This window comes from Curtobacterium sp. MCPF17_018 (assembly GCF_003234135.1).
GTDB classification, from domain to species: domain Bacteria; phylum Actinomycetota; class Actinomycetes; order Actinomycetales; family Microbacteriaceae; genus Curtobacterium; species Curtobacterium flaccumfaciens.
Genome location: NZ_QKSJ01000001.1, coordinates 168,589 through 393,323, shown reverse-complemented (window position 1 = coordinate 393,323; position 224,735 = coordinate 168,589). Strand labels below are relative to the sequence as shown.

At 71.0% G+C, this 224,735-nt stretch carries 212 protein-coding genes, 1 tRNA gene and 1 pseudogene (2 of these 214 only partly in view); 83 read left to right on the top strand and 131 right to left on the bottom strand.

The features are described from left to right. On the top strand, positions 1–1,194 hold the final stretch of the coding sequence (locus tag DEJ27_RS01855) for a LamG-like jellyroll fold domain-containing protein (protein ID WP_220032913.1). 1,392 nt of this gene lie to the left of the window's left edge; the window shows 1,194 of its 2,586 coding nt (coding positions 1,393–2,586); its start codon lies off the left edge, out of view; it ends in the stop codon at positions 1,192–1,194. Positions 1,195–1,253: 59 nt separating this feature from the next. Here DEJ27_RS01855 and DEJ27_RS01850 read toward each other — a convergent pair whose 3' ends face one another. Further along, positions 1,254–1,811, bottom strand: coding sequence for a low molecular weight phosphatase family protein (locus DEJ27_RS01850; protein ID WP_258370284.1), 558 nt, complete (start codon positions 1,809–1,811; stop codon positions 1,254–1,256). Between the two features lie 2 nt (positions 1,812–1,813). Continuing rightward, entirely contained in the window at positions 1,814–3,148 is a 1,335-nt protein-coding gene (locus tag DEJ27_RS01845) for an adenylosuccinate synthase (protein WP_110858789.1), read from the bottom strand. A gap of 208 nt (positions 3,149–3,356) precedes the next feature. Between DEJ27_RS01845 and DEJ27_RS01840 the strand changes: the two genes are divergently transcribed. Then, positions 3,357–3,530 carry an antitoxin gene (locus DEJ27_RS01840; RefSeq protein WP_110858788.1) on the top strand — a complete coding sequence of 58 codons (174 nt, stop codon included), beginning with the start codon at positions 3,357–3,359 and terminating at the stop codon, positions 3,528–3,530. A 104-nt stretch (positions 3,531–3,634) separates the two neighbouring features. Here DEJ27_RS01840 and DEJ27_RS17640 read toward each other — a convergent pair whose 3' ends face one another. Further along, positions 3,635–3,799, bottom strand: a complete 165-nt coding sequence (locus DEJ27_RS17640; RefSeq protein ID WP_155896763.1) for a hypothetical protein — start codon at positions 3,797–3,799, stop codon at positions 3,635–3,637. 143 nt (positions 3,800–3,942) lie between these two features. Further along, complete coding sequence (locus DEJ27_RS01835) at positions 3,943–7,584, bottom strand: S8 family serine peptidase (protein WP_111090197.1); 3,642 nt, start codon at positions 7,582–7,584, stop codon at positions 3,943–3,945. A 159-nt stretch (positions 7,585–7,743) separates the two neighbouring features. Here DEJ27_RS01835 and DEJ27_RS01830 point away from each other — a divergent pair, with 159 nt between their 5' ends. The 3 genes from DEJ27_RS01830 to DEJ27_RS01820 are packed head-to-tail and all read left to right on the top strand — an operon-like array spanning position 7,744 to position 11,398. Further along, positions 7,744–8,418: a TetR/AcrR family transcriptional regulator gene (locus tag DEJ27_RS01830; RefSeq protein WP_111090196.1), complete on the top strand. Its 675-nt coding sequence runs from the start codon at positions 7,744–7,746 to the stop codon at positions 8,416–8,418. Beyond that, positions 8,415–9,167, top strand: coding sequence for a hypothetical protein (locus DEJ27_RS01825; RefSeq protein WP_111090195.1), 753 nt, complete (start codon positions 8,415–8,417; stop codon positions 9,165–9,167). The genes DEJ27_RS01830 and DEJ27_RS01825 overlap by 4 nt, the downstream gene beginning before the upstream one ends. Next, positions 9,164–11,398, top strand: coding sequence for a YhgE/Pip domain-containing protein (locus DEJ27_RS01820; RefSeq protein ID WP_111090194.1), 2,235 nt, complete (start codon positions 9,164–9,166; stop codon positions 11,396–11,398). The genes DEJ27_RS01825 and DEJ27_RS01820 overlap by 4 nt, the downstream gene beginning before the upstream one ends. Before the next feature lie 104 nt (positions 11,399–11,502). Here the strand turns inward: DEJ27_RS01820 and DEJ27_RS01815 are convergent, their stop codons facing one another. Next, entirely contained in the window at positions 11,503–12,306 is an 804-nt protein-coding gene (locus DEJ27_RS01815; RefSeq protein WP_111090193.1) for an NAD(P)-dependent oxidoreductase, read from the bottom strand. Between the two features lie 231 nt (positions 12,307–12,537). Here DEJ27_RS01815 and DEJ27_RS01810 point away from each other — a divergent pair, with 231 nt between their 5' ends. After that, a complete protein-coding gene (locus tag DEJ27_RS01810; RefSeq protein WP_111090192.1) occupies positions 12,538–13,527 on the top strand; it encodes a LacI family DNA-binding transcriptional regulator in 990 nt (329 codons plus the stop codon). A gap of 103 nt (positions 13,528–13,630) precedes the next feature. On the opposite strand, the gene DEJ27_RS01805 is transcribed toward DEJ27_RS01810, so the two are convergent. The 3 genes from DEJ27_RS01805 to DEJ27_RS01795 all read right to left on the bottom strand — a co-directional run bounded on the left by DEJ27_RS01805 (position 13,631) and on the right by DEJ27_RS01795 (position 18,740). Then, positions 13,631–14,275, bottom strand: a complete 645-nt coding sequence (locus tag DEJ27_RS01805; RefSeq protein WP_111090191.1) for a TrmH family RNA methyltransferase — start codon at positions 14,273–14,275, stop codon at positions 13,631–13,633. 120 nt (positions 14,276–14,395) lie between these two features. Next, positions 14,396–15,094 (bottom strand): TetR/AcrR family transcriptional regulator, encoded by a 699-nt coding sequence (locus DEJ27_RS01800; RefSeq protein ID WP_110858780.1) that lies wholly within the window; start codon positions 15,092–15,094, stop codon positions 14,396–14,398. 181 nt (positions 15,095–15,275) lie between these two features. Next, positions 15,276–18,740 (bottom strand): SdrD B-like domain-containing protein, encoded by a 3,465-nt coding sequence (locus DEJ27_RS01795; RefSeq protein ID WP_146244630.1) that lies wholly within the window; start codon positions 18,738–18,740, stop codon positions 15,276–15,278. Positions 18,741–18,920: 180 nt separating this feature from the next. Here DEJ27_RS01795 and DEJ27_RS01790 point away from each other — a divergent pair, with 180 nt between their 5' ends. After that, positions 18,921–19,718, top strand: a complete 798-nt coding sequence (locus DEJ27_RS01790) for an HAD-IIA family hydrolase (protein ID WP_027464991.1) — start codon at positions 18,921–18,923, stop codon at positions 19,716–19,718. Here DEJ27_RS01790 and DEJ27_RS01785 read toward each other — a convergent pair. Continuing rightward, positions 19,715–20,608, bottom strand: a complete 894-nt coding sequence (locus tag DEJ27_RS01785; RefSeq protein WP_181430058.1) for a CPBP family intramembrane glutamic endopeptidase — start codon at positions 20,606–20,608, stop codon at positions 19,715–19,717. The genes DEJ27_RS01790 and DEJ27_RS01785 overlap by 4 nt on opposite strands. Before the next feature lie 37 nt (positions 20,609–20,645). On the opposite strand from DEJ27_RS01785, the gene DEJ27_RS01780 reads away from it, so the two are divergent. Further along, positions 20,646–21,335 (top strand): metal-dependent transcriptional regulator, encoded by a 690-nt coding sequence (locus DEJ27_RS01780; RefSeq protein ID WP_111090188.1) that lies wholly within the window; start codon positions 20,646–20,648, stop codon positions 21,333–21,335. Between the two features lie 430 nt (positions 21,336–21,765). Here the strand turns inward: DEJ27_RS01780 and DEJ27_RS01775 are convergent, their stop codons facing one another. The 3 genes from DEJ27_RS01775 to pyrE form a co-directional block, all read right to left on the bottom strand. Continuing rightward, positions 21,766–22,410 (bottom strand): HEAT repeat domain-containing protein, encoded by a 645-nt coding sequence (locus DEJ27_RS01775; RefSeq protein WP_111090187.1) that lies wholly within the window; start codon positions 22,408–22,410, stop codon positions 21,766–21,768. 110 nt (positions 22,411–22,520) lie between these two features. Continuing rightward, complete coding sequence (locus DEJ27_RS01765) at positions 22,521–24,851, bottom strand: septum formation family protein (protein ID WP_111090186.1); 2,331 nt, start codon at positions 24,849–24,851, stop codon at positions 22,521–22,523. After that, on the bottom strand, positions 24,848–25,399 hold the full coding sequence (gene pyrE, locus DEJ27_RS01760) for an orotate phosphoribosyltransferase (protein WP_027464850.1): 552 nt from the start codon (positions 25,397–25,399) through the stop codon (positions 24,848–24,850). Before pyrE ends, DEJ27_RS01765 begins: the two co-directional genes overlap by 4 nt. Positions 25,400–25,495: 96 nt before the next feature. On the opposite strand from pyrE, the gene DEJ27_RS01755 reads away from it, so the two are divergent. The 4 genes from DEJ27_RS01755 (at position 25,496) to DEJ27_RS01740 (ending at position 31,206) form a co-directional block, all read left to right on the top strand. Beyond that, the gene (locus DEJ27_RS01755) at positions 25,496–27,163 is read left to right on the top strand and encodes a hypothetical protein (RefSeq protein WP_146244629.1); all 1,668 of its coding nucleotides are present in this window, start codon (positions 25,496–25,498) and stop codon (positions 27,161–27,163) included. 74 nt (positions 27,164–27,237) lie between these two features. After that, on the top strand, positions 27,238–28,575 hold the full coding sequence (locus tag DEJ27_RS01750; RefSeq protein ID WP_110858773.1) for a peptidoglycan DD-metalloendopeptidase family protein: 1,338 nt from the start codon (positions 27,238–27,240) through the stop codon (positions 28,573–28,575). A gap of 139 nt (positions 28,576–28,714) precedes the next feature. Beyond that, the gene (locus DEJ27_RS01745; protein WP_111090184.1) at positions 28,715–30,529 is read left to right on the top strand and encodes an alpha/beta hydrolase; all 1,815 of its coding nucleotides are present in this window, start codon (positions 28,715–28,717) and stop codon (positions 30,527–30,529) included. Between the two features lie 89 nt (positions 30,530–30,618). Beyond that, a complete protein-coding gene (locus tag DEJ27_RS01740) occupies positions 30,619–31,206 on the top strand; it encodes a hypothetical protein (protein ID WP_146244628.1) in 588 nt (195 codons plus the stop codon). A 40-nt stretch (positions 31,207–31,246) separates the two neighbouring features. Here the strand turns inward: DEJ27_RS01740 and DEJ27_RS01735 are convergent, their stop codons facing one another. From DEJ27_RS01735 to DEJ27_RS01710, 6 genes are read right to left on the bottom strand one after another with little or no spacing between them, the layout of a single operon-like run. Continuing rightward, positions 31,247–32,041, bottom strand: a complete 795-nt coding sequence (locus DEJ27_RS01735) for an aminoglycoside 3'-phosphotransferase (RefSeq protein WP_220035364.1) — start codon at positions 32,039–32,041, stop codon at positions 31,247–31,249. Between the two features lie 8 nt (positions 32,042–32,049). After that, positions 32,050–32,652 (bottom strand): hypothetical protein, encoded by a 603-nt coding sequence (locus DEJ27_RS01730; protein WP_111090182.1) that lies wholly within the window; start codon positions 32,650–32,652, stop codon positions 32,050–32,052. Continuing rightward, on the bottom strand, positions 32,649–33,290 hold the full coding sequence (locus tag DEJ27_RS01725) for a hypothetical protein (RefSeq protein ID WP_110858769.1): 642 nt from the start codon (positions 33,288–33,290) through the stop codon (positions 32,649–32,651). The genes DEJ27_RS01730 and DEJ27_RS01725 overlap by 4 nt, the downstream gene beginning before the upstream one ends. Next, positions 33,287–33,658 carry a hypothetical protein gene (locus DEJ27_RS01720; RefSeq protein WP_110858768.1) on the bottom strand — a complete coding sequence of 124 codons (372 nt, stop codon included), beginning with the start codon at positions 33,656–33,658 and terminating at the stop codon, positions 33,287–33,289. Before DEJ27_RS01720 ends, DEJ27_RS01725 begins: the two co-directional genes overlap by 4 nt. Continuing rightward, on the bottom strand, positions 33,655–33,846 hold the full coding sequence (locus tag DEJ27_RS01715; RefSeq protein ID WP_110858767.1) for a DUF2273 domain-containing protein: 192 nt from the start codon (positions 33,844–33,846) through the stop codon (positions 33,655–33,657). The genes DEJ27_RS01720 and DEJ27_RS01715 overlap by 4 nt, the downstream gene beginning before the upstream one ends. Next, positions 33,843–34,337 carry an Asp23/Gls24 family envelope stress response protein gene (locus tag DEJ27_RS01710; protein WP_110858766.1) on the bottom strand — a complete coding sequence of 165 codons (495 nt, stop codon included), beginning with the start codon at positions 34,335–34,337 and terminating at the stop codon, positions 33,843–33,845. Before DEJ27_RS01710 ends, DEJ27_RS01715 begins: the two co-directional genes overlap by 4 nt. A gap of 45 nt (positions 34,338–34,382) precedes the next feature. Between DEJ27_RS01710 and DEJ27_RS17635 the strand changes: the two genes are divergently transcribed. From DEJ27_RS17635 to DEJ27_RS01700, 3 genes are all read left to right on the top strand, one after another. Further along, positions 34,383–34,520 carry a hypothetical protein gene (locus DEJ27_RS17635; protein WP_181430057.1) on the top strand — a complete coding sequence of 46 codons (138 nt, stop codon included), beginning with the start codon at positions 34,383–34,385 and terminating at the stop codon, positions 34,518–34,520. A gap of 11 nt (positions 34,521–34,531) precedes the next feature. Further along, complete coding sequence (locus tag DEJ27_RS01705) at positions 34,532–35,368, top strand: exodeoxyribonuclease III (RefSeq protein WP_111090181.1); 837 nt, start codon at positions 34,532–34,534, stop codon at positions 35,366–35,368. Positions 35,369–35,501: 133 nt separating this feature from the next. Then, positions 35,502–35,750, top strand: a complete 249-nt coding sequence (locus DEJ27_RS01700; protein WP_110858764.1) for a nuclease — start codon at positions 35,502–35,504, stop codon at positions 35,748–35,750. Between the two features lie 24 nt (positions 35,751–35,774). Here DEJ27_RS01700 and DEJ27_RS01695 read toward each other — a convergent pair whose 3' ends face one another. Further along, positions 35,775–36,122, bottom strand: a complete 348-nt coding sequence (locus tag DEJ27_RS01695) for an aldehyde dehydrogenase (protein WP_258370281.1) — start codon at positions 36,120–36,122, stop codon at positions 35,775–35,777. Between DEJ27_RS01695 and DEJ27_RS17630 the strand changes: the two genes are divergently transcribed. After that, complete coding sequence (locus DEJ27_RS17630) at positions 36,121–36,270, top strand: hypothetical protein (RefSeq protein ID WP_181430065.1); 150 nt, start codon at positions 36,121–36,123, stop codon at positions 36,268–36,270. The two genes, DEJ27_RS01695 and DEJ27_RS17630, sit on opposite strands and share 2 nt — an antisense overlap. A gap of 277 nt (positions 36,271–36,547) precedes the next feature. Here the strand turns inward: DEJ27_RS17630 and DEJ27_RS01690 are convergent, their stop codons facing one another. Further along, positions 36,548–37,471, bottom strand: a complete 924-nt coding sequence (locus DEJ27_RS01690; protein ID WP_111090179.1) for an AEC family transporter — start codon at positions 37,469–37,471, stop codon at positions 36,548–36,550. A gap of 84 nt (positions 37,472–37,555) precedes the next feature. Between DEJ27_RS01690 and DEJ27_RS01685 the strand changes: the two genes are divergently transcribed. From DEJ27_RS01685 to DEJ27_RS01675, 3 genes are all read left to right on the top strand, one after another. Beyond that, the gene (locus tag DEJ27_RS01685; RefSeq protein ID WP_110858762.1) at positions 37,556–38,152 is read left to right on the top strand and encodes a nitroreductase family protein; all 597 of its coding nucleotides are present in this window, start codon (positions 37,556–37,558) and stop codon (positions 38,150–38,152) included. Between the two features lie 82 nt (positions 38,153–38,234). Continuing rightward, positions 38,235–38,669, top strand: a complete 435-nt coding sequence (locus DEJ27_RS01680) for an acyl-CoA thioesterase (RefSeq protein ID WP_017886352.1) — start codon at positions 38,235–38,237, stop codon at positions 38,667–38,669. Between the two features lie 82 nt (positions 38,670–38,751). Next, complete coding sequence (locus DEJ27_RS01675; protein WP_071404337.1) at positions 38,752–39,510, top strand: HAD-IIB family hydrolase; 759 nt, start codon at positions 38,752–38,754, stop codon at positions 39,508–39,510. 36 nt (positions 39,511–39,546) lie between these two features. On the opposite strand, the gene DEJ27_RS01670 is transcribed toward DEJ27_RS01675, so the two are convergent. Together DEJ27_RS01670 and DEJ27_RS01665 are read right to left on the bottom strand one after the other, a co-directional pair. Then, on the bottom strand, positions 39,547–40,167 hold the full coding sequence (locus DEJ27_RS01670; protein ID WP_111090178.1) for a phosphoribosylanthranilate isomerase: 621 nt from the start codon (positions 40,165–40,167) through the stop codon (positions 39,547–39,549). Positions 40,168–40,297: 130 nt separating this feature from the next. Next, a complete protein-coding gene (locus DEJ27_RS01665; RefSeq protein ID WP_111090177.1) occupies positions 40,298–41,350 on the bottom strand; it encodes a serine/threonine-protein kinase in 1,053 nt (350 codons plus the stop codon). 198 nt (positions 41,351–41,548) lie between these two features. Here DEJ27_RS01665 and DEJ27_RS01660 point away from each other — a divergent pair, with 198 nt between their 5' ends. Next, positions 41,549–41,752, top strand: coding sequence for a DUF2945 domain-containing protein (locus DEJ27_RS01660; protein ID WP_110858760.1), 204 nt, complete (start codon positions 41,549–41,551; stop codon positions 41,750–41,752). A gap of 3 nt (positions 41,753–41,755) precedes the next feature. Here the strand turns inward: DEJ27_RS01660 and DEJ27_RS01655 are convergent, their stop codons facing one another. Continuing rightward, complete coding sequence (locus DEJ27_RS01655; RefSeq protein WP_258369770.1) at positions 41,756–42,526, bottom strand: DedA family protein; 771 nt, start codon at positions 42,524–42,526, stop codon at positions 41,756–41,758. A gap of 51 nt (positions 42,527–42,577) precedes the next feature. Further along, positions 42,578–43,825 (bottom strand): ROK family transcriptional regulator, encoded by a 1,248-nt coding sequence (locus tag DEJ27_RS01650; RefSeq protein WP_146244627.1) that lies wholly within the window; start codon positions 43,823–43,825, stop codon positions 42,578–42,580. Between the two features lie 62 nt (positions 43,826–43,887). On the opposite strand from DEJ27_RS01650, the gene DEJ27_RS01645 reads away from it, so the two are divergent. Beyond that, positions 43,888–45,585, top strand: a complete 1,698-nt coding sequence (locus DEJ27_RS01645) for a beta-N-acetylhexosaminidase (protein WP_111090175.1) — start codon at positions 43,888–43,890, stop codon at positions 45,583–45,585. A 189-nt stretch (positions 45,586–45,774) separates the two neighbouring features. Here DEJ27_RS01645 and DEJ27_RS01640 read toward each other — a convergent pair whose 3' ends face one another. From DEJ27_RS01640 to DEJ27_RS01555, 18 genes are all read right to left on the bottom strand, one after another. Beyond that, positions 45,775–47,901 (bottom strand): fructose-specific PTS transporter subunit EIIC, encoded by a 2,127-nt coding sequence (locus DEJ27_RS01640; RefSeq protein ID WP_111090174.1) that lies wholly within the window; start codon positions 47,899–47,901, stop codon positions 45,775–45,777. A 79-nt stretch (positions 47,902–47,980) separates the two neighbouring features. After that, positions 47,981–48,976 (bottom strand): 1-phosphofructokinase family hexose kinase, encoded by a 996-nt coding sequence (locus DEJ27_RS01635; RefSeq protein ID WP_111090173.1) that lies wholly within the window; start codon positions 48,974–48,976, stop codon positions 47,981–47,983. Then, positions 48,973–49,761 carry a DeoR/GlpR family DNA-binding transcription regulator gene (locus tag DEJ27_RS01630; RefSeq protein WP_071404329.1) on the bottom strand — a complete coding sequence of 263 codons (789 nt, stop codon included), beginning with the start codon at positions 49,759–49,761 and terminating at the stop codon, positions 48,973–48,975. Before DEJ27_RS01630 ends, DEJ27_RS01635 begins: the two co-directional genes overlap by 4 nt. Positions 49,762–50,028: 267 nt before the next feature. Next, positions 50,029–50,916 carry a carbohydrate ABC transporter permease gene (locus DEJ27_RS01625; protein ID WP_258370280.1) on the bottom strand — a complete coding sequence of 296 codons (888 nt, stop codon included), beginning with the start codon at positions 50,914–50,916 and terminating at the stop codon, positions 50,029–50,031. After that, a complete protein-coding gene (locus DEJ27_RS01620) occupies positions 50,913–51,986 on the bottom strand; it encodes a carbohydrate ABC transporter permease (protein ID WP_110858755.1) in 1,074 nt (357 codons plus the stop codon). Before DEJ27_RS01620 ends, DEJ27_RS01625 begins: the two co-directional genes overlap by 4 nt. Before the next feature lie 3 nt (positions 51,987–51,989). Then, positions 51,990–53,315: a sugar ABC transporter substrate-binding protein gene (locus DEJ27_RS01615; RefSeq protein ID WP_220035363.1), complete on the bottom strand. Its 1,326-nt coding sequence runs from the start codon at positions 53,313–53,315 to the stop codon at positions 51,990–51,992. Between the two features lie 287 nt (positions 53,316–53,602). Further along, positions 53,603–54,790: an ABC transporter permease gene (locus tag DEJ27_RS01610; RefSeq protein WP_181419949.1), complete on the bottom strand. Its 1,188-nt coding sequence runs from the start codon at positions 54,788–54,790 to the stop codon at positions 53,603–53,605. Next, complete coding sequence (locus DEJ27_RS01605; protein WP_111090171.1) at positions 54,787–55,518, bottom strand: ABC transporter ATP-binding protein; 732 nt, start codon at positions 55,516–55,518, stop codon at positions 54,787–54,789. Before DEJ27_RS01605 ends, DEJ27_RS01610 begins: the two co-directional genes overlap by 4 nt. Next, complete coding sequence (locus DEJ27_RS01600) at positions 55,515–56,657, bottom strand: peptidoglycan-binding protein (protein WP_111090170.1); 1,143 nt, start codon at positions 56,655–56,657, stop codon at positions 55,515–55,517. The genes DEJ27_RS01605 and DEJ27_RS01600 overlap by 4 nt, the downstream gene beginning before the upstream one ends. Beyond that, complete coding sequence (locus DEJ27_RS01595) at positions 56,654–57,172, bottom strand: hypothetical protein (RefSeq protein ID WP_110858752.1); 519 nt, start codon at positions 57,170–57,172, stop codon at positions 56,654–56,656. The genes DEJ27_RS01600 and DEJ27_RS01595 overlap by 4 nt, the downstream gene beginning before the upstream one ends. Next, positions 57,169–58,377 (bottom strand): HAMP domain-containing sensor histidine kinase, encoded by a 1,209-nt coding sequence (locus tag DEJ27_RS01590; protein ID WP_111090169.1) that lies wholly within the window; start codon positions 58,375–58,377, stop codon positions 57,169–57,171. Before DEJ27_RS01590 ends, DEJ27_RS01595 begins: the two co-directional genes overlap by 4 nt. Further along, on the bottom strand, positions 58,374–59,027 hold the full coding sequence (locus DEJ27_RS01585) for a response regulator transcription factor (RefSeq protein WP_111090168.1): 654 nt from the start codon (positions 59,025–59,027) through the stop codon (positions 58,374–58,376). The genes DEJ27_RS01590 and DEJ27_RS01585 overlap by 4 nt, the downstream gene beginning before the upstream one ends. A 45-nt stretch (positions 59,028–59,072) precedes the next feature. Next, positions 59,073–59,627 (bottom strand): DUF2231 domain-containing protein, encoded by a 555-nt coding sequence (locus DEJ27_RS01580; protein ID WP_051596580.1) that lies wholly within the window; start codon positions 59,625–59,627, stop codon positions 59,073–59,075. Positions 59,628–59,701: 74 nt separating this feature from the next. Then, the gene (locus DEJ27_RS01575; RefSeq protein WP_110858750.1) at positions 59,702–61,870 is read right to left on the bottom strand and encodes an ATP-dependent Clp protease ATP-binding subunit; all 2,169 of its coding nucleotides are present in this window, start codon (positions 61,868–61,870) and stop codon (positions 59,702–59,704) included. Between the two features lie 53 nt (positions 61,871–61,923). Next, on the bottom strand, positions 61,924–63,342 hold the full coding sequence (locus tag DEJ27_RS01570) for an MFS transporter (RefSeq protein ID WP_111090167.1): 1,419 nt from the start codon (positions 63,340–63,342) through the stop codon (positions 61,924–61,926). Between the two features lie 104 nt (positions 63,343–63,446). Further along, on the bottom strand, positions 63,447–63,731 hold the full coding sequence (gene tatA, locus DEJ27_RS01565; RefSeq protein ID WP_110858933.1) for a twin-arginine translocase TatA/TatE family subunit: 285 nt from the start codon (positions 63,729–63,731) through the stop codon (positions 63,447–63,449). Positions 63,732–63,884: 153 nt separating this feature from the next. Then, on the bottom strand, positions 63,885–65,447 hold the full coding sequence (locus DEJ27_RS01560; protein ID WP_111090166.1) for a sugar transferase: 1,563 nt from the start codon (positions 65,445–65,447) through the stop codon (positions 63,885–63,887). A 111-nt stretch (positions 65,448–65,558) separates the two neighbouring features. Beyond that, the gene (locus DEJ27_RS01555) at positions 65,559–68,231 is read right to left on the bottom strand and encodes a glycoside hydrolase family 2 protein (RefSeq protein WP_181430055.1); all 2,673 of its coding nucleotides are present in this window, start codon (positions 68,229–68,231) and stop codon (positions 65,559–65,561) included. Positions 68,232–68,469: 238 nt separating this feature from the next. On the opposite strand from DEJ27_RS01555, the gene DEJ27_RS01550 reads away from it, so the two are divergent. Both DEJ27_RS01550 and DEJ27_RS01545 read left to right on the top strand, forming a co-directional pair. Next, complete coding sequence (locus tag DEJ27_RS01550) at positions 68,470–68,889, top strand: hypothetical protein (RefSeq protein ID WP_027464885.1); 420 nt, start codon at positions 68,470–68,472, stop codon at positions 68,887–68,889. Positions 68,890–68,962: 73 nt separating this feature from the next. Further along, entirely contained in the window at positions 68,963–69,793 is an 831-nt protein-coding gene (locus DEJ27_RS01545) for an aldo/keto reductase (protein ID WP_111090164.1), read from the top strand. Positions 69,794–69,848: 55 nt separating this feature from the next. Here DEJ27_RS01545 and DEJ27_RS01540 read toward each other — a convergent pair whose 3' ends face one another. The 5 genes from DEJ27_RS01540 to dnaK all read right to left on the bottom strand — a co-directional run bounded on the left by DEJ27_RS01540 (position 69,849) and on the right by dnaK (position 75,263). Then, positions 69,849–70,994 (bottom strand): class I SAM-dependent methyltransferase, encoded by a 1,146-nt coding sequence (locus tag DEJ27_RS01540; RefSeq protein WP_110858745.1) that lies wholly within the window; start codon positions 70,992–70,994, stop codon positions 69,849–69,851. Between the two features lie 159 nt (positions 70,995–71,153). Further along, entirely contained in the window at positions 71,154–71,564 is a 411-nt protein-coding gene (locus tag DEJ27_RS01535; RefSeq protein ID WP_027464889.1) for a heat shock protein transcriptional repressor HspR, read from the bottom strand. A 125-nt stretch (positions 71,565–71,689) separates the two neighbouring features. Continuing rightward, the gene (locus DEJ27_RS01530; RefSeq protein ID WP_017886377.1) at positions 71,690–72,694 is read right to left on the bottom strand and encodes a DnaJ C-terminal domain-containing protein; all 1,005 of its coding nucleotides are present in this window, start codon (positions 72,692–72,694) and stop codon (positions 71,690–71,692) included. A 41-nt stretch (positions 72,695–72,735) separates the two neighbouring features. Then, positions 72,736–73,395: a nucleotide exchange factor GrpE gene (locus DEJ27_RS01525; RefSeq protein WP_110858743.1), complete on the bottom strand. Its 660-nt coding sequence runs from the start codon at positions 73,393–73,395 to the stop codon at positions 72,736–72,738. Positions 73,396–73,397: 2 nt separating this feature from the next. Then, positions 73,398–75,263: a molecular chaperone DnaK gene (dnaK, locus tag DEJ27_RS01520; RefSeq protein WP_110858742.1), complete on the bottom strand. Its 1,866-nt coding sequence runs from the start codon at positions 75,261–75,263 to the stop codon at positions 73,398–73,400. Positions 75,264–76,175: 912 nt separating this feature from the next. On the opposite strand from dnaK, the gene DEJ27_RS01515 reads away from it, so the two are divergent. From DEJ27_RS01515 to DEJ27_RS01505, 3 genes are all read left to right on the top strand, one after another. Next, complete coding sequence (locus DEJ27_RS01515) at positions 76,176–78,086, top strand: Ig-like domain-containing protein (RefSeq protein ID WP_146244626.1); 1,911 nt, start codon at positions 76,176–76,178, stop codon at positions 78,084–78,086. Next, on the top strand, positions 78,083–79,144 hold the full coding sequence (locus tag DEJ27_RS01510; protein WP_111090162.1) for an Ig-like domain-containing protein: 1,062 nt from the start codon (positions 78,083–78,085) through the stop codon (positions 79,142–79,144). The genes DEJ27_RS01515 and DEJ27_RS01510 overlap by 4 nt, the downstream gene beginning before the upstream one ends. Before the next feature lie 102 nt (positions 79,145–79,246). Further along, on the top strand, positions 79,247–79,672 hold the full coding sequence (locus tag DEJ27_RS01505; protein WP_110858740.1) for a DUF3060 domain-containing protein: 426 nt from the start codon (positions 79,247–79,249) through the stop codon (positions 79,670–79,672). A 214-nt stretch (positions 79,673–79,886) separates the two neighbouring features. Here DEJ27_RS01505 and DEJ27_RS01500 read toward each other — a convergent pair whose 3' ends face one another. From DEJ27_RS01500 to DEJ27_RS01480, 5 genes are read right to left on the bottom strand one after another with little or no spacing between them, the layout of a single operon-like run. Further along, positions 79,887–80,978, bottom strand: a complete 1,092-nt coding sequence (locus DEJ27_RS01500; protein ID WP_110858739.1) for an NAD(P)-dependent oxidoreductase — start codon at positions 80,976–80,978, stop codon at positions 79,887–79,889. Further along, complete coding sequence (locus DEJ27_RS01495; RefSeq protein ID WP_111090161.1) at positions 80,975–81,841, bottom strand: glycosyltransferase family 2 protein; 867 nt, start codon at positions 81,839–81,841, stop codon at positions 80,975–80,977. The genes DEJ27_RS01500 and DEJ27_RS01495 overlap by 4 nt, the downstream gene beginning before the upstream one ends. Then, a complete protein-coding gene (locus DEJ27_RS01490; RefSeq protein WP_111090160.1) occupies positions 81,838–83,100 on the bottom strand; it encodes an O-antigen ligase family protein in 1,263 nt (420 codons plus the stop codon). Before DEJ27_RS01490 ends, DEJ27_RS01495 begins: the two co-directional genes overlap by 4 nt. Next, positions 83,097–84,185, bottom strand: a complete 1,089-nt coding sequence (locus tag DEJ27_RS01485; RefSeq protein ID WP_110858736.1) for a glycosyltransferase family 4 protein — start codon at positions 84,183–84,185, stop codon at positions 83,097–83,099. The genes DEJ27_RS01490 and DEJ27_RS01485 overlap by 4 nt, the downstream gene beginning before the upstream one ends. Continuing rightward, positions 84,182–84,934 carry a WecB/TagA/CpsF family glycosyltransferase gene (locus DEJ27_RS01480; protein ID WP_111090159.1) on the bottom strand — a complete coding sequence of 251 codons (753 nt, stop codon included), beginning with the start codon at positions 84,932–84,934 and terminating at the stop codon, positions 84,182–84,184. Before DEJ27_RS01480 ends, DEJ27_RS01485 begins: the two co-directional genes overlap by 4 nt. An 83-nt stretch (positions 84,935–85,017) precedes the next feature. On the opposite strand from DEJ27_RS01480, the gene DEJ27_RS01475 reads away from it, so the two are divergent. Then, positions 85,018–86,280, top strand: a complete 1,263-nt coding sequence (locus DEJ27_RS01475) for a hypothetical protein (protein ID WP_111090158.1) — start codon at positions 85,018–85,020, stop codon at positions 86,278–86,280. A 42-nt stretch (positions 86,281–86,322) separates the two neighbouring features. Here the strand turns inward: DEJ27_RS01475 and galE are convergent, their stop codons facing one another. The 3 genes from galE to DEJ27_RS01460 all read right to left on the bottom strand — a co-directional run bounded on the left by galE (position 86,323) and on the right by DEJ27_RS01460 (position 89,883). Next, positions 86,323–87,282 (bottom strand): UDP-glucose 4-epimerase GalE, encoded by a 960-nt coding sequence (gene galE / locus DEJ27_RS01470; protein ID WP_110858733.1) that lies wholly within the window; start codon positions 87,280–87,282, stop codon positions 86,323–86,325. A 76-nt stretch (positions 87,283–87,358) separates the two neighbouring features. After that, positions 87,359–88,777 carry a polysaccharide biosynthesis tyrosine autokinase gene (locus tag DEJ27_RS01465; protein WP_110858732.1) on the bottom strand — a complete coding sequence of 473 codons (1,419 nt, stop codon included), beginning with the start codon at positions 88,775–88,777 and terminating at the stop codon, positions 87,359–87,361. After that, a complete protein-coding gene (locus DEJ27_RS01460; RefSeq protein ID WP_110858731.1) occupies positions 88,777–89,883 on the bottom strand; it encodes a polysaccharide pyruvyl transferase family protein in 1,107 nt (368 codons plus the stop codon). Before DEJ27_RS01460 ends, DEJ27_RS01465 begins: the two co-directional genes overlap by 1 nt. An 83-nt stretch (positions 89,884–89,966) precedes the next feature. Here DEJ27_RS01460 and DEJ27_RS01455 point away from each other — a divergent pair, with 83 nt between their 5' ends. Next, on the top strand, positions 89,967–91,151 hold the full coding sequence (locus DEJ27_RS01455) for an acyltransferase (protein ID WP_111090157.1): 1,185 nt from the start codon (positions 89,967–89,969) through the stop codon (positions 91,149–91,151). 97 nt (positions 91,152–91,248) lie between these two features. Continuing rightward, a complete protein-coding gene (locus DEJ27_RS01450; protein WP_110858729.1) occupies positions 91,249–92,436 on the top strand; it encodes an ankyrin repeat domain-containing protein in 1,188 nt (395 codons plus the stop codon). A gap of 107 nt (positions 92,437–92,543) precedes the next feature. Here DEJ27_RS01450 and DEJ27_RS01445 read toward each other — a convergent pair whose 3' ends face one another. From DEJ27_RS01445 to DEJ27_RS01415, 7 genes are all read right to left on the bottom strand, one after another. Then, the gene (locus DEJ27_RS01445) at positions 92,544–93,740 is read right to left on the bottom strand and encodes a glycoside hydrolase family 1 protein (protein ID WP_110858932.1); all 1,197 of its coding nucleotides are present in this window, start codon (positions 93,738–93,740) and stop codon (positions 92,544–92,546) included. Positions 93,741–93,748: 8 nt separating this feature from the next. Then, entirely contained in the window at positions 93,749–94,621 is an 873-nt protein-coding gene (locus tag DEJ27_RS01440) for an alpha/beta fold hydrolase (RefSeq protein ID WP_110858728.1), read from the bottom strand. Further along, positions 94,618–96,405 carry an ABC transporter ATP-binding protein gene (locus tag DEJ27_RS01435; RefSeq protein ID WP_110858727.1) on the bottom strand — a complete coding sequence of 596 codons (1,788 nt, stop codon included), beginning with the start codon at positions 96,403–96,405 and terminating at the stop codon, positions 94,618–94,620. Before DEJ27_RS01435 ends, DEJ27_RS01440 begins: the two co-directional genes overlap by 4 nt. Beyond that, positions 96,402–97,343, bottom strand: coding sequence for an ABC transporter permease (locus DEJ27_RS01430; RefSeq protein ID WP_110858726.1), 942 nt, complete (start codon positions 97,341–97,343; stop codon positions 96,402–96,404). Before DEJ27_RS01430 ends, DEJ27_RS01435 begins: the two co-directional genes overlap by 4 nt. A gap of 58 nt (positions 97,344–97,401) precedes the next feature. After that, positions 97,402–98,382, bottom strand: a complete 981-nt coding sequence (locus tag DEJ27_RS01425; protein WP_110858725.1) for an ABC transporter permease — start codon at positions 98,380–98,382, stop codon at positions 97,402–97,404. After that, positions 98,379–100,139 carry an ABC transporter substrate-binding protein gene (locus DEJ27_RS01420; RefSeq protein WP_258370279.1) on the bottom strand — a complete coding sequence of 587 codons (1,761 nt, stop codon included), beginning with the start codon at positions 100,137–100,139 and terminating at the stop codon, positions 98,379–98,381. The genes DEJ27_RS01425 and DEJ27_RS01420 overlap by 4 nt, the downstream gene beginning before the upstream one ends. A 115-nt stretch (positions 100,140–100,254) precedes the next feature. Continuing rightward, entirely contained in the window at positions 100,255–101,355 is a 1,101-nt protein-coding gene (locus DEJ27_RS01415; RefSeq protein WP_110858723.1) for a LacI family DNA-binding transcriptional regulator, read from the bottom strand. A gap of 228 nt (positions 101,356–101,583) precedes the next feature. Between DEJ27_RS01415 and DEJ27_RS17625 the strand changes: the two genes are divergently transcribed. Continuing rightward, positions 101,584–101,733, top strand: coding sequence for a hypothetical protein (locus tag DEJ27_RS17625; protein ID WP_155896754.1), 150 nt, complete (start codon positions 101,584–101,586; stop codon positions 101,731–101,733). A gap of 102 nt (positions 101,734–101,835) precedes the next feature. Here DEJ27_RS17625 and DEJ27_RS01410 read toward each other — a convergent pair whose 3' ends face one another. After that, on the bottom strand, positions 101,836–102,537 hold the full coding sequence (locus tag DEJ27_RS01410) for a GntR family transcriptional regulator (RefSeq protein WP_231564062.1): 702 nt from the start codon (positions 102,535–102,537) through the stop codon (positions 101,836–101,838). 98 nt (positions 102,538–102,635) lie between these two features. Between DEJ27_RS01410 and DEJ27_RS01405 the strand changes: the two genes are divergently transcribed. Beyond that, positions 102,636–103,847 (top strand): MFS transporter, encoded by a 1,212-nt coding sequence (locus tag DEJ27_RS01405; RefSeq protein WP_110858722.1) that lies wholly within the window; start codon positions 102,636–102,638, stop codon positions 103,845–103,847. Between the two features lie 56 nt (positions 103,848–103,903). Here DEJ27_RS01405 and DEJ27_RS01400 read toward each other — a convergent pair whose 3' ends face one another. From DEJ27_RS01400 to DEJ27_RS01390, 3 genes are all read right to left on the bottom strand, one after another. Further along, a complete protein-coding gene (locus tag DEJ27_RS01400; protein WP_110858721.1) occupies positions 103,904–104,746 on the bottom strand; it encodes a formate/nitrite transporter family protein in 843 nt (280 codons plus the stop codon). Between the two features lie 111 nt (positions 104,747–104,857). After that, the gene (locus tag DEJ27_RS01395) at positions 104,858–106,024 is read right to left on the bottom strand and encodes a Vms1/Ankzf1 family peptidyl-tRNA hydrolase (protein ID WP_110858720.1); all 1,167 of its coding nucleotides are present in this window, start codon (positions 106,022–106,024) and stop codon (positions 104,858–104,860) included. Continuing rightward, the gene (locus tag DEJ27_RS01390; protein ID WP_110858719.1) at positions 106,005–106,346 is read right to left on the bottom strand and encodes a hypothetical protein; all 342 of its coding nucleotides are present in this window, start codon (positions 106,344–106,346) and stop codon (positions 106,005–106,007) included. The genes DEJ27_RS01395 and DEJ27_RS01390 overlap by 20 nt, the downstream gene beginning before the upstream one ends. A gap of 208 nt (positions 106,347–106,554) precedes the next feature. Here DEJ27_RS01390 and DEJ27_RS01385 point away from each other — a divergent pair, with 208 nt between their 5' ends. From DEJ27_RS01385 to DEJ27_RS01370, 4 genes are read left to right on the top strand one after another with little or no spacing between them, the layout of a single operon-like run. Beyond that, positions 106,555–107,913 carry an extracellular solute-binding protein gene (locus DEJ27_RS01385; RefSeq protein WP_110858718.1) on the top strand — a complete coding sequence of 453 codons (1,359 nt, stop codon included), beginning with the start codon at positions 106,555–106,557 and terminating at the stop codon, positions 107,911–107,913. Further along, positions 107,910–109,025, top strand: coding sequence for a carbohydrate ABC transporter permease (locus DEJ27_RS01380; protein WP_110858717.1), 1,116 nt, complete (start codon positions 107,910–107,912; stop codon positions 109,023–109,025). The genes DEJ27_RS01385 and DEJ27_RS01380 overlap by 4 nt, the downstream gene beginning before the upstream one ends. Further along, positions 109,022–109,957, top strand: coding sequence for a carbohydrate ABC transporter permease (locus tag DEJ27_RS01375; protein ID WP_110858716.1), 936 nt, complete (start codon positions 109,022–109,024; stop codon positions 109,955–109,957). Before DEJ27_RS01380 ends, DEJ27_RS01375 begins: the two co-directional genes overlap by 4 nt. Next, positions 109,954–112,998, top strand: coding sequence for a glycoside hydrolase family 2 TIM barrel-domain containing protein (locus DEJ27_RS01370; RefSeq protein ID WP_111090156.1), 3,045 nt, complete (start codon positions 109,954–109,956; stop codon positions 112,996–112,998). Before DEJ27_RS01375 ends, DEJ27_RS01370 begins: the two co-directional genes overlap by 4 nt. Positions 112,999–113,087: 89 nt before the next feature. Here the strand turns inward: DEJ27_RS01370 and DEJ27_RS01365 are convergent, their stop codons facing one another. Beyond that, the gene (locus tag DEJ27_RS01365; RefSeq protein ID WP_110858714.1) at positions 113,088–113,513 is read right to left on the bottom strand and encodes a DUF3151 domain-containing protein; all 426 of its coding nucleotides are present in this window, start codon (positions 113,511–113,513) and stop codon (positions 113,088–113,090) included. Between the two features lie 274 nt (positions 113,514–113,787). On the opposite strand from DEJ27_RS01365, the gene DEJ27_RS01360 reads away from it, so the two are divergent. Beyond that, the gene (locus DEJ27_RS01360) at positions 113,788–115,419 is read left to right on the top strand and encodes an ABC-F family ATP-binding cassette domain-containing protein (protein WP_110858713.1); all 1,632 of its coding nucleotides are present in this window, start codon (positions 113,788–113,790) and stop codon (positions 115,417–115,419) included. A 7-nt stretch (positions 115,420–115,426) separates the two neighbouring features. On the opposite strand, the gene DEJ27_RS01355 is transcribed toward DEJ27_RS01360, so the two are convergent. The 4 genes from DEJ27_RS01355 to DEJ27_RS01340 all read right to left on the bottom strand — a co-directional run bounded on the left by DEJ27_RS01355 (position 115,427) and on the right by DEJ27_RS01340 (position 118,254). Then, on the bottom strand, positions 115,427–116,122 hold the full coding sequence (locus DEJ27_RS01355; protein WP_110858712.1) for an SDR family oxidoreductase: 696 nt from the start codon (positions 116,120–116,122) through the stop codon (positions 115,427–115,429). Positions 116,123–116,132: 10 nt separating this feature from the next. Continuing rightward, positions 116,133–116,621 (bottom strand): DedA family protein, encoded by a 489-nt coding sequence (locus DEJ27_RS01350; protein ID WP_110858711.1) that lies wholly within the window; start codon positions 116,619–116,621, stop codon positions 116,133–116,135. Between the two features lie 81 nt (positions 116,622–116,702). Further along, positions 116,703–117,734, bottom strand: a complete 1,032-nt coding sequence (locus DEJ27_RS01345; RefSeq protein WP_110858710.1) for a YihY/virulence factor BrkB family protein — start codon at positions 117,732–117,734, stop codon at positions 116,703–116,705. A 4-nt stretch (positions 117,735–117,738) separates the two neighbouring features. Beyond that, positions 117,739–118,254, bottom strand: coding sequence for a hypothetical protein (locus tag DEJ27_RS01340; RefSeq protein WP_110858709.1), 516 nt, complete (start codon positions 118,252–118,254; stop codon positions 117,739–117,741). Between the two features lie 63 nt (positions 118,255–118,317). Here DEJ27_RS01340 and DEJ27_RS01335 point away from each other — a divergent pair, with 63 nt between their 5' ends. Further along, positions 118,318–119,058, top strand: a complete 741-nt coding sequence (locus tag DEJ27_RS01335) for an MBL fold metallo-hydrolase (RefSeq protein WP_110858708.1) — start codon at positions 118,318–118,320, stop codon at positions 119,056–119,058. 191 nt (positions 119,059–119,249) lie between these two features. Here DEJ27_RS01335 and DEJ27_RS01330 read toward each other — a convergent pair whose 3' ends face one another. The 7 genes from DEJ27_RS01330 to DEJ27_RS01300 form a co-directional block, all read right to left on the bottom strand. Further along, on the bottom strand, positions 119,250–120,293 hold the full coding sequence (locus DEJ27_RS01330; RefSeq protein ID WP_110858707.1) for a Gfo/Idh/MocA family protein: 1,044 nt from the start codon (positions 120,291–120,293) through the stop codon (positions 119,250–119,252). 73 nt (positions 120,294–120,366) lie between these two features. Then, a complete protein-coding gene (locus DEJ27_RS01325; RefSeq protein WP_111090248.1) occupies positions 120,367–121,260 on the bottom strand; it encodes a prenyltransferase in 894 nt (297 codons plus the stop codon). A gap of 29 nt (positions 121,261–121,289) precedes the next feature. Next, on the bottom strand, positions 121,290–121,760 hold the full coding sequence (locus DEJ27_RS01320) for a lycopene cyclase domain-containing protein (RefSeq protein WP_181419946.1): 471 nt from the start codon (positions 121,758–121,760) through the stop codon (positions 121,290–121,292). Next, positions 121,757–122,089, bottom strand: a complete 333-nt coding sequence (locus tag DEJ27_RS01315; RefSeq protein WP_027464925.1) for a lycopene cyclase domain-containing protein — start codon at positions 122,087–122,089, stop codon at positions 121,757–121,759. The genes DEJ27_RS01320 and DEJ27_RS01315 overlap by 4 nt, the downstream gene beginning before the upstream one ends. Beyond that, positions 122,089–123,729, bottom strand: a complete 1,641-nt coding sequence (gene crtI, locus DEJ27_RS01310; RefSeq protein WP_110858705.1) for a phytoene desaturase family protein — start codon at positions 123,727–123,729, stop codon at positions 122,089–122,091. Before crtI ends, DEJ27_RS01315 begins: the two co-directional genes overlap by 1 nt. Further along, a complete protein-coding gene (locus DEJ27_RS01305; protein ID WP_110858704.1) occupies positions 123,726–124,664 on the bottom strand; it encodes a squalene/phytoene synthase family protein in 939 nt (312 codons plus the stop codon). The genes crtI and DEJ27_RS01305 overlap by 4 nt, the downstream gene beginning before the upstream one ends. Beyond that, complete coding sequence (locus DEJ27_RS01300; protein ID WP_181419945.1) at positions 124,661–125,719, bottom strand: polyprenyl synthetase family protein; 1,059 nt, start codon at positions 125,717–125,719, stop codon at positions 124,661–124,663. The genes DEJ27_RS01305 and DEJ27_RS01300 overlap by 4 nt, the downstream gene beginning before the upstream one ends. 21 nt (positions 125,720–125,740) lie before the next feature. Between DEJ27_RS01300 and idi the strand changes: the two genes are divergently transcribed. The 6 genes and pseudogenes from idi to DEJ27_RS01270 all read left to right on the top strand — a co-directional run bounded on the left by idi (position 125,741) and on the right by DEJ27_RS01270 (position 133,500). Then, positions 125,741–126,283, top strand: a complete 543-nt coding sequence (gene idi / locus DEJ27_RS01295; RefSeq protein WP_071246200.1) for an isopentenyl-diphosphate Delta-isomerase — start codon at positions 125,741–125,743, stop codon at positions 126,281–126,283. Positions 126,284–126,529: 246 nt separating this feature from the next. Further along, positions 126,530–127,579: pseudogene (locus tag DEJ27_RS01290) on the top strand (magnesium and cobalt transport protein CorA). 117 nt (positions 127,580–127,696) lie between these two features. Further along, positions 127,697–128,716: a LacI family DNA-binding transcriptional regulator gene (locus DEJ27_RS01285; RefSeq protein ID WP_017886425.1), complete on the top strand. Its 1,020-nt coding sequence runs from the start codon at positions 127,697–127,699 to the stop codon at positions 128,714–128,716. A gap of 805 nt (positions 128,717–129,521) precedes the next feature. Then, entirely contained in the window at positions 129,522–131,045 is a 1,524-nt protein-coding gene (gene mmsA, locus DEJ27_RS01280; RefSeq protein WP_181419966.1) for a multiple monosaccharide ABC transporter ATP-binding protein, read from the top strand. Continuing rightward, positions 131,042–132,334: a multiple monosaccharide ABC transporter permease gene (gene mmsB, locus DEJ27_RS01275; RefSeq protein WP_110858703.1), complete on the top strand. Its 1,293-nt coding sequence runs from the start codon at positions 131,042–131,044 to the stop codon at positions 132,332–132,334. The genes mmsA and mmsB overlap by 4 nt, the downstream gene beginning before the upstream one ends. A gap of 62 nt (positions 132,335–132,396) precedes the next feature. Further along, complete coding sequence (locus DEJ27_RS01270; RefSeq protein ID WP_027464932.1) at positions 132,397–133,500, top strand: sugar-binding protein; 1,104 nt, start codon at positions 132,397–132,399, stop codon at positions 133,498–133,500. Positions 133,501–133,677: 177 nt separating this feature from the next. Here DEJ27_RS01270 and DEJ27_RS01265 read toward each other — a convergent pair whose 3' ends face one another. From DEJ27_RS01265 to dcd, 3 genes are read right to left on the bottom strand one after another with little or no spacing between them, the layout of a single operon-like run. Continuing rightward, positions 133,678–134,025 (bottom strand): DUF86 domain-containing protein, encoded by a 348-nt coding sequence (locus DEJ27_RS01265; protein WP_111090155.1) that lies wholly within the window; start codon positions 134,023–134,025, stop codon positions 133,678–133,680. Then, a complete protein-coding gene (locus DEJ27_RS01260; RefSeq protein ID WP_181430053.1) occupies positions 134,022–134,537 on the bottom strand; it encodes a helix-turn-helix domain-containing protein in 516 nt (171 codons plus the stop codon). Before DEJ27_RS01260 ends, DEJ27_RS01265 begins: the two co-directional genes overlap by 4 nt. Positions 134,538–134,590: 53 nt before the next feature. Beyond that, a complete protein-coding gene (gene dcd / locus DEJ27_RS01255; RefSeq protein ID WP_027464935.1) occupies positions 134,591–135,178 on the bottom strand; it encodes a dCTP deaminase in 588 nt (195 codons plus the stop codon). Positions 135,179–135,261: 83 nt separating this feature from the next. Between dcd and DEJ27_RS01250 the strand changes: the two genes are divergently transcribed. Beyond that, positions 135,262–136,353 (top strand): GNAT family N-acetyltransferase, encoded by a 1,092-nt coding sequence (locus DEJ27_RS01250; protein ID WP_181430052.1) that lies wholly within the window; start codon positions 135,262–135,264, stop codon positions 136,351–136,353. 52 nt (positions 136,354–136,405) lie between these two features. Then, complete coding sequence (locus DEJ27_RS01245) at positions 136,406–138,451, top strand: cytochrome c oxidase assembly protein (RefSeq protein WP_110858699.1); 2,046 nt, start codon at positions 136,406–136,408, stop codon at positions 138,449–138,451. Between the two features lie 45 nt (positions 138,452–138,496). On the opposite strand, the gene DEJ27_RS01240 is transcribed toward DEJ27_RS01245, so the two are convergent. Both DEJ27_RS01240 and DEJ27_RS01235 read right to left on the bottom strand, forming a co-directional pair. Next, on the bottom strand, positions 138,497–138,808 hold the full coding sequence (locus tag DEJ27_RS01240; RefSeq protein WP_146243392.1) for a hypothetical protein: 312 nt from the start codon (positions 138,806–138,808) through the stop codon (positions 138,497–138,499). A gap of 25 nt (positions 138,809–138,833) precedes the next feature. After that, positions 138,834–139,943, bottom strand: coding sequence for a DUF6177 family protein (locus tag DEJ27_RS01235; protein WP_111090152.1), 1,110 nt, complete (start codon positions 139,941–139,943; stop codon positions 138,834–138,836). A gap of 195 nt (positions 139,944–140,138) precedes the next feature. Here DEJ27_RS01235 and DEJ27_RS01230 point away from each other — a divergent pair. The 4 genes from DEJ27_RS01230 to DEJ27_RS01215 all read left to right on the top strand — a co-directional run bounded on the left by DEJ27_RS01230 (position 140,139) and on the right by DEJ27_RS01215 (position 144,550). Then, positions 140,139–140,209: transfer RNA gene (locus DEJ27_RS01230), tRNA-Gly, on the top strand. A gap of 571 nt (positions 140,210–140,780) precedes the next feature. After that, positions 140,781–141,467 carry a TetR/AcrR family transcriptional regulator gene (locus DEJ27_RS01225; RefSeq protein ID WP_110858697.1) on the top strand — a complete coding sequence of 229 codons (687 nt, stop codon included), beginning with the start codon at positions 140,781–140,783 and terminating at the stop codon, positions 141,465–141,467. Between the two features lie 177 nt (positions 141,468–141,644). Then, on the top strand, positions 141,645–143,462 hold the full coding sequence (locus DEJ27_RS01220; RefSeq protein ID WP_111090247.1) for an NAD(P)/FAD-dependent oxidoreductase: 1,818 nt from the start codon (positions 141,645–141,647) through the stop codon (positions 143,460–143,462). 80 nt (positions 143,463–143,542) lie between these two features. Next, the gene (locus tag DEJ27_RS01215; RefSeq protein WP_258369764.1) at positions 143,543–144,550 is read left to right on the top strand and encodes an SMP-30/gluconolactonase/LRE family protein; all 1,008 of its coding nucleotides are present in this window, start codon (positions 143,543–143,545) and stop codon (positions 144,548–144,550) included. Between the two features lie 17 nt (positions 144,551–144,567). Here DEJ27_RS01215 and DEJ27_RS01210 read toward each other — a convergent pair whose 3' ends face one another. The 4 genes from DEJ27_RS01210 to DEJ27_RS01195 all read right to left on the bottom strand — a co-directional run bounded on the left by DEJ27_RS01210 (position 144,568) and on the right by DEJ27_RS01195 (position 149,803). Then, entirely contained in the window at positions 144,568–146,343 is a 1,776-nt protein-coding gene (locus DEJ27_RS01210) for a glycerophosphodiester phosphodiesterase family protein (RefSeq protein ID WP_181430050.1), read from the bottom strand. Between the two features lie 68 nt (positions 146,344–146,411). Beyond that, positions 146,412–147,425: an SDR family NAD(P)-dependent oxidoreductase gene (locus DEJ27_RS01205; protein ID WP_110858694.1), complete on the bottom strand. Its 1,014-nt coding sequence runs from the start codon at positions 147,423–147,425 to the stop codon at positions 146,412–146,414. Positions 147,426–147,497: 72 nt separating this feature from the next. After that, positions 147,498–148,643 carry a hypothetical protein gene (locus DEJ27_RS01200; RefSeq protein ID WP_110858693.1) on the bottom strand — a complete coding sequence of 382 codons (1,146 nt, stop codon included), beginning with the start codon at positions 148,641–148,643 and terminating at the stop codon, positions 147,498–147,500. Beyond that, the gene (locus DEJ27_RS01195; protein WP_110858692.1) at positions 148,640–149,803 is read right to left on the bottom strand and encodes an ABC transporter permease; all 1,164 of its coding nucleotides are present in this window, start codon (positions 149,801–149,803) and stop codon (positions 148,640–148,642) included. The genes DEJ27_RS01200 and DEJ27_RS01195 overlap by 4 nt, the downstream gene beginning before the upstream one ends. Before the next feature lie 40 nt (positions 149,804–149,843). Between DEJ27_RS01195 and DEJ27_RS01190 the strand changes: the two genes are divergently transcribed. Continuing rightward, the gene (locus DEJ27_RS01190; RefSeq protein WP_220035362.1) at positions 149,844–150,485 is read left to right on the top strand and encodes a TetR family transcriptional regulator; all 642 of its coding nucleotides are present in this window, start codon (positions 149,844–149,846) and stop codon (positions 150,483–150,485) included. A gap of 58 nt (positions 150,486–150,543) precedes the next feature. Here DEJ27_RS01190 and DEJ27_RS17990 read toward each other — a convergent pair whose 3' ends face one another. Both DEJ27_RS17990 and DEJ27_RS01185 read right to left on the bottom strand, forming a co-directional pair. Next, positions 150,544–150,666, bottom strand: a complete 123-nt coding sequence (locus DEJ27_RS17990) for a hypothetical protein (protein ID WP_258369763.1) — start codon at positions 150,664–150,666, stop codon at positions 150,544–150,546. Positions 150,667–150,675: 9 nt separating this feature from the next. Further along, positions 150,676–150,867 carry a hypothetical protein gene (locus tag DEJ27_RS01185; protein ID WP_110858690.1) on the bottom strand — a complete coding sequence of 64 codons (192 nt, stop codon included), beginning with the start codon at positions 150,865–150,867 and terminating at the stop codon, positions 150,676–150,678. Between the two features lie 200 nt (positions 150,868–151,067). Here DEJ27_RS01185 and DEJ27_RS01180 point away from each other — a divergent pair, with 200 nt between their 5' ends. The 8 genes from DEJ27_RS01180 (at position 151,068) to DEJ27_RS01150 (ending at position 159,730) form a co-directional block, all read left to right on the top strand. After that, positions 151,068–152,156 carry a sensor histidine kinase gene (locus tag DEJ27_RS01180; RefSeq protein ID WP_181419941.1) on the top strand — a complete coding sequence of 363 codons (1,089 nt, stop codon included), beginning with the start codon at positions 151,068–151,070 and terminating at the stop codon, positions 152,154–152,156. Then, on the top strand, positions 152,156–152,815 hold the full coding sequence (locus DEJ27_RS01175; RefSeq protein ID WP_110858688.1) for a response regulator transcription factor: 660 nt from the start codon (positions 152,156–152,158) through the stop codon (positions 152,813–152,815). The genes DEJ27_RS01180 and DEJ27_RS01175 overlap by 1 nt, the downstream gene beginning before the upstream one ends. A 132-nt stretch (positions 152,816–152,947) precedes the next feature. Continuing rightward, on the top strand, positions 152,948–155,158 hold the full coding sequence (locus tag DEJ27_RS01170; RefSeq protein ID WP_110858687.1) for an MMPL family transporter: 2,211 nt from the start codon (positions 152,948–152,950) through the stop codon (positions 155,156–155,158). Positions 155,159–155,305: 147 nt separating this feature from the next. After that, the gene (locus DEJ27_RS17985; protein WP_181419940.1) at positions 155,306–155,611 is read left to right on the top strand and encodes a GntR family transcriptional regulator; all 306 of its coding nucleotides are present in this window, start codon (positions 155,306–155,308) and stop codon (positions 155,609–155,611) included. Then, positions 155,577–155,954 carry a hypothetical protein gene (locus tag DEJ27_RS17980; protein ID WP_181430064.1) on the top strand — a complete coding sequence of 126 codons (378 nt, stop codon included), beginning with the start codon at positions 155,577–155,579 and terminating at the stop codon, positions 155,952–155,954. The genes DEJ27_RS17985 and DEJ27_RS17980 overlap by 35 nt, the downstream gene beginning before the upstream one ends. Before the next feature lie 240 nt (positions 155,955–156,194). Next, complete coding sequence (locus DEJ27_RS01160) at positions 156,195–157,331, top strand: FAD-dependent oxidoreductase (RefSeq protein ID WP_110858686.1); 1,137 nt, start codon at positions 156,195–156,197, stop codon at positions 157,329–157,331. A 123-nt stretch (positions 157,332–157,454) separates the two neighbouring features. Beyond that, positions 157,455–158,543: a glycerate kinase gene (locus DEJ27_RS01155; RefSeq protein ID WP_110858685.1), complete on the top strand. Its 1,089-nt coding sequence runs from the start codon at positions 157,455–157,457 to the stop codon at positions 158,541–158,543. Between the two features lie 143 nt (positions 158,544–158,686). After that, entirely contained in the window at positions 158,687–159,730 is a 1,044-nt protein-coding gene (locus tag DEJ27_RS01150) for an NAD(P)-dependent alcohol dehydrogenase (RefSeq protein WP_110858684.1), read from the top strand. Between the two features lie 72 nt (positions 159,731–159,802). Here the strand turns inward: DEJ27_RS01150 and DEJ27_RS01145 are convergent, their stop codons facing one another. The 4 genes from DEJ27_RS01145 to DEJ27_RS01130 form a co-directional block, all read right to left on the bottom strand. Next, entirely contained in the window at positions 159,803–161,239 is a 1,437-nt protein-coding gene (locus DEJ27_RS01145; RefSeq protein ID WP_111090151.1) for a hypothetical protein, read from the bottom strand. Next, positions 161,229–162,098, bottom strand: a complete 870-nt coding sequence (locus tag DEJ27_RS01140; protein ID WP_111090150.1) for a TIGR03943 family putative permease subunit — start codon at positions 162,096–162,098, stop codon at positions 161,229–161,231. Before DEJ27_RS01140 ends, DEJ27_RS01145 begins: the two co-directional genes overlap by 11 nt. Next, on the bottom strand, positions 162,085–163,098 hold the full coding sequence (locus DEJ27_RS01135) for a permease (protein WP_110858681.1): 1,014 nt from the start codon (positions 163,096–163,098) through the stop codon (positions 162,085–162,087). The genes DEJ27_RS01140 and DEJ27_RS01135 overlap by 14 nt, the downstream gene beginning before the upstream one ends. A gap of 76 nt (positions 163,099–163,174) precedes the next feature. Then, the gene (locus tag DEJ27_RS01130; protein ID WP_258370272.1) at positions 163,175–163,753 is read right to left on the bottom strand and encodes a TetR/AcrR family transcriptional regulator; all 579 of its coding nucleotides are present in this window, start codon (positions 163,751–163,753) and stop codon (positions 163,175–163,177) included. Positions 163,754–163,859: 106 nt separating this feature from the next. Between DEJ27_RS01130 and DEJ27_RS01125 the strand changes: the two genes are divergently transcribed. Then, the gene (locus tag DEJ27_RS01125) at positions 163,860–164,174 is read left to right on the top strand and encodes a multidrug efflux SMR transporter (protein WP_027464946.1); all 315 of its coding nucleotides are present in this window, start codon (positions 163,860–163,862) and stop codon (positions 164,172–164,174) included. A gap of 1 nt (position 164,175) precedes the next feature. Further along, positions 164,176–164,529, top strand: coding sequence for a multidrug efflux SMR transporter (locus DEJ27_RS01120; RefSeq protein WP_111090148.1), 354 nt, complete (start codon positions 164,176–164,178; stop codon positions 164,527–164,529). Between the two features lie 150 nt (positions 164,530–164,679). On the opposite strand, the gene DEJ27_RS01115 is transcribed toward DEJ27_RS01120, so the two are convergent. Together DEJ27_RS01115 and DEJ27_RS01110 are read right to left on the bottom strand one after the other, a co-directional pair. Then, complete coding sequence (locus tag DEJ27_RS01115; protein WP_027464948.1) at positions 164,680–165,819, bottom strand: CE1758 family FMN-dependent luciferase-like monooxygenase; 1,140 nt, start codon at positions 165,817–165,819, stop codon at positions 164,680–164,682. Positions 165,820–165,951: 132 nt separating this feature from the next. Then, on the bottom strand, positions 165,952–166,851 hold the full coding sequence (locus DEJ27_RS01110; RefSeq protein WP_181430049.1) for a phosphatase PAP2 family protein: 900 nt from the start codon (positions 166,849–166,851) through the stop codon (positions 165,952–165,954). 241 nt (positions 166,852–167,092) lie between these two features. Here DEJ27_RS01110 and DEJ27_RS17610 point away from each other — a divergent pair, with 241 nt between their 5' ends. Further along, entirely contained in the window at positions 167,093–167,539 is a 447-nt protein-coding gene (locus tag DEJ27_RS17610; protein ID WP_181419938.1) for a DUF4383 domain-containing protein, read from the top strand. A gap of 277 nt (positions 167,540–167,816) precedes the next feature. Here the strand turns inward: DEJ27_RS17610 and DEJ27_RS01100 are convergent, their stop codons facing one another. From DEJ27_RS01100 to DEJ27_RS01040, 13 genes are all read right to left on the bottom strand, one after another. Continuing rightward, positions 167,817–169,139 carry an ATP-dependent RecD-like DNA helicase gene (locus tag DEJ27_RS01100; RefSeq protein WP_071246239.1) on the bottom strand — a complete coding sequence of 441 codons (1,323 nt, stop codon included), beginning with the start codon at positions 169,137–169,139 and terminating at the stop codon, positions 167,817–167,819. Beyond that, on the bottom strand, positions 169,136–171,160 hold the full coding sequence (locus tag DEJ27_RS01095; RefSeq protein WP_111090146.1) for a cytochrome c oxidase assembly protein: 2,025 nt from the start codon (positions 171,158–171,160) through the stop codon (positions 169,136–169,138). The genes DEJ27_RS01100 and DEJ27_RS01095 overlap by 4 nt, the downstream gene beginning before the upstream one ends. 193 nt (positions 171,161–171,353) lie before the next feature. Next, a complete protein-coding gene (locus DEJ27_RS01090) occupies positions 171,354–171,641 on the bottom strand; it encodes an HU family DNA-binding protein (RefSeq protein ID WP_017886454.1) in 288 nt (95 codons plus the stop codon). Positions 171,642–171,931: 290 nt separating this feature from the next. After that, a complete protein-coding gene (gene rpsN, locus DEJ27_RS01085; RefSeq protein WP_017886455.1) occupies positions 171,932–172,237 on the bottom strand; it encodes a 30S ribosomal protein S14 in 306 nt (101 codons plus the stop codon). Between the two features lie 2 nt (positions 172,238–172,239). Further along, complete coding sequence (rpmG, locus tag DEJ27_RS01080) at positions 172,240–172,410, bottom strand: 50S ribosomal protein L33 (protein WP_017886456.1); 171 nt, start codon at positions 172,408–172,410, stop codon at positions 172,240–172,242. Continuing rightward, positions 172,410–172,646, bottom strand: coding sequence for a 50S ribosomal protein L28 (gene rpmB, locus DEJ27_RS01075; protein WP_027464952.1), 237 nt, complete (start codon positions 172,644–172,646; stop codon positions 172,410–172,412). The genes rpmG and rpmB overlap by 1 nt, the downstream gene beginning before the upstream one ends. 301 nt (positions 172,647–172,947) lie before the next feature. Continuing rightward, positions 172,948–174,432, bottom strand: coding sequence for a lipase maturation factor family protein (locus DEJ27_RS01070; RefSeq protein WP_110858675.1), 1,485 nt, complete (start codon positions 174,430–174,432; stop codon positions 172,948–172,950). A gap of 68 nt (positions 174,433–174,500) precedes the next feature. Continuing rightward, a complete protein-coding gene (locus tag DEJ27_RS01065) occupies positions 174,501–175,196 on the bottom strand; it encodes an alpha/beta fold hydrolase (RefSeq protein ID WP_110858674.1) in 696 nt (231 codons plus the stop codon). A gap of 10 nt (positions 175,197–175,206) precedes the next feature. Continuing rightward, a complete protein-coding gene (locus tag DEJ27_RS01060; RefSeq protein ID WP_027464954.1) occupies positions 175,207–175,632 on the bottom strand; it encodes a Fur family transcriptional regulator in 426 nt (141 codons plus the stop codon). Further along, on the bottom strand, positions 175,629–176,567 hold the full coding sequence (locus tag DEJ27_RS01055) for a metal ABC transporter permease (RefSeq protein ID WP_110858673.1): 939 nt from the start codon (positions 176,565–176,567) through the stop codon (positions 175,629–175,631). Before DEJ27_RS01055 ends, DEJ27_RS01060 begins: the two co-directional genes overlap by 4 nt. Further along, positions 176,567–177,412 carry a metal ABC transporter ATP-binding protein gene (locus DEJ27_RS01050; RefSeq protein WP_110858928.1) on the bottom strand — a complete coding sequence of 282 codons (846 nt, stop codon included), beginning with the start codon at positions 177,410–177,412 and terminating at the stop codon, positions 176,567–176,569. The genes DEJ27_RS01055 and DEJ27_RS01050 overlap by 1 nt, the downstream gene beginning before the upstream one ends. A 47-nt stretch (positions 177,413–177,459) precedes the next feature. Beyond that, positions 177,460–178,371, bottom strand: a complete 912-nt coding sequence (locus DEJ27_RS01045) for a metal ABC transporter solute-binding protein, Zn/Mn family (RefSeq protein WP_110858672.1) — start codon at positions 178,369–178,371, stop codon at positions 177,460–177,462. A 128-nt stretch (positions 178,372–178,499) separates the two neighbouring features. Next, entirely contained in the window at positions 178,500–179,768 is a 1,269-nt protein-coding gene (locus tag DEJ27_RS01040) for a PTS transporter subunit EIIC (protein ID WP_110858671.1), read from the bottom strand. 178 nt (positions 179,769–179,946) lie between these two features. Here DEJ27_RS01040 and DEJ27_RS01035 point away from each other — a divergent pair, with 178 nt between their 5' ends. Both DEJ27_RS01035 and DEJ27_RS01030 read left to right on the top strand, forming a co-directional pair. Next, positions 179,947–180,183, top strand: coding sequence for a PTS transporter subunit EIIB (locus DEJ27_RS01035; RefSeq protein WP_111090145.1), 237 nt, complete (start codon positions 179,947–179,949; stop codon positions 180,181–180,183). After that, positions 180,180–180,632, top strand: coding sequence for a glucose PTS transporter subunit IIA (locus DEJ27_RS01030; protein WP_110858670.1), 453 nt, complete (start codon positions 180,180–180,182; stop codon positions 180,630–180,632). The genes DEJ27_RS01035 and DEJ27_RS01030 overlap by 4 nt, the downstream gene beginning before the upstream one ends. Positions 180,633–180,709: 77 nt before the next feature. Here DEJ27_RS01030 and DEJ27_RS01025 read toward each other — a convergent pair whose 3' ends face one another. After that, positions 180,710–181,444: a GntR family transcriptional regulator gene (locus DEJ27_RS01025; protein WP_017886466.1), complete on the bottom strand. Its 735-nt coding sequence runs from the start codon at positions 181,442–181,444 to the stop codon at positions 180,710–180,712. A gap of 225 nt (positions 181,445–181,669) precedes the next feature. Here DEJ27_RS01025 and DEJ27_RS01020 point away from each other — a divergent pair, with 225 nt between their 5' ends. Together DEJ27_RS01020 and DEJ27_RS01015 are read left to right on the top strand one after the other, a co-directional pair. After that, positions 181,670–183,697, top strand: a complete 2,028-nt coding sequence (locus DEJ27_RS01020) for a hypothetical protein (RefSeq protein ID WP_110858669.1) — start codon at positions 181,670–181,672, stop codon at positions 183,695–183,697. Beyond that, on the top strand, positions 183,694–184,332 hold the full coding sequence (locus DEJ27_RS01015; RefSeq protein ID WP_110858668.1) for an ABC transporter ATP-binding protein: 639 nt from the start codon (positions 183,694–183,696) through the stop codon (positions 184,330–184,332). The genes DEJ27_RS01020 and DEJ27_RS01015 overlap by 4 nt, the downstream gene beginning before the upstream one ends. A gap of 4 nt (positions 184,333–184,336) precedes the next feature. Here the strand turns inward: DEJ27_RS01015 and DEJ27_RS01010 are convergent, their stop codons facing one another. From DEJ27_RS01010 to DEJ27_RS00990, 5 genes are all read right to left on the bottom strand, one after another. Continuing rightward, entirely contained in the window at positions 184,337–184,918 is a 582-nt protein-coding gene (locus tag DEJ27_RS01010; protein ID WP_181419937.1) for a GNAT family N-acetyltransferase, read from the bottom strand. A gap of 139 nt (positions 184,919–185,057) precedes the next feature. Then, positions 185,058–186,662, bottom strand: coding sequence for a dihydrolipoamide acetyltransferase family protein (locus DEJ27_RS01005; RefSeq protein ID WP_110858666.1), 1,605 nt, complete (start codon positions 186,660–186,662; stop codon positions 185,058–185,060). 57 nt (positions 186,663–186,719) lie between these two features. Continuing rightward, positions 186,720–187,679 carry an alpha-ketoacid dehydrogenase subunit beta gene (locus tag DEJ27_RS01000; RefSeq protein WP_110858927.1) on the bottom strand — a complete coding sequence of 320 codons (960 nt, stop codon included), beginning with the start codon at positions 187,677–187,679 and terminating at the stop codon, positions 186,720–186,722. A gap of 86 nt (positions 187,680–187,765) precedes the next feature. Further along, positions 187,766–188,902, bottom strand: a complete 1,137-nt coding sequence (locus DEJ27_RS00995; RefSeq protein ID WP_071404900.1) for a thiamine pyrophosphate-dependent dehydrogenase E1 component subunit alpha — start codon at positions 188,900–188,902, stop codon at positions 187,766–187,768. Between the two features lie 23 nt (positions 188,903–188,925). After that, on the bottom strand, positions 188,926–190,005 hold the full coding sequence (locus tag DEJ27_RS00990; protein ID WP_110858665.1) for a histidinol-phosphate transaminase: 1,080 nt from the start codon (positions 190,003–190,005) through the stop codon (positions 188,926–188,928). 61 nt (positions 190,006–190,066) lie between these two features. Between DEJ27_RS00990 and DEJ27_RS00985 the strand changes: the two genes are divergently transcribed. Genes DEJ27_RS00985 through purB form a run of 3 tightly spaced genes read left to right on the top strand, consistent with a single transcriptional unit; the run spans position 190,067 to position 192,407 of the window. Continuing rightward, positions 190,067–190,465, top strand: a complete 399-nt coding sequence (locus DEJ27_RS00985) for a phage holin family protein (protein WP_110858664.1) — start codon at positions 190,067–190,069, stop codon at positions 190,463–190,465. 47 nt (positions 190,466–190,512) lie between these two features. Continuing rightward, positions 190,513–191,025 carry a low molecular weight protein-tyrosine-phosphatase gene (locus DEJ27_RS00980; protein ID WP_017886476.1) on the top strand — a complete coding sequence of 171 codons (513 nt, stop codon included), beginning with the start codon at positions 190,513–190,515 and terminating at the stop codon, positions 191,023–191,025. Continuing rightward, positions 191,022–192,407 (top strand): adenylosuccinate lyase, encoded by a 1,386-nt coding sequence (gene purB / locus DEJ27_RS00975; RefSeq protein WP_110858663.1) that lies wholly within the window; start codon positions 191,022–191,024, stop codon positions 192,405–192,407. Before DEJ27_RS00980 ends, purB begins: the two co-directional genes overlap by 4 nt. Positions 192,408–192,491: 84 nt before the next feature. Here purB and DEJ27_RS00970 read toward each other — a convergent pair whose 3' ends face one another. Continuing rightward, positions 192,492–193,406, bottom strand: a complete 915-nt coding sequence (locus DEJ27_RS00970; protein WP_110858662.1) for a LysR family transcriptional regulator — start codon at positions 193,404–193,406, stop codon at positions 192,492–192,494. 72 nt (positions 193,407–193,478) lie between these two features. Between DEJ27_RS00970 and DEJ27_RS00965 the strand changes: the two genes are divergently transcribed. Then, positions 193,479–194,441: an EamA family transporter gene (locus tag DEJ27_RS00965; protein ID WP_110858661.1), complete on the top strand. Its 963-nt coding sequence runs from the start codon at positions 193,479–193,481 to the stop codon at positions 194,439–194,441. Here DEJ27_RS00965 and DEJ27_RS00960 read toward each other — a convergent pair. Together DEJ27_RS00960 and DEJ27_RS00955 are read right to left on the bottom strand one after the other, a co-directional pair. Then, the gene (locus DEJ27_RS00960) at positions 194,410–195,384 is read right to left on the bottom strand and encodes an epimerase (RefSeq protein ID WP_110858660.1); all 975 of its coding nucleotides are present in this window, start codon (positions 195,382–195,384) and stop codon (positions 194,410–194,412) included. The genes DEJ27_RS00965 and DEJ27_RS00960 overlap by 32 nt on opposite strands. Next, positions 195,384–196,061 carry a DUF4166 domain-containing protein gene (locus tag DEJ27_RS00955; protein ID WP_110858659.1) on the bottom strand — a complete coding sequence of 226 codons (678 nt, stop codon included), beginning with the start codon at positions 196,059–196,061 and terminating at the stop codon, positions 195,384–195,386. The genes DEJ27_RS00960 and DEJ27_RS00955 overlap by 1 nt, the downstream gene beginning before the upstream one ends. A 48-nt stretch (positions 196,062–196,109) precedes the next feature. Between DEJ27_RS00955 and DEJ27_RS00950 the strand changes: the two genes are divergently transcribed. Then, positions 196,110–197,024 (top strand): cation diffusion facilitator family transporter, encoded by a 915-nt coding sequence (locus DEJ27_RS00950; protein WP_110858658.1) that lies wholly within the window; start codon positions 196,110–196,112, stop codon positions 197,022–197,024. A gap of 91 nt (positions 197,025–197,115) precedes the next feature. Here DEJ27_RS00950 and DEJ27_RS00945 read toward each other — a convergent pair whose 3' ends face one another. Continuing rightward, the gene (locus DEJ27_RS00945; RefSeq protein WP_111123554.1) at positions 197,116–197,718 is read right to left on the bottom strand and encodes a hypothetical protein; all 603 of its coding nucleotides are present in this window, start codon (positions 197,716–197,718) and stop codon (positions 197,116–197,118) included. A gap of 130 nt (positions 197,719–197,848) precedes the next feature. Continuing rightward, positions 197,849–199,144, bottom strand: coding sequence for an MFS transporter (locus tag DEJ27_RS00940; RefSeq protein WP_111090144.1), 1,296 nt, complete (start codon positions 199,142–199,144; stop codon positions 197,849–197,851). A gap of 48 nt (positions 199,145–199,192) precedes the next feature. Here DEJ27_RS00940 and DEJ27_RS00935 point away from each other — a divergent pair, with 48 nt between their 5' ends. Beyond that, positions 199,193–200,104 carry a LysR family transcriptional regulator gene (locus DEJ27_RS00935; RefSeq protein ID WP_181430048.1) on the top strand — a complete coding sequence of 304 codons (912 nt, stop codon included), beginning with the start codon at positions 199,193–199,195 and terminating at the stop codon, positions 200,102–200,104. 133 nt (positions 200,105–200,237) lie between these two features. Here DEJ27_RS00935 and DEJ27_RS00930 read toward each other — a convergent pair whose 3' ends face one another. The 6 genes from DEJ27_RS00930 to DEJ27_RS00905 form a co-directional block, all read right to left on the bottom strand. Continuing rightward, positions 200,238–200,990, bottom strand: coding sequence for a hypothetical protein (locus DEJ27_RS00930; RefSeq protein ID WP_146238462.1), 753 nt, complete (start codon positions 200,988–200,990; stop codon positions 200,238–200,240). Beyond that, complete coding sequence (locus DEJ27_RS00925; RefSeq protein ID WP_081827229.1) at positions 200,980–201,519, bottom strand: RNA polymerase sigma factor; 540 nt, start codon at positions 201,517–201,519, stop codon at positions 200,980–200,982. The genes DEJ27_RS00930 and DEJ27_RS00925 overlap by 11 nt, the downstream gene beginning before the upstream one ends. 122 nt (positions 201,520–201,641) lie before the next feature. Then, positions 201,642–201,905, bottom strand: coding sequence for a hypothetical protein (locus DEJ27_RS00920; RefSeq protein WP_027464979.1), 264 nt, complete (start codon positions 201,903–201,905; stop codon positions 201,642–201,644). After that, positions 201,902–202,561 (bottom strand): DUF308 domain-containing protein, encoded by a 660-nt coding sequence (locus tag DEJ27_RS00915; protein ID WP_258369760.1) that lies wholly within the window; start codon positions 202,559–202,561, stop codon positions 201,902–201,904. The genes DEJ27_RS00920 and DEJ27_RS00915 overlap by 4 nt, the downstream gene beginning before the upstream one ends. Positions 202,562–202,704: 143 nt before the next feature. Next, complete coding sequence (locus tag DEJ27_RS00910; RefSeq protein ID WP_146238461.1) at positions 202,705–204,678, bottom strand: DUF11 domain-containing protein; 1,974 nt, start codon at positions 204,676–204,678, stop codon at positions 202,705–202,707. Between the two features lie 101 nt (positions 204,679–204,779). Further along, a complete protein-coding gene (locus DEJ27_RS00905; RefSeq protein WP_110858651.1) occupies positions 204,780–206,426 on the bottom strand; it encodes a glycoside hydrolase family 13 protein in 1,647 nt (548 codons plus the stop codon). A gap of 104 nt (positions 206,427–206,530) precedes the next feature. Between DEJ27_RS00905 and DEJ27_RS00900 the strand changes: the two genes are divergently transcribed. The 5 genes from DEJ27_RS00900 (at position 206,531) to DEJ27_RS00880 (ending at position 210,418) form a co-directional block, all read left to right on the top strand. Continuing rightward, positions 206,531–207,097: an NADPH-dependent FMN reductase gene (locus tag DEJ27_RS00900; RefSeq protein ID WP_027464982.1), complete on the top strand. Its 567-nt coding sequence runs from the start codon at positions 206,531–206,533 to the stop codon at positions 207,095–207,097. A 154-nt stretch (positions 207,098–207,251) separates the two neighbouring features. Further along, complete coding sequence (locus DEJ27_RS00895) at positions 207,252–207,764, top strand: MarR family winged helix-turn-helix transcriptional regulator (RefSeq protein WP_027464983.1); 513 nt, start codon at positions 207,252–207,254, stop codon at positions 207,762–207,764. A 113-nt stretch (positions 207,765–207,877) separates the two neighbouring features. After that, entirely contained in the window at positions 207,878–208,384 is a 507-nt protein-coding gene (locus tag DEJ27_RS00890; RefSeq protein ID WP_017886495.1) for a Dps family protein, read from the top strand. 8 nt (positions 208,385–208,392) lie between these two features. Next, on the top strand, positions 208,393–209,193 hold the full coding sequence (locus DEJ27_RS00885; RefSeq protein ID WP_110858650.1) for an SDR family NAD(P)-dependent oxidoreductase: 801 nt from the start codon (positions 208,393–208,395) through the stop codon (positions 209,191–209,193). 31 nt (positions 209,194–209,224) lie between these two features. Next, positions 209,225–210,418 (top strand): NAD(P)/FAD-dependent oxidoreductase, encoded by a 1,194-nt coding sequence (locus tag DEJ27_RS00880; RefSeq protein ID WP_110858649.1) that lies wholly within the window; start codon positions 209,225–209,227, stop codon positions 210,416–210,418. 156 nt (positions 210,419–210,574) lie between these two features. On the opposite strand, the gene DEJ27_RS00875 is transcribed toward DEJ27_RS00880, so the two are convergent. The 4 genes from DEJ27_RS00875 to DEJ27_RS00860 all read right to left on the bottom strand — a co-directional run bounded on the left by DEJ27_RS00875 (position 210,575) and on the right by DEJ27_RS00860 (position 214,905). After that, complete coding sequence (locus DEJ27_RS00875; protein WP_110858648.1) at positions 210,575–211,645, bottom strand: alpha/beta fold hydrolase; 1,071 nt, start codon at positions 211,643–211,645, stop codon at positions 210,575–210,577. A gap of 70 nt (positions 211,646–211,715) precedes the next feature. Next, a complete protein-coding gene (locus tag DEJ27_RS00870; RefSeq protein WP_111090143.1) occupies positions 211,716–212,591 on the bottom strand; it encodes an SMP-30/gluconolactonase/LRE family protein in 876 nt (291 codons plus the stop codon). Between the two features lie 186 nt (positions 212,592–212,777). Further along, complete coding sequence (locus DEJ27_RS00865; RefSeq protein ID WP_111090142.1) at positions 212,778–213,611, bottom strand: DUF1206 domain-containing protein; 834 nt, start codon at positions 213,609–213,611, stop codon at positions 212,778–212,780. 127 nt (positions 213,612–213,738) lie between these two features. Beyond that, a complete protein-coding gene (locus tag DEJ27_RS00860; protein WP_111090141.1) occupies positions 213,739–214,905 on the bottom strand; it encodes an RtcB family protein in 1,167 nt (388 codons plus the stop codon). A 493-nt stretch (positions 214,906–215,398) separates the two neighbouring features. Here DEJ27_RS00860 and DEJ27_RS00855 point away from each other — a divergent pair, with 493 nt between their 5' ends. Continuing rightward, entirely contained in the window at positions 215,399–217,219 is a 1,821-nt protein-coding gene (locus DEJ27_RS00855) for a glycoside hydrolase family 15 protein (protein WP_111090140.1), read from the top strand. A 46-nt stretch (positions 217,220–217,265) separates the two neighbouring features. Continuing rightward, entirely contained in the window at positions 217,266–217,868 is a 603-nt protein-coding gene (locus tag DEJ27_RS00850; RefSeq protein WP_110858643.1) for a DUF1992 domain-containing protein, read from the top strand. Between the two features lie 488 nt (positions 217,869–218,356). Here DEJ27_RS00850 and DEJ27_RS00845 read toward each other — a convergent pair whose 3' ends face one another. Beyond that, the gene (locus DEJ27_RS00845; RefSeq protein WP_110858642.1) at positions 218,357–219,040 is read right to left on the bottom strand and encodes a hypothetical protein; all 684 of its coding nucleotides are present in this window, start codon (positions 219,038–219,040) and stop codon (positions 218,357–218,359) included. A gap of 212 nt (positions 219,041–219,252) precedes the next feature. Here DEJ27_RS00845 and DEJ27_RS00840 point away from each other — a divergent pair, with 212 nt between their 5' ends. From DEJ27_RS00840 to DEJ27_RS17605, 5 genes are all read left to right on the top strand, one after another. Continuing rightward, positions 219,253–221,709, top strand: coding sequence for a phosphoketolase (locus tag DEJ27_RS00840; RefSeq protein WP_110858641.1), 2,457 nt, complete (start codon positions 219,253–219,255; stop codon positions 221,707–221,709). Between the two features lie 93 nt (positions 221,710–221,802). Then, a complete protein-coding gene (locus DEJ27_RS00835) occupies positions 221,803–222,132 on the top strand; it encodes a hypothetical protein (protein ID WP_111090139.1) in 330 nt (109 codons plus the stop codon). 228 nt (positions 222,133–222,360) lie between these two features. Further along, positions 222,361–223,044 carry a fumarylacetoacetate hydrolase family protein gene (locus DEJ27_RS00830; protein ID WP_110858638.1) on the top strand — a complete coding sequence of 228 codons (684 nt, stop codon included), beginning with the start codon at positions 222,361–222,363 and terminating at the stop codon, positions 223,042–223,044. Between the two features lie 153 nt (positions 223,045–223,197). Then, positions 223,198–224,172 carry a sugar phosphate isomerase/epimerase gene (locus DEJ27_RS00825; protein WP_181430046.1) on the top strand — a complete coding sequence of 325 codons (975 nt, stop codon included), beginning with the start codon at positions 223,198–223,200 and terminating at the stop codon, positions 224,170–224,172. Between the two features lie 9 nt (positions 224,173–224,181). Then, entirely contained in the window at positions 224,182–224,358 is a 177-nt protein-coding gene (locus DEJ27_RS17605; protein WP_181419934.1) for a hypothetical protein, read from the top strand. A gap of 292 nt (positions 224,359–224,650) precedes the next feature. Here the strand turns inward: DEJ27_RS17605 and DEJ27_RS17600 are convergent, their stop codons facing one another. Further along, positions 224,651–224,735: the 3' portion of a hypothetical protein gene (locus DEJ27_RS17600; RefSeq protein ID WP_155896954.1), read on the bottom strand. It continues 71 nt past the right edge of the window; only the last 85 of its 156 coding nucleotides appear in the window; its start codon lies off the right edge, out of view; it ends in the stop codon at positions 224,651–224,653.

Below are 224,735 nucleotides of genomic sequence, written 5' to 3'. Positions count from 1 at the left end.
CTCTCCTCCGACGGCGCCGGGCTCTGCTTCGCGAACGCCGACAAGGCCGCGAAGCGCTTCAGCGCACTGACCTCGCCCGGCGACACGACGGTCGACCGTGCGACGTTCCCGGACGGCTACACGATCGAGACGTTCCTCGAGGTCGACCCGTCCTGGACCGACGGCGCGAACGCGTGGTCGAAGGCGATCGTCCGGAGTGGCAACCGCTCCCAGATCGGCGTCCCGCAGACCCGCTGGGACTGGACCGCGTCCCCGGCCGCGCTCGGCATCTCGAACCTCAAGGAGTTCCAGTGGACCGAGATCACCGCGGACGCCGCGAAGGGTGACCGCACCGCGTGGTCCGGCGAGATCATCCCCGGCCGCTGGCTGCACGTCGCCCTCGTGAACGACGCCGACGCCCACACCACCACGATGTACATCGACGGCGCCCCGGTTCTCCGCAACGCCACCGACACCGGTGGGCAGACCGTGCAGGACGGCATGCCGTGGCTGTTCGGCAGCGACTGGGTCGACGACGCCGCCACGAACGGCTGGAACGGCTGCATCGGTGAGACCCGCGTGGTCGACCACCCGATCGGAGCCGAATCCTGGCTGACCGCCCGCGCCGACCTCGACGCGCTCACCGTCGACGAGCCCGGCACCCAGGCCGTACCGACCGCGATCACCGGTGACGGGCACCCCGGTGCCACCGTCACGCTCTCCGGAGCGGTGACCGGCACCACCGAGGTCCGGTCCGACGGTGGTTGGACGGTCGAGCTGGCCGGCGACGACTCCCGTCGCGCCGCCGCCGTGCGCGCGGTCGAGACCAGCTCGGCCGAGGCGGTCCAGTCGATCGGCACCCGGAGCGGGACGGCGGTCGCGTTCGCGGTCGCGGTGCCAGCCGAGGCCGAACCGGAGGATCCGGACGCACCCGCACCGGGCACCCCCGGCGACGAGACGCCCGGCGCGGGCGACAGCGGCACGGGCGACGGCGCTGCGGACGCTCCCGCCGTCCCGGTCGGCGACGTCCCCGGAGCCGGTGACCGCCCGGTCGCCGACGGCGAACTCGCCTTCACCGGCGCACACGGGCTCGGGCTCCTCGGGGTCACGGCGCTGCTGCTGCTCGTGACCGGCGCAGCGGTGCTGCTGCGGCGCCGCCTGGGCGGTCTGCCCCGCGTGACCGGCCCCGCAACGGACGCCGGCACCGGTCGGTAGCACGACAACGACGCCAGGCCCGGTGCCAGCTGGCACCTGGCCTGGCGTCCGTCAGGGGGTCAGACCACCGCGCGCAACGCGTCCGCGATGCCGGTCAGGGCCACGTCGAGCTCGTCGGCGACGCGCTGGTGGGTCGCCGTCGAGCGACGGTAGGGGTCGTCGACGTCGTCGTCGGCCGGGTCGGCGGGCGGCGGGACGGTGCCGCGCAGGCGGGCGACGCGCTCCACGAGCTGCTGCGGGCTCGTCACGTCGGCCAGGTCACCGGGCTCGAGGCCGGCGAGCACCCGCGCGAACTGCTTGATCGTGAACGTCCGCTTGGACGCCCGGGGCGCCAGGGAGACGGCGGCTGCGCGGTGCGATCGCTCGGCGGTCAGCACCAGGTCGGCACGCTCGACGATGTCGGCCGTCAGGTACCTCGACCGGTGGGCCGTCGGCTCGCCGCCGAGCCGGACGGACTGCTCGGCCGAGGCGGCGTCCATCGGGGCCCCGTCGTCGGCGATGGTGCCGGCCGACTCGACCACGAACGCCGGGGCGTCCGGACCGAGCCGAGCCGTCAGGACCTGCGCGCCGAGCGGGGACCGGCAGATGTTGCCGCTGCAGACGAACAGGATCCGCATCGTCACGCTGCGTCGGTGCGTTCGCCGGCGCGCTCGTCGGCACGTTCGTCGGCACCGAGCAGGTCGTGCCGCACGACGATGGCGTCACGGCCGGGACCGACACCGATCGCGGAGATCCGTGCGCCGGACATCGCCTCGATCGCCAGGACGTAGTCCTGCGCGTTCTTCGGCAGGTCGTCGAAGGTGCGGGCTCCGGTGATGTCCTCGGTCCAGCCGGGGAACTCCTGGTACACCGGCTTCGCGTGGTGGAAGTCGGACTGGTTGACCGGGACCTCGTCGACGCGGACGCCGTCGACCTCGTACGCGACGCACACCGGGATCGTCTCGAGCCCGGTCAGGACGTCGAGCTTGGTGAGCACGAAGTCGGTCACACCGTTGATGCGTGCCGTGTAGCGGGCGATCGGGGCGTCGTACCAGCCACAGCGGCGCGGGCGGCCGGTGGTGGTGCCGAACTCGAAGCCGTTGGCCCGCAGGAACTCGCCCGACTCGTCGAACAGCTCGGTCGGGAACGGACCGGCACCGACGCGGGTCGTGTACGCCTTGACGATGCCGATGATCCGCTCGAGCTTGCCCGGGCCGATGCCCGAACCGGTCGCAGCGCCGCCGGCGGTCGCGGACGACGAGGTGACGAACGGGTAGGTGCCGTGGTCGACGTCGAGCATCGTGGCCTGGCCGGCTTCGAACAGGACGGTCTCGCCACGCTCCAGGGCACGGTGGATCTCGAGGGCGGTGTCGGCGACCATCGGGCGCAAACGCTCGGCGAACGAGAGCAGCGACTCGACGACTTCTTCCGGGTCGATCGCGCGACGGTTGAAGACCTTGACCAGCAGGTGGTTCTTCTGGTCGAGCGCGGCCTCGACCTTCTGGCGCAGGATGTTCTCGTCGAAGATGTCCTGGATCCGGATGCCGACGCGGTTGATCTTGTCGGCGTAGGTCGGGCCGATGCCGCGACCGGTGGTGCCGATCTGGCGCTTGCCCAGGAACCGCTCGGTCACCTTGTCGACGGTGCGGTGGTAGTGCGTGATGACGTGGGCGTTGGCCGACACGAGCAGCTTCGAGACGTCGACGCCGCGGGCGCGCAGGGCGTCGAGCTCCTGGAACAACACCTCGAGGTCGACGACGACGCCGTTCCCGATGATGGGGGTCACGCCGGGCGTCAGGATGCCGGAGGGCAGCAGGTGCAGGGCGTACTTCTCGCCGCCGACGACGACGGTGTGGCCGGCGTTGTTGCCGCCGTTGAACTTCACGACGTAGTCGATGCGGGAGCCGAGGAGGTCGGTGGCCTTCCCCTTGCCCTCGTCGCCCCACTGGGCGCCGATGATGACTGCTGCGGGCATCTGGTTCTCCTCACGTTGGCGGAGGACCGCACACGGCCGTCCGGGCCGGTGGTCCACCCGAGTCTATCGGCTGGTCACCTGCGCGTCACCCGCTGTGACGCCCTGTGGACGGCGCGCCGCTTGTCCACATCCAGCGCACCTGGGTGTCCGTCCGGATCGGTCGGAGCACGGTCGGACCCGTCCAGATCCACCAGGGAAGGAGCACGACATGAGCGGCATCGGAGACAAGGCGAAGGACTTCGCCGACAGCGACAAGGGCGAGAAGGCCACGGACACCGGCCTCGACAAGGCGGGTGACGCGGCCGACAAGGCGACCGGCGGCGGGCACGGCGACCAGATCGGCAAGGCCGAGGACGCGGCCGACGGCAAGATCGGCAAGTGACGTCCGAGACGTCACCGGCAGACAGACGGGAGGCGCGGTGCCAGCTGGCACCGCGCCTCCCGTCTGTGTGTCGGTGCGTCCCGGATCGCCCGGCCGACCCCGGATCAGCTCCGGAAGAAGTCCTGGTACGACGGGTCACCGACGGGCTGGGAGTGCCCGGGCTCGGCCAGGCGCTGCTCGATCATGGCCTGGATGACGTCCGGCGGAGTGAGTCCACGACGGCGCCACTCGACCGGGTTGGACCGGAGCTGGTTCAGCGTGTTCTGCATGGGAGCAACACTGGCACCACGTAACTAGTTTGTCTAACTACCTGTCCCGTACACGCACCGACGAGTCGAGACCCCTGCACGAATAGGAGGTGCCGAGCCCGATCCGGGCCCGGCACCTCCTGGTCACCGTGTCGAACGGCGGATCAGCGCGCCACCTTCACGGTCGGCTTCGACGTCGCCGTGCCGTCCTGGTAGCCCGTCGCCTTCGCGACGACCGTCACCGACATCCGGTGACCCGCGTCCGCGGAGCCGAGCGTGTACGACGAACCCGTGGCGTTCGTCACGGCCTTGCCGTCGCGCAGCCACCGGTACGAGTAGGTGACGCCCGTGCCGTTCCACTTGCCGTGGCCCGCCTTGAGCTTCGACCCGACCTTCGGCGTGCCGGCGATCGACACCCCGCTGCCCTTCTGGAGCTGCAGGGTCGGGGCCACCCAGGTCGCGGCGACACTCTGCGCCTGGCTGCCGACCGCGTTGCCGAGGTGGAGCAGCAGGACCCGGGCACTCGCGACACCGGGCGACCGCGTGACCTGGAGCGAGCCCCGGTCGGCGAAGACGACACCCGTCGACGAGCCCTGCGCGAAGGCCAGGGGCGGCTTCGCCGGGTTGAACGCCACCGTGGTGGTCTCGTCCACGATCGACGAGCCGCTCGTGGCCGCAGCCGGCGCGTAGGCCGACTCGGTCAGGACCGAGTACGTGAACGTCGACGTGGCACCGATCAGCGCGGCATCCACCGTCAGCACCTTCACCGTGCTGTCGAAGGTGTTGACGTCCTGCCCGGGCGCACCGCCGTTGAGGGGCTGCGCGTCCACGGTCTTGCCGGTCGCGAGGTCGACCGTCGTGGCGAGGGTCGCGTCGATGGTGGCCGACTTCGCGTCGTAGACCAGGTAGTCCGGCTCACCGTCGCGGTCCGTGTCGATCAGCACCTCGACGTTGGTCACGGCGCCCGGGTTGGCGTCGGGTCCCGCAGTCTGGATGCCGAACGCCAGCGTGCCGGACGCCTTGTCGAAGCTCGCCCCGTAGGCCCGGACGTCCGCGGCACGGAGCGACTGCGACGCCGAACCCTCCGCGAACGTCTCCTGGGGGTCCGTCCCGCCGAGCACGAACGGCGCGACCGCCGCGTGGTACCCCGTCGTCGCCGTCCCCTGGTCGACCACCCGGCCGCGCAGCGGCAGGTCGGCGGTCTTCTGGGAGCCGGTGTACGTGATGCCCGCGCCGCGGACGGCACTCACGGGCTTCGGCGCGACGTACGTGCCGACCCGCAGCGGATCGGTCGTGGTGTCGGTCGGGGTGAAGGTGACGAGTCCGGTGGCCGCCGCGACGAACTCGCGCTGGTACCCCTTCTGGACCGACTCCTGGGAGGGGTCGATGACCCGGCGGAGGGCCGTCGGGTCGGCGATCGTGAACGTCAGGTCCACGACGGCACCCCGGCCCGGCTGGACCGTGACGCGCTTGGTGCTGAGCGAGAACGCCACACCCGGCTGGGACACCCGCGGCTGGTAGGCCACGTCGTAGGTGTGCGCGGTCGAGCTGGTGTTCTCGACGAGCAGGGACCGGGTCTCGGTGGTCTTCGCGGCGACCTCGACGACACCGAACGAGGCGGTGACGAGCTGGCCGTTCTCGACGCTGCGGACCGTGGTGTCCGCCGTGACGGCCTGCAGCGCGTCGACGCGGCCGGTGCCCTGACGGAGCAGGGTCGCGGTGCCGTCACCGTCCTCGACGTCGTGCGTCGCCGTGTTCATCAGCGCCGCCTTCACCTGCGGGGCGGACCAGGTCGGGTGCGACTGGAACGTCAGCGCCGCGATGCCCGCGACGTCCGGCGTGGCCATCGAGGTGCCGCTCATCGACATGCGGCCGTCACCGGTGCCGTTGGCCGCCGAGATCACGTTGACCCCGGGGCCGGCGATGTCCGGCTTGACGATGTCGGCGAACGACCCGTGCACGCCACGGCTGGTGAACGACGCGAGCGTGTTCACGGCGTCCGCCTCGAAGGCGACCTCGAAGCCCTTGAGCTCGTCCGCGAAGCGGACGTGCAGGGTCCCCGCCTTGGCGGTGGCCTGGAGGCTCGCCACGCTCTTCGCGGTCAGCTCGGCACCCGGGATGGTCGCGTTGCCACCGATGCCGGATTCGAACGTGTCGAGCGTGCCCGCCAGCAGGACGCCGACGCCGCCGGCGGCCTCGACGTTGTCGAAGCGGACAGCGGAACCGCACTCGAGCGCGGCGTCGGTCCACTTCAGCCAGACGACCTTGCCCGCGATCTCCGCGGCGTCCGCGGGGCTGAACGCTGCGCAGCCGTCGATGTTCGCGGTCGGGACGACAACGTCGCCCTCGACGGGCAGGGTGCCCGTGAAGTTGGACGAGTACTGCGAACGGTAGGTCTTCGCGACGTCGGCCGGCGCGGTGACCTGGACGCCGTCGTAGAGCGACTGGCCCGTGGCGCTCGCGGCGACGGTGAGCGCACCCTCGGCGTTGCCCGGCGAACCACCGATGTCGGTGAAGTCGTCGGCGTTGCCCGAGGCGATCACGGGGAGCACGCCGCGAGCGGTCAGTGCGTCGATCTTGGCGTTGTCGGGGTCGTCCGGCGCGCCGTAGTCGGAGCCGAGCGACAGGTTCAGGACGTTAATGTCCTTGCCCTCGGTGAGCGCCTGGCCCACCCAGTCGAGCGCGGCACCGGTGACGTCGGTCGAGCCGCCGTTGTCACCGAAGACCTTCAGGGCGTACAGGCCGGCCTCGGGCGCGGTGCCCGGACCGATCCACATGTCCTGCACCTGCTGCGTGGTGAGCTTGGTGTAGTCACCGTCGAACCGCTGCTTGTCGGCGGTCAGGCCGTAGCCGGCGATCGAGCCGGACACGTGCGTGCCGTGGTCGCCGCCCTTGCCGTCGATCGGGTTGTCGTCGGGAGCCGGCACCGGGTCGTAGGCGTCCGGGTCCGTCGGGTCGGCGTTGTAGGTCGCACCGGCGAAGTCGTACCCGCCGAGGAACTTCGACGCGTCGTACAGGCTCGGGTCCGGGGCGCCGCCGCTCGCGTTCGCCAGGGCCTGCTGGTACGCCTCGGTGGTGCCGGGGCCGCCGAAGTCGGCCTGCGTGTAGTCGAGACCGGTGTCGAGGACGGCGACGTTGACGTCCTTGCCGGTGTGGCCGGTCTGCTGCCAGGCGTCGAGCGAACGCGTGTAGACGTCGCTCGCGGCGTTCTTCGGCGCGACGCCGTCGGCACCGGGCTGGACCAGGCCGGGGTCGACGCCCGAGGGAGCGGCGTCGGCGTCCTCGCTGACCGTCGGCTCGACGATCTTCTTCGGCGTGAGCGGGATGATGCTCTCGACGTCGGACCGCTCCGCGATCTGCCGGAACGCGTCGACGTCGGCGACGACCGCGACTCCGGGGACGGTGTACTCGGTCGAGTAGAGCTCGGTCGCCTCGGCGTCGGCTCGCTCGACGGCCGACCGCACCGCGGCGACGGTCGACTGGATCGCCTCGACGCGGTTCTTGGCTGCGGAGGACTGGGTCCGCGACTTCGTCAGGTCCCCGCCCTTCGCCTTGGCGTCCACTTCGAGGGCACCCTGGCCGGTCGTGCGCACGAACGCGGCGACGGTCTTCGTCGGCTTGGCGTCACGGAGCGGGGCGGAGAGCTTGAGGTCGGCCACCGAGATCCCGGCCGGAGCTGCGGAGGCCGCACCCCCGACTGCGAGACCGCCACACGCGAGGGCCGCGACGGCGATGCCGGCGGTCAGGACGCGGGTGAAGCGACGGGGTGTTGGGTTCGGGTCGGGAATCGGTGTTGCACGGTTCAAAGAGGGCACTCCAGGCTCAGTCCGTGGTTCGCATGAGATTCCTGTGAAGCTATGCGTTCGTTCTCAGGCAGGACAGTCCGCTCTTTGGGGGACCCCCCTCGTCCGGGGGACGGAACCTGTTAAGTTGCACACCTGTGTGCACGTTATTACGATGGGTCCGTGACCACCACCGAGCAGCCCTCCCGCGCGCCCCGCCGCGACGCCACGGAGAACCGGGCAGCCCTCCTCGACGCGGCGAAGACCTGCTTGCAGCAGGACCCGGATGCCTCGATCGAGACGATCGCCGCGTCGGCCGGCCTGTCGCGCCGTGCGGTGTACGGACACTTCCCCTCGCGCGACGACCTGGTGCGCGAGGTCGTGACCGCCGGCGCCGCCCGGATCGCCGCCGCCATGCCCACCACCTCGGACCTGCAGGAGCTCCCGCCGGCCGCACGCCTCGCCGCCATCGCCGTGACGCTCTGGACCGAGGTGTCGCACGTCCGCTCGATGGCCCGGGTCGCCGTGCGCAGCCCCTTCGCCGAACCCGTCGCCGAGGTGTTCACCCCGCTGCGCTCACAGGTGCGCCAGGCGTGCGCGCTCGGGATCGCCGACGGCGCCATGCGGAACGACGTCGACCCCGAGACCCTCGGCCGTCTGGTCGAGGGCGCGTGCATCGCCGTCCTCGACGAGGCCACCCGTTCCGGCACGAGCGACGAGGACGGCCGGCGCATGGTGGTGGTGTCGGCGCTGGGCACGGCCGGCATCGACTGGCGCACCGCGCTGCTCTCCGAACCCGCCGCTCCTGCTCCTGCTCCTGCTCCCGCTCCCGCTCTCGTCCGGAAGGACCACGCATGACGCTCGAACTCGACCACGTCGGCATCGGCGAGGAGCCCGGCGCGCCCCTGCCCGTCGTCTCCGCCGTCGCCGCCCCCGGACGCCCGGGGGTCCTCGCCGTCGAGACCGAGCAGGCACCCGTGCTCGCGTCACTCGTCGCCGGTGGCCGCATGCAGCCCGACACCGGGCGGCTGCTGCTCGACGGCCACGAGGACCCGGCAGCCGTCCGGCGCTCGTTCGCCCTCGTCGACACCCCCGGGGTCGCCGAGCCCTTCCCCGTCATGACCCTCAAGCAGATCGTGCGCGAGGAGCTCGCGTTCGCCGGGCAGCGGCCGAACCGCGAGCACGTCGACACCGTGCTCGACGAGCTCGGACTGCGGGACTACGTCGACACCGCCGTGCAGCGGGTGCCGACCGCCGTGCGTGTCCGGCTGCTCGTCGAACTCGCCCTGCTCCGCGACGGGGTGACCGGCATCGTGATCACCTCGCCCGAGCGGCACGGCGGCGCCGTCGAGGACTGGTTCCAGGTGGTCCGCGACGTGACCCGGCGGGGCGTGACCGTGGTCCTCGTGACCTCGAAGGCCGCCGCCGCGACCGTCGAGCACCTGCTCGACACGATCGACACGCACGACGACGTCGCGACGCTCGTGACGCCCCAGACCGAGGACCCCGAGGACGTGGCCCGAACCGACGGAACCGAGCCGGGCCTCCCGGCCGCTCCTTCCGTCACCCAAGCATCCGCAACCGTCCCGACGGAGGCACAGAAGTGACCACCACCTCGCTCGTCCGCGCAGAACTCGCGCGGCTCACCGCGACCCCGCTCGCACGCCTGGCGTTCATCGCGCTGATGATCGTGCCGCTGCTGTACGGCGGCGCCTACCTGTGGGCGAACCGCGACCCCTACGCGAAGCTCGACCAGATCCCCGCCGCGATCGTGAACCTCGACGCCGGCGCCACGCTGGACGGCGAGCACGTCGACTACGGCAAGGACGTCACGAAGGAGGCCATCGACGGCGCCGACTTCAAGTGGACGAAGACCAGCGCCGCCGATGCCCGCTCCGGCGTCCGGAACGGCACCTACGACTTCGTCGTCACCATCCCGCACGACTTCTCCGAGCACCTGGTGTCCGCGCAGTCCGACGACCCGACGCAGGCGAAGCTCGTCATGACGACGGCCGACACGAACTCGTACCTGGCCTCCACCATCGCCGAGCAGGCGGGCAAGACCATGCGTACCGCCGTCGCCGAGCGCGTCGGCAAGCAGGCGGCGAAGACCCTGCTCGTTGGGCTCGCCGACGTGCGGGACAGCCTCGGCGACGCCGTCGACGGGGCCGATGAACTCGCTTCCGGAACCGCCAAGGCGGACTCGGGTGCGCACGAGCTCGCCGACGGCACCGGCAAGCTGTCCTCCGGTGCGGCGGAGCTCGCCTCCGGCACGGCCGACCTGCCGTCGCAGACCCAGCAGCTGAACAGCGGGGCGCAGCAGGTGGCGTCGGGGGCGTCGACCCTGGCGTCCGGGCTGGCCAGCGCGCAGCAGCAGACGGCGGCGCTGCCGTCGCAGACGCAGCAGTTGAACGCGGGGGCGCAGCAGCTGCAGACCGGGCTGCACCAGCTCCGTGACCAGACGGCCTCGCTGCCGTCGGACTCGCAGAAGCTCGCCAGTGGAGCCTCGCAGGTCGCCACCGGGAACGCCACGCTGGCCAACGAGGCAACGCCGTTCATCGAGGGTGTCCAGCAGCTCTCGGCGCAGTCGCCGCAACTCGTCGCGTCGCTGAAGCCGGTCGTGCAGGCGTCCACGGTGCTCACCCCGGAGCAGAAGACCACGCTGCTCGCCGGACTCGACGACCTGCAGGCCGGCAGCGCCGACCTCGGCACCGGTGCCGGCGAACTGTCGGGCAACCTGCAGAAGCTCAAGACCGGCAGCGCGCAGGTGTCCGCCGGGGCATCGCAGCTCGCCGAGCAGGCTCCGGCGCTGACGAGTGGCATCCAACAGCTCTCCGACGGCTCCGACACGCTCGCCGCCGGCACCGGCAAGCTCGCGGCGAAGGCTCCGGAGCTGTCGTCCGGCATCGCCACCGCGGCGACGGGCGCATCCACGCTCTCGTCCGGAGCGTCGAAGGTGGCCGACGGGACGTCGACGCTGGCCGCTGCGGCTCCGACCCTGTCGTCCGGTGCGTCGCAGCTCGCGTCCGGGGCGAAGACCGCGGACCAGGGCGCTTCGTCGCTCGCATCGGGGCTCGACGAGCTCAAGACCGGCTCGTCGAAGCTCGCGTCGTCGCTCGACGAGGGCCGCACGAAGATCCCGGCGTCGAACGCCTCGGAGCGTGAGTCGCAGGCCTCGGTCATCTCCGACCCGGTCAAGGTCGGGGACGACAACGTCGCCGCCGCGTCGAACTACGGCGCCGGCCTCGCGCCGTTCTTCATCTCGCTCGCGGCCTGGATCGGCATGTACGCGCTGTTCCTCATCCTGAAGCCGATCTCGAAGCGTGCGATCACGGCGGTCCGGAAGCCCCTCGCGGTGGTGTTCGGCGGCTGGCTGACCCCGGCGCTCCTCGGCCTGGTGCAGATGGTGGCGCTGTTCTTCATCGTGCGCTTCGCCCTCGACCTGAACGTGGTGCACGTCGGCGGCACGATCGGCATCATGGTGCTGGCCTCGGCGACCTTCGCGGCGATCATCATGGCGCTCAACGTGCTGCTCGGGTCCGTGGGGCAGTTCCTCGGCCTGGTGCTGATGCTCGTGCAGCTCGTCACCGCCGGTGGCACGTTCCCGTGGCAGACGCTGCCGGGACCGTTGGCGGCGCTGCACTTCGCGCTGCCGATGACGTACTCGGTCGACGCGATCCGGCAGACGATGTACGGCGGGAACCTCGGCGCCGCGTGGTCCGACGCGGGCGTGCTGCTCTGCTGGCTGCTCGGGGCGCTCCTGGTGTCCTTCGTGGTCACGGCGCGGCAGACCCGTTCCCGCACGCTGCGCGACCTGCGCCCGAGCCTGATCGGGTAGCGGAGCGCGCGGGGGCGCCGGGGCGCCGGGGCGCCGGGCGCGGGCGCGGCACGCTTCGTGAGCGGAAGAGGTCGGGTGACATCAGGTCACCCGACCTCTTCTGCTCACGAAGTGCGTTCGCCGAGCGGCTGGTGCACCATCCCGCCGCCGAGGGTGCTCAGGTCGTCCGTCGGCAGGGCTGCACGGGCGTCGGCGTCGAGCACGGCGGACGCGTCGTCGAGGGGGTGGAAACCGATGCGCTCCCCGGCGGACAGGTCAGCCGGCGACCCAGTGTTCCGCGACAGGGCCCAGACCGCGTGGTGCCCAGGGTCGCGGAGCGCCACCGTCGCGAGCACCAGGCGTGTCAGGTCGTCGGGCGAGGTCCACATGAGCAGCCCCCGGGTCGTCGGCGGCAGCGCCCCGAACGCACCGATCCGCGCGGACACGATCGACATCTCGTACCGGTCGGCGAACAGGCTGCCGAGCAGTTCCATCGCCGCCTTCGTCACGCCGTAGTACGTGTCCGGACGGGGCAGTCGGTCGCCGGGCACACTCCCCGGCTGGTCGAGGGGTTCGGGCACCAGCCCCACTGCGTGGATCGAGCTCGCCTGCACCACCCGGAGCACCCCGGCGGCGGCCGCCCGTTCGAGCACGTTCTTCGTGCCGGTCAGGTTCGCCGCGATCAGGTCCTCCCAGGCGGCCTCGGTCGGGATGCCCGCCAGGTGCACCACGGTGTCGACCCCGGCGAGCGCATCGTCCACCGCCGCCGGGTCGTTCACCGAACCGGGCACGAACCGTTCCCCGGCGACGATCGGATCGTGGGGCCGCTGTTCGTCGAGCAGCACGAGGTCGTGTCCCGCGGACCGCAGTCGAGGACGCAGGGCGCTCCCGATCCGACCCGCGGCTCCGGTGATGAGCAGCGTCGCCATACAGCGGACGCTACCCCCGGCGCGCGAGCAGCGACCCCAGCTGCCCGCGCGGCGAACGCGACTTCTGTGCACAACGCGCACCGGGCCTCCCGTGTGGAGGAGCAGCCACGCGTCGATCGTGAGCAGAAGAGGTCGAGTCGCCGCTCCGCACCCGACCAGTTCTGCTCACGAAGCGAACCGGCGCGCGCCCGCTACGATCGACGCACGAGCCAACGGAGGTCGAAGCGCATCATGGGAGACGGCAAGCCCGCGACCATCTACGACGTCGCTGCACGCGCCGGTGTCTCGAAGTCCCTCGTCTCCCTCGTGCTGCAGCGCTCCCCCCGGGTCAGCGACCAGCGCCGGGCCGCCGTGCTGAAGGCCATCCAGGAGCTCGACTACCGCCCCTCCACCGCGGCCGTCTCGCTCGCCGGCACGCGCAGCCGCACGATCGGCGTGGTGCTCGACGACTTCCGCAACCAGTGGTTCGTGGACCTGCTCACCGGCCTGCGCGAGAGCCTGCAGGACCAGGGACACCGGCTCGTGGTCGCCGACCGGTTCCTCAACACGGGGCTCGATGCCTCTCCGGTCGAGGGGTTCCTCTCGATGCGCGTCGAGGGCATCGTGATCGCCGGCGAGCCCACCACCGACCTCGCGATCCCCGCCTCGATGCCGCTCGTGATCGCCGGCGGCCGCGTCGCGATCCCCCGTGCCGACACCGTGGCGAACGACGACCACGCCGGTGGCGGCATCGCGGCGCGGCACCTGCTCGACCTCGGCCACACCCGCCTCGGATTCGTCGGTGCGAGCTCGGCGGCCTCAGCCGAGCGCCAGGCCGGGTTCGCGCAGGCCGCGGCGGCACACGCGTCCGTCGTCACGACGGTGCTGCCGGGCGAACCCACCGAAGAGGCCGGTTCCCGCGCCCTCGGCATGCTCCTCGACGAGCACCCGGACGTCACCGCCGTCTTCGCGGCGAACGACGTGATGGCCCTCGGTGCCCTGTCCAAGCTCGCCGAACGCGGGTTGCGCGTCCCCGAGGACGTCTCCGTCATCGGTTACGACGACACCCCGGTGGCCGCGATGCGGTACGTCGGCCTGACGAGCATCGACGACCGCAGTGTCGAGATCGGCCGCGGCGCCGGCGAGCGCCTGCTGGCCCGCATCGCCGATCCGCGGATCGCCGCCACGGAACTCCTCGTCGAACCCCGCCTGGTCGCGCGCCGCACCACCGCCGCGCGCTGACGCGGCACCCCGGACCCCGGCCTGGAGGCCCGACCCGCCTCCGCCCCGCCCGCCCGGTGCGCGGGAACGGCCGGGTCCACGGCCCCCACCCGGCCGTTCCGGCTCAGGGAGCGTCCGGCAACCGGGCGTGCTGGACGACCCAGCTGTGCATCACGATCGCCGCGGCGGCCGAGGCGTTGATGCTCCGCGTCGACCCGAACTGCGTGATCTCCAGGTGTGCGTCGGCACCGGCGACCGCCTGCTCGGTCAGCCCGGGGCCCTCCTGCCCGAACAGGAACACGCAGCGCTCCGGGATCGTCGCGGTCTCGATGCGCTCGGCGCCGGGAGTGTTGTCGATGGCGACGACGGGACGCTGCTCCTCGGCCATCGCGGCGAGGAACGCCTCGACGTCGGGGTGGTAGCGGACGTGCTGGTACCGGTCGGTGACCATCGCCCCGCGCTTGTTCCACCGGCGTCGCCCGATGATGTGCACGGTGCCGGCCAGGAACGCGTTGGCGCTCCGTACGATCGAGCCGATGTTCAGGTCGTGCTGCCAGTTCTCGATCGCCACGTCGAACGCGTGCCGGCGGGTGTCGAGCTCGGCGACGATCGCGTCCATCGACCAGTAGCGGTAGCGGTCGAGCACGTTCCGGGAGTCCCCCGCGGTCAGCAGCTCCGGGTCGAGCCTCGGGTCGTCGGGCCAGGGTTCCGGGTGCGGTCCCACCCCGTTGGTCGTCAGCTCGTGCGACGGTTCGGGCGCAGTGGTCACCCGACCAGCGTACGGCCGGGCGCGGCGAACCAGGTTCCGGTCACAGCACCGCGGACCTGCGCGGTTCCGTGTCCGGAACCAGGTTCCGGTCACAGCACCGCCGGTTCAGGCGCCGGGGGCTCAGGCGGTACGGGTCCCGCGGTCGATGCGCGTCTCGATGCCGGCGATCAGGATGTCGAGGCCGAGTGCGAACCGGTCGTCGTAGGAGTGCTCGCCGAGGATCTCGCCCACCAGCCGGTGCCGCTCGGGGCGTCCGGCCTCGGAGTCCCCGCGTCCGACCTGCACCCCGGCGTGCCCGACCACGAAGTCGTAGACGATGAAGAAGGTGTACATCGCCTCGGCCGGCGGGAGTCCGGCGTCCTGCAGGGCACCGACGACCTTCGCCACGACGGCGTCGGACTCGGTCGAGGCGAGCGGGGCGCGCTGGCTGTGCGACTCGAGCACGAGCGGGTGGGTGCGCATCAGGTCGCGGAACGTCGTGGCGAAGGTGCGGACGACGGCGTGCCACTCGTCCGGCCAGACGAAGGTGGCGGTGAACTCGTCGACGGTGCGGCGGACGAGTTCGGCGTGCAGGTCGTCCAGGCCGCCGATGGTCCGGTGCACGGTCATCGGGGCGACCCCGAGCCGCACGCCGAGGGCCCGGAAGGACAGGCGGTCCAGGCCGTCCTCGTTCGCGATGGTCGTGGCGGCGTCGACCACCTGCTCGCGGGACAGCACGTTCGGGCGGCCTCGGCGTCGGCGCGGGGTCACCTCGAGCTCCGTCTCCGACACCGGGGTGGGTCGGGGCGCGGCGGACGGGGTTCCGGGTTCGACGAGCACGAGGGGGCCTCCTTGATTCGGTACGTGTCCCGAAAAGCGTAGGGCAAAAGCCGAGCGCAGTTCGGTGTCTCGACCATCTCGGGTCTGCCAGCAGCGCGCAAGAGCCGCTCCGGGCCTCCCGGCCCTTTCTGAGCGGACCGTCAGTGGGGCCGCGACGACCGCCTCGCCGCGGCCCCACGGCTCAGCGCTGGCTCGATCCGCGGGTGCGACGCCTGCGCGCGACGAGGAGGCCGCCCAGGGCCAGGAGCAGCACCGCCGTCACCACCACCGGTCCGAGTCCGTCAGCTCCGGTGAACGCCAGTCCGCCGTCTGCCGGATCGCGGGATCCTTCGCCCGTACCCGCCGACGCCTCCGCGTCGTCGTGGGTGCCGGGTGTTCCCGAAGACCCGGTGCTCCCGGCGTTCCCGGGATGTCCGGGCGTGCCGGGCGCTTCCGGACCACCGGGCGTCACCGGCGGTCCGGTCGGTGTCTCCGCTGCGGGCAGGAGCCCCGCGTCGACGGTGCGGTCCTGTTCGATGTGCTCGAGCTGGCCCTCGTCGGAACGGATCGCGGCGAGTTCGACGGCGCCGGCCGCGCCGGAGGCGTCGGCGTCGGAGTCGATCGCGCGGTCGTCGCCGACGAGCTCCTTCGTGAACTCCCGACCGACCGGAGCCGTCCAGTGCACGGTGTAGCTGCCGGGGCGCAGGTCGTCGAAGGTGTACTCGCCGTCGCCGTTCGTGGTGGTGGTCCGGCGCACGGCGTCGCCGCGGTCGTCCGAGCCGGTGAGGCGGACCGAGACGTGCGCGATGCCGGCTTCGTCGTCGTCCTGCAGACCGTCGCCGTTCTCGTCGGACCACACGAAGTCCCCGATCGAACCGGAGACGACGGTGACCGTCGCCGGGTTGGACTGGACCGGGAGAGCGAGGTTCGAGGCGCGGAGGCCGAACCGGTTCGTGTACGTGTCACCGTCGCGCTGGCCCGCCGTCGCGACCACGACCCGGTGCGTGACGGTCTCGCCCACTGCCACGGGGGCGGTCCGCAGGATGCGCGCAGCCGTGACGTCCGCGAGCCCGGCCGGGCATCCCTCGGCGCCGAACGCCGACGCCGAGCACCAGGTGGTGGCGCCACCGCCCTGGTTCGACGGGTCAGCGGCGTCGAGCACGACGTCGCGCGGGTCGCGGTTCGTGTAGCGGACGCGCTCACCGGCGGCGGCGGCGACCGCGATGGGCTCGGCGAGTCCGACCGTGCCGTGGAAGGTGGAGTTGCGGGTGTCGCCCCGGTACGGAAGGACGTCGATGACGTCCAGGCCGTCGATCGGGGTTGTGTCGATGTTCGTGTACCCGAGGTCCCACTCCAGCTGGTCCCCCGAGACGACGACCGGTTCGACGGCGGTCTTCTCGATGCCGACCCCGCCGGTGGCGACGACCTGGACGGCGCGCTGGGCGTTGCGGAAGGCCTGCGGCGACCTGTCCGTCGGCGAGGCGATGTCCGTCACGTTGGTGATCGCGCCCGCCGGGGCGAGCTTCGAGACCGCGGCGGTGTACGTGATCGGATCGATCGCCTCGTTCGGACGGACCACTGTCGTCCAGGTGAGACGCTGGACGTCGTTGCCGTCGTCGTCCTTCGTGGTGTCGATCTCCGGCACCTCGGATGCACTGCCAGCGACGTAGGTCACGTGGTTCGGCAGCACGTCGCGCACCGTCACGGAGGCTTCCTTCCCCGTGGTGTTGCCGTTCGTGAGTGACGGGTACAGGGCGTAGTCGATGGTGTCGCCCGCGACGGTGAAGGTGGTCGCGTCGGGGGTGTCGTCCGCGTCGTGGCCGGGGTCGACGATCTTCTTCTGGATCCGGGCGAGGTTCTCGGTGAGGATGACGCTGTCGGACAGGGGACCGGCACCGAGGTCCGCGTCGGACCAGATGTCGTGCGCCCAGCGTTCTGAGCGGTCGCCGAACCACGCGTGACCGAAGTCGTGGGCCCGTGTGCCGTCGGCGGCGTCCTGGGTGGTGAGGTAGCTGTAGAGCGTGCCGTCACTGCCACCGGGGACGTCACCGGTCGCGCGGACCGCTCCGACGGCATCGATGCCACCGGGGACGTCTTCCGGCCGGTCGTACCAGGGGCCGTCCTCGTCGTCACAGGTCGCCTTCTGCCCCGCGGACGGTGAGGTCATGTCGTACGCGGCGTACTGCACCTTCGCGCTGCGCATGCCGCTGGTCCACGCCGCGACCCTGCCGTCGCCGACGCGGGTGACGTGCTGCGTGTCGCGGTCGAAGGTGTCGCAGAGGACGGCGCCGTCGAACGACGTCAGCCCCTTGTTGGAGGCGCTGACGTCGCTCCGGAGCAGCGTGCCCGGGGTGGCCCACGGGTCGCCGTCGCGAGCAGAGCCCCGCTCGACGGCGCGACCGTCGCCGATGACCCGGAAGAGCCGCTTCTGCGCGGAGCCGTCTGCGTACTCGAGGACGTTGCGCTCGGCGGAGTTGTCACCCGTGGGTTCCGTGCCGCCGGGGAAGTTCGGCGCTCCGCTGACGGACGTGGTCTGCAGCGGCGTGAACGTGTTGACCGACTCCACCGAGGTCCCGGTCGGAGGGTTGGGCATCCAGAGGCTGATGTAGCCGCTCACGAAGTAGGGCTTGGCGCCGCCGGCGATCGGCCCGTTCGTGAGGCTCCTCGAGGGGACGTGGTCGGGGTCGGTGACCGTCCCGGTGATCGTGACGTCCACGCCCTGACCGGGGGCCGCCTGTTCGCACGAGAACTCCCCGGAGTCCGTGACCGCTTGCTCGCCGCCGCCGCTGCCGCCGGGCAGGCCTCCCATCCGCCAGTCGCCCATGTCGTTGGGGCCGCAGACGGGGTTGCCACCGTTCCACAGGACCGCATCGGAGGGCACGGCACCGAGGATCTGGGAGAGGTCGTCCGTGAACGTCATCGGGCCGGTGCTCTTCTCGAACCCGAGGAGGCCCTGTCCGGGCACGAGCGGCTGCCAGTCCACGGCGATCGGGTAGATCAGCTGCAGCCCCTTCGTCGTTCCGTCCGGACCGGTGACGTCGGTCCGGAGCGACGACGCGTGGACGTTCTTGCTCAGGTTGTAGCGCGCGGCTGCGGAGACCGTGACGGCCTCGGCGACCGCGGTGGCGGTTCCGTTCTCGGCCTCGTCCGCCGTCGCGGTCACCGGGACGGCGATCGTGTCGCCGTTCTCCAGGTCGGCGGAGACGTCGAGGACGATCGGCACGGAGACCGTCCGGCCTTCTCGGAGCGTGCCGATGTTGCAGGTCAGCACGGCGCCCGAGACCGCCGAGCCGGGGCCGACGCAGATGGTCGGGACCCCTGCCCACGACGTGCCGGCGGGGGCGGTCACGCTGAAGCGTTCGTTCGTGCTGGTGCCGTCGTTCGAGTTGAGGGAGACGCGGTACGTGATCGCGTCCATCGTGCGGACGATGCCGTTCTCCTCGCTTGCGTCACCACCAGCGCCGTCCGTCGGGGTGAAGGGGCCGTTGCCGTCCTTCGTGACGTCGATCGCGACGTCGACCGTGCTCTGCGTCGCGGCGGATGCGGTGCCACCGGGTCCTTCCGGCTCGCTCGCCACCGCCGGGGCGGTCGGCAGGGCAAGGCCGAGGACGACGCCAGCGGTGGCCAGCGTCGACACGGCGACGCGCGCTCTACTTCGGGATCGCATGGGTCTCCTTGTTCTCGCGAGGCTGATGTCCCGCAGATCGTCGGAGCGAGGACCGCCCCGACGAGCAGCGTACGCACGCATCGCATTCCACATCGATCATTCATGTTCTGCATATCGCGGATCGTGTTCGCCGAGCACGGAGACGGCGGGCTCGACCCCCTGCGCAGTAGGGTGAGGGCCATGGCGACCCGAGACGACGTCGAGTGCTGGCTGACCGACATGGACGGCGTGCTCGTCCACGAGAACCAGGCACTCCCGGGCGCCCCGGAGCTCATCCAGCAGTGGCTCGACGACGGCACCGAGTTCCTCGTGCTGACGAACAACTCGATCTTCACGCCGCGCGACCTCAGCGCCCGGCTCCGGGGCTCGGGCCTGCACGTGCCCGAGGAGCGGATCTGGACGAGTGCGCTCGCGACGGCCGACTTCTGCAAGTCGCAGATGCCCGGCGGCTCGGCGTTCGTCATCGGCGAGGCCGGCATGACGACCGCCCTGCACGAGGCCGGGTTCATCATGACCGAGACCGCTCCCGACTACGTCGTCGTCGGTGAGACCCGCAACTACTCGTTCGAGGCGATCACCAAGGCCGTCCGGCTCATCCGCGCCGGCGCCCGGTTCATCGTGACGAACCCCGACGCCACCGGCCCGAGCGCCGAGGGGGTCCTGCCGGCGACCGGCGCCATCGCGGCGATGATCGAGAAGGCCACCGGCAAGCAGCCCTACGTCGTGGGCAAGCCGAACCCGATGATGTTCCGCTCCGCGATGAACCGGATCGGGGCGCACTCCGAGAACACCGGCATGATCGGCGACCGCATGGACACCGACGTGCAGGCCGGCATCGAGGCGGGGCTGCACACCGTGCTCGTGATGACGGGCATCAGCGACCAGGCGGAGATCGACCGGTACCCGTTCCGCCCGAGCGAGGTCATCTCCGGCGTGCACGAGCTCGTGCGCACCGAGCCGTTCGAAGTCGAGCTCTAGCCGGTCGCAGCCGGTCCGTGGGACGCCCCACGGGCCTCCAGGGCGAAGGCCGCCATCGGCGGCACCGTCCGCCACCGCTTCGCGAGCCGACGGGGCCGGTCGTCGTACCAGGCGATGATCCCGCCGGCCACGATGCCGAACGCGAGCACGCCGAACGAGAACAGCCCGATCAGACCGAGCAGGGTCAGCTTCCCGAAGTCGCCCGTGTCCGCGGTCGCCGAGAACCCGATCGACCCGAAGTCCCAGAAGGCGTGCAGCAGCACCGGAGCGAGCAGCGACCCGGTCAGCCGACGCGCGACGTACAGCGTCGACCCGAACGACGCGGCGAACACGACCTGGACCAGCGTCGGCCCGATGCCGGCGCCGGCGAGCGCGTTGAGCAGGTGCAGCAGTCCGAACAGCGCGCACGACAGGGCCCACACCCCCGTCTCCGGCAGGCGCCGCCGCAGCCCCACGAGCAGGGTGCCGCGGGACATCAGCTCCTCGAAGACCCCGACGAACAGCACCCCGACGGCGAGCAGCAGGAAGTAGTGCGCGGGCAGTGCCGTCCAGTCGATCAGGGGCAACCGGACGACGCACACCACCAGCACGAGGATCGGCGCGAGCATCGTCCACCGCAGCCGTGTCCGGACCGGGTCGATCGTGGCGATCCGCCACCAGCCGAGCGCCGTGACGAACAGGGCGAGTGCCGCGACGGCGATGCCCTCGGGGATCACGAGGGCGTGCACGACGCTGTCGACCGTCTGCCCGAGGGTCGCGTAGTCGTCGCTCGGCCGTGACCGCCAGGCGCTGATCGCCGCGAAGACCACGATCGGCGCGAGCCCGAGCAGCAGCGACGGCGGCACCGGCCAGCGACGGCGGGGGGCTCGGACGGGCGCGGCGGTGGTCATCTGCTGGTTGTACCAGGCGGGACGTACGATTGGCGGTATGCGCCTGCCCTCCCTGTCCACCATGGCAGAGGACTACGTCAAGCTCATCTGGAAGGCCAGCGAGCGCGGCGGACCCGGCTTGGCGACGCGGGACATCGCGGCGTCCCTGAAGGTGTCGGCGTCGACGGTGTCGGGCAACCTCAAGAAGCTCGACCGCGACGGCCTGATCGAGCACACCCCGTACTACGGCGTCGTGCTCACCCCGCTCGGGCAGCAGGTCGCGGTGGCGATGGTCCGGCGGCACCGGCTGATCGAGACGTTCCTGGTGGAGCGGCTCGGCTACTCGTGGGACGAGGTCCACACCGAGGCCGAGGCCCTGGAGCACGCCGTGTCGGAGCAGTTCCTCGACCGGGTCGACGCCGACCTCGGCCACCCGACGCACGACCCCCACGGCGACCCGATCCCCGGCGCGGACGGCATCGTGCCGGACTCCCCCGGCACCCTCCTCGGCGCGATCGAGCCGGGAGCCTGCGGCACCGTCGACCGTGTCTCGGACGACGACCCCTCGCTGCTGCGGTACTTCGACGAGCTCGGGGTGGGGCTGGGCACGCACCTTCGGGTCGAGCGGGTGCGGGACTACGCCGGCGTCATCGCGGTGTCGCGGCGGTCGACCGACGGCTCGGAGTCCCTCGTCGACCTGCCTGCCGCGGCGGCGTCGTCCATCTGGCTCGCGCCCGACGGCGACTGACCGCGCTGCGCGCGTGGCGGCGGACGGCACGCACGCGTTGGCCGGCCGGTCGAGACACCCCGCTCACATCCGCCGAGCGGTCAAGAACTGTCGTCTGGGAGCCTCGCAGGCGACGGTTCGTGACCACTCGGCGCCCAGCGCACGGGGGGTCGTGACCGCACCGCGGGCCGCGAACGCGCGTGGCGTCGGACGGGAGGCCCGGCGCACCGCCGCCACGCGCCTCCCGTCCGGCGCCCTCACCGGTCACGACACCCCGCTCACCTCTGCCGACCGGTCACGCTCCGTCGCCCGGAAGCCCCGCAGCCGACGGTTCGCGCCCACTCGGCACCCGGCGCACGGGGTTCGTAACCGCGCGACGCGGCCGCCCCACGACCGCGACGGTGACGCTTCGCGACCACCCGGCGCTCCCGGCCAGGCGCGCCCGCCGGCCCTAGCCCTTGACGGAGCGCGTCCGGCCGAGGGCGACCTCGCGCCGGGCCCGTTCGAGGGCGAGTGCGGATGCGGCGTCCGGGTCGTGCAGCAGTCGTTCGGTCTCGCGCACGTGCTCCCGGACGACGTCGGTCCCCCGGTCGGCGGCCGTGACGAGGAGGGGTCCGACGGCGTCCTCGCCGAGTCCCACCAGGGCACGCGACAGGCTGAGCCGACGCTCGCGGTCGCCGATGCCGAGCTGCACCGCGAGGATCCGCGCGAGCGACGCCCGCTCGTCGTCCGGCACCAGTGCGACGGCCGTCCGCCAGGCCGCGCGGAGCACCTCGTCGTCGTGGTCCTCGAGCAGTGGGCGCACCGCGGGCCACGCGTGCGGGTCACCGATCTTCGACAGGGTGTGGAGCGCCTGGCTGCGGGCCTGCGGCTCGGGGCGCTCGAGCTCGGGCAGCACGCGGGCCACGACATCCTCGGCGGGGTGCCGGGTGAGTGCCCACGTCAGCATGTCGCGGACGAAGAAGTCCGGCTCGACGGCGCACTGCGCGACGAGCACCTCGAGGTCCGCGGGGTCCGGGGTGGTCCCCGCGGCCATCACGGCCTGCAGCCGGGCGGAGGATCGCGGGTCGGCGAGCGCATCGGTGAGCGTGGTCATCCCTCCATCGAACACCTGACGCCGCGCGCGCCCTTGCCATGCGCGTGCATGTTCCGACACACCACCCGTCGATCACGGGGTGGATCGTCGCAAGAAGGGTGCGGGCGCGCCTACGCCCCCGGCGCCAGCGACCCGGTCAGCGGCTGCCCCGACGACCGCGTCACGAAGCACGAGATGAACCGGTCACCCTGGTCCCACGTCGCCTGGTCCGGCGCGTAGGAACCCTGCACCTGCACGTCGCCCACGGCGGCGGCGGCCGAGGCGTTCAGCGCCGCGTCGGACTGGCACTGGTCGGCGGCCCGGGTCGCAAGGGCCTCGGTACCCGGGTAGGTGTCACCCTCGACCGCGAGTCGTGCGGTCAGCTGCCCGATGTGCGGCGTCGCGCAGTCCACCACCGTGAAGGTCTGCGACCACGCGTTCGTGAACGGCGACAGGCACTCCCCGCCGGCCAGGTCGGTCCACGGGTGCTCGCCGGGCAACGCCGGCGTCGTGGCGAACTGCAGGGTTGCGGCCGGTGCTGCGGGGTCACTCGGCTGCGAGGCAGACGCCGACGGCGCAGCGCTCGGTGTCGCCGGCGCCGACGAGGCAGCCACCGGCGACTTCGTCGGCACGGCCTGGTCGGCGATGTTGTTGCCGAGGATCCACTTCGACAGCAGGAACACCAGCACGATGAGCACGAGGATCAGCGCGATCGACCCGTAGATCAGCAGCTGCTTGCCGCGCTTGCCCTCGTTCCGCAGCCGCGCGAAACCCTCGTTGATGAAGTTGTCGCGTTCGCCGGACCGCCGGTCCGGACCGCCGGCAGGCCGTCCGGCAGCAGCGGACGCGGGGGCAGCAGCTGGAGCGGCAGCAGCCGCGGGCACGGCCGCCGCCGCCGCCGCCGGCATCATCCGCGTCCCGGTGTCCTCGGGGTCGTAGCCGGTGCCGCCGAGCTGCCCGACCGCCTCGGTGCCGAACAGGTCCTTGATGGCGCTCGTGTCGCTGGTCTCGCGGCCGTCCCACTCGGACTGGTCCAGGTCGTCCGGCGCCGCGGCGGGCAGGGACTCCGGCTGCGGACCGGTGTCGTTCCCACGCAACCCCAGAACGGCGTCGAGGTCCTGCCCCACCGACGGCGGCAGGTGCGCCGGGTACTCCTGTGCTCCGGTGGGTTCGACGAGCGGCGGTACGGCGGTCGGCGGCACGGTCGCGTCGGGCTCGGACCACCAGGGCGTCCCGGCAGCCGGCATCGCGGTGGTCGGGGCATCGGCCTGGAGGCCCTCGGTCGCGTCCGGCACGTCGTCCCCGGCGGGCTGACGGGGTGCGTCCACGGCCTCGGTCGCCTCCGACGGAGCACCAGCGGCAGCACCAGCGGCCGCGGCAGTACCAGCGGCAGCGGCAGCGGCAGCCGCATCGGGGACGGCAGCCGGAGCAGCCGTGTCCGACAGGGGCGCGGCCGGGACCGCCAGGGGCACCGCCGGCGGCACGGGGACCGCCGGTGGCACCGGGTAGGTCCGCGGCGCCTGCGGCAGCCCGGAGGCCGGGGTGTCGACCTCGCCGGCGACGACCTCGTCCTCGTCGTCCAGCTCGTCGGCGAGCGACCAGGACCCGGCGGAGAGCGCGGTGGTGTCGAACGAGTCAGTGGTCAGCGTCGCCGGGACCTCGCCGGGCTCGTCGTCACCGATCGCCCAGTCGAACGGCCGGTCGTGCGCGCCGGTCTGCGTGGGGACCGGCCCGGTGCTGGTGATGCGCAGCAGGTCGGTGAAGGTCGGCGGTTCCTCGGTCGGGGGCAGCACGTTCTCGACGCCGAGGGGCTGCGGTGCAGCGGGAGCCACGGGCTCCGGGTGGTTCCCGGTCGCGCGGCCGAGCCAGTCGACGTCGGCGCGACCCTCGCCGAACGGGTCGACGCGGCGACGCTCGTCCTCGATGGCCTTCGACGCGGCGGCACGTTCGTCCCGGTGCGTCTGTGCCGTCGGCAGCACGATCGACGACGGGTGCGGCGCGGTGGAGTCCGGCGGGGTGTCGGCGGCGGCGGGGATCCGGTCGTGCAGTGTGGAGCGTTCGTGCTCGACGACGGCGTCGGGGTTCTCGGAGGGTGCGAGCAGCTCGGGCGGCATCGAGATGGCCTGGGTCGCGCCGTCGTCGAGCGCCGGAGCAGCAGGCTCAGGCGCGGCAGGAGCAGCAGGAGCAGGAGTCTCAGCAGCCTCCGCCTCGCCATCGGCCACGAACGGCTCCGGCAGCGGCGCGCCCGTCTCGCGGGCGGTGCGCTCGGCCTCGCGGCGCTCCCGTCGCGACGGCCAGTCCTCCTCGCCGCGCGGAGCACCGAAGATGTCCGCAGCGCTGCGGAGACCGTGGAACGGAGCGTCCGAGCCGGACGCGCGCCGAGCCTCCAGGCCGTCGTCCCCGTCTGCCGGGCCGACGGTGCCGTCGGGTTCGCGCGCGTCGTCCGGACGCTCCTCGGTCACGCGGTCAGCCCCAGATCAGCCAACCCGATGGCCGCGAAGTACGGGTAGCCGGCCGCCTCGATCGTCTCCTTGGCACCGGTGTCCCGGTCGACGACGACCGCGACGGCGGCGACGATCGCGCCCTCGCGCTCGAGCGCCTCGGCCGCCTTGAGCGGCGAGCCGCCGGTGGTGGAGGTGTCCTCGAGCACGACGACGCGCTTGCCCTTGAGGTCCGGTCCCTCGACCTGCTTACCGCGGCCGTGGTCCTTCGGCTCCTTGCGGACGACGAAGGCGTCGTAGGTCAGCCCCTGGGCGGCGGCCTGGTGCAGGACGGCGCTGGCGATGGGGTCGGCGCCCATGGTGAGGCCCCCGACGGCGGAGACGTCCGGCACCTGCTGCACGAGCTCGGTCATGACCTGGCCGATCAGCGGCGCGACGCGGTGGTCCAGGCTGACCTTCCGCAGGTCGATGTAGTACGTCGCCTTCTTCCCGCTGGTCAGGGTGAAGTCGCCGTGGAACACCGCTTCGGAGGAGATGTACTGGATCAACTGTTCGCGCGCGTCGGTCACAGCCCACAAGGGTAGTCGGTCGGGCCCGCAACGCGCTCCCCCAGCCTGTGGGCCGCGGGGTGCCGGCACCGAGGCGGCCTCGGTACGCTCCGGGGCATGTCCCGAGCACCGCGTCGCCCCGCCGTGGAGCCGGCTCCGTCCGGCGGCCGCCGGCCCGGCGAGGTGGCCGTCACGATCGGACGGGAGGCCCTGGGCGGCCTGGTCGCGCTGGCCCTGGCCGTCATCGCCCTGCGCCACGTCATCGCGACGGAGCGGGTCGCGTTGCTCTGGTACGACGGCGACTCGGTGTTGCTGCCGCTCGTCCAGCGCTCCCTGCAGGCCGGCCAGCCGTTCGAGTGGGCCATGTCGCCCGCGCTGTTCTTCTTCCCCGAGCTGCCCGTGTACCTGTCCTGCTCGCTGGTGACCGCCACACCGCAGCAGGCCCTGGCACTGAACGGGGTGCTCGTGCTCCTCGCCGTCTACGCCCTGGTGCGGGCGGCAGCGAACGAGCTGATGCCGTCCGCCGGGCGCCCCGCCCGGATCGCGGTGTCGGCCGGGGCGCTCGGTCTGGTCACGCTGCTCGTGCTCACCGAGTCGTCGGCGACGGCCACCTCGCTCGAGCTGGCATCCCTGCTGCTCACGACGACCTACTACTACGGCGCCGTGCTGGCGATGCTCGGCACCGCGGTGCTCGTGCTGCGGGCGGTGCGCCTCGGCCGGGCGTCGGTGCCCCTGCTCGTGGTGCTCGGACTCGTCGCGGCGTGCACGACCGCGTCGAACCCGCTGTACGTACCCTGGTCCGCCGCTCCCGTCGTCGTCACCCTCGGGCTCCTGGTGCTGGCGCGCCGGGTGCCGTGGCGTCCGGCCGCGCTGCTCGCCGGTGCCGTCACGGTCGGATCGGTCGTCGGGTACCTGGTGCGGATCCCGCTGCGGCCGTTCGTCTCCCTCGACCCGGCGACGTACGTGCAGCCGTCCCGGGCCGGGGAGACCCTGCGGTTCTTCGCGGCGCTGACCGACGACCGGGCGGGCACGGCTCCGGGCGACCTCGGGCTCCTGCTGCTGTTCGCCGGGGTGCTCGTCACCGTCGGGGGCACGGTCTGGGCCTGGCGGGTCCGCACCGCACGCACCGTGCTGGTCGCGACACTGCTGCCCCTGGTGACCGTCGTCGCTGTGTCCGTCGGGGTCGTCGTCGCCGGGTCCGAGACCCCGCGCTACCTGCAGCCGATCGTGACCGCACCGCTGCTCGCGCTCGTCGCCGTGGCCGAGCTCACCCGCACCGCGGTCCGCCGCACCCGCGTGCACCGCCCGCACCGCGGGGTCCGGGCGGGGGTGGCGGTCGCGATGGCCGCCGTGCTCGCGACCGGGATCGCCGTGGCCCCCGGGACCGCCCACGCCGTGGCGACCGCGCGGTACCCGGCGGCGGCGTGCCTGGACCGCTGGGCCGACGGCCGCCAGGTCACCGGCGTCGGGCAGTTCTGGACGGTCCGGCCCCTCGCCACCTACGCGTCGACGAACGTCGGGCTGCTGCAGGTCCGGGACACCTTCGAGACCTACCCCTGGCTCGTCGACCTCGGGGCCTACCGCGACGCCGACCCGAGCTTCGTGGTGGTCGGGTCGCACGACCTCTGGACCACCGCGGTCGAGGACTCCCTCGGGCCGCCGGCGACGATCACCCACTGCACCGGGTTCGACGTCTACGACTACGCCGGCACCGCCGGGCAGGCGATCCTGCGGCGCGACGTCGTCGGGAGCGCCGCCGTCATCCGACGCGACCGCGGCTTCTGATCCACTGCTGAAGTTGTCCACAGCGGCGCGTTGCCGTCCGATGCTCGCTGTACGGATGTATAGGCTCGTCCTCGATGTCTCGCCCCACCAGCCCCCGCGCCCACCGTGTCCCCGTGCGCCTGCGCCTCGCCGTCACCGGCCTGGCGCTCGCGGGCCTCGTCGGCACGGTCATCGCCGATGCTCCGGCTGCCCAGGCGGTGACCTACCCCACGTGGGACGAAGTGGAGTCCGCCCGTGGCAAGGAATCCGCGAAGCAGGGGCAGATCACCGAGATCAAGGGCATCATCAGCGACCTGAACGCCAAGGTCGCGGCGGCCGAGGCCAAGGCCAAGAAGCTCGGGCAGGTCTTCTTCGACGCCCAGGCCGACGCACAGGAAGCCGCTGAGAAGGAACAGCAGCTCCGCGCCGACGCCGAGGAACACGCGAAGGTCGCCGAGCAGAGCGCCGCGCAGGCCGGTCAGTTCGCCGCGCAGATGTCCCGCTCCGGCGGTGCGGACGTCACCACCTCCGTCCTCACGCAGGGCGCCGATGCCCGCGATCTCCTCTACGACCTCGGTGCCCTGAGCAAGCTCTCCGAGCAGGCCGAACGAGTGCAGGCCGCCGCGAGCATCGACGCGGGTGTCGCCCGCTCGCTCGAAGCCCAGGCCGACCGTGCCGCAGAAGAGCTCAAGGGTCTGGCAGCCAAGGCCGAGGCACGCATGCAGGAAGCCCAGGCGGCGTCCGACACCGTGCAGGCCGCCTACGACGAGCAGCAGTCCAACAAGGCCCGACTCGACGCCCAGCTGGCGACCCTGACCTCCGGCCGCGTCCGGACGGAGGCCGAGTTCGCGCAGGGCGAGAAGGTGCGGAAGGCCGCCGAGGCCAAGGCCGCGCGCGAAGCCCTGGCCCGGGCAGCGGCTGCCGCTCGTGCCGACTCCGCGAACTCCGGCGGCGGCGCTCCCGCCGGCGGGTCGACCGGCAGCAGTGGTTCGGGCGGCGGCGGCGCCGTCGGGTCCGGTTCCGGTACCGGCTGGGTCCGGCCCGCGAGCGGGTACGTCATCAGCCCGTACGGCTACCGCGTGCACCCGATCCACGGCACCGTCATCAAGCACGACGGCGTCGACCTGGCCAGCGGCTGCTCCACCCCGATCGTCGCCGCCTCCGCCGGCACCGTCGACTACGTCGGCTGGTACGGCGGGTACGGCAACTACGTCCGGATCAGCCACGGCAACGGCGTGCAGACCGCCTACGGGCACATCGTCAACGGTGGCTTCCGGGTCGCCCAGGGCCAGCGAGTCGCGGCGGGGCAGCTCATCGCACTCGTCGGGTCGACCGGCCAGTCCACCGGGTGCCACAGCCACATCGAGGTGCACCTCAACGGCGCCACCACCGACCCGGTGCCCTTCATGGGTGCACGCGGGGTCGCCTTCTAGCCAGCTCGTTCACTAGACCGCCGTCCACTCCCAGTGGGCGGCGGTTTGGTGTTCCCCACAGTCGTACGCCCGTCATTTCATACTGCACCGCTGAAATGCTACGTTGCTCCCATCGGCCAGTTCGGATGGTGGGGGGACGATGGGGATCGAGTTCGACGACGCAGCGGCGTCGCGGTTGGTCGACTGCGCGGCCGAGGCGGCACTCTCACTGCGTGCCAGCGCCGGGCCGCGGCGGAACAACGCCGAGGCCGCACTGCACGACTTCGACGGTGCGTACGCGCGGCTGTTCGAGACAGCTCGGGTGACGGAGTCGACCGACCGCATCCGGCTCGTGACGGCGCTCGAAGCGATGGCCGACCAGCTGCGGATCGCCCAGCGGCAGGCGGACGAGGAACGGCAGCGCCTGGCCGACCTCGCTGCGTGGCGGCAGCGCGAAGCTGATCGTGACCTGGTGCGCGCCGGTGGCGGGCTCCCGTCGCAACCCGTGCTCGACTGGAGCAGCTCGGTGTTCGACCCTGAACCATCGGGCACGCCGCAGCGACCTTCTCCGGTGTCCGCGGTGTTCAGCGCGTGCTCGCGGCAGCGCACCGGTGGCCGGTCCGGAGGACGGAGCGGGGCAGATCCCGCTCGGCTGCGGAAGTTCGCTGCCGTGGCCCGGGTGCAGGACTCCTCGACGGAGCAAGACCTCGTGCGGGTTCGCAACGCGTGGACCGTGTTCCGCAATCGTTGCAGCTGGGTCCCGGTCGACGGGGCGTCGTTGCCAGGTGGCTTCGCCGACTACCTTGCCGAGAACGCCGACGACGCGTCGTGGATCGATCGGATCGCGGGCGCGTTCAGCGCCGCGGGCGGCGGTTCCCTCGCGAACGCTGCGCTCGACGTCGCCGGTACCTCCAAACTGCTACCCGGGCTGCAGCGGCTGCTCGATCCGTCCCTGACCACGGCTGAGGTCGCAGCGGCCTGGGCCGCGCTCGGCTTCACCGACGCCGACATCCGGGCGTTGCCCCTGACCACGCAGCTGCAGTTCGCAGGACTTGACGGCGTCCCGGCAGCGCAGCGCGACATCGCGTCCAGGGCCGTCCTCTCGGCCGCGGTACGAGACCCAGAGCGGCTGTACCGGCTGATGGGGCTGCCGTACACCTACGGTGCGGTCAGTCTCGACGAGTTCCGGAAGCAGGTCTTCGGCCTCCGCGACGGGCTCAAGCGTGCCGATCGCTTGGCGGCAGATGTCCGAGCCCCTTCGAGCGCCGTCGCACAGCTCGTCGGGTTCGGCGTCTCGAGCGGGTCTCTCGTCGCCGCCGTCGCGCTCGGCGATCTGGACACGGCGTCCAACGTGACGGTCAACGTGCCCGGCGCGATGACCCCCCTCGACAGCATGGATGAGAAGGTCCGCGCCGCCAACGGTCTTCTGGGCACCGCGTGGAAGCATCGACGAGCAGAGTCGTTCGCGGTCGTGTCGTGGATCGGCTACCGCGCCCCGGGTGTCATCGAGGTCCCGGGTCAGGACCGCGCGCACGCGGGTGGGGCGAACCTCGCCTCGTTCCTCGACGGCATCCACGACAGCCGGGGCAGCGCGCCGCAGTCCCTGACCGTCCTCGGGCACTCCTACGGGTCCACCACGGCGGCCGAAGCGCTCGCGCAGACTCGGTACCGGGTCGACGCGCTCGTCACGTACGGCTCCGTCGGGTTCACCGACACCACGACTCCCGAGCACCTCAACGTGGACCATGTGTACGCGACCGAGGGTTCCGCTGACCACACAGCGATCCTCGGCCGGATCGGACGCACCGATCCACGCGACCTTCCGGACGTCGACACGTTCGGCGCTGACGAGTCCCCTGGCGGCAGCGCGGTCACCGGGCACGACATGTTCCCGGACAGCGGCGTCGGCTACCTGTCCCGAGCTGCCACCGCACAACAGACCATCGCGAAGATCATCGCGACGGGGAAGCCATGATGAAGACCATGCGACCGATGCTCCGTGCCATCACGACCGCTGCCCTGACGCTCGGGCTGCTGTCGGGGTGCGCGGGAGGAGGAACCCAGATGCCCACCGATGCAGCAGGCGTCACCCAGCACGACGTCGCCGAAATGTCCCTGCACCAAGAGTTCGACGCCTACCGCGACCACTACGAGCACATGCAGCGGCTCCTGAAAGCCGCGCAACTCCAGGTCCACGACGGCGAATGGGAGTGGGGTGGCGGCGACCGTGTTCCATTGATCGGCGGTGACGGCGTCGCAGCTCTGCCCGGGTCCGACACGAAGAACAGCTACGACATGAGCACCACCCGGCTCTGGTCCCCGCCCGGCACCCTTGACCAGGAACGCGACCTGCAGCCGATGATCGACTGGTTCACCGACCAGGGCTGGACCATCGAACGCCGCACCATCACCGGCGACCAGGAGGTCTGGGCCACCACCGGCGACGGCTGGCAGATCCAGTACGCCGCGCAGGAGAACGGCGACAACCCCATCACCGTCTACAGCGAACTCTTCTGGACCAACGACGCCAGCGCCCTCTCGGAAGCAGTCGGAGGACGGAACGATGCGGCCTACCCCGATCATTCGCTCCCGGGCGTCTTCCCGCCGTTCCCCGCATGGGACGACCCCATCGTCAGCCCACCCAAGATCTGACCCGACCCGACCCGAACCGGCAGAGGGAGACCGAGCCCCATCAGCTCGGAACACTCCCGACGTCGTCCACGTCGATGTTCCACAGCGCCCGGTACCAGGCGGTGCGCTCCAGGTCGTCCGGCAGCCCGTACGCCCGGTGGAACAGCGGCTCCCACCCGGGTCCGTAGTTCCAGCCGAGGGCCATCGTCGCCACCGCGATGTCGGCCCAGCGGTCCGCGACGCCCATCGCGTCCAGGTCGACGTGCCCGCTCCACCGCCGGTCCGCACCGATCAACGTGTTCGGCGTGCACGGGTCACCGTGACAGACGACGATGCGGTCGGCCGGCGGCTCCGGACCGAGCGCGCTCGGTCCGCGGCCGGCGACGGCGACGGCTGCACGCGCGCGATCGAGCCGGTCCGCGGTCGCCCACGTGAACGGGCAGTCGTCGACGGGCAACGTGTCGTGCAGCGCGCGCAGGCCCTCGCCCACCGCGACCACAGCGGTCCGGGGTTCGTCGTGCCAGCGCGGGTCGACAGCGCTCCACCCGGGCACGGCACGGGTGTGCAGCCAGACGCCGCCGTCGTCGGTGCCGCGGCCGAGCACCTCCGGCACCCGGGCGTACCGGGATGCCCAGGTCAGCCGTTCCGCCTCACCGCTGATCCACGTCGCGTACGCGTGCGGCAGCACCTTCACGAACTCCTCGGCGTGCGCGTCCGGTCCGACACGGAACGTCGTCCCACCGATCTGGTTGCGCCAGACGAGCGCGACCTCACGCCCTCGCGCGACGTCGGTGACGACGCGCGGCACCGGGACCGTCTCGCCCGGCCGGGGCAGTCCACCGATCGAGCGCACCACGGCGACGCTCAGTGCACGCGGTCCGGGCGGGAGGACCCCGACCCACCACGGGCGATCTCGAGCAGCACGGGCAGGCGTTCGCCGAGCAGGGCGTCCAGGTCGGCGACGACGGCCTCGACCCGTTCGGTGATCTCGCGCGGCGCGGCACCCCGGCGCGGACGGACCCGCACCCGGATCGCCCGACCGCCACGGACCCGGTAGACGTCGACGGCGAGCGAACCGACCTGCGGCATCTCGCCGATGGCCGAGGACAGCGCGTGCTGCACGGCAGTGGACTCGATGCGCACCGCCCCGGCGACGCCGTCCGCCGAACCGTCGCTGTCCACGACGGTGCCCTCGCGGCCACCGCCGAGGGTCGTCAGCACGACGAGGGCGAGCACGCCGAGCACGACGCCACCGCCGAGCACGCAGGTCCAGGCGAACACCGAGTCGTCACGCGACGCCCCGGTGCCGAGTCCGGCGAGGGCATCGCCGACCGCGCGCCACCCCGAGGCGACGAGGGGCAGCCCCTGTGCGGTCTGCACCAGGATCGCCGCCACCCCGGCGACGAGCAGGACGAGCCCGAGCACGACGAGCGCCGTCCGGCCGAGCCCACGGTTCGTGGCGTTCATCCGTCCACCCGCCCCGTCGGCTGCACCCGGACCCGCGCGGCCAGCGGCGGCTGCGCGTCGATCGCGGCGAACTCCCGCTCGACGGCCTCGGTCGCGGCGACCGCGGGGACGTCCACCCCGGCTGCGGGCCGGAGCACGACGTCGACCGTGCGGCGGCCGACGGTACCCACGGCTGCGTCGGCGCCGAGACGGGTCGCGGAACGGGCGGCGCGGGCCGCAGCGGAGGCCAGGACCTCGTCGTCGACGACGACCGCGAGCCGATCGGACGCCATCACGTGCCGCGGACGGCGCTGGGGCAGGATCCCCTGCAGCAACAGCACGAGCCCGATCAGGGCCACGATGGCGCCGATGCCGATCACGATGGTGGTCTCGAGACCGTCCGGGGCCGCGAGCGCGGCGTCGGCCACGGCACGCGGGTCGACACCCAGGACGTTCTGGTCGAGCAGGACGAGCGCACCGGCGAAGACGGCGGCGGCGGCGAGCACCAGGGCGATGAGCATCGCGACGACGACGGCGGCGGAGCGGGAGACGTGGGTCTCGCGGCGCAGCAAGCGGCGGTAGGTGGCGTGGTGGTCGTCGTGCGAGGGGCCGGCGGGGACGACCGGATCGGTGCGCCCGACGGCGGGGGCGGCAGTCACCGGACCCTCCGTGGGGTGTCCACGACCGACGAGGCGAAGGTCACGGTCACGCGGGCGACCTGTCGGCCGGTGATGGTCCGGAAACGTTCGGCGATCGTGCCGCGAGCCCGGTGCGCCGTGGCGACGACCGGTTCGTCGGGGAGTGCGTGCGAGCCCAGCACCGGCAGGGCGAGCGGGGCGGTGATCTCGACCGCCAGTGCGCCGCGACCGTCGTCGGCGACCCGGGCACGGACCTCCCGGAAGGCCACGCGCAGTGCTTCGGCGGCGACCGCCTGGGCGGTGTGCACCAGCGCCGACGTGCCGATGCGGTCGGAGCCGCGGAGCCGGACGCCGCTGTCGCCGGTCGTGGCGACGGCGGCGTCGCTCACGACGAGCTCCGGCGTCCGCGCAGCACGTCGAGCAGGCGGCGGAAGTCGACGTCACCCGTGACGATGCGGGCGACCAGAGCGCCGAGCGCCATGCAGACGGCGACGACGACGAACGCCCAGAACCCGAGCGTCACGGCGACGATCGCGAGCAGGGCGCCGGTGCCCATCCCGACGACGGTGGCGTTCACCGGACTCGACCGTCCCGGGTGTCGAGCTCGTCCGCGACGCCGTTGAGCGCCGGGATGTTCACGTCGTTGATGGCGATGTTGACCTCGGTGACCTCGAGGCCGACGAGTTCGGTGACGGCGTTCGTGACGGCGGCGCGCACCGCGGAGGCGACCTCCATCATCGGCGTCGGGTAGTCGACGACGATGGTCAGGTCGACGGCGACCTGGGTCTCGCCGACCTCGACGCGGACACCCTGACCGAGCGCACTCGAGCCGATGGCGTCGCGGATGGCGCCGAACGCCCGCGAGGCGTTGCCGCCGAGCGCGAAGACACCGGGGACGTCGCGGGCAGCGATGCCCGCGACCTTCGCGACGACCGTGTCGTCGATGATGGTCCTGCCCTTGGCGGTGACCTGCGTCGTGGTGGTGCCGGCGGGCTGGGTGCTCCCGGCCCCGGTGCCGAGCGTGGCCCCGGTCGTGGTCCCGTCGACGCGATTCGTCGTCGATGCCATTGCTGCCTCCGTGCGATCGATTGCTGGTCTCCAGCGAACACCATCGTGCCGTACGCCGCACAGGCGGCGCACCTGCCGGACCCCGCACAGGCGGCGCACCTGCCGGACCCCGCACAGTCGGCGCACGTGCCGCCCGGTCGCGCCGCTGGTCTCGCCGACCTCGTCGTCAGTCGGCACCGGTAGGTTCTTGTTCCATGCGCGTCGCGACCTGGAACGTGAACTCCGTCCGCACCCGAGTGGGTCGGATCGTCGACTGGCTGGTGCGTGAGGACATCGACGTCCTCGGCATGCAGGAGATCAAGTGCAAGCCGGAGCAGTTCCCGGTCGAGCAGTTCGAGGCCGCGGGGTACCACGTCGAGGCGCACGGCCTGAACCAGTGGAACGGCGTCGCGTTCGCCAGCCGGCTGCCGATGGAGGACGTCACCCGCGACTTCCCCGGCCAGCCCGGGTTCCTGAAGGGCCACGAGGGGCCGGACCTGCCGGTCGAGGCCCGCGCGATCGGCGTCACGGTCGACGGCGTGCGGCTCTGGAGCCTCTACGTGCCGAACGGCCGCGAGCTCGGCGACCCGCACTACACGTACAAGCTCGACTGGCTCGCCCAGCTGGCCGACCGCACCTCTGAGTGGATCGAGGCCTTGCCGGAGACCCCGCTCGCGCTGATGGGCGACTGGAACGTCGCACCGCTCGACCAGGACGTCTGGGACATGCGGGTCTTCGAGGGGTCGACCCACGTCAGCGAGCCCGAGCGGGCAGCGTTCCGCGAGTTCGAGGCGCGGGGCCTGCAGGACGTCGTTCGCCCGATCGTGCCCGACGGCTACACCTACTGGGACTACAAGCAGCTGCGGTTCCCGCGCAACGAGGGCATGCGCATCGACTTCGTGCTCGGCTCGCAGGCCTTCGCCGACGTCGTCACGGACGCCTCGATCCACCGGAACGAGCGCAAGGGCGACGCCCCGAGCGACCACGTGCCCGTGGTGGTCGACCTCGACCTGGACACGTCGCTCGACGACGACCGCCCGATGATCTTCTGATCGGAGTCGGGTCACCGGCCCGGAGCGACGACGCACGACCGGTTCTGTTACGCCCGGCGTCCGCCGTGATTGAGCCGTCCGTCACGCCGACGTAGGTTTCCTGCACCGAACCCCTCCGAGAGCAGGTGAAGCCATGTCCCGCACGACGATCCTTCCCATCCAGCGCCTCATGGCGACCGCGGCCCCCGGTGCGTGGCGCGACGGCATCGTCGTCGAGACCCGCGCAGCCGACGCCGTGGTGCTGTTCCTCGACGGGAGCATCACGCAGCTGCGGGTGGCGGACGCCGACGGCGTCCTGTCGGTCGGCGAGCCGGTCGCCCACCACCCGGTCGCGGAGATCCTCAGCGTCGGCGGTCGGCAGACCACCGCACGCGTCGCGTAGGCGGAGCGGTTCAGGCGGAGCGGCTCAGGCCGCCATCGAGTCGAGCATCGCCTGGCACTTCGACACCATCTCGTCGCAGGCCATGGCGCAGTACCGGCACGACTCGTCCATGTCCTGGTGCTGGCGGCACTCGGCGGCACACGCGGTGCCCATCGCGACGACGGCCATGAGCATCGCCTGCATCGCGGCGGTGTCCATCCCCATCGGACGCATCATCATCCGCATGCCGGTGTCGGCCAGCATCGCGGTGTTCGAGCACATCGCGGCGCAGGTGGCCATCTCGCCGCCCATGCGCATGTCGGCCGCGGAGCACATCGTCGCCGCCATCGACGCGGCGTTCATCGCCATCATCGTGTCCTGCATCACGTCCATGTCCATCTCCAAGGGCATGTCCGTCATCGACATGTTCTTCATCATCGCCATCGTGTCCATCGCCGGTCTCCTCGTCGTGGTCATCGGTCACGGAGCGGTCCGCCCCGCGTGCCCGCCAGGGTACGCGCGTGCCGTCCGTGCTTCGTGAGCAGAACGGGTCGGGTCAACGGACGCGACCCGACCGCATCTGCTCACCATCCGCGGTGGTCGCCACCACAGCCGGACGGGAGGCCCGGTGCGGCCCCGCCACGGGCCTCCCGTCCGTCCGGGCGTACGTCCAGGGCGCGGAAGACGCCGGCGTCTTCGCTGGACGCCGGCAAGTGCGCGAGACGCCGCCGAATCCGGCGGCGTCTCGGCGACATCAAGGCGTCTCGACAACACGACGGCGTCGTCCGGAAGCCCACACGCCGGCGTCTCGACGACCGCTACGGGTGCAGCAGGGCGGCGATCGCGACGAGCACGGGCACCGAGCCGAGCGTCGAGATGAGCACGACGTCGCGCGCCACCGGGACCGCTGCCCCGTACCGCTGCGCGTAGTTGAAGACGTTCTGCGCCGCCGGCAGGGCGCCGAGGGTGGTGAGCACGAAGACCTCCTGGTCGCCGAGCCCGAACACGAAGCGTGCGAACACGAAGGCCACGGCCGGCATCACCACGAGCTTGATCGACGATGCGACGATGACGTCGGTGCGGATCGCCGGGTCCCGCAGGGGGGTCGCACCGTGCAGGCTCATCCCGAAGGACAGCAGCACGACGGGGACCGCGGCCGCGCCGACGAGCGAGAACGGCTCGAGCACCGGGTCGGGCAGCGTGATCCCCGTCGCCGAGCACACGAGCCCGACGAGCGAGGCGATGATGATCGGGTTCCGGAACGGGCCCGCGATCCGTCGTCCCCATCCGCCGCCACCCGCGGTCGCCGCGTCGAGGATCGTCAGCGCGATCGGGGCCATCACGACGAGCTGCAGCAGGATCACGGGCACGACCGCGGTCGCCTGGCCGAGCACGTACACGGCCACCGGAAGCCCGATGTTGTTCGCGTTGACGTAGCTGGAAGCCAAGGCGCCGACGGTGGTCGTGGTGACGGGGCGGCGCAGCACGAGGCGGAACACGGCGGCGGCACCGAGTGCGACCACGGCGGCACTCAGCAGCGAGACCCAGAGCATCGACGACAGCAGCGACGCGATGTCGGCGGTCGCGATGGTGTGGAACAGCAGGCACGGCATCAGCACGAAGAACGCGAGCCGACTCATCACGAACTGCGCGTGCGGGCCCAGCAGGCCGAATGGTCCGACGACGTACCCACCGGCGATGATCGCGCCGATGATCGCGAAGCCGGTCAACACGCCACCCATCCCGTCCATCCTGGCACCTGCCGGCGGTGATGTGACGTCACTCAGGTCGGAAATGCGTACGCATCGAATACCGTTGAGCGCATCATGACCTCGACGAACGCCGACACCCTCACCCGGTCCACCGACTCCAGTCAGCCGCTCGTGCCGCTGCTCGAGGAGCGCTGGAGCCCCCGCTCCTACGACGAGACCGCGACGATCTCGGACGACCAGCTCGACGCCGTCCTCGAGGCCGCTCGGTGGGCACCGTCGGCCATGAACTTCCAGCCCCGCCGCTTCATCGCCGGCCGCCGCGGCACCGAGACGTTCCGGAAGATCAACGAGAACCTGCTCGGCTTCAACGCGGCCTGGGCGTTCCGTGCCAGCGCCCTCGTCGTCGGCGTGCTCGAGACGGTGACCGCCGACGGCGAGGAGCGCCCCTTCGCGCAGTACGACCTCGGCCAGTCGCTCGCCGCCCTGACCGTGCAGGCGCACGCCGCGGGGCTGCACGTGCACCAGATGGCGGGCATCGACGCCGCCGGGCTCCGTGCCGCGTTCGACCTGCCCGAGCGGTTCCTGCCGTACACGGTCACGGCCGTCGGCACCGTCGCGCACCCGTCGCAGCTCGACGACAAGGCCGCGGAGCGCGAGGTCGCCCCGCGCACCCGCATCCCCCTCGACGAGGTCGTCCTCGTCAAGGAGTGAGCACCGGCGGCCCCGCCGCCCGTGATCACCACGACGGCCGCGTCCCTGCGGGGGCGCGGCCGTCGGCGTACCATGACGTGACATGGATCAGCACCAGGACGACGCCCCGCCGGAGATGAACTTCTACACCCGGAAGTGGGTGCGACCGGAGGACCTCAACGCCAACGGCACCCTGTTCGGCGGCAGCCTGCTCCGCTGGATCGACGAGGAAGCCGCGGTCTACGCGATCATCCAGCTCGGCAACGGCAAGGTCGTCACGAAGTACATGTCGGAGATCAACTTCCTGTCCTCGGCGAAGGAGGGCGACATCGTCGAGATCGGCCTCGTCGCCACCCGGTTCGGCCGGACGTCGCTGACCATGCGGGCCGAGGCGCGCAACCTCTTCACACACCGCAGCATCCTGACGATCGACGAGGTCGTCTTCGTGAACCTCGACGAGGACGGCAACCCCGCCCCGCACGGCTACACGGACATCACCTACGCCCGCGACCGGGTCCCCGCCACGCACCGCGCGTGACCCCGCAGACATCGCGCAGCACCCGGGCACCCGGGTGCTCGCACCCTGCGGGTGGTCGGCGGGCTCTGGCAGGATCGGGGACATGACCACGCCCCGCCTCGTCGCCTTCGACCTGGACGACACGCTCGCCCCGTCGAAGTCCTCCCTCGACCCCCGCATGCTCGAGACCTTCGCGTCCCTGCTCGAGGTCGTGCCGGTCGCGGTCATCTCCGGCGGCAACTTCACCCAGTTCGAGCAGCAGCTGGTCACCCCGCTCCGGCAGCGCGACGGCCTGACGCTCGACGCCCTGCACCTCCTGCCGACCTGCGGCACCCGGTACTACCGCTGGGAGGACCAGGACTGGGCGCTGCAGTACGCCGAGGACCTCACCGACGAGCAGAAGGACCGCGCCCTCGCCGCGGTCGAGGCCCGTGCGAAGGAAGCCGGGTACTGGGAGTCCGAGACGTGGGGCGCCATCCTCGAGGACCGCGGGTCGCAGATCACGTTCTCCGCCCTCGGCCAGTCCGCCCCGGTGGACGTCAAGAAGCAGTGGGACCCGACCGGCGAGAAGAAGGACCACCTGCGACGCCTGGTGCAGCAGGACCTACCCGACCTCGAGGTCCGCTCGGGCGGGTCCACGAGCATCGACATCACCCGCAAGGGCATCGACAAGGCCTACGGCATGCAGCGTCTCGCCGAGATCACCGGCATCGCGCTCGACGACATGCTCTTCGTCGGCGACCGGCTCGACCCCGAGGGCAACGACTACCCGGTGAAGGCGCTCGGGGTCCCCTGCCACGCGGTGCAGGGCTGGGAGGACACCGACGCGTTCCTGACGGAGCTCATCCCCACCCTGCGCTGACCGCCGACGGCCCCGGCGCCGTCCGCAGCCCCGCGCTCAGCCCAGGCTTCGGACGGCCTCGACGAACGCACGGATCTTCGCGGGGTCCTTGACGCCGCGCTCGGACTCGACGCCGCTCGACACGTCGACGCCGTCGGGATCGAGCGCCTCGACCGCGGCGACCACGTTGGCCGGGGTCAGCCCGCCCGCGAGGATCCAGGCCTCGTCCACGCCGTCGATCGTGGCTGGGTCGACGAGCCGACCGCTGCCGGGCACGGCGGCGTCGAGCAGCAGCAGGTCGTGGTCGAACGCGGCGCGCTGTTCGGGCGTCTCGCGCTGGTAGTCCTCGGCCGCGATGGCCCGGATGGTGAAGAAGCCGGCGTCGCGCGCGCGGGCGAAGTCGGAGGCCGACTCGCCACCGTGGAGCTGCAGCGTGGTGAGCCCGACCTCGGAGGCGATGCCGACGATCTCGTCGATCTTCTGGTCGCGGAAGACCCCGACGGCGTCGATGCCGTCCGGCACCCGCTCGACCAGCTCCTTCGCCAGGTCGGCGGTGACGGTCCGGGGGCTGCCCGCCGCGAAGACGAACCCGACGGCGTCGGCACCCGCGTCGATGGCGGCGTCCACGGTGTCGGGCGTCGACAGGCCACAGATCTTGATCCAGCGCTGGTCGGTCATGCTGTCCATCCTGCCAGGGTGGCGCTTCCCGGAGAACACCGGTGTTCGCAGGTCACGTCCCCGGATGCCGGTGTTCGACGCGGGAGCACCGGTGTTCCGCCGTGCCCGGCGTCCGGAACCCGCACGAGGATCAGTGCAGAGCGCCCGCGACGTAGGCGGCCACGCAGGCCGCGGTCATGCCGAAGGCCGCGAAGGACCCGACCAGGACGTTCCGCCGGCGCCAGCGACGCACCGCCGAGAACGTGCCGCGCTTGGCGTGCCGGTGGGCGGCGCGGTGCATGCGGTGATCGCGCTGGTGCTTCACGCGCTCCGGGCCGAGCGGCACCGGGCCGGTGATCTGGGCGGACCCGCCGCGCAGCGCGTTGGCGATGGCGACCGCCGTGGGCCGGCGCTCCGGGTCGCGGGCGGTCATCCGGCTGAGCAGCTCGCGCCACTCGTCGGCGACGTCGTCCGGGATCTCGGGGTCGCGGCGGAGCCGGGCGAGAGCGGCCTCGATCAGGGTGCCCGAGTACTCCTGCTTGCCGGTCAGCGCCTCGAGCAGGACGAGCCCGAGCGAGTACACGTCGGTGGCGAAGCTGATCGGTTCGCCGGCGACCTGCTCGGGGCTGAGGTAGGCGGCGGTGCCGATGACCGTGCCGTCGTTCGTCAGGCGGGAGCCGTCGACGAAGTGGGCGACACCGAAGTCGGTGAGCTTGACCGTGCGGGCGAACCCGGACGAGCCCTCGTCGCTGATCAGGATGTTGGCGGGCTTGACGTCGCGGTGCACGATGCCGCGCGAGTGCACGTAGGCCAGGGCGTCGGCGAGCTGCGCACCGAGGTCGGCCACCTCGTAGTTGTGCAGGGCGCCCTCGGACAGGCGGCGGAGCAGCGTCGTGTCGGCGATGAGCTCCATCACGATGAACCGGTGCGGGCCGTCCTCGAACTCGTGGGTGCCGGCGTCGTACAGCGGGATGAGCCCCGGGTGGGAGAGCATGCTGAGCAGCCGGATCTCGCGCTCCTGGCGCACACGGTCGGCGGTGGTCATCTTGTCCGGGGTCGCGAAGAGCTTCACGGCCACGGCCCGGTACGTGTGCTCGTCACGGGCTTCGTAGACGGATCCCATGCCGCCGGTGCCGATGAGCTTCACGAGCCGGTACCGCGCAGAGAGGACGGTGTCCGCCCGCGCGCTGTCCAGCAGGGTCATGGTGTCCGTCGTCCCGTCCGGAGCCCGTGGTTCCGCGGCCGCTGCCGGCGTGTGGGCTCATGGGAAACGGTACGCGTCCGACTCTCGATCCGCATGGCCGTTACGACATCGTGATCGCCCTACTCCCCCGGTTTTCCGGCGATCGACGGGGTACAGTCCGACCTCCACCAGGACGAGGAATCGCGCAAGGAGGACAGCATGGCATTGTCGAAGGGTGACGAGGTGCACTGGAACACCTCGCAGGGCAGGACGACCGGCACGCTCGTGCGGAAGCGGACGAGCGACTTCGAGTTCGACGGGCAGCACTTCAAGCCGACCGATGACGACCCGTACTGGATCGTCGAGTCGGAGAAGAGCGGCAAGCAGGCCGCCCACAAGGAGTCGGCGCTGACGAAGGCCTGAGGCTCAGTCGCGGGCGGGCTCGGCGCGACGGCGACCCCGGGCACCGCCCACGGCAGGGTTGCCGGCGTCGTCGTCGTGGTCATCACGTCCGCCCGCACGCCGCTCGGCGCGCACACGGCGGACCCGGCGCACGACGAAGCTCACCACGACCACGGCGATCGCGACGTAGAGCACGCGGTCGATCCACTCGGTGTAGGCCTCGACCTGGTCGTACTGCGACCCGAACGCGGCACCGAGCAGCACGAGCGCGCTGTTCCAGATGCCGCTCGCGATGATCGTGAACACCGAGAACGTGCCGAGGTGCATGCGGTCGGCGCCGGCCGGCAGCGAGATGAGGCTGCGGACGATCGGGACGAACCGGCCGAAGAAGACCGCGCTCTTGCCGTGCCGGTGGAACCAGCCGGCCGCCTTGCGGAAGTCGTCCTCGTCGACGAGGGGCAGCTTGCCGAACCACCGCGTGGTGCGTTCGAACCCGATCACCGCGCCGAGCCAGTACAGCACCAGTGCCCCGAGGTACGAGCCGATCGTCGCCAGCACCAGGACCAGCACGAGGTTCATCTGGCCGGCGCCCGCGAGGAACCCGGCCAGCGGCAGGATGACCTCGGACGGGATGGGCGGGAACACCGTCTCGACGAAGAGCATCAGCCCGACGCCCCACTCCCCCAGGGCGTCGATCAGCTGGAGCACCAGGCCGGAGAGCCCGCCGAGGTCGGACGGAGCGGTGGAGTCGCCACTGGCGACGGTCATGGCACGGGCGGTCACGGCAGTCGTCATGCCCCCAGCATCCCTGAACGCCCTGTCAGGACCCGGCGCGCTCCCTGGGTGTCAGCCGAGTCCCATGTGGGCTGAGCGGACGTGCGAGAGCGATCGGGCGAGTGCACCCCGCGCGACGGCGTCACGACCGACGGTCGACGGGCTGAACGCCACGGGGTGCCGGAGCTGCGGCGTGACGATCTCGTCGAGCGCGGCGCAGAACACCTCCGCAGCCGGCAGGACCTCGCCACCGACGACGACGACCTCGGGGTCGATCGTCGTCACCAGCTGCACGACGCCGGGCGCCACGTCAGCCGCGAACGCGCGGACGGTCTCGACGGCCGACACCGAGCCCTGGGCGGCCGCGGCGAAGACGGACTCGAGGTCCGTGTCGGACGGGATCCGGGCCTCCAGGCGGGCGGGTGCGGCGGGCCAGCCGGTCGACGCGATGCCGCCCATCTCACCGGCGGCACCGCGCGCACCGCGCGCCAACGAGCCGTCGACCACCAGGGCGGCACCGATCTGCCGGCCCATCACCAGGTACAGGCCGTCTCGGACGCCGTGGAACCGCCCCCACCGGGCCTCGGCCGTGGCGGCCAGCTTGGCGTCGTTGTCGAAGAAGGTGGCGACCCCGGGGAAGAGGTCCTGGATCCGGCCGGGCACCCGCCGCTCGACCCACTCCGGCACCGCGACCGTGTAGTCGATCGCGCCGTCACGGTCGACGACCGCCGGGACGCCGAACGTGGCACCGAGCACCGGCGCACTGCCGACGGCGCCACCGACCGCGGCGCCACCGACCACGCCGACGGACGACGTCAGCCGACGGACCACGTCCTGCACGCTCGACCAGGCCTGTTCGGCGTCGGCGAGGTCGGCGTAGCGCTCCTCGACGCGGGCGAGCGTGACGCCGCGCAGGTCCGCACGCACCCCGACGATGCCGTGCAGGCCGAGGTCCACGCCGAGCACGGAGCCGGCCGACGCGTCCGCCGCGAAGCGCTTGGCCCGACGACCTGCCTTGTTCGGGGTCGCGATCGCCTCGGCCTCGGTCACCCAGCCCTGGTCGACCAGGTCGGCGAGCGCGGCCTCGACCGTGGGGCGGGAGAGTCCGACCGTGCGGCCGAGCTCGGTGACCGTGCGGGAGACGTCGTCGCGCAGGAGCTCGTCGAGGATCGCCCGCGAGTTCATCTGCCGCAGGACGCCGGGGGTCGTCCCCACGACACCGGGGGTCGCCACCACGACGCCGGGGGTCGTCCCCGCGACACCGGGGGTCGCCACCACGACGCCGGGGGTCGAGCCCGCGACGCCCGGGGTCGTTGACACGGTCTGCTCCACGGTCATAGCCTCCACATTACGAAAGATCATTGAGGAATGGTGGCTCCGACATGCTCGTCCCACGACCGCGCCGCACCGCTCCCGGTGTCGGGGCCTTCGAGATCACCCCGTCGACCCGGATCGCCGCCGACCCGGCGAGCGAGTCCGTCCGACTGTACCTGCAGCAGACCCTGCGGGGATCGACCGGGCTGCCGGTGCGGGACGCCCTCGACGACACGGCACCGGGGGCCGGCACGATCGCGCTGCGCGTCGCCGACGACCCGTCCCTGCCCGCGGGCCCGACGACGCCGGAGGGCGACCGGGCGGAGTCGTTCCGCCTCACGGTGACGCCGGACGGCATCGACGTCGTCGGCGGCTCGCCCGCCGGGGTCTTCTACGGCGTGCAGGCCCTGCTGCAGCTGCTGCCCCCGGACGTGTACCGCCGCGGCCGGGTCGCGACCGGCCCGTGGTCCGTCGCCGCCGTGGTCGTCGAGGACGCCCCCGCCTTCGCCTGGCGCGGCGTGATGCTCGACGTCGCCCGGCACTTCCGCACGAAGCACGAGGTCATGCGGGTCGTCGACCAGCTCGCCGCGCACCGGATCAACCGCCTGCACTTCCACCTCACCGAGGACCAGGGGTGGCGCATCGAGATCCGGAAGTACCCGCGCCTGACCGAGGTCGGCTCCTGGCGTCGGGAGTCCCAGGTCGGCGCGCACGTCCCCGGTCCGGACGGCACACTCGTCGTCGCCGGGTTCGACGGCCGCCCGCACGGCGGGTACTACACGCAGGACGACATCCGCGAGATCGTGGCCTACGCGGCCGACCGGTTCGTCACCGTCGTCCCGGAGATCGAGACCCCCGGGCACGTCCGTGCGGCGCTGGCGGCCTACCCGTCGCTCGGCGTCACGGGCGACCCGGTCGAGGTCTGGACGGAGTGGGGCATCGCCGACGACGTCCTGAACGCCGAGGACGCCACGATCGACTTCTTCAAGGACGTCCTCGACGAGGTCATCGCGCTCTTCCCCTCCGGCTACATCGGCATCGGCGGCGACGAGTGCCCGAAGGTGCAGTGGGAGACCGACCCGCGCACCCAGGAGCGCATCCGCGAGCTCGGGCTGCAGGACGAGGAACAGCTGCAGGCCTGGATCATCGGGCAGCTCGCCGCACACGTCGAGTCGCACGGCCGGCGGGCGTTCGGGTGGGACGAGATCCTCGAGGGCGGCACGCTCGACCCCTCGGCGACCGTGGTCTCCTGGCGCGGCCTGACCGGCGCACGGACCGCCGCCCGCCGCGGGCACGACGTCATCTCGTCGCCGGACGACCAGGTGTACCTCGACTACCGCCAGAGCGACCTGCCGACCGAGCCGATCCCGGTCTCGATCGTGCTCACCGTCGACGACGTCTTCGCCTTCGACCCGGTGCCGTCCGGGCTGACCGACGCCGAGCGCGCCCACGTCATCGGCGGCCAGGGCAACATGTGGACGGAGCACGTCGACACCGCCCGTCGGCTCGACTACCAGCTCTTCCCCCGCGTCGCCGCCCTCGCCGAGGCACTGTGGTCGGCTGACGTCACCGGGCCGCGCGACCTCGCCGAGTTCCGCGGACGCCTGGCCGAGCACACCGCCCGACTCGAGGCCATGGGCATCGAGTACCGGCACGAGGCCGGGCCGTTCCCGTGGGAGCAGCGACCGGGCGTGCCGGGTCGACCGCACTCGCGCGAGGAACGCGCGGCGTACATCGACGCGGTCACGGCGAACATCGCCGAGTAGCGCGCGTCGAGCGGTCGCGACACCCCGCTCAGTTCCGCCGAGCGGTCGGGTTCCGACGTGTGGGCGCCACGCCAGCGACGTGACGTGACCGCTGGACGCGCGGCCGGCGGTTCGTCGCGACCACGCAACGGACTGGAGGCCCGGTGCCAGCTGGCACCGGGCCTCCCGTCCGTCGTGTGCTGCGGTCGACTACGCGGCGACCGGTGCGCGCTGGCCCACCGTCTCGCCGGCCACGGCAGCCTCGCTGCCCGCAGCGGCCTCGTCGACGGGGCGACGACGGACCCACTTCTTCAGGGCGACGAGCACCAGCGCGGACACCACGGTCCCCGCCAGGATCGCGACGACGAACATCAGGACGTCACCGATCGCGAAGAAGACGAAGATCCCGCCGTGCGGCGCTCGCGAGGTCACGCCGGCAGCCATCGAGATCGCACCCGTGATCGCGGCACCGACCATCGACGCCGGGATGACGCGCAGCGGGTCGGCGGCGGCGAACGGGATCGCACCCTCGGAGATGAAGGACGCACCGAGGAGCCACGCGGCCTTGCCGTTCTCGCGTTCCGGCTTCGTGAAGCCCTTGCGGTAGAGCACGGTCGAGGCGAGCGCGAGTGCGAGCGGCGGCACCATGCCGGCCGCCATGACGGCGGCCATGATCTCGAACGGCACCACGTTCGTGGCGGTCCCGGCACCGAGCCCGGCGACGGCGAACGCGTACGCCACCTTGTTCACCGGGCCACCGAGGTCGAACGCCATCATCAGGCCGAGGATGATCCCGAGCAGCACCGCGGAGGCGCCGGACAGCGAGTTGAGGAACCCGGTGAGCTGGACCATCAGCCAGGCGATCGGACCGCCGAGCACGAGCAGCATGAGGCCCGAGGCGATGATCGACGCGAACAGCGGGATGATCACGACCGGCATCAGGCCGCGCAGCCAGCGCCAGGTCGGGATGCGCCCGATCCAGTACGCGGCGGCACCGGCGATGAGGCCACCGACCAGACCACCGAGGAACCCGGCGTTCATGAACACGGCGATGGACCCGGCCACGAAGCCCGGTGCGATGCCCGGACGGTCGGCGATGGCGTAGGCGATGTACCCGGCGAGTGCTGCGACCAGGAACCCGAGCGACACGGAGCCGATCTGGAACGCGGCCGCGCCGAGGTAGTAGCCGAGGCCCTCCGGCGGCAGGTTCAGCAGGGTGTAGTTGGTGAGCGTGAAGACGGCGTTGTTCTGGCCCGAGTCACCGTGGGTCAGCGCGATGCCGTACCCGGACAGCAGGAAGCCGAGCGCGATGAGGAGCCCGCCGCCGGCGACGAACGGGATCATGTAGCTGACGCCCGTGAGCAGCCAGCGCTTGAGCGCCTGCCCGAAGTGCTCGTTCGACTTGTTCGTCCCGCCCTCGACGGCGGCACCGCCCTGCACGCGTGCGGCGTGCGGGTCCTCCGAGGCGCGGATGGCCTCGGCGATCATCTCGTCGGGCTCGTCGACACCGCGCTTGACGGGTCCGGACACCAGCGGCTTGCCGGCGAACCGACCGCGGTCGCGGACGTCGACGTCGACCGCGAACACCACGGCGTCGGCCCGGGCGATGAGCGTCGGGTCGAGGGGTTCGACCTGCGAGGACCCCTGCGTCTCGATGTGCATCTCGGCACCGGCACGCTGGGCCGCGGCGACGAGGGCGTCGGCCGCCATGTAGGTGTGCGCGATGCCGGTCGGGCAGGCGGTGACGCCGACGAAGACCTTGCGGTCGGCGGCGGGGGCGCCGGCGGTCGCCCCGGCTGCGGCGGTCGCGGTGTCGGCGGTCGTCGCACCGGAGGCCCGTCCTGCGTTCCCGACGCCGGCCTCGGCCACTTCGCCGCCCACCTCGTCGTCGACCAACTGGACGATCTCGTCGGCCGTGGTCGCGGCGCGCAGCGCGGCCGTGAAGTCGTCACGGATGAGCGCCCGGGCCAGGGTCGAGAGGACCGTCAGGTGGTCCTTGTCGGCCCCCTCGGGCACGGCGATCATGAACACGATGTCGGCGTCGCCGTCCGGAGCGCCGAACGGCACCTTCCGAGCCAGGCGCGAGAACGCCAGCGTCGGCTCGGACACCGACGCCGACCGGGCGTGCGGGATGGCGATGCCACCGGGGACGCCCGTTCCGACGCTCGCCTCGCGCTTGACGGCGTCGTCGGCGAGCGTGGCACCGTCGGCGGCGCGGCCGGTCGCGGCGACGCGGTCGGCGAGCACCCGGATGACGTCGGTCGAGGTGGCGCCGAGGTCCTCGTCGAGGCCGACGAGCTGTGCGCTGATGAGGCGCGGACTCGAGTCTGCGGACATGTGCTTGCTCCTTCGCAATGGCGCTGATCGCGCGGTGGTGCAGGTGTTCGTGGGGTGGTCGGGCGGGATGGGGAGGGGATCAGGCGGGTTCGGGGGCCGGGTGCGTGTCGAGCACCCGGACGGAGACCGCCGTCGGGTCGGTGTGGTCGAGTGCCGGCACGTCGCTGCCGGGCAGGGCCGCGGCCGCGGCACCGGTGGCGACGGCCTGTGCGAGACGCTGCTCGGGCGACGCGCCGGCGACCTCGGCGAGCAGGTAGCCGGCGAGCGAGGAGTCCCCCGCGCCGACCGTCGACCGGGCGACGATCTTCGGTGCGGCGGCGGCGAACGCGCCCTCGTCGGAGACGAGCACGGCGCCGGCGCTGCCCAGGGTGAGCAGGACCGTGCCGACGTTCCTCCGCCGCAGCCGCTGGGCCCCGACCACCGCGGCGTCGAGGTCGCGCTCGTACTCCTCGGGGTCGCCGCCGACGACCTCGGCGAGTTCCTCGGCGTTCGGCTTCACCAGGTCGATCCGTTCGCCCGACTGCAGCAGCGCGGTGAACGGCACCCCGGACGAGTCGACGGCGATCCGGACGTCCGCACCGTGGCGGGCACGGACGGCCCGGACGAGCACGGCGAGCGCGTCGTCGGGCAGACCGGGCGGCAGCGACCCGGCGACCACGACCCAGCGGGCGGCGGGGCCGGTGGCGGTCGCAGCGGCGGTGTCGGCGACCAGGGCGGCGAGGTCGTCGAGGCGACCGGCGAGCGAGGGGCCGGGTTCGTTGAGCTTCGTCGTGGTGCCGGTCGGCTCCGTCACGGTGACGTTCGACCGGAGCGGCGCCCCGATCGGCAGCGCGGCCGTCGGGATCCCGCGTGTGGCCAGGCCGAGCAGGACCGGGTCGAGCTCGTCGCCGGGCAGGACGGCGACGGTGTCCCCTCCGCTCGCGACGACGACGCGGGAGACGTTGACGCCCTTGCCGCCGGGTTCCGCGGTGGACCGGGTGGCACGCTGGACGGCGCCGCGCTGCAGTTCGCCGGCGAGCTCGATCGTGCGGTCGAGGGACGGGTTCGGGGTGACCGTGACGATGCGGACGTTCATGCGACGACCACCTCGACGTCGGCGTCGGCGAGCGCACCGGCGAGGTCGGCCGGGGGCTGTTCGTCGGTGACGAGCGTGTCGATCTCGTCCAAGCGCGCGAACCGCATCAGGGCCTCCACGCCGTGCTTGGCGGCGTCGGCGAGCACCACGGCCCGTCGGGCGGCGAGCACGTAGGCGCCCTTCACGGCGGCCTCGTACTCGTCCGGGGTGCTCAGACCGAAGCCGGCGGACAGGCCGTTCGTGCCGATGAACGCCACGTCGGGCCGGAGGGCGCCGATCTGCTCGACGGTGGCCGTGCCGACCGCGGCGCTCGTGACGCCACGTACGCGGCCGCCGAGCAGGTGCAGTTCGAGGTGCTCGCTGTGCTGCAGGGTGGCGGCGATCGGCACCGAGTTCGTGATGACGGTGATGGTCGAACCGGCGACCTCGGGCTCCCAGCGGGCGAGTTCGGAGGCGACGGCGGCGCAGGTGGTGCCGGCGTCGAGGGCGATCGAGCCGGTGAAGGTCGGCGGCACCAGTCGCATCGCGGCGCGGGCGATCGCGGACTTCGCGGTGCCGTGCTGCCCCTCGCGCTCGGCGACGCTGAGTTCGACGACGCTCGAGCGGCCGACGGGGACCGCTCCCCCGTGGACCCGGCGCAGGACCCCGGCGGACTCGAGGGCGTCGAGGTCACGGCGCACGGTCTCGGTGGTGACGTCGAAGTGCTCGGCAAGACCGGCGACCGACACGCGACCGGCGGACTGCAGCTCGGCGGCGATGGCGGTGTGCCGCTCGGTTGCGTACATGCCCGAACTCCTTCGTTCCGTTGGGTTTCGAGCACTGTACGTCTGAAACCCACAAGAACGCAACCGTTCCGTCGTGCAACCAACACGTCCGCAGGTGTCAGCCGTGCGCTACAGCGGTCACAACACGTCGCAAGCCGGAGGTCGAGGGGGCACGAAACGTCGGCGGCGACCGCGCCAGCCGACGCTCTGTGACCGCTCGCAGGCAACCATGCGGGGTGTTGCGACCACGCGACACCTCGCAGGCAACCATGCGGGCTGTTGCGACGGCTACCCCTTCACGGCGCCCGCCGTCATCCCGCTGACCAGGCGGCGCTGCACGATGAGGAAGAACACCACGACGGGGATCGAGAACAGCACGCTCGCCGCCATCAGCCCTCCGAAGTCCGTGCCCTTGTTCGTCGAGAACCCGGCGAGCCAGACCGGCAGCGTGTACATCCCCTGGTCCTTGAGCATCACGTACGCGATCAGGTAGTCGTTCCACGCCGCGATGAACGCGAACACGCTCGTGGCGATGACCCCGGGCATGACGAGCGGGAACAGCACGCTCCACAGGATCCGGAAGGTGCCGGCACCGTCCACCTTCGCCGCCTCCTCGATCTCGACGGGGACGGCCACGAAGAAGCCACGCATCACCCAGATCGAGAACGGCAGCACGCTCGCCACGTACGCCAGGATCAGCCCGACGTAGCTGTTCAGCAGCCCGAGGGTCTGGAACGACAGGAACAGCGGGATGAGCAGTGCGCCCGACGGGATCATCTGCACGAACAGGATCGCGACCAGGATCGCCCGCCGCCCCCGGAACCGGAACCGCGACAGTGCAGCCGACGCCAGGAACCCGACGACGATCGACAGCAGCACGGCCGCCACCACGACGATCGTGGAGTTCCGCAGGTAGACCAGGAAGCCCTCCTGCGTGAGCGCACGCGTGAAGTTGTCGAGCGTCGGGTGCAGCGGCGCCCAGATCGGGGTCATCGTGGTGACCTCGTCGGCGGGCTTGAAGGCGGTGTTCACCATCCAGTAGATCGGGAACACCCAGACCAGGCAGAACAGCACGGCGATGGTGTTCGCGACGACGCGCGGCTTGCGCACCCGCACCCGCACGGGGCCCGGCGCGGACGCGCCGACCGCACGGGGCGCCGTTCTCGAGACGGTCACAGATCCTCCTCGCCGCTGCGGACGAGCCGGCGGATGTAGTAGCTGGTGAGCACCCCGAGGATCAGGGTCGAGATCACGGCGATCGCCGCGCCCTGCCCGTAGGCGTTGGACACGAACGACTGCACGAAGGTCCAGATGCCGAGGGTCAGCGTGGCCTCCTCCGGTCCGCCGCGGGTGAGCAGCCAGATCTGGTTGAAGACGTTGAAGTCCCAGATCACCGACAGGATCGACACGAGCAGCAGCGTCGGCGCGAGTGCCGGCAGCGTGATCGCGCGGTACATGGTCCACACCGAGGCCCCGTCGAGCGCACCGGCCTCGTAGTACTCCGGCGCGATCTGGGACTGCGCGGCGTACAGCGTCAGCGCCACGAACGGCACGGCCTGCCAGATGACGAGCGTCAGCACGATCGTGTACGCCTGCCCCGGGTGCGACGCCCAGTTGTCCTGGGTGTGGTCGCCGAACACCCGCAGCTGCGTGATGAGCCAGTTGAGCACGCCGTAGAACGGCTGGAAGAGCCACTGCCAGACCAGGCTCGAGGCCACGTTCGGCATCGCCCAGGCCAGCACGAGCACGACGCTGACGATGGTGCGCATCGCGACCCCGAGGCGGGTGAGCAGCTGCGCCACCCCCATGCCGATGACGATCGTGCCCAGGACCATCGCGCCCGTCACGAGCACGGTGCGCAGGATGACCGGCCAGAACGACGCGTCGGTCAGGACGTCCGTGTAGTTCGTCAGCCCGGTGAACCCGGCCTGCCCGGTGAAGATCGCCCGCAGCCCGTAGTCCTGGAACGAGATGACGACGAGCCGGACGAGCGGGTAGACCACGAGGGCCAGGAGCAGCAGCGCCGCCGGGGCCAGCAGGACGAGCGGCGCCCGCGACCCGACCGGCGACCGACGACCCGCGCCGCGCCCACCCCGACGGGACCCCCGCGACGGCCCCTGAACCGGTCCGCCGGCCCGCCGGCCGTCGGCCCCCCGGCCGCCGGCTCGCCGGCCCCCCGCACCCCGCCCGCCGGTGACCGGCGCGGACTGCTCCGCGTCGGTCACCGGCTCCGCAGTGGACGTCATCGCCTACGGCTGCGCGTTCAGCGCGGTCGTGAGGTGCTTCGAGAAGCCCTCGGCGGCCTGCTCCGGCGACTTCCGGCCGGTGGCGACGTCGGCGAACATCGACTGGAACGAGGCGTCGCCCTCGATGGTGGCCCAGCCCGGGGTGGCCGGGGTCGGTCGGCTCGTGCCGGCCGCCTCGAAGTACGGCTTGTGCAGCTCGTCGACGTCGCCGGCGACCGCGTCGAGCAGCTCGGTGGAGTTCGGCTCCCAGCCGTCGACCCCGAACACCTGGTCCTGCTGGAACTCCTTCGAGGTCAGGATCTTCAGGTAGTACAGCGCGAGCTCCTGGTTCTGCGCCTTCGCCGGGATCCCCAGGTCGGAGCCGCCGAGGAACACCGGCTGCGTCTTCCCCGCTGTGGACGACGGCATCGGGAACGTGCCGATGCGGTCCGCGAGCTCCGGCTTCGCCGTGGTGATCGAGCCGATCTCCCAGGCGGACCCGAGGAACGCCGAGGTGTTCCCCTGCGCGAAGACGTCGCTCTGCGAGGGCTTGTCGGTGTTGATGTCCTGGGTGGACTTCGCCGAGTACGCGTTTTGGAAGTCCTTCCAGGCGGTCAGCCCCTCGACCGCGTCCGCGGAGTCGAGCGTGCCGGTCCACTTGCCGCCCTTGTCCGTCGCGATCTCGCCGCCGGCGTCCCAGACCCACTGCAGCCCGCCGTACCAGTACTGCCCGGGCATGTAGAAGGCGGAGAAGTCGCTGGCCGGGTTGGCGGCCTTGACCTTGTCGAGGTCGGCGGTGAGCTCGTCGTAGGTGGTGGGCACGTCGGTCACGCCGGCGTCCTTCCAGACCTGCTTGTCGTAGACCACGGCCCGGTTGCCGGCGAACAGCGGCGCCCCGTAGAGCTTGCCGTCGACGGTGGCGGGGCCCTCGAGCCCGGTGAGCCAGGTCTGGCCGTCCTTGAGCTCGTCGCGGTACGGCGTCAGGTCGGTCAACCCGCCGGCGGCCGCGTAGACCGGCACCTGCGTGTTGCCGAGGTCGACGACGTCGGGGGCGTCGCTCTGCGCGAGCGCCGTGGTGAGCTTGGTGGTGATCCCGTCCCACTGCTGGGTCTGGACCTTCACCTTCGCCCCGGTGTCGGCGGTGAACTGCTTGCCGGCGGCGTCGAGCACCTTGTCGCTCAGGTCGCCGTTCATCATCCAGACGGTGATGGTCTTGCCCTTGCCATCGGGCGTGCCGATGGACTTCGTGCCGCCGTCGGAAGCGGCGTTGCTCCCGGCGGAGCACCCGGTGAGGGCGAGCGCGCCTGCGAGGGCGAGCGCACCGAGTGCGGCGAAACGCGTTCGTGTCACGATGACTCCCTTGGTCCGACCTTTATGAAAGGACGTTGCGTATTCGCAATAGAAGACCCTGCACGGCCCCTTGTCAACCGTTGGATCGGTCCCTGTGACCTCTTTCGATCCGCGTGTTTCCGGGGCATCACGGATGTCGAACAGATCGACGCAGATGCTTGACCGGGTGGTCATGACCAGGCATGATTTGCGTCTCGCGTCCGGGGTGTGGAAGCGACTGCCTGGAGGCCCGGTGCCGGTCCACCGGACCGGCACCGGGCCTCCTGTGCGCGCGTCCACGGCACGCGTCAGACGGCCGCCAGGGCGGACGTCGGCGGGATCCGCGCTGCGCGTGCCGCCGGGTAGAGCCCGGAGACCCCGCCGATGACGACCGTGGCACCGAGCCCGGCGACGACGGCCCACACCGGCAGTGCGACCGGCCACCCCTGCGTGACGGCGAAGACGACCGTCACCGCGACGCCGAGCACGACACCGGCCAGCCCGCCGAGGAACGACAGCAGCAACGACTCGACCAGGAACTGGTCGCGGATGCTGCGACGACGGGCCCCCAGCGCACGACGGACGCCCACCTCGGCCCGCCGTTCCAGGACGGTGATCACCATCGTGTTCGCCACCCCGATGCCACCGACGAGCAGCGCCACCCCGCCGATGCCGACCAGCAGCCCGGTGAAGGAGTCGTCCGTGGCGTCCTTCGCGGCCAACGCGTCCGACGGCCGTGTCACGCCGACGTCCTGCGGTGCCCCGGGTCGGACCGCACCGGCGAGCAGGTCCCTCGACCGCTCGACGTGCGCCGGGTCGACGCGCGTGTAGACCGCGGTCGGGGCCCCGTCGAAGCCCAGCTGCCCGGCGGACCCGCGGGGCACGAACACCCGCGAGTCGAGGTCCTCGGCGAGCGCGACGGGTTCGAGCACCCCGACCACCTGCACCCACCGACCGCCGATCCACACCCGGCTGTCCGGATGCAGGTCGTCGAAGCCGAGGACCGCGGCCGCCCGTGCCCCCAGCACCACCTGCGGCGGCGCCCCGGCTGCGTCGTCGATCCACCGCCCGGCTGCGAGCTGCCCGCCGAGGACCCGCGGCACGTCGCCCCACGCGGCGAGCACCCCGAGGCCCTTCGTCTCGGGCGCCGGGACGTGGTCGTTCCGGTACACACCGGTGTCCGGCACGGTGCCGACGGCCGCGGCCGACTCGACGTCGTCCTGCCGCAGCACCGACTCGAGTGCGGTGGACGGCAACGGGACCGGTTCGCCGAGGCCCTGCGCCTGGGTGAGGGTGAGCACGTTCGTGCCGAGCGTGTCGAGCACCTGGTCGACCTCCGCCTTGCTCGACGACGAGATCCCGACGACCGCGAGCATCGCCGCGATGCCGATCGCGATGCCCAGCGCCGACAGCACGACGCGACCCGGACGGGTCCGCAACCCGAAGACGCCGAGGCGGAGCAGGTCGACCGCGCCCACGGACCGACGCCGGCTCATCGGGCGACCTCGTCGACGACCGGCGTGACCTCGTGCTCGATCCGGCCGTCGCGCATCCGGACCTGCCGGGGCAGCGACGCCGCCAGGTCGAGGTCGTGCGTGATGACCACGACCGTCGTGCCCGCCGCGTTGAGCTCGCGCAGGAGCTCGACCACCGCGGCACCGGACGCAGTGTCGAGTGCACCCGTCGGTTCGTCGGCGAGCAGGATCGTCGGGTCGCCCACGACGGCCCGCGCGATGGCGACGCGCTGGCGCTCACCGCCGGAGAGCTGGTGCGGTCGGTGGTCCACCCGGTGCGCCAGGCCCACTCGGCCCAGGGCCTCGACCGCCAGTCGGTGCCGCTCGCGCCGGGGCACGCCCTGGTAGAGCAGGCCGTCGGCGACGTTCTCGGTGGCGGTCGCGCCGGCCTGCAGGTGGAAGTGCTGGAAGACGAACCCGATGTGGTCGGCACGGAGCCCGGACAGGGCGTCGTCGGACATCGTCGCCACGTCGTTGCCGGCGATCGTCACCGTGCCGGACGTGGGACGGTCGAGGGTCCCGACGACGTTGAGCATCGTCGACTTGCCCGACCCCGACGGGCCGACGACCGCGACGAGTTCGCCCGCGGTGACCTCGAGCGACACCCCGCGGAGGGCGCCGACGTCGCCGTACGTCTTCGTGACGTCCCGGAGCGACAGGACGGAGTCGGGTCGCAGCACGGCGGCGGGTGGCAGCACGGCGGCGCTCATCCGGGCACCACCACGCGGTCGCCGGCGGTCAGGGCCCCGGCGACCGCGATCCGTCCGTCCGCGCTGAAGCCGGGCTCGACCCGGACCCGCTCCGTCGTGCCGTCCCGCTGCACGACGTCGACGGCGTACCGGCCACCGGCGCGCGCGACGAGTGCGGCGACCGGCACCGACAGGACGTCGTGCTCGGTGGTGCCCTTCGCGTCGACCTGCGCGGACGCTGCCGCGGGCAGTGTGCGCTTCCCCGGGTCGAACGACACCGAGACGTCGACGGCCGTGCCGCCGTCCTCGCTCGTCGTCGGCTGCACGTCGACGACCGAACCGGGCATGGCCGCCCCGGCGCCGTTGACCCGGACCTGGACGTCGGTGCCGACCGCGAGCCGCTCGGCGTCGCGCTGGGGCACGGTCGCCGCGACCACGCGCCGGGTACTCGTGACCTGCAGGACGTCACCCGCCGCACCAGCACCAGCACCAGCACCAGCACCAGCACCAGCACCAGCACCAGCCGTACCCGCCCCCGCACCCGCTCCGCAGGCGAGCCGCTCCCCGAGCCGACCGTCGACCGAGGCGACCCGGACCGCGCCGTCCACGAAGGCGACGTCGTCCATGGTCAGCACCGCGGTCACCTCGTGTCCGCGGTCCTGCTGCCACTGCCGGACGGCTCGCTCGGTCCGTGGACCGAACCGGTCGTCCACGGACACGTCGTACCCGAGCGCGGCCAGGTTCTCGTTGAGCTGCCGCACGTCGGCGCCCTGCAGCCCCCGCTCCAGGTCACGCCACAGCGGTACGGTGCCGTACATCGACCGGACGTCCCGCTCGTCGACGGCGTACAGGGCCCCGTCGCGTTCGATGACGTCGCCGGCGCGGGGCAGCCAGGTGATCGTGCCGGCGGCGGCCCCGGGGACCCCCGTCGCCGCGCCGTACCCGAGCGTCCCGGCGAACACCTTCGAGTCGGTCAGGTCGCCGCGCGTGACCGTGGCGGTGGCTCCGGTCGACGCGGTCCCGCCGCGCGAGCCACTGCTGGCCGAGGCTCCTGGACCACTCGGCACCGTTGCGAGGGCCCACGTCCCGACCCCCGCGGCCACCGCCGCGACGAGGCACACCGACACGATCGTCCGGCGTCGGGTGCGCCGGTGGTTCACGATCCGGCTCCGCCCCGGACGGCCTCGAAGGCCGCGTCCGTGCACGTGCCGGCAGCCTCGTCGAACGCCTCTCGGTCGTCGGGCTGGAACCGGTTCTGCGCCTCCTGGTCGTCCGGGAAGTCCGGGAACCCCTGCTCCCGCAGGCACTCCGCCGTCTTCCTCGCGATCTCCTCGCTGCCCGGCATCGGCTGCGCGGCTTGCGCGTCGCCGGCCGCTGCGGAGTCGTCGAGGCAGCCCTTGAGGTCCTCCTGGTACTGCTCGGGATCGGCGCCGTCGGGTGCACTGAGCTGCATCGACCCGCCACCCGTGCCGGGGTCGGGCATGTCGTAGCCGCGGTCGCGCATGCACTCGGCCAGGGCGACGCCGGGCGCCGCACCCCCGGCCGCCGTCGTCGTGTCGTCGTCCGGTGCCGTGTCCGAGCAGCCCACCAGCAGCAGCGGCAGCAGGACGACGGCAGCGGCCGCGCTCATCAGGGACCGGGTGCGACGAGTGGTCGTCATCGTGGTGTGGTTCATGTCCCCAGCACACCGGAACGGCTGTTTCGCCCCGCGTGCACGTCGGGTTGCACCGACGAAACACGGACCCGGACGAGCAGCCCGCCGGCCGGCCGTGCGGCGATCGACATTCGCCACCCGTGGGCGCGCACGATCGCGGCCACGATCGACAGCCCGAGACCGCTGTGCTGCCCGCGTGCATCGTCCGTCCCGCCGCGGCGGAACGGTTCGACGAGCAGTCCCGCCTCGTCCGCCGGGACCACCGGCCCGCCGTTCTCGACGACGAACCCGTCCGGCTCCGTGGTCACCAGGACGGCACCGCCGGGTTCGTTGTACTCGACGGCGTTGCCGACCAGGTTGCCGAGCAGCTGCCGCAGCAGCGTCGGCTCCCCCGGGACGACCAAGCCAGGAGGCCCCGTGCGGCGCTTGTGGATCAGCGTCACCCCCGCCTCGGCCGCGCCTCGGTCCGCCCCCGCGACGACCTCGGCGGTCACCTCGTCGAGGTCGACCGCGCGCGTCGCACCCGCCAGGCCGCGATCGGCCTCGGCGAGCACGAGCAACGACTCGACCAACCGCTCGGTCCGGCGGTTCTGCTCGAGCAGCTCCGCCCGGACCGCTCGGACGTCTGCGGGGTCGGCGTCGTCGTGCAGCCCGATCTGCACCGCCGCGCGCTGCACCGCGAGGGGCGTCCGGAGTTCGTGGGACGCCTGGGCGACGAACCGACGCTGGCCCTCGAACGCGGTCTCGAGCCGCTCCAGCAGGTCGTCGACGGTGCGCGAGAGCCGCCGGAGCTCGTCGTCCGGACCGTCCAGTGCGATGCGCTCGTGCAGGTTCGACGCCGAGATGCGGTTCGTGGTCGCGGTGATCCGGTCGATGGGCCGGAGGACCCGGCGGCTGACGAGCCAGCCGATGCCCCCGGCCGCGACCCCGGCGCCCGCGATCCCGATCGCGGACCACTGCCACTGCTGCACGGCCACGAGCCGGATCACCGCCACCGCACCGTCGTCGTCGGCGCCGTCCACCTCGATCGGGGCCGGAGCGGTCGTGGCGCCCTGTGATCCGGACGGCGGGCGCTGCACGGCCGCGGTGTCGAGGCCGGCACCGACACCGGCCAGCGACATCGTGTTCGTGAAGAGGACGACCCCGGTCGCCAGCGCCATGGCCGCGAGCGCGAACGTCAGGGCCGTCCGGGTCCGGATGCTCCACAGCCCGGGCCGTCGCCTCACAACGCGTAGCCCTGGCCGGGCACCGTCCGGATCGGGTCCGGGTCCCCGAGCTTCCGGCGGAGTTTCGACATCGTGACCCGTACCGCGGCGGTGAAGGGGTCGGTGTTCACGTCCCAGACCTTCTCGAGCAGGTGTTCAGCGGAGACGATCCGGCCGTGCGCGCGGAGCAGCGTCTCGAGCACCCCGAGTTCCTTCGAGGTCAGGTCGAGCGGGCGACCGTCACGTGTCGCCATCCGCCGGTTCGTGTCGACGACGAACCCTGCACGCTCGAGCACCGGGGCGACGGGTGCGACGCTCCGCCGACCGAGCGCGCGCACCCGGGCGACGAGTTCCGGGTACTCGAACGGCTTGGTCAGGTAGTCGTCGGCACCGAGCTCGAGCCCGTGCACACGGGCGCTCAACGTCGTCGCGGCGGTGAGCAGGAGGATCCGCGTGAGTGCACCGCGGGCGGCCAGACGCCGTGCGACCTCGTCGCCGTGCAGCCCGGGGACGTCACGGTCGAGCACGACGACGTCGTAGTCGTGCACCGCCAGCAGCTCGTCGGCGTCGTCGCCGCGGTAGGCGACGTCCACCGCCATGTCCTGCCGGGTCAGGCCCGTCGCGACCAGGTCGGCGAGGGCCCGTTCGTCGTCCACCACGAGTACGCGCATGGATACATCACACGTGATGTACCTCTGCCGGACCTGGGAAGTGGATCAGGCGTCGAACGGCACCTCGCCGTGCTCACTGACGCCGGCACGCTGTCGGTAGGACAGGTGTCCGCCGAGGTACCCGCCGACGCTGACGACGGCGAGACCCGCGAAGCCGAGCAGCTTGCCGGCGCCGTGGTTGCCGCGCTTCCGCTGCAGCCACGACAGGCCGTACAGCGACAGACCGGTCCAGTTCACGGCCTGGTGCACCCATCCGGTGCGGAGCTGCTCGCGGTTCAGCTCGGACCAGTCGACGTAGCCGGCGACCGAGGCGCTGCTCGCCGAGACGACCCCGACGCCGACCAGGGTCTTGGCGGCCTTCGCGTTGCCCTTCCCGCCGAGCAGGTCGAGCACCGCTGCGGAGATCCAGGCGCCCAGGGGCACCTGCACCATGAGCGGGTGGATCGGGTGGCCGAACGGCACGCCGTGCAGCAGCTGGCGCAGGGCCTTCGGCTTGGCGAGGGCGTTCACGACGGCACGGTCGATGTCGACGGCCTTGTCGAGCACGCTCGCGTGCTCGACGGCGTCGGTGAGGCGACGGATCGCGCGGATCTCAGGCATGCCGTGGACGGTAGACGAACGGCCCGTCACCGGTCCCAGGAACCGGTGACGGGCCTCCCATCCATCTTGGTGGGCTACTCCTCGACGATCTCGGCCAGCTCGAAGGGCTCGACCGTCAGACCGTCCCCGTCCGCCGCGACGTCCACCCGCACCGTGTCGCCGTCGCGGACGTCACCCGACAGGATGGCGCGTGCCAACCGGTCGTCGATCTGCCGCTGCATCAGGCGACGCAGGGGCCGCGCGCCGTACAGCGGGTCGTACCCACGCTCCGCCAGCCAGCCGCGTGCCTCGGGGGTGACGGCGAGCTCGAGCCGGCGGTCGGTCAGACGGCGGGCCAGCCGGTCGACGTAGAGCGACACGATCTGTCCGAGGTCGTCGGCCGTCAGGGCCTGGAACACCACGATGTCGTCGAGACGGTTGATGAACTCCGGCCGGAACGCCTGCTGCACGAGCTCACGGACGGCCTCTTCCCGCTGCGCGTCGCTCAGGGACAGGTCGGTCATGAACTGCGACCCCAGGTTCGACGTCAGCACGAGGATCGTGTTCCGGAAGTCGACCGTGCGCCCCTGGCCGTCGGTCAGTCGCCCGTCGTCGAGCACCTGGAGCAGCACGTCGAACACCTCGGGGTGCGCCTTCTCGATCTCGTCGAGCAGGATCACCGAGTACGGACGGCGGCGGACCGCCTCGGTCAGCTGCCCACCGGCCTCGTACCCGACGTACCCGGGCGGGGCACCGATCAGGCGGGCCACGGAGTGCTTCTCGCCGTATTCGCTCATGTCGATGCGGACGAGGGCCTTCTCGTCGTCGAACAGGAACTCGGCGAGCGCCTTGGCCAGCTCGGTCTTGCCGACGCCCGTCGGCCCGAGGAACAGGAACGAACCGGTCGGGCGGTCCGGGTCGGAGATGCCGGCGCGGGTGCGACGGACGGCCTCGGACACGGTGGTCACGGCGGTGCGCTGCCCGATGATCCGGCGGCCGAGCTCGCTCTCGAGGTGCAGGAGCTTCTCGGTCTCACCCTGCAGCAGCCGACCGAGCGGGATGCCCGTCCACTGCGCGATGACCGCCGCGATGTCCTCGTCGGTGACGCTGTCGTTCACCATCCGGTCGGCGCTCTCGGCCTGTTCGGCGGCGGCGAGCTCGGCCTCGATGCGGGGCTTCTCGCCGTACTCCAGCCGGGAGACGAGTTCGTAGTCGGCCTCGCGCTGGGCTCGCTGCGACCGCATGTTCAGGTCGTCGAGCTGCTGCTTGAGCTCACCGATGCGGTTCAGGCTCGCGCGCTCGGCCTGCCAGCGCTGCTCGAGCTCGGCCAGCCGTTCCTCGCGCGTGTGCAGCTCGTTGCGCAGGGTTTCGAGGCGGGCCTTGGAGGCGTCGTCCTTCTCCTGCTTGAGCGCGAACTCCTCGACACGCAGACGGTCGACGTTCCGCTTCAGCTCGTCGATCTCGACCGGGCTGGAGTCGATCTCCATGCGGAGTCGGCTCGCGGCCTCGTCGATCAGGTCGATGGCCTTGTCGGGCAACTGGCGGCCGGAGATGTACCGGTTCGACAGGCTCGCGGCGGCGACCAGTGCGGAGTCGTTGATCGTCACCTTGTGGTGCGCCTCGTAGCGCTCCTTGAGCCCGCGGAGGATCGCCACGGCGTCCTCGACGCTGGGCTCACCCACGTAGACCTGCTGGAAGCGCCGCTCCAGCGCGGCGTCCTTCTCGATGTACTCGCGGTACTCGTCGAGGGTCGTCGCGCCGATGAGCCGGAGCTCACCGCGGGCGAGCATCGGCTTGAGCATGTTCGAGGCCGCCACCGACCCCTCGCCGCCACCGGCACCCATCAGGGTGTGCAGCTCGTCGATGAACGTGATGACCTGCCCGTCGGAGTCGTTGATCTCCTTGAGCACGGCCTTGAGTCGCTCCTCGAACTCGCCGCGGTACTTGGCGCCGGCGATCAGGGCGGAGATGTCGAGCGAGATGAGCCGCTTGTCCTTGAGGGAGTCGGCGACGTCGCCGGCGACGATGCGCTGCGCGAGCCCCTCGACGACGGCGGTCTTGCCGACGCCGGGCTCGCCGATGAGCACCGGGTTGTTCTTGGTGCGTCGCGTCAGCACCTGGGAGACGCGCCGGATCTCGGCGTCGCGTCCGATCACGGGGTCGAGCTTGCCGCTGCGGGCGATCGCCGTGAGGTCGATGCCGTACTGCTCGAGGGCGGTCTTCTGCCGTTCTTGCGAGTCAGGAGCGCCCTGGAGGTTCGCCATGCGTTCCGTCCTTTCGTTGCGGTGGTCCTGGAGTTGAGTCTATTCCACTCAACTTACTTGCGCTCGGACGTATTCCGGATCCCCACCGCGCAGACGACGGCACCGGCCAGCAGCAGGAGCGCCATCACCACCATGGCCCGGTGCAGCCCGTCGACGCTCACCTCGCCGCCGAGCACCACGCCGGCCAGTGCCACCGTGACGAGTCCGGCGATCCGCGCGACCGCGTTGTTCACGGCCGAACCGGACCCTGCCTCGGACTGCGGCACCGACCCGAGCACCGCGCTCGTCAGGGGTGTGACCATCAGGGCGATGCCCACGCCGATCAGCACCAGCCCGGGGAACACCGACCACCAGTAGCCGGTCGGGTCGTCGCCGGCGAGCAGCAGCAGGAGCGCCCCGACCGCCCCCACTGCCGGCCCGGCAGCCATGAACCACCGCGGGCCGAACCGACCCGCCGCGGACCCCACGGCGGTGGACAGCGCGAGCAGCATGATCGTCGGCGGCAGCGTCGCGAGGCCGGCGAGCCAGGCCGGGAACCGCCAGACCTCCTGCAGGAACAGCGTGACGACGAAGAACACCATGCCGAGCGCGCCGTAGATGGACAGTGTCGCGAGGTTGCCGACCGTGAAGTTCCGCGCCCGGAACAGCTCGAGCGGCACGAGCGGCGACCCCGTCGTCCGGGTCACCCGCAGTTCCCACGGCACGAAGGCCACGAGTGCGGCGGCACCGAGCACGAGGGCACCCACCACCACGGGTGCACCCCACCCCAACCGCTCCTGCTCGATGAGTCCGAGCACGACCCCGCCGACCCCGACCACCGCGAGCACGGCCCCGACGACGTCGATGCGTGGGCGCACCGCAGGGTGCACGTCGCCGGTGATGCGCAGGACCAGCGGGATCGTGACGGCGATCGGCACCGCGGTGAGCACGAAGACCCACCGCCACCCGATGCCGTCGACCACCAACCCGCCGACCACGGGACCGAGGATCGTGGCCGCGCTCGACCACGCCGTCCACGTGCCGATCGCCTTCGCCTGCGCCGCCCCGCGGAACGCCGCGACGATGAGGGCGAGTGCACTCGGCATGACGAGTGCCCCGCCGACGCCCTGCAGCGCCCGCGCGACGATGAGCACCTCGCCGGTCGGGGCGATGGCGCACGCCACGGACGCGATCCCGAAGACCACGAGCCCCCACGTGATGATCCGGACCCGGCCGAACAGGTCGGACAGGCTGCCGGCGACCAGGATGAGCGAGCCGAGGGTGACCAGGTAGGCGTCGACGACCCACTGCTGCACGACGAGTCCGCCGCCGAGCTCCTGCCGGATCGCGGGGAGCGCGACGTTCACGACGCTCGAGTCGAGCCCGACGACGAACGACGCCAGGATCGCCACCACCAGCACGATCCGCCGGTCGTCCCGGAGCGGCGCGACTCCGTGCGGCACGGGGGCCGGGACGGGAACGGGAGCGGTCATGTGCTCATCCTGCGGCACGGGGTACCCCGCGGTCGATCCCGCACGACGAAGCCCCCGCGACCGATGTGGTCGCGGGGGCTGCCGACAGGACGGGGCTGGGTGTCCTAACGCCGGGAGTCGGTGTTCGGCTGCGCGCTCGGCCCCGGGTTCAGGACCGGACCGGCGGTCGGCTCGGCGGGAGCGTTCTGGACGGTGCTGTTGTGCACCGTGCCGTCCGGCGCCGTGCCGTTGGCCTGGGCCTTCTTCTCGTCGTCGGACATCTCCTTCTTGAAGATGTTGATCGACTGGCCGAGGCCCTTGGCGAGCGCCGGGAGCTTGGTCGCGCCGAACAGCAGGATGACGATCCCGAGGATGATCAGCAGGTGAATGCCGCCGAGGTTTCCGAGCATCATGACTCCTTGTTGTGGAACTGGTCGCCGTCCGGTGATCGTCGTCGACCCACGCGGCGGAAGTCCGTGTGCGTCCATCGTAACTCCCCCACCCCTGGATGCCCAGGCCGGGCACCGGAACGGACACCGTTCGTACAGGGAAGCGCAGCGCTCTCAGTACGCGCCGCGGGACCGCAGCACCGACGGGACGGTGCGGGCGAGGATCACGAGGTCGTGCAGGAACGACCAGTTCTCGACGTAGTGCAGGTCGAGCCGGACCCCTTCGGCCCAGTCGAGGTCCGATCGGCCGCTGACCTGCCACAGGCCGGTGATCCCCGGGGTCACGAGGAGTCGGCGGTCCGCGAAGTCCTCGTACAGCGCGACCTCGCGTGGCAGGGCAGGCCGTGGGCCGACCAGGCTCATCGAACCGGTGAACACGTTCCACAGCTGCGGCAGTTCGTCGAGTGAGGTCCGTCGCAGGAACGCACCGACCCGGGTCACCCGCGGGTCGTCCTTCATCTTGAACAGCGGACCGGCGCCCTCGTTCTCGGACTGCAGGGCAGCCATGCGCGCCTCGGCGTCGACGCACATGGTCCGGAACTTCAGGATCGGGAACTCCGCGCCACCGCGACCGACGCGGACCTGCCGGAAGAAGACCGGCCCGCCGTCGTCGGCGCGGATCGCCAGCGCGACCACGGCGAGGACGGGGGAGAGCAGCGTCAGGCCGAGCGCGGCGCCGACGACGTCGAGTGCCCGCTTGCCCGCGCGTCGGCGGTAGTCGGGCGTCTCGACGTGCATGAGCGGCAACCCGTCCACGGGGCGCTCGTGCACCCGCCCGGCGGCGATGTCGGCCAGGGGAGAGGACACCACGAGCTCGACGCCGTGCTCCTCGAGCTGCCACCCGAGTCGCCGCAGGCGCGCGTGCCCACCGCGCACCGCACCCGCGACGACGACGGCCGACACACCCTCGGCCCGGGCGTGCGCGAGCACGTCCTCGATGCCGCCGACGACAGGAGCCGTGGCCACCCCCAGGTCGACCTCGGCCCCGACCGGAGCACAGTCCGTCACGACGGCACGCACTCGGTAGCCGGCGCTCGGTGCGGCGGCGATCCGCGCGCCCACGTACCGGACGTCCTCGGCGTCGCCGACGATCAGGACGTCCTGCAGGTGCTCACCCCTGGCACGGCTCCGGGCGAGCACCGTCCGGACCCCCTTGCGGCCGAGCGCCAGGAACACGAGCCCCAACGGGAACGCGATCGCGACGTACCCGCGAGCCAGGTCGAGCTGCGCTGCGTACGCCACGACCGCGACACCGGCGACCGCGACGAGGCTCGCGGTGACCAGGCGGCGGTACTCGTCGCCGCCGATGCCGGCGATCCGGGGGTCACGGGTGCGGAACACCGAGAGCAGGAGCATCCACACCACGACGATGGCGGGGGCCACGACGAACTCGAACCAGCCGGACCGCGGCCGGACGGACGCGAGCTCCCAGGGGAACCGCGCGACGTGGGCGATGACGAACGCGGCGAGCAGCAGCACGAGGTCGAGCAGCGCCACCGCGGGGACGAACCCTCGGCGCGCCCCCGCCGGAGCGACCGTCCGGTGCGACGCGGTGGCCCCGGCAGCCCCGGCAGGGGAAGACACAGGGACGCTCCGGTGCAGCACGGTCGAGTGCAGCACGGTCGGGTCCAGCACGGTCGGCACCGCCCCGGTGGGTGGGCGCATGGCGAGCGACATGTGAGACCTCCTGTCGACCGGTCGACGAGGAGGTCGATCGGACGCCGGAGTCGCTCAGGTCACGACAACGAGCGGCGCGAGAAAGAATATATCAGCGTGCCGTACTGCATATCAACGAGCGAGCGCGCGGTCCAGACTCCAGAGGACCGGCTCCGTTCGCAGCGCCGGCACGTCCGCTTCGGTCACACCGCCGAGCCGGAACACCACCCGTTCCCCGGGCAGCAGCGTCATGAACCCACGATCGACCGTGCCGCCGTCCGCGACCCGGTCCGGCTGCACCAGCAGGTCGCGCACGAGCGAGTCGGCCTCGACCGTCAGGTCCAGACCACCGTCGACCACCGCGAACGAGGTCCGGTAGCGGGCGGGCTCCCAGCGGATTGCAGCGTCGGGGCCGGGGGTCCAGACGGCGCGGCGCCAGTCCATGTCCGCGACGATGAGCTCGTTCGCCGGGTCGTCAACGACACCGACCGACTCGGGCAGCGACACCACCGCGACGCCGGCACCGGACAACCGGACCGGCAGTGACACCTCGGCCAGGATCGTGCCGGCCGTGGTGATCCGGCGCACCCGCACCACGCTGTCGTGACCGGTGCGGGTCGACCGGACGGCCACCTCGACCGGTGAGGACCCGAACGCGCCGGGCGAGACACCCAGCGAGAGCGTGTCCGCGAGCTCGCCCAGGTCGGCCGTCTCACCGACCGCAGCCGACCCACCCGGGTGATCCGGGCCTCCAGTCCGCTCCGCACCCGCACCCGCACCCGCACCCGGCGTCACCGACACCGACGACACCGGACGGATCGTCAGCAGCACGTCGTCGTACAGGCGGCGCAGCTCGTGCGCCAGCGGCTTCAGCCGCCCCGCCGAGTCGATCGCCGACCACGACGACACCGGCCACAGGTCGTTCAGCTGCCACACCACGACGCCGGTGTTGCGCGGCCAGTGCGTGCGCCAGTGCTCGATGCCGGTCGCGATCGCCCGCGCCTGCTGCAGCTGCGTCAGGTAGTGCCACGCGTCGAACGCGGCCGGGTCGACCGCGCCGAAGCGCGGCTCCAGCCCGCGGGCCAGCTTGGCCATCCCGTCGGCCGCCTTCTGGTGGTGGACCACACCGGGCGAGTCCACCCGGAGCGGCGAGTCCGTGACCGCCTCGCGCAGCGTGCGCCAGGCGGGCGGCGCCTGCCAGCCGAACTCGGACACGAACCGCGGCACCGACTCGCGGTAGGCGGTGTCGGGCAGCCGGTTCCAGACGTCCCACGAATGGTGCGTCTCGTGGTCGACCTCGTTCGCGGGCAGCGACTCGGAGCCGGACCACGGCGACGCGACCGTGTAGAAGCGCGACGGGTCGACGGCGTCGACGATGGTCGGCAGCAGGTCGAGGTAGTAGTCGAGTCCCCAGCCCCGATCGCCCAGCTCCGCACCCCAGCCGTCGGCGTCGTGCAGCCAGATGTTCTCGTTGTTGCCGTTCCAGACCACCAGCGAGGGGTGACGGGCGAGCCGGGCGACGTTGTCCCGCGCCTCGGCGATGACCTCGCTGCGGATCGGCTCGACCTCGGGGTAGGCCGAGCACGCGAACGGGAAGTCCTGCCAGACCAGCAGACCGAGTTCGTCGCAGACCTCGTAGAAGTCGCGCGATTCGTACACTCCGCCGCCCCAGACGCGCACGAGGTTCGTCCCGAGCGAGGCCGCGGTACCCAACCGGGACTCGAGTCGGGCACGGTCGACGCGCGAGACGATGACGTCGTCGGGGATCCAGTTGACGCCCCGGACGTCGATGAGCGTGCCGTTGACGTGCACGGCGAAGGGGCGGCCGATGCCGTCGACCTGGGTCTCGATGCGGGTCGACCGGAACCCGGTGCGGAACGTGTCGCGGTCGAGCACCTCGCCGTCGACGGTCTGCAGCTCGACCACGACGTCGTACTGCGGCTGCGCACCGTAGCCGTGCGGCCACCAGCGCCGCGCCTCGGGGACGCGCACGGTGACGACCGTCTCGTCGTCCTTCGGGGTCAGCTGCGCGCGGGATCGCTGGCGTGTGGTGCCGCCGTCCTCGGTCTCGCCGCTGACGGTGACGACGAGCACGAGGTCGTCGTCCTCGCCGTCCTGGTCCAGGTCGTTCATGCCCGAGCGCTCGACGGTGATGTGCGCATCGAGCACGCCCTCGCCGGCCTCGACGTCGACGAGCGGGCGGACCTCGCGCAGGCGAGCGGTCGACCAACGCTCGATCGCGACCGGCCGCCAGGGGCCGCTCGTGACCGCCGTCAGGCCCCAGTCCCAGCCGAAGTTCGACGCCATCTTGCGGATGTACGGGAACGGCTCGTCGTACGGACCGGGCATGCTGCCCGCCTTCGCGGCGACCCGGCCGGCCTCGCGGTAGGGCGACTCGAACAGGATCTCGAGGTCCTTCGTGGTACCGCCGGACCCCGTCTGCACCCGGGCGTCGAACCGGTAGCGACGGTGCATGTTGCGGGTCGTGCCCACGACGACGCCGTCCAGGCTGAGCTCCGCGACCGTGTCCAGGCCGTCGCAGACCAGGTCGACGCGCTCGTGGCCCCGCGGGTCGACGTCGACCGTGCGGCGGTAGGCCCAGTCGGCACGTCCGACCCACTTGGCGGGCTGCTCGTTCAGGTGGAACGTCGGGTCCGGCAGCAGGCCCTCCCGCTCCAGGTCGGTGTGCACCTGGCCCGGCACCGTCGCCGGGATGGCACGGCCCGCGACACCGTCCGGCGCGCCGGTTCCCCCGGCCAGGGTCACTGTCCAGTCGTCGCGGAGTTCCTCGCGTTCGAGGGTCATGCGGGTCCTTCTCTTCGGCGGCAGGGTGTCCGTCAGCCTCGGTCGGGGACGCCGACCGGCGGTCCGACCCATGGCCGGTTCCCACGGCCTGGAGGCTCGGCACCGGTTGCCCGGGCGTCGTCACGTCGCGCGCACGAACGGGTTGCGCTCGCGCGAGGGGTGCTCGGCGATGCTAGTACGGGATGCTTTCGGCAACCTAGGTGGTGACAGGGGCGGGTCGCGCGGGCAAGGTGGGAACGTGATCACCGTCGAACTCGCCAGGTCCCTCCGTGACGCCGGCCTCCGCTGGCACCCCGAGACCGGGGACCGGTTCGTGATCGACAAGCCCGGCATCGACGACGACGTCTACACGGTGTCCGAGATGACCGTCGAGCGGCACGACTCCCCCACCGGCACGATCCTCGGCTTCAACGGCACCACCGAGTGGGCGCTCGACTCGGTCACCGCCACCGAGTCGCTCTGGCTGCCCCGCGAGGACCAGCTCCGCGAACTCCTCGGGCCCTCGTTCATCGGACTGACCCGGGTGCAGGTCGGCGGTCGCGTGGTCTTCACCGTGACGGCGACGATCGGCGGGGCCGACCGCAGCTTCGCGTCCGAGGTGCCGGCCATCGCCTACGGGCAGGCCCTGCAGGCGTACATCACGGCTGCGCTCGCGTGAACGGCGCGCCCGGTGTCGCCGTTCCTGGGCGTTGCCGGGATGGGCGCTGAGGGGCGTTTGGTTGCATGGCACCATGACCGTTCCGAACATCACCCTGAACGACGGCAAGACCATCCCGCAGCTCGGCTTCGGTGTCTTCCAGATCGACCCCTCCGAGACGAAGGCCGCCACACTGGCCGCGCTCGAGGTCGGCTACCGCCACATCGACACCGCCGAGATGTACGGCAACGAGAAGGAGGTCGGCGAGGCGATCGCCGAGTCCGGCATCGACCGTTCCGAGGTCTTCGTCACCTCGAAGCTCAACAACGGGTTCCACGATCCGGCCGCGGCGCTGGAGAACGGCAAGAAGTCGGCCGACCTGCTCGGCGGCTACACCGACCTGTTCCTCATCCACTGGCCGCTGCCCACCGTCTCGGACTTCGTCCCGACGTGGAAGGCCCTCGAGGAGCTGTACCACGCCGGCACCGCCCGCTCGATCGGCGTCTCGAACTTCCAGGCGCACCACCTGCACCGCCTGCGCGCCGAGACCGACGTCCCGCCGTCGGTCAACCAGATCGAGGTGCACCCGTACCTCGTGCAGGACGACCTCCGCGCCGTGAACCGCGAGCTCGGCATCGCGACCGAGGCGTGGTCCCCCATCGCACAGGGCCTCGTCCTCGACGACGAGACCATCACCCGCGTCGCCGCGTCGGTCGGCAAGTCCCCGGCCCAGGTGGTCCTCCGCTGGCACATCCAGCGCGGCGACATCGTGTTCCCGAAGTCCGTCACGCGTGCCCGCGTCGAGGAGAACTTCGCGATCTTCGACTTCGAGCTCTCGGACGAGGACATGACGGACATCACCGCCCTCGACAAGGGTCACCGCACGGGCCCCGACCCCGACACGTTCGACTACGTGCCGGCCTGATCGGTCCCAGCACCGTCGCGAGAGCCGTCCGGGTCAGCCCGGGCGGCTCTCGCCGTCAGCGGTTGGTCGCGACCGAGGCCGTCACCGTGAACTTCGGGGTCCGGACGACCTCACGGGTCGGCCCGACCAGGCGCGAGAGCACCGGCCGGTAGCGCAGGTGCGTGTTCCAGACGCACCACAGTTCACCGCCGGCCTGGAGGATCGTGGCCGCGTTCCGGAACATCGCCTCGGCCGTGTCCGTGGTCACCGTGGTGTCCGCGTGGAAGGGCGGGTTGCAGAGCACGAGCTGCGCAGACCCCTCGGCGAGCTCGTCGCCCGCGTCGGTCCGCAGCACCGTCACCCGGTCGGCCACGCCGTTGGCCTCCGCCGTCGCGCGCGTCGACTCGACCGCGATCCGGGACACGTCGGTGGCGATCACCCGGACCGCGGGACGTCGGCGAGCCACCGCAGCGGCGATCACGCCGTTGCCGCACCCCAGGTCGACGACGGTACGAGCGGTCGGGACCGCCTGGTCCATCGCGTCCAGCAGCACCCGCGTGCCCTGGTCGAGCGACGCCCCGGCGAACACGCCGCCGTGCGCGACCAGGGTCATGCCGAGGTCGTCGACGTGCACCGACCGGGGCCAGGGGTTCGTCGTGGCGGCGCGGTCGGCCTGCGCTCGCAGGGGGTCCTGCGCGATGAGCAACCGGGACTTGCCGCGCCCCCTGGAAGCCGTGACCTCGCCGAACGAGCGCCGGAGCACGTCGTTCTGCGTCACGTGCATGTACTTCACGTTGCCGCCGCAGAGCAGCACCACGTCGGGTGCCGCGAACCGGGCGACCGCGCGGGCGATCTCGTCGAGCCGATCGTGCGACTTCGACAGCCGCAGCACCACGAGCCGCACGTCGCGGAAGGCGTCCTCGAGCGAGTCGGGGTGGTGGAAGCCGCGCAGTCCGAACGTGCCAGCGTTGGCCTCGAGCGCCCGCTCCCCCACCAGAGAGTCCTGCACGACGCGGATGTCGCTCGCCCCGTACTGCGTGATGAGGCCGAGCGTCAGCACCCCGTACCGGTCGTCGACGACCGCGACCTCGCCGGGCTGCCGGAGTGCGTCGCCGTGCACGTGCGGTGCTTCGTCGAGCAGGAAGCGGTCGGTGCCGTCGATCGCGATGAGGTCGGGCGCGTCGTCGTCGCGTCGGCGGAAGAGGTCGGCGAAGTCTGGCACCGCGTCAGCGTACCCGGCGGCTGACGTGTCGCGGTGAGGATCGCACCCGACAACGCCACGACCGAAGCCCCCGTCCGCTTCACCATCAACTGAGCCCCGGCTCGCAGAACGCCCCCGGTGACCAGATGGTCACCGGGGGCGCTCGCCGCTCTCCGACACTCAGCGCGGCCCGCGGTAGAGCACGATCTGCGTGTTCCGCTGCGGTCGCGACCCCGCCTTGAGCGAGATCGCCGCACCACTCGCGGTGGCGGCGAAGACCCGTGCACCGGGCCGGTTGATGAGCTGGTCGGCCAGCGCCGACTCGAGCTCCCGCACCCGGTCACGCAGCGCCTTGTTCTCGTTCTCCAGGTCGAGCACCCGCCGGATGCCCTCCAGCGACACCCCCTCGGAGCCGAGGCGCGCGATCTCGCGAAGCTGCACCACGTCGCGCATCGAGTAGCGCCGCGACCCGCCCCGGGTGCGTCCCGGCACGACCAGGCCGAGCCGGTCGTACTGCCGGAGCGTCTGCGGGTGCATCTCGGCGAGCTCCGCAGCGACCGCGATCGCGAAGACGGGCGAGTTCTCGTCCATGTCGGTCATGGCGCGTTCCTTTCCGTCGTCCGCGTGGTGTGGAAACCAGCCTGGAGGCTCGGGGCGGCTTCCTGACGGAGCCGCGCCGAGCCTCCAGGCCTGGTCTACTGCTGTGGCTGCACGCGCTAGTCGCGCGCCTTGGCGAGGAGGTCCTCGCGGGGGTTCTCGTCGGGCAGCGCAGCCGCGAGTGCCTCGACGGCCTCGCGCTGCTTGTCCGACAGGTGCGACGGCACCGCGACCTGGACGGTCGCGAGCAGGTCGCCCGTGCCGTTCTTCGTCGTGACGCCACGGCCCTTGACGCGCAGGACGCGACCCGACGGCGTGCCGGGGGCGACCTTGAGCTTCACGGGCGAACCGCCGAGCGTCGGGACCTCGATCGTCGCGCCGAGCGCTGCCTCGGTGAACGTCACGGGGACGTCCACGCGCAGGTTGAGCCCGTCGCGCTCGAACACCGGGTGCTTCCGCACCGACACGGCGACCACGAGGTCACCGGCCTCACCACCGTCGGGCGATGGCTCGCCGCGGCCGCGCAGACGGATCTTCTGACCGTCGGCGACACCCGCGGGGATGCGGACGTTCACCGGTCGACCGTTGCCCTGCGACAGCTTGACAGTGTCACCGGCGATCGCCGTGGTGAAGTCGAGGGTCGTCGACGCCGTGACGTCGCGGCCCTTCGTCGGCCCACCGAAGCCGCGGTAGCCGCCGGAGGTCTGACCGAAGCCACCACCCCCGCCGAACATCCCGCCGAGGATGTCCTCGAAACCGCCGGCACCGCCCGGGCCGCCCTGGCCGAAGCGGACGCGCTGTCCGCCACCGCCCTGCTGCCCGAACATCCCGCCGAAGACGTCCTCGAACCCGCCCTGGCCTCCGCCGCCCGCCGTGAAGCGGGCGCCGGATCCCATCGCGCGGACCTGGTCGTACTCCTGGCGCTGCTCCTTGTCGGAGAGCACCGAGTACGCCTCGCTGATCTCCTTGAAGCGGTTCTCGGCGGCGGCGTCACCCGGGTTGGAGTCCGGGTGGAACTGCCGCGCGAGCTTCCGGTACGTCTTCTTCAGCTCGGCGTCGGAGGCGTCCTTGGACACGCCGAGGACCTTGTAGAAGTCCTTGTCGAACCAATCCTGACTGGCCATGGATCACCTGCCTTCTTCTGTCGTCACCGTGGGGACCCGGCTCAGGCCGGGACGGCCACCGCGACCTTGGCCGCGCGGAGGACCCGCTCACCGAGCTTGTAGCCCGGCTCGACGACGTCCGCGACGGTCTGTCCGGTGGCACCCGGGGTGGGGAGCTGGACGATCGCCTCGTGGATGTTCGGGTCGAACGCCTCGCCCTTCTCGCCGATCTGCACGAGCTTGAACTTCTCGAAGCCCGCGCGGATCTTCTGGCCGATGACCTGCATCGGGCCCTCGGCGAGGTCACCGTGGGCCTCGGCCCGGGTGAGGTCGTCGAGCGCCGGCAGCAGTGCCCGCACCACTTCGGCGATGGCGACCTCGCGGTTGGCCTCACGGTCACGCTCGACGCGCTTCCGGAAGTTCACCAGCTCGGCCTGCGCACGGAGCATGTCCGCACGCATCTCGGCGACGAGGTCGCGGTCCTCGGTGCTCAGCTTGTCCTCGGCGATGCCGCGGGCTGCGTCGGCGAGCAGTGCTTCGTCCTCCGGGGAGAGGTCGTTCGCTGCGTCGGCCGCCGGGCCCCCGGCGGCGGGGCCGTCCGTCGGTACTTCGACGTCGGGCCCCTCCGCCTCGATGAGGTCCTCGGGCTCGGCAGCGTTCGTGGCGTCGCCCTCGACCTGGGGCTCGTCCTCGTGGGGCGCGTTGTCCTTGGGATCCGTCATCGTTACTTCTTGTCCTTGTCGTCCTCGTCGTCCACGACCTCGGCGTCGACGATGTCCTCGTCGTCGGCCGGCTGCTCACCCGCGGGCTGCTCCCCACCGGCGGTGCCGGCTGCTGCGTCCTGCTGGCTGTAGATGGCCTGGCCGAGCTTGCCCTGCGACTCGTTGAGCTTGTCGAAGGCGGTCTTCACGGCGTCGTCGTCCTCGCCCGCGAGAGCGGACTTGAGCGCGTCGACGTCGGCCTGCACCTCGGACTTGACGTCCGCGGGGAGCTTCTCGTCGTTCTCCTTGATGAGCTTCTCGATCGAGTAGACGAGCTGCTCGGCCTGGTTGCGACGCTCGTTGGCCTCGCGACGAGCCTTGTCCTCGGCGGCGTGCTCCTCGGCCTCGCGGACCATGCGCTCGATGTCCTCCTTCGGCAGCGACGAGCCGCCGGAGATGACCATCGACTGCTCCTTGCCGGTGCCCTTGTCCTTGGCGGACACGTGCACGATGCCGTTGGCGTCGATGTCGAACGTGACCTCGACCTGCGGTACGCCACGGGGAGCCGGCGCGATGCCGGTGAGCTCGAAGGTGCCGAGCGGCTTGTTGTCGCGGGTGAACTCGCGCTCGCCCTGGAAGACCTGGATCGCGACCGACGGCTGGTTGTCGTCAGCGGTCGTGAAGGTCTCGCTCCGCTTGGTCGGGATCGCGGTGTTGCGGTCGATGAGCTTCGTCATCAGGCCGCCCTTGGTCTCGATGCCGAGCGACAGCGGCGTGACGTCGATGAGCAGGACGTCCTTGCGCTCGCCCTTCAGCACGCCGGCCTGCAGTGCGGCGCCGACGGCGACGACCTCGTCCGGGTTCACGCCCTGGTTCGGGGACTTGCCACCGGTCAGCGACTTGACGACCTCGGCCACGGCGGGCATGCGGGTCGAGCCACCGACGAGGACCACGTGGGCGATGTCGTTGACCGAGACACCGGCTTCCTTGATGACGTCGTTGAACGGCTTCTTGGTGCGGTCGAGCAGGTCGGAGGTCATCTGCTCGAACTGCGCGCGCGAGATGGTCTCGTCCAGGTTCAGCGGGCCCTCGGCGGTGAGCGTCAGGTACGGGAGCTGAATGTTCGCCGACATCTGCGACGACAGTTCCTTCTTGGCCTGCTCAGCCGCTTCCTTCAGGCGCTGCTTGGCGATCTTGTCCGTGGACAGGTCGACGCCGTGCTCGTCCTTGAACTTCTTGACCAGGTAGTCGACGATGCGCTGGTCCCAGTCGTCGCCACCGAGGCGGTTGTCACCGGAGGTCGCGCGGACCTGGATCGTCGAGAAGTCGTCGTCCTTGCCCACCTCGAGCAGGGAGACGTCGAACGTGCCGCCACCGAGGTCGAAGACCAGGATGAGCTCGTCTTCCTTGCCCTTGTCGAGGCCGTAGGCCAGAGCGGCCGCAGTCGGCTCGTTGATGATGCGGAGGACGTTGAGGCCGGCGATCTCACCGGCGTCCTTCGTGGCCTGGCGCTCGGCGTCGTTGAAGTACGCCGGCACGGTGATGACCGCGTCGGTGACGTCCTCACCGAGGTACTGCTCGGCGTCGCGCTTGAGCTTGCCGAGGGTGCGAGCCGAGATCTCCTGCGGCGTGTACTTCTTGCCGTCGATCTCGGTGGTCCAGTCGGTGCCGACGTGACGCTTGACCGACGCGATGGTGCGGTCGACGTTCGTCACGGCCTGGCGCTTGGCGGTCTCGCCGACCAGCACCTCGCCGTCCTTCGTGAACGCCACGATCGACGGCGTGGTGCGCATGCCCTCGGCGTTGGCGATGACGGTGGGCTCACCGCCCTCGAGCACGCTGACGACCGAGTTGGTGGTTCCGAGGTCGATGCCTACTGCACGTCCCATGTGTGGGTACTCCTTCTGTCAGTGCTGGTGGTGCGAAGTCTGTTGCGAACTTGCGTCCGCATGGCTCAACTCTACACCGGTCAGGAGGCGCGTCAACGTCGGGCAGACAAAGTTGCGGTGATCACACTCAACTCACAGCGCAAGCGAGGGGTCAACGACTGGCATATCAAGTGATATTCTGTATCTACATGCTGCATTCGCTTCGGCGAACTGTGGCGTGTCCCTTCCCGCACGGCCGCATCCTGCGGCCCGTCTCGAAAGATGCACATGTCTCACAAGAAGAGGGCTTCGACAGCTCTCAAGTCCATGGGCGCGGCCGGGCTGGCCGCAGCCACCATCGTCTCTGGTTTGTCGTTCGGCGCCCCTGCCGCTTCCGCCACTGCCGCTCCCGAACCGTCCAGTGCAGAAACACAGGCGAGTGATCGACTCATCGGCAAGTTCGTTCAGCTGAATCGGACGGGGTCGACAGACCCCAGGGCATTCGTGGGCGTCGCGGCTCCGACCTTGAACGCTGCTCCTGGCAGGGTGTGGAGCCAATCGAAGGCAACCGCACAGTCATCCGCGGGTACATATACCTTCCCTGCAGCTGGAAATCGTGGCCCGATCCGAGGTACTGGATCTGCCGCGGACTTGTGCTTGCAGCCGTCAAGTTTGTCGGTCGGCAGCGTCGTTCTCGGACGTGCCTGCACTGGAGCTGCGAACCAGGACTGGGAGTGGACCAACGTCTACAATCAGTTCGTTTCTGGCCCGGGACTCCGTCCGGTCGGGTCCACTTACACGATCGGGGCCTCCGACCCGGGTGATAGCGGCTTTATGTCGATCACCCACCTCACAGCAGAGCACTACGCCGACGCCGTCCTGCGTGGCGACCTCGCGGATGCAACCGCAGCGCTGTCTGCAACAGTCACGTCCGTGGACTACTCCGCCAAGTCGGCGGTCCTCTCCGGCACGGCGACACCGGGTGCGACGGTGACGATCGGCAGCCAGAGCGTCACGGTCGCGAGCGACGGGACCTGGTCGATGACCGTCTCGGGGCTCGCGAACGGGACGAACACGCTGACCGCGATCCAGAAGATCAACAACGTCGAGCACGACCGCAAGGACGTCACGGTCAACCTGGTCGAGGGCGGCACGCTCGTCGGCGTCGACCAGGGCCCGATCGAGCTCGCCCGCGGTACGACCACGGACGTGCCGATGGTGGTGCAGAACAACGAGGCACGTGAAAACGTCGACGGCACGGTCACGCTCACCGCGCCGGAGGGCGCTACGTTCGATGCGCAGTCCACGGTCCAGGGCGCGTACCGCGCCGTCGGGGCCGAGGAATGGTCCGCTTCGACGACGATCCCGCTGACCGATGGTCGTCTCTCGGACGCCGGGAAGACGATCACGTTCGATGCCGACTGGGCAGGAACCCGTCCCGCGGGTCAGCAGTACCGCTTCATGATGAAGGTCAACGTCCCCGAAGCCACGCGTGGTGGAACCGACAAGATGGGCTTCGTCTTCAACGGCACCAGCTCGGTCGGCACGTTCCGCGCGGCCGCAGCGACCTCGACCCACATCGAGGTCACGGAGCAGCCGTTGACGGCGAAGGTGGACTCGGTGAACCAGGCCGGCAAGTCCGCGGTCATCTCCGGCACCGCAACGCCCGGCGCGTTCGTCTACATCCCCGGCACCGGCGTCCCGGTCCGGGTCGCCGCCGACGGGTCCTGGACCATGACCGTCACGGGCCTGAAGGACGGCGACAACTCCCTCCGCGTCGTGCAGATGATCGACAACAAGGACATCGACGACAAGATCCTCGAGGTCACGATCAACGCGTCCGCGATCGTCGGGCAGGACGGCCCCGCCGTCACGCTCGAGCGCGACGCCACCACGAAGGTCCAGGCGCAGTTCCAGACCCAGGGCGATGTGTCCCGACCGGATGCGAAGGTCACCTTCACCGCTCCCGAGGGCACCGTCTTCGCCGAGGGCCAGGACACCATCCAGGGCAGCTACCAGAAGCCCGGCGAGGGCTGGACGAACCGTTCCCTGACCCTCACCAACGGTGACCTGTCCATGGACGGCAAGACCTACACCTACACGTTCAAGCCGACCACGTCCACGTGGACGCTGCCGGACGCGTCCCTGCTGCGCTGGGGCATCGACATCGAGACCCCGGCTGACGCGCCCGAGGCGACCTCGGCGATGACGACCAAGCTCGTCGGGACCGCTGTCGAAGGCTCCTTCGACACCACCTCCACCACGAAGACCACGATCGGTGAGGCCGCGAACCCGGTCGCTCCGATTGTCGTGGAGACTCCGGCGAACGGGTCGAACGTGACCGACAAGCGTCCGGTGTTCTCCGGCACGGGTGACGAAGGCGCCACGATCGAGATCAAGGGCGCGACCGGCAGGGTCGTCGCGACCACCACCGTCAAGGACGGCAAGTGGAGCGTCCCGGCCGGTTTCGACCTCGTCGACGGCAGCTACATGCTCACCGCGGTCCAGACACCGCTCAAGGGTGAGAGCACGAGCGCACCGATCAACTTCGTCGTCAAGGCGATGGTCCCGGTCACGTTGACCGCTCCCGCGATCGACTCGGACGTCTCAACGCCGAACCCGGTGTTCGAAGGCCGCGGCACCGTCGGAGCAACCGTCGTCGTGCGGGGCACCTACGGCACCGTCCTCGCCTCGACCACGGTCAAGGCGGACGGCACCTGGTCGGTCCCCTCGGCGGTTGCGCTCGCGATCGGCAGCTACGCCGGAACGGCATCCCAGACCGTCACCGGCACGACCACCACGGCGACTTCAAGTTCACCGTCGGCCAGAACATCGCCCCGGTGACGCTGGAAACCCCGGCGGTCGGCGCTGAGGTCACGGACACCAACCCCGTGTTCACCGGTACGGGCCAGGCCGGCGCGACCATCGAGGTCAAGGGCACCTACGGCACGACCCTCGCCACCACGACGGTCAAGGCCGACGGCACCTGGTCGGTCCCCTCGGCGGTTGCGCTCGCCAACGGCGAGTACGCCGGCAAGGCATGGCAGACCGTCAACGGCAAGACCACCTCGGCGGACTTCCGGTTCACCGTCGTGCAGAACATCGCCCCGGTGGCGCTGGAAACCCCGGCGATCGGCGCTGAGGTCACGGACACCAACCCCGTGTTCACCGGTACGGGCCAGGCCGGCGCGACCATCGAGGTCAAGGGCACCTACGGCACGACCCTCGCCACCACGACGGTCAAGGCCGACGGCACCTGGTCGGTCCCCTCGGCGGTTGCGCTCGCCAACGGCGAGTACGCCGGCAAGGCATGGCAGACCGTCAACGGCAAGACCACCTCGGCGGACTTCCGGTTCACGATCGTCGCACCGATGATCCCCGTCTCGCTGACCGCTCCCGGCCAGGACGCGGTGGTCACCACCCCGAACCCGGTCTTCAGCGGCACCGGGACCCCGAACGCCGACATCACCGTCACCGGTGCTTCCGGGACGCAGCTCGCATCGGGCAAGGTGCGCAGCGATGGCCGCTTCGACGTCACCTCGACGATCGCTCTCGGAGCCGGTTCCTACTCCGGGACCGTTCGACAGGTCGCTGACGGCAAGGTGACCACCGCCCCGTTCCAGTTCCGCATCGAGTTCACTGCGGTGACGCTGGAGAGCCCGGCGATCGGCGCGAGTCTGACCAACGGCACGCCGGTGTTCTCCGGCAAGGGCACGCCCAAGGCTCCCCTGGTCATCAAGGGCTCCGGCGGCACCACCCTGGCCGAGGGATCGGTCAAGGACGACGGCACCTGGACGCTGACGTCGACCGTGACGCTGGCACCCGGCAGCTACTCGGGCACCGTGCTGCAGTCCCTGCCTGGGGCGGACACGACCGCGCGGTTCTCCTTCACGGTGAGCTGAGCACTCCGAATCCGGAGCGCTCGTCGAGGCCCAGGCTCGCTCACCGCGACCTGGGCCTCGACCCTTCCATCCACACAACGCCTTCGACGTCAGGATCCCCTCATGCAGTTCATCAAGCCGATCACCATCGCCACCGCAGCACTCGCCCTCGCCACCCTCGCGGGCTGCTCGGCGGCAGAGACGAACACCGCGAAGCCCAGCTCCACCCCGTCAGCCACGTCGCCCGCCGGGCCCGCGGTCAAGAAGGACGTCGCATGCAAGGACGGGACTGCGAAGGTCACCGACGACAGCGCCGAGCTCACCGTGAAGGGCGACTGCACGAACCTCGAGATCTCCGCTTCCAATTCACTCGTCACCGTGACGGGAGCCGTTGAGCACGTGTCGATCGCGGGTGCCATCAACTCGGTCCACGCGAAGTCGGTCGGGTCGGTGACCATCGGCGCCGGCTCGAACGGCAACGTGGTCAAGGCCGGGAACACGCCCACGGTCGACGACAAGGGCGCGCAGAACGAGATCACTGCGGAGTAGCGCGCACGCGAGCGTGCAACGCCCCCGCACAACGACGATGCCCCGGCTGCTCATCCCGAGCAGCCGGGGCATCGTCGTTCGCTCAGGATCGCCGTCGAACTGATCCATCGCACGGAGTGGCATCGGCGTCGCCTCCCCCCTGCCGACCTCCCAGGGGCAGCAGGAAGCCCCGGCCACTCCACACGGAGCAGCCGGGGCTTCCTGCGCAGAAACCTCAGCTGGCCAGGAGTGCCTCGGCTGCGGTTCCGAGTTGGCCGTCGATCCAGTCCTGCAGGCGCACGACGCCGGCGTCCAGGTTCCACTGCGGCTCCCAGTCGATCGCGGCCACCGTCGGAGCGACGTCACACGCCGCGAACCGGACGTCGCCGTCACGGAACGCCCCGGTGACGTGCGGAGCGGGCGCTCCGTGGTGCTGAGCGATCGTCCGAGCGAGGTCGTTGATCGTCGACGGGACGCCGGACCCGATGTCGAACGTCGTGGTCCCGACCGAGCGAGTCATCCCGAGCGCCGCCACGAAGGCGTCGGCGATGTCGTCGATGAACACGAAGTCACGGGTGATCTCGCCGTCCTCGTAGATCGGGATGCTCTGCCCGGCACGGGCGAGCTGGGAGAACAGCGAGACGATGCCGGTGTAGCTGTTCGTCAGGGACTGCCCGGGCCCGAAGACGTTCTGCAGGCGCAGGACGGTCAACGCCGTGTCCCGCGCGCCGACCCAGGCCGCGAGGATCTGCTCCTGCGACAGCTTGGTCGAGCCGTAGACGCTGGTCGGATGCGGGACGTTGTCATCGGCGCGGGCGGGGAGCGGTGACAGTCCGTCGAAGTTCCACGCCCCACGCTCGAGCTGCGCGTGGCTGCGCTGGCCCGGGTACTGGACGTCACCGGCCTCGGACATCCAGCGCCCCTCCCCGTACACCGCGCGACTGCTGCTGAGGAGGATCCGCTCGGGGACGACGCCGTGACGGCCGAACCCGTCGAGCATGCGGGTGGTTCCGACGACGTTCACCTCAGCGTGTCGCGACGCCTCGTCGAGCGACTGCGCTGTTCCGGTCTCTGCCGCGAGGTGGATCACGATCTCGGGGCGGACGTCCGAGAGCACATCGTCCCAGACCTCGCTCCTCGTGATGTCACCCACCACGAGTTCTGCGGAAGCATGGAGTCCGACCGGTCGCACCCGCTCGGGATGGACCTGCGGATGCAGCGAGTCGACGACGACCCAGCGGGCGAATCTGCTCGCAAGCCGCTCAGAGAGTGCGCAGCCGATGAAGCCGGCGCCCCCGGTGACGAGGACAGTGTTGGTGGTGTTCATCTGTTTCCGCTTTCTTCTTCGGTGGAACGGTGGAGACGCCGACGTTCACGGACGGCATCGCGTGCTGACACGGCGACGTACCGGAGCACCTCGACGGCGCGACGTGGTGGGGCGCTGGCAGCACGGAGGTAGGGCGCGATGGGAGTCGCACCGGCTCGAGAACGGCCGGCCGCGAGGACACGGGCGGTGATCGCACGACGGTGCCGCTCGTTCTCCCACCAGTAGCGCCACGACCGGACGGCGCCAGGGGACGCGTAGAGCACGACGGACGTGGGGTCGGGGACGACGGCTCCGGGGCGCCATCCGCGTGCGAACAGGTCGTAGTCCTCGCACCAGCGGATCTCTGGGTCGTACCCGCCGGTGTCGAGGTACCACTCGCGACGGAACGCACTCGCCGGGTGCGCGACCGGCATCTGACCGCGTTCGAACATCGCGTCGACGGCGACGGAGTCGTGCGGGAACCGATCGGCGAGGATCGTCCGCGTGCCGCGCTGCTCGACGAGCCTGCCGAAGGTCGCGACCGCGGCAGGGTTCTCCCGAAGCTGACGGACGTGCGCCGCGAGCCTTCCGGGGAGCGCGACGTCGTCTGCGTCTGCGATCGCGATCACCGCTGCGGTCGTCGCTCGGATGGCGCGCTCGCGTCCGATCGATCGACCGACGTTGTGCGGGGATCGGAGCACGCGGAGCCTCGGATCGACGAGTGATCTCAGCGCGAGATCGGTCCCGTCCGTCGATCCGTCGTCGAACACGACGACCTCCAAGGCGACCTCGGTCTGGTCGAGGAGCGAGCGCACGGCGGGGACGATCGTGTCGACGGCGTTGTACGCGCTCATCACGGCTGCGATGTCTGGTCGACCACTCATCGCAGCACCCCGGTGAGTTCGTCCGCTCTGTCCCGACGCGCTCGTGTGCGTTTTCCTGTCGTCTTCGATCCTGCCGAGAGATCGACGGGGAGGCCGAGTGACAGCCCGATGAGCACCGCGGCGGGAAGCAGGACGAACGGGTAGACGAGGACGTTGTCCGTGGCGGCGGCAGCGAGTGTCGCCGTTAGAGCGAACAGCGCGGCCCAGTGGATCGGCTGGTCCGTCCGTGCGATCCGCTTGACGACACGGATGAGCACGAGCAGACAGCCCAGGACGAACGGGACCAGTCCGACGAGCCCCTCGTCGTGCAGGACGCGGAGGTACTCGTTGTGCGGCTGTGTGATCCCACCGAACCGTTCCGTCACGAAGACGACCGCCGACCCCGGGCCATGGCCGAGGAAGGGCGCGTGCATCGCGTTCTGGCTGACTGCTTCCCAGAGCGCCGAACGGCCGGAGGTGTTGATCGCGAGGCCACCGACCTCGACCGCGTTGTCACCGACGAGGAAGCGATCGCGCAACGGTGCGAACGTCGACAGGAGCGCCCAGGTGGCGAGCGCGACGCCGGTCACCGCGCCGCAGGCGAGCAGGATCCGGTGTCCTCGGCGGAGCCGGACGACGAGTCCCACCAACATGAGGATGCTGATCGCGGACGCCGTCCGGGACAGGCTGAGCACGATGGCCCCGACGATCACGAACGGAGCGGCACGGGCGAGGAGGTCTGCCGGTGGCAGCACCACCGCAGCGGACAGCAGCACGAGAGCAGTGAGGGCGAATGCACGGGTCATGTAGACGTCCGCACCCGACACACTGCCGACGGCGAACAGGACGGCGACCAGGACACCGACACCGGCGAACACCCGGAGCGTCGCGCCGGCGATCTCCACCGTCGCCGACCGCGCAGAGAACGCGATGCCGAAGGTGAACATGGTGAGGATCGCTGCGTTCTGGAGCCCGTCGGGGTTGGGAGCGAAGACGAGACGGACGACGACGAAGCCGTAGAACAGGAGCAACGGCAAGGGGACGGTTGCGAGTCCCGCTCCCACGACGAGCGGGGCCAGCGCGATGAGCACCGCCATGACACCGAGCGAGATGAACGCGGAGAGGCTCACCGGCCCCAGACCGACACGGCCACTCGTGTCGATCACGATCGCCATCGTCACCGCCACCCAGGTGAGCCAGGGCAGGGCCGGGGCTCGCCAGCGGTGTCCTCGGAACGATCGACGGCTCGGAAGGAACGTCGTGGCGGGATGGACGCTCATCGGGCGCTCTCGTCGAGGACGTGTCGCCAGGCGTCCGTGTAGGCGAGCTCGGACAGACGCGCCGAGAAGGTCCGCGAGGCGCCAGCGGACAGTCGTCCGCGGAGTGCAGGGTCTCTGATCAGGGACTCGAGGGCATCGGCGAACGCATCCTCGTCGCCGACGTCGACGAGGAAGCCGTTGACACCGTGCTCGATGAGGTCTGGAACACCGCCGGTGCGGTACGCGACCACAGGCGTGCCGCTCGCGAACGCCTCGACGATCGTCAACGGCTGCGCCTCTTCGAGCGACGACGTGAAGGCAAGACACGTCGACACCGCCAACGCTTGCCACTTCTCGGGCGCGCCGAGCGCGCCCACGACCGCGACACGTGCCGCCACGTCGGCATCGACCAGTTCGCGTTCGACCGCTGCGACGACGTCTGCATCGGCGGGCGAACCCGCCAGTGTGAAACGCCAGCGCTCGGTCCCGGTGCGACGAAGGAGGAGTCCGGCGATCCGCACGAAGTCCTCGGCACCCTTGCCAGGGATGAGGTTCGACAGGAAGAGGACGCTGCACGGATCGGCGTCGGTGGTCACAGACGGCACCGGGCCCGGCGTGTTGGCGAGACAAAGTGCAGCGCGGCCAGGCAGGTCTGCGAGCAGGGACGGACCGAGTGTGACGATCCGGTCGCTCGAGCCGAGGAGACGATCGACACACCACGCCCACAACCGGCCTCGACGACGGAGGTCCTCGAAGCCGACCGAATGCACGTAGAGCACCAGAGAACTCCGGAAGAGCCGCAGGAGCTCGGACACGGCCCAGTCGACGAGGAACGATCCGCCCCGGGTGGTGACGAACACCACGACCGCCTCGGGCCGGAAACGGACGCTGGTCCAGACGACACGGGTGAGCAGTCCGACCACCGCGACCACCTTGCGCAGCGAAGGCACACCGACCTCGGCGACCGTCGCACTGAACCGACGGTCGACGAGTCGTGACGGTCGCCCCAGCCGCTCGAGCACGTCGAGGAAACGGAGGGTCATCACGGTCTGGCCGTGCACGGGCGGAGGAACCTGGCTGACGACCGCCACGCGTCTGCCGGTCATCGGCGTCGCCGCAGGGCCGCGCGGAGGAACACGAAGTTCCCGATGAGGTAACGCTTCCAGAGACGGCGCGGTTCGCTCGCGAGCCGGAAGACCCACTCCAGCCCGACACGGGTCATCCACTCCGGAGCCACTGGCTTCGTCCCCGCGATGAAGTCGAACGCCACCCCGACCCCGATCGCGACTTTCCCGAGGTGTTCGGCGATCCGTCGCGTCTCGACGTCCTGCAGCGGTGTTCCGAGGCCGACCCAGATGATGTCCGGATCAGCGGCGACGATTTCGGCGTCCTGAGCGGCGAGCTCGTCGTCGGTCAGTGGCCGGAAGTACGAGCGGTGCATCCCGACGATCGAGACGCCCGGGTACCGCCGCTCGAGTTCGGCGCGGAGGGACGCCAGCACCTCGTCCGTGTTGCCGAGCAAGAAGTGCCGGAGTCCCCGGCTCCGCCCCCGGTCCATCATGTCCGGGAACAGCGACGGGCCCCTGACCTGCGACAGCGCGCGGCCCGGGAGCACTCTCGACACCCACGTGAGGGGCTTGCCGTCTGGGTAGACGGCAGCCCCGGAGGCGATGAGCCGATGGTAGTCCTCGTCCTGCGCGGTGAGGGAGATCACGTACGAGTTCGCCAGGTGAACGTCACCGGCACCACCGCTCTGCGCGACCGCCGCGATCTGTTCGATCGCTTCATCACGGGTCGCGACGATGATCGGCACGCCCGCGATCTCCGTTCGCTCGAACTCGGCAAATGTCAGCATCTCGGTCCTTCACTCATCAGGTCGGTCACTCACGGGTCGGTGATATACTAACACGTGACATCCATAATGAGAGGAGCGCGAACATGCAGCGACTCGGCCGACTCGCGCTCCCCTTCGCCGCTCAGGCGATGCTGAGCCTGGGCCAGATGGGCATCACGATCGTCGGCACCGTCCGCCTGACTCCCGACGGATGGGGCCGTTTCGCCGTTCTGCTCTCCGTGTTCTTCGTGGCGGCCGGCTTCGTGCGCGGGTTCGGAGCACTACCCGTCGTCATCTACCTGTCAGGCGACCCGGAACGGTCTCGAGCGGCACGCCGTGCTGCGGTGCTGCTCACCCTCGCCGCAGCTGTTCCCGCGTCGATCACGATCGCGGTCGTCGGCCTCGGTCTCGCGACCGCCGCATCCGGACTCGCGCTCGCAGTGGCACTCGTCACGTACGCCCTGTACGACACGACACGATCGGTCGAGATGTCGGCAGTCCGCTACGGTCGCGTCGTCTCCACCGACGCCGTGGTCATGGTGGTCCTGGCCGGATTCTGTGCGATCGGGCTGTTGCCCGGCGTCGACGCGTCGGTGGCGCTGCCGGTGGCGATGACGATCGCGTACGGAGCGGGTGCCGCAGGACTCGCACTGCGAGGACGCCCGACCCGGTCGTGGAGCGTTCGGGTGTTCCTCGATGAGTACCGGCGGGACATCCCGTTCCTCGCGCTCGACGGTGTCCTGATCGGCACCACGATGAGCGCGGTGGTGATCGCGCTCGGCGCATCGACGTCACTCGCCGTGGCCGGCGCGTTCCGGAGCTGCACCACCCTCATCGCGGGGCCGTTCCAGATGCTGCAGACAGGACTCTCCCCGACCGTCATCCGCTCGATGCGAGGCCGCGCGGTCGAGGAACGATCGGCCGATCACCGGAATCCCACTCAGGCTGCGCCGTCGTCCTTCCGCGCACGGATGCGGTCGCTCGCCTTCCCCGCAACGATCGCTGCGAGCGCGATCGTGGCCGCTGTGCTCTGGGGCACGACGGCGGCTGCGGTCGTGCCGTTCGTCCTGAGCGCCGTCCACGTGACCGCGCTCTCCGACGCAGTCCCGTTCAGCGTCGTCGCTTGTCTCCTGGTGTCAGCACTGTGGACCAGCACCGTGTTCTCGACGTTTCAGCGCTACCGCCGGTCGAACGCCGAGCTCACGACTGTGCGGGTCATCACGCTCGCGTGTTCGCTCGGCATCCTCATCGCCGTGCCGTCGGACATCGCGGTACCCGTGCGGCTGATCGCCGCGACCACGCCGTGGGTCGTCGTCCCTGCTCTCCATGCCGCGCTCCGCTGGGCGCCCGTGTCGCGGCGACTCTGAAGGGCCCCGAGCCGAGAACGCGACGGTCGCACCCATCGTGCGTCAGGAGTGGACTGCTCCGAGGGCGGAACGGACGATCGCGTCGAGACCGTGACGAGCCCGCCAGCCGAGTTGATCGGCCGCGACGGACGGGTCCGCGACGACCGCGGCGGGATCGCCAGCACGGGCTTCGGCGATCCGCAGGGTGCTCGGCCGCCCGAGGGCGCTGCTCACCTCGGCGACGACCTCTCGGACGGACGCCCCCTTGCCCGTGCCGATGTTGACCGGCCCGGCGAAGTCGCTGGCGTCGCGGAGCGTGTCGACCGCGGCGAGGTGCGCCCGTGCGAGGTCTGCGACGTGGATGTAGTCGCGGATGCAGGTGCCGTCGGGGGTGTCGTGGTCGTCGCCGTAGACGACCGGTGGCTCACCGCGACGGATCCGATCCACCACGATCGGGATGAGGTTCTTGGCAGCCGTGTCCGCGAGGTCGTCCCAGCCGGCACCGGCGACGTTGAAGTAGCGCAGCGAGATCGCCCGCAGACCCCAGGCGTCGTGCGCTGCGTCGAGCATCCACTCACCGATCAGCTTCGTCTGCCCGTACGGATTGATCGGCGAACACGGGGTCCGCTCGGTGACGACGAGGTCCTGCACAGCGCCGTACACGGCAGCCGAGGACGAGAAGACGATCCGAGTGACCCCGACAGACCGCATCGCCTCGAGCAGGTGCCCGAGCCCTCCGACGTTGACGCTGTAGTAGCGCTCCGGCTCGGCGACCGATTCCGCGACGTCCTTGAGGGCCGCGAGGTGGATGACCGAGGACACGTCGTGTTCGTGCATGACGTCGATGAGTGCTGACGTGGCATCGGCGGCCGCGAGGTCGAGTTGGATGACGACGGCTTCGACCCGCGACCTGAGGCCGCTCGAGAAGTCGTCGACCACGACGACCGACTCGCCTCGCTCCTCGAGGAGGCGCACCACGTGCGAGCCGATGTACCCGGCGCCGCCGGTGACGAGGATTGACAAGTTCAGCTCCGAGAGGGTTCGGGGTCGGTGAGGGCGGCGGCGACCGGGCGCGCGACGGTCGAGCCGACACCGTGGGTCATGTGGTCAGACCGCGCCGGCTGCGCCGCTCCTCGGGCGCCGGCTCGATGGCCGGGGTGTCGCCGTCGTAGTAGGCGTACTTGCCGTAGGACCCGCCACCGGCACCGCGTATCGGCAGCATCTGGCCGACCACTCCGAACGTGGCCGCCTTGACCGCATCGAGCGCCCGGAGTGCCGCGACGACATCCGCCTTGCGGACCTTGCCGGCGGCGGCCACGAAGAGGATGCCGGCGACCGCGCTGAGCACGGCGGCATCGGCGACCAGCAGGACCGGAGGCGCATCGATCACGACGTAGTCGAAGTTGCGCTCCAGGTGTTCCACGGTTGCACGCATCGCAGCGGAGCCGAGCATCTCGCTCGGGTTCGGGGGGATGCGTCCGGACGGGAGCACCGAGAGCGCTTGCTCACCCCACGGCTGCAGGACGTCGGCGATCTCCGCACGTCCGATGAGCAGGTCCGTCAGCCCGGCGTTCCCCTCGATGCCGAGGTAGTCCGCCACACGGGGGCGCCGGAGGTCCGCATCGACGAGTACGACACTCGCTCCGGTCTCAGCAAGGGCGATGGCCAGGTTCGCCGCGACGTAGCTCTTGCCCTCGCCCGGCCCGGAACTGGTCACCACGAACGAGCGGCCAGCGTCGCCGAGACCGACGAACTGCAGACTCGTCCGGAGTCGACGGAAGGCTTCCGACCGCGGACTCCGTGGGTCGGCGTGGACGATGAGGGGACGCTTCTGGGCGTCCGGATCGACGAAGATCCCACCCAGGTAGGGGCGACGCGCGACTGCCTCGATCTGCTCCGCGGTCCTGACCCTCGTGTCGAGGTTCGTCCGGAGCACCGCGATCCCGACCCCGGTCACGAGACCCACCGCGAGGCCGATCGCGAGCATCAGCGGGACCCGTGGAGCACTCGGCGCGCTCGGCACGGATGCCGGCGCGATCGTCTTCACGGCGATGAGGGACGGTCCGACGCTCGGTTTCTCGAGGTCCTCGGACACGACGCGTGCGAACGACTCCCCGACGGCGTTCGCGATGTCTGCCGCACGCTTCGCGCTGGTGTCCGTCACGGAGACCTCGAGGAGCACGGTGTTGGCAGGGGACGAAGCGCTGACGAGCGGCGCGAGCTCGGCTGCCGTCATCTGCGGCTCCAGCTCGCGTCCGGCGCGATCGAGGACGATCGGACTGTTCACGACGTCGACGTACGTGGAGATCGCTTGTCGCGCGAAGCTCGTCCCCTGGTTCAGATCCGTACTGGCGGCGCCCTCCTGCGCACGGACGGAGACGTAGAGACGAGTCGACGCGGTGTAGGCGGGTGTCGACGCAGCTGCGAGCGCACCACCGCTGAGGATGCCGAGCAGCGCCGTCGCCGTGATGAGGAGCCAGCTCTTGCGCAGGATCCGGACGTACTCCTGAGCCTCCATCAGGCAACACCTCCATGGGCACCAGCGGGTTCGACCGTCTCGAACGGGAGCGGCTCGCGGAGCTGGTCGATCGTGGTGACGCCCTCGCGCCAGTCGGCGATCCGTCGCACCCCGACCACGAGGCGCTGGCGGAGCACGTTCACCTGCGCCTGGGTCGCCGAGCGCTCCAGGGGGTCGAGTGCCCGGGTCGCAGCATCGAGGATCTGCTGCTCCGTCGAGCCCGGAACGACCGCGGGCCGTTCACCCGTGACGCTGAGCCAGAAGTCGTCACACTTCGAGGCGTAGGCGAGCGGCACCGTGGGGACGCCCAGGCCGACCGCGGCGACAGCGCCGTGCAGTCGCTCCGTGAGCATGAGACTGCACCGGCTGATCTGCGAGGTGGTTGCGCGGACGTCGCCGTCGAACCGGTGGATCCGCGACGGGCGGTGCAGTTCGGACTGCAGGGCTCGACAAGCGGCGAGGTCGTTCGGGGACAGCGCGAACAACACGATCTCGGTGTCCGCTCCGGACATCCCGCGCACCGCCGCTGCGACCGACCGCGGGTCGAACCGCGACACCGGATCAGCGCCGACGCTCACACCGACCGGGCCGTCGGCGTCGTGGACGCGTTCGATGCCCGCCACGACCGGGTACAGCAGAGCAGGGTCCCCGACGACAGCAGGACGACCCAAGGCCCGCTCGCACTCCACGGCCGTGAGCGGACCGCGGACACCGAGCAGGATCGATCGGAGCTCCGACCAGCGCCGCCAGTCGTGCCCCTGCAGGCCCAGGGCGAACGTGTCGGTCGACTCAGCCGCCCCCGCTCCGAGCGCGACCACTGTGTCTGCGCGGTACACCCGAGCAGCATCTGCCACGTGCCGCGCCCAGTTCTGGAAGCCGAGCACCGTCCCGCCACCGACGAGGAGCATCCGCTCGGTACGACGTCCGGTGCGGTACGAGTGGATCGCGCTCCGGACGTCGGCGAGCCGCTCCCGTCGAGTCACCGGCGAAACGGCGTCGATCCCGAGGGCGAGACGCCAGGTCTCGAGGAGGAGTTCGTCGCCGTAGTTGCCGTGCCCCGTCCAGCCGAGGTAGACGACCTCGCGCGCTGCGGTTCGAGTGGTCATGTCGTTAGTATATCACGTGCTATATCCATCGCACGCGCCCGATATCATCGCGTATGTTTGTATGTCGTATGTAGAATGGCTGCATGCGATCCCGACAGCAGCCCTTCCGTCTCATCCAGGCGCTGCGGTACGTCGCAGCCACCCTCGTGGTGATCGTCCACGCGTGCTACTACTCGGCGGAGCGCTTCGACGAGCACACCCCGCAGCTCGACCGGATCGGCGGACTGGGCGTCTGGCTGTTCTTCGCGATCAGCGGTTTCGTGATGGTGCTCGTCGGCGACGACCTCGGTCCGGCGCCGGCGTCCTGGCACCGGTTCGCCCGGGCGCGGCTCGCGCGGGTCGTGCCGCTCTACTGGCTCATGACCACCATCAAGGTCGCCGCGGTGGTCTTGGCCGGCTCGTTGGTGGTCAACTCGGCCCTCAGCCCGGCCACGGCCCTCGCGTCGTACCTGTTCATCCCCGGTCACGACGAAGCCGGTGCCATCCATCCGCTCTGGGGCGTCGGGTGGACGTTGGTCTTCGAGATGGCGTTCTACGCGCTGATGACGCTCGCCCTGGCCATCCGCGTCGACCCGCTGGCACTCTGCGCACCGGTCCTCACGATCGCGGCCACCGCGTCACTCCTGCGCCCGGCCACCGGGTCAGCATGGTGGTTCTACGCCGATGACGTGACGCTCTACTTCCTCGCCGGGATGGTCATCGCCCGCGGGTGGCGAGCACGACGACCGGTCCTGACCGTCCTGTCGCTCGGTGGCATCGCGGTCTGCATGGGCACCCTGGCCTCGTTGCGTGCCGAACGGCTGGAGGTCTCGGCGGCCGTCGTCCCGCTCGTGATCTCCGCTGTCGTGTTCTCGGCGGTCTGGCTGGAGGACCGCATCGGCCGGTTCGTGCCCCGCTGGGTGATGGCCGGCGGTGCTGCCTCGTACGCGCTGTACCTCGTTCACCCACTCCTGGCGCCGGTGGTGCCCGCAGCACTCGCAGCCGTCGGCGCGCACTGGGTGCCGTGGTTCGTGGTCGTCACGGTCACCGTCGGTGCCATGCTCGCTGTGGCGCCGCTCGTCCACCGCTTCGTCGACCGTCCGCTCACTCGCGGAGCCAGCCGCCTGTTGCTCCCCGGGGCTCGATCCAGCCGTGGCCGCAGGTCCTCGAGCCCAGCAGTCGCGCGATCAGGACCTCGCGACGCAGTCCGTACGGGAAGTCGGGGTACGGTCCGCGGCGGCATGGCTCCAACATCTCACATTCCGAACGGCGCCGCTCCTGGAGGCTGACACCTGTGGAGAACTGCGGAGCTGGATGAGAGCACGCGACGAGGCCCTCCTCCGTCCCGCAGCCGGGAGACAGACCGCTGCCCGGTAGTGTCGTCCCGTGCGATGGAGTCGAGTGAACTGGCCCTCCGTTGGCTACGTCTCCCTCGAGGACTTCGACGGCCAGCGCGAACACGTGACCCGGCTGCTCGAGGACGCCCCGCCCACGATCGCCGCGCTCCTGACGGTCAAGTGGACCGATTCACGGATCGAACGCTGGGTCGTGGAGTCCGCCGACGCCGTCGTCGACCCGGACGCCGACGAGGACGACGTGACGACCCCCGTCGACCTGCCGGGCCACGGTGTGCCCGACCCGGTCGTCGTGCACGCCGACATCGTGGTCCGCAACGACGAGGTGCTCGACACCCCGAGCGGCCTGTGGCGCCGCTGGAACCACGCTCGGGTGTCGCTCCGGCTGCGGGACGCCGTCATCGACCCGCCGGGTGTCGATGCCGCAGCACTGCTCGCCGGTGACGCGCACGTCGCCCGGGGCGAGCTCGAGTACCTGAACGAGCACGACGCCTGGGAACTCCGCCTGCTGGTCTCCCCCGTCGGTGAGGTCGCGATCCGGTTCCGGGGTGTCCGGGTGGCGATCCGGAGCGTCGCCGAGCCCGTGTACTCCGGCCTCGAGTCGCGCCCGGCACGCGGCTGGCACGGCCCGGTGCCGGACGGCTGGGTCGAGTGGGCGACCGAGGTGGTGCGGGCCGCGGCGTACGGCGACCTCGGTGGGCTGCACCTGGCCGACGACGCGAGCGACGTCGACGACGTCGACCCCCGCTGGGGATTCGCGCCGCTGCACGCCGCCGCGTGGTTCGACCACCCCGAGATGCTCGAGGAACTCCTGCGCCGCGGGGCGACCGTGCAGCTGGAGGACACCGAGGGTCGGACGCCGCTGACGCTGGCGATCGACCGCGACGCGCGACGGGCGGTCGACGTGCTGGTCGCAGCGGGCGCCGACCTGGAGGCCCGTGACGGCGACGGCAACACACCGATCGTCCGCGCTGCGTGGGGCGGCCACGCCTCGATCGTGCGTGCCCTCGCCACCGCGGGTGCGGACACCAGGGCACGCGGGTCACGGGGCGCGACGCTGCTGATCGCGGCCGTCGACTCCGGCGACCTCGACACGGTCCGGGTCGTGCTGTCGCTCGACGTCGACCGGAACGCCGCCGACGACGAGGGCTCGACCGCTGCGGACCGCGCGGATCTGCTCCGCGAGACGGCCGTCGCCGACCTGCTCGCCGCCGCCTGAGCACTGTCCGCACCACGGCCCGTGGGCCGAACCGGGCCGGACGTGACGAAGCGCGGCGGACGGGAGCAGGGCCTCCCGTCCGCCGCGCGCCTGCGCGGTCGACCGTCCTAGACGGTGACCGACTCGAGGGCGTTCGCCTGCGCGACCCGCCCGTACCAGCGGGCGGAGTCCTTCGGCGTGCGCTCGAAGGTCTCGCGGTCCCACGCGACCAGCCCGAAGGTCGGGCGGAAGCCGGAGGCCCACTCGTAGTTGTCGAGCAGCGACCAGTGCTGGTAGCCGAGGACCTCGATGCCGTCCTCGATGCAGCGGTGGATGCCCTCGAGCGCGCCCTGCGTGTACGCCTGCCGGCGGGAGTCGTCGGCGGTGGCGATGCCGTTCTCCGTGATCATCAGCGGGACACCACCGGAGAGCTCCCACGCGCTGCGGAGCCCGTCGGCCGAGGCCTCGGGGTAGAACTCCCAACCCGTCAGGGTCGTCTCGACGTCGTCAGCGACGGGCAGGGGCCCGTCCGGACCGATGAACGTGCGGGTGTAGGCCTGCACCCCCAGGAAGTCGTCGCCAGCGGCGTTCTCGAGGTACCAGTCGTCGCGCGGGTACCCGTACTCGCGGAGCATCGCGTCCGCGCCCGGCTCACCGTTGGACTTGAACGCCTGGGTCGCGACGGTCCAGCCTGACCGGAGGCCCGACACCTGTGACAGGACCTCGCGCGACCGCCGGTGGCTGGCCAGCAGGGCGTCGGCGACACCCAGGTCCGGGTTCGGCAGACCGTAGGCCACCAGATTCGCGGCGTCCTCGCCGCCGGCGAGCATCGCCGCGATGTTCGGCTCGTTGATCGTGCAGACGTAGCGGACGCCGTCCTGCACGATCGGCAGCGCCGCCTCGGTGTAGCGGGCGAACAGGTCCGCGGCGTCGGGTGCGCGCCAGAAGCCGTCGCGCTCGAACCAGCGCGGCACCGTGAAGTGCATGAGGGTGACGATCGGCTCGATGCCGAACTCGTGGCAGGCGTCGACCATGCGGCGGTAGTGGTCGACCTCGGCACGGCTGACGAACCCGCGCTCGGGCTCGATGCGGGCCCACTCGACGCTGAACCGGTACGAGTTCAGGCCGAGGTCGGCGGCGATGCGGATGTCCTCGCGGTACCGGTGGTAGCTGTCCGCCGCGTCGCCCGAGGGTTCGACGATGGTGGTGTCCGGCTCGTGCTCGTGCACCCACCAGTTGCTGTTGACGTTGTTGCCCTCGATCTGGTGGGCGGCGGTGGCGGCACCCCAGAGGAAGCCGTCGGGGAACTGCAGCGTGGAGATGATGGTGCCTTTCAGTGTTGTGACAAGAAGGTGTCGAACACGGCGACCGTGCCGAGGGGGTTCTCGACCTGGGGGCCGTGGTAGCTGGCCGGGATCACCTCGTACGCTGCCCCGGTGTCCTCGGCCATCTGCCGCTGCCACGGGATCGGCCAGGCGTTGTCCCACTCGCCGTGGGCGACGAGGACCGGCAGGCCGGTGGCGCGCAGGGCGTCGGAGGCGTCAGTGTGGTCCTCGAGGATGTGCCCGCCGGCGACGACGCTGAGCGGGCTGGTCGCGTCGAAGCGGTCGCGCACCATCCGGACGTCGTCGGGCAGCTCGTCGTCGGGCCGGTACGCCCAGAGCGGGTTCGTCGAGTCGAACAGCTGCCGGAGGTTCCCGCCGGTGTCGTGCAGGATCGTCAGCTCGGCGACCTTGCGGTACGGCCAGCCGTGCGGCCCGGAGCAGAACTGCACGACGTCGCGGAACGCCGTCGGGTCCTGGAGCGCGGCGGCCCGGACGATCACGCCGCCGAGCGAGTGCCCGATCAGGTGCACGGGGGCGCCGTCGTCGAGCAGGCGCGCGACCCGCACGACGTCGGCGGCTTCTTCGTCGAGGGAGTAGTCGCGGGGTTCGGTCGGTGCGGCCGAGTCGGCCTGACCGCGTCGGCTGATCGCGACCGCGGTCCACCCGGCGTCGCGGAGGACGGGCAGGAAGGTCCGCCAGTCCTCCTTCGAGCCGGTGTAGCCGGGGACGATGAGCACGACGCCCTTCGACACCCCCTCGGGCACGATCCGGTAGGCCGTGAGCCGCCCGACCGGGACGTCGATCCCGACGACGTCGACGCCGTCCGGGGTGGGCAGGTGTCCGAAGGCCGGGACGGTGGGGAACTCGTGCAGGTTCGTCATGCGCGCAGTGTCCTCCGCGGGTTCGGCACCGCGTCCAGCAGGGCGACCGTGTAGTCGTCCTGCGGGTGCTGCAGCACCTCGGCCGTGTGACCCCGCTCGACCACGGCGCCCTCGTGGAGCACCATGATGTCGTCCGTGATGAGCCGCGCGCTCAGCAGGTCGTGCGTGATGTAGAGGAGCGAGACGCCCCACTGCTCGCGGAGGTCCTCGAGCAGTGCGAGCACGCCGGCGCGAAGCGTCACGTCGAGCATCGACACCGGCTCGTCGGCGATGATCACCTGCGGGTCGCTCGCGAGCGCCCGGGCGATGACCACGCGCTGCCGCTGCCCGCCGGAGAGCTGGTGCGGGAGCTTCTGCGCGAACTGCTCGACGGGGGTGAGCCCCACCGTGTCGAGCAGCTCGAGCACCCGGCGCCGGGCATCGCGGCCGGTCAGCCCGGTGTAGTTCGCGATCGGCCGGGACAGCGTGTACTCGACCGTGTGCAGCGGGTTGAGCGCCGAGTACGGGTCCTGGAACACCATCTGGACCTCGGAGCGCAGGTCCCGCAGGCCGCGCTTGCCGAGGCGGGCGACGTCGAGGTCCCCGAACCGGACCGTGCCGGTGGTCGGCTTCTCGACGCCGGTGAGCAGCTTCGCGATGGTCGACTTGCCCGAACCGGACTGGCCGACCAGGGCGAGCGACTGCCCGGGCTCCAGGGTGAACGACACGTCGCGCACGGCCTGCACCGGCTGCTCACCGCGGCGGGGAGCCGGGTAGGTCTTCACGATGTGGTCGACGACGATCGGGTTGCGGGCGGCACTGCGCTCACGGGAGCCGACGGTGCTGAACGACGAGGTCGTCTCCTGCCGCTTCTCGCCGGCCTCGGCGCGGAGCGAGCGGTCCGGGAAGCCCGGGAGCGACACCACCTCGGCGCGGGGGTCGGCGTAGTGCGACAGGAGCATCTGCGTGTACTCGTCCTGCGGGTCGCGGAGGATCTCGCGTGCGCCGCCGTCCTCGACGATCCGGCCCTCGTGCATGACGAGGACGCGCTCGGTGGCCTCGAGGACGATGCCGAGGTCGTGGCTGATCAGGATCGCCGTGAAGCCCTCGGTGCGCTGCAGCTCGATGATGGTGTCCATCACGGCGTGCTGCACGAGGACGTCGAGCGCCGTCGTCGGCTCGTCGAACACCATGAGCTGCGGCTCGAGCGAGAGCGCCAGGGCGATGGAGACGCGCTGCCGCATGCCGCCGGAGAGCTCCCCGGGGAACCGGGCGAGCATCGAGGTCGGCAGCTTCACCTTCTCGATGAGCTCCTTCATCCGGGCGTCCCAACGGTCGCGCGACACGTGGCCGTGCGCCTTGAAGACGTCGATGAAGTGGTTCCGGATGGTGCGCACCGGGTTGAGCGCGTTCATGCCGGACTGCAGCACCATGGCGAAGCCGCCCTGCCGCTGCTGGCGCAGGGCTTCGTCGTCGAGGTCGCGGATGTCCTTCCCCGCGAAGACGATGCTGCCGCCGTTCGTCCGTGCCGGCGGCTTCTGCAGCCGGGTCAGCGCGTACCCGAGCGTCGACTTGCCGGAACCGGACTCGCCGACCAGGCCGACGAACTCGCCCTTCTTCAGCTGGAACGACACGTGGTCGACGGCCTGGACGGCGCTCTGGCCGGCCGACTCGTAGACGACCGACAGGTCGCGGACGTCGAGCAGGACGTCCTGGACGCCACCGCTGTCGGACTGGAGGCCCGTGGCGGCGCCGGTGGGCGCCTCCAGGCCGTCTGCCGGGTGCGTTTCTGGCAAGCCGCTCATGCGCGCTTCTCCTTACGGGGCCGTGCGCCGTCGCGCAGCCGCGGGTTGGACACGGCGTCGACGCCGAAGTTGATCAGGGTGAGGCTCATCGCGAGCAGCGCGATGCAGAGACCCGGCGCGAAGAGCAGGATCCACTGCCCGGTGAGGAGCGCGTTCGAGTTCTGCGCCCAGTACAGGATCGTGCCCCAGCTGACGATCGACGAGTCGCCGAGTCCGAGGAACTCGAGGCCCGCCTCGGCGAGGATGGCGCTGGTGGCGGCCCCGAAGAAGCTGCCGACGATGAGGCTCGTCATGTTCGGCAGGATCTCGCGGAACACGATGCGGGTCGCGCCCTCACCGGAGAACTGGGCGGCGGTGACGAAGTCCCGGCCGCGCAGCGACTGCGTCTGCGAGCGGAGCACGCGAGCGCCCCACGCCCAACCGGTTACGACGATGACCGCGATGATCACCGCGATGCCGCCGTTCTGCAGGTAGGCGGCGATGACGATCATCAGGGGCAGACCCGGGATGACGAGGAACAGGTTCACGATGAACCCGATGACCTCGGCGATCCAGCCGCGGACGTAGCCCCAGCTGAGGCCGATCGCGACGGCGACGAGCGTGGACAGGATGCCCGCGACCGCGCCGACCATGACCGAGATGCGGGCGCCGTAGATGATCTGGGACAGGACGTCCTCGCCGGCGGCGGTGGTGCCCATCCAGTGGTCCGGCGTCGCGTCGGCGGACCGGGCGAAGCCGTTCTGGCTGGCACCGTAGGGGGCCAGGAGCGGGGCGAAGACCGCGACGAACACGAAGACGCCGAGGATGATGATGCCGATCCGGGCCTTCTTGTTCGACCAGACGACGCCGAACTGGCGGGCGGCGGCGCGCCACTTGGACGGTGCTGCTTGTTCTTCCGTGTCCTGCGTTCGCACGGCGATGGTTGCGTTGTTGGTCATCGACGTGCCCCCGTGTGCTTGATGTGGGCGCAGCACGCCGCCTTCGTGATGTTGTTGGTCATCGACGCGTCCTCGGGTCCAGGACGCCGTACATGACGTCCACGATGAAGTTGGCGATGAGCACCGACACGGTGATCATCAGGAAGAGGGCCTGCATGAGCGGGTAGTCCTGCCCGATCACGGCGTTGAACAGCAGGTAGCCGATGCCCGGGTAGCCGAAGACCTGCTCGACCAGGACGGAACCGCCGACCACGCCACCGAGCGCCAGACCGAAGCCGGTCAGGTTCGGCAGGATCGCGTTGCGGGCCGCATAGCGGATGGCCACGGTGCGTCCGCGCAGGCCGTTGGCCTCGGCGAAGGTCACGTAGTCGTCACCGAGGGTGTTGATCATCGCGTTGCGCATGCCGATGATCCAACCGCCGAGGCTCGTCACCAGGATCGTGACCGCCGGCAGCACCGCGTGCTGCAGTGCGTCGCCGAAGAAGGCACCGTTGAGCCCGGGCGTCGTCGTCGCCGAGTAGGCGCCCGTGGTCGGGAACCAGTGCAGCACGTAGCCGAGGAAGAACAGCAGCAGCAGGGCGGTCCAGAAGTACGGGAACGTCGACATGAAACTCCCCGACAGGGTGGGCAGCGAGTCGAGCCAGGTGCCGCGCTTCCACGCCGCCGCGACACCGATCAGGGTGCCGAGGACGAACGCCAGGATCGTGACGACCCCGACCAGGATCAGCGTGTACGGCAGGGCCTTCGACACGAGGTCGCCGACGGGCTGGGGGTAGAACGTGTAGCTCGTGCCGAAGTCGAGGGTGACGACCTGGTGCAGGTAGCTGACGTACTGGTCCCAGAGGTTGCCGGTCGGCACCCCGAGCTGGGCCTCGATGGCCTTCTTGGTGGCGTCGGTGACCGGGCCGTTCTGGCTGAGCTTCGCGAGTGCGGCGTCGGCCGGGCTGCCGGGCATCAGACGCGGGAGCACGAAGTTCAGCGTGACCGCGGCCCAGAGGGTCAGGACGAAGAGGACGAGTTTCTGGAGGATGTACTTCACTTCTGGTCCTCCTGCTGCTCGGCGTTCTGCTCCTGCAGGATCTGCTTGCCGGCGGCGCTGTCGCGGAGCCGGAGCTTGGTGAAGATGAGCAGCGGTGCCGAGTCGTAGTTCTGCGGTGCCATGTAGGGGTCCTTCGCGCTCGGCCAGCCGACGAACTTGCCGGTGTTGAACAGGCCCCAGAGCCCGCCGTAGTACATGCCGATGACGGGGAGCTCGTCGTAGACGGTCTGCTGCAGCTGGTCGAGGATCTCCTGCTGCTTCGCGGTGTCCGTCGTCGCCTTGTACTCGTCGAGGAGCTTCTGGGTGTCGGCGTTCTTGTACCGCTCGTAGTTGTTGACGGTCGACTTGCCGACCGGCTGGTAGAACTCGCTGCTGAGCAGGGAGTTGAACGCCTGGTAGACGTCACCGTTGCCCATGCCGCCCATCGCCATGTCGAACGTGCCGTTGTTGATGTTCTGCTGGTACCCGGCGGGCTGCGGCGCCTGGATCGTCACCTTGATGCCGATGGCCGTCAGTTCGCGGCGGACCTCCTGCGCGGCGCGGAGCCAGTCGGAGTAGCCGTTCGCGGTCATGATCGTGATCGCGAGCTGCTTGCCGTCCTTGACGACCTTGCCGCCCTGCACGGTGTAACCGGACTTCTCGAGGCTGGCGAGTGCCGCCTTCGTGTCCTGGGTGATCATGCCCTGGTCGGGGATGTCCGGGTTGAGGTACCGCTCCTGGTTCGGCAGGATCAGGCCGGTCTGGCCCGCCGCCGACAGGTTGCCCTCGGACGCGGTCTCGGCGATGGCGTCGCGGTCCAGCGCGAGCGAGATGCCCCGGCGGACGTTGACGTCGTCGTACGGCGCCTTCGTCAGGTTCGGGATGAGGCCGATCACACCGCCGGCCGGGAACCACCACTCGTTCGTCTTCGACGCGGCGCCCCAGGTGCCCTTCACGTCGGAGATGAACGAGTACGCCCAGTCGTAGCCGCGGGTGACGGTGTCGAGCTGCGTGTTCGTCGCCGGCAGGATGAGGTGCTTGATGGCGATCTTGTCGGCCTGCCAGTACTCCGGGTTCTTGTCCATCGAGTACTGCTGGTCGGTGTAGTTGCCGAGGACGAACGGCCCGGTGCCGACCGGGTTCGGGTCGCGCCAGGTCGTCGGGTCCTTCACGCCGCCCCAGTGGTCCTGGCCGAGGATGTAGGTCTGCCCGATGATCGTCAGGCTCGGGACGTCCTCGCTCTTGAGGTGGAAGACGACGTGGTCGCCGTCCTGCTCGATGCGCTCGATGTGCTGCCAGGCGCCCTTGACGTCCATGGCCGGGAACTTCTTGAGCAGGTCGAAGGTGAAGACGACGTCCTTCGCGCTGAACGGCGACCCGTCGGACCACTCGACACCCGAGCGGATCGTCATGTCGATGGTCTTCGCGTCGGGCTGGCTCCACGCGCTGGCGAGCCACGGGTTGCGCTTGCCGTCGAGGGGGTTCACCTCGATGAGGGGCTCGTACATCCACTTGGAGGCCGTGCGGGCGTTCGCGATGTACGGGTTGAAGTTGCGGTCGAACAGCGGGTTGCCGCGGTCCGCGTTGATGAGCATCGTGTCCTTGCCGATGGTGGGATCGGGTTCGGAACGGACCTGGATGCTGCAGCCGGTGGCCACGAGGGCCACTGCGGCGAGGCCGGCGATGGCCGCGACGAGGCGGCCTCGGCGGCGGGGGCCTGGGTCACGCGTGCCGCGCGTGCGCTGTGGGGGAAGCGTCATTGCTCGGTCGACCTCCATGTCGAGTCGGTACGTGCTCAATGTATGCGCTTACATCGCGGCGTGCAAGCGCGGGTGTTGTTTCGCGGGGCGGCACGGTGCGAGGGCGTCGCGTGTGGTGCGAAGCGTCGCACGCCTACAGCGCGGGCGGGCAGCTCTCGCGCAGCAGCACCTCGACGGGCAGGCGCACGGCGCGCGGCGGCCCCTCGCGGCGCTCCAGCCGGTCCACGATCGCCAGGACGGCAGCACGGCCGAGCGCCCCCATCGGCTGGTGCACGGTCGTCAGGCGCGGCGACGAGAACCGACCGGCGTCGATGCCGTCGAACCCGGTCACGACGAGGTCCTCGGGCACTCGGAGGCCCCGGGCAGCGGCGGCGTCGAGCACCCCGAGCGCGGACTGGTCGTTCGAGCAGACGACGGCGCGCGGGACGTCGTCGGCCAGCAGCGACACCGCGAGCTCCCGCGCACGAGCCCGGCCGAAGTCGCCGTGCACGATCCGCACCGACGAGGCCGGCACCCCGTGGTCGGCCAGCGCCGCGCGGAACCCCGCCGAGCGCTCCATGTCGTCGGGCGAGTCGATCGGGCCCGCGACGTACGCGAGGGACCGGATCCCCAGGCGCCCGATCACGTGCGACGCCAGGGTCCGCATGCCCGCGGCGTTGTCCACGCTCACCGAGTCGAACCCGTGCGAGCGCCGGTCATCGGCGAGCACCACCACCGGGATGCGTCGGGCGACGTGCTCGAGCAGGTCGTCGGGCACGGTCTGCGCCAGCACGGCGAGCCCGTCGACCCGGCCGGCGACGTCGTTCACGATGACGTCGCGCGACGACCCCCGCCCGGCGGCGACCATGAGCGCGAGCCCCCGCTGCCAGGCCTCGGTCTCGGCACCGCGCAGGACCTCGTCGAAGTACAGGTTGGACGAGAACGGCTGCGTCACGTGCCGCCGGTCGTCGACCACGCGGACGCCGCCGTCGGTGACCAGGTCCGGCCGCTCGTCGGGCACCACGTCGAACCCTGGCAGCAGCAGTCCGACGACGCCGGTGCGCTTGCCGGCGAGGGCACGGGCGTTGCCGGACGGGACGTACCCGAGGCTCCGGATCGCCGCCTGCACGCGGTCCCGGGTGCCTTCGCGGACGGCGTCGGGCGTGCGGAGCACGCGTGAGACGGTGGCGATGGAGACGCCGGCTGCGGAGGCGACGTCGTAGACCGTGGGAGGTGCGGTGCGCTGGTCGGCCAACCCGTGCCTCCCCTTCGACGTCCGCTGGTGCCGCGCCTCGCGCTGTGCGGCCGGACCATCCTAGGCATGCCGTGTCCCGGGAGTTCTCCACACGGCGCCGGAAACGCTTGCGGGACAGCGGGGGTCGCGCGACACTGTTCCGACCTCAGTACGTCCCGTGAGGAAGCGCACCAGCGGGCCGCGTGCCCGCACCGATCAGGTTGCCCACACGCAGGGGAAGGACACGAGATGTCACAGTCGACACGTTCCGGGAGCAAGCTCGCACTCCGCGCGAGCCACGACGAGGCCGAGGTGCGCGACGCGCTGCTCGAGCGCACGGATTCGATCCGCACGTTCGACGATCTCGACGCGCCGCAGGAGACGACGGACCTGCGCTAGCGGCTCGCGCCCGGCCTCCCCCGGACACGGTCAGGAGGCCCGGGCAGCGCCCGCAGACCGCTCACTTCAGCGCTCGTCACCTCAGCGCTCGGTCGCGCCACGTCAGCGCTCGGTCGCGCCCACGATCGTCATGCCCGCCCCGCGCAGGCGTCGGCGCTCCTGCGCGATCCAGCTGAGCAGCCGGTCGTTCGTGCCGGCCACGTGGGCGGCCACGAGTTCCGCTGCGCGGTCCGCGTCACCGTCGCGTACGGCGTCGATGATGGCGCTGTGCTCGTCCCACGCGGCGTCGCGCGCCTCGGGCGTGCGGACCTCGATCCAGCGCGTGCGCTCGAGTCGCGTCAGGGCGTCGGCGATGGCGTCGGTGACGAACCGGTTGCCACCGAGTGCGGCGAGGTCGAGGTGGAACGTCGACCCCATCCGGATGCCGGCCTGCTGGTCGGGGGTGGGCTGGAGGGCGTCGAGGTGCCCGCGGACCTCCGCCAACTGCTCCGGCGTGGCGCGCTGGACGGCCAGCCGCACGGCAGCGGGCTCGAGGATGCCGCGGAGCTCGGCGAGCGAGGCGATCTCGTCGAGGTCGATCGGGGTGACCGTCCACGAACGACCCTCGTGCAGGATGAGTCCCTCGCGCTCGAGCCGCGACAGTGCGGCGCGGACCGGCGTGCGCGAAGCGTGGAACCGTGCCTCGAGCCCTCGCTCCGAGATGCGCTCCCCCGGTGCGATGTCGAGGGTCAGGATGGCTGCGCGCAGGTTGTCGTAGAGCTGGGCCGTCTGCGACACGGGCGCGGCGTCGGTCGTGTCGGTCACGGCGGACAAGCCTAGCGGCGTGACGGCGGGAATGGTATACCGTTCTGGTATACCAAACCGTTCCGCGACGGAACGACGACGAACGGCCGAGACGACCCATGCCCACGACCGACGCTCCGCAGCGATCCACCACGACGTCGCCGGTCTCGGCCCGCGCCTGGACGATGCTCGCCCTCGGGGTCGCGGCCCAGGCGGCGGGGACGCTCGTCGTGTCCGCCCCGGCGCTCCTCATCCCCCACCTGCTCAGCCGCGGCACGTCCCTGCCGGTCGCCGGGGTCCTCGCCGCCGCTCCGACCTTCGGCATGGTCCTGACACTCATCGCCTGGGGCGCGATCACCGACCGGTTCGGCGAGCGCGTCGTCATCGCCGGCGGCCTCGTGCTCACCATGCTCGCCGTGGTCGCCGCCTGGCTGGCTGCCGGTGACCCGGTGCTGCTCGGGTTGGCGTTCCTGGCCGGCGGCATGACGAGTGCCTCGACGAACGCCGCGAGCGGTCGGGTCGTGGTGGGGTGGTTCCCGAAGGAGCGCCGGGGACTCGCGATGGGCATCCGACAGATGTCGCAGCCGCTCGGGGTGACGCTCGCGGCGGTCACGGTGCCGCAGCTCGCCGAGGGCTCCGGGATCCGCGCGGCCCTGGTCCTGCCGATCGTGCTCTGCGCGGTGCTCGCCGTCTGCTGCGCGATCGGGATCACCGACCCGCCACGCCCTGCCCGGGCCACGGTGGCGACGACGGCGACCGCGAACCCCTACCGGTCGAGCGGCTTCCTGTGGCGGGTGCACGCGGTGTCGGTCCTGCTCGTGGTGCCGCAGTTCACCCTGTCGACGTACGGGCTCGTCTGGCTCGTGGGCCTCGGCTGGTCGACACCGGCGGCCGGGATGCTGGTCGGCGCCGCGCAGTTCGTCGGGGCGATCGGCCGGATCGTGGTCGGTGGCTGGAGCGACCGGGCCGGGTCGCGCGTCGGCCCCCTCCGGATCGTCGCGGTGAGCGCGGCGGTGGTGATGGCGGTGCTCGCGGTCGTCGACGCGACGCACCTGGCCGGGGCTGCGGTGTTCCTGGTGCTCGCGACGAGCGTGACGGTCGCCGACAACGGGCTGGCCTACACGTCGGTCGCCGAGGCGGCGGGTCCGTTCTGGTCGGGCCGGGCGCTCGGGGCGCAGAACACCGGGCAGTTCATCGCGGCGAGTGCCGTCGGTCCGGGCATCGGCGCCCTGGTCGGTGCGCTCGGGTTCGCGGCGTCGTTCGGCATCGTGGCGGTGCTCCCGCTGCTCGCGGTCCCGCTGGTGCCCCGCCGCGACCGTTCGCACGACTGACCGCTCGCGCGACTGACCGCGAGCGACCCCGTCAGTCGCACCGCCCGTCGCGCTCGTCAGCCCTGTTCGTGGTCGGCGCGCTCGGGGTCGTCCTGGGAGTCCCGGCGGCGGTCCTGCATGAGCTCCTTCGTCCGGAGCAAGCGCAGCGCCGTCACGAGCACCAGCCCGCCGAGGACGTTGAACAGCAGCGTGTACCCGAACCAGCCGAGCCACTGCCCGTAGGTGATGTCCGCGCCCGACTGGATCGCCCCGAAGACGAGCAGCGAGTCGAGGATCGAGTGGAAGAGCTGCAGCCCGGCGAGGAGGAAGCCTCCGGCGACGGCGGCGACGAGCTTCGCGGGGTCCGAGTCGGTGCCCTGCTGCATCCGCGTCATCAGGGTGATCGTGCTGCCGCCCAGGACCGCCAGCACGATGCTCTGCAGTCCGAACGGCGCATCGACGTAGTGGTGTGCCGACTCCGAGAGCGTCACGTGCCACTGCGGGAACGCCTGGACGACGAGCCACATGAACACCCATCCCCCGGCCAGGTTCGCCACGAGGGTGCCGCCCCACAGTCGAACGAGCTGCAGCACGGTCCCCTCGCGGGCGACCACGGCCGCGACCGGCATCAGGAAGTTCTCGGTGAAGAGTTCGCTGTGCGCCAGGTGCAGCGCGATGAAGCCGATGCCGAAGGCCAGCCCGGCGAGCAGGTGGCTGTCGGTCTCGGTGAGCACCGCCAGGTACGCCATCACCCCGAGACCGACCTCGAGGCCGCCGAAGAATCCCGTGACGAGGACGGCCCGGGTCGTCCGTTGCAGCCGCTCCGCGCCCTCCTCGATGGTCGCGTCGAAGGACTCCGCGAGTTCGTCCTCCACGGGTGCGTCGCTGGTGCCGAGCTCACGTCGGCGGTCGTCGGTCATGGCCGGGACGCTATACGCGGCCGTCGCGGCGGCCCGCAGGATCGCGCCGAGACGGACGCCAGGCCCGGTACCAGCTGGCACCGGGCCTGGCGTCCGTCGTCCGGTCACCGCTCAGGCGGCCGGCACCGCCGGTCCCACCGGCCACCGCAGCAACGCCGCGGCGGGCGCACCGTTCGGCAGCGATGCGGCGTTCACGAGCAGCAGCTCCGCGTCGGTGAGGGCGACCGCCCGGACGATCGCGCACACGGCCGGGACCGGTCCGATGACCGGTGCACCCGCCGCCTGCTCGGGTGCCGTGGCGATCCACGGCACCGCTCCGAGCGCGAGCAGGGTGCGGTCGCCGATCGCGGCGGCGTCGATCGCGACGACCGAGGCCTGCGCCTGCTGCAGCGCCTCGACGACGGACCCGAGGCCGGCGACCGTCTGGTTGTCCCCGCGGCCGACGTGCGTGCGGAGCAGGTCCTCGAAGTCGTGCCGGCGGGTCGCGATGACCCGGGCGAGCGCGATGTCGACGTGCTCGACGAGCGCGGTCTCCGACGCATCCGATGCCCGGGTGTCGACCGGGACCTCGGAGACGACGGCGCGCGCCTCGGTGGACAACTGGTCGAGCAGGAGCCCCCGTGCGCGGATGTCCCCCGCGACCACGATGAGCTTCGGCTGCAGCCGCCGGAACGCCTCGTCGACGGCCGTGGCGACCTCGTTCTGGTTGTCGCGCCAGATCTCCTCGGTGTGGTGCTGCCACCGCAGGTGCGACCAGCCGCCGCCCTGGAACTTGTGGAGCGTGTCGGTGCGGCCCTGCACGCGCTGCTCGTCGCGACGGTCCGGCACGTCGGCGTGACCCAGACGGTAGGCGCGGTAGCCACCGCCCTCGCGACCGACCTCGACGATCAGGAACGGTAGGTCGAGCGGCCGGTGCGCCAGGAGCGGCAGCAGGTCGGGCACGGGGTCGTGGCCGATCGACGTCGGGGCGTGCATCGCCCCGGGCAGGACCTCGCTGAGCACGAGCTCGCCGTCGTGCACGAGCACGTACCGGCTCACGGGCGCCGGCACCCCCGGCGTCTCCTCGAGCTCGGCCATCACCGTGTCGATGACCTCGGCGTCCGCCCCGGCCGACCGCAGCACGTCCTCGGCCTTCCGACGCTGCAGGGCGGCCAGGTGCTGCGGGTCCTCACGGTCACCGGACGCGTCGACGTAGGCCCACGTCCACGTGCCCCCACGCTTCAGGCGTTCGGCGATCCCGGACTGCAGGTGCGGGGCGTCATTCTGCGTCAGAGCCATCGGTGCTGCCCTCCCCGGTCTCGGTGCGGTACACGGTCGCGTCGGCTCCATCGCCCTCGCCGGTGGGCAACGGGTCGGCACGGTCGGCGTCGTCCTCGGGCAGGACGTCGGTGGTGTCGTCCTGCAGTTCGCCCTCGAGCTCGCCGTCGTAGCCCGACGCGGCGAGGGTCTCCGGGTCGTCGGTGTCGTCGGGAACCGGCTCGGACTGCCGGAACTCCTCGACGTGGGCGTTGCTGCCGTGCCCCTGGACGATGCTCTGCGCCTCGTGCGCGAGCTGCTCGTCGAGTTCGGGGCGATGGGTGGTGTTCCCGCGTTCGGTCATCGCTTCTCCTCCCGGTCGTGCCACCGGCGGCCTTCGCCGTCCGGGGCGTCGGTGTCTGCTCTGTGACCCCACCGTCCGCGCCTGGGCCTGGGGCCGTTCCAAGGTGCGCCGGGAATGCGCAGTGTCGGTACGGTCACGAAACCACAACGGCATTCGGTTCTGTGGTTGGGTGTGGACAACCCCGATCAACGACGAACGGAGTGCGGCAATGGCGCCACGACCACGACCCATCACGAGACGACACCTGTTGGGCTTCGGCCTCGGCACCGCGGCGGCGGGACTCCTCGCCGGCTGCGCGGTCCCGGGCTCGACCAACGTCAACAAGGCGGCCCTCGTGCCCGCCGCGGCCCCGGGTGAGGCCGTCCAGCTCACCTACTGGGCCTGGCTCAAGGACCTGCAGAAGGTCTGCGATGTCTGGAACGAGACGCACCCGGACATCCAGGTGACCGCGAACTGGATCCCCGGCGGCAACAGTGGCGGGTACCAGAAGATGTACTCCGCGCTCGCGGCCGGCGGCGGCCCGGACATCGGGCAGGTCGAGCTCCGGCAGATCCCCGAGTTCATGCTCGCGAACGGCCTGGTCGACCTGGCCCGGTACGGGGCGAAGGACTTCGAGTCGGAGTACGACGAGGCCGCATGGGCGCAGGTGTCGTTCGTCGACGGCATCTACGGCATCCCGCAGGACACCGGCCCCATGGGCTTCTACTACCAGACCGCGATCCTCGAGCAGGCCGGCGGCGAACCCCCGACGACGTGGGACGAGTGGCGTGACCTGGCCGACAGGGTCCGGAGCACCGGCAAGCAGAACTACCTCGAGGTGTTCCCGGTCGCCGACGCGTCGCCGTTCGCCGCGTACGCACAGCAGGCCGGCGCGCGCTGGTTCAAGGTCGACGGCGACGAGTGGGTCGTCGACATGACCGACGACAAGACCCTGATGGTCGCGGACTTCTTCGACGGGGTCATCGACGACGAACTGGTCGACACGAGTGCCGGCGCGTACTCCCCCGGGTGGTACGCCGCGGCCGCGAGCGGCAGGATCGCCGCGGTCACGAGCGCGAGCTGGGGTGACGCCCTGATCGAGTCGGTGCAGGGCGGCGAGGGCAAGTGGAAGGTCGCCCCGATGCAGAAGTGGGGCGCCGACGGCTTCGGCTCGAGCGCCATCGGCGGTTCGACGGCCGCCGTGCTGGCGAACGCGAAGCACCCGAAGGAGGCGCTCGAGTTCATCACCTGGATGACCACCTCGAAGGCGGGGATCGACGCGATGATCAAGTACTGCGGCATCGGCTGGTCGCCCGCCGTCGACTACATCGGGGCGCAGCGCCAGCAGCCGTCGAAGTGGTTCTCCGGCCAGAACTACAACGAAGAGGTCTTCGTGCCGGCATCCCAGGAGCAGAACGTCGAGTGGTCGTGGTCCCCGGTGACCCAGTCGGCCTTCACGTCGCTGCAGAACCAGTTCCGCCGCAAGATCACCTCGGGCCTCAAGCTCAGTGACGCCGTGGAGCTCGCACAGCGGGAGATCGTCCAGTCCTTCAAGGACAAGGGCCTCAGCGTCAGGACGGCACGATGACCCAGCAGACCACCACCCCACGGTCCACCGGTCGACCGGCCGGCGGCACCCCCGCGTTCCGCACCAGCACGAAGGCCACGAGCGCGCAGAAGCGTGCCCCGTGGATCCTGCTCGCTCCGTTCCTGGCCCTGTTCCTGCTGACGTTCGTCATCCCGATCATCAGCGCCCTGTTCCAGTCGTTCACCACCGTCGACCGCGAGGGCCTGTTCGGTGAGGACGGCGTCGTCGGCCGGTTCGCCGGGTTCGACAACTACGCGATCGCCCTGCAGGACAGCGGGTTCGTCGCCTCGATCGGCCGCATGCTGCTCTTCGGCATCGTCCAGGTCCCGGTGATGATCATCGCCTGCACGATCCTCGCGCTGTTGCTGGAGTCGGCGAGCGCCCGCTGGCCGGGCTTCTTCCGCGCGATCTACTTCATGCCGTACGGCGTCCCCGGCGTCATCGCGACGATCCTGTGGTCGTTCCTGTACGTGCCCGGGCTGTCACCGATCGTCGCCGGGCTGCAGTCGATGGGGCTGCAGCCGGACTTCCTCGGCGCCAACAGCGTGCTGTGGTCGATCGCGAACATCGTCACCTGGACCTACACCGGCTACAACATGCTCATCATCGTGGCGCAGCTGAAGTCCATCCCCGGCGAGGTCTACGAGGCCGCGAAGGTGGACGGCGCGAACGCGTTCCAGGTCGCGTGGCGGATCCAGATCCCGCTCATCGCACCGGCCCTGGTGCTCACGACGGTGTTCTCGATCATCGGCACGCTGCAGCTCTTCGCGGAGCCGCAGATCCTGTCGACCGTGGCCCCGGCGATCGACACCGAGTACACGCCGAACTACGCCGCCTACACGAACGCGTTCGCGTTCAACGAGTACGGCGTCGCGAGTGCGCAGGCGGTCATCATCGCCCTGGCCGCGTTCATCCTGTCGTTCGCGTTCCTCGCGCTGACGAACCGGCCACCCAAGGACGAACGCGACCGGCGCAAGCGTGCACGGCGCGACGGCCGGGAGGCCCGCACCGCGCTCCGGACGCGCGCTGCGGCGGGCAGCACGGTCACCACCCAAGCCGACCCGGGCCTCCACGCCGGTCGCGTCGCGACCACCGAAGGGACTGACCGATGACCAGCGAAGCCATCGAAGCGCCGGCCACGGCGAAGTCCGCCGTCCCCGTGGACACCACGTCGATCTCGGCGCACCAGCGCCGCAAGCTCGACCGGTCCCCCAGGTCGCAGATCGTCGTGACGGGGATCCTCGTCATCGCCGCGCTGTACTTCCTCGTCCCGCTCTACTGGGTGATCATCGCCGCGACGAAGACCACGGGGGCGCTGTTCTCCACCCCCGGGTTCTGGTTCGGTGGCGAGTTCGCGCTCTGGAGCAACCTGCAGCAGGTGTTCACCTACGACGGCGGCATCTTCGTGCGATGGATCGCGAACAGCGTGCTGTACTCCGGCGTCGGTGCGGTCCTGGCGACCTACTTCGCCGCGGCCGGCGGGTACGCGTTGGCGAAGTACGACTTCCGGGGGCGTCAGTTCGTGTTCGGCACGATCCTGGGCGGCGTCCTCGTGCCGGGGACCGCGACGGCGCTGCCGCTGTTCCTGCTGTTCTCGTCGATGGGCCTGACGGACACGTACTGGAGCGTGCTCATCCCGAGCCTGGTGTCGCCGTTCGGCCTGTTCCTGTGCCGGGTGTACGCCGCCGCGTCGGTGGACACCACCCTGCTCGAACAGGCACGCATCGACGGTGCCGGTGAGCTGCGGATCTTCCACACCGTGGTGCTCCGGCAGATGACCCCGGCGCTCGTCACCGTGTTCCTGTTCCAGGTGGTCGGGATCTGGAACAACTTCTTCCTGCCGCTCATCATGCTGGCAGACCAGAAGCTGTACCCGATAACACTGGGGCTGAACAACTGGCGCTCGCAGGTCGACCGCCTGCCGGAGTTCTACCAGCTCACCACCGGCGGGGTGCTCGTCTCGGTCATCCCGCTCGTCATCGCCATCATCGTCCTCCAGCGCTTCTGGCGTGGAGGCCTCACGGAAGGATCGGTCAAGGGTTGACCCACTCCGCACTCTCGTCCACCGCACCCGGCTCCGACTCGCGGCTGGCACCCCGTGCCTGGCTGCACACCGACGCCCCGTCCCTGTCGCTGAACGGTGACTGGCGGTTCCGGTGGTCGCCCGTCGCCTCGGTCTCCGAGGACTTCGCGACCGACGGTGGGGAGGACGACGACTCGGCCTGGGGCGAGCTGCCGGTGCCGTCGCACTGGGTGCTGCACGGGCACGGGGCCCCGAGCTACACGAACCTGCAGTACCCGTTCCCGATCGACCCCCCGCACCCGCCGGAGGAGAACCCGACCGGCGACCACCGCCGCACCTTCGAGCTGCCGTCGTCGTTCGACGGTGCCGACCGGGTGCTGCTGCGGTTCGACGGGGTCGAGTCGCACTTCCGGGTGTGGCTGAACGGGACGCTCGTGGGGTGGTCGACGGGCTCCCGCCTGGCGACCGAGTTCGACGTCACCGAACTGGTGCGCCCGGGAGCGAACGAGCTCGCGGTCCGGGTGCACCAGTGGTCGGCGGCGTCCTACCTGGAGGACCAGGACCAGTGGTGGCTACCCGGCATCTTCCGTGACGTCACCCTGCTCGCACGACCCACGGCGCCGATCGACGACGTGTTCGTCCAGGCCGGCTGGCGGGCGACGCTCGGCACGGCGGCCTCGGCGGGCACCGCGGCGTCGGGACGGCCGGAGACGGGGACCGGCACGATCACGTTCCCGGCGCTCGAAGCGGTGTTCCCGGTGCGGTTCGCGGTGCCCGACCTGGGCGTCGACGTGACCTGGGCAACGGCGGACGACGTCGCGCCGATCGAGGTCGAGGGCGTCGAACCGTGGAGCGCGGAGCTGCCGAAGCTGTACGAGGCAACGGTGTCGACCGGCTCCGCGGCGACCGGCGCGTCCGCCGGCTCGGGCGGTGAGACCGTCTCGCTCCGGCTCGGGTTCCGCACCGTGTCGATCGTCGGCGACCGGTTCCTGGTGAACGGCGAGCGCGTGGTGTTCCACGGCGTGAACCGGCACGAGACCCACCCCGTGCGCGGCCGGGTCTTCGACGAGGACCACGCCCGCGCCGACATGGCACTGATGAAGCGGAACAACGTCAACGCCATCCGGACCTCGCACTACCCGCCACACCCCCGCGTGCTCGACCTGGCCGACGAGCTCGGGTTCTGGGTGATCCTGGAGTGCGACCTGGAGACCCACGGGTTCATCTTCACCGACTGGGTCGGCAATCCCTCCGACGACCCGGCGTGGGCCGCCGCGTACCTCGACCGCATCGCACGCACCGTCGAGCGCGACAAGAACCACGCCTCGATCGTGATGTGGTCGCTCGGCAACGAGTCCGGCACCGGCCGGAACCTCGCCGCGATGTCGCAGTGGGTGCACGCCCGCGACCCGGAGCGCCCCGTGCACTACGAGGGCGACTACACGGGCGAGTACACCGACGTCTACTCGCGGATGTACCCGACGCTGCAGGAGACCGAGTCGATCGGCGGCGGTACCCCGACGCCCCTGCTCGGCTGCGGCCCGGCCGAGGCCGCACGGCAGCGGTCGAAGCCCTTCATCCACTGCGAGTACGTGCACGCGATGGGCAACGGCCCCGGGCAGATCGCCGAGTACGAGGCCCTGGTCGACCGGTACCCACGGCTGCACGGCGGGTTCGTGTGGGAGTGGCGGGACCACGGCCTGCTCGCGAAGACGCCCACGGGCGAGGACTACTACGCGTACGGCGGGGACTTCGGCGAGGTCGTGCACGACGGCAACTTCGTGATGGACGGCCTGGTGCTGCCCGACGACACCCCGACGCCGGGGCTCGCCGAGTTCGCCGCCGTCGTGGCCCCGGTCCGCCTGGCGGTCTCGGACACCACGGTGCTGGTCGAGAACCGGTACCACTCGGCCTCGACCGCCGGGCTCCGGCTGTGCTGGACCCTGTCGCGGAACGGCGTCGTCGAGGCCTCGGGGCGCCTGTCCACGGGCATCGTCTCCGCACGTGAGTCGGCGACGGTGCCGGTGCCCTCGGAGGTGCTCGACGCGGCCACGTCCGAACTCGCACCCGGCGACGAGCTCTGGTTCGACCTGACCGTGGAACTGGCGGGGCCGACCGCGTGGGCGGACACCGGCCACGTCGTGGCACGCACCCAGCGGCTCGTCGCGGCGCGCGCGGCGGACGCACCACGGGCCTCCCGGCAGGGGTGGGACGGCGACCGACTCGGTGACGGCACCTTCAGTGCCCGCGGCGACCTGGTGTCCTGGAAGGGCCACGAGGTCGCGGGGCCCCGCCTGGAGCTCTGGCGTGCGCCGACCGACAACGACAGCCTGGCGTCACAGGGCGGCTACGAGACCGCGGACCCGGTGCTCACGCACGGGGTCGGCGACCCGACCGCTCCCCCGTCGGCGTCGCGCTGGCGCGACCGAGGGCTGGACCGGCTGACGCACCGGCTGGTGTCGGTGTCGCGGACCACCTCCGGGCTGGAGCAGCGGGTCCGCGTCGCGGCGGCGAACAGCGGGTGGGGCCTCGAGGTCACGCACCGCTGGACCCTGACGTCCGAGGGGCTCGTGCTGCAGACCGACGCCGTGCCGTTCGGCGCCTGGGACGTCACGTGGCCGCGGATCGGGGTGCGGTTCGACCTGCCCGCGTCGCTGGCCGATGCGGAGGCCACCTGGTTCGGGACCGGACCGCTGGAGTCGTACGCCGATTCGAGTGCTGCGGCCCGGGTCGGCCGGTTCTCCGCGCCGGTGCGGTCGCTCGGGGTGGAGTACTCGCGGCCGCAGGAGACCGGGCACCGGCCGTCGCTGCGATCGCTGGCTGTCGGGCCGTTCACCGTGACGACGGTGGGGTCACACCGTGCGGGGTTCACCCTGTCGCCGTGGACCGCGCAGCAGATCGACCGCGCCGAGCACCCGTACGAGCTGCCGACGTCGGACCACCTGTACCTGTACCTCGACGCCGCGCAGCACGGGCTCGGCAGCCGGGCGTGCGGACTGGACGTGCTGCCGGAGCACCAGCTCTGGCCGCAGGCGTTCAGTTGGAGCGTGCTGCTGGGCTAGTCGGTCACGCGCAAAACACCGGTGTTCGCACGTTGCACACCCGCATCCCGCGGCGTGCAGTGCGAACACCGGTGTTTTGCGTGCGGGAGCTACGCGCCGGCAGACAGGGCGCGCAGGGCCTCGGGGTCGCTCGCGTTCAGGAAGTCGGTCAGGCGCTCCGCCTCGCCGGGCTCCTCGATCGCCTCGGCCGCACGGCGCAGGGCGAACAGCGCCCGCAGGACCCCACGGTTCGGCTCGTGCGACCACGGCACCGGCCCGACACCGCGCCAGCCGGCCTTGCGCAGGGCATCGAGCCCACGGTGGTACCCGACACGGGCGTACGCGTAGGACTCGAGGGTCGCGCCGCGCGCCCACGCCTCGTCGGCGAGCAGCGCCCACGCCAGGCTCGACGACGGGTAGGACACCACCACGCTGGCGACGGGGGCCTCCGCCTCGAGCGCGGCGGTCACCTCCGGCTCGGCGGGCAGCAGGGTCTCGGGGTTCGACGACGGGGTCGGCAACAGGTTCTCCGGCATGCCCCCAGCCTGTCATCCCTTGCGGGTGCCCGTGTCGCGGGATTACCGTGGAGGTCACCTCGTCGTCATCGCGGGGCCGCCGGGGCGGGAGACCGACCGGCGGAACGGATGGCGGACACGGGGGTCCCCCGACGGAAGCAGACGGATTGCTGTCGATCACCGGTACCGCTCAGCCCACGCGCTGACACCGTGATCGCGCGCCCCGTCGGGCGCTCCACCGCACCGCGGTGGCCTCGGTGTCGTGCGCCCAGCATCGACACCGGGAGACACCCGCATGCCCACCAGTCCGTCCGTCGTCCTGCACGACGTCACCTTCGCCTGGCCCGACGGCACCGTCGCGCTCGACCACCTCACCGCCGCCTTCGGGCGTGGCCGGACCGGCCTGGTCGGGAGGAACGGGGCCGGCAAGTCCACCCTGGTCCGGCTCGCGACCGGCCGGCTCCACCCCACGTCGGGCAGCATCGCGACGTCGGGTCCCGTCGACCACCTGCCGCAACGCCTCTCCCCACCGGCACGGCCTGATCGCCGCTGGCGCGTCGATCAGGAACCGGCGGCGTGGGCCCACGCCAGCGCGGACGACACCGTCGCCGACCTGCTCGGCGTCCGTCCCACACTCACCGCGCTCCGGGCCGTCCTGGCCGGCGAAGCCACAGCGGCACAGCTGGAGGCAGTCGGCGACGACTGGGACCTGGAGGAACGGGCCGCCGCGGTGCTCGACCGGGTCGGGCTCGACGGGACCGACCTCGACCGGCCGGTGTCGACGCTGTCCGGCGGGCAGTCGGTGCTCGCCGCCGTCGCCGGGGTGCGGTTGCGCGCCCGGCCGATCGTGTTCCTGGACGAGCCGACGAACAACCTGGACCGCCGGGCCCGCGGGCTGCTCCTCGACCTGGTCGACGACTGGCGCGGCACCCTCGTGCTCGTCAGCCACGACCGGGAACTCCTCGAGCACGTCGACGAGACCGTGGAGCTCCGCGCCGGGGCCATGACCGTGTTCGGCGGGACCTTCAGCGCGTTCGAGGAGCACCTCGCCGTGCAGCAGGCAGCCGTCGAGCGCGAGGTCCGGGTCGCCGAGCAGCGACACCGCACCGAGAAGCGGCAGCGCATCGAGGCCGAGACGAAGATCGCCCGACGCGCGAAGGCCGGCGCCGAAGCCGGCCGGTCGATGCCGAAGATCCTGGCCAACGAACAGCGGAAGAAGGCCCAGGAGACCGCGGGACGCCTCCGGGTCGCGCACGGGTCGGCCGAACAGCAGGCGCTGGCGACGGTCCGCGCGGCCGAGCTCCGCCTGCGTGACGACGAGTCGATCCACGTCACCCTGCCCGACCCGGAGGTGCCGGCATCGCGTCGGATCGCCACCCTGACCGTCCGCGGACGGGACGTCGTCGTGCAGGGACCGGAACGGATCGCCGTCACCGGGGACAACGGCGTCGGCAAGTCCACCCTGCTCGAGCAGCTCGTCGGCGATCCAGCCGCCCGGGAGCACCCGTTGCCCGACACCGTGGCCGTCGCCCACGTCGACCGGATCGCGTACTTGCCGCAGCGGAAGGACAGCCTGGACGACACCGCCACGGTGCTCGACAACGTCCGCTGGGACGCCCCGCACGTGCCCGTCGCCGAGGTCCGCAACCGGCTGGCGAAGTTCCTGGTGCGCGGGGACACCGTCGACCGCCCGGCCGGGGACCTGTCCGGCGGGGAGCGGTTCCGGGTGGCGCTGGCGGCCCTGGTGCTCGCCGACCCGCCCCCGCAGCTGCTCGTGCTCGACGAGCCGACCAACGACCTCGACCTGACGAGCGTCGACCAGCTCGTCGACGCGCTGCGGGCCTACCGGGGAGCACTCGTCGTGGTGAGCCACGACGAGACGTTCCTGGAACGGCTCGAGCTCGACGAACGGATCGAGCTGCGGTAGACCCCCGTCAGCGCCGTCGGGTCGGCCGGATCGCGAGCGACTCGACGGTGCCGCGCTCGGGCAGGTCGACGACGGTGCGGACCGCGGCGGCCACGTCCTCGGGGGCCAGGTAGTAGTCGGTGTCGTAGGACTCACCGAGCTTCGCCACGAGCTGCCGCTGCATGTCCGAGTCGGTCCGGCCCGGGTGCACGCTCGACACCCGCACGCCGTTCGCCCGCTCCTCTTCGCGCAGGGCGTCGGCGAAGGCCCGCAGCGCGAACTTCGACGCCGCGTACACGCCACCGCCGGGGCCCGAGTGGAACCCGGAGCCGCTGTTGATCGGCACGACGATGCCCCGGGCCGCCCGCAGTGCCGGGAGCGCCAGCCGGGTGAGCTCGGCGACCGCGAACAGGTTCGTCGCGAAGACCTGCTCCCACACCGCACGCGGGGTGTCGGCGACGGTGGTGCCCTGCTCGACACCGGCCGAGTGCACGAGGACGTCGAGCCGATCGGGCAGCGCCGGGACCTCGCCCGCGCCCAGGTCACCGACGAACGGCGCCGCGCTCGGCAGCTCCGCGACGAGGGCGTCCACGGCGTCGGCGGACCGGCCGCCCACGAGCACGTGGTGGGTGCGGCCGAGGTCGGCGGCGATCGCGCGGCCGATGCCGCGGGTGGCTCCGGTCACCAGGGCGACCGGACGGTTCTGGAGCGGTTCTGTCGTCACGTGGGCCAGCCTACGGAAGCCGGGCCGGGCCTCCTGTGCGGTGGCGACGACGCAGGACGGTCAGCGTGACGCCGGCGACGACCACCAGACCCAGGAGCGCCGCGATGCCCCACGGCGAGCCGGCGAGCGCCGCGACGACCGCCCAGAACACGGCGAGCCCGACCGTCGCGTACAGGAACGCCCACGCGACGCACCCCGGCACCATCGCGATCGTGTACCGCCACCAGGAGACCCGCGCCAGCCCCGCTGCGGCGTTCATCACCGTCTGCAGACCGACCACGACGAAGCTCACCGTCACGACGGGCAGCCCCCAGCGCTCGAGCAACGCCGAACCGCGACGGACGGCCGGCGACCGCAGCCAACCGCCCCACCGCGATCGGGACGCACCCGTCACCGCGAGCCGCGCGACCCAGTACGTGGCCTGCGCACGGCAGAACACGATCACGAAGAGCGCGAGGACGAGCCACCGGAACGGGAGCCCCTCGAGGAAGGACGGCACGCTCGCACCGTAGCGTCCCGACCCGGAGAGCGCCCGTCAGCGCCGGTCAGCGCCGGTCAGCGCCGATCAGCCGAGCGACGGTCAGTCGTCGTCGACGCCCTGGCGGATGCGGATGCCCTCGAGCACGTCCTGCGCCCGCTTCTCGTCCTGCTTCTCGATCTGGCGGGTGTCGCGCTCGGGGAGCTGAATGTCCTCCTCCGCCCGGATGCCGGCCTGCAGTTCGCGGCCCCGCTCGATCTCGGCGTCGAACTCGGCGCCGAAGAGCAGCGCGTTGTTCGTGATCCAGATCCACAGCAGGAACACGATGACCCCACCCAGGGAGCCGTACGTGGCGTTGTAGTTCGAGAAGTTCCCGACGTAGAACCCGAAGCCGACGCTCGCGATGATCCAGATGAGGAGCGCCAGGATCGAGCCGCCACTGACCCAGGTGAACTTCGGCTGCTTGACGTTCGGCGACCAGTAGTAGAGCACCGCGACGACGATGATCGCGATGACGAGCAGGATCGGCCACTGCACGATCGACAGGACGGTGACGGCCACGTCGCCGAGGCCGATGACGTCGCCGAAACTCCGGGCGAGCGGAGCGCTCACCAGGACCAGCAGACCGATCACGAGCAGGACGACCGTGGTGACGGTCACGCCGAGCATGGTCGGGCGGAGCTTCCAGATCGGGCGGCCCTCACGCACGTTGTAGATCCGGTTCATGGCACGGCCGAACGCGCCGACGTAGCCGGATGCCGACCAGAGGGCACCGACGATACCGACGATGAACGTGATGGGGGCGGCGGGCGAGCGGACGAGCCCCTCGACCGGGTCGCGGATCAGCTCGACCACCTGCTGCGAACCGATGTTGCCGATGATGTCGAGGAGCGTGTCGATCGTCTTCTTCGGATCCGACACCAGGCCGAGGATCGACACGACCGCCAGCAGCCCGGGGAACAGCGCGAGCACCGAGTAGTACGTCAGGCTCGCCGCGAGGTCGGTGCACTGGTCGCTCGTGAACTCGCGCAGCGTCTTCTTCAGCGTGTAGACGAGCGTCGGCTTCTTGAGGTCGCTGGGGTTGTCGGGCTTCCGGGCGTCGTCCGGATCGGGCTTGTGCTCTTCGTGCGCCATGTGACTACCCTCTCGCCTTCGCGGCCTGCTTCGACCGCTTGACCGCCTGCTTGCGGTTCTTGTTCGCCCGTCGCTGCACCGCCGCGATGCCGACCTGCTGCTTCACGCGGGCGCGGTGCGCCGGGTCCTGCTCGAGGGCTTCCTCGGCCGCCTTGGCCCGCGCCTTCCGACCCTTGCGGCCTGCCTGCGCCTGCTCCTTCGCCGAGGGGGCGTCGCCACGCGCACCGAACGGCAGCAGCGCGGTGAACGCCGAGTTCGCCGGCGGCGCGGCCAGGTGCCCGGCGGGGCGGTTCCGCAGCGCGATGCCGAGGACGATCGCCGCGACACCCGTCAGCCCGGTGATGCCCATCGCCACCAGGGGCGTGGGGTCACGGTGCCAACGCTGCTTCGTCTTGGCGACCGCGAGCCGCGTCCGGGCGGGCAGGTCCGCGCGTCGCTTCAGCTCCGTCACGGTGTCCGTGATGCCCTCGCGGGTGCGCACGTTGGCGAGCTCGAGCTCGGGCAGACTGTCCTTGGCCATTCCCCATTTCGTACACGTCCCACCCGGGATCGTGCCCAGCAGGCCGCGTCTACCGTGCCGCACATGCTCTTCCGGGACGCCGCCGAGGGGATCCACCGCCTCGAGATCGCACACACCAACACGTACCTCGTCGAGACCGGCGATCGGTTGCTCGTCGTCGACGCCGGGTTGCCCGCCGCGTGGCCGCACCTGCAGCTCGCCGTGCACGACCTGGGCTACACGCCCGACCAGGTCGAGGGGCTCCTGCTCACGCACGGGCACTTCGACCACGTCGGCACCGCCGCACGGATGCACCGCGACTGGGGCACGCCCGTGTTCGTCCACCCGGGCGATCGGCACCTCGCCGCGCACCCGTACTCGTACCGACCGCAGACGAACCGCTTCGGGTTCGTCGCGCTCCACCCGGGTGGTCTGCGCCCCCTGGGTCGGATGCTGCTGGCCGGTGCGGTCACGGTCGACGGCATCGCGGACACCGAACCGCTGGAGAGCCGCGCCGACGTGCCGGGCAACCCGTGGATCATCGAGACCCCGGGGCACACCGACGGCCACGTGGCGCTGCACTTCGCCGACCGCGACGCCGTGATCGCCGGGGACGCGCTCGTCACCTTCGACCCGTACACGGGCGGGATCGGACCGCGGATCGTGGCACCCGCGGCGACCTCGGACGTCGAGACGGCGGTCGCGTCGCTCGACCGGCTCGCGGACACCGAGGCGAAGCACGTGCTGCCCGGCCACGGGCCGGGCTGGTCGCTCGGCGTGCGGCGGGCCGTCGCGCAGGCGCGGCGGGTGGCCGGCGCCGCCTGAAGCGGCGTCCAGCTCGCGAGTCCACGCGCTCAGCGACACCCCACGGGCGCTCCGGCGCGTGGACTGTCGGTGAGCGCGAAAGGTCTCGAGGGGGGTGCGCAAGACGCCACCGACGCGTTGGGCGCGACCAGAGCCGGCCTGGAGGCGCGGTGCGGGCCCGCCCCGCGCCTCCAGGCCGTGGGTGGTTGCGGTCAGGACGGGACGACGACGTCCTCGGGCAGACCGGACGCCGCGGAGCGGCCGGCGGCCTCCATCAGCGCCAGGCTCCGCAGGTTGTCGCGCCCGCTCGTCTCGGGGGTGGGGCCGCCCTGCACCGAGCGGGCGAACGCCTGCAGCCCGCCCTGGCGGTCGGTGTGCGCGAGCACGGGGAGCTCGACCGGCTCGGCGACGTCGTCCTGCGTGCGGCGGACGGTGACCCGGTCACCGTCGACCGCGTTCGGCTCACCGTCGCGGCTCGTGAACCAGAGCTCACCGTCCTCGCCCTCGATGCTCCACTCGCCGGCCCAGGCGGTGCGCGGGCCACGGCTCAGCCAGCTGCCGCGGTAGTTGACCACCGTGCCGTCGTCGAGCTCGATGATCATCGAGGCGACCGCTTCGTCCTGGTACTTGCTGTAGGCGGGGTAGCTGGCCTTGGCGAAGACCCGGACTGCCTCTTGCCCGGTGATCATCCGGAGCAGGTCGAAGTGGTGGATCGCCATGTCGTTGATCATCGCGTGCGGGAACCGGTAGTGCGGGTACGTCTCGGCGGGCTGGTCGTTGTCCCACTGCCGGAAGTCGACGTTGATCGCGGAGACCTCGCCGACGACGTCCGCCTCGAGCATCTCCTGCACCACCCGCGGTGCCGGGTACCAGCGGTAGTTCTGGCTGACCTGCAGCACCAGGCCGAGCTCCTCGGCGCGACGGACCGCGGTGACGGCCTCGTCGGTGGTGTTGGCGAACGGCTTCTCGACCAGGACGTGCTTGCCGGCATCGAGGGCCTCGAGCGCGAGCGGCACGTGCGTCACGGCCGGGGCGGTGATGACGACGGCGTCGGCCTCGACCGCGGCGAGCGCCTCGGTCAGGGACCCGAACGCCGCGGAGGCCGGGAGCCCGAGGTCGGTCCGCACGGCCTCGAGCGTCGGCGCCGACGGGTCGACGATCCCGACCACCTGCACTTCCGACACCTCTGGGATGGCGGTGCGGGCCCAGTTGCCGCCCCACCCTCCGAGACCGACGTGGATGATCCGGACGCTCATGCGTGCACTCCTTCGTGACTGCCGTCGTGGCTGGTGACGCACCACGGTCGCCGCGGTGCGTGCGTCCAGTCTGTCAGTGCGTGAAGGCGTACGCGATGAGCGCCATCGTCACGATGAACCCCGCCAGGTAGTTGATCCAGAGGAACCGCTTCCACCCGGCGTTCGCGGCCTCGGCGCCCTGGTCCGTGATGTTCCACCACGGCAGCACGTTGAGCGCGTACGGCACGACGACGATCGCGGCGATCGAGCCCGGGAACGCCGAGAACAGCAGCGCGACCCCGGCGACCAGGTACGCGACGAAGGCCAGGCGGACGGTGGCCCGGGCGCCGATCACGGTCGCGACGGAGCCGATGCCCCCGGCGCGGTCGGCCAGGACGTCCTGCACGGCACCGAACGCGTGCGAGGCCACGCCCCACAGGAAGAACGCGATGCACACAGCGACGAGCTCCCCGGTCCAGTGCGGGCCGGCGAGGGCGAGGCCGTAGATCGCCGGCGACACGAAGTGGGTGCTCGACGTGAGCGAGTCGAGGAACGGCTTCTCCTTGAACCGCAGGCCCGGCGCCGAGTACGCGATGACCGCGAACACGCTGATCGCCAGGACGAGCCACGACCACGGCCCGTTGCCGCTGACCGCGCCGAGCACCACGAGCGCGACGAGGAAGGGGACGTTCGTGACGACGACGGCCCACAGCGTGGTGCGGTGGACGCTCTTGTCGAGCAGGGCGCCCTCGACACCGCCCTTCCGCGGGTTGCGCAGGTCGGACTCGTAGTCGAAGACGTCGTTGATGCCGTACATCGCCAGGTTGTAGGGCACCAGGAAGTACACGACGCCGACCAGGAACGCGACGAGCGAGAATCCTCCGCCGCCGTCGACGCCGACCCCGCTGCCGAGCAGGTACGCGGCGCCGAACGGGTAGGCGGTGTTCACCCAGCTGATCGGGCGCGACGACACGAACAGAGCGCGCATGGTCGACGGCCTGGAGGCGGTGCTGGCGTTCACTTCGTGTCCTCCGCTGGTGCTGGGGTCGGGTCGGGCGCGGGGCGTGCGCCGGTCCGGTCGCGTGCGCCCGTCCGGTCGCGTGCGCCCATCCGGTCGCGTGCGCCCGTCCGGTCGCGTGCGCCCGTCCGGTCGAACAGGACCCACAGGCTGGGCAGCAGCACGATGGCGGACATCGCGTAGGCGAGGTCCTCGACCGGGATCGCACCGATCTTCGCACCGCTGATGAGCGAGGGGTCGTAGGCGACGATCCGCAGCGTGACGATGACGTTGTCGAACACCATCGTCATCACCAGCAGCGCGACGCCGGCGATCACGGACGTGAGCACCGCGACCCGGCGCCCGACCGCGGGCCGTCGACCCGCCGCACGGGCCCGGCGGGCGGCGACGATGCCGGCGACCACGGCCACGACCGCCGTGACGCCGAAGAACGGCAGGGCCAGGAGCGCGTACGCCCCGGTGCCGTTCACGCGCGCCGCCGATCGGTCGCCCGCTGCACCAGGGGCCGGACGAAGCCGACCAGGTCCATCGTCGAGTAGCAGAGCAGCAGCAGGAAGAAGAGCTCCTCGAGCGGGACCTCGGGCGCCAGGAGCACCCCGGTGAGCAGGTTCTGCGGCCCGATGAAGAAGATGCCGGCAGCGACACCGGCGACGTCCCACACCATGAAGAACGCGACACCGACGACCATCACGGCCGCCGCCCGCCACGGTGCCCGCCAGAAGAACAGCCGGAAGCGGGCGTCCAGCACGGTCATGCCGACCAGGGACACCACCAGGCCGGCGAGGTAGACCCCGGGCATCAGGCGGTCTCGGTCCGGTCCCGCGGAGCCCCGAGGGGTGTCGGCAGCGGCTCGGTGCTCCGGTCGCCGTGGATGCGCTTGAGCAGGACCTCGGCGCTGATCAGGCACATCGGCAGACCGATGCCCGGGATCGTCGAGGCGCCGACGTAGTACAGCCCCTCGACCTTCTTCGACACGTTCTTCTCGCGGAAGAACGCGCTCTGCTTCAGCGTGTGCGCCGGGCCGAGCATCGAGCCGTTCCAGGCGTTCAGGTCGTCCGCGAAGTCGCGCGGTCCGATCGTGCGTCGGACCCGGATGCGGTCGCGCAGGTCGGGCACCCCGGCCCGCTCGGCCAGCACGTCGATGGCACGGTCCGCGATCTGCTCGACCTGGTAGTCACCGGCACCGTCGATGCCGCCCTTGCCGATCGACAGGTCGGCGGGCAGGGGCACCAGGATGAACAGGTTGCTGGTGCCGGGCGGCGAGACGCTCGGATCGGTCTCGGAGGGGGCGCAGACGTAGATCGAGGCGGGGTCCGGCACGTGCCGGTCGTCCCCGAAGATCGCGCCGAAGTTCGCCTTCCAGTCCGCGGTGAACATCAGGGTGTGGTGCAGCAGGCCCGGCGTCGGACCGTCGATGCCGAGGTACACGAGCACCGCGCTCGGGCCCGGGTCGCGCTTCTTCCAGTGGTCGGCGCCGTGGGTGCGGTGCTCGCGGTCGAGCAGCTGCATCTCGGTGTGCTGCATGTCGGCAGCGCTGACCACGAGGTCGGCGGGGGCCGTGTGCTGCACGCCGTCGCGGTCGCGGTGGACGACCCCGGTGGCGACGCCGTCCTCGACGACGATCCGCTCGACCTTCGCACCGGCGATGATCTTCGCGCCCTCGGCCCGGGCGACCCGCTCGACGGCGGAGATCACCTCGGTGATGCCGCCCTTCGGGTAGAGCACGCCGTCGGCCAGGTCGAGGTGGCTCATCAGGTGGTACATGCTCGGCGCCGCGTACGGGCTCGTGCCGAGGAACACCGCCGGGTAGCCGAGGATCTGCCACAGGCGACGGTCGCGCACCGCGGTCTCGGCGAACGTGGAGAGCGGCTCGAGCAACAGGCGCGCCAGCTTGGGCAGGCGACGCAGGACGTCGGGTGCCGCGAGCTTCGTGAGGTCCTGGAAGCTCGTGTAGAGGAACCGACGCACCGCCATCGTGTAGGTGTCCTCGGCCGACGCGAGGTACTTCCGCATCCGCTCGCCGGCACCGGGCTCGATGGACTCGAACAGCGCGATGTTGGCCTCGGCGTCGGCCCGCAGGTCGATCGGCTCGTCGTGGCCCTCGCTGTAGACGCGGTAGCCGGGGTCGAGCTTCACCAGGTCGAGTTCGGCCTCGGCCGACGTCCCGAGCAGCTGGAAGAAGTGGTCGAAGACCTCGGGCATGAGGTACCACGACGGCCCGGTGTCGAACCGGAACCCGTCCTGCTCCCACGAACCGGCACGGCCGCCGAGCTGCGTGCGCTGCTCGAGCACCGTCACCGAGAAGCCGTCGCGTGCGAGCAGCGCCGCGGCCGCCAGGCCGCTGATGCCGCCGCCGATGACGACGGCGCGGCGCGCGGGCACCTTGCGCCGGGTGGTGGTGGCGACCGTCGTCGGTCGGGAGGCGCGGGGCGGGGTCATGAGGAGCCTCCCGGCCGGTGGGTGGTGACGCGTGACCGGAGCGGTGCGCGTCCGGCGAGGACCTGCGCGGCGAGGCGCACCTTCACCGGGTTGGGGACGCGCACGCGCGTCGTGACGAGGCGGCTCGCCGGCGTGCGCGCGAGTCGGTCGTTGAGTTCCTGGAACAGCGCGTGTGCGAGTCCGACCGCGTTGCGGGCGTCGGCCGGCAGCAGCCGGATCGTCCGTGCGGCGTGGTCGAGGTCGGCCTGCACGTCGGCGACCAGGCGGTCCTTCGTGGCCTCGTCGAAGGATCGGATGTCGACACCCGGGAAGTACGAGCGACCGAGCACCTCGAAGTCGGCGTGCAGGTCACGCAGGAAGTTCACCTTCTGGAACGCGGCGCCGAGCGCACGCGCCCCGGCGACGAGTTCGGCCTGGTCGAACGTCGGACGACCGGCCCGGTACACGAACGCGCGCAGGCACATCAGACCGACGACCTCGGCGGAGCCGTACACGTACGCGTCGAACGAGGCGTCGTCGTGCTCGGTGCGGTCGAGGTCCATGCGCATCGAGGCGAAGAACGGGGCGGTGAGCTCGGCGCCGAAGCCGGTGGCGCGGGCGGTGCGGGCGAAGGCGTGGACGACCGGGTTCACCGAGAAACCGAGCGCGATGGCCCGTTCGGTGTCGGCCTCGAGCTCGTCGAGCACCGTGCGGGCGAGCTCGCGGTCGAGCCCGGCCTCGGTCGCGGGGCCGTCGACGACCTCGTCGGCGACGCGGACCAGCGCGTAGACGTTCCGGATGTGCTCGCGTGTGTCGCGGGCGAGCATGCGGCTCGCCAGTCCGAACGACGTGGAGTACCGGTCGATGACGACACCCGACGCGGCCTCGGCCGTGGCGTCGTAGAGCTGGAGGCGAGCCGGACGGGATCCGGTCGCCGTGGTGGTGCTGTGGGTCACCGGGCGCGCTCCACGAGTTCGGTCACGAGGGCCTCCAGGCGGTCGGCGAGGTCGTACGGCAGCCGGGCGAGCTCGGCCCGGGCGAGTGCGGTGTGGTCGGCGACGCGTTCTTCCGCGGCGCCGCGCGCACCGCAGGAGACCAGGGTCGCACGGACCTCGTCCGCACGGGCCTCGGTCAGGTCCGGGTCGCCCAGGTACGGCTCGAGGTCCGGCCAGCAGTCCGTGGTCGCCGCGTAGGCGATGAGCATCGTGCGTTTGCCCTCGCGCAGGTCGCCCAGAACGGTCTTGCCGGTCATGGTCTCGTCGCCGAAGACCCCCAGCAGGTCGTCGACGATCTGGTACGCGATGCCGATCTCGCGACCGAAGGCACCGAGGGCGGTGACGATCTCCTCGTCGGCACCGGCCAGCACGGCCCCGGACTGCAGCGGAGCCTCGAACGAGTACACGCTCGTCTTCGCCCGCTCCATCGCCAGGACCTCGTCCACCGTCGGCATCACGCCGAGTGCCAGGTCGACGTCGGTCATCTCGCCGGCAGCGCTGGCGAAGACGGCCTCGTCGAACAGTTCGAGCAGTCGCTCGCGCCGAGTGCCGTCGACGCCAGCGGCCTCAATGAAACGGGGCGCACCGGCGAGGGCCAGGTCACCGGCGATGACGGCGGCGCTCATCCCCCGGTGCTCGGCGGTCGGCAGCGGCAGGCCGCCCGTCGTGCCGGTGTCGCGGAAGGACCCGGCGACGTTCGGCTGCCCGCGGCGCGACCAGTCACGGTCGATGACGTCGTCGTGCACCACGAGTGCGGTGTGCAGGAGCTCGTACGCCGCCGCGACGTTGGCGGCAGCGTGCGCGTCGGTGCCGCCCATGCCGGCGTACGCGGTCATGACCATGCGGGGTCGGAAGCGCTTGCCGCCCATGCTCGCCTTGCGGAGCACGCGCCACAGTTCTTCCGACGGTCGGCCGTAGCGCTCGGCGCGCGTCGACGACACGGCGAAGAAGCGCTCGAGGCAGTCGTCGACGAGCGCGAGGTCGATGTGCGGCACGGTGGTCGCTTCCTCGCTCATTGGCCTAACCTATCGAGACAGATGAACGCTTTCCCTGAATCCGTGGTGCTCCTGGCCGACGACCGTACCCCGATCGGCACGGCGGACAAGTTCACGGTGCACACAGCCCACACGCCCCTGCACCTGGCGTTCTCGTGCCACGTCCGGAACACCGACGGCGACGTCCTGGTGACCCGGCGAGCACTGTCGAAGAAGACCTGGCCGGGGGTGTGGACGAACACCTTCTGCGGCCACCCCGGTCCGGACGAGTCCTTCGAGGACGCCATCGCCCGTCGGGCCTCCCGCGAGCTCGGCATCACCGTGCGCGACGTCGAGGTCGTGCTGCCGGAGTTCCGGTACCGCGCGGTCGACGCCTCCGGCATCGTGGAGAACGAGGTCTGCCCCGTCTTCCGCGCCGTGACCGACGACACCCCTGCGCCCGCGGACGACGAGGTGGCCGAGTGGGCGTGGGTGTCCGAGGACTCTCTCAGGCAGGCCGTCGCCGGCGCGCCGTTCGCCTGGAGCCCGTGGCTCGGGTGGCAGCTCGCCGAGCTCGAGACCGCTGGGCTGCACGTCACGCGCTGACGCTCCCCCGCCTGCCGCGACGGGTTGTCCGACCCGAGCCGCAGGCGTACGCTCGACCGTCGGCAGCGCTCTGGGCGCCGCCACGACGAGACGAGAAGGGCAGGTGAGGCGCGATGTCGGGTGACCATCCTCGATCGGGCCGGCCGCCCGTGTCGGTCGTCGCGCCCGCTCGCTGAACCTGCCCCGCCCCGGATCACCTCCGGGGCGCCATCGCGCCCGCCTGCTCCCCACCGAAGGAGCACGCACATGGCACTGATCGACAACGCGATCTACGTCCGGGGACGCCGCGTGGAGTCTCCGTCGACCCTGTCGCGCCCGGCTCGTGGTGACCTGACGTGAATCGGGCTGCTCCGGCCCGACCCGCACGAGCTCGAGGCCGTCGCCACCGAGTTCGACCTGCACGAGAACGCCGTCGAGGACGCCCGCAAGGGACACCAGCGCGCCAAGCTCGAGCGCTACGGCGACACCCTGTTCCTGGTGCTCCGGCCGGCCTGGTTCGACCCGGCCTCGGGCACGGTGGAGTTCGGCGAGGTGCACCTGTTCGTCGGCGACCACTTCGTCGTGAGCGTCCGGCACGCCGCCCGACCCGACCTGGCGGTGCTGCGGGCACAGGTCGAGGCGGACCCGGAGTTCCTGGCGAAGGGGTCGGAGGCGGTGACCGCCGCTGTGCTCGACGAGGTCGTGGACGGCTACGGCCCCGTCGTCCAGGTGCTGCAGGAGCAGATCGACGCCATCGAGGACCAGCTGTTCGCCGGGCAGGTCGACCCCGGGGTCTCGAAGCGCATCTACCAGCTGCTCAGCGAGGTCCTGGCGTTCCAGCGGGCCACCACCCCGGTGCCGGCGATGGTCACGGGGCTGCTCCGCGGCGCCGACAAGTACGGCGTGGACGACGACGTGCAGCACCGACTCCGCAATGTGCACGACCACGCACTCCGCGTCACCGAGCGCGTCGACTCGTTCCGCGCCCTGCTCGAGAACGCCCTGACCCTGCACGCCACCCTGGTGTCGCAGGAGCAGAACGAGGCGATGCGCCGGATGACCAGCGCGAGCCTTGCCCAGGGCGAGGAGAGCCGGCAACTCGCCCGGGCAGCACACCGCCAGGGCGAGGAGGTCAAGAAGATCTCGTCGTGGGCGGCGATCCTGTTCGCACCCGGCCTGATCGCCGGCGTCTACGGGATGAACTTCGACCACATGCCCGAGCTGCACTGGCACTACGGGTACCCGGTCGCGATCCTCGGCATGCTCCTGCTGATGGGCGTGCTCTGGGCGATCTTCCGCAAGCGCAACTGGCTCTGAGCGGACGGCGGATCGACGCACAGGTGGCGTCGATCCGCCGGACGTGCATAATGATCTGGCCCGGAATGTGAACGTGCACATCGATGTGCCACGACACCCGGGCGGAAACGAGCAGCAATGGCGTCATCGCGGACACAGCAACCGCGTTCGCCCAGCATCCGTGACGTCGCACGGATCGCGGGCGTCTCGCACCAGACCGTCTCGCGTGTGCTGAACAACTCGGATGCGATCCGGGCCGAGACACGCGACAAGGTCCTGGCGGCCATGGAGCAGCTGCAGTACCGGCCGAACCGGGCCGCACGCGCCCTGGTCACGAGCCGGACCCACACGATCGGCGTCCTGACGGCCCGCCGCGCCCACTACGGTCCCGCCGTGGCACTGCAGGCGATCGAGGACGCCGCGATGCTCCGCGGCTACTCGGTCACGACGGCGAACATCGCCGAGGCGACCGACGCCGCCGTGCGGGAAGGACTCGGGCACCTGCTCGACCTCGACGTCGAGGGCATCGTCGTCATCGCGCCCCAGCAGCGGGTCTTCGACCTGATCGCGGAACTCGGCATCCGCACCCCCTACGTCACCATGCGCGCCAGCGTCGGCGAGGACCCGACGGCCCTGTGGGTGGACCAGATGGAGGGGGCACGACTGGCGACCGCGCACCTGCTCGACCTCGGGCACGAGTACGTCCGGCACATCGCCGGACCACAGGACTGGATCGAGGCCGACGCCCGCATGCAGGGGTTCCTGCGCGAGATGTCCGACCGCGACATGGCCGTCGCGCCGCCGATCCTGGGCGACTGGACCGCCGACTTCGGCTACCACGCCGGCCGTGAGCTGCTGCGGTGGCGGGACTGCACCGCGATCTTCTGCTCGAACGACCAGATGGCGCTCGGGGTGATGCACGCAGCGCGCTCGTACGGACTCGACGTCCCGGGAGACCTGTCCGTGGTCGGCTACGACGACATCCCGGAGGCGAAGCACTTCTGGCCGCCGCTCACCACGGTGCAGGTCGACTTCGCCGAGCTCGGGCGCCGCTGCGTGGACCTGCTGCTGCCGAGTGAGGGCGAACTGCTCCGCCCGATCGACATCGTCCCGCAGCTGGTCGTGCGCGCCTCCACGAGCGCTCCCCGCACGCGCTGACGCACCTCGGCCGCGACACGACCCGAGTACCTGCCACGAACTTTCGCCCAGGTACGCCCGAAACGACCCGGTACGCCCGAACCCACCAGGTACGCCCGAACCCACCCGGTACCCCCGGCAGTACCTGCCAGGAACGGGCATACCTGCCGCAAAGTTCCGACCAGGTACGCCCGAAGACACCAGGTACGCCCGGAACAACCCGGTACGCCCGGGACCTCTCGGTATGCCCGGAACCACCAGGCCGCCGCGGAGTACCTGCCATGTACGGGCATACCTGCCGCAAAGTTTCGACCAGGTACGCCCGGAACGACCAGGTACGCCCGAATTCACCGGGTACGCCCGGAACCGCACGGCGGCGGCGCACCGGCGAGCGCGGCTCCGGACGCGACCACGAAGCGGACGGGAGGCCCGTGGCGGGCCCGCCACGGGCCTCCCGACCGCGCATGCGGTTCCGCGCAACGAAACCCCCGTTCCCGGGGCCCCTGGCCCCAACCCGGGGGACGTTCTCGCCGTATCACGCACGCCGTTACGAAAACGCGACCAATCCGAATTGACAGCCGCACCGAGGCTGTGCGTAAATTGCCTCCGTCCAGCCGATGTGACCGTTCACATGAGCGTCACACCGAGCCGGATCCGGACGCGACAACGAAGTCCACACAGGCCCCCTGTGCTTTCGCTGCCGCAGCAGAACCACCCGAACACACTGCCGCACCGAAGCGGCAGAAGGAGATGCACTGTGGCGTCAACCCCGATCGACACCGGCCTCGAGACCCGGTCGATCACCGCACCCGAGACGATCCTCGAGATGCGCTCGATCACCAAGGAGTTCCCTGGTGTGAAGGCGCTGGCCGACGTCTCCCTCAGCGTCCGCGCCGGCGAGATCCACGCGATCTGCGGCGAGAACGGCGCCGGCAAGTCGACCCTGATGAAGGTCCTGTCCGGCGTCTACCCGTACGGCACCTACAGCGGCGAGATCGTCTACGAGGGCGAAGAAGTCCGCTTCTCGAACATCAAGCAGTCCGAGCAGGCCGGCATCGTCATCATCCACCAGGAGCTGGCGCTCATCCCGGAGCTCTCGATCACCGAGAACCTGTTCCTCGGCAACGAGCCGAGCCGCTTCGGGCGCATCGACTGGACCGCCGCGCAGCTGCGTGCGCAGGACCTGCTCGCCCGCGTCGGCCTGGCCGACGACCCGGACACGCAGATCAAGAACCTCGGTGTCGGCAAGCAGCAGCTCGTCGAGATCGCGAAGGCCCTGCACAAGGACGTCAAGCTCCTGATCCTCGACGAGCCGACCGCCGCGCTCAACGAGAACGACTCGCAGCACCTGCTCGACCTGATCGTCGGTCTGAAGGCCAAGGGCATCGCGAGCATCATCATCAGCCACAAGCTCAACGAGATCGAGCAGATCGCCGACGAGATCACGATCATCCGCGACGGCAAGGCCATCGAGACGCTCAACGTCAAGGCGGACGGCGTCAACGAGGACCGCATCATCCGCGGCATGGTCGGCCGCTCGCTCGAGTCGCGCTTCCCCGACCGCACCCCGAAGATCGGCGAGACCTTCTTCGAGGTCCGCAACTGGACCGTGCAGCACCCGATCGACGCGTCGCGCCTGGTCTGCAAGGCGTCGAACTTCCACGTCCGCAAGGGCGAGATCGTCGGCTTCGCCGGTCTGATGGGCGCCGGGCGCACCGAGCTGGCGATGAGCCTGTTCGGTCGCTCCTACGGCACCTGGATCGACGGCCAGATCATCAAGGACGGCCGCGAGATCAAGGTCACGAACGTCCAGCAGGCGATCGAGAACGGCATGGGCTACGTCTCCGAGGACCGCAAGGCACTCGGCCTGAACCTCCTCGACACCGTGAAGCGCTCGACGGTCGCCGCCGACCTGCAGAAGATCTCGAAGGCCGGCGTCGTCGACTCGCTCGAGGAGTACTCGGTCGCCGAGAAGTACCGCAAGATGCTCCGGACGAAGGTGCCGAGCGTCGAGGACAACGTCGGCAAGCTGTCCGGAGGCAACCAGCAGAAGGTCGTCCTGTCCAAGTGGATGTTCACCGACCCGGACATCCTGATCCTCGACGAGCCCACCCGCGGCATCGACGTGGGCGCCAAGTTCGAGATCTACGGGATCATCCAGCAGCTCGCCGCCGAGGGGAAGGGCATCATCCTCATCTCGTCCGAGCTCCCCGAACTCCTCGGTCTCTCCGACCGGATCTACACCATCTTCGAGGGCCAGATCACCGCTGACCTCCCGGCCGACCAGGCCGATCCCGAATCGCTCATGCGCAGCATGACCTCCGCGCGGAAGGGCGCCACCGCCTCATGAACAACCTGAAACTGCTCTTCGGCAAGGGCAACAGCATCGGCCAGTACGGCATGATCATCGCGCTCATCGTGCTGCTGATCTTCTTCTCGGTCACGACGAACGGGCTCATCCTCGAGCCGACCAACGTCATCAACCTGTTCCTGCAGTACTCCTACATCCTGATCCTGGCGCTCGGCATGGTCATGGTCATCATCGCGGGGCACATCGACCTGTCGGTGGGTTCGGTCGCAGCGGTCGTCGGTATCGTCGTGGCGCAGTCCATGGCCGTGTGGGACTTCCCGGTGTGGGCCGCCATCATCCTGGGTCTCGCGTGCGGTGCCCTGATCGGTGCGTGGCAGGGCTTCTGGGTCGCGTTCGTGAAGGTCCCGGCCTTCATCGTGACGCTGGCCGGTCAGCTCATCTTCCGTGGTGTGAACCAGATCATCGGCAACTCGACGTCGGTCCCCGTCCCGGACGCCTTCACCCCGATCGGCGCAGGCTTCCTCGGTGACTTCGGCCCCGACTTCGGCTTCAGCAACGGCACGCTGCTCATCGGCCTCGTCACGATCCTCGCGCTCATCATCATCGAGGCCCGTGGCCGTGCCCGCCGTCGGAAGATGCAGGCCGAGGTCCCGCCGCTGTGGGTCTCGATCGTCCGCACCGGCATCCTGGTCGCCGTCACGCTCGTCGCCACGTACCTGTTCGGCGCCGGCCCGGTCGGCACCTCGGTCCCGATCGTCGCGATCATCCTCGGCATCCTGACCATCGTCTACGGCTTCGTCACGAAGAACACGATCTTCGGTCGCCAGGTCTACGCCGTCGGTGGCAACGCCAACGCAGCCGTCCTGTCCGGCGTCTCGGCGCGGCGGGTCAACTTCTTCGTCATGATGAACATGTCGGTCCTCGCCGCGATCGCCGGCATGGTGTTCGTCGCCTACTCCGGCGCCTCGGGGCCCGCGGACGGCACCGGCTGGGAGCTCGACGCGATCGCCGCCGTGTTCGTCGGTGGCGCGGCGGTCGCCGGTGGTGTCGGCACGATCTCCGGCTCGATCATCGGTGGTCTCGTGATGGCGCTGCTGTCGAACGGTCTGCAGCTCATGGGCCTCGAGTCCAACCAGGTGCAGATCATCCGCGGCCTGGTCCTGCTCGTCGCCGTCGCCTTCGACGTCTACTCGAAGTCGCAGGGACGCCCGTCGCTGATCGGCGGCATGATGCGGCAGTTCCAGCGGAAGGACACCGAGCAGAACACGGTGGCCGCCCAGCAGCCGCGGTCCATCGAGGACCAGCCGGACAAGATCACCCTCCCCTAGTCCACCCCTCCCCACAGCGGGGCTCCGGCCCCACACCTCCTCAACGAAGAGAAAGCAATCACATGCGCAAGAAGATCGTCGCCGGCCTCAGCCTGGCGCTCATCGCGGGCCTCGCCCTCAGCGGCTGCTCGGCACGCGGCTCGTCCGACGACGCCGGCAGCACCAGCAGCATCAAGAAGGGCGACCTCATCGGCGTCGCCCTGCCGGCCAAGACCTCGCAGAACTGGGTCCTCGCGGGTGCCGCGTTCAAGAAGTCGATCGAGGACGCCGGCTTCAAGGCCGACATCCAGTACGCCAACGCCGGCAACCCGGTCCCCGACCAGCAGTCGCAGATCTCCGGCATGATCACCAAGGGCGCCAAGGCCGTCATCATCGGTGCCGCCGACGGTTCGCAGCTGACCGCGCAGGTCAAGTCCGCCAAGGACCGCGGCGCCGTCGTCATCGCCTGGGACCGCAACATCCTGAACACGAAGAACGTCGACTACTACGTGGCGTTCAACAACTTCAAGGTCGGCCAGCTCCAGGCCGAGGCGCTGCTCAAGGGCCTCGAGGAGAAGAAGGGCGACAAGCCGTACAACGTCGAGCTCTTCGCCGGTTCGCCGGACGACGCCAACGCGACCGTGTTCTTCAACGGTGCGATGGACGTCCTGCAGCCGAAGATCGACGACGGCACGATCAAGGTCGTCTCCGGTCAGACCACGTTCCAGAAGGTCGTCACGCAGGGCTGGCTCGCGCAGAAGGCCCAGTCGCGCATGACCGACCTGCTCTCGCAGTACTACACGGGTGACACCGAGCTCGACGGCGTCCTGTCGCCGAACGACACCCTCGCCCGTGCGATCCTCACCGCGACCAAGGCCGCCGGCAAGGACAACCCCGTCGTGACGGGTCAGGACTCGGAGACCGCGTCCATCCCGCTCATCATGCAGGGCACGCAGTACTCGACGATCTTCAAGGACACGTCGAAGGAGGCCCAGGCGGCCGTCGACCTCGTCTCCACGCTGTCGAAGGGCGACAAGCCCGACACGAAGATGGACAAGACGAACAACTACAACGGCAAGAAGACGGTCCCCGCGATCGAGCTCACGCCGGTCCTGGTCACCAAGGACAACGCTGTCGAGGCCTACAAGGGCAACGACACCCTCGAGGAGCTCGCCAAGAAGGGCTGATCTCCCCAGCACCACGGACGGCCCCGTCTCGCCTCGGCGAGACGGGGCCGTCCTGCGTCGTCCGGGGGCCGGCCACACGGCGGACGGGAGGCTCGGTGCACGTCGTGATCCGTGCCTCCAGTCCGCCGGGTGGTCCGCCCAGGGCACGTGGCCGCGGCCGGTCCGAGCCCGCGCCGGTCAGGGGTGGGCAGCGCGCAACCGGCGCGCGGCGTCGGCGAGGTGTGGGACGTCGGTGCGGGCGGTGCCGAACACCAGCGCCCGCGTCGTGTCGAAGTACCGCCGGGTCAGTCGCTCCCCCAGATCGGCCACGCGCGACCACGGGATGCCGGGCTCGCTCGCGGTGACCCCGGCCGGGAGCACCCGGACGGCCTCACCGATCTCGACCAGGCGCATCCGGACCGCGTCGTGCACCAGGTCCTCGGGTACCCGCTCGTCGTCGACGTAGCGCCGGATCGCCTCGCACGCCCGGAGGACGTCGTCGAGCCGGTCGCCGACGGCACGGCGGACGCCCGGCTCGGCACTCACAGCGGCACCGCGGTCCGGACGACCCCGGGGCGCATGCCCGCGGCGTCGACCACGTCGACCCGGACGCCGAGCAACCGCTCGGCGGCGTCCTGGATCCGCATGAGCGCGAAGATCCCGAGCCCCGCGTCGACGTCGACCATCAGGTCGACGTCGCTGTCCGGGCCGTCGTCACCTCGGGCGACGCTGCCGAAGATCCGGGGGTTCCGCCCGCCGAACCGCTGCACGATGTCGACGAGCTCCTGCCGGGCGGCGACCACCCGTTCGAGGAGCGGCTGGGGTTCCTCGACCGGCTGCAGGTCGATCGTCGTCGTGAAGCCCGCCGCCCGGAGCATCCGCTGCAGGGCGGCGAGCGACGGTTCACGCCGACCGTTCTCGTACGTGCTGATGACGCTCTGCGTGACGCCGGCGCGCCGGGCGAGCTGGACCTGGGTCAGTTCGGCGCGTTCTCGGGCGTCGCGGATGAGCACCGCGGCCGACAGTGGCGGGGCGGACCCTGGGGGAACAGCGGACATGCTGCAACGATACACAGCATCCAACATTTCGTCCGTCGCCGGACCGGCGCGGTTCAGCGGGGGTCGGAGACGTCCGCCCGGTGGAAGTTCTGCGCCGAGCGGGACGCCGTCGGGCCGCGCTGACCCTGGTAGCGGGACTGGTACTCGGCGGAACCGTAGGGCTTCTCGGCCGGGCTCGACAGCTGGAAGAAGCACAGCTGTCCGATCTTCATCCCCGGCCACAGTTTGATCGGCAGCGTCGCCACGTTCGACAGCTCGAGCGTCACGTGCCCCGAGAACCCGGGGTCGATGAAGCCCGCGGTCGAGTGGGTCAGGAGGCCGAGGCGACCGAGCGAGCTCTTGCCCTCGAGTCGCGCTGCGATGTCGTCGGGCAGCGTCACGACCTCGAACGTGGAACCGAGCACGAACTCGCCCGGGTGCAGCACGAACGCCTCGTCCGGGTCGGTCTCGACCAGGCGGGTCAGGTCCGGCTGGTCCACCGCGGGGTCGATGTGCGGGTACTTGTGGTTGTCGAACAGCCGGAAGAACTTGTCGAGCCGGACGTCGATGCTCGACGGCTGCACGAGCGAGGCGTCGTACGGGTCGAGGCCGATCCGGCCTTCGGCGAGCTGGGCGGTGATGTCGCGGTCGGAGAGCAGCACGGACGAAGCCTAGCGGCAGCGGGCGTCGCGCCGGTATGCTGCCAGGCTGCCCACCACCCGGGCGGGCGGCGTTCGGAGCAGTGATGACCACGTACACCGTCGACGAGATCACGGTGCCCGCCACCATGGACGACGACCCGGCGACCGTCGCGACCTTCGCCGAGTGGCTCGCGGTGTCCGACGGGGCCGAAGCCGCCGTGCACGGGCTGCACGAGTTGGCGTGGACACCGGAGGAGTACCTGCCGCTGTGCCGCGAGCCGGGCGCCCCGAGCCGGCTCTTCGTCGCCCGTGACGATCGCGGCACCGTGGTCGGTGCAGGCTCCTACGACACGAAGCAGGAGCCCGGCACCACCAACTGCTGGCTGACCGTCGGCGTCACCCCCGGGCACCAGCGCCGCGGTGTCGGAACGCTGCTCGCCGACCACCTGGAGTCGATGGCCCGCGCCGACGGGCGCACGCAGTGGAAGACGTACGCCGTCTCGCGGCAGGTCGGTCCCGCGTCCGGGCCGGGGTTCGTGCACGCCCCGACGGGGTTCGGCGCCGTCCCGGAGGACGAGGCCGGGGTGCGGTTCCTGACCGCCCGCGGCTGGCACTTCGGGCAGGTGAACCGGATCAGCCGGCTCCCGCTGCCCGCCGACGCATCCGTGGTGCGCGGACTGCACGAGCGGGCGTCTGCTGCCGCCGGTCCGGAGTACCGCGTGCACGCCTGGACCGGTCGCACGCCGGAGCAGTGGCTCGACGGCATCGCCCTGCTCGAGACCCGGATGAGCACCGACGCGCCCGCCGGGGACATGGAGGAGCCCGAGGACGTCTGGACCGCCGAACGCCTCCGGGAGCACGATGACGAGCTCGCCCGGGCACCGCGCACCCTGCTCACCGTGGCCGTCGAGCACCTGCCGACGACCACCCTGGCCGGTTTCACGCAGTTGTCCGTGCCGAACGATCCCGCACGCCCGGCACAGCAGTGGGACACCCTGGTGCTCAGCGAGCACCGCGGCCACCGGCTCGGCTGGCTGCTCAAGGTCGTCGGGATCCAGGAGCTCGAGCGGCGGTTCCCGGGGCGTCCCTCGATCATCACGTTCAACGCGGAGGAGAACCGCCACATGCTCGACGTGAACGAGGCCGTCGGGTTCGTCGGCGTCGGCTGCGAGGGCATCTGGGAACGGCGGGTCTGAGCGCGCATCCGAGGGGCCGCCTTCCAGCCGGCACGCCTACCATTGGACGGTCATGACCGTCACGTCACCCGAAACACAGCCCACCGGGTCAGCGCCGGACGCCGCCCCCGTCACCGGGCGCTCGTCCACCGTCGCGACGGTCCTCGTCATCGCGATCCCGTTGGCCGTCGCGTGCTCGATCCTCGGGCTGACGATCACCGGCGCGTTCAGCGCGGGTCAGCAGCTCGTGTCCGCCGGCGACGTCGTCGAGTACGGCCTGCCGATCGCCCGCGTCGTGCACGACACGATGGCTGCGCTGACCGTCGGGCTCCTCATCGTCGCGGCGTTCGCGCTGCCCGCGCAGAAGAAGGACCACGGCGCTCTGTCCAGCGTGCAGCACCGGGCCACCCGGTGGGCCGCGGCGACCGGCGCCGTCTGGTTCCTGGCAGCCGCGGTGAGCATCGTCCTGACCGGCGCGAACACCCTCGGTGTCCCGCTCACCAGCCCGGTGTTCGCCCGCAACTTCATGCTCTTCGCGTTCCAGGTCGAGATCGGCCAGGCGCTCGTGGTGTCGGCTGCCGCGATCCTGGTCGCCACGGTGGTCGCTGCGTTCGCCACCCGGGTGACGACCCTGGCGTTCGCCACCGTGATCGGCCTGTTCGCCCTGCTCCCCCTGGCCCTGTCCGGTCACGCCGCCGGATCGCTGGAGCACGCGAACGCGGTGAACTCGCTCGCGATCCACCTGGTCGGGGTGTGCGTGTGGGCCGGCGGCCTGGTTGCCGTGGTCCTGCTCCGCACCCGCACCAAGGGCGCGACCGGACGCGTCATCGCCCGGTACTCGACGCTCGCCGGCTGGTCGTTCGGGGCCGTGGCGTTCTCCGGCATCGTCAACGCGTCGCTGCGTCTGACCGGCCCGCTCGACCTGGTCACGACGACGTACGGCTGGCTCATCACCGTCAAGGCGCTCATCCTCGTGCTGCTCGGCGTCGCGGGCATCGTGCAGCGCCGGAAGCTCGTGCCCGGGCTCCTCCGCGCACCGCTCGACCGCCGCGTGTTCACCCGGTTCGCGCTGGCCGAGATCGTGTTCATGGCCGTGGCCATCGGCGTCTCGGTCGCCGTGTCCCGCTCGCAGCCGCCGATCCCGCAGACCCCCGCGACGGGCGAGGACACCCGCTCCGGCCTGATCGGGTTCCCGTTCCCGCCGGCACAGACCACGCAGACCTACCTGACCCAGTGGCACATCGACTGGGTGTGGCTCGGCCTGGCCGTCGTCGGGGCGATCTGGTACCTCCTGGCGGTGCGCAAGCTCCGGAAGCGCGGCGACGCCTGGCCCGTCGGTCGCACCATCGCCTGGCTGATCGGGTGCGCCCTGTTCATCTGGACCACGTCGGCCGGCCCTGCCGTGTACGGCATGATCCACTTCTCGTCGCACATGCTCCAGCACATGCTGCTGATGATGTTCGTCCCGCTGCCGCTCGTGCTCGGCGGCCCGGTGCTGCTCGCGCTCCGCACCCTGCCCGTCCGGAACGACGGCTCACGCGGCGCCCGCGAGTGGCTCATGCTCTTCGTGCACTCCCGCTGGATGCAGTTCCTCGGCAAGCCCGCCGTCGCGGGCATCATCTTCGCCGGGTCCCTCGTGGTGTTCTACTTCACGCCGGCGTACCAGGCCGCGATGCAGTCGCACGAGTGGCACGTCGCGATGATCATCCACTTCGTCCTGAGCGGCTACCTGTTCTTCTGGGTCTTCGTCGGTGTCGACCCCGGCCCGCAGCGCCCGCCGTACCCGATGCTCATCATCACGCTGCTCGCCACCCTGGCGTTCCACGCGTTCTTCGGCGTCGCGGTCATGACGTCGCAGTCGGTGTTCGCGCTCGACTGGTTCCACGCGCTGGGCCAGACGAACGACGCCGCACTGCTCGACGACCAGCACACCGGCGGCGGCATCGCCTGGGGCGCGTCGGAGCTGCCGATGGTGTTCGTGGCCCTGCTCGTCGTCCGGAACTGGATGCGCTCGGACAAGCGCGACGCCAAGCGCCTCGACCGCAAGGCCGACCGCGACGGTGACGCCGACCTCAAGGCCTACAACGAGCGCCTGGCGGCGATGAGCAAGCGGGACTGAACCGCCGGGCCGACCAGCGCAGGCAGCGCGGCAGGCCGACCGCGATCAGTCCCCGTGGACGATGCAGACCGCGTCGAGGTCCATCGCGGCCTCGAGCGCGGCCGAGATCCCCGATTCCCCGTCGGGGCCCGCGGGCGTGACGGTGTCGACCCACCACAACGGCGTCGCGAGGGTCGGGGCGTCGGGCAGGATCCGCTCGACCTCGTCGAAGGAGTCCACCCGGCGCACACCCAGCACGGTGATCACCGGGTGGGTGGCGTCACGGCACACCTGCATCATCGGGCCGTCGTCGAGCGCCCGGACGCCCCAGGTCTCGTCGTGCAGCAGGAGCGCCTCCGCCACCTCGCGCGTCTCCACCGGCTGCCGGCAGAGGATGGTGACGTCACGCGGCACCCTGACCGCCCACCATCCGGTCGTCGCGGACGTGGCCGTCGAGCGTGCCCTCGTCGTGCGCTGGGTCGAGCGGTGCACCGCCGACCAACTGCAGGAAGCGGTCCTCGTCGATGCGGTCGAGGAACGACTCGAGCGCTTCCCAGCCGTCCTCGAAACGGACGATCATCCCGCCGTCGGCGTCGACGTCAGCATCCGCTCGGGTCGACGAGCCGGAACCGGCTGCGAACGTCGCGGTCGTGGTGCGCGGCGGCGGCCAGACTCCGTCACGATCCAGGAAGCCGGCGGCCTCTGGGCCCACGACGACGGCGAGCGGCGACGGTTCGCCGTGCGAGACGGCCCGCACCAGGTGGTCGGCGTCGCCGCGGCGCTGCATGACCACGCCGAACACGGGGACGACCTGGTCGGCGACCCGCTGCACGGCGTCGAACATCCGGTTCGCCAGCCCTGGGTCGGTGTTCTCCTCGGGCACGGTGAGCACGGCGGACATCGTCTCGACGACGACCCCACCGACCAGGTGCGCTGTCATCGTCGCGGAGAACCCCTCGCCGACGGCGTACGAGGTCGAGATGCCGGGGGCCTCGTGCTTCGCGTACTGCGTCACGACCCAGCGGTCCCACGGCACGGTGAGCGGTTCGGCGGTGCCCCACCGGGTCGGGCAGGTGCCGACGGTGTGGCACAGCGCCTCGATCGCGGAGCCCATGTCGACCGCACGGCCCGGGTGGTGGCGGAGGGTCAGGTCGATGCTGATCTGTCGCACCGAGTCGGCCGAGACCGGGTGCTCGGGCGACGGGGTGCCCACGAGTTCGGGGCCGCGGTGCACGAAGTCCTCGATGTCCGATGCGGCCACGCCGGTCCGGCCGTCACGCAGTGTGCCGTCGAAGTCGGACACCGCCCACGCGGCACCGTACGCGCCGAGCGCGTGCCGGAGTGCCGGGGTGATCGCCGCGGCCCGGCCGGTGCGGAGCACGACCGTCCGTCCGGCGTCCGCCGACCGGCGGAGCAGCGAGGCGAGCGCATCGGTCAGCCACACGACGGGCGAGGCGGACTCGACCACGATCGCCGAGCCGACCACGTCGTCGATGAGGGGATGCCTGACCATCCGGGTCCTCCTCGGTTCGGGGCTGGAACTCCCTGGACGGTACACACGGGGGCGACACCTGTCCGTCAGGCACGCAGCCTCACAGCGGAGACTCGGGAGGCGCGACACGCGCCCGCGAGACGGCGTACGGTGCGCGGTCGGCTGGCTTCCAGGCGAGAATCCGCTAGGCTTGCGGAGTCCCGTTCTGCGGGGCGCGCGAGTGTAGTTCAATGGTAGAACTCCAGCTTCCCAAGCTGGTAGCGCGGGTTCGATTCCCGTCACTCGCTCCGTCGGACGTACGCTCGCCGCATGTCGTTTCTCAACCCAGATGAGACTTCTGTCGAAGTAGTTGAGACTCCGGCCCCTGAAACGCGCACAACGTCGAGCTTGCCGACGCCGCGCACGCTTGCGCCACCCATTCCCTGGCACGGCCTTGAGGAGCGCGCAGACCTCGTTGCGCGGAATCCGCCGTCGTCCAGCACGGAGGGTCGGAGAGCACCGAGCGCACCTCGGCGGCGTCCTCGCCGCACAGGTCGAGGTGCACCCGGTTCTTGACGGTCTTCGGCTTCGGCACGAGCACGACGAAGTACAGCCCGAGCGCCCTTCGACCAGAACGCATACCTACCCTCAAGTGTCCGAGCTCAGCTACGAGGACTTCGCGAGTGTCGACTGCGCGCCGGACGACGATCCGTCTCAGTAGGCGATTGGCTATACCGTTCTACGGGTTGGCCGACTTCGTGGACGAAGAACAGCAACGGACTTCCACCGCTCGCCGGTCGACCTCGGTGCCCGAGCAGGCCTCAACGGGTACGGACGCCGCCTACAAGCGATCGCCTGCGTGAATCTCGAGGAGCTCCCATGACCGATGCCCAGCAAGGCACCCGTGCGTCACGCGTCGCTGCGACCCGCGAGGCGATCCTCACGTCCGCCGAGCAGCTCTTCGGTGAGTACGGCATCGCACATGTGTCCAGCCGGCAGGTCGGGGAGGCGGCCGGGCAAGGGAACACCGCTGCCGTCGGCTACCACTTCGGCGGCAAGGCGGAACTGATCCGCGCGATCCTCGCGCGCCACCAACACGCCATCAACGCGCTGCGACTCGCCGAACTCGAACGGGTCGGTGAGTCAGCGGACATCCGTGCGTGGATCGCGTGTTTCGTGCGCCCGACGACGACCCACCTCGAGTCCCTCGGCTCGCCGACCTGGTACGGCCGCTTCAGCGCACAGGTCGCCACCGATCCCGCGTGGGCTGAGATCGCCATGGACGAAGCGCGGGACACCCCTGGACTCATGCACATCACACGAGGGATCCAGAAGTGCGTGCCGGACCTCTCCGCACGTGTGTGTGCCGAACGGATGACGATGGGGCGCATCCTCCTCACGCAGGTCATCGCGGAACACGAACGTGCGCTCGAGCGAGGTGGCACCTGCATCTGGGAGAACTGGGCCGCTGTTGCGGACAGCCTCGTCGACGTCGTCTCCTCCCTGTGGCTCGCGCCGGTCGGCGCGGGCCACCACGGCTCGGACGCGGAGAGCACTGCACGCTGACTCGATGGTCCACCGTTCGGGGGACCCCGATCGCAGCGGGCATCAGAGGTTCCCCTGAGTTCAATCAAGCGTTTGATTCATCGCGGCTGAGCGGGTTGAATCGATGGTGGGCAACAGCTGTTGCCGCACCACGTGTCGACGAAACGCATGGTGCGCACCACCACCGTGAGGAGCACGATGACGAACACAGCACTGGCCAGCTCCATGGCTGCCAGCGACCTGGAGGAACTGCGCACCCGGTACCGGGCCGAACGGGATCGACGCATCCGCCCGGATGGATTGCGGCAGTACCAGGGCACGCGCGGCGCGTTCGGGTACTGGGCGACCGATCCATACACGCCACGCACCGACCGACCGGCGAAGACCGACCGAGTCGAGGTACTCGTCGTCGGTGGGGGGTTCGGCGGCCTCCTCACCGGGGCACGGCTGCGTCAGGCGGGCTTCACCGACATCCGCATGACCGAGGAGGGCGGCGACTTCGGTGGTACCTGGTACTGGAACCGGTATCCGGGCATCCACTGCGACATCGAGGCCTCCGTCTACATGCCGCTGCTCGAGGAAGTCGGGACCGTCCCCACCCGCCGGTATGCACCGGGCGAGGAGATCCGGCAGCACGCGGTGGCGATCGGCCGGCACTTCGCCCTGTACGACGACGTGCTGTTCCACACGCGCATCACGGAGCTCCGATGGGACGACGACGCAGCCGAGTGGCACGTCCAGACGGACCGCGGTGACGCGATGCGGGCGCGGTACGTGATCGTGTCCTCGGGGTCTTTGTCTCAGCCGAAGCTCCCGGCGATCCCGGGGATCGAGACGTTCAAGGGCCACACGTTCCACACCAGTCGGTGGGACTACGGCTACACCGGAGGTGATCAGACCGGTGGCATGACCGGACTCGCCGACAAGCGCGTCGCCGTCGTCGGGACCGGAGCGACCGGCATCCAGGTGATCCCACGGGTCGCGGAGGACGCCGAACACCTCACGGTGTTCCAGCGAACCCCGTCCAGCGTCGACGTCCGCGACAACCGGGACCTCCCAGCCGACTGGACCACGGGCCTCCCGAGCGGATGGCAGCAGGAACGCATGGAGAACTTCCTCGCGGTCGTGTCCGGTGAAGAGACGGACGTCGACCTCGTGCAGGACGGTTGGACCTCCACCGCAGCGCTGCAGCGCACGATGCTCACCGGGCAGACGGAGGACACGCTCGACCCCGAGGAACGCGACCTGATGGTCGAGATCGCGGACGCCCGCAAGATGGACCAGATCCGTGCGCGCGTCGACGCCGTCGTCACCGACCCTGCGACCGCGGAGGTGCTCAAGCCCTGGTACCGGTACATGTGCAAGCGGCCGACGTTCAGCGACCAGTACCTCCAGGCCTTCAACCGTCCGAACGTGACCCTGGTCGACACGGCCGACACCGGTGGGATCACGTCCATGACCGAGACCGCTGTGGTGGTCGGCGACACCGAGTACGAAGTCGACGCCGTCATCTTCGCCACCGGGTTCGAGACCGGCGTCTCGGGCGTGGTCTCCGGAACGCTGCCCGTGCACGGGCGGGACGGCACGCAGCTGCTCGAAGCATGGACGCGAGGCCCGCGGACGTTGCACGGGTTCGTGTCACACGGGTTCCCGAACCTGTTCCACCTCGGGGCGCTGCAGAACGCGAACTCCGTGAACTTCGTCCACATCCTGCAGGAGCAGGCCACGCACATCACTGCACTGCTGGAACGTGCGCGCGACCAGGGCGCCCGACAGGTGGAGCCCTCGGTGGAAGCCGAAGATCGATGGTTGGCGACGATCCGCGAGGTGGAGGTGGACAACGCTGCGTTCCTGGCGGAGTGCACGCCCGGGTACTACAACGGTGAGGGCTCCCGGAAGCGCGGCGGCGGCGGGTACAGCCCCGGCCCGGTCCGGTTCCACCAGCTGCTCCGGCAGTGGCGGGAGACCTCGATCGACGAGGTCCTGGTGCCCGAACTCGCCGTCAGCGCCTCCTGATGCGCAAGCTGCACACGAGCACGAGCACGAGTACGCGGCGGAGACGAGCCGCGCGATCCGGCGGAGTGCGGATCGGCGCGGTGTTGACGTTGTCGGCGGCCGCAGCAGTCGTGCTGTCGGGCTGCGCCGCGCCCGCGGACGATGCGGTCCCGGCCGCAGCGCGCACGGACGACCAGACAGCACGCCGCGTCGTCCAGGTCGCGCCGGCACCAGAGCCCGGCTCCGGGTACGGACCGCTGCTGGAAGGGCCGTCGTTCGCTGCTGACGGGCGACTCATCGCCGTCGACGTCACCGCCGGGACCACACGGCCGAAGGTCGTCAGGATCGACCTCGACCGCCGGAAGGTAACGGCGTTCGGCGACGGTGCCGGTCTGACCGCGCCGACTTCTGCGCAGTTCAACCCGCGCGACGGCCGCTTGACCGTCACCGACTTCGCGACGGGGAAGGTCGTCAGCCTGGACGGCCGGGGAGGTGGCCTCCGCGTCGAGTTCGAGGGCCCCGTCGACGGCCGGCGGATGCAGCCGGACGACCTGACCTTCGACCCGGACGGGAACATGTTCGTCAGCGACGCGGCAGGGAACGCTGCGTCGACGGAGGATCCCGTCGGTCGGGTCGTCCGGATCGACGCGGCGACCCACCGCGCCACGGTGGTGGTCGATGCTCTCGCGTCGGCGAACGGGATCGCCTTCGACGAGGACCACCGTGGGCTGTGGGTGAGCGAGTACAACCGTAACCAGATCGACTACGTGGCTTTGGACTCGGAGCGGGAGGAAGCGACGGCGGTCCATCCGGCGATCCGCCCCGACGCCGGGGCGAGCCGCGTTGACTCCATCGCGATCGATGCTGCTGGGAACGTCTACCAGGGGTACGAAGGCAAACCCGTGATCGACGTCTTCAGCCGCGACGGGGCGTCCATCGCGCGGGTCAGTGTGCCCCGGTCAGATCGCGGGAAGGTGACGTCGGCGACGAACCTGGCGATCAGGCCCGGTACGACGCAGGCCTACATGACCGTCAGCGGTCCCGGTGGGTCGTTCGTCTACGGGTTCCGTGCGTACGGGAAGGGCACACCGCAGTCGAACGGCGGATGACGTCGCTACGAGCACCGTCACGGGACGCGGCAGCAGCTGCTGAGTTCGTCCCGGAGCGCTCCAGGTGCTCCGGGACGCTCCTGCGCAACGCGTGCGACCAACACCCTCGCCGCGACGGGACGGTCGGTCACGACGCCGTCCAGGCCGGCGCGCAGCATGACCCGCATCCTGACGTCGCTGTTTGCGGTCCACGCGTAGACCTCTCGTCCACGGAGGTGTGCACTGCGGATCACGGCGGAGGTCACCGATGCCTGCTCCACGGTGTAGAAGCCGACCGGGAGGTCCGGCAGCGGGCCGAAGTGCGGTCCCACGGTCAACCCGATGCGCTGCTCGGGCCGTTGCGCGAGCATCTGACGAACGACGGTCTGGTCCAGCGAGTGGAACCACGTGTCTTCCGGCGGGCCGACACTGTCGAGTTGCGCGAACAGTTCGGCGACCGATCGGTCGTCGGTGGCCGGCGTCGCCTTGAGCTCGATGAGCAGTGGCACGCCGAGTTCCCGTGCGCGGCTGACGTACGCGGACATCGTCGGGATGGTGCCAGCGTTGCCGTGCATCCGTACCGTCGTGCTCGTGACCGCGGCGGTCGTCATCGTGTCGATGTCCTCGTCGCGGCCGGCCAGCACGAGGAGGTTGGTGTCGTGGCTCGTGACGAAGGTACCGTCCCCGGTCTGCTGGACGTCCACCTCGACGCGGTCCGGGTGCAGGGCTGCCGCTGCTTCGAGGCCGGCGATGGTGTTCTCGGGCCCGCCCCGGTCGTACCCACGGTGGGCGATGACCAGGGGATCAGTCGACCGGTGCACGCCGACGGGCTGTGACACGGCACGCGACGGCACGAGGAGCGCAGTGCACCCAACGACGACGACGACCATCACCACGGCGACGATCCGACGGGATGTCGGACCCGGGGCGTCGACCCGTCCGCCGATCGGGCTCGCGATCCCCCTGGCGCTCTGCACGGTCGCCACGACGGAGAACGCGACCGCCTGCGCGGTCACCACCGTGAGCGCGGAGAGGACCAGGACGGGCAGGACGTCGACGACCGCCCGGAGCTGCTCGGAGGGGATGAGTTCGACGAGCGGAGTCGAGGACCAGACGACCAGGACGCGTGCGATCGCGGAGCCGACGAGCAGCACCGCGATCTGTCCCGCGACGGGCAGACCTGCGGAGCGGGTCACGCGGAGGCTCGAGAGCAGGCCCCGGATCGGCCCCTCCCCGGCGACGACCGTGAACGCCGGAGCGAGCACGACTCGGAAGCTGACGAACACGACCAGGGCGGCGAGGCTGCACCAGAGCGCTGCACTGAGCGGCGCCTTGAGGAACTCACGGCCGATGAACGGGGGAACTGCCAGTCCGCCGGTGACCGGCGCGAACACGGTAGTCCCCGCGAGCGGTTGCAGCACGGCGAGCTGCAGTCCGGTCACGAGGATGCCAGGCCGCAGGAGCCGAGGGGCAGCGGACCGGACCCCCCGCAACACCGTACGCACTGACGGTCGCCGGTCGGCCCGTCGGTGATCGGCGACCGCCAGGACGAGGACGGCCCAGCCGAGGGTGGCGGCCAGCGTGAGACCCGCGGCGGTCGCCATGCTGGCGAGAGCGACAGGGTCACCGATCAGGGTGACGAAGCCGGCCGGGGTCGCGGTGACCCCGCCGGCGCGGTCGGTCGCGAGCATGATCGACCACTGTGCCGTTGGGCGCACGATCACCGCGATGACGGCTGAGACCGCCAGGAGCAGCAGCCACACGCGGGCCGGGAGCCGGATCAGCTGGGTGAGCGTGTGGCGGATGGGCGGCACCACATGGCGGACGGGAGGCGCGACACGTGTCCGCATCGCGCCTCCCGTCCGTCGTCTCGTCGGCTCTGTTACTGGATGGACCAGCCGCCGTCGGACGGCAGGACGACCCCGTTGAGGTTCGTGCCGTCGTCGCTGAGGAGGAAGGTGATCGATGCAGCGAGCTGCTGTGCCGTGGCGACCGCCGGAATCGTCTGCAGAAAGGGCTGCAGGCGGGCTGCGCCCATCTCGGAGTCGAACCGGGTCGGGATGCCGGTGGCGACACCGCCCGGCGCGATCGCGTTCACCCGGATCCCGCTCGGGCCGTACATGAACGCGCTGCTCTTCGTCAGTCCGACGACGGCGTGCTTCGACGTCGTGTAGGCCATGCCGGCCGCGTTGCCGCGCAGTGCCGCCTCCGAGGCGATGTTGACCACCGAGCCGCGCCCTGCGGCGAGCATCGCCGGCAGGACCGCACGGGTGAGACGGAACGTCCCGGTGACGTTCACGCCCATGACACGCTCCCACACCGCGTCCGAGGTCTCGTGGAGCGGGGACATGGTGTCGGTGATGCCCGCGACGTTGGCGAGCCCGTCGATGCGGTCGCCCGCGGCCTGGACGACGCGCTGGACGTCGTCCTCGCTCGTGATGTCGCCGACGACCGTCACGACGTCGGCGTCGGGAAGTTCGTCGACCAGTGCTCCCAGACCAGCTTCGGCGATGTCGACCGCGATGACACGGCCACCTTCGCGGGCGATGCGGGACGCGGTGGCGCGGCCGATGCCGCCGCCGGCGCCGGTCACGACGACGGTCTGGCCAGCGAAGCGGCCCGGCACGATGGTCTCGCCGTTGTCGTCCGATGCCCCGTCGGTGGGCATTTCCCCGCCGTTCGCGGCGAGGACGAGGCCGTCGATGGCGGCCTGGGGAAGCTGGCCGTTCGAGAGCGCGACGAGCTGCTGCAGCGGCAGGCCGCGCGCGGGGGTGAGCGTTTCGGGGTCGGTGCCGCCCTGGGCGAGGAGGCCGCGGATGAGTTCACCGCCGACGGGGTGGTCCAGCCACGTGCCGACGGTGGAGGAGCCGGTGAGGATGACGTTGTCGTTCGACATGGTTGTGTCCTTTCTCGGGAGGCGCTCGAGAGCGCCCTCATGGACGGCGTGCGTGTGCACGCCGAGTGGTGGTCAGAATCCGACACCGGCGGCCGCGGTCACGGTCCCGCTCTCGACGCCGTCGGGGGTGCTCGAGCGGCGCTTCCGGGCCACTCGACCGGCCAGCACGGTCAGGACGACTGCGGCAACCGCCCAGATGCCGAGCTGCAGGATCCAACGACCGGCGTTCGCGCCGTCGAAGTAGATGATGCTGCGCATCGCTTCGTAGCCACCTGCGCCGAACCAGCTGTTGTGCACGCCCTGCCAGAACGTCGGCAGCATCGACACGGGGGAACTCCCACCGCTCGAGGGGAAGTTCAGTGCGACGAGGAACAGGATCTGCCCGAAGATCGCCGCGTTGCGGAGGAACGTGTTCAGCACGATGGAGAGCAACCCGACCGTGAACGTGTAGAGCATGCCCACCCCCAGCACTGCGGCGATCTCACCGAAGGTGCGGTCGTAGTCACCGACGAAAATGCTGAGCATCCCGAAGGCGATGACAGGGACGAGGACCGCCGCGATGGCGGCGACACCCGCGGCGGCCCGGGTCGTCGCTCGGGGCATGGCCTGTGCGACGACGGTGATGGTCATGAAGCCGCCGACGGTGCAGGCGACGAGGAGGAAGAACAGCACGCTACCGCCCGGGTCACCACTCGTGGTGGGAGCGACCTCCTTCGCGGTGACCGATCCGCCGAGCTCGTCGGCCACCTGGGCGCCGAGGTCCTGCACGGCGCCGACAGCGGTCCGGCCACCTCCGGAGGCGATGACCGTGGTCACGTTGCCGTCGTTGTCGATGAGGATCGCGCCGGCGGCGTCGCGGTCCGCCACGTCCTGCGTCGCTGCGGCGGTGCTCGTGGTGCGGGTGATCTCGAAGGCACCCTCGGCGCGGTCGTCGACCTTCGCGGCGATCTGCTTCGTGACGCTGGCCGGCCCCGCCACCGTGAGTGGGAAGTCGTGCGGAGCGGGTGCGTGGAGAGCGCTGAGGTAGCAGAGGCTGAAGGTGATGATGAAGAACAGCGGCATCATCACCACGGCGATGATGCGGGTCTTCGTGGAGGCTTGCCGGCGTTCATCGACGGAACCGGTGCTGACGACCTGGTCCAGGTGGTTCTCCGGCATGGTCATGAGGTCGCTGTCGCCGGTGGATTGGGGGGCGCGGTGTTCCGCGTGGGCGTTCATCGGGCAGTCTCCTCGGCGGTCAGTGCGGGCTGCGGTGCGGGCTGTTCCGTTGGTTCGACCACCAGGTGGCGGTGCTCCAGCGGTGCGGGGCGCAGCTCGGCGAGTTCGGCCTGCTGGTGTCGGTTGGTCTTGGTGAGGTGGACCACGAGGTTGACCAGCAGCAGTCCGACGGTCCAGGCGGCCAGCTGCGGCAGCCAGCGTCCGACGCCGTTGCCGCCGAAGTAGATCAGGGACCGGAACGACTCGTAGGCGCCGGCACCGAAGTAGGTGTCGTGGACGTGCTGCCAGAACGTGGGCAACATGTCGTGTGGGATGGCGCCGCCCCCCGACGGGAAGTTGAGGAAGACGACCAGGCCCATGATCGCGATGGTCGCCGCGTTCCCGAGGAACTGTTGCGCGAGGATCGCGATGTTGCCGACGGTGAACACGTAGAGCGCGTCGATCGCGAGGACGCCGACGATGGTTCCGAAGGATGCGCCGTAGTCACCGACGAAGATCGAGGCCATGGCGAACGTGAGGATCGGGGCTGCGATGGCGGACGCTCCGATGACGGCGAACCGGGTGGCGAGCTTCGCCTTCGGAGCGACCTGCATGAGCACGATGATCACGAGGTACCCCGCCAGCGACGAGTAGACGAGGAGGTAGAACAGCGACGTGCCGACGCTGTCTTCCTTCGACAGCGGGGCGACGTCGACGGTCTTCGCGGTCGTCCCCAATTGCTTTGCGACCTGATCGCCGACGGCCTGTACCGCTGAGGCGGCGGGTCGGCCGCCGCCGTTGGCGACGTAGGTGGTGACCGCGAACTGCTGCTTCTCCGCAGCGGAGGCCTTGTCGGCAGCAGTGGTGACCGGCTCGATCTTGATCGCTCCCGTCGTGTCCCGACGCTCGACGCTCCCACGTGCTTCGGTGAGGACGTCGGTCTGAGTCGCGGCGAACGCCGCTTGGTCGTCGAGCTTCGTCGTGATGTCGGTGACGACCTGCGCCGGCCCGGCGATCGTCAATGACAGGTCGTTCGGGGCTGGGTTGTGGATGGCGCTTCCGAACGCGAGCGGGAAGAAGACGACGAAGAACAGCGGCATGACGAACGCGGGCAGGACACGGAGGAGAGCGTTGCGCTCCTTCGGTTCCGCGTCGTCCTGCGGGGGGCTTGCTTGGGACATGACTCTCCTGGATCAACGATGTTGACAACAGTCAACCCTGTTGACAGCCTGTCTGTCAACACCGTTGACAAAATCCGGACGATTGCAGGACAGATGGGATGATCGAACGATGGACGACAAGGGAACGCGCCCGAGGGCGGACCGATCGGCGAAGGTCAAGGACGCCATCAGGGCCGCTGCGACGGCGATGTTCGCCGAGGAGGGCTACCACGCCACCGGTGTGCGGGACATCGCGCGGACCGCCGGTGTCGACCCGGCGATCGTCATCCGCCACTTCGGGTCGAAGGAGGGCCTGTTCCTGGAGACCATGTCGTTGCCCCCCGTGTGGCGGGAAGTGTTCGACGGGCCCGTCGACCAGGTGGGTCACGCGATCACGCGCCTGATCATGAGTGGACGAGAGGGCGGTCTCGGTCCGTACGCCGCGCTCATCCGCGCGTCCGACCGGCCAGAGGTGGCCGAGAAGCTCCGCCGAGCGTTGATCGAAGACTTCGTCATCCCGCTCGCTGCTCGTCTGGATGGGGAGGACGCCGAGCTGCGCGCCCACCTCTTCACGGCGCAGGTGCAAGGCCTGATGGACGTCCTCGCGGTGCGGCCGGACCAGTTCCTGTTGGACACTCCAGCGGACGTCATCGTTCGGTGGTACGGCGCTGCTCTGCAGCGCACGCTGACCGGTGCGCCCTGAAGCGCACGCGCAGAACGCACGGCGGAGTCAGTCACCGCCCCGAAGCGATGGTGCCGGTTCAGCCCTGTTCGGACGATGACCTCGAACCGTCTTCGGACTCGAGGTCGCGGAGGTAGGCGGTGAGGTCGAGTGGTTGCGTGTTGAGGAGCGTGATGTCCTCAGGTCGGATGGCTCGTTGCATGGCCTCGTCCTATCGGTTGATGACGCTGCGGGCACCGGCGTCGACGCCCATGGCGGCGAGGATCGTCATGAACCCCGTGAACCGGATGACTTCGGAGAGCCCCTTGAGGGTTCCCCATGCCGCGATCTGTGGCACACGGATGATCGCTCGGCGCTGCGAGGAACGGGTTGAGGCAAGTGGGGGGCGGGTGGTGACGGTCATGATCGAGTCCTTTCCAGAAGCGATACGTCGATCATCGATCGGCTGCGGATCGTGGGCGTCGTCGATCGGGACCGGCCGATGTACTGCGTTCGCAGTACACGTCACCCTGGCGGAACAGCCACACTCGGATGATGACGAGCACGGGCGACATCGCGCTGCCACGGAATCCCTGGTGGTTGCGGTGGCCGACCGTCCTCCCGATGGGTGCCACCGTCGTCGCGATCATCGCTGCCGTCATCGACAGCGTGCGCATCGTGCTGCACGGCGACACCCTGCTGCTGCTCGTCGGGGTCGTACTCGGTGCCGTGGGCGCCCTGATCGCTGGGCGCTGGCCCTGGCTCGGCCTGCTCCTCGCGGTCGCGGGTACCGCGATGACCGCCGTGCAAGCGTGGGATCCGACTGCTGAATGGACCATTGTCGTGTTCGTGCTCTTCGCGATCACGTTGCGAGGAGCTCCTCCCGTCCGCGGCATCATCGTGAGCGCGTTCCCCGTGTACCTCGTCGTGTCAGTGAACACGGGTGGGTACGTCAGCCCGGATGCGTTGGCAGCGTTCGCAGCGTGCATCGCAGGCGGAGCCGCTGGTGCTGGTATCCGCAGCCAACAGCAGTACTGGGCGAGCTTGCGGGCGCACGCCCGGGAAGCGATCGCGACACGAGATGCGGAAGCCAGTCGGCGAGTCGACGAGGAGCGCCTGCGGATCGCCCGCGACCTCCACGACGTGGTCGGCCACCAGATCGCGGTGGCGAGCATGCACCTCGGCGCAGTCGAAGTGACCGTGCACCACAAGCCGGATGCTGCCGCACGGGCAGCCGCGGAAGCACGCGAAGCCCTCCGCGCGGTGACCGGCGAAACGCAGCAGATCCTCGAGCTCCTGCGTTCCCGTGATCGAACCCCTGACCACACAGTCGCGGGCCTGGCGTCGTTGCCTGCGCTCATCGCATCGTTCGAGGGGGTCGGACTGGACATCCACAGCGACATCACCTTGCCGGCAGGTGAGGTGGCGCCCGTGACCGGGATGACCGTCTACCGCGTCACGCAAGAGGCGCTCACGAACGCCCATCGGTACGGCGCAGGCCAAGTCGCCCTCTCCATCAGCACCGACGGAGGCCACATCACGATCGACGCGCGGAACCGTCGCTCGACAGCAGACAATGGACACGGCAGCGGGTTCGGATTGATCGGCATGCGCGAACGCGTCGCCGCTGCCGGTGGCCTCCTTGACGTCGAGGACGACGAGGCGCATTTCACCGTGCGCGCCTCCATCCCGATCACGGAAGGACCACGCTGATGACGACGATCCTGCTGGTGGATGACCAGGCGATGATCCGCGTGGGACTGCGGACCATCCTCGACTCCCAGGACGACCTCACCGTCGTCGGCGAAGCCGGTGACGGCTTCGAGGCCCTGGAAGCACTCCGCACCACACCGGTCGACGTCGTCCTGCTCGACATACGGATGCCGGGCATCGACGGTGTCGAGACCACGCGTCGGATCCGCGCGACCTTCACGGCCGAGCAGACCAGGATCATCATCCTGACCACGTTCGAGCACGACGACATCGTCGTCGCCGCGCTGCGCGCCGGCGCGAACGGATTCTTGGGCAAGACCGTCGGACCGTCCGAGCTCGTCGCCGGGATCCGAGAAGTCGTGCTCGGTGGCGGTGCGCTCTCCGCGGCCGCACAAGCAGCCGTGATCAGCCAGGTGGCTGCGCAGCCTGCGCGGACAGTGGACCCCGACGTGCTCGCCCGCTTCGACGCCCTCACCCCACGGGAACGGGATGTCGTCGTGGCGATCGCGCACGGCGCCGACAACGAGGAGATCGGCCGGACGATGTTCGTCTCCCCGTTCACGGTGAAGACCCACGCCAACAGGGCCATGGCGAAACTCGGTGCCCGTGACCGAGCGCAACTGGTGTCACTCGCGTACCGGGCAGGCCTGGTCGACTGATTGTTTCTACTGCGATCGCAGTAGAGACGCCGCTTCATCGGGACGACGTCCCGCCGACCTGGTCGCCGGAGCATTGAGGAGTACCAGCCGCACGCCCTTGTGCGGCTTCCACTTCTCCACTCCGGGAGCATCATGCCCAAGGTCCTCGCCGCGATCGGACGCTTCAGCGCCCGGCACCGGCTCATCATCGTCGCCGCTTGGCTGGTGATCTTCGCCGCACTCACCGCGGTGACCGCCACCGGCATGAACACCGACGCGACCGGGTCCGCCGGCAACGACACCCCGGCCGCGAAGGCGCTCACCACCGTGCAAAACAAGTTCGACGTGGGCTCCTCGAACAACGGCGACGCGAAAACGTTGCAGCTGGTCCTCGAGACCCGCGGTGGTGCGAAGGTTACCGACCAGGCCACCGCAGCCGAGATCGCACAGGTCCTCACCGACGCGAAGAGCCTGCCGCACGTGAAGAGTGTCTCCGACCCCTTCGACCAGCAGAGCCCCATGGTCTCGAAGGACCGCACCACCATCGTGTCGACCCTGACGTTCTCCGGCCTCACCGAGGCGAACCAGGAGAAGACCTACGACACCGTCCTGGACTTCGCAGCCGATCAGCGAACCGACTTCCACGCGGAGGTCGGCGGGCACCTCTTCGGCGACACCTACGCCACCTTCGGCCCCGGCGAGGTCGTCGGCGTCCTGATCGCGTTCCTGGTGCTGTTCCTCACCTTCGGCTCGCTGCTCGCAGCCGGAGCGAACATGCTCGTCGCCATCACCGGCGTCGGCATCGGCACCGTCGGGGTTCTCGCGTACTCCGCCATCAACCCGATCCAGGGCACCACGCTGACGCTTGCGACGATGCTCGGTCTCGCAGTCGGCATCGACTACTCGCTGTTCATCCTCACCCGGTTCCGATCCGAGCTCCGCGAAGGACGCACCGTCGTCGACGCCGTCGCCCGAGCGACCGGAACCGCCGGGACTGCCGTCGTCTTCGCCGGCCTCACCGTCATCATCGCCCTCGTCGGACTCGTCGTGACGAACATCGAGACGATCACCGTGATGGGCTTCGCCGGCGCGTTCAGCGTCCTCATGGCCGTGCTCATGTCCCTCACCCTGCTGCCGGTGCTCCTGAAGACCCTCGGCCTGCGCGCGCTGCCCCGCAAGCAGCGCAAGCTCCTCGCCTCCGGCCAGTCCATCCCGCAGCGCCCCGCGGACCGGAAGAGCTTCCTGAATGGTTGGGCCACCTTCGTCACCAAGCGGCCCTGGCTGGCACTCTTCGGCGCCGTCGTCGTCCTTGGCGTCATCGCCGCACCCGTACTCGACATGAAGACCGCGTCGAACATCCCCGGCGGCTCGGACCCCGCCTCGTCTGAGCGGAAGGCGTACAACCTCATCGTCGACGAGTTCGGAGGCATCCAGTCACCGCTCCTCGTCCTCGTGCAGGGCGACGACGTCACGAGCAACCTCACCGCCGTCGAGGACGAAATCACGGCCCTCGACCACGTCGAAGCCGTCGTCCCCGGCCAGGTCACCAAGTCCGACGACGCCGCGCTCTTGACCGTCATCCCGACCGGCGGCCCCATCGCCGACAGCACGAAGCAGCTCGTCACCGACATCCGCGACGAAACCACCGCCATCAGCGGTGTCAGCGTCGAGGTCACCGGTGAGACCGCGATCGGTCTCGACAACACCGCGCAGATGAACCAAGCACTGATCACCTACATCATCGTGATCGTCGCCCTGTCGTTCCTGCTCCTGATCGTGATGTTCCGATCCCTGCTCGTGCCCCTGTTCGCCACCCTCGGCTACCTGTTCTCCGTCGGTGCAGCCTTCGGCGCATCCGTCGCGATCTTCCAGTGGGGCTGGCTCGACCCGCTCATCGCCGCCCCGCAGGGCGACCCGATGCTCAGCATCCTGCCGATCATCCTCGTCGGCGTCCTGTTCGGCCTCGCGATGGACTACCAGGTCTTCCTCGTCTCCCGGATGAAAGAAGAGCACTCCCGAGGCCTCAGCCCGAAGGACGCGGTGCACTCCGGCTTCACCAAGTCCGGCACCGTCCTCGTCGCCGCAGCGACCATCATGGCCGTCGTCTTCGCCGGCTTCGCCACCAGCGAGATGGCCGTCGCCGCCTCCATCGCCGTCGGACTCCTCGTCGGCGTCCTCGCAGACGCCTTCCTGGTCCGGATGATGATCATGCCGGCACTGCTGTCCCTGTGCGGTGAAGCCGCGTGGTGGATGCCCCGCTGGATGCAGAAGATCATCCCGAACCTCGACACCGAAGGCCACGGACTCGACCGCGCCAGCGAACACGATCGAGCGACGGGCAGCATCCCCGTAGCCGCAAACTAGCTCCCCAGACGAAACGGAGCGTCACGCTGCAGCCACAGCGGGACGCTCCGTTTCCTCACCCGGAAGGGGATCGGGTATCGAAACGCTTGCGGCCGTCTCCGGAGTGGCGTTCGAGCTAGGGACTGTAATGCGGTATGCGGTTTTGGCATGCCTGTTCCAAGGTCTCCGGCCAGCCAGGGGCCTCGCCGCCTTCTCCGTGACGTTGTCTATGAGCAGACGCTCGAGGCGATCGAGAACGGCACGCTTGAGGCTGGGGAGCGCCTGAACGATGAGGAGCTCACCAGCTGGCTCGGCGTTTCGCGCACCCCGGTGCGAGAGGCGATCGCGCGACTCGAGTCGGAGGGTCTCGTGGAGATGGGCCGCGAACCGGTATACGCGCGTCGCGAGCCTCTCTGGACCTGCGCACGATCAGGCGGCCATGCTCGTCGCCGCGCTGCACGCGCGGGTGATTGAGCACGCCCACGAGGCGACCGCTGATGCACGGAAGAGGGCTGCTGCTGCTGCTGCTGCTGCTGCGAGCAAGCTCTCCGCTGATGTCGACGCGCACGACATCGAGGCGTACCGAGGTCTGCAGGACGCGGTTGCTGCGCTCATCGCAGGGTTCGATGACCCGCTCTTCACGGCGACGGAAGCGGCGGTGCGCAGCCGGTGCAGTCCATGCTGCTGCTCCGGACGCGAACATCGACTGGGACGCGGCGACTGCAACGGCGGGCGGACTCGCGAAGATCTGACCGTCGACGTTCGGCGTAGGGGACGTCCCGCGAGCCGACCCTTCAGCGCAGCGGTTTCTGCCTGACCCCGAGGTTCACCGCGGCTGCACCGAGTGCGAACCCGAGGACCGGGTCCTCAACTAAAACTGAACAACACGAAAACGACGGCGAAGCGCATCAGCTTTGCCGTCATTTTCGTCGTTCTGACCCGTCAGCCCGGAAGGTCTCACGTCTAGTGAGAAGAATCCGGACCGCGTCGATCTGGCCTTCTCGAGCAGCGCGGGTTCGATTCCCGTCACTCGCTCCGTCGGACGTACGCTCGCCGCATGTCCTCCTCTCCCGGTTCCCCCGAACACATCGCACCCGTGGTCGTCATCGGTGCCGGGGTCGTCGGCGCTGCGACCGCGTACGCGCTCACCGCCCGCGGCGAGTGCGTCCTGCTCGTGGAACAGCACGCCCGCGGGCACCACCTCGGTTCGTCACACGGTGCGACCCGGATCTTCCGGCAGGGCTACGCCGACCCGGAGTACGTCGCGCTGACCACGCGGGCGCTCGAACTGTGGGGAGCGCTCGAGGCCGCTGCTGACGAGGAGCTCATCGTCCGCACGGGGGCCGTCGACCACGGTCGGCCCGAGGTCGTCGACGCGATCGCCGCCGCCCTCGCCGACGCGGACATCCCGCACGAGTTCCTGACCCCGGACCAGGCGGCGGCGCGCTGGCCCGGGATCGCGTTCGAGGGGCGCGTGCTGACCCACTCCTCGGCCGGGCGCATCCGGTCCGACCGGACGATCGAGGCGTTCCTCACGCTGGCCGGACGGACCGGTCTCGCCGACCTGCGGTTCGACACGCGGGTCACCGGGCTCGAGGACCACGGTGACGACGTCACCGTGGCGCTGTCCGACGGCAGCGCGGTCCGTACCGCGTCCGTGGTGGCCGCGGTGGGCTCGTGGGCCCCCACGCTGGTCGGCGGGCTGCTCGCCGGACGCGGGTCGGGCCTCCCGGCCATCCGCGTCACCCAGGAGCAGCCGGCCCACTTCCCCAGCCACCTGCCGGACGCGGCCTGGCCGAGCTTCGTGCACTGGGCCGACGGCGACGACGTCTACGGGCTGCTCACCCCGGGCGAGGGCGTCAAGGTCGGGTTCCACGGCACCGGCCCCGTCGTCGACCCGGACCACCGGGACTCCACGCCGGTGCCGGCCGAGGCCGAACGGCTGCAGGCGTACGTCGCGCGGTACGTGCCGGGGGTGGACGCGACGAAGCCGACGTTCATCAGCTGCCTGTACGACAACTCCCCCGACGAGGACTTCGTCATCGACCGGGTCGGGCCGCTCACCGTGGCGACGGGGTTCTCCGGGCACGGCTTCAAGTTCGCGCCGCTGCTCGGTGAGATGCTCGCGGACCTCGTGACGGGCGGAGTGGCGCACCCGCGCTTCGCCCTGCCGGAGCCGGTGCCCGCGCCCTGACGCACCGACGGGTTCGCCGCACGCCGTCGTGTTCGTTCGACGCCGTCATGTCGTCGAGACGCCGCCGAATCCGGAGGCGTCTCGCGGACGACGCGGCGTCCTGCGCACACGCCGGCGTCTCACATGCGCGCGCACGCCGGCGTCTGGCGACCGGCCACTACGGTGGGAGCCGTGCGCATCATCGTGGCTCCGGACTCGTTCAAGGGCACCGCGACGGCGGCGGCCGTCGCCGGGGCCGTCCGTGCCGGCTGGCTGACCGAGCGGCCCGATGACGACCTGGTGCTCGTCCCGATGGCCGACGGCGGCGAGGGCACGCTCGACGCCTTCGAGACCGCCGTCCCCGGAGCCGTCCGGGTCCCCGTCACCGTGACCGGCCCGGGCGGCACCCGGGTCGGCACACACTGGCTGCGGCTGCCCGACGGCCGCGCGGTGGTGGAGCTCGCGGCGACGAGCGGCCTCCCCCTGCTCGACGCACCGATGCCGGACACGGCGACGAGCCGCGGGTTCGGCGAGGCGATCGCCGCCGCGCTCGACGCCGGTGCCACGGGGCTCGTGCTCGGCATCGGGGGCAGCGCGTCCACCGACGGCGGGCGTCCGGTGCTCGAGGCGCTCGGACTCGACAGCGAAGGCACCGACGGCCTCCGGGCACTCCCCCCGCTCGGCGTCACCGTGCTCACCGACGTGACCTCGCCGCTGCTCGGTCCGAACGGTGCCGCCGCCGTCTTCGGCCCGCAGAAGGGCATCACACCCGACCGTGTGGCGTCCTTCGACGACCGACTCGCCACCTGGGCCGCGCGCTTCCCCGACGTCGATCCGGGCACCCCGGGCGCCGGAGCCGCTGGCGGTGTCGGGTTCGGCCTGCTGGTGTGGGGCGCCGCGCTCGCCGGTGGGGCGGTAGCCGTCGCGGAGGTCCTCGGACTGCCGGCACTGCTCGGCGGTGCCGACGTCGTGATCAGCGGCGAAGGGTGCTTCGACGGCCAGAGCGCCGTCGGCAAGGTGCCCTCGGTGGTCCGTGCCCTGACGGCTGCGCACGCTCCCGGTGCCCGCTCGATGCTCGTCGCCGGCGCGATCGAGGCCCCGCTCGACGACTACTCGGCTGCCGCGTCGCTCACCGTGCTCGCGACGCAGACCACCGGCGAGCCCGACGACGCCCTCGCCGACCCGCTGCGCTTCGCCGCGATCGCCGGGCAGCGGCTCGCCCGGCTCGTCTGAGCGCGGCGCGCGGTCACGCTGGGCCGCGACCCGCCTGTCGGGAGGGCACAGGGGAGTCCTGGTTGTACCTCCCACCCGGCCGCGGGCTCGCGCACACTGGATCCGGGCCGGAACCGGCCCGCACCACCCCCACGAGGAGATCATTGCGCACCGTCAACGCCTACGCGGCACCGTCAGCCACCGAGCCGCTCGTCAAGACCACCATCACCCGTCGTGACGTCGGCCCGAACGACGTCGAGATCGACATCGCCTACGCCGGCATCTGCCACTCGGACATCCACACCGTCCGCGGTGAGTGGGGCCCCATCCAGTACCCGCAGGTCGTCGGCCACGAGATCGTCGGCCACGTCTCCGCCGTCGGCGAGAACGTCACGAAGCACCAGGTCGGCGACCGCGTCGGCGTCGGCTGCATGGTCAACTCGTGCGGCGAGTGCGAGAACTGCGTCGCCGGCAACGAGCAGTACTGCCTCAAGGGCAACATCGGCACCTACGCGAGTGTCGACGCCGACGGCTCGATCACCCAGGGCGGCTACTCGCAGGCCGTCGTGGTGAACGAGGACTTCGTCCTCCGCGTCCCCGAGTCGCTCGACATCGAGAAGGTCGCGCCGCTGCTCTGCGCCGGCATCACCACGTACTCGCCCCTGCACCACTGGAACGCCGGCCCCGGCACCAAGGTCGCCGTCGTCGGCATGGGCGGGCTCGGCCACATGGCCGTCAAGATCGCCGTCGCGCTCGGCGCCGAGGTCACCGTCCTGTCGCAGACCACCTCGAAGCAGGAGGACTCGCTGCGCTACGGCGCGAAGGCCCACTACGCGACGAAGGACCCGGAGACGTTCGAGAAGCTCGCGAACTCCTTCGAGCTCATCATCAACACCGTCTCGGCGAAGATCCCGATGGGCGACTACCTCGGCCTGCTCAAGGTCGACGGCACGCTCGTCAACGTGGGCGCTCCGGCCGAGCCGCTCGAGGTGCCGGCCTTCGCGCTCATCCCGCGTCGGCTCAGCTGGGCGGGTTCCGCCATCGGCGGCATCCGCGAGACCCAGGAGATGCTCGACTTCTGCGCCGAGCACGGCATCCTGCCGGAGACCGAGCTCATCAGCGCCGACCAGGTCAACGAGGCCTACGAGCGCGTGCTGTCCTCGGACGTCCGCTACCGCTTCGTGATCGACGCGGCCACGCTGGCGTAGTCGTCACCACCTGAACGACGGAAGGCCCGGTACCAGCTGGTACCGGGCCTCCAGTCTGTCGTCTCCGGGCCGTCAGCCGACCTCGTCACCGGACGGCAGCGCGCCGCACCAGTCGACGGAGCCCGCGTCGATGCTCGCCTCGAGCGCGCCGGAGGCCGCGTCGACGATGCTCACGAGCTCGCCGGTCGCCGACTTCGTCGCGACCGCGACGAACTGACTGTTCGGAGACGGGCAGACCGCGGTGACGCTCGCGTCGTCCGGGATCGTCACGGGCAGCCGGGAGGCACGTCCCCCGTCCACACGCACGATCCGTGCCGCGATGGTGCCGTCCGACCGCACGTCCCCCAGCACCCGCAGGTACGTGTCGTCGGACAGCTGGGCGATGCGTCCGAGGACGGCCGCATCGGTGCTCCCGGCGGGCGCCTGCAGCGCCGACTTCGACCCGTCGGTCAGGTCCAGCCGCTCGATGCCGGTGCCCGTCTCGACGACGGCCGTGGTGCCGGTGCCGACGAAGCCGTGCAGGTAGGTGGCGCTGCCGAGCCGGACCGGGTCGGCACGACCGCTCATGTCGACGAGCACCAGGTCGTCGCTGCCCGTCCGGACCAGCGCGCTCTCGGTCCGGGGCACGAAGGCCCACTGGGCGACCGTCATCGGCACGGCGCCCGTCTTCGGCTTGCCGTTCGCCGCGATCGCCGTGGGCATGTGGGTGCCCGTCATGTCGACCACGTACAGACCGGTGTTCCGGGACTGCCCGGTCGAGGTGTCGGCGTACTCGAACCCGAACGAGGCACCGTCGTCGGCGACGTGGAGCGCCGTGACGCGGCCCTCGGAGGTCGGCAGGGTGAGGTGTTCGACGGGGGCGTCGGCGTCCTGCACCCCACCGCTCAGCGCCACGATGTCGACGGACGAGCTGGCGTCCGTGCCGCTCACGACCACCAGGGAACGGCCGAGCCGGGCGTACTCCGAGATCGCGGTGCCCTCGTAGACGGTGGTGGCACCTCCGGCATCGAGGGATCGCCGGACGATGCGGTCCTTCGCCCCGGCCTGCCCCGGCACGAGTGCGAGCACGTCGGTGCTGCCGGTGCGGATCCCCGCCGTCAGGTCGGACGTGGCGCGCTGCCCGGGTGCCCGGACCCCCGCGACCGTCACGGTGTACTCGCGGTCGTACGCCAGGGGCCCGGCGAACTCGACCGCGATCGTGTTGCCGCTCGAGGTCACGGTGTGCGCCGCAGCCGGGCTGACCCGCACGTCGTCGGCGGCGACCCGCTGCAGCGCCTGGTTCGCCGTCAGGATCACCCGCTGGGCCGGACGGGTGACGAGACCGGTCGCGTCGTAGGACACGTCGCGGAGCCGCGGGCCCTGCTGCGAGCCGACGACCGCGGCGAGCGCGGCGACCACGGCGAGGACCACCACGACGGCGACGTACCGGCGGTGGAAGCGGTGCGCGACGGGGCGGCGCTCGCGGCGCTGGTCTCCGCGGCGCTGGTCTCCGCGGCGTTCAGAACTCATACGGGTCCTCGGGCTGCGCGATGTCGGTGAGCTTCGCGGCCTTGACGACGATGCGGGCGTCGGCGGACTGGTCCGGGTTGGCGGCCAGGGCTCCGCGGACGGTGACCCACTGCCCCTCGTCGGGGACGGTCCCGTCGCCGTCGCCGGTCACGACGCCGAGGCCGACCGGTTGCGCGTCCACGGCGCAGCAGCTGATCACGAAGCGGGTGAGGGTGAAGGACCCGTCGTCGCCCGGCACCACGAAGCCGGACAGTTCGACCTGCTTGCCGACGAGGGCCGTGGTGTCGGTGGTCTGCCGGATCAGCGCGGCCCAGTCCTTGACGCCGTACTCCGAGGTGTCGACGCCCTCGCTGCCGAGCAGCTGCACCGCGGACTCCGAGCCGGTCGCGTTGGACAGGGTCGCGGAGTCGACGCTCCGCTGCTGGGCGGTCCGGGCGGACAGGGTCGTCGGGGGCAGGACGAGCATCGCGACGGTCACGCCGATCGTGACGACGGCGGCAGCCCCGCCGAGGGCGAGGCGGACGGCGCGACCGCGGCCGGGGCGCGGCTCGTGGGCGTCGGCGTCGGCGTCGGCGACGTGCCCGTGGGCATCGGCGGCGTCGTCGTGCTCGTCGGCGTGGTGCTCGTCCGCTTCGTCACCGTGCGTGTGGCCGTACCCGCGTGCGGTGGCCACCAGTCCGGCGATCGACGCGGGCACCCCGACGGCGGCGAGCACGACCGTGAACACCGAGTACCGCGGGTTGATGTACAGGTCGAGGTGCCCGACCAGCGCGAGCCACAGCGTGCAGAGCGCCGCGGCCAGCACCGACCCGAGACCCAGGTACGCGGCCGCGTTGCTGCGTGCATCAGACGAGGACATTCATCACCAACCCGACGGCTCCGGCGAACAGGACGCACACGACGGACAGCAGCACCAGGAAGCGGACCCGGAACGTCGTGCGCAGCAGGGCGATCATCTTGACGTCGATGATCGGCCCGATGATCAGGAAGGCCGTGATCGACCCCGGCAGGAACGTCGACGCGAACGACAGCGCGAAGAAGGCGTCGACGTTCGAGCAGAGCGACACCGTCATCGCCAGCAGCATCATCGCCGCGACGGACAGCACCGGGTTCGAGCCGACGGCCACCAGGGTCGAGCGGGGCACGGCGACCTGGATCGCCGCGGCGAGGCCGGCACCGACGAACAGCGCCGGCATCATCGTCGCCGTCTCGCCGCCGAACTGCGCGGCGCTCTGCCGCCAGCGGTGCAGGCCGCGGGGCGCTCCGACGGCCGCACGGCACCGTGCCTCGAAGGCGGGGAGCAGCAGGTCGGCCGGACGACGGTGCGCGGCGACGATCCAGCCGACGAGGTTCGCGATGACGAACCCGCCGACGATGCGCACCGGCAGGATCCACCCCGACCAGCCGAACGCCTGCGCGGTGCTGATGATGACGAGCGGGTTGAGGATCGGGGCCGCGACGAGGAACGTGACGGCCTCGGCGGGGGTGAACCCGCGCATCATCAGGCCGCGGGCGAGGGGCACGTTGCCGCACTCGCACACCGGGAACAGCATACCGATCAGGGAGATCACGGCGCGACGGCCGAAGGCGTTCTGCGGCAGGACCTTCTCGAGCGCGCCGACCGGCACCCAGACCTCGACGACGATCGACAGCACGATGCCGAGGACCACGAACGGCAGGGACTCGACGACGACGCTGATCGCCAGCGTGAGGAAGTCCTGCACGACGTCCGGCAGCCCGGTCGACCCGATGCTCGGGGAGAACAGCCGGATGCCGAGCAGGATCACGACGGCGAGCAGCACCAGGCCGGGGCCGGTGAGGCTCCGGGTGCGCTGCGGCGGCCGCGTGGTCGTCGTCACCGGGACAGGATAGGTGACGCGTCCTGCCCGCGGCTGCGCGCCAGGCCTCGCACGGTGCGAGGGGGGGGCCGCGCGATCAGCCCGCGGTGACGCCGTCCAGGTGTCGGTCGAGCACGTCGATCGCCCAGTCGCCGGACTCCCCCGGAGCCAGCCGGACGACCTGCATCGCGAGCCCGTCCAGGAGCGCGTGCAGGCGGCAGGCCTCGTACTCCCGGTCGTCCGCCGGCACGCCGAGCAGCCGGAGGATCTCCTCGCACCACGTCCGCATCGCCGCGATGGTCCGGTCGAGCGTCGGCCGGAGCGCGACGTCGGTGAGCGCGGCGTTGCCGAGCGCCAGGTAGACCTCGAGCTCGATGACCCGCTCCTCGTCGAGGGGCAGCAGCTCGAGCACGATCCGGCGTGCGCGTCGGGCCGGTGCCAGGTCAGCCGGGATGGTGTCGATGCGCTCCCGCGTCCGGTCGAACACGAGGGCGATGGTGTGCTCGCGGACGCTCGCCTGGGTCGGGAACGTGTAGCGGACCGTGCTCGGCGGCAGTCCGGCCTCGGCGGCGACGTTCCGCACGCTGAGCGCCCCGAGGCCGTCGCGGGCGAGGACCCGGCACGCCGCCTCGGACACGGTGCGGCGCCGTTCGTCGACGTCCATGCTCCTGGCCACGACGCCATACTCGCACAGTCGTACGAACTCGTGCTACCGTCGGTGTCGTTGTCGCACAGTCGTACGACAACGAGAACGAACGACTCCCGCAGGAAAGGACATCGTCATGGCATGGGCAATCCTCGTGCTCAGCGGCGTGCTCGAGGCCGTCTGGGCCACCGCCCTCAGCGCCTCGAACGGCTTCAAGAAGGTCGTCCCCACGATCGTGTTCGTCGCCGGGATGGCCCTGAGCATGGTGGGGCTGGCGTTCGCGATGAAGAGCATCCCGGTCGGTACCGCCTACGCCGTGTGGGTCGGCATCGGGGCGTCCCTGACCGTGGTCGTCGCGATCCTCCGCCGGCAGGAGGCCGCGTCCTTCGCTCGCCTCGCCCTGGTCTTCGGCCTGGTGGCGTGCGTCATCGGCCTCAAGGTGGTGAGCTGAGGTGGCGTGGATCGTCCTGTTCGTCAGCGCCGCGCTCGAGACCGTCTGGGCGACCGCCCTCGGCGAGAGCGACGGCTTCACCGAGCCCCGACCGACGATCGTGTTCGCCGTCACGATCGTGATCAGCCTGGTCGCGTTCGGCTACGTCCTCAAGCACATCCCGATCAGCACGGCGTACGCGGTGTGGACCGGCACCGGCGCCGCCCTCACGGTGCTGTGGGGCATGGCCACCGGCGCGGAGCCCGTCACCGTGCTGCGCCTGCTGTTCATCGCCGGCATCGTCGGGTGCGTCGTGGGCCTCAAGCTCGTGCCGGCCCGCCCCGTCGCGGAGCCCGCTGCCGAGCTCACGCGCTGAGCGACAGCTCACGCACCAGCGACCCCGCGAGGTGTCACTGACCCCGTGACGTCGGCGCAGGCCCGAGAACGTGCGCCGAGACGGACGGGAGGCCCGGTGCCAGCTGGCACCGGGCCTCCCGTCCGCTCGTGGTGGCGCTCACGGCACGCGTCAGACGGACGCGCCCGTCCACTCGTCCTCGGCGGCGACGTGGTCGCTGCCGACGGTGCCGGCCGCCATCGCGGCAGCGGCACGTGCCGCGTGCGACGGCGGGTCCGACGGGACGTCGGCGGGGCGACCCTCGTCGTTCAGCTTGCGCAGCTCCGGCACGATGTCCGTCGCGAGGATGTCGATCTGCTCGAGCACCGTCTTGAGCGGCAGGCCGGCATGGTCGATGAGGAACAGCTGGCGCTGGTAGTGGCCGACGTGGTCCTTCATCGCGGCGTACCGGTCGATGACCTGCTGCGGCGAACCGACGGTGAGCGGGGTCTGGGCGGTGAAGTCCTCCATCGAGGGGCCGTGGCCGTAGACCGGAGCGTTGTCGAAGTAGGGCCGGAACTCGTTGATCGCGTCCTGCGAGTTCTTCCGCGCGAAGAACTGCCCACCGAGCCCGACGATCGCCTGGTCGGCGCGGCCGTGCCCGTAGTGCTCGAAGCGCTGGCGGTACAGGCCGACCATCTGCTCGGTGTGCTGGATCGGCCAGAAGATGTTGTTGTGGAAGAAGCCGTCACCGTAGTACGCGGCCTGCTCGGCGATCTCCGGCGTGCGGATCGAGCCGTGCCAGACGAACGGCGGGACACCGTCGAGCGGACGCGGGGTCGAGGTGAAGCCCTGCAGCGGCGTGCGGAACTTGCCCTGCCAGTTGACGACGTCGTTCTCCCACAGCTGGCGGACGAGCGCGTAGTTCTCGATCGCCAGGTTGACGCCCTGGCGGATGTCCTGCCCGAACCACGGGTAGACGGGGCCGGTGTTGCCGCGGCCCATCATCAGGTCCATGCGGCCGTCGGAGACGACCTGGAGCATCGCGTACTCCTCGGCGATCCGCACCGGGTCGTTGGTGGTGATCAGGGTCGTCGACGTGGACAGGGTGATGTCCTTCGTCTTCGCCGCCAGGTAGGCGAGCAGCGTGGTCGGCGACGAGGCCACGAACGGCGGGTTGTGGTGCTCACCGGTCGCGAAGACGTCGAGCCCGGCCTGGTCGGCGTGCTCGGCGATCGTCAGGATGTCGCGGACGCGCTGGGTGTCGTCCGGCGTGGTGCCGGTCGTGGGGTCGGTCGTGACGTCACTGACCGTGAAGATGCCGAACTGCATGATGCGCCGCCTTTCGCGATTTCGATGCGTTTGCATCGACTTGCTGGGTACAACGTAGCGCACGCGTCAGCATTCCCGCCAGGCTCACGCCCGTCGGTCGGGCGGCCTGGAGGCCCGACTCGCCTCCCCGGGTCAGCGGGCGGCCGGCAGCGTGGCCGGGTCGGTGCGCGCGGCGTGGTGCATCCCGTCGAGGAACCACACGATGGTCACGACCGCCAGGACGCTCGCACTGGACGCCAACCGTCCCGCCACCAGGATCGCGGCGTGGTCGTGCGCGCCGTCGCCGGTCAGGCCGACCACGAGCGCCGCGACACCGATCGCCAGCGTGACCCCGGTCGCGACGAGGAGCACGACGCTCACCACCCGCCGCGGCCCCCGCCGGCCGTCTCGGTCGCCCCGGAGCCCGCGGTCGACCCGGGGCCCGACCGCGCGGACGATCCCGAGCCAGAACAACGCGATCGCGCAGGCACCGATGATGTCGCTGACCCGGTGCCACCCGTAGACCACGGTCTGGTTCGCCACGAAGACCGCGTACCCGGCACCGACGATGGTCACCAGCGGGCGGAACCGACGAGGGGTGACCATCAGGACCGCGAACAGCGCCGCCAGCGCGATCGTCGCGTGCCCGGACGGGAACGAGTTCGGCGTCGTCGACTGAGCGATCTCCGGGCGCACGGCGATACGCTTGACGAGCGTCGAGGTGGCCGCCGACGCGAGCACCACGAGCCCCGCGCCGAGCCCCACCGAGAGCCGCCGTCTGGAGAACGCCACGGCGACGATCACGACGACGAGCAACAGGATCACCGGCACCGAGATGACGTTGAGCGCAGTGTCCGAACTGAACAGGTCGGACTCCCGGACCCCGCCGAGCGCGGCGTCCTCCGCTTTCTGACCGACCGGGGTCAGCACCGCGACCCCGTAGACGAGAGGCACGATCACGAACCCCAGAGCCGCCAGCGCAGCCCACCGCACCCGTCGCGAGACCCACGGTCCGCGCGACTCGGATGCACTGCGCTCGGGTGTCAAGGTCACCGGGCTGGTCCTCCTCGGGGTGGTCGTCGTCGGGCTCGTCGCACGACTGGCGGCGGCGCTGCGATTGGGTCGGTCGGGGTCCGACACGATACCGTTGGAGCACCGGCCGGAGGCTGGGAACCGCACCCCCGTCGGCCGTGCACTGCGCGCTGACACGAGGGGATCGGTGATCCCCGCCGGGCCGTCGCACCACGCGGGACCGACGCACGTCGCGTCGGCAGTGTACGAGGAGGAAACCGAAGTGGCCATCAAGGAACCGGGCATCATCGCCTCGCCGAACCGGGGTCTCGCACTCACGGCCGGCAGCGTCCTCGCACTCTGGGGCGTCCTGGGCTTCTTCTTCGCCGCCGACGGCGACCCTGGCTTCTTCAACCGCCAGGGCGGCATGCTGTGGAACGCATTCGGCGTGAACCCGGCGCTCTGCCTGGTGTGGGTGCTGCTCGCCGCAGTACTGCTCATCACCGGCCTCGGCAACACCGTCGGATCGCGCAACGGCAACCTGCTCGTCGGGGCCCTGCTCGTCGTCTTCGCGGTGTACGGCTTCGTCTTCGTCGACACCTCGGCCAACGTCTTCGCCCTGAACACCACGGACAACGTGTTCCACGCGATCGTCGGTGTGCTCCTGCTGCTCACCGCGCTCGGTGCCGACAAGGAGAACCTCCGCGCCCTGCGTGCGGCGCGCGCCTGACACACCCGCTCGACCGCGCTCCCCGACGCCCGTCTGCCGCTCCGGCAGGCGGGCGTCGTCGTGTGTGCGGGGTCGGGCGGCGGTGTGTCGTCCGGTCACGACTCCCCGCTCAGCTCCGCCGGCCGGTCACGAATCGTCGGCTGGGGCGCGTCGGAGCGACAGGTCGTGACCACTCGAGGCCGGGCCGACGGGGAGTCGTGACCGCTCCACCGCGCCGTGGGGGGGGGGTGGGGGAGCCCGCTCGGACGGCGGCGCGGGCAGCCGCAGGTCGGACGCGTCAGTCGGCGTCGGGCTCGGCGTCGGGCTGCTTCTTCGGGGCCTCGAGCTCGGTGGCGACGATGCGAGGTGCCTCGGACATGAAGCGCCGGACGTCCAGGTCCACGATGATGTCCTGCGGCCGGAGCGGACGGGTGAGGAACAACCCCTCGAGCGAGGTCAGCCGCGACAGCGCCACGTAGGTCTGGCCTGCGCTGAACACCCGGTTGCCGAGGTCGACCACGGCCCGGTCGTAGGTGCTGCCCTGCGACTTGTGGATGGTCACGGCCCAGGCGAGCCGGAGCGGGAACTGCTGGAACTCCCCGACGGTGTCCTTCTTGAGTTCCTTCTTGTCCGCGTCGTACGAGTACTTGAACTTCTCCCACACCGACGGTTGGACCTCGAACGACTCACCGTCGACGTCGACCCACACGGTGTCACGGATGGCCGTCACGATGCCCAGGGTGCCGTTCACCCAGCGCTGGTCGGCGTCGTTGCGCAGGAACATCACGTGCGCGCCGGGCTTCAGCTCGAGGGCTTCGTCGGCCGGGAAGTTCCGTCCGCCGAAGTCGCCGTTGACGTCGGCCTTGGCGGTCTTCACCTTGCCGGGCAGCCGCTCGAGGGCCGCCTTGTTGATCCGGGCGACCGTGTCGTTGCGGGTCGCCAGGGTGATGGCGTCGTCCGGAGCCGGACGTGCCCCGGCGGTGTTGAGCTGTTCGGCGATGTCCGCGGTGACCCGACCGTGCCGGACGGCGGTGAGCATCGCGGCGAAGGCGTCGTCGCGCTGCCGGTGCACCGTGGCGAGCTCGATGATGTTGAGCTCGGCCTCGAGCCACACCTTGGCGTCGAAGAACCACATCGACCGGTAGTGGTCGGTGAAGTAGGCGCGCTCGTCGGCGTCGCCGGGGACCGGGGGCAGCTGGTACGGGTCGCCGAACATCACGACCTGGACGCCGCCGAACGCCTCGAACTGCCGACCACGGGCCTTGCGAAGCGACCGGTCCATGCCGTCGAGCAGGTCGGCGTTGACCATCGACACCTCGTCGATGACCAGGGTGTCGATCGTGTTGAGGAGCTTGCGGGTGTCCGGGCCCTGCCGCAGCTCGGCGTCGGCGATGAGTCCGATCGGCAGCCGGAACAGGGAGTGGATCGTCTGGCCGCCGACGTTGAGCGCGGCGACCCCCGTCGGGGCGCAGATGACGACCTGCTTCTCGGTGTTCCAGGACAGGTGGTTGAGCAGCGTCGACTTGCCCGTGCCGGCCCGGCCGGTGATGAACACGTGGTCGCGGGTGTGCTCGATGTACTCGAAGACCGCGCGCTGTTCGTCGCTCAGCTCGATGCTCATCGGGCGTCCGCCCCGGGCGAGGGTTCGAGGTCGTCGCTGCCGTCGTCGAAGTCCAGGTCGTCCTGGTCGACACGGGCAGCGGCGCCGGCGGCGACGGTCTCACCGTTGGCAGCCGCGTCAACGGCGTCGACCGGGTCTCCCCCGTCACGCCGCAGCCGCACGAGCACCACCACGACCACAACCACCAGGAGCAGCACCCCGGTGATGATCAGCACGAGGCCGGCCCGGGCCTGGTCGACGAGCGGATCCGGCCCCCACGTGCGGCCCATCGCGCCGAACCACGAGGCCTGCAGCAGCCCGAGCGGCCCGCGCATGGCGATCCCGAGGGAGACCGTGCCGGCCGCGATCACCACGGCCCCGACGATCCGGACGACCGCGGCAGCCGTGGTCGGACGACGGTGCCCGGCGGGGATCGGTGTGCAGAGCGTCGGGACGGCCAGCAGCCCGACCAGCAGGAACAGGGCGTCGCTGACGGTGCGGCCGGTGGGGTCGCTCACCGACCACCGGACGGCATCGGTGGCGAAGAAGGCCCACCACAGGGCCGCCGCGAGCAGGAACGCGGGGAACGGCTGCGCCAGGTACCGCACGGACGGGTGCTCGACGATGACGTCGGTCCACTCACGCACGCCCGTGCTGTCGTCGCCCCGGGGGTGCACGGCGACGCGGATCAGTGCGACGGGTGCCGCCGCCCACACCAGGGCGGGGACCACCAGGCCGAGCAGCACGTGGGCACCGACGTTCGCCGAGACGAGGAACCGGTCGTACTGGTGCAGCGAGCCCGAGGTCGCGACCACGAGGGACACGACCGCCAGGGCCGCGGCGATCGAGCGACGCGCCGGCCACCGCACGCCGCTCCGCCGCAGTCGCACGACGCCGGCCACGTAGGTCGCAGCGAGCAGCACGGCGGCCATCAGCCAGAACAGGTCGATGTTCCACTGGGTCAGCCAGCCCCACGCACTGGGCGCGTGCGGCAGCAGGTCGTCGGTCAGGAGCTCCGCCGGGCTCGGGTCGGTGGTCTTGCTCAGGGCGATCTGGCCGACCGGCGTGGCGGTCCGTCCGAGTGCCGCGGCGAACCCCGACGCCACACCCATCACCGCGAGCTCGACGACGATGAGGGTCCAGAAGGGCCGCTGCCGACCGGGCGAGGTGGTCAGCGCACGGATGGCCCGACGGCGCTGCACCGCGCCGAGGACCCCCATGGCGACGATCGCACCGATCTTCACCAGGACGAGCGTGCCGTACGGGGTGAACAGGTTCGACAGCGCCCCGACGCGGATCTGCGCCGACGCGGTGCCCGAGACGGCGACGAGCACGAAGCAGCCGAGGGCGATGCTCGAGTACCGGGCCACCACCGCGGCCAGCCGGTCACCGGGCAGCACACCGCGCAGCAGCACGAGCATGACGAGCCCACCGACCCACAGCGCCGCACCGACCAGGTGCAGCCCCAGTGCCGTCACGGCGGCGTCGTGGCTGGCGGTGCCGGCGGCGTGGCCCTGCTGCGCGAGCGGGACGAGGCCGATCATCGAGACGCCGGCGGTCAGGGCGACCATGCCCCGCGAACGGACGGCGAAGCAGAGCACCGTGACGGCCGCGGCGACGAGGACGGTCACGAGCCAGGCGAGCCCGAGCTCCGTGCCGGTGAGGAAGACCCCCATCGACTGCCCGAACTGCTCGTCGATGCTGATGCGCGAACCGGCGACGCTGAGGAACGTGCAGAACGTGGCGACGGCCGACGCGACCGTCCAGACGCCACTGGCCCCGGCGGCGACGTCGATCGCGCGGTTCCACTCGGGGCCGGAGCGCGACAGGCCGATGGTCGCCAGCACGAGCCCACCGATCGTGGTGGCCGCGGACAGGTCGACGACGAGTCGGGCGATCGGCAGTCCGAAGCGGACGACGGGCCCCGGGTCGGCGATGAGTGCGGGGTTCGCGCCCCCGCCGATGACGAGTGCCGTGAGCAGCGCCACGAACCCGACGAGCAGGAGCACGGCGGGACCGGCGATGCGCGCGATCCGATTCACCCGTCAAGCCTAGGCGGTGCCCACCCGGCCGACGGACGGGGCAGGCCGATCTGTGCAGACCGGCACGGGCCTCCAGGCAGGACGCGCGCACCTGGCGCACGCACGCGGGCTCGCCCGAGCAGACGTCCACGGACGCACCGGGGAACGACGAAAGGGACGGCCGAAGCCGTCCCTCCCGATGCGTGGAACAGTCTTACTTGACCGCAGCCTTGAGCTTCGAGCCGGCGCTGACCTTGACCGAGTCGCTCGCGGCGATCTCGATGGCGTCACCCGTCTGCGGGTTGCGGCCGGTGCGGGCGGCGCGGTGCGTCTTCTCGAAGGCGATCCAACCGGGGATCGTGACCTTCGTGCCGTCCGCGACGGACGACGAGACGACGCTGAAGAGCGCGTCGACGACGCCGTTGACGGTGGCCTGGCTCTGGCCGGACTCAGCGGCGACGGCAGCGACGAGCTCGGTGCGGTTCAGTGACTTGTCAGCCATGGATGTCCTCCTCGGACTTCTTGCAGTATCGGTCGGACGCACGTGTCGTCCGGCGCCCGGAGCGGTTGCCCCGTGCCACGGTGCCAGTGGGCCGAGGGCCCGGCGGAACCGGAGTTGAACCTACCAGCCGCCGGGGGTGAAAACCGCCGACTCGCCCGGATTTCCGGGGTTGTCGGGGCTCCGAGGGGGTGCTGGAGGGGCAGATGTGACGAATGACGGCTCGCATGTACCCCGTACACAGCGAACGCCCCGCCACCAGGAGGTGACGGGGCGTCGTGTACTGCGAGTGCTTACCAGGAGCTCTTCGTGATGCCGGGGAGCTCGCCGCGGTGGGCCATGTCACGGAAGCGGACACGGCTGATGCCGAACTCACCGAGGTGGCCACGGGGGCGGCCGTCGATGGCGTCGCGGTTGCGGTACCGGATGGGCGATGCGTCGCGGGGCAGCTTCTGCAGGCCCACGCGGGCGGCCTCACGCGACTCGTCGGTGCCGTTCGGGTCCACGAGGGCCTTCTTCAGCTCGAGACGACGCTCGGCGTAGCGCGCGATGATGACGGCACGCTGGTTGTTCTTCGCGATCTTGCTCTTCTTCGCCATGCTTAGCGCTCCTCACGGAAGTCGACGTGCTTGCGGATCACCGGGTCGTACTTCTTCAGCACGAGTCGGTCGGGGTTGTTCCGACGGTTCTTCTTGGTCACGTAGGTGAACCCGGTGCCCGCCGTCGAGCGGAGCTTGATGATCGGACGGATGTCCTGACCCTTTTTCGCCATCAGATCTTCTCCCCACGGGCGAGGAGATCCTTGACGACGGACTCGATGCCACGTGCGTCGATCACCTTGATGCCCTTCGCGCTGAGCGTGAGCGTGACGTTACGACGAAGCGAGGGCACGTAGTACGTCTTCTTCTGCACGTTCGGGTCGAAGCGACGCTTCGTCCGGCGGTGCGAGTGCGAGATGTTGTGACCGAAGCCGGGAACGGCGCCGGTCACCTGGCACACTGCTGCCATGGTTTCCTCCTGAGGTACCGTGCGACCGGACGGCCGCACCCAAGTTCACTTGCCTGGTGCACACGCGCACTGCCACCGGGGTGGCCGTGCGAGGGGGTTGTGTGCACCGCCCAGGTCCGCATCACCTGTCGAAGGAGAGCCGGACACCGCGCGACCGCGGCGTTCGCGACGGTCGGAGGGCTTGGAACAACGGGTCCGCCGCGCGGACGCGGAGAACCAGGGGTCCACGTTACGCGAGGACCGGGCGTGTCGCAAGCCGGGCCTCCAGGCCTGGAGGCCCGTGGCGGCCGGACAGGGCCCCTCACGCACCAGCGTGGTCGCCCTCACCGCCCGCACGACGGCGCGGGAGCCCGACCGGTGCCATGAGCAGGTACCGCTCCCGCCGGATCCAGTACAGGCCCGTCTCCCGCCGCTCCGCCCGGGTGGCGAACCGGTAGTGGAACATCCGCGCACGGACCCAGCGCGGCGGTTCCCCGTCGAACGGGTCGTGGGCGAGCAGCCGCAGCGTGGGCCGGTCGGCCTCGAGCAGCCGCACGACGAACACCCGGAACCACCGGTCGTCGGCGCCGAGGGCCAGGAACCACATCAGCCAGTCGAGCCGCAGGTGGTACGGCGCGAACTGGCCGGGCCGACGCCTCGGGTCGCCCGGCTTGCCGCGGAACTCGTACGGTTGCCAGTCCTCGTCGGACGGGTCCTCGGCCAGGGTCCCCTCGACGACGACCTCGTCGCGCTGCTGCGTCACGCTGCCGAAGGCACCGTAGGCGTTCGCCAGGTGCCACCGGTTGAACGAGGCGTTCATCAGCTGCCGCCGAGACACCAGGTTCTTCGCGGCCGGCCAGGACAACCACGCGAGCAGCACCCCGACGGCGACCGTCACCGCGACGAAGGAGACCGGCGTCGCGGTCGGCCCGGCGTCGACGGAGTCGTGCAGCCAGGGCAGCACCGCCGCCACCGACCGGTCGTCGATCGCGGCGAAGGTCAGGACGAGGGTGATCCAGTTCAGCCAGGCGAAGTTGCCGGAGACCACCAGCCAGAGCTGGGTGAGCAGGACGAGGGCGGCGGCGATCGACGCCACGGGCTGCGGCGCGAAGAGGAAGAACGGCACGACCAGCTGCACGAAGTGGCTGCCGAGCGTCTCGAACCGGTGCACGGGGCGGGGCAGCAGGTGGGCCGTCCGCGACATCGGGTTCGGCATCGGCTGCGTCTCGTGGTGGTAGTACAGCGCCGTCAGGTCGCGCCAGGAGCGGTCCCCGCGCATCTTGATCATGCCGGCACCGAACTCGAGCCGGAACACCAGCCAGCGCAGCGCGACGAGCACGACGATCGGCGGCGCGACGTCGTCGGAGCCGAGGAACGCGACGGTGAACAGCGCCTCGACCAGCAGGGACTCCCACCCGAAGGCCCAGAAGGTCTGCCCGACGTCGGAGATCGACAGGTACGCCAGCCAGAGCAGCAGGAAGCACAGCATCGGCACCCACCACGGGGCCCGTTGCGGGACCCCGACGACCAGGGCGAAGGACACCACCGCTCCCCCGCCGGCGAGCAGCCGCAACCGGTTGTCGGTGTAGCGCCACCACCGCCAGACCACCGGCAGTCGGCGGGCGTACGGGCGCTCCATGAACCGGGGCACCGGGAGCAGGCCGTGTTCCCCGACGAGCACCGGGAACTGGGCGAGGGCGGACAGGAAGGCGAGGCAGGCGATCGCCGCGACGCCGCGCTGCACCACGAACCGGGCGACGTCGTAGTCGGACGCGCCCGCCCACTGCGTCCAGGCTGCGAGGTCCACGGGCGGGACGCTACGCCGGGCGGGCTGCGGCTCGTCTCGGCGTCTCGGCGTCTCATCGGACGCGTCGCCTACGGCGCCTGCGTCGGCTTGGGCGCCAGCGCCTGCACCATCAGCTCCCCGAGCTGCTGCGGCGCCGTGAACATCGGCCAGTGGCCGGTCTCGAGCCCGACGATGGAGAGTTCCTCGGTTGCGACGAGCTCGGCCGCCCAGGCCTGGTGGTCCGCCACCATCGCCAGCAGCTCGGCGGCGGGGATCTCGCAGGTGATGATCGTCGCGGGGATCGTGTGCCGTGCCGCGTCGGCGTAGTGGAACCGGTCCGACGGCACCGAGGCCGGCTCGGGGATCGCCCGGCGCTCGACGTCCTGCCGGACCTCGGGCGTCATTCCCCGGACGGTGGCGGGTTCCCAGATGTCCCACGACGGCAGCGGCACGACCCCGTCGACCACGGGCAACTCGTCGTTCACGCACCCGCCCTCGGGCCCCGGGAACGTGTCGACGTAGAGCAGGTGCGCGACGAGCGACGGGCGCTGGTCGGCGGCCATGTACGCGATCGGCCCGGCACCCGAGTGTCCGGCCAGCACGACCGGTTCGTCGGCGGACGCGACGTCGTCCAGGATCGCGACCAACGCGGCGACCTGCTCGTCGAGCGTGTCGCCGTCGCGCGTCACCGCCTGCACCGAGTGCCCGGCCTCGCGGAGCACCGGGGCGACGTCGTCCCACGCGCTCGCGTCGAGCCAGAACCCGGGGACCAGGATGACGTGCATGCGGGGCAGGTTACTCGTCGGTGGCGGCGGTCGCGCGGGCTGCCGTGCAGACGGCGCACTCGCCGAAGATGTCGACGACGTGGCTGGCGTTGGTGAACCCGTTGGCGGCGGCGACGTCCTGCGCCCACTGCTCCACCGGGTCCGCCTCGATCTCGACGGTCCGGCCGCAGTTCCGGCAGATCAGGTGGTGGTGGTGGGCGTCCGTCGTGCACGCCCGGTACAGCGATTCGCCGTCCTGCTGCAGCGAGTCGGCGTCGCCCTCGGTGGCCAGGTCGGCGAGCGCCCGGTAGACCGTGGCCAGACCGATGGTCGAGCCCTCGTCCCGCAGGTGCTGGTGCAGCGCCTGCGCACTGACGAACCCCTCGGTGGAGTCGAGGGCACCGCGCACCGCTTCGCGCTGCCACGTGTTCCGCTTGGTCTTCTGCACGGCGTTCATGCTGACACCTCTTCCTTCCAACCGGCTGTCGACGTCGTCCCTGCCTGGAGGCCCGGCTCGCTTCCGCCACGCTGGTTCCGGCCGGCGACGCGGTTGCGTCCCCGCCTGTCGCGTCGCGACCCGATGATCCGGCAGACCACCCAGATCGCGAACGAGATCGTCGTCACGTACGGGCTGATCGGCAGGCCGCCACCCAGTGCGAGCAGGATGCCACCGACGACCGACGTCACCGCGAACACCGTCGACAGCACCGGCACGACGACCGGGTGCGAGCTGAGGCGCAGGGCGGCCGCCGCCGGGGTGACGAGCAGGGACAGCACGAGCAACGCACCGACGATCTGCACCGACACGGCGGTGGCCAGCCCGAGCACGAGCATGAACACGATCGCGAGGGTGCGCACCGGGATCCCCGCGGCCGCAGCGACGTCGGGGTCGACCGAGGCGAACATCAGCGGGCGCCAGATGACGAGCAGTGTCGCCACGACGATCGCGGCGACCACGATCAGGAACGTCAGCTGCGGGTTGTCGACCGAGACGATCTGCCCGGTGAGCAACCCGAACTTGTTGGCGGCCCGGCCCTTGTAGAGCGCCAGGCAGAGGATGCCGAGCCCGAGCCCGAACGGCATGAGGACGGCGATGATCGAGTTGCGTTCCCGGGCACGCGACCCGAGGACGCCGATGAGCAGGGCGGCGATGACCGACCCGACGAGTGAGCCGGAGACGACGTTCACCCCGAGCAGCAGCGAGGCACTGGCCCCGGCGAACGAGAGCTCCGAGATGCCGTGCACGGCGAACGGCATGTTCCGGGCGACGACGAACGGGCCGATGAGCCCGCCGACGATGCCGAGCACCGCGCCGGCCCAGATCGAGTTCTGCACCAGCGCGAGGAGCTGGCCGTAGTCCTGGAACGAGAAGACGGTCGACAGCAGGTCCATCAGATCCGCCCCTCGTCGGGCTGGTCGGCGTGCGGGTCGACTTCGCCCGGGTGGTGCTCGTGGGCCTCGTTCGCCCCGACGATGACGATGCGCCCCATGGTGCGGACGACGTCGACGGGCGTGCCGTACAGGTCGCTCAGGACGTCGGCTCGCAGGACCTCGTCCGGCGAACCGATCCGGAACCGACCCCCGGCGATGTAGAGCACCCGGTCCACGACGTCGAGGATCGGGTTCACGTCGTGCGTCACGAAGAGCACGGCGGCCTCGCGCTGCCGGCGCTCGCGGTCGATGAGCTCGGTGATCCCGCGCTGGTGCCGCAGGTCGAGCGAGATGAGGGGTTCGTCGCACAGCAGCAGGGCGGGGTCGGCGGCGATGGCCTGCCCGACGCGGGTGCGCTGCTGCTCGCCGCCGGAGAGCTCGGCGACGGGGGCGTCCGCGAAGGCGGTGGCGCCGACCTCGTCGAGGACCCGGTCGATGCGCATCCGGTCCGACTTCGAGGCACGTCGGATGCCCCACCGGTGCCCGGTCACGCCCTGGGCGATCATGTCCCGCGCGCGCAGGGGCGTCCCCGCCTCCATCAGACGCTGCTGCGGGATGTAGCCGATCTTCCGGTGGCCGCGGTGCACCGGCTGCCCGAGGAACGACATCGTGCCGCTCGTCAGCCGCTGCTGCCCGAGGACGGTACGGAGCAGTGAGGTCTTGCCGGCGCCGTTCGGGCCGAGGACCGCGACGAACTCCCCCGGCGCGAGGTCGAGGTCGAGGCCTGCCCAGAGCTTCCGGGCGCCGTAGGACAACCCGGCATCGCGGAGCGCGAGGACCGGACGAGCCGCAGCCCGGTCGTCCACCGTGGTGGTCGCCGGGCCGTGGGTCGCCGCTGCTGCGGTCGAGGTCGTCACTTCTGGAGCGCTGCCTTCACCGCGTCGATGTTCGCCTGCTGCCACGAGACGTAATCCTGCCCCTTGGGGAGCGTCTCCGTGACACCGACGACGGGGACGTCGTTCTGCTCGGCCGCCTTCTGGACCTGTTCGGTCTCGGGGCTCGACGCCTGGTTGTTGTAGGCGAGCAGCTGCACGCGCTTACCGGTGAACAGCGCGAGGGTGTCGCGGAGGGCCGCCGGCGGGACGTCGTCGCCTTCCTCGATGGCCTCGGAGAAGTCCGGCGGGGTCTCGTTCTCGAGCCCCATCGCGTCGAACAGGTACCCGGGCACCGGCTCGGTGTACGCCACCTTGTCGCCGGAGTCCTGCTTCTTGACGGCGTCGGTCTGGGACTCGAGGTCCTCGAGCTTGGTGGTGAGCGTGGCGGCGTTCTTCTCGAAGGCGTCCTTGCCGCTCTCGTCGAGCGCGCCGAGGTCCTTCGTGACCGCCTCGACCAGCTTCACCATCGTCGGGTAGCTGTAGAAGACGTGCTCGTTGAACTCGGCGTCCCCGCCCTCGTCGAGGCCGGAGAGCTTCACGACGTTGATCGTGTCGGCCTTGGTGTCCGAGGCGTTCGCGAGCGTCGTCATGAAGTCGTCGTACCCGCCACCGTTCTCGATGAGCAGGTCGGCCTTGGAAACGGAGAGCTGCGTGCGGGCGCTCGACTCGAACGAGTGCGGGTCCTGCGACGGGTCGCTCAGGATGCTCGTCACGGTGACGGCGTCGCCACCGATGGTCTTCACGATCGAGCCGTAGACGTTGGTGGAGGCGACGACGTTGATCGTGCCGTCACCGCTGGCCTCCCCCGAGGCGGACGAGGTGGCGCACCCGGTCAGGGCGAGCGCGGCGGCGCCGGCGACGAGCGGGAGGGCGAGGAGGCGGTTGTGCATGGCACGACGCTAACGCCTACTGATAACGATTGTCAAAACCGCTATGAGGGCTCTCAGCGCGACCGGGAGACGGACGGGAGGCCCGGTGCCAGCTGGCACCGGGCCTCCCGTTCGAACGACGCTCGCGTCTACGGCTTGGTGGCCGCGTCGATCGTGTTCTCGGCGATCGTGTCCTCTTCACGCCCGGGGGTGCGGAGGTTCCACTTCTTGATCACGAAACTGAACAGGAAGTAGTAGACGACCGCGTAGCCGAGGCCGATCGGGATGAGCCAGATCGCCCCGTCCGCCTTGCCGAAGTTCAGCACGTAGTCGATCGCACCGGCCGAGAACGAGAATCCGTCGTGGATCCCGAGGGCGTTCACCAGGGCGAGCGAGGTGCCCGTGAGCACCGCGTGGATGACGTACAGCGGGAACGCCACGAACATGAACGAGTACTCGAGCGGCTCGGTGATGCCGGTCACGAATGAGGTGAGGGCGGCGGAGAGCATGATGCCGCCGACGAGCTTGCGGTTCTGCGGCTTCGCGTTGCGCCAGATCGCCAGGGCACCGGCGGGCAGCGCGAACATCATGATCGGGAAGAAGCCGGTCATGAACGTGCCGGCCGTCGGGTCGCCAGCGAGGAACCGGTTCACGTCGCCGTGCACGGCGAGGCCGTCCGCGCCGGTGAAGCTGCCGAGCTGGAACCACGGGAAGAAGTTGAGCAGCTGGTGCAGGCCGACGGGGATGAGCATGCGGTTCGCGAACCCGAAGATGCCACCACCGATGACGGCGTTGTCCGCGACGGCCTGACCGGCTGCGGTGAGCGCGATGTCGAAGTAGCGGTACACGAAGGACATCAGGACCGCGATCACGAGACCGGCGGCTGCGGTCATGATCGGCACCAGACGGCGACCCGAGAAGAACCCGAGGAAGTCGGGCATCTTCGTGCGGTGGAACTTCTCCCACAGCACGGCGGAGACGAGACCCATCACGATGCCGCCGAGGACACCGAAGTTGATGGTGGCAGGGTTGCCGGCGGCGTCCTTCACCCCGTCGAGCACGATCGGCGACATGGCGGCGAACACCTGGTACATGACCATGTAGCCGACGACGGCCGCGAGCGCGGTCGTGCCGTCGGACTTCTTGGCCCAGCCGATCGCGATGCCGACCGCGAAGAGCAGCGGAAGCCATGTGAACACGGCCTGTCCGGCGGCCGCGATGATGGTCGCGCCCTGCTCGAAGCCGGGGATCGCACCGAGCATGTCGGACTGGCCGAGGCGGAGCAGGATGCCCGCGGCAGGCATGACCGCGATCGGCAGGAGCAGGCTCCGTCCGAGTCGCTGGGCGTTCGCGAAGAACCTGGACTGCTTCTTCTTCGGCTTCTTCTCCGGCACATCCGTGGCAGTGGTGGCGCTCATCGGAGGTCCTCTCGTCATTGGGTGGAGCTGTCGGGGTGAGTTGAGTCGTGCAGCCAGCGCAGGTAACCTCGGCGGTGTCGCCAGGTCCGGTCCTGTCCGGTCATGACCAGTTCCGTAGTCTGATCCGCGAGCGGTCCGGTGTCAACCTGCGACGCAAACCCTTAACGAGGAGGAAACGATGGCCGACATCAAGGCAGCCGACATCATCGCCGCACTCGGCGGTGCCGAGAACATCGAAGAGGTCGAGGGCTGCGTCACGCGCCTCCGCGTCGAGGTCGAGGACGGGGACCTGGTCGACAAGGCTGCCCTGCAGGCCGCCGGGGCCCAGGCCGTCGTCGGTGGTGGCACCGGCTGGCAGGTCATCGTCGGCACGGTCGCCGACAACCTCGCCCAGGACATCCAGGACGAACTGTGACCGTCGTCCGCACCCCGTTCGGCGGCCCGGTCGTCGCCCTCGCCGACGTGCCCGACCCGGTGTTCGCCGGGCAGCTCGTCGGTGCCGGCGTCGCGGTCGACCCGACGGGCGTCGAGGGCGCGGTCACCGCGGTGGCCCCGGTCGACGGCACCATCGTGAAGCTGCACCCGCACGCGTTCGCGCTGCAGGGCACCGCGGGCACGGACATCTTGGTGCACGTCGGCATCGACACCGTGAAGCTCTCCGGCGAGGGCTTCGAGCTCCTCGCGACCGAGGGCGACACCGTCACCGCCGGTGACCCCGTCGTCCGGTTCACCCCCTCGGTGATCTCGGCAGCCGGGTACTCGCCGATCTGCCCGGTCGTCGTGCTCGGTTCGACGCCGGACAGCGTCGACCAGGGGACGGTGGGCACCACGGTGCTCGACGGCGACACCCTCTTCGAGGTCTGAGGGGTCTTCCTCGTCGGGAGCGACTGTGCGCTGCGGAACACCCGCGGCACACAGTCGCTTTCGCGTTGCTGGGCGGACTACGCGACCGCGGGGGTCGCGGTGACCTCCATCTGCACCCGGTAGCGGTCCGAGCGGTACCAGCTCCGGGTGTGCTCCACGGGGCGCTCCCCCGCGTACGACACCCGGTCGAACTCGAGCACCGGCGCTCCGGTCTTCGTCCCGAGCAACGTCGCGACGTCGTCGGCCGCCGGGTTCGCGGCGACGGTCTGCTGCGCGCGGTCGATGGGGGTGCCGTACTCCGTGGCGATGATCGAGTACACCGACCCGGACAGGTCATGGTCGAGCAGGCCCGGGAACGCGTCGGCCACGAGCCAGGCGTCGTCGATCGAGACCGGGGCGCCGTCGGCCATCCGCAGGCGCTTCACGTGGAAGGCCGGCACGTCCGGATCGATCCGCAGGGCCGCGGCGGTGTCGGCCGGCGGCACGCGTTCCTCGCGCACGAGCACCACGGTCGTCGGCTCGTGCCCCATCGCCCGCATCTCCTCGGTGAACGAGGCGAGGTGCAGCGTCGACTGCACCGGCCGGTGCGCGACGAAGGTGCCCTTGCCGCGGACGCGCTCGAGGTACCCCTCGTTGACGAGCTGCCCGAGCGCTTCACGCACGGTGATCCGGGAGACGCCGTACTCGGCGATGAGCTGGCGTTCGGACGGGATCGCGGCGCCGGGAGCCAGCCGTGTGGTGACGAGGTCGAGCAGGATGCGCCGCAACTGCTGGTGCTTCGGTTCGGCACCCTCGGTGATGCGGCTCGTCATGCGTCCCTCGTGCTCCGTTGCTGGTCCTGGGCGGTGGTCATGCGCGGACATGACCAGTTCCCATCACAGTAGCGAGTCAGGCCGGGAAGACCAACGTCGGTCGTCGCGGTCGCCATGGCGCATGCATTTCACATTCTTGACATCAGTGGTGCGCCGCTGCCACGATCGGTCGAGCCTCGGGCGGTCTCGAGCGACCGCCCGCTCCCGCTCGCCGCAAGGGGGACCATGAACATCCGATCGGTGACGCTCGCCTACTTCGTGCCGCCCCTCCTGGCCTCCGTTCTGGGCTTCATCGGCCTGGCGCAGGTCAGCGAAGCCGGCATCGTGGGCGCCTCGTCCGTGGTGACCGCTGCCGCCGGCGCTGAGACCAGATCGAACCAGCGGGTCGCGATCGCACTCGAGCAGGTCGCCGAGGCCGAGCACGCGACGATCGCCCGGGTGGTGGCGGACCGTGAAGCTCCGACGACGCGCCGCGTGGCGCTCGTCACCGACGCTCCCTCGAGCCGCGGAGCCGGCTGGCTCCTCGACGGGTACGAGGACTTCACGAGATCGATGGTCACCACCGTCCGTCCGATGTCGGAACTCGACCAGTTCGACCCGACCGGCTCGTACTCGGTCTTCGGGGACGACGATGCGCGGCGAGCCGTCGTGAGCGCACTGGCAGACGCCGGGTACGAGGTCAGCGAGGAGCGCGTGCCGCTCCTGCAACGCATCGGCGTCACCGACGGCTTGGATCAGACCCTGGCCCTGGTCGGAGCACTGGTCTCGGGATGCGTGGCGCTCTGCCTGATGACGACCGTCGGGGCCCCTCGCCGCAGCGCAGTCCGCCGACTGCACGGAGACTCCACAGCCGCCATCGTGATCCAGGAGCTGGCTGAGCTCCGGACCGCCATGCTCGTCACCGTCATCGGGGTACCCGTCGCAGCCACCGGGCTCTGGTTCTACAACGGGCTCACTTCGGCGGCGACCCTCGCCGCCGCGATCTCCGTGTTCTGCGTGGGGCTGCTCGCACCGGTCGTCGTCGCGCACACGATCGGCACGGTGGTCGCGTGTCGACAGCCGTTGGCCGCCGCACTGCGGGGCGCTCGACCAGCGGGCGCGCTCCTGCTCGTCGCACAGATCGCACGGGTGCCCGCGCTCCTGTTGCTCGTCGCGGCCGTCTTCGAACTGACCGGGGCAGTGACCACCGCACGACAGGGAACGGCAGAACGGGATCTTCGGGCGGCCGGTGACACCGTCCAGCTGTGGGTCACCCCGGATCCCCGCCCGGTCGAGGAGCAGGCCTACTGGGACCGCATCGGCGATTTCGCCGGTGGGGCGCTCGCGCGGCGTGATGCGTTCCTCGCCGCCGCGGTCGAGGTGTCGAGCGGCCGAGGGAAGTCGACGGTTCCTGCGCTCGTCGTCGACCAGGGCTACCTCGATCTGCAGGACGTCCGTTCCGCGGACGGGGCCCGCATCACCACCGACGGCGCGGAAATCGCCGTGTGGATGCCTGCCGACAGTGAGCTCTCCCGCGATCGGCTCGTCGAGGGTCTGACCGACTGGCAGTTGCGGGATGCACCCGACGCCCTCCTCGAGCACGTCACCGGTGGCACGCTGGCCCGCCAGCAGGTCTACTCGTACCCGGACGACGCGTCGTCGCGCGCGTGGCTCGACGACGCCGTGATCGTGGTCGTCCCCACGCCGGTCGACGTCTTCTCGGCCGATGAACTCGGATCGTGGTTGTCGACCGGAGACGTCGTCTTCACGTCCCGTGCTGCCGCCGAGCGGTCGATCGGCGCGTCGGGCATCCGCACCGAGTTCAGCGCGGTCGTCGCGGTGGGTCAGTCTGCGGCGGAACAGGCACGGCACGCAGCGACGACCGTGGCGGTCGGGACGGGCACCCTGGTCAGCACCCTCGCAGTCAGCGTCATGCTCGGGATGGTCGCCACGCTCGCGCACCGACGCCGTCACGGCCGTGCGCTGTTCGCGAAGTTCACCAGTGGCGTCTCGCCCGTCCGCACCGATGCTGGCCTGCTGACGATCGAAGCCGGTCTGGTCTCGATCTCCGCCATCGCCGTCGTCAACACCTGGTGGTCGCAACGCCCGGACGGGAGCGGGCTCAGATCGGCGCTCGACCCGGTGGCGCAGTCAGCCGGAGTCGCCGGGGCGATCGCACTCGTGGCGCTCGCGGCGGTGAGCGCCACGAGCCTCGTCGTCATGGCCGTCACGGCGCGGAGCACTGCACGCAACCGAGGGAGCGGACCACGATGATCGAGGTACGGAACGCATCGAAGCGTCGCGGAGGCCGCGCGCTGTGGCACGACCTGTCGTTCGTGGTGGCGGGGGGAGAGATCGTCGGCTTGGTCGGGCCGAGCGGCTGCGGGAAGTCGACGCTGCTCGACTGCATCGGGCACATCGATGCGCTCGACCTCGGCACGATCCGGATCAACGGAGAGTCAGCGGGTTCGAACGGGCGACGGGCTCGACTGATCCGGCGGCGCCACCTCGGGTACCTGTTCCAGGACTTCGGATTGGTGCCGGACATGACGGTCCAGTCGAACCTCGACGTGGTTCGCCTGCCAGACGGACGGCGGAGACACCGAGGCCTCCGGACGGGCGAGGCCCTGGACCGTGTCGGTCTGGCCGGACGCGGAACCGACCGGGTCCACGAACTCAGCGGCGGCGAGCAGCAACGGGTCGCGATGGCGCGACTCCTGGTGAAGCGTCCGTCGGTCATCCTCGCCGATGAACCGACGAGTGCCCTCGACGAGGACAACGCGGCGATGGTGCTCGACCTGCTGGGCGAGCTGGCGGCTGACGGAGCGGCCGTCCTGATCGCGACACATTCGTCGTCGGTCGAAGCGCGCGCCGCACGGAGCATCAGGCTCAGCGGACCCGCTGGCTGACGGGTCAGGCGTTGGCGACGAGCCAGGCGAACTGCTCGTCGGAGAGCAGCCGATCGGTCCAGACCTGCCCCTCGACCCCGGCGGCCGCTCGGTTCTGCGGGGCGGGAGCCCCCTGCCACACCAGCGACAGCCCGGCACGACGCAGCACGGCTGCAGATGCGGGGTTGTTCGTGAGCACGCGGCCGGTCACCGGGACGTCAGGAGCGGTGTCGGCGGCGGCACGGACGGCAGCGAGGGCGATCTCGGACGCGAAGCCCTGCCCCCATGCCGCGGGCGCCAGTCGGTACCCGAGGTTCCAGACCCCACCGGCGGTCATGTCGACGCCACCGACACCGACGAAGGCGTGGTCGGAAGCGCTGCGGACCGCCCAGGACCCGAGGCCGTGGCGTGCACGACCGCCGATCTTGCGCTGCACCATGTCCACACTCGAGCTCCGTGCCACGTGCCGGCCGGTGGGCAGGTGCTGCCACGTGCGGGCGTCCGAGAAGAGCGCGTGCACGTCGTCGATGTCGGCCGGGGTCAGCGGGGTGAGCAGGAGGCGATCCGTTCGGATCTCCTGCGAGGGGGTCAGGAGCTGGTGGACCATGCACCGATCATGCCGCCGACCCCCGACATCCGTGTGAACACCACGCGACGTTTGCGGAAGCCCGCAGATGGTGAGCAGAAATGGTCGAGTGGCTCGAAGCAACCCGACCATTTCTGCTCACGAAGCGGAACGACCTGCGCTAGTCGAGCAGGAGCGCGGGCTCCTCGAGCACTGAGGCGACGTCGTGCACGAAGCGGGACGCCACGTCACCGTCGACGACCCGGTGGTCGAACGACGCACCGATGGTCGTCACCATGCGCGAGCGGACCTCGCCGTCGACGACCCACGGCTTCGGCTTGATCGTGCCCATGGCGACGATCGCGACCTCGCCCGGGTTGAGGATCGGGGTCCCGGTGTCCATGCCGAACACACCGATGTTCGTGATCGACACCGTGCCGTTCGCCATCTGCTTCGGCGTGGTCTTGCCGTCGCGGGCGGTCAGCGTGAGCTCCTCGAGCGCCTGTGCCAGCTCGAGCAGCGACATGTCCTGCGCGTCCTTGATGTTCGGCACGATGAGCCCGCGCGGGGTCGCCGCGGCGATGCCGAGGTTCACGAAGTGGTGGACGATGATCTCGCGGTCGGTCCAGGTCGAGTTCACCGAACGGTTCCGGCGGACGGCCCAGATGACGGCCTTCGCGACGATGAGCAGCGGCGAGACCTTGACGCCGGCGAACGTCGGCGAGGCCTTGAGCCGCTTGACGAACTCCATCGTGTGGGTCGCGTCGACGTCGACGAACAGCGACACGTGGGGTGCCGTGAACGCGGACGTCGTCATCGCGGTGGCGATGGCCTTGCGGACGCCCTTGACCGGGATCGTCTCGCTGCGGACCTCGCCCCACTCGGGCGTCTCGATGTTCCGGAAGACGCTGGCCTGCTTCGCGTGCCGGATGACGTCGTCGCGGGTGACCTCGCCGGCCAGACCGGTCGCGACGATCTCGGTCAGTTCGACGCCGAGGTCCTTCGCGAGCTTCCGGATCGGTGGCTTCGCCAGCACGTTGGTCGCGGTGCTCTGCTTGTGCGCGGAGCCCGTGCCGAGGGCGCTGATCGCCTCGGCAGTGCTCTCCTCGCCCGGGTCGACGGAGGCTTCGGCAGCCGCGGCGGTGTCCACACTGGAGGCGCGGCTCGCCTCGGCCGCGAGCGCTGCGGCCCGGCGGGCGCCCGGCTTGCGACGGGAGGGCGACGAGGTCGCCGAGCCGTAGCCGACGAGGACGGCACCGGAGGACTCGTCCGTGCCCTGGACGGAGGCGTCGACCGCGACCGGCTGGACCGGCGCCGCCGGCGCGGCGGCAGCAGCCGGAGCAGGCGCAACCGGTGCGGGGGCAGCGGCACGTGCCGGCACCGCCGCGGGAGCGGGAGGGGTCTGCGCGACCGGGGCCGACGGTGCTGCGGGTGCCGGCGGGGTGGACGCAACCACGGGCGAGACCGGGGCGGTCTCGGCGACGGGCACCGCGCCTCCCGACTGTTCCGCAGGGGGCGTGAGGGCCGCTCCGGACGCGACCGAGGCGTCCGAGTCGACGCGGATGATCGGCTTGCCGACCTCGACCGTGTCACCCTCGGACACGAGCAGGCCGGTGACGGTGCCGGCGAACGGCGACGGCAGCTCGACGAGCGACTTCGCGGTCTCGATCTCGACGAGCACCTGGTCGACGGCGATCTCGTCGCCGATCGCGACGCGCCACTGCACGATCTCGGCCTCGGTGAGACCTTCACCCACGTCGGGCAGGGGGAATTCGGCGGCGGCCACTACGGCTCCTTCGTGGATCTGGTCGAGCTCGGTCGGACGGGTCCTCGGTCGGACGGGTCAGTAGGCGAGGGCGCGGTCGACGGCCTCGAGGATGCGGTCGGCATCCGGCAGGTGCAGGTGCTCGAGCTTCGAGACCGGGAACGGCACGTCGAAGCCGGACACCCGCAGCGGCGGCGCCTGCATCGTGTAGAACGCCTTCTCGGCGACGGTCGCGGCGATCTCGCTGCCGACGCTGACGAAGCCGGAGGCCTCTTGTGCGATGACCAGGCGACCGGTCTTGCGGACGGAGGCGAGCAGCGGCTCCCAGTCGATCGGCGAGATCGAGCGGAGGTCGATGACCTCGCAGCTGGTGCCCTCGGCCTCGGCGATGTCCGCCGCCTGCATCAGGGTGGCGACCATGGCACCGTGCCCGACCAGCGTGACCTCGGTGCCGGTGCGGGCGACGCGGGTGGTGTGCATCGGGACGTGGCCGTCGACGAGGTCCACCTGGCCCTTGGGCCAGTAGCGGGACTTCGGCTCGAGGAAGATCACCGGGTCCTTCGACGCGATGGCTTCCTGGATCATCCAGTACGCGTCGTTCGGCGTGCTCGGGCTGACGACCCGCAGGCCCGGGGTGTGCGCGAAGTACGTCTCCGGGGACTCCTGGTGGTGCTCCACGGCGCCGATGTGGCCGCCGTACGGGATGCGGATGACGACGGGCAGCGACATGTGTGCCGGCAGGCGGTTCGCCATCTTCGCGAGCTGCGAGGTGATCTGGTCGAAGCCGGGCCACACGAAGCCGTCGAACTGGATCTCGACGACCGGGCGGTAGCCGCGCAGGGCGAGGCCGATCGCGGTGCCGATGATGCCGGCCTCGGCGAGCGGGGTGTCCCGCACGCGCTCGGCGCCGAAGCGGTCCTGCAGGCCCTCGGTGATGCGGAAGACGCCGCCCAGCTGGCCGATGTCCTCGCCCATCAGCAGGACCTTGTCGTCCGCTTCCATGGCCGCGGCGAGCCCGGCGTTCAGGGCCTTGGCCATCGGCAGGGTCGGGGTGGGGTCGCTCGGGACCTCGCCGGCGCCCGGGTGGGAGCGCAGCGTGTAGTCGAAGAGCTGCTCGGTGGTGCTCATGCGTGGGCGCCCCCTTCGAAGCCGGCCTCGTACTGGGCGAGCCAGGCCTTCTGCTCGGTGATCCGCGGGTGCGGTTCGCGGTACACGTTGTCGAACATGACGTCGACGGACGGTGCGGTCAGGGCGACGGTGCGGCGTCGGACGTCGGCGGCGATGTCCTCGCCCTCTTCGTCGAACGCGGCGAACTGCTCGTCCGTCGCACCCTTCGAGCGCAGGTACGCCTCGGACCGGACGATCGGGTCGCGGAGGACCCATTCCTCGAGCTCGCCGTCGGCGCGGTACCGGCTCGGGTCGTCGGAGCTGGTGTGCGCACCGATGCGGTAGGTGTCGGCCTCGATGAAGGCCGGGCCCTGTCCGCTGCGGGCGTGCTCGGTCGCGACGACCGACGCCGTGTAGGACGCGAGGATGTCGTTGCCGTCGATCAGGACACTCGGGATCCCGAAGCCGCGCGGGCGGTCGACGAGCGGCGTCGGGGACTGCACCGACACCGGCACCGAGATGGCCCAGTGGTTGTTCTGCAGGAAGAAGACGACCGGGGCCTTGGTCGATGCGGAGAACACGAAGGCCTCGTTCACGTCGCCCTGGCTGGTGGCGCCGTCGCCGAAGTAGACGATCGAGCAGGCGTCACGGTCCGGGTCGCCCGTGCCGACGTCGCCGTCGAGCTTCTGGCCGAGCGCGTACCCGGTGGCGTGCAGGGTCTGCGAGCCGATCACCAGGGTGGAGATGTGCGTGTTGCCGCGCTGGTCCGGGTCCCACCCGCCGTGGGTCTGCCCGCGGTACATCGCGATGATCTCCATCGGCTCGACGCCGCGGTGCATGGTGACGGCGTGCTCGCGGTAGGACGGGAACACGTGGTCCTGGGCGCGGAGGGCGAAGGCCGAGCCGGTCTGCGCGGCCTCTTGCCCGTGGCTGGGCACCCACAGGCCGAGCTGGCCGGTGCGCTGGAGGTTGTGGCCGGCGTGGTCGAACCGACGGGTCAGCACCATGCGGCGGTGCATCGCCAGCAGGGTCTCGTCGGGGATCGCCCGCGCGGCGGCGGCGAACTCGGCGTTCTCGTCGGTCTCCACGAACCGACCCTCGGGGTCGAGGAGCCGGACGGTGGTCGTCGCGGGAGCCGCGGCGCGGAATGACATGCGGGCCAGCGTAGCGCCAGGCACTAGTCGGCCACCTGGAGGTCCCCCACAAGTGAGCGGGCTGTTTGGAGGAGCGTTTCCACAGCTTCGTGCTCGCCGATCGAGATGCGGATGCCCTCTGGCGGGAAGGCCCGGACGATGATGCCGGCGTCCTCGAACGCGGCCGCCGCGGTGGCCGTCCGCTCGCCGGTCGGCAGCCAGAGGAAGTTGCCCTGGGCGTCGGGGACGTCCCAGCCCTGTGCCCGGAGCTCGACGACGATCCGGTCGCGCAGGGTCGCGATCTCGGTCACACGTTCGAGCAGCTCGGCCTCGCGTTCCAGGCTGGCGAGCGCCGCCGCCTGGCCCTGGGCGGTCACGGACAGTGGGATGGCGCAGGCCCGGACGGCGTCGAGCACGTAGTCCGGACCGAGCGCGTAGCCCACCCGGAGCCCGGCGAGCCCGTACGCCTTCGAGAAGGTGCGGAGGACCACGAGGTTGGGGTGCGCGGCGAGCAACGGGTGGCCGTGCACGGCGGCGTCGTCGGTCACGAACTCGGCGTATGCCTCGTCGAGCACGACCAGCACCGACTGCGGCACCGCGGCCATGAACGCGTCGAACTCCGCGACGGTCACGATCGGCCCCGTCGGGTTGTTCGGCGAGCAGACGAGCACCATTCGGGTGCGCTCGGTGACGGCCGCGGCCATCGCGTCGAGGTCGTGCCCGCCGTCGGGTCGGTTCGGCACCTGCACGCTGGTGGCACCGGCGACCGTGACGACCCCGGGGTACGCCTCGAACGAGCGCCACGCGTAGACGATCTCGTCGCCGGGGCCGGAGGTCGCGCGGGCGAGCTCGTGCAGGATCGCGACACTGCCCGGGGCGACGTGCACCTGCTCGGCGGTCAGCCCGAAGCGGTTGGCCAGCACGGCGCGCAGGGCGAGGGCGGTGGCGTCGGGGTAGCGGTTGTACGAGGTCTGGGCCTGCACGGCCTCGACGACCCCGGGGAGCGGCGGGAACGGGTTCTCGTTGCTCGACAGCTTGAAGGCGGAGTCGGACGCCTGTCGCCCCTGCTTGTACGCGGGGAGGACGGCCACCTCGGGCCGGATGTGCACACGCTGCTCGCTCACGGGTTCAGGCTACCGGCAGGCCCACGGCACCCACGAGGGGAAGCGAGGGCATCATGGGCGCATGCGATTCCTCGTCCGCCTCGTCGTCAACGCCCTCGCGCTCTGGCTCACCACGCTCATCGTCAGCGGCGTCTCCGTCACGCCGTTCGGTGACGGCGGTACCACGGCGACCGTCCTCACCTTCCTGCTCGTGGCGTTCGTCTTCGGTCTCGTGAACGCGGTGATCGGCACGGTCATCCGGATCGTGGCGTTCCCGATCTACATCCTCACGCTCGGGCTCATCTCGTTCGTCGTGAACGCGATCCTGCTGCTCATCGTCGCGGGCATCTCGGAGGCGTTCGGCTTCGGGCTCGAGGTCGACTCCTTCGGCTGGGGCATCGTCGGCGCCTTCGTGCTCGCGGTCTTCGCGTGGCTCATCGGGCTCTTCGCCCGCCCGGTGCTCAACCGCCAGCGGGCGTGACCCCGGCGGACCTCGCGGAGGACCCCGCCCTGCGTCATGATGTGGTCATGACCCAGGACGTCGACGCCCCGTTCCGCGTCTCGTTCGTCTGCAGCGGCAACATCTGCCGCTCCCCCATGGCCGGTGTCGTGTTCGCGCAGATCGCCGCGGACGCCGGTCTGGCCGACCGGTTCCAGGTGGAGTCGGCCGGCACCGGTGACTGGCACGTCGGTGAACCCGCCGACGAGCGCACGATCGCAGCGCTGGCGGCGCGCGGATACGATGGCAGCAGGCATCGCGCCCGTCAGTTCGACCCGGACCGGTTCCCGGACCTCGACCTGGTGGTCGCACTCGACCGCTCCCACGAGCGCATCCTGCGTTCGTGGGCCCCGACCATGGACGACTCCGCCAAGGTGACGCTCCTGTTGCGGTACGACGCCGCCTGGCCCCAGCAGGCCGACGTGCCGGACCCGTACTACGCGGACCGGCACGAGTTCGACCGAGTGCTCTCGACCGTCGAACGGGCCTGCCGGGCGCTCTTCCACCAGCTCGAGCCGGCAGTCCGTCAGGGAGCCCCATGACCCCCCTTCCCCCGCAGCCGATCAGCCCGCTCGACGGGCGCTACTACCCGATCGTGCACACGGTGGGCGAGCACCTCTCCGAGGCCGGCCTCAACCGCGCGCGCATCGTGGTCGAGGTCGAGTGGCTCATCTTCCTGACCGACCACGCGATGTTCACCACCTCGCCGCTCAGCGTCGACGACAAGGCCGCGCTGCGCCGGATCGCCTCGACCTTCGGCCAGGACCAGATCGCGGAGCTCGCCGAGATCGAGGCGACGACCCGTCACGACGTCAAGGCCGTCGAGTACTTCGTGCGCCGACGGCTGTCCGAGCTCGGGCTCGACGCGATCGCCGAGCTCACCCACTTCGCCGCCACGAGCGAGGACGTCAACAACCTGTCCTACGCACTCACCGTGCGGGACACCGTCGACCAGGTCTGGCTGCCCGGCTTCCGCGCCGTGCTCGAGAAGCTCCGGACGCTCGCCGTCGAGCTGAAGAGCGTGCCGATGCTCTCGCACACCCACGGTCAGCCGGCCACCCCGACGACGCTCGGCAAGGAGCTCGCGGTCGTCGTCTACCGGCTCGAGCGCGTGCTCGCCCAGATCGAGGGCGGCGAGTACCTCGGCAAGTTCTCCGGCGCGACCGGCACCTTCTCGGCACACCTCGCCGCGGACCCCGAGGCCGACTGGCCCGCGCTGTCCCGCGAGTTCGTCGAGGGCCTCGGCCTGACGTGGAACCCGCTCACCACGCAGATCGAGTCGCACGACTGGCAGGCCGAGCTGTACGACCGGGTGCGTCACGCCAACCGGATCCTGCACAACCTGGCGACCGACGTGTGGACCTACATCTCGATGGGGTACTTCACGCAGATCCCCGTCGCCGGTGCCACCGGGTCGTCGACGATGCCGCACAAGATCAACCCGATCAAGTTCGAGAACGCCGAGGCGAACCTCGAGATCTCGTCGGCGCTCTTCTCGACGCTGTCCGAGACCCTCGTGACGAGCCGCCTGCAGCGCGACCTGACCGACTCCACCACGCAGCGGAACATCGGCGTCGCGTTCGGGCACTCGTTGCTCGCGCTCGACAACCTGCGCCGCGGTCTGGGCGAGATCGCCGTGAACGAGGCCAAGCTCGCCGACGACCTCGACCACAACTGGGAGGTCCTCGCCGAGGCCATCCAGACGGTCATCCGCGCGGAGGTCACCGCCGGGCAGTCGAACATCGAGGACCCCTACGCGATGCTCAAGGAGCTCACGCGGGGCAAGCGGGTGAGCCAGCAGGACCTCATCGTGTTCGTGAACCGTCTGGACATCTCCGACGGCGCGAAGGCACGGCTGACGAACCTGACGCCGGCGACCTACACGGGTCTGGCGGACGAGCTGGTCGACCACCTCGACGTCTGAGCGCGGAGCGCGCGCTCCGGGTCCGGCAGCAGCGCCCAGGCGGCCGGGAGGCTCGGTGCGGCCCCGCCGCCGACCGCACCCCCGTCAGGTGGTGACGTACAGGGCCTCGGCGACCAGCGCCTCCAGGACGCTGCGCACCACGGGCCGGACCGCACGGTCGGGCCGGACCAGCGCCTCGATCCGGCGCCCTGCGCGCACGTCGGCCAGCTCGGCCAGGTGGAAGCGCCCGGTGGCCCGCGTGCCCGACGTGTACCGCGGGACGAGTGCGATGCCGTGACCTGCCGCCACCAGGTTCTCGATGACCGGCAGGTGGATCGTGCGGAACGCGACGCTCGGCGGGGTGTCCGTCGCCGCGGCCATCGCGTGCAGCACACGGTCGATCGGGTAGCCCTCGGGCACGCCGATCCAGCGTTCCCCGACGACCTCGTCGATGCCCACGCGTGCGCGGCCGACCAGGGCGTGCCCGGGCGGCAGGGCCACGTCGAGCGGTTCGCGGAGGAGCGGCACGGTGTCGACCGATCCCTGGTCGGCCGGGCGCACGCCGTCCGACCGGTGTCCGACGACCACGTCGTGGTCGGCGGCGAGCGGTGCGAACTCCCCCTCGCTGACGTCCACGTCGACCAGGGTCAGCGCGATGCCGGGGTGCGCCTGCATCCGCGTGAGCACGCCGGGCAGCAGCAGTTCGGCGGCGGACGGGAAGATCGCCAGCGACACCGGTCCGGTCGTGCCACCGAGGTGTTCCTGCCAGGCGGCGTCCACCCGCGCGATGGCGGTCGCGACCCCGGACGCCAGGCCGGCGAGGACCTGGCCGTGCGGGGTCAGCCGGACGCCACGCCCGACGCGTTCGACCAGCGGGACCCCGACCTGCCGCTGCAGCGTCTGCAGCTGCTGGGAGACGGCGCTCGGTGTGCGGTGGGTGGCCTCGGCGACGGCCGTGACACTGCCACGCTCGGCGAGCTCGCGGAGCACCGCCAGCAGCTGCACGTCGAAGTCGACCATGCAGGGACCCTACATCGTGCTTCGTGAAGGTTTCGATGGACCTACAACGTGTGGGCCGGGACGATGAGGAGCATGACCGCTCGTGACCGTCTCCTCGCCGTCGTCGTGGCCGTGGTCTGGGGACTGAACTTCCCTGCGACGGCACTCGCGCTCGAGCACTTCCCGCCATTCCTGCTCGCAGCGCTGCGGTTCACGATCCTGGCGGTCCCGACGCTGCTGTTCGTGCCGCGGCCGCGGATCCCGTTCGGGCGACTGCTGCTCGTCGGTCTGGGCCTCGGCGTGCTGCAGTTCTCGTTCCTGTACCTGAGCATGGCGTCCGGCATGCCGTCGGGGCTGGCCTCGCTCGTGCTGCAGGCCTCCGCGCCCTTCACCGTGGTGCTGGCCGGGGTGTTCCTGCGCGAGCGGCTGACCGGCCGGCAGGTCGTCGGGGTGACCGTCGCCGTCGCCGCCCTGGCCGCGATCGCCCTGCACCGCTCCCAGACCGCCGCGCTGCTGCCCGTCGTGCTCGCGCTGTGCGGTGCCCTCGGGTGGGCGATCGGCAACGTCGCGACCCGGCGGGCGGGGGCCGCGAACCCGCTGCACCTGACCCTCTGGTGGGCGGTCGTGCCGCCCGTGCCGATGGCCGTGCTGTCGCTCGTGGTCGAGGGACCGGACCGCATCGGTACCGCCCTCGGCACCGCGTTCACGCCGGCGGCGCTGCCCGCCGACCTGGGCCTGCTCTACATCGTGGTCGTCGCGACCCTGGTGGGCTACGGCATCTGGTCACGGCTGCTGGCGACCTACCCCTCGAGCACGGTCGCGCCGTTCTCGATGCTCGTGCCGGTGGTCGGGGTGCTCGCGTCGTGGGCGGCCTTCGGCGAGGTGCCCGACCTGGTCGAGGTGCTCGCCGGCGCGGTCGTCGTGGCCGCCGTGCTGTGGTCGTCGCGTCCGGCGCGGGACCGCGGCCCGGGCCCAGACCCGGCGCCGGACCCGGCCCCGGTCGACGGCGTCCCGGTACCGGCGCTCAGCCCCGGTGCTGGCGGCGCTCCGCGATGATCCCGGCGAGCGCCCCACGCAGGTGCGGGTACCGGAACTCGAAGCCTGCCTCGGTCAACCGGGTCGGCACCACCCACCGGCTCTTCAGCACGAGTTCGGTCTCGGTGCGGATCGCGAACGAACCGAGTTCGAGCATCCACCGCCAGGTCGGCACCCCGAACCGGCGTCCGACGGCGTCGCGGATGGTCGCCATCACGGTGCGGTTGTCGGACGGGTTCGGGCTCGAGAGGTTGACCGGCCCCTCGATCTCCGGGTGGTCGCGGAGGAACCGGATCGACCCGAGGACGTCGGCGATGTGCACCCAGCTGAACCGCTGCCGACCGTGCGTGGGCCGGTGGTGGTGGTACGTGCCGGCGCGGAGCCGGGAGCGCGTCGGCACCCACGGCCCGTCGTACTGCGGCCCGCCGAGGCCGGCCTGCGCGAGCCGGAGGAGCGGCAGCAGGGCGCTGCCGTCGCCGAACACGATCGCCATCCGGAGTGCCACACGACGGGTACCGGGCAGGTCGGCGCCGAAGAAGGCGTCCTCCCACGCGCGGGCCACGGAGACCGAGAACCCCTCGCCGATCTCGCCGGTGGCTTCGTCCTGCGGGCGGTCGTCGGCGTGCCGGTAGATCGTCGCGGTCGAGGCGTTCATCCACAGCGGCGTCGGGTGCTCCGACGTCCGGATGGCCTCGGCGAGCTCGAGCGTGGTGTCCACCCGTGAGCGCATGATCTCCGCACGGTTGCGTCGGCCGTAGCGGCAGTTGACGCTCTTGCCCGCCATGTTCACGACCATGGCTGCACCGTCGACGAGTTCCCGGATGCGCAGGGTGTTGCCCCACACCGCGTCGCCGGTCCGGCCGATGGTGACGACCCGGTAGCCCTCTTCCGCGAAGGCGTCCCGCAGGTACCGCCCCACGAAGCCGCTCGCTCCCGCGATCACGACCTTCTGCTGCTCGACCATCAACGTCCCCCTTCAGGACCGGCATCGGGCACGACGGCGTACCGGAACGCCCCCTCGTACCGGTACAGCGTGCCGAGCACCGGCGCGGTGAGCACCAGGGACACGCGCTGCAGGTCGGCTTCGTCATCGAATCGTTCTGTGAGCGTCACGCGCGGGCTCAGGGCGGCCGGGAGGCGCAGATCGCGTCCCAGCGCACGGAACGTCACGCGCGTGGAGACCAGGCGCAGGGCGCCCGCGTCCGGGCCGTCCGCGTCGACCTGCGCCCGGAGTCGGGCGCTGACGCGCCCACGGCGACCGAGGTGGTCGACCAGGCCGTCGTGTTCGGCGGTGATGGCGTCCACCATCGTGCGGGATCCGGAGCGGAAGTGGAAGGTGCGGTGCGCGCGGACGGCGGGGCGGGCCTCCAGGCCGGTGCCGGATCCGCGACGGACGCGAGCCGGCAGGTTCTCGACCGTGAAGGGGACGTCCCGCTCCCAGACCGGGAACAGCACGGCGTCGCGTGCGAACACGGCGAGCAGGGGCCACAGCCATCGGCGCGGGGTGCCGACGACGCTGAACACGCCCTCGCCGGAGCCGACGTGCCCGGGCGGGACGGCACCGAAGTACGTCCGAAGTCGGGGGTGCAGCCGGGCCAGCACCTCGGGTGGTGTGGACAGCTCGTAGGGCGACCGGCTCACGCTGACGATCCTGGCATGTCGTCAGTGCGGATCCCTACGATGTCGCACATGGGACACGACCACGGGCACGGCGTCGGGCACGCCTCGGAGCGCGCCCTGCTCGTCGCGTTCTGCATCTCGGCGGGCATCCTGCTCGCCGAGGTCGTGGGCGCCGTGGTCACGGGTTCGCTCGCGCTGCTCGTCGACGCCGGGCACATGGTCGTCGACACCGGCGGACTCGGCATCGGACTCGTCGCGACGCGGCTCGCCCGCCGGTCGCCGACCGCCCAGCGCACCTGGGGCTTCCAGCGGGCCGAGGTCCTCGGCGCCACGGCGCAGGCCGCGATCCTGCTCGCCGTCGGCGTCTACGTGATCATCTCAGCGGTCCAGCGACTCGTCGTGCCGGAGGAGATCCACTCCGGGCCGCTGCTCGTCTTCGGCATCGTCGGACTCGTCGGCAACCTGGTGGCCTACGCGGTGCTGCTCCGGGCCTCGGGCGAGGGGTTCACCTCGCGCGCCGCCCGGCTCGAGGTCCTCAACGACACCCTCGGGTCGGTCGCCGTCATCATCGCCGCGATCGTGCTCATGCTGACGGGGTGGGAGCGGGCGGACTCCGTCGCCGCGATCCTGATCGGCCTGCTCATCCTGCCGCGGGCGATCCGGCTGCTGCGCGAGACCGCGAACGTGCTGCTCGAGTCGACGCCGCCGGGGCTCGACCTCGACGACGTGCGTGGCCACATCCTCGAGCTCGACCACGTCATCGCGGTGCACGACCTGCACGCGACGCTCGTGGCGACCGGCGTGCCGAACCTGACCGCGCACGTCGTCGTCGACGACCACTGCTTCTCGACGGCGCACGCCCCGGCGATCCTCGACGAACTGCAGCGGTGCGTGGCGGAGCACTTCGACGTGCCGGTGGAGCACTCGACGTTCCAGTTGGAGCCGTCGTCACACCGGCGGCACGAGTACGAGGTGCACGCGTAGGTCGGCGCTCGGCCGTCAAGCCCCGGTTTCGCGACGATCCACCAGGTGATCGACGCGTGGTCTGTCGCAGAACGGGTGGACAGCGCCGGGGTCAGCAGTCGTCGGTGCGCGTGGGGTACGCCGTGATCACCCGGTCGGTGGTGGCCGAGACGATCACCTTGACGAAGGGCTCGTCGTCGGGGCGTGAACCGTCGTCGAACCGGACGGGTGCGGCGTAGCAGACCTTGCCGTCGCCGGCGTCGAGCGGGAACCCGGGGCGCGGGTCCTCGAGCGCCGTCTGCACCGCCGTGAGCATGGCGTCGTCCCAGTCGCGCGAGCCGTGCCCGGTGACGACGTCCTGCCAGTCCGCGGTGTGCCGCACCCGGATGTGCTCGTAGCCCTGGGCAGCGGTGCCGCACTGCAGCGTGACACGACCCAGCGCCTGGGTGTCGTACTGCGCAACGGCAGCCTGGGTCGTGCTGTCGCACCGTGCGAGGGCGGCGGACCCGGGCATGTCCGGCCCCGTGCGGGTGATCGTGACGGTGCTGTCACCCGAGGGCGATGCAGCACCGGTCGTCTCACCGACGGTCGAGCCGCCGATGGTCGGGTCGTCAGCGCCCTGCCGTGCCGTCAGGAACAGCCCGCCGGCGAGGAGACCGGCGGCCACCACAGCCGCGATCCCCGTGATCACGGGACGGTTGCGGTTCCGGGGCACGCACCCAGTATGCCGGGAGTGCGACCGTACGACGGAACCAGGTTCCGGACACGGCACTGCGCGATCGCGTGGTTCGGTGTCCGGAACCTGGTTCCGGGATGCGACGGGCGGACGCCAGGCCCGCCACCCGTCAGGCGCGCGCGGCCAGCCGGGTGCCGGCGACGACGGCCAGGACGGCGACGAGCACGACGTACCCGATCAGGACGGGGAGCGTCGGGATCACCAGCAGCGCCGCGCCGACGGCCACGACCGGCACGGTGAGCCCGGCGTAGGCGATGAGGAACGTGGCGGCGAGCACGCCCCCACGGCGCTCCGGACCGACCAGTGCTGCGGCGCTGCCGATCGCGGCGCGGAACAGCAGGCCGACGCCGGCGCCCGCGACGACCCCGCCGCCGATGAACCCGGCGACCTGCAGCAGGACCGCGGCGACGGCGAGGACGACCAGCCCGACGACCAGCAGCACCATGCCCAGCCGGATCTGCGCACGCTGCGACAGTCGGGCGAAGACGATCTGCGACAGCGCACTCGCGGCGAAGACCCCGAAGGTCGTGGCCCCGGCGGCCAGGCGGTCGGTGACGTGGAAGGTGGTGCCGAGGAAGCTCGGCGCGACCGAGGTGAAGAGCCCCTGCACGGCGAGTGCGGCGAACGCGGCTGCACCGGCCGCCCAGAACGCGGCGCCCTGACCCTCGGGAGCCTGCATGCGCTGCGGGCGGTAGGCCACGGCTTGCTCGGGGCGGTCGACCGTCTCCGGTGCGGCCAGCACCAGCACGAACGCGACGGCCAGCGCGATCACGAACACCACGTAGGGGACCATGAGGGGCTGCCCGACGAACTCGGCGAGCGCTCCGCCGACCAGGGCGCCGAGCGACAGCCCACCGAGGTTCACCGCCCCGGCGGCGACGCTCGCCCCCTTCGCGGAGTCGCTCGACCCGGTCGCACGGACCCGGAGCTCGCCGAGGTGCGCCGTCGCGGTCGCCGTCAGCGTTCCGACACCGAGGCCGGTCACGAGCCGGGCGACGATGAGGCCGGTGACGTCGTTCCAGAGCAGGAACAGCACGGCGGCGACGAGCTCGAGGGCGATCGACACCAGGATGAGCGGGCGCCGCCCGTGCACGTCGCTGAGGTGTCCCGCCAGGTACAGCGACCCGACGACCCCGACGCCGTACGCCGCGAAGATCACCGTCGTGGTGAAGGTCGGGAACCCGTCGCGGGCCTGGTAGATGACGTAGAGGGGCGCGGGGACGGTCGCGAAGGCCATCACCGCGAGGAACGCGAAGGCGACGACCCAGAAGCCGAAACCGTGGCGCCGACGGGTGTGGACACGGCGTCCGCGCGGGGCGACGACACGGTCGCTCGCGGATGCAGCAGCGGCGGCGGCGGTGGTGGCGGGGACGGTGCCCGTCGGGGTGTCGGTGACGGTTGACATGCTCCGATGATCGCGCTCGGGGTGCATCGAGTCCAACGGATGCGCTTGATGTGCACGATCGATCTGCTCGATACTCGGACGATGGAGACCCGACTGCTCGAACAGTTCGTCACCGTCGCCGCCGAGGGCAGCGTCACCCGCGCCGCGGAACGACTCTGGGCGGCGCAGTCCACGGTGTCCGCGGGCGTCGCCTCACTCGAGCGCAGCTTCGGGGTGCGGCTCTTCGACCGCACCGGCCGACAGCTCGTCCTGACCCCCGCCGGCGAGGACCTGCTCCCCCACGCCCGCGCGGTGCTCGAGTCCCTCGACCGGATGCGCGACCTGGCCACCGCCGACGACGCCGAGCTGCGGGGACGGGTGCGGCTCGGCATCTTCACGAGCATGGACATCGTCGACCTGACGGGCGTGCTGCAGCGGTTCCGACGGCAGCACCCGCTCGTCGCCGTGGAGCTGATGACCTCGCCGTCGGGGACGACCGGGCTCGTGCAGGACCTGGTCGCCGGGCGGCTCGACATCGCCTACACGGGCCTGCCCACCGTGCCCGCCGGCGTCGTCGTGGAGCCGTTGCGGGAGATGCCGTTCCGGGTGTTCACCGCGTCGGACCACCCGCTCGCCGGCCGGTCGTCGGTGTCGCTCGCCGAACTCGCCGATGAACCCTTCGTCGACACGGCGCACGGGTTCGGCAACCGGATCATCCTCGACGGGGCACTCGAGCGGCTCGGCATCCGGCGGCGCATCGTCGCGGAGATGAACGACATGCCCGCCGTGATCCGGTTCGCCTCGGCCGGGCTCGGCGTCGGGGTCGTGCCGGACTCGGGGGTGCGGTACGACGGTGCGGTGCTCGACCTGGAGGACGAGGTCGACCCGCTCCGCATCGGTCTCGCGGTCCGGACGTCCCCGGAGCCGAGCCGTGCGGTCCGGACGCTGGCACGCGACATCGTGGCGGCGCGGGTGGGGTGACGCGGGGCGTGGTCGGTGTGCTCCGTGAGCAGGAACGGTCGCGTCACGGTGCGCGAGGCGACCGTTCCTGCTCGCGATCCGGCCACCGACGGACTGGAGGCACGGGTCGGGTCCGTCACGTGCCTCCAGGCCGTCAGTCCCCCCAGATCTCCCCGACGACGGCGTCCAGCAGACCGTTCGTCGGGAAGTTCGCCTGCCGGATCACGATGAAGGTGTCGTCGCGCAGGAAGAAGGTGGAGACCTGGTCGACCGGGCCGGTCTGGGCCCGGACGGACGACTGGCACACCCGGCCGCCGTCACGGTCCTCGCACTGGAGCGGACTGGTCGCGAGCACGTCCGCGGCACCGGGTCCGGCCGTCCCGATGGTCATGGTCAGCCCGCTGACGTCCGCTCGAGGGTCGGACCACCGGCAGATGATCTCCGACTCCCCGTCCGCCCAGGTGACGTCTTCACCATCGCCGCCGGCCGTCCCGTCCTTCGCTTTCGAGATCTCGGTCAGCGGATTCTCCCCGAAGAGCCGCGTGTAGTCCTCCGCCGGCACCATGTCGCGACAGGTCGCCGGGATCGTCGCCACGGTGGGGGTCCGGGTGGGCTTCGGGATCGGGGCGCCCGTGATCGGGGCGGAGCTCGGCGTGGTCGCGGAGGGCGAGGGCTCGGGCTGCTGGGTCCGGGTGGGAGCGGCGACCGGGTCGGCGTTCTGCTGCGACAGGGTCAGGGCCACGGCGCCGGTCGCGGTGCCGAGTGCCAGCAGGGCGACGACGCCGATCACGACCCCCGAGCGACCACGACGTCGCTTCGGGCGGGGCGTGGCGCGTTCGAGGACGTTCTGCTTCATCGAGACGAGCATGCGCTGCAGCTCGTCTCCCTGGGGAGGTTCAGTGTTCATCGTGCATCACCGCCTTCTTGAGTCGACGTCGGTTGCGGGAGACCCGCTGGGTGACCGCCCCGACCGTGAGCCCGAGGAGCTCCGCGGCCTCGGCGTAGGAGTACCCCTCGAGGAGGCAGAGCTCGCAGATGCGGCGGTCGAGGTCGGGGAGCGCGGCGATCTCGGCACGGACCCAGCGCAGGGTCTCGCGGGCCTCGTCGTGGTCGGCGGGCGAGGCGAGGTGCTCGGGGAGTTCGTCCGCGCGACGACGGGCCTGCTTGCGTCCGGTGTTGAAGGCGTGGTTGCGGCAGACGACGAGCAGCCACGGCAGCACGGTGTCCGCCGGCAGCTCGAGGGTCGCCGCCCGCTGCCAGAGCGTGAGGAACGCGTCCTGCACGATCTCCTCGACGTCGGACCGGTTGTCCACGAGTGCCCAGGCGTACCGGGTGAGCGTGGCGGCGTACCGATCGAACGCCCGTGCGAGCGCTCCGGTGTCCCCCTGTGCCATCGCACGGACGAGTCCTTCGTCCGTGTCGGTGCCGGTCGTCACGTCCACATCCCACCTCCTTCACCCAGAGGTGTCGGCAGGACGCGGGATCCTGACAGGACCGTTCCTGATCCGTGACCTCGGGCGTGTCAGGCGTCAGGACGCGATCGCCGCTGCGTCAGCCGTCAGTGGAAGTCGTCGCCGTCGCCCTCGCCCGGCGTCTTGTGCCCGCCGAGCATGTCGTTGTCGTCCTGCTCGCTCGACGAGGCGAGCTGCAGCATCGCGAGCACGACGACGACCACGATGAACGCGACGCCGAGGAAGATCACGGCCAGCTGCAGTTCCCGCGTCGAGAACAGCACGACGAGCCCGGTGAACACCGCGACGATCGCGGAGATCCCGAGGAGCTCGACCGGGCGCAGACGGTCACGACGGCTGGGGGTGGTCATGCGTGTGGTGCTCCGTCCGGGGCGACGGCCGGCGTGGCCGTGCCCCACTTGTGCGAGAGGCCGGCGATCACGTGGAAGACGGCCGTGATGGCGAGGTACGCGCCGAGCAGGCCGACGAGCACGATCGAGGCGTCGAGGGTGCCGGTGACCTGCTCCACGCCACCGAGCTGCTGGGAGTAGTCCGGCGGCGTGACGAGGAAGGCGACCGCGAGCAGCAGCGTCAGGCCGCCGATCGTGGTCCAGTCGCGAGCGAAGGGCGAGCGACGTCGGGCACGGAGCCCCTGGGACAGCTCGAGGGCCCCGGTCAGCACCGCGAACGCGACGATGACCGTGATGAAGGCCGGAAGCCCGAACCCGTTGCACGCGAACGCGGCGACCGCGGCGACCAGGGTGATGACGGACTGCAGCAGGGTCGTGCGGCGCGAACGGCCGTCGAGGGACAGTCGGGAGATCCCGGCGAACAGGAGCACGAGGCCCTCGACCAGGGCGAAGCCGCCGAACAGCACGAGACCGTAGCCCGCGGCGTGGTTGGTCGAGAAGGTGATGACCATCGCGACGACCGCTGCGGGGACCGCCCGGAGGATCGGGATCGGCCAGTACCGCGCGCGCTGGGTCGCGTCTTCCACGGTGGTGGCGTCGTCCACGGTGTCGGACACGAGACCTCTTTCGGGCATGCGGATCGTGGATCCGATCCTACCGCCGGTGGGGTGAACGCCCGACCGGCGGCGGCTCCACCCCCTGTGGACGTGCACACCCGTGCGCTGGGACGGCACCGCTGTCCGGTGCCGTCCCGGCGGTGTCAGGGCTGCTGCGGGTCGTCGGTCGGCGCGTCCCGGCGGGCACGACGTCGGGCGAGCCACCAGCACACGGATCCGACGGCGGCGGCCAGGGCTGCGAGCGCGGCGGCGAGGCCGACCCCTTCGGAGCCGGTGTAGGCGAGGGCTCCGACGGGCGCGGTGGCCCCGTGGTCAGCTGCCGGAGCACCCGCACGCCCGTCGTCAGCACCCGCCGCGGGGCCGTTGCCGTCGCCGGAACCGCCATCACCGGAGCCGTCCCCGTCGTCCGGTGCCGGACCGGTCGTCGGCGCAGGGCTCGGCGCCGGTCCCTCGTCGCCCGGGTCGACGACGATCGCCACACCGGTGGACGGGTCGCCCCCGTCCGGGTCGGTTGGCGAGGTCGCGGTCGCCACGTTCACCACGTCGGATCCGTCCCCCCGGTACCCGGGGTCGAGCACGGCGCGGATCCGGAAGGCGCGGGTCTCCCCCACGTCGAGTGAGGTGTCGGATCGGCACGTCACGCGCTGCCCCTCGGCGGTGCACCCGTCGTCCGAACCGGCGAAGCCCATGGCCTCGGGCAGGTCGTCGACGGCCCCGACGTGCTCCGCGACCGCTGGGCCCCGGTTCCGTGCGGTCACCAGGTACTCGACCTCGTCACCGGGTGCGACGGTCGACGGCGACACGGACTTGTCCGTCTCGACGTGCGCGACGGCCACCGGTGCCGTCGCGGTCGTGCTCGCCCGCGAGACGTTGTCCGTTTCGTTCGTGTCGGACAACGACGCAGGCGTGGCGATCGTCGCGACGCTCTCCAGGCTCCCCTCGGTGCCCGCGGCGACCCGCCCGTCGATCGTCACCACGGCCGAACCGTCGCGGGGCAGGGACAGGTCGGTCGCCACGTCACCGCTCCCCGTCGCGGTCGCGCAGGCGGAGCCCGCCGCCGCGGTGCACGTCCAGGTGACGTCCTCGATGCCGTCCGGCACGTCGACGCGCAACGGGCTCGGATCGGAGGCGTTCGGGCCGGGGTTCCGGGCCGTGACGTCGTAGCGGACGGGGTCGCCTGCCGCGACGGTCGCGGGCAGGTCGTGCTCGACCGACAGGTCCGCCGGCTTCCGGACCTGCAGCGCATCGACCTCGTGCTTGTCGACGTGGCTGCCGGTGGCCGCGGCGAACCCGAGGCGGAGCGTGCTCGGCAGCGGGGCCTGTCCGTCGCCGTGCAGCGGCACGGAGTCCAGCACCGTCCGCAGGGCTCCGCCGGCCTGGATCCGGACCGTCACGGCGAGGCCGCCGTCGGCCTCGGGCAGCAGGGTGACGCGGACCTTCCGCGGTGCGGCGCCGTCGGTCACCGTGCCGCCGGGGGCCGCGACGCCGGCGACGTACCGGTAGCCCTCGGTCCCGTCGCCCGAGCCGCGGACGACGACGTGGTCGGCCTGGGCACCGGGACCGGAGTCGTTGATGCGCGACGAGAAGTTGCCGTAGTGGTCGATCGCGACGGCGGCGAAGCCGCCGGGGACCCCCGGAAGGTCGCACGGGCGTCCACCGCCCTCGGTCACGGTGCTGCGGCAGGCGTACCCGAGGCCGGCGCCGTACGACCCGACACCCTGTGGTGCGGCCCCGTCGGCCAGGTACAGCAGCAGGCCGTCGGCCCCGGGGTCGTCCTTCGCGGTGTACATGGCGTAGGTGAACTCGATCTCGAGCCCGGTGTCGGAGGGGAACGTGTCGTTCGTCGACCAGGCCCCGGCCTGGTTCCGGACGTCGTCGGTGAGTCGCAGGCGGCCGTCGGACACCGCGGCGTCACCGTGCAGGGTGCCGCCTGACGCACTGGAGAACTCGTTGACGTAGGGGAAGTCGAGCGCAGCGGCGCTCGACCCGGACGGGAGCACGGCGGGCGCCGCGAGCACGCCGAGCGCGGTCAGCGCGGCGCCGACCGCAGCGAGGCGACGGACGACCCGCGACCGGAGTGGCCGTGGACCGGATGCTGGAGCAGTGGGATCTGTCATGCCCCGATGCTCGCGATCGGGAGGTCACCCCCGGGCGGCGGCGAAACGATCTGTGGAACGTCACCACGGGCCTCCGGGCTGTGGAGGAAGAACCTGTCCGCTCAGGCCAACCACACCGTCGTCTCGCCGGGCAACACACCGGACGAGACCTCGTCGAGCGGGCACGACGCGACGACGACGGTGCCGGCGGGTAACGGCAGCGGCTCCGTGCCGAAGTTCGTGAACGATCGCCAGCCGTCGTGCCGGGCGAACGCCACGACCTCGGAGCCGGACTCCAGCCACGTCAGCGCCTCCCCCTGCTGCAGCCGGCGTCGTGCGGCCAGCGCCCGGCGGTACAGCGACAGGGTCGACTCGGGATCGCCGTCCTCGGCCTCGACCGAGGACTCCCCGAAGTCCTGCGGCTGCGGCAGGTGCGGTGCGACGTCCCCGAAGCCGAACGACGGCCCGGAACGCGTCCACGGGATCGGCACCCGGCAACCGTCCCGGCCCTTCGCGGTGTGCCCGGTGCGGAGCCACTTCGGGTCCTGCAGCAGGTCGCGCGGGATCGCGGCGGCCTCGTGCAGGCCGAGTTCCTCGCCCTGGTAGACGTACGACGACCCCGGCAACGCCAGCATCAGCAGCGTCGCGGCACGTGCCCGGCGGAGCCCCCGTGCGCGGTCGAGCTCCGGCGTCGTGCCGTCCGTCATGAGCCAGGCATCGGTGTCGGTGCCGTCCGGCAGGCCGTACCGGGTGGGGTGCCGCACGACGTCGTGGTTCGACAGCACCCAGGTGCTCGAGGCGCCCGACTGCTCGGAGGCTGCCAGGTTCCGCTCGATGATCCGACGGAAGGCGTCCGGCTCGAAGGGGGACTCGAGCAGGTCGAAGTTGAAGGCCTGCCCGAGCTCCGTCGGCCGGGCGTACAGGACGCGGCGGGGCGCGGGGGCCCAGGCCTCGGCGACCGCGGCACGGGGCGGCTCGTACTCGTCGAGCACCCGGCGCCAGGTGGCGAAGATCTCGTGCACCTCGTCGCGGTCGTACAGCGGGTCGGAGCCGTCGAGCGGCAGGTCCTGCTCGTTCGAGGGCCGGTATGGGGTCGACAGGTCCTTCGCCAGACCGTGCGCGACGTCCACGCGGAACCCGTCGACACCGCGATCGGACCAGAAGCGCAGGGTGTCCTCGAAGTCGGCGCGGACCTCGGGGTTCGACCAGTCCAGGTCCGGCTGCTCGGGGGCGAACAGGTGCAGGTACCACTGCCCGTCCGGTACCCGGGTCCACGCGCTGCCGCCGAAGTTCGACACCCAGTCGCTCGGCGGCAGTTCCCCGGAGTCGCCGGACCCCTCGCGGAACACGTACCGCGCACGCTCGGCCGACCCGGGCGGGGACGCCAGTGCGGCCCGGAACCACTCGTGCTGGTCCGAGGTGTGGTTCGGCACGATGTCGACGATGACCTTGAGGTCGTGCTCGTGGGCGGCCCGGACCAGGGCGTCGAGGTCGTCGAGGGACCCGAGCTTCGGGTCGACGGCCCGGTAGTCGGCGACGTCGTAGCCCCCGTCGGCGAGCGGCGACGGGAAGAACGGGGAGAGCCACAGCGCGTCGACGCCGAGCGACGCCAGGTACGGCACCCGGCTCGTGATGCCCGCGACGTCACCGAGTCCGTCGCCGTCCGTGTCGGCGAAGCTGCGCGGGTAGACCTGGTAGACGACGGCGTCGCGCCACCAGGTCGGATCGGTGGTTCGAGGCGTGCTGGCCGGGGTCCGAAGCGAGGTCACGACGCCACCGTACCCAGCGTTGGGAATAGCGCGCCCGACGATCGGATTGGTTGTCGCTGACACCTTTCCGTCCAGCAACAGCATCCCGCAACAGAAGGAGCTCTATGACGAACGTCCTCGTCCTCGTCGGCAGCCTGCGCGCCGACTCCATCAACCGCAAGCTCGCCGAGGCCGCCGCGCACCACGCGCCGGAGGGCATCGAGCTGCACACCTTCGACGGCATCGTCGACCTGCCGTTCTACAACGAGGACATCGACGGCGACACCCCGCCCGCCGCTGCCGTCGCCTTCCGCGACGCCGTCGCCACCGCGGACGCCGTCCTGCTGATCACCCCCGAGTACAACGGCACCATCCCCGCCGTCCTGAAGAACGCGCTCGACTGGGGTTCGCGTCCGTTCGGCGCCTCGCCGCTGTCCGGCAAGCCGCTCGCCGTGATCGGCTCGGCGTTCGGCCAGTACGGCGGCGTCTGGGCGCACGACGACGCCCGCAAGGCCGCCGGCATCGCCGGCGCGAAGGTCCTGGAGGACGTCAAGGTCGCCATCCCGCAGTCGGTCGTCCGCTTCGCGGAGACCCACCCGCGTGAGGACGCCGAGGTCACGACGCTCGTGCAGGGCGCGCTCACCGCGCTCGCCGAGGCCGCAGCCGGCACGGACGAGCAGGCAGCCGCGTAACGCGACCGACCGTCGGACAGGAGGCCCGTGGCGACCCCGCACGGGCCTCCTGTCCGTCCGGTGCGGACGCATCGGACGTTGCGGACGCACCGTCGTGGCGGAACCCGGGAGTCCGCTAGACGACCGAGATACGAGACGGGTTACCCTGAACGCCATGTCGACGCAGGAGATCACCGAGGCGTCCGGGTACTGGTTCCCGGACGACGACGCGACCCAACGCGGGGTCGCGGTGCTCAACGCCCTGCGCCGGTACCGATCCGCCGAGACGGCCATGCGCCGCCGGACCCGTGACTCGATGGGCATGGGCGAGACCGACCTGCTCGCCGTGCGCTTCCTGCTGCAGGCGCAGCGCTCCGGCACCGCCGTGAGCCCGAAGGACCTCGCCGCGTACCTCAAGATCTCGTCGGCCTCGACGACGATCCTGATCGACCGCCTGGTCAAGTCGAACCACGTCCGCCGCGACCCGCACCCCACCGACCGCCGGGCCCTCGTCATCACTCCGACGACCGAGACAGACGACGAGGTCCGCGCCACGCTCGGCGTGATGCACCGCCGGATGATGTCGATCGCCGAGGGACTCCCCGCGTCCGAGGCGCGGATCGTCGCCGGCTTCCTGGAGCAGATGCGCGAAGCCGTCGACCAGGTCGACCCCGCGCCGTCGCACTGAGCGGCATCGCGCCGGACGACCTCGGGGGACGCCGCCTCCGAGCGCACTGAGAGCGTGCACTGCGTGACCGCGTAGACCGGAACGGTCACACCGACGCGAAAGGAGCCACAACCATGCACGCTTCGGACAAGATGGCCAAGAACCTCCAGGCGGTCCTCGTGGACCTCATCGACCTGCACCTGCAGGGCAAGCAGGCCCACTGGAACATCCTCGGCACCAACTTCCGCGACCTCCACCTGCAGCTCGACGAGATCGTCGACGCGGCTCGTGAGTTCGCCGACGACACCGCCGAGCGCATGCGCGCGCTGTACCTCGTGCCGGACGGCCGCTCGGCGACCGTCTCCGCGGGCAGCCACCTCGACGCGTTCCCCTCGGGCGAGATCACCACGCACGACGCCATCGACCAGGTCACGCTCCGGCTGTACCAGGCGACCGGCACCATGCGCGACGTCCACGACGAGGTCGACGAGGAAGACCCGACGACCGCGGACCTGCTCCACGGCTTCATCGAGCGCCTCGAGCAGCTCGCGTGGATGGTCTCCGCCGAGAACCGCGCGCCCAGCACCCCGCTGGCCTCCGCCACCACGCCCGCCGTCGCCGACGCGTCGGCGCACGCGTAGGGGCCCGGGTGGACCTCGGTATCCAGGGCAAGACCGCGCTCGTCTTCGGCGGCGACTCCGGCATCGGCTGGAACACGGCGCGCATCCTCCTGGCAGAGGGTGCGACCGTGGTCGTCACCGACATCGACCAGAGCCGTCTGGACACCAGTGCGGACCAGCTCGAGGCACCGCTCGGCAAGCTGCACGCCTTCGCCGCCGACGTCCGGAGCGCCGAGAGCCTCGCCGCCCTGCACGACCAGGTGCGCGAGGCCGTCGGCGAGATCGACATCCTGGTGCAGTCCTCGGGCGTCACCGGCGCCCAGGGCATGTTCCACGAGATCGACGAGGCCGGCTGGGCGGAGACGATCGACATCGACCTGATGGGGCCGGTGCGGATCACCCGCGAGTTCATCGGCGACCTGCGCCAGGGCGGCTGGGGCCGCATCGTCTACCTGGTGTCCGAGGACGCCTCGCAGCCGTACGACGACGAACTCCCCTACTGCGCCGCCAAGGCCGGGGTGCTCTCGTTCGCGAAGGGCCTGTCGCGCTCCTACGCCTCCGAGGGCCTGCTGGTGAACACGGTCTCCCCCGCGTTCATCCACACGCCGATGACCGACGCGATGATGGACAAGCGGGCCAAGCAGCGCGGGACCTCGTTCGACGAGGCCATCGGCAGCTTCCTCGAAGAAGAGCGGCCGTACATGGAGCTCAAGCGCCGCGGCGAGCCGGAAGAGGTCGCGAACGTCGTGGCCTTCCTGTGCTCCGACCTGGCCAGCTTCGTGAACGGCGCCAACTACCGGGTCGACTCCGGCTCGGTCGCCACGATCTGATCGTGGCGCCACAGCACCGCCAGGAGGCGTCATGACCGACTTCCGCTACCTCATCGTCGGCGGCGGGATGGTCGCCGACGCCGCTGCCCGTGGCATCCGCGAGCTCGACACCGACGGGTCGATCGGGATCCTCAGCGAGGACGTCGACCGGCCCTACGCGCGGCCCGCGCTGTCGAAGAAGCTCTGGACCGACCCGGACTTCAGCTGGGACGAGAAGGTCGACCTGCACACCGAGGAGACCGGGGCGCAGTTCGTCCTGGGCACCACGGTGACCGCGATCGACCGTGCCGCGAAGACCGTCACGACGGCCGACGGCGCGACCCACGGCTACGAGCGGCTCCTGCTCGCGACCGGCGGGAAGCCCCGCGGGCTGCCGGGGCTGTCCCCGTCGGCACGCGTGCTCGACTACCGCAGCGCGTCGGACTACCGCCGGCTGCGTGAACTCGCGGACGCCGGGGCACACGTCGCCGTCGTCGGCGGCGGGTACATCGGCCAGGAGATCACGGCGGGCATCGTGCAGAACGGTGCGAGCGTCACACTGGTCGACCCGGACGAGGTCGTCGGCGGCCGGATGTTCCCCGAGGATCTGGCACGGGCGTTCCAGCAGCGCTTCGTCGACCACGGTGTGGAGCTCCGCACCGGCCGTCGGGTGTCCGAGGGCACCGAGACGGCGGACGGCGTTCGGCTGACGCTCGACGACGGCTCCGTGGTCGAGGCCGACGCCGTCGTCGCCGGACTCGGCATCGAACCCGCGACGCAGCTCGCCTCCGACGCCGGACTCACCGTCCGCGACGGCATCGTGGTGACCTCGACGCTGCTCACCGACGACGACTCCGTGTTCGCCGCCGGTGACGTCGCCGAGTACCCGGACCGCATCCTCGGCACCCGCCGGGTGGAGCACGTCGACAACGCGCAGCAGCAGGGTCGGCAGGCCGGCCGCAACCTGGCCGACGCCGACGAGACCTACGACCACACGCCGATGTTCTACTCCGACGTCTTCGACATGGGGTACGAGGCGGTGGGGCAGGTCAGCGCGGAGCTCCGCACGGTCGAGGACTGGCAGGACCCCACGGTGACCGGCGTCGTCTACTACCTGGACGACGACGACACCGTCCGGGGCGTGCTGCTCTGGAACGTCTGGGACAAGACCGACGAGGCCCGCAAGGTCCTCGCCGAGGCGAACGCGCTCACGCCCGACATGCTGCCGGGCCGCATCACGCCCTGACCGCTCGCCCGTCGCGGTGGTTGCGACGGCCTGGAGGCCCGGTGCCGGTCCGTCGGACCGGCACCGGGCCTCCAGGCGGTCGCCCGCAGATCGCGACGCCCGCTGGTTCGACCGTGCTCGCTGCTTCGACCGTGCTCGCTGGTTCGACGGTGCTCGCTACTTCGACTCAGGCGCGACTTCGTCGACGACCGCACGGCGGTCCGCCGGGTCGACCGGCAGGTCGTCGCCGTCCGCCATCGCGACGGCGTGCGCGGACTTGGCCGCCTCGAGCGTCTCGTCGTCGTTCCGGGCCATCCCGAACAGCTCGATGAACCGCGACTTGACCAGCAACCAGGCGTCGCCCGGGCTGAGCCGGGCCAGGTCCGACGACGTCGAGTCGTCGTGCACCCGCTGCAGCGACGACACGCCCCGGTCGGGGATCCGGTGGTCGACGTGCGCCACCGCGAGCCGCGCGACCGCGTCGGCCTGTGCGTGCATGACCGAGTGTGCGCCGTCGACGACCTCGCGGAGGACCGCGTACGGGAACACCCGCGCCAGCCGACGGACCCAGTCCCGCGGCACCATCGCGTCGTGCTCACCGCGGACGATCAGGGTGCGGGCCTGCACGTGGGCGGCGCGCTCCTCGATCGGGAACGCGATCATCCGTGGCAGGACCTTCCGGAACCAGTGCCACCCGCACAGCGCGTACGCCGTGATGCCGTGCCAGCGGACCGCGGCGGGCTCGTGCAGCGTCGACCGCAGGAACCGGAAGGCCGACTGCCGCACCGTGCGTGCCGACGAGTCGACCACCGGGCTGATGAGCACGAGGTCGGAGATGCCCGGACGGCGGGCGGCGACCTCGGTGACGACCTGCGTGCCCATCGAGTGCCCGACCAGGACCGGGTCCTGGAGCCCGAGGTCGTCGATGACCCGTTCGACCGCGTCGGCGTAGCGCTCGATCGTGACCGTGCCCCGGAACGGCGGGACACCGGCGAAGCCCGGCAGGTCGAGCGCGTGCACCGGACCGTTCTCGTTGAGGTGCGGGGCGAGCCGCTCGTAGTAGGTCGACGCGATGCCCAGGCCCGCGACGAGCACGAAGGCCCGCGCGCCCGGCTCGCCGATCGAGCTCACCCGGACGTAGGTGCCGTCGACCGCGACCCGGTCGACCTGCACCGTGACGTCGGCGTCCTCGGCCTGGGCGAGCTCGCCGGCAGGGTCCGGCCGGGGTGCCTGGCGTTCGTCGTCCACGTGGGTCTCCTCCGGTCGGGCGGTCGCCCAGGATACCCGGCCGCCGTCCGCGCGGGCGGCGACGACGTGCTCAGCCGCTGAAGGTGTTCGCGGGGAACCCGTGCACCGTCGTCGGCACCGCGAAGACCGCGCCGGAGGGCGGCGCCTGCTCCAGGTCCTGCTCGGTGAGGTTCTCGCGAGCCGTCCCGACGAAGAGCGTCGACATGTCCCGGCCGCCGAACGCCACCGACGTCGGGTTGGCGACGGGGAGCTCCACCGTCTCCAGGTGCGAGCCGTCGGACCCGTAGCGCTCGACGCGGGATCCGCCGTAGATCGCGCTCCAGAAGCAGCCCTCGTCGTCGCGGACCAGGCCGTCGTGCGCGTGACCGACGATGAACGGCTCGAGTTCGCCGAGCTCGCCGTCCGGGCCGTACGACCCGCGGAAGACCGTCGAGGCGCTGGTGTCGGTGACGTACATCGTGCGGCCGTCCTCCGACCACTCCATGCCGTTCGTCACGCCGAAGCCACCGCGGAGCACCCGGGTCGTGCCGTCCGCCTCGATCGAGTAGAGCGCCGCGTCGGGTTCGCCGGTCGTCACGTTCATGCTGCCGACCAGGAACCGGCCGAACGGGTCGCACTTGCCCTCGTTGAACCGGTTGCCCGAGGTGCTGTGGGTGACGCGGGCGATCTCGCGCTCGACGGCACCCTGCTCGTCCGTCACCACGACGGTGTCGCCGAGGGCCGCGACGAACCCGCCGGAGGCCCGGGGCTGGAAGCTCGCCAGCGGGGGCGGCAGCGGCACGCTCGACCGCACGGTGCCGTCGGCCTCGGCGGTGTTGAGGGTGCCGAGGGTGATGTCGGCCCACCGGAGCAACTGTGCGGACGGGTCCCAGACGATGCTCTCGGCGAGGACCGCTCGGGCGTCGGCGAAGACGGTCGCGGGGCCGGTCGTGACGTTGGTGCTCATCGACCCCGTCTACCGCGGGGGCGGTCCGTGCCCGCTCAGGCGTGGGGACGGCGGTGAGACGGCGGCGGCGGCGGCGGCGGCGGCGGCGAGTTCACGGGCTCAGCGACACCTCGCGCCCGCTTCGGCCCGTGAGGTGTCGCGGAGCGCGAAGGTCCGCGCCGGTCCGGTCGTCCGTACGTCCGCGGGTCAGAGGCGGGCGAACCGTGCGCGGAAGAAGCTGTAGACGCCGAAGGCCAGGAACCCGATGCCGATCGCGACGAGGACGAACACTCCGCCGGGCATGCTCCGCACGGCGTCGAACGCGGCGTCGAGCCCGGTGGCCTGGTCGGGGTCGCTCCGCAGCCCCGCGACGGCGATGAGCACGCCCACGATGACCACGGCGATCCCCTTGCCGACGTACCCCACCACGCCGAGCACGGTGACCACGCGGTCGAGCTGGCCCGACGGTCGTGTGATCTGCTTGCGGAACGACCGGCGGCAGCCGATCACCACGAGGCCGATGCCGACCGCGACCGCGATCGCCCCGGCGAGGAGCAGCACGAACACCCCGCCCGGCGTCGCCAGGGTCTTCGCCGCGGCACTCTGCGACGAGCTGCTCGAGCTCGACCCGGCACCGAGCGCGTACGAGGCGGCCGAGTAGGCGATCACGCCGTAGACCACGGCCTTCGCGACGTCCTTCAGCCGGGCGAGCCAGCCCCGGGTGGTGTCGGAACGGCCACCGACGATCGCCTCGACGATCAGGCGCAGAGTCAGTGCGGCGGTGCCGACGGCGATCAGCCAGAGCAGGAACACGCCCCCGGGGACCGCGGCGATCTGCTGCAGCGCACCGGACTGGTCCGTCTCGCCGCCGGAGGACGCGTTGCCGATGCCGAGCAGGATCGCCAGGTACCCGATCAGCAGGTGGACGATGCCGCTGCCGACGAACCCGGCGCGTGCCGTGACCTCGAACCAACGGCTGTCGGCCGCTCGCCGGACCTGTCGTCCGGTTTCCTTCGCTGCGTGCTCCGCCGTGTCGCTCATCACGCCCCAGCGTGCCCGACGCGTCCCGTCCTGTCCGGGGCGCGCCGGGCCCTGCGCTCCGCCACCTGGCGGACCGGAGGCCCGTGGCGGCGCCGCCACGGGCCTCCGGTCCGTCGGTGGGCGCGTCTCAGTCGCCCTTCACGTTGACGACCTGCCGCAGGGTGTGCCGGATCGACACGAGGTCCTCGGCGTCCGCCATGACCTGGTCGATCGGCTTGTACGCCGCCGGGATCTCGTCGAGGAACGCGTCGGTGTCGCGGTACTCGATGCCGGCCATCGCCTCGCGCAGCTGCTCGTGGGTGAAGGTCCGCCGGGCCGCGCTCCGCGAGAACAGCCGGCCGGCACCGTGCGGGGACGACTCGAGCGAGGGCTTGTTGCCGCGTCCCTCGACCACGTACGACGCGGTGCCCATCGACCCGGGGATCAGGCCGGGCTGACCGGCCTTCGCCTGGATCGCACCCTTGCGCGAGACCCACACCGACTTGCCCCAGTGCGTCTCACGCTGCGTGAAGTTGTGGTGGCAGTTGATCCGCTCGCGCTCGTCGACGGGCGTGCCGACGGCCTCGGACAGCTGCCGGACGACGCGGTCCATCATCTCCTCGCGGTTGAGCAGCGCGAAGTGCTGTGCCCACCGGAGCTCGGCGATGTACCGGTCGAACTCCGGCGTGCCCTCCACCAGGTACGCCAGGTCGGGGTCCGCCAACTGGATCCACCACCGCTCCATGGCCTGCTTGGCGACCTTGATGTGCCGCTGCGCGATCCTGTTGCCGACGCCCCGCGACCCGGAGTGCAGGAAGAGCCAGACCCGGTCCTGCTCGTCGAGGGAGACCTCGATGAAGTGGTTGCCGGACCCGAGCGTGCCGAGCTGGTTCCGCCACCCGCCGTGCACGCCGTCGGGGTCGAACCCGGCGATCGCGGCCATCGCCTCGAGCTCGGCGATCCGGGGTGCGGCGGTCGCCACGATCTTCCGGTTCGACGCACCGGCCGACAACGGGATCGCGCGCTCGATCTGCTCGCGCAGCCCCTGCAGGTCGGCGGGCAGGTCGGTGGCGGTGAACTGCGTTCGGACCGCGATCATGCCGCAGCCGATGTCCACGCCGACGGCCGCCGGCATGATCGCGCCGAGGGTCGGGATGACGGACCCGACGGTGGCCCCGAGGCCGAGGTGTGCGTCGGGCATGAGGGCCAGGTGCGGGAACACGAACGGCATGCGCGCGGTCGTGCGGGCCTGCTGCTCGGTGTTGTCCTCGAGCATCGAGGCCCAGCTGAGCAATCGGTCGTTGATCTTCTTCATGGAGTCGTCTCGCTTTCGTGAGCGTCGAGGTGACGGTCCGAGACGGTCGTACGCCTGGCCTCCTGGTCGTCGCCCGACGTGGCGGACGGAAGGAAGCGGTGCTGACGAACGCCCCGGGCCGGGTGGGCACGCAGGCGTCGTGTGACGTCGCGTGCCTACGCGGGATAGCGGAGGGACCACTGCTGCTCGGGCAGCACGGCGGCCGCGGCGAGCTGGAGCTCGACGCGTTCCTCGTTGTGCTGCACGGCGCGCATGCGCGGTCCTTCCGGTGTGCCCGGGGCGGGCGGTCTGCCGATCGGCAGGAGCACGACGCTAGTGCGACACGCCCGGGATGCGCAAGTCGCGTGGGCGTGTCGGTCGTGCTCCGGGGGTGCTCCGGCGGTTCTCCGGCGGTTCTCCGGCGGTTCTCCACAGGCTGGAGGCTCGGCGTGCGTTCTCCACGAGGGGTACGTCCGCCTGATGGTCGCCGCCGGGGCCGGGGCAGGCTGGACGCATGACCGAGCGCACGCGAGACACCCCCGACGCGACGGAGAACGAGGAACGGACGAACGGGTACGTCCCGCTCCGTTCGTACGGCGCGATCGGCGACGGGCGGACGGTCGCCCTCATCGCGCTCGACGGGCGGATCGACTGGCTGCCGATCCCGTCGATGGACTCACCGCCGGTGTTCGCGAGCATCGTCGACGCGGAGCACGGCGGACACGTCGCCCTGCGGCCCGTGGACGACCAGGCGCAGGTGTCCCGCGCCTACCTGCCGGGGACGAACGTGCTCGTGACGACCTGGACGACCCCGTCCGGCACCGCAACCGTGACCGACGCCATGGTCACCGGGGTGGCCGGACGTCTGCCGTGGGCCGAGATCGCCCGCTGCGTGCAGGGGGTCGACGGTTCGGTCGAGATGGAGTGGGCGGTCGTGCCCGGCACGATCCTGAACACCGCGGAGCCGCGCCGACTCGACACCGTGAACGGCACGGTGATCGGCGTCGACGGCGTGACCATCGCGATCGTCGAGCAGGGCTTCGAACCGGTGCACGACGACGGCCCCCGGTTCTCGGGGCGGTTCTCGACGACCGAGGGCTCGAAGTCGATCCTGACCATCGTCGGCACGTACGACGAGCCGATCTTCCTGCCGGAGCCGGAGCGCACGCTCGAAGGGGTCGACCGCACGATCGAGAACTGGTCGACCTGGTCGAAGGAGTTCAGCTACGACGGACCGTGGTCCGACGCGGTCCAGCGCAGCGCCCTCGCCCTGAAGCTCCTGATCTTCGCCCCCACCGGCGCCATCGCTGCGGCCCCGACGACGAGCCTGCCCGAGGACCGCACCGGCGGGAAGAACTGGGACTACCGGTTCGCCTGGGTGCGCGACCTGGCGTACACGGTGCACGCGCTCACCCGCTTCGGCCTGCGCGAGGAGACGCACGCCGCCGTCTCGTGGGTGATGCGCACGATCGCCGAGCACGACGAGACGATGCCGATCTTCTACGGACTCGACGGGTCGAAGAGCGACACCGTCGAGGAGCGCGACGTTCCGGGCTGGAACGGCATCGGTCCGGTCACGATCGGCAACCGGGCCGGCGACCAGCTGCAGCTCGGCGTCTGGGGCGACGTGTTCGAGATCATGCGACAGTACGTCCGAGCCGGCAACGTGCTCGACCGCAAGACGGCTTCGGTGCTGCAGGACCTCGCCGACGACGCGTGCCACCGCTGGGTGGAGCCCGACTCGGGCATGTGGGAGCTGCAGGAGGCGCAGCACTACACGACGAGCAAGATCGGCTGCTGGCAAGCGCTCGACGCGGCCGTCGAGCTGCACGACGCGGGGATGATCGACGGCCCGCGCGAGAAGTGGATCGAGAACCGCGAGCTCATCGAGGACTGGGTCGCCGAGAACGGGTGGAACGAGGAGCTCGGCCACTACGTCATGTACCCGGGCACCGACGCGCTCGACTGCTCGATCCTGCTGCACGCGATGTCGGCGTTCGACCGTGGACCGCGCATGGACTCCACGATCCGGGCCATCGAGGAGCAGCTGCAGCACGGGCCGCTGGTGTACCGGTACTCCGGCATCCAGGACGAGGAGTCCCCCTTCGTGGCGTGCTCGTTCTGGCTCGCCGCCGCGCTCGCGTGCGTCGGACGCATCGACGACGCGAAGCAGCTGATGGACGACATGGTCGCGCAGGCGAACGACGTCGGCCTGTTCAGCGAGATGCTCAGCGCCGTCGACGGGGACTTCATGGGCAACATCCCGCAGGGGCTGTCGCACCTGGCGCTCATCCAGGCCGCGATGACCATCGAAGAGCTCTCGGAGAAGTCCTGACCGGCCTGGACGGCCCGTCGGGAGCGCGGGGCATCATGGTCTGACGATGAACGACGTCGATGCACGGATGGACCGGCTCCGCAGGGCCGCCCGCTACCGCTACCAGCAGCTCGTCGACCAGGAGATCGAGCGGGGGTCGCTCGACCCCGACGAGGTGCGCTCGGAACGCGAGGAACGTCGGCTGCTGAAGGCCGCCGACGTCGCCGCGCACGCCCGGGCCCAGATCGAGGAGGCCGAGCGCCGCGGGGTCTTCGAGGGCAACCCGTACCACGGAAAGCCGCTTCCGGGCCTCGACGGGCAGCACGACCCGGACTGGTGGATCAAGTCGAAGATCGAGCGTGAGGACATCCGGGGCATCGCGCCGCCGGCCCTGGCGCTGCGGACCGAGGACGCCGAACTCGACGACGCCCTCGACGCCCTGTCGCTCGAGACCGACGTGCGCGACGTCCTCGTCGACTTCAACGCGCGGGTGAAGGAGGCGCGGCGGCAGCTGCTCGGCGGGCCGCCGGTGGTGACGCCGATGCGCGACGTCGAGGCCGAGGTGCTCGCCTGGCGGGAACGCCGCGAGGTGCGCATGGCTTCGGCCGCGCGGGCTGCGGAGCAGGCGCGGCTCGAGGCGAAACCGCGGCGGTGGTGGCGGCGCGGCTGAGCGGTGCCGAGCTGCGGTCCGGGGCGAGATTTCGCGCTGAGCGACAGTTCTCGCAAACGTGAGCGCGTGAGGTGTCGTCCAGCCCGTGAGGACGGCGGCTGCCGACCCGGTGTACGCGCACGACGGACGGGAGGCCCGGTGCCAGGACTCGGCCCCGCGGACAGGTTGCGGGTCCCGGTACCCGCAACCTGTCCGCGGGGCCGAGTCCCGGCAGGGGCCGCCGGCCCGGCGCGCGGACACGACGGACGGGAGGCCCGGTGCCAGCTGGCACCGGGCCTCCCGTCCGTCTGTGCGCCCGTTCTTTCCCATCGCACGCGCGTTGGTTCGCAAGAACGGGCGTACCTGGTCGAAACAACCCACCAGGTACGCCCGGTTCCACCAGGTTCGCCCGGTTCCACCAGGTACGCCCGGCTCCGCACGGCGCACGACGCAAGTCGGCCCGGGCCGCGCTGCTGCGTGGTCCGGGCCGACTGTGGTGGTGCGGGGTGTTACTTGATCTGGGCGGTGATGGTGGCGGTGCCGACGAGGAGGCCGCGCTTGACGGCGTCGGTGCCGAAGGTCTTGTTCAGCAGGCCGGCGGCGTCTTCGCTGACGTGGACGGTGGTGCCGGTCAGGATGGCGTTGTCGCCCTCGAGCTGGAGGGGCTTGAGCGAGCCGCCGTGCAGCTCGAACAGGAACGCGTTGGCCGCGGCGACCTTGCCGTTGACCAGGACGTCGCCGTAGAGCTTGGACGAGCCCGGGTTCACGACGAAGTTCTCCAGCGTGACGGTGGTGTCGCCGGCCTTCAGGGTCAGGCCCGAGTCGTCGTGGTTCAGCAGGCCCTGCACGTAGGGGCGGTAGTTGCCGTCCGGGGACCAGTAGGTGACCGACCCGGCGGTGATCGGGAACGACACCGACCCGTCGGCGAGGGTCGCGTCGCCGGAGACGCCGGGGGTGAGCTTCAGGGCGGTGAGGGCGTCGGTGAAGCCGGAGTCGAGCTTCACGGCGGTGGAGCCGCCGAGGACCTCGGGGACCGAGGCGACGGGTGCGGGGATCTTCGACTCGGACGACGAGGACACCGTGTGCACGTTCGGGGTGGCGGCCTGGGCGGAGGAGATCCCGAACGCGGCACCGCCGAGGACGAGGGCGCCGGTCGTGGCGAGGGTGATGGAGGTCTTGAGGCTCTTACGCATCGTGATCAGTCCTTTGCTCTGGAGGCGCTCCGGCCGGTGGCCGAACGTGCACGCTGTGCGCACGCTTGCTGTGAGCAAGCTGTAGACCGGCCAAGTGTGACCGGAGAGCGCCCTGGGCTTTTGCCCTGTGCAAGTGATTCGGCACCCCCGCCCGAACGGTTTGGGACGAGTTTCCTGAGGTGCCGCAACCCGGTGTTTCGTACCGTGTACCCATGGCTCCAGCACACATCTCCACCACCGACCGGCTCCGGGCGGTCGACGCCTGGTGGCGCGCCGCCAACTACCTGACGGTCGGGCAGATCTACCTGCTGGACAACCCGATGCTCACCAGGCCGATCGAACCCGACGACGTCAAGCCGCGGTTGCTCGGCCACTGGGGCACCTCCCCCGCACTGAACCTCGTGTACGCGCACTGCAACGCGCTGATCACGGAGACCGGGCGCGAGTTCCTGTACATCTGCGGCCCGGGGCACGGCGGCCCGGCGATGAACGCGAACGCCTGGCTGGACGGCACGTGGAACGAGCTGTACCAGGACGTCGACCTGCAGCGGTTCTTCCGCCAGTTCTCGTTCCCCGGCGGCATCCCCTCGCACGCCGCCCCGGAGACCCCCGGCTCCATCAACGAGGGCGGTGAACTCGGCTACTCGCTGTCGCACGCCTACGGTGCGGCGCTCGACAACCCGGACCTCGTCGTCGCGTGCGTGGTCGGTGATGGTGAGGCCGAGACCGGTCCGCTCGCCGGGTCGTGGCAGGCGCACACGTTCCTCGATCCCGTCTCCGACGGCGCCGTGCTGCCGATCCTCAACCTCAACGGCTGGAAGATCGCGAACCCGACCGTCCTGGCCCGCATCCCCGACGAGGACCTCACCGCGTACTTCCGCGGGCTCGGCTACGACCCGATCGTGGTCGATTCCCGCCGCGTCGACGACGACCCGTACGCGGTGCACGCCCTGTTCGACGGTGCCCTGCGACGTGCCCTCGCCGGCATCGACGACATCCAGGCCGCCGCCCGCGCCCAGGCCGCCCGTGCCGCCGCGGGGCAGCCCGCCGGTGCCGCCGACCTGCGTCCGCGCTGGCCGATGATCGTCCTGCGCACGCCGAAGGGCTGGACCGGCCCGAAGGAGGTCGACGGCGAGCAGGTCGAGGGGACCTTCCGCGCGCACCAGGTGCCGCTGCCCGCGGTGCGCGAGGACGACGGCCACCGTGCCCAGCTCGAGGAGTGGATGCGCTCGTACCGCCCCGAGGAGCTCTTCGACGCGGACGGCCACCCGGTCGGCATCATGACCACGATCCGCCCGACCGGTGACGAGCGGATGAGCGCCACCCCGCACGGCAACGGCGGTCGGCTGCGAACCGCGCTCGACCGGCCGCCGCTCGAGCCGTACGCGGTCGAGGTCGGTTCCACGGCGTCCGCGACGGGCACGCTCGGCCCCTGGCTCGCCGCACTCATCGAGAAGAACGCCTCGACCTTCCGGCTCTTCGGCCCGGACGAGACGATCTCGAACAAGCTCGACGCCGTGTTCGACGTGACCTCGCGCGTCTGGCGGGCTCAGCGCGCCGCCGGCGACGAGCACCTCGCCGCACGTGGGCGGGTCACCGAGGTCCTGTCCGAGCACCTGCTCGAGGGGATGCTCGAGGGCTACGTGCTGTCCGGTCGGCACGGGATGCTCAACACCTACGAGGCGTTCGCCCACATCATCGACTCGATGGTCGGGCAGTACGCGAAGTGGCTGGAGTCCTCGACCGACATCGACTGGCGGGTGCCGGTGTCCAACCTGTCGCTCCTGCTCTCGTCGCACGTCTGGCGACAGGACCACAACGGGTTCTCCCACCAGGACCCCGGGTTCCTCGACGTCGTCGCGTCGAAGCAGCAGGACCTCGTCCGGATCAAGCTGCCGGCCGACGCCAACACGCTGCTCGCCGTCGCCGCGCACGCGATGGAGACCACGGACCGCATCGAGGTGATCGTCGCGGGCAAGCACCCGGAGCCGGTCTTCCTGTCCCTCGACGACGCGGTCGCGCACGCGAAGGCCGGACTCGGCGTGTGGGACTTCGCCGGCACCGAGCAGGCCGTCGGAAAGGTCGACGTCGTGCTCGCCTGCGCCGGTGACGTCCCCACGGTCGAGGCGATCGCCGCCACCGACATCATCCGGAAGCACGCTCCCGGCGTCGGGGTCCGCGTGCTCAACGTCGTCGACCTGCTGGCGCTCGGTGACCCGCGCAAGCACGAGCACCCGATCCCGGACGAGCAGTACGACGCGCTCTTCCTGCCCGGCACGCCCACGGTCTTCGCGTTCCACGGGTACCCGACCCTCGTGCACCAGCTGACGTACCGCCGGAACGGGCACGACGACCTCCACGTGCACGGGTTCCTCGAGCAGGGCACGACGACCTCGCCGTTCGACATGCTGATGCGCAACGAGATGGACCGCTTCGCCCTGGCCCACGACGCCCTGACGCGGGTGGATGCCGAAGCGCACGCCGACCTGCTCACGAAGCTGTCCGAAGCGCGTGACGCTGCGCGGACGTTCGCGTACACGAAGGGCGAGGACCACCCGTCGCTCGCGGGCTGGGAGTTCGCGGGCTGGCCCCAGGACGAGCCGGCCAGCGGCGGGACCGGCGGCGACCCGGGTGCGGGCGAGACCGAGGCGGCTGCGCCCGGCAACTGACGCGTTCCTCCACAGCCCAGGAGGCCCGGAGCACCCTCCACAGGACCGGTCACGCCCGCCACGTGGCCGGTTCCGTGCTGTCAGGGTTCCGGCATGGACATCGGCTGGACCAATGCGCTCGTGTCGGTCACGAGCGCATCCGTCGCGTTGGGTGCGCTCGTCGCCTCGGTGCTCGACGGGCGCGCAGGACGGCGAAATGCAGAGTTCTCGGTGCACCGCGATCTGTGGTGGCAGCGTTGGTCACGGGTCGCCGACCGGGCGACCTCGGACGACGAAGGAGAGCGCGCGGCTGCCGGTGTGATGTCCGCTGCGCTGGTGACCCGCAGTTCGACGACCGCCGACGACCGCTGGGTCGGCCAGGCACTCGACGACCTGACCGCAGCGACGAACGAAGGAGCGAACGATGATCTCGAAGCTGAGTGACAAGGACTTCAAGCGCTGGCTCGACGGACGCGAACTGACGACGCCCGCACTGCTGGCAGACCCGCACTACGGTCCCGGATGCGGGCGAAGGGCGCCGAGGACGAACTCCGCCAGGCGCGGATCGAATGGGGCGAACGGCAGGAGCGCGCCCGGGCGCGGAAGCTCCGGTACGAGGCGTCCTTCGGCGAGAGCTGAACCGATGCCCTGCGAGCCTGCCACGCTGGGACCGTGACCGAACTCGTCATCCCGGCCCCGAGCCTCCCGACCGTGCCCACGACGACGGGCGCGCGTTTCCCCGTCCGCCGCGTGTTCTGCGTCGGCCGGAACTACGCGGCGCACGCTCGCGAGATGGGCCACGACCCGGACCGCGAGCCGCCGTTCTTCTTCACGAAGCCGGCCGACGCCGTCGTGGTCGACGGCGTCGACACCCCGTACCCGCCGCTGACGCAGCAACTGGAGCACGAGGTCGAGCTCGTCGTCGCGATCGGCACCGGCGGCACGGACATCGCCGTCACCGATGCCCTCGCACACGTCTGGGGCTACGCCGTCGGGATCGACCTCACCCGCCGCGACCTGCAGGCCGAGGCGAAGCGACTCGGGCGGCCGTGGGACACGGCGAAGGGCTTCGACGCCTCGGCCCCGATCGGAGCCATCACCCCGGCGGCCGAGGTCGACCCCACCACCGGCGCGATCGAGCTGACGGTGGACGGGGAACTCCGTCAGTCGGGCGACCTGGCCGACCAGATCTGGTCGGTCGCCGAGACGATCGCGGCCCTGTCACGGTCCGTGGCGCTCGCGCCCGGCGACCTCGTGATGACCGGCACTCCTGACGGTGTCGGCGTGCTCGAACGCGGCGCCGTGCTCGTCGGCACGATCGCCGGCGTCGGCGAGGTCCGGACCCGGATCGTCTGAAGCACGTGTCCGCGATGTGTCGACGGGCTGGGAGCGTTCGCAGGCAGCACGGGTAAGTCTTGGGCATCGTCGCGGGTGGGGCCCGCGGCGGACACGGGGCGGCGCATCGCGACGGGGCGACGCGGACACCCCGGGACTGCCGGAGGTACCACCGTGCTGGAACACGACCTGCTCGCCACGTCCTGGACGTGGGCGGGCGACGAGAGCGTCCGCGACCGGGTGCACGCCGTGGGCGCCGCCGGGTTCGCCGGCCTGTCGCTGTCCCTCGACGACCTGCACGAGGTCCGCGCGACGACGGGCTTCGCCGAACTGCGGCGCATGCTCGACGCCGCCGGCATCGTCTGGGTCCAGCTCGGACCGCTGGACCGTTGGTGGACGTGCACGAGCCGCACCCAGGACGAGGACGCCGACCGCGGTGTCGTGCTCGAGGCCGCGGCGACGCTGAGCGCCTGGCAGGTGGTGGCGCGCGCCGACACCTCGTTGCCCGGAGCCTCCCCCGCGACGATGGCCGGCGACTGGTTCGTGCTCGCCGACCAGGCCGAGGCGGTCGGAGCGCAGCTCGTGCTCGAACCGGAACCGTGGTCGAACCTGCCCACGATCGAACGGGCCTCCCGTTTCGTCGCCGCTGCCGGACACCCGAACGGCGGCCTGCTCATCGACGCCATGCACGCGCTCCGCGGCGGTTCCACCCTCGCGTCGATCCGGCAGGGCGTCGCACCGGGGGTCCTCGCAGCCGTCGAGCTGAGCGACGGGCTGCTGCACACCCCGAGCGGGATGACCCTCGCCGAGGAGTCCCGGACGGCACGGTACCTGCCCGGTGCGGGAGCGTGGGATCTGCCCGGCTTCGTCCGGACCGTGCGCGAACTCGGGTTCGCCGAGCCGTGGGGCGTCGAGGTCCGGACGCCGGCGCACCGGGCGATGCCCGTCCGCGATGCGCTCCGGACGGCTGTCGCCGCCACCCGTGCGGTGCTCGACGCCGCCGATGCGTACGGCGCCCCGGCCGCTCCGGCGATGCCCTCGACGCCCGCGCCGACGTCCGCGGTGGACTTCGAGCCACCGCACACCGGCCGGCACGACCCGACGCACGGTGCCCGCCGTCGGGACGCCGACACAGGGACGCCCGCGTAGGTTGCTGGCATGACTGATCAGGCAGCACACGACGACGACCTGCTCCGCCGTTCCCAGGAGTCCATCGACGAGGCGAAGGCCGCCGCGGCCGAGGTGAGTGAACCGGAAGAGGACGAGCTCATCGAGGAGGACGCACCCGTCGCCGACCGCGCGGTGCCCGCCGACGGCCCTGCACCCGCGGCCTGACCCCGTACTGATCCGACAACAGGACCTCTCCGGACAGACGAGATCGCCGGGCGACCATCGAGGTCGCCCGGCGATTCTTCTTGCCGCTCGTGTGACGATCCGGCCACTCGGTCCGTCTCACCAGTGGACCCACCGGTGGCCTTGCGGCGAGCCCGGTGCGGGGCTTCGTGGCCGGTCTCCCTGAACCGGCTGGTCACGTGCCTCGGCGACGGTCCGTGCGCTTCCTGATCCAGCGTGCGGGCCGTCGGGTCTGTCGGACCCGTCGAGCGATCGGGCGTTCAGGCCGTGCCGGTCAGTCGTCGTCCTCGTCGGCGAGGAAGTCCGCGTACCGGACCTCGGTCTCCGTGGTGCCGGTGCCCGGTTCGACGGACCGCTGC

What these genes read in the sequence shown, in the direction of transcription:
- DEJ27_RS01500 (WP_110858739.1), bottom strand. Translation starts at nt 80,978, where the DNA reads ATGAACACCACCAACACTGTCCTCGTCACCGGGGGCGCCGGCTTCATC.
- DEJ27_RS01465 (WP_110858732.1), bottom strand. Translation starts at nt 88,777, where the DNA reads ATGGAGGCTCAGGAGTACGTCCGGATCCTGCGCAAGAGCTGGCTCCTC.
- DEJ27_RS01245 (WP_110858699.1), top strand. Translation starts at nt 136,406, where the DNA reads ATGACCGTCACGTCACCCGAAACACAGCCCACCGGGTCAGCGCCGGAC.
- DEJ27_RS01285 (WP_017886425.1), top strand. Translation starts at nt 127,697, where the DNA reads ATGGCGTCATCGCGGACACAGCAACCGCGTTCGCCCAGCATCCGTGAC.
- DEJ27_RS01205 (WP_110858694.1), bottom strand. Translation starts at nt 147,425, where the DNA reads ATGTCGAACGACAACGTCATCCTCACCGGCTCCTCCACCGTCGGCACG.
- DEJ27_RS01155 (WP_110858685.1), top strand. Translation starts at nt 157,455, where the DNA reads ATGCGCGCGCACGCCGGCGTCTGGCGACCGGCCACTACGGTGGGAGCC.
- DEJ27_RS01555 (WP_181430055.1), bottom strand. Translation starts at nt 68,231, where the DNA reads ATGACCCTCGAACGCGAGGAACTCCGCGACGACTGGACAGTGACCCTG.
- DEJ27_RS01385 (WP_110858718.1), top strand. Translation starts at nt 106,555, where the DNA reads ATGGCGCCACGACCACGACCCATCACGAGACGACACCTGTTGGGCTTC.
- DEJ27_RS01575 (WP_110858750.1), bottom strand. Translation starts at nt 61,870, where the DNA reads ATGGCGAACCTCCAGGGCGCTCCTGACTCGCAAGAACGGCAGAAGACC.
- DEJ27_RS00930 (WP_146238462.1), bottom strand. Translation starts at nt 200,990, where the DNA reads ATGAACACTGAACCTCCCCAGGGAGACGAGCTGCAGCGCATGCTCGTC.
- DEJ27_RS01455 (WP_111090157.1), top strand. Translation starts at nt 89,967, where the DNA reads ATGCGATCCCGACAGCAGCCCTTCCGTCTCATCCAGGCGCTGCGGTAC.
- DEJ27_RS01180 (WP_181419941.1), top strand. Translation starts at nt 151,068, where the DNA reads ATGGGTGCCACCGTCGTCGCGATCATCGCTGCCGTCATCGACAGCGTG.
- DEJ27_RS00870 (WP_111090143.1), bottom strand. Translation starts at nt 212,591, where the DNA reads ATGAGCACCAACGTCACGACCGGCCCCGCGACCGTCTTCGCCGACGCC.
- DEJ27_RS01460 (WP_110858731.1), bottom strand. Translation starts at nt 89,883, where the DNA reads ATGACCACTCGAACCGCAGCGCGCGAGGTCGTCTACCTCGGCTGGACG.
- DEJ27_RS00970 (WP_110858662.1), bottom strand. Translation starts at nt 193,406, where the DNA reads ATGGTCGACTTCGACGTGCAGCTGCTGGCGGTGCTCCGCGAGCTCGCC.
- DEJ27_RS00860 (WP_111090141.1), bottom strand. Translation starts at nt 214,905, where the DNA reads ATGAAGAAGATCAACGACCGATTGCTCAGCTGGGCCTCGATGCTCGAG.
- DEJ27_RS01825 (WP_111090195.1), top strand. Translation starts at nt 8,415, where the DNA reads ATGACGCTCGAACTCGACCACGTCGGCATCGGCGAGGAGCCCGGCGCG.
- DEJ27_RS01045 (WP_110858672.1), bottom strand. Translation starts at nt 178,371, where the DNA reads ATGCACAACCGCCTCCTCGCCCTCCCGCTCGTCGCCGGCGCCGCCGCG.
- DEJ27_RS01160 (WP_110858686.1), top strand. Translation starts at nt 156,195, where the DNA reads ATGTCCTCCTCTCCCGGTTCCCCCGAACACATCGCACCCGTGGTCGTC.
- DEJ27_RS01380 (WP_110858717.1), top strand. Translation starts at nt 107,910, where the DNA reads ATGACCCAGCAGACCACCACCCCACGGTCCACCGGTCGACCGGCCGGC.
- DEJ27_RS01015 (WP_110858668.1), top strand. Translation starts at nt 183,694, where the DNA reads ATGATCGAGGTACGGAACGCATCGAAGCGTCGCGGAGGCCGCGCGCTG.
- DEJ27_RS01475 (WP_111090158.1), top strand. Translation starts at nt 85,018, where the DNA reads ATGCAGCGACTCGGCCGACTCGCGCTCCCCTTCGCCGCTCAGGCGATG.
- DEJ27_RS01440 (WP_110858728.1), bottom strand. Translation starts at nt 94,621, where the DNA reads ATGACGAACCTGCACGAGTTCCCCACCGTCCCGGCCTTCGGACACCTG.
- DEJ27_RS00960 (WP_110858660.1), bottom strand. Translation starts at nt 195,384, where the DNA reads ATGGTCGAGCAGCAGAAGGTCGTGATCGCGGGAGCGAGCGGCTTCGTG.
- DEJ27_RS01630 (WP_071404329.1), bottom strand. Translation starts at nt 49,761, where the DNA reads ATGTACGCAACCGAGCGGCACACCGCCATCGCCGCCGAGCTGCAGTCC.
- DEJ27_RS01680 (WP_017886352.1), top strand. Translation starts at nt 38,235, where the DNA reads ATGGATCAGCACCAGGACGACGCCCCGCCGGAGATGAACTTCTACACC.
- DEJ27_RS01655 (WP_258369770.1), bottom strand. Translation starts at nt 42,526, where the DNA reads ATGACGACTGCCGTGACCGCCCGTGCCATGACCGTCGCCAGTGGCGAC.
- DEJ27_RS01665 (WP_111090177.1), bottom strand. Translation starts at nt 41,350, where the DNA reads ATGACCCTGCTGGACAGCGCGCGGGCGGACACCGTCCTCTCTGCGCGG.
- DEJ27_RS01040 (WP_110858671.1), bottom strand. Translation starts at nt 179,768, where the DNA reads ATGAGCGCCACCACTGCCACGGATGTGCCGGAGAAGAAGCCGAAGAAG.
- DEJ27_RS01435 (WP_110858727.1), bottom strand. Translation starts at nt 96,405, where the DNA reads ATGAGCGGCTTGCCAGAAACGCACCCGGCAGACGGCCTGGAGGCGCCC.
- DEJ27_RS01580 (WP_051596580.1), bottom strand. Translation starts at nt 59,627, where the DNA reads ATGCCTGAGATCCGCGCGATCCGTCGCCTCACCGACGCCGTCGAGCAC.
- DEJ27_RS00965 (WP_110858661.1), top strand. Translation starts at nt 193,479, where the DNA reads ATGACCGCTCGTGACCGTCTCCTCGCCGTCGTCGTGGCCGTGGTCTGG.
- DEJ27_RS00845 (WP_110858642.1), bottom strand. Translation starts at nt 219,040, where the DNA reads ATGCGTAAGAGCCTCAAGACCTCCATCACCCTCGCCACGACCGGCGCC.
- DEJ27_RS01845 (WP_110858789.1), bottom strand. Translation starts at nt 3,148, where the DNA reads ATGCCCGCAGCAGTCATCATCGGCGCCCAGTGGGGCGACGAGGGCAAG.
- DEJ27_RS00950 (WP_110858658.1), top strand. Translation starts at nt 196,110, where the DNA reads ATGGGACACGACCACGGGCACGGCGTCGGGCACGCCTCGGAGCGCGCC.
- DEJ27_RS01220 (WP_111090247.1), top strand. Translation starts at nt 141,645, where the DNA reads ATGACGAACACAGCACTGGCCAGCTCCATGGCTGCCAGCGACCTGGAG.
- DEJ27_RS00920 (WP_027464979.1), bottom strand. Translation starts at nt 201,905, where the DNA reads ATGACCACCCCCAGCCGTCGTGACCGTCTGCGCCCGGTCGAGCTCCTC.
- DEJ27_RS01115 (WP_027464948.1), bottom strand. Translation starts at nt 165,819, where the DNA reads ATGCAGTTCGGCATCTTCACGGTCAGTGACGTCACGACCGACCCCACG.
- DEJ27_RS01755 (WP_146244629.1), top strand. Translation starts at nt 25,496, where the DNA reads ATGTCCCGAGCACCGCGTCGCCCCGCCGTGGAGCCGGCTCCGTCCGGC.
- DEJ27_RS00840 (WP_110858641.1), top strand. Translation starts at nt 219,253, where the DNA reads ATGGCTCCAGCACACATCTCCACCACCGACCGGCTCCGGGCGGTCGAC.
- purB (WP_110858663.1), top strand. Translation starts at nt 191,022, where the DNA reads ATGACCCCCCTTCCCCCGCAGCCGATCAGCCCGCTCGACGGGCGCTAC.
- DEJ27_RS01780 (WP_111090188.1), top strand. Translation starts at nt 20,646, where the DNA reads ATGCGCCTGCCCTCCCTGTCCACCATGGCAGAGGACTACGTCAAGCTC.
- DEJ27_RS00865 (WP_111090142.1), bottom strand. Translation starts at nt 213,611, where the DNA reads ATGAGCGACACGGCGGAGCACGCAGCGAAGGAAACCGGACGACAGGTC.
- DEJ27_RS01100 (WP_071246239.1), bottom strand. Translation starts at nt 169,139, where the DNA reads ATGAGCATCGAGCTGAGCGACGAACAGCGCGCGGTCTTCGAGTACATC.
- DEJ27_RS01400 (WP_110858721.1), bottom strand. Translation starts at nt 104,746, where the DNA reads ATGACCGACGACCGCCGACGTGAGCTCGGCACCAGCGACGCACCCGTG.
- DEJ27_RS01025 (WP_017886466.1), bottom strand. Translation starts at nt 181,444, where the DNA reads ATGACGAGCCGCATCACCGAGGGTGCCGAACCGAAGCACCAGCAGTTG.
- DEJ27_RS01505 (WP_110858740.1), top strand. Translation starts at nt 79,247, where the DNA reads ATGCAGTTCATCAAGCCGATCACCATCGCCACCGCAGCACTCGCCCTC.
- DEJ27_RS17625 (WP_155896754.1), top strand. Translation starts at nt 101,584, where the DNA reads ATGTCACAGTCGACACGTTCCGGGAGCAAGCTCGCACTCCGCGCGAGC.
- DEJ27_RS01090 (WP_017886454.1), bottom strand. Translation starts at nt 171,641, where the DNA reads ATGGCTGACAAGTCACTGAACCGCACCGAGCTCGTCGCTGCCGTCGCC.
- DEJ27_RS01700 (WP_110858764.1), top strand. Translation starts at nt 35,502, where the DNA reads ATGTCCCGCACGACGATCCTTCCCATCCAGCGCCTCATGGCGACCGCG.
- DEJ27_RS01420 (WP_258370279.1), bottom strand. Translation starts at nt 100,139, where the DNA reads ATGGAGGTCGACCGAGCAATGACGCTTCCCCCACAGCGCACGCGCGGC.
- DEJ27_RS01605 (WP_111090171.1), bottom strand. Translation starts at nt 55,518, where the DNA reads ATGAGCGCCGCCGTGCTGCCACCCGCCGCCGTGCTGCGACCCGACTCC.
- DEJ27_RS00855 (WP_111090140.1), top strand. Translation starts at nt 215,399, where the DNA reads ATGACCGAGCGCACGCGAGACACCCCCGACGCGACGGAGAACGAGGAA.
- DEJ27_RS01740 (WP_146244628.1), top strand. Translation starts at nt 30,619, where the DNA reads ATGCCCACCGATGCAGCAGGCGTCACCCAGCACGACGTCGCCGAAATG.
- mmsA (WP_181419966.1), top strand. Translation starts at nt 129,522, where the DNA reads ATGCGCTCGATCACCAAGGAGTTCCCTGGTGTGAAGGCGCTGGCCGAC.
- DEJ27_RS00890 (WP_017886495.1), top strand. Translation starts at nt 207,878, where the DNA reads ATGCACGCTTCGGACAAGATGGCCAAGAACCTCCAGGCGGTCCTCGTG.
- DEJ27_RS01535 (WP_027464889.1), bottom strand. Translation starts at nt 71,564, where the DNA reads ATGGACGAGAACTCGCCCGTCTTCGCGATCGCGGTCGCTGCGGAGCTC.
- DEJ27_RS01745 (WP_111090184.1), top strand. Translation starts at nt 28,715, where the DNA reads ATGGGGATCGAGTTCGACGACGCAGCGGCGTCGCGGTTGGTCGACTGC.
- DEJ27_RS01140 (WP_111090150.1), bottom strand. Translation starts at nt 162,098, where the DNA reads ATGTCCTCGTCTGATGCACGCAGCAACGCGGCCGCGTACCTGGGTCTC.
- DEJ27_RS01660 (WP_110858760.1), top strand. Translation starts at nt 41,549, where the DNA reads ATGGCATTGTCGAAGGGTGACGAGGTGCACTGGAACACCTCGCAGGGC.
- DEJ27_RS01235 (WP_111090152.1), bottom strand. Translation starts at nt 139,943, where the DNA reads ATGGTCAGGCATCCCCTCATCGACGACGTGGTCGGCTCGGCGATCGTG.
- DEJ27_RS01795 (WP_146244630.1), bottom strand. Translation starts at nt 18,740, where the DNA reads ATGCGATCCCGAAGTAGAGCGCGCGTCGCCGTGTCGACGCTGGCCACC.
- DEJ27_RS01345 (WP_110858710.1), bottom strand. Translation starts at nt 117,734, where the DNA reads ATGGCGCACGAAGAGCACAAGCCCGATCCGGACGACGCCCGGAAGCCC.
- DEJ27_RS01635 (WP_111090173.1), bottom strand. Translation starts at nt 48,976, where the DNA reads ATGAACGTCCGCATCGTCACGGTCACCCCGAACCCGTCCCTCGACCGC.
- DEJ27_RS01010 (WP_181419937.1), bottom strand. Translation starts at nt 184,918, where the DNA reads ATGGTCCACCAGCTCCTGACCCCCTCGCAGGAGATCCGAACGGATCGC.
- DEJ27_RS01690 (WP_111090179.1), bottom strand. Translation starts at nt 37,471, where the DNA reads ATGGGTGGCGTGTTGACCGGCTTCGCGATCATCGGCGCGATCATCGCC.
- DEJ27_RS01200 (WP_110858693.1), bottom strand. Translation starts at nt 148,643, where the DNA reads ATGAACGCCCACGCGGAACACCGCGCCCCCCAATCCACCGGCGACAGC.
- DEJ27_RS01815 (WP_111090193.1), bottom strand. Translation starts at nt 12,306, where the DNA reads ATGGCGACGCTGCTCATCACCGGAGCCGCGGGTCGGATCGGGAGCGCC.
- DEJ27_RS01375 (WP_110858716.1), top strand. Translation starts at nt 109,022, where the DNA reads ATGACCAGCGAAGCCATCGAAGCGCCGGCCACGGCGAAGTCCGCCGTC.
- crtI (WP_110858705.1), bottom strand. Translation starts at nt 123,729, where the DNA reads ATGACCCCGCCCCGCGCCTCCCGACCGACGACGGTCGCCACCACCACC.
- tatA (WP_110858933.1), bottom strand. Translation starts at nt 63,731, where the DNA reads ATGCTCGGAAACCTCGGCGGCATTCACCTGCTGATCATCCTCGGGATC.
- DEJ27_RS01185 (WP_110858690.1), bottom strand. Translation starts at nt 150,867, where the DNA reads ATGACCGTCACCACCCGCCCCCCACTTGCCTCAACCCGTTCCTCGCAG.
- DEJ27_RS00980 (WP_017886476.1), top strand. Translation starts at nt 190,513, where the DNA reads ATGACCCAGGACGTCGACGCCCCGTTCCGCGTCTCGTTCGTCTGCAGC.
- DEJ27_RS00900 (WP_027464982.1), top strand. Translation starts at nt 206,531, where the DNA reads ATGACGAACGTCCTCGTCCTCGTCGGCAGCCTGCGCGCCGACTCCATC.
- DEJ27_RS17605 (WP_181419934.1), top strand. Translation starts at nt 224,182, where the DNA reads ATGACTGATCAGGCAGCACACGACGACGACCTGCTCCGCCGTTCCCAG.
- DEJ27_RS17980 (WP_181430064.1), top strand. Translation starts at nt 155,577, where the DNA reads ATGCTCGTCGCCGCGCTGCACGCGCGGGTGATTGAGCACGCCCACGAG.
- DEJ27_RS01325 (WP_111090248.1), bottom strand. Translation starts at nt 121,260, where the DNA reads ATGCGCGCTCTGTTCGTGTCGTCGCGCCCGATCAGCTGGGTGAACACC.
- DEJ27_RS01250 (WP_181430052.1), top strand. Translation starts at nt 135,262, where the DNA reads ATGACCACGTACACCGTCGACGAGATCACGGTGCCCGCCACCATGGAC.
- DEJ27_RS00910 (WP_146238461.1), bottom strand. Translation starts at nt 204,678, where the DNA reads ATGACAGATCCCACTGCTCCAGCATCCGGTCCACGGCCACTCCGGTCG.
- DEJ27_RS01695 (WP_258370281.1), bottom strand. Translation starts at nt 36,122, where the DNA reads ATGGACGTGATGCAGGACACGATGATGGCGATGAACGCCGCGTCGATG.
- DEJ27_RS01195 (WP_110858692.1), bottom strand. Translation starts at nt 149,803, where the DNA reads ATGTCCCAAGCAAGCCCCCCGCAGGACGACGCGGAACCGAAGGAGCGC.
- DEJ27_RS01065 (WP_110858674.1), bottom strand. Translation starts at nt 175,196, where the DNA reads ATGCACGTCATCCTGGTCCCCGGGTTCTGGCTCGACGCGAGCGCGTGG.
- rpsN (WP_017886455.1), bottom strand. Translation starts at nt 172,237, where the DNA reads ATGGCGAAGAAGAGCAAGATCGCGAAGAACAACCAGCGTGCCGTCATC.
- DEJ27_RS01430 (WP_110858726.1), bottom strand. Translation starts at nt 97,343, where the DNA reads ATGACCAACAACGCAACCATCGCCGTGCGAACGCAGGACACGGAAGAA.
- DEJ27_RS01125 (WP_027464946.1), top strand. Translation starts at nt 163,860, where the DNA reads ATGGCATGGGCAATCCTCGTGCTCAGCGGCGTGCTCGAGGCCGTCTGG.
- DEJ27_RS01330 (WP_110858707.1), bottom strand. Translation starts at nt 120,293, where the DNA reads ATGAGCGTCCGGATCATCCACGTCGGTCTCGGAGGGTGGGGCGGCAAC.
- DEJ27_RS01810 (WP_111090192.1), top strand. Translation starts at nt 12,538, where the DNA reads ATGGGAGACGGCAAGCCCGCGACCATCTACGACGTCGCTGCACGCGCC.
- DEJ27_RS01560 (WP_111090166.1), bottom strand. Translation starts at nt 65,447, where the DNA reads ATGTCGCTCGCCATGCGCCCACCCACCGGGGCGGTGCCGACCGTGCTG.
- DEJ27_RS00880 (WP_110858649.1), top strand. Translation starts at nt 209,225, where the DNA reads ATGACCGACTTCCGCTACCTCATCGTCGGCGGCGGGATGGTCGCCGAC.
- DEJ27_RS01365 (WP_110858714.1), bottom strand. Translation starts at nt 113,513, where the DNA reads ATGCCGGAGAACCTGTTGCCGACCCCGTCGTCGAACCCCGAGACCCTG.
- DEJ27_RS01395 (WP_110858720.1), bottom strand. Translation starts at nt 106,024, where the DNA reads ATGGCTCTGACGCAGAATGACGCCCCGCACCTGCAGTCCGGGATCGCC.
- DEJ27_RS01315 (WP_027464925.1), bottom strand. Translation starts at nt 122,089, where the DNA reads ATGCCCGGGGTCTACCTCGCCGGCCTGGTGGTGTCCCTGGTCGGCATG.
- DEJ27_RS01225 (WP_110858697.1), top strand. Translation starts at nt 140,781, where the DNA reads ATGACCGATGCCCAGCAAGGCACCCGTGCGTCACGCGTCGCTGCGACC.
- DEJ27_RS01260 (WP_181430053.1), bottom strand. Translation starts at nt 134,537, where the DNA reads ATGTCCGCTGTTCCCCCAGGGTCCGCCCCGCCACTGTCGGCCGCGGTG.
- DEJ27_RS01485 (WP_110858736.1), bottom strand. Translation starts at nt 84,185, where the DNA reads ATGACCGGCAGACGCGTGGCGGTCGTCAGCCAGGTTCCTCCGCCCGTG.
- DEJ27_RS01145 (WP_111090151.1), bottom strand. Translation starts at nt 161,239, where the DNA reads ATGAGTTCTGAACGCCGCGGAGACCAGCGCCGCGGAGACCAGCGCCGC.
- DEJ27_RS01640 (WP_111090174.1), bottom strand. Translation starts at nt 47,901, where the DNA reads ATGTCCGCAGACTCGAGTCCGCGCCTCATCAGCGCACAGCTCGTCGGC.
- DEJ27_RS01175 (WP_110858688.1), top strand. Translation starts at nt 152,156, where the DNA reads ATGACGACGATCCTGCTGGTGGATGACCAGGCGATGATCCGCGTGGGA.
- DEJ27_RS17985 (WP_181419940.1), top strand. Translation starts at nt 155,306, where the DNA reads ATGCCTGTTCCAAGGTCTCCGGCCAGCCAGGGGCCTCGCCGCCTTCTC.
- idi (WP_071246200.1), top strand. Translation starts at nt 125,741, where the DNA reads ATGAACGCTTTCCCTGAATCCGTGGTGCTCCTGGCCGACGACCGTACC.
- DEJ27_RS01545 (WP_111090164.1), top strand. Translation starts at nt 68,963, where the DNA reads ATGACCGTTCCGAACATCACCCTGAACGACGGCAAGACCATCCCGCAG.
- DEJ27_RS01750 (WP_110858773.1), top strand. Translation starts at nt 27,238, where the DNA reads ATGTCTCGCCCCACCAGCCCCCGCGCCCACCGTGTCCCCGTGCGCCTG.
- DEJ27_RS01335 (WP_110858708.1), top strand. Translation starts at nt 118,318, where the DNA reads ATGCTCTTCCGGGACGCCGCCGAGGGGATCCACCGCCTCGAGATCGCA.
- DEJ27_RS00895 (WP_027464983.1), top strand. Translation starts at nt 207,252, where the DNA reads ATGTCGACGCAGGAGATCACCGAGGCGTCCGGGTACTGGTTCCCGGAC.
- DEJ27_RS01020 (WP_110858669.1), top strand. Translation starts at nt 181,670, where the DNA reads ATGAACATCCGATCGGTGACGCTCGCCTACTTCGTGCCGCCCCTCCTG.
- DEJ27_RS01645 (WP_111090175.1), top strand. Translation starts at nt 43,888, where the DNA reads ATGCTCGTCCCACGACCGCGCCGCACCGCTCCCGGTGTCGGGGCCTTC.
- DEJ27_RS01530 (WP_017886377.1), bottom strand. Translation starts at nt 72,694, where the DNA reads ATGGCCAGTCAGGATTGGTTCGACAAGGACTTCTACAAGGTCCTCGGC.
- DEJ27_RS01525 (WP_110858743.1), bottom strand. Translation starts at nt 73,395, where the DNA reads ATGACGGATCCCAAGGACAACGCGCCCCACGAGGACGAGCCCCAGGTC.
- DEJ27_RS01595 (WP_110858752.1), bottom strand. Translation starts at nt 57,172, where the DNA reads ATGAACCACACCACGATGACGACCACTCGTCGCACCCGGTCCCTGATG.
- DEJ27_RS01670 (WP_111090178.1), bottom strand. Translation starts at nt 40,167, where the DNA reads ATGACCGACCAGCGCTGGATCAAGATCTGTGGCCTGTCGACGCCCGAC.
- DEJ27_RS01055 (WP_110858673.1), bottom strand. Translation starts at nt 176,567, where the DNA reads ATGGACCTGCTGTCGACCGTCTTCTCGTTCCAGGACTACGGCCAGCTC.
- dnaK (WP_110858742.1), bottom strand. Translation starts at nt 75,263, where the DNA reads ATGGGACGTGCAGTAGGCATCGACCTCGGAACCACCAACTCGGTCGTC.
- DEJ27_RS01405 (WP_110858722.1), top strand. Translation starts at nt 102,636, where the DNA reads ATGCCCACGACCGACGCTCCGCAGCGATCCACCACGACGTCGCCGGTC.
- DEJ27_RS01170 (WP_110858687.1), top strand. Translation starts at nt 152,948, where the DNA reads ATGCCCAAGGTCCTCGCCGCGATCGGACGCTTCAGCGCCCGGCACCGG.
- DEJ27_RS01480 (WP_111090159.1), bottom strand. Translation starts at nt 84,934, where the DNA reads ATGCTGACATTTGCCGAGTTCGAGCGAACGGAGATCGCGGGCGTGCCG.
- DEJ27_RS01060 (WP_027464954.1), bottom strand. Translation starts at nt 175,632, where the DNA reads ATGAACGCCGTGCAGAAGACCAAGCGGAACACGTGGCAGCGCGAAGCG.
- DEJ27_RS01585 (WP_111090168.1), bottom strand. Translation starts at nt 59,027, where the DNA reads ATGCGCGTACTCGTGGTGGACGACGAACGGGCCCTCGCCGACCTGGTC.
- DEJ27_RS01850 (WP_258370284.1), bottom strand. Translation starts at nt 1,811, where the DNA reads ATGCGGATCCTGTTCGTCTGCAGCGGCAACATCTGCCGGTCCCCGCTC.
- DEJ27_RS01790 (WP_027464991.1), top strand. Translation starts at nt 18,921, where the DNA reads ATGGCGACCCGAGACGACGTCGAGTGCTGGCTGACCGACATGGACGGC.
- DEJ27_RS01495 (WP_111090161.1), bottom strand. Translation starts at nt 81,841, where the DNA reads ATGAGTGGTCGACCAGACATCGCAGCCGTGATGAGCGCGTACAACGCC.
- DEJ27_RS01840 (WP_110858788.1), top strand. Translation starts at nt 3,357, where the DNA reads ATGAGCGGCATCGGAGACAAGGCGAAGGACTTCGCCGACAGCGACAAG.
- DEJ27_RS17990 (WP_258369763.1), bottom strand. Translation starts at nt 150,666, where the DNA reads ATGCAACGAGCCATCCGACCTGAGGACATCACGCTCCTCAACACGCAA.
- rpmG (WP_017886456.1), bottom strand. Translation starts at nt 172,410, where the DNA reads ATGGCGAAAAAGGGTCAGGACATCCGTCCGATCATCAAGCTCCGCTCG.
- DEJ27_RS01675 (WP_071404337.1), top strand. Translation starts at nt 38,752, where the DNA reads ATGACCACGCCCCGCCTCGTCGCCTTCGACCTGGACGACACGCTCGCC.
- mmsB (WP_110858703.1), top strand. Translation starts at nt 131,042, where the DNA reads ATGAACAACCTGAAACTGCTCTTCGGCAAGGGCAACAGCATCGGCCAG.
- DEJ27_RS01570 (WP_111090167.1), bottom strand. Translation starts at nt 63,342, where the DNA reads ATGACCGCTCCCGTTCCCGTCCCGGCCCCCGTGCCGCACGGAGTCGCG.
- DEJ27_RS01685 (WP_110858762.1), top strand. Translation starts at nt 37,556, where the DNA reads ATGACCTCGACGAACGCCGACACCCTCACCCGGTCCACCGACTCCAGT.
- DEJ27_RS17630 (WP_181430065.1), top strand. Translation starts at nt 36,121, where the DNA reads ATGTCCATCTCCAAGGGCATGTCCGTCATCGACATGTTCTTCATCATC.
- DEJ27_RS00935 (WP_181430048.1), top strand. Translation starts at nt 199,193, where the DNA reads ATGTGCACGATCGATCTGCTCGATACTCGGACGATGGAGACCCGACTG.
- DEJ27_RS01775 (WP_111090187.1), bottom strand. Translation starts at nt 22,410, where the DNA reads ATGACCACGCTCACCGATGCGCTCGCCGACCCGCGATCCTCCGCCCGG.
- DEJ27_RS01360 (WP_110858713.1), top strand. Translation starts at nt 113,788, where the DNA reads ATGCCCACCAGTCCGTCCGTCGTCCTGCACGACGTCACCTTCGCCTGG.
- DEJ27_RS01620 (WP_110858755.1), bottom strand. Translation starts at nt 51,986, where the DNA reads ATGACGTCCACTGCGGAGCCGGTGACCGACGCGGAGCAGTCCGCGCCG.
- DEJ27_RS01705 (WP_111090181.1), top strand. Translation starts at nt 34,532, where the DNA reads ATGCGCGTCGCGACCTGGAACGTGAACTCCGTCCGCACCCGAGTGGGT.
- DEJ27_RS17640 (WP_155896763.1), bottom strand. Translation starts at nt 3,799, where the DNA reads ATGCAGAACACGCTGAACCAGCTCCGGTCCAACCCGGTCGAGTGGCGC.
- rpmB (WP_027464952.1), bottom strand. Translation starts at nt 172,646, where the DNA reads ATGGCAGCAGTGTGCCAGGTGACCGGCGCCGTTCCCGGCTTCGGTCAC.
- DEJ27_RS01390 (WP_110858719.1), bottom strand. Translation starts at nt 106,346, where the DNA reads ATGACCGAACGCGGGAACACCACCCATCGCCCCGAACTCGACGAGCAG.
- DEJ27_RS01730 (WP_111090182.1), bottom strand. Translation starts at nt 32,652, where the DNA reads ATGAACGCCACGAACCGTGGGCTCGGCCGGACGGCGCTCGTCGTGCTC.
- DEJ27_RS00850 (WP_110858643.1), top strand. Translation starts at nt 217,266, where the DNA reads ATGAACGACGTCGATGCACGGATGGACCGGCTCCGCAGGGCCGCCCGC.
- DEJ27_RS01490 (WP_111090160.1), bottom strand. Translation starts at nt 83,100, where the DNA reads ATGAGCGTCCATCCCGCCACGACGTTCCTTCCGAGCCGTCGATCGTTC.
- DEJ27_RS01785 (WP_181430058.1), bottom strand. Translation starts at nt 20,608, where the DNA reads ATGACCACCGCCGCGCCCGTCCGAGCCCCCCGCCGTCGCTGGCCGGTG.
- DEJ27_RS01340 (WP_110858709.1), bottom strand. Translation starts at nt 118,254, where the DNA reads ATGGCCAAGGACAGTCTGCCCGAGCTCGAGCTCGCCAACGTGCGCACC.
- DEJ27_RS00985 (WP_110858664.1), top strand. Translation starts at nt 190,067, where the DNA reads ATGCGATTCCTCGTCCGCCTCGTCGTCAACGCCCTCGCGCTCTGGCTC.
- DEJ27_RS01270 (WP_027464932.1), top strand. Translation starts at nt 132,397, where the DNA reads ATGCGCAAGAAGATCGTCGCCGGCCTCAGCCTGGCGCTCATCGCGGGC.
- DEJ27_RS00940 (WP_111090144.1), bottom strand. Translation starts at nt 199,144, where the DNA reads ATGTCAACCGTCACCGACACCCCGACGGGCACCGTCCCCGCCACCACC.
- DEJ27_RS00835 (WP_111090139.1), top strand. Translation starts at nt 221,803, where the DNA reads ATGGACATCGGCTGGACCAATGCGCTCGTGTCGGTCACGAGCGCATCC.
- DEJ27_RS01610 (WP_181419949.1), bottom strand. Translation starts at nt 54,790, where the DNA reads ATGAGCCGGCGTCGGTCCGTGGGCGCGGTCGACCTGCTCCGCCTCGGC.
- DEJ27_RS01035 (WP_111090145.1), top strand. Translation starts at nt 179,947, where the DNA reads ATGGCCGACATCAAGGCAGCCGACATCATCGCCGCACTCGGCGGTGCC.
- DEJ27_RS01300 (WP_181419945.1), bottom strand. Translation starts at nt 125,719, where the DNA reads ATGAGCGAGGAAGCGACCACCGTGCCGCACATCGACCTCGCGCTCGTC.
- DEJ27_RS01000 (WP_110858927.1), bottom strand. Translation starts at nt 187,679, where the DNA reads ATGGCCAAGGCCCTGAACGCCGGGCTCGCCGCGGCCATGGAAGCGGAC.
- DEJ27_RS01710 (WP_110858766.1), bottom strand. Translation starts at nt 34,337, where the DNA reads ATGGCATCGACGACGAATCGCGTCGACGGGACCACGACCGGGGCCACG.
- DEJ27_RS00995 (WP_071404900.1), bottom strand. Translation starts at nt 188,902, where the DNA reads ATGTCATTCCGCGCCGCGGCTCCCGCGACGACCACCGTCCGGCTCCTC.